This is a genomic window from Rhodococcus sp. OK519 (genome assembly GCF_003051005.1).
GTDB lineage: Bacteria > Actinomycetota > Actinomycetes > Mycobacteriales > Mycobacteriaceae > Prescottella.
Genome location: NZ_QAOW01000001.1, coordinates 56304 through 282532 on the forward strand (window position 1 = coordinate 56304; position 226229 = coordinate 282532).

Below are 226229 nucleotides of genomic sequence, written 5' to 3' on the forward strand. Positions count from 1 at the left end.
GGAGCGTCCCGGATCGAGGGCCGCATCGCCGGATACCTGCTCATCGACGAGTCGCCCGGGGTGACGGCCGAGGAGCTCGCGACCCGACTGGATGCCAGTCGCGGGTCGGTGTCGACCTATGTGCGGCGGCTGATCGATCGCGGCTTCGTCAAGCTGATTCGCAGACCGCGCGACCGAACCCACTATTACGCAATGGATTCGGACGTGTGGGGCGGCTTCCTCGAGAACGAGCACGCGTACCTGGAGAACCAGCGCCGCCTGGCAACGGAGGCCCTCGCGCACACCGATCCGCAGGGGCCGGCGCACATTCGCGTGTTGAACATGCGGGACTACATGGGGTGGATCATCGACAACCGGATGCTCCGCAGCGAGTGGAACCGGTTCAAGGCCGAGCGCGACGGCGGAGCATCCGATCGTGACGGTGCCTGACTAGTTGGTCGCCGCGGGCTGGTCGAGCTTGGCGATCGCCTCGTCGATCATCGGGACGTAGCGCTCGAGCGTCCACGGGACGGTCAGCGGGTTGATGATCGACGATCCGGTGACGAACGATTGGTTCGTCGGCGCGACAACGGACCCGCGGGCGACGGCGGGGATCTGCGCGTAGACGGGCTGAGCCTCGGTCTCGGCGCGGTTGGCCGGGTCGGAGTAGAACGTGAACAGCAGGTCGGAGTCCTTCAGCAGGTTCGCGTTCTCGAGGCCGATCACCGCCGAGTCGGTGCCGTCGGTCTCGGGCAGGGTGTTCACGATCGGGTCGACCTGAAGGCCGAGGGCGCGCACCATCGCGACGCGCTGCTCGTCGGGGAAGAACACGCCGAGGGTGGCCAGGCCGGTGTTGTAGATGTAGGAGAACGAGACGTCCGCGTACTCGGGATGCGCGGCGGTGGCAGCGGCGAACTGCGCCTTGACCTTTGCGATCTCCTGGTCGGCCTCGGCGGACTTGCCCATCGCCTTGCCGATCACCTTCATCTGGTCCTCCCACGTGGTCGTCCAGGCCTTCTCGGCGTACGCGACGGTGGGGGCGAGGGCGCTCAGTGCGTCGTACTGCTGCTGCGTCACGCCCGACCACGGCGCGAGGATGAGGTCCGGATCGAGCTTGGCGACGGCCTCGATGTCGATCTCGCTGCCGCCGGTGAACTGCACCGGCAACTCCGCACCGCGTTCGGTGACCGCGTCGTGGATCCACGGGAGGTAGCCGGTGTCGTCGCTGCCCCACTCGTACGCCTCGATGCCCACCGGCACGGTGCCCAGGGCGATCGCGGTCTCCGCGGAGCCCTGGCCCAGCGTGACGATCCGCTCGGGCTGCTCGGTGATCACCGCCGTGCCGAGGGCGTGCTCGATCGTGACCGTCTCGAAGTCGGTGCTGCCCGGCGCTGCCTCCGGTTCGCTCGAACTGCAGCCGGTGAGTGCGACGGCCGCGGCCACGAGGCCGGACAACAGGGCGGACCGGCGGGCGGTCCGTGATCGAGCGAATCTCATGGAGGGGCCTTTCGACACGACGACGATGCGCCGGTGAGCATAGGCTTACCTTCGCTGAGATTTCAACTCAAATGAAAGTTCGTGCGGTCGTCACTCTTGGTGGTTGTCGGGATATGCGGTGACGGCGAGGAAGCGGATGGGTAGCTGGACCAGCGCGTTCGGGCCGTGCAGTCCCTCACCGTCGAGCAGCAGCGAGTCGCCGGGCTTCAGCCGGTACTCGCTCTCCCCGTGGCCGTAGACCATCTCGCCCTCGAGCATGTAGATCAGCTCGGTGCCGGGGTGCTGGAAGAGCGGGAACACCTCGCTGGCGTTGGTGAGCGTGACGAGCACCGGTTCGAGGCGCTTGTGCTGCCCGCGCAGCGCGCCCAGGAGTTCGTAGTGGTGGCCGACGCGGGTGCCGCGGCCCACGATCACCGCTCCGCTGCCGGACTCGACGAACACCGCGTCGCGCGTGGTGTCGGCGCCGCGGAACAGTGATGTCACCGGGACGTCCAGTCCTACCGCCAGGCGGGCGAGCGTCGACAGGCTGCATGACGTCTGCGCATTCTCGATCTTGGACAGCATCGCCTTGGAGATGCCCACCTTGGCGGCCATGTCGCCCACCGACAACCCGCTCGCCAGGCGCAGCTTGCGGACCTGTGCGGCGATGACGCGCTCGAGATCGACGCCCGTCGGGGTGTCGGCCGGCACCTCCCGCTCGGTGGTGTCGCGGTGCACGGGGCGCTCGGTCGGACTCATTGCCCCACAGTAGCGCCCCGTCCACTGGCAGTGGACGGGGCGCAGTGCCGAGCTAGACGAGCCAGGCGCGTTCGTCGCCGCTGAACCTGTCGATCGGGGCGGGGGCGCTCATCGCGCGGTTGTACATCCGGGTCAGAGCGCCGGTGAGCACGCTGTTGTCCGCGTCCAGCCGGTCCTGCCACGCGATGATGTCGGCGAGCCGCTCGTTCAGTTCGGCGCGGACCGCCGCTTCGTCGACGGTGGTGACCTCGCCGCCGTCCACGACGACACGGCCGGCCACGATGACCGTCTCGATCGAGGAACCGTTCTCCGAATAGACGAGCTGATGGTCGAGCTTCTGCCGGGGCGTGAACGCCATCGTCTCGAGGTCGTAGATCACCAGGTCTGCCTGCTTTCCGACCTCGATCGACCCGACGGTGTCCTGCAACACCGCGGTGCGGGCGCCGTCGATCGTGCCGGCGCGCAGTACCTCGTCCACGCGTGGCCATGCCGTGAAATCAGGTGTCGTCACCTTGTGCAGGAGAGCGGCGGTCTTGACGACGTCGAGCATCCGCGGTGAGTCACTGCTCGAGCAGCCGTCCGTGCCCAGCCCGAGGTTGACTCCTGCGTCGCGCAGCTTGCGCCACGCCGCGATTCCGGAGCCGAGTTTGAGGTTCGAGATCGGATTGTGCGAGATCGACGTTCCCGCATCGGCGACCATCGCCATGTCATCTTCGGTCAGCCAGATGCCGTGCGCCAGTGTCGTGTTGGGGGACAGCGCGCCGATCTCGTGCATGTACGACACGAGTGACTTCCCGTGCATCTCGGTGCCGGTGACGAGTTGGGTCTTGGTTTCGAGGACGTGGATGTGGCATTCGGCGCCGTATCGGCGCGCCAGCTCGGTGGCCCCCACGAGGACGTCCTCTCCGCACCGCTGCGGCGCGGACGGCGCGACCATGTAGCGCAACCGTCCGTCGCCCCAGCCGTGGTACTGCTCGAAGGCCTTGCGGCTGAAGTCGAGGTACTCGTCGGCCGTGGGTACCGACCGGGACCGCAGCTCGGTGACGATCGACTCGGGCAGGTACTCGGCCGCGAACGGCAGCGTATCGAGGTACGGCTTGCTGATGACGTGCCCGGAGATGTTGGCGCGGATGCCGATCTCCTCGTATGCGTCGAACACCGCGGAAAGTTGCGCCCAGTCCTGGCCGGGATTCTCGAGCACGTCGTCGACGACGGTGGTGACGCCGGCCTTGAGGGACTCGATGGCGAAGAGCGTGCTGCGCAGGCGCACGAGTTCGGGCTCGACGCGGCTGTCCCCGAGGACCGGGTAGGCCTGTGCCAGCCATAGTTCGAGCGGCAGATTGTCGTATCGCGCCTTGTAGAACATCTCCCAGGAGTGGGTGTGCGCGTTGACGAATCCGGGCGACACCAGCCGATCCCGTCCATCGATCACCCGGTCGCCGTCGACCGGGTGCAGATCGGACCCGATCGCGGTGATGACGCCGTCCTCGATGCGGATGCTGCGCACCACCGGCCCGGAGCCCGTGATGCCGTCCATGGTGATGACGTGTGCGTTGCGGATGAAGATTCCCATGTGACTTCCTGATTCGGATCGGGCGGGGGCGGCGGGACGGGTGTCAGGCGGTGGGTGCAAGGGGCGCGGGAGCGTTGTCGGGTGCCGTCGTCGCCTGGACTTCCTGTTGACGAATGATCCACTGCTTGTGTGATTTTCGGGCGAGAAGGTAGTAGGTGAGGCCGGCGGCGACGCTGCCCGCGAGCCACGAGACGTCGAATCCGCCCAATGCGCGCGACCCGAACCCCTGCAGCGCCGGCACCGCGCCGTTGAGGAACATCCAGGTGCAGACCACCCCTACCGCGAAGGCGAACAGGGCCTTGCCGTTCACGTCGGGCAAACGCTTCGAGCCCACCGCATCGAAGAGGTGATCGAAGCGTCGGGTCCGGCGCTCGAAGACGTAGTAGTGCACCAGCATGATCGCGCCCCACGTCGCGACCCAGCCGACGACGCCGACCAGCCACGAGTCGAGAGTCTGAGCGGCGTCCTCCTGGAAGACGAAGAACACTGCGGCGGCCAGGGCCAGCACGCCGACGACGAGGTTGAGCTTGCGGCGACCGACCTTGATGTCGAGAGCCTGTGCGGCGACGCTGAAGCTGTAGACGTTGAGCACATTCGTGGCGATGGGGCCGTGCAGCACCAACAACAGCACGGGGATGGCCATTGCGCCGAAGTTCTCGACGATCAACTGCCCGGGATCGACCGATCCGTTCTTCGTCGCCAGGGTCGCGCCGAGGACTCCGAGCCACACGACCGGGATGAACTGCCCGAGCGCGCTCACAAGGTACAGCTTCTTCCGCGGCACGCTCGTGCTGACGAACCGGGAGTAGTCCGCGGCGTACGTCAGCCAGGTCAGTCCCCAGCCGATGCCGATCGCCGTCATCACCCCGGACATCGCGACGATCCGCTCGGTGCCGCTCAGGGCAGTGCCTTCCGGACCTGCGTAGCTCCAGTCGATGTCGAGCTGGAACCAGGCGACCACGGACATCAGCACGAGAACGACCACCGTCGGCGGCACCGTCCAGCGTTCGAAGGCTGAAATGGCCTTGTAGCCGGCCATCGAGACGGCCACCTGGATCGCCATGATGACGAACGCGACGCCGATCTTCCAGCCGACGTTGGACGCGGCCGGATCGACCCAGCCGAGTTCACCGAACAGGGCCATGACCAGGTCGAGCACGATCCAGGTGTTGACGGCGCACCAGCCGATGACGACGACTGCCTGGATCGCCGACGGGAGGTAGTTGCCGCGTCGGCCGAACACCGATCGTCCGAGGAGCATCCCGGTGGTTCCGGTGCGCTGGCCGAGCAGGACGAACAGCCCGAAGACGGCCATGCCGATCAGATTGCCGAGGACCAGAACGGTGAGGGTGTCGGCCAGCCCCAGACCCATGCTGATCCCCAGCGCCCCGAGCACCCAGTTGATCGGGGCGATGTTGGCGCCCGCCCAGATCCAGAACTGACCGGACAGGTGCGTCGTGCGTTGGCCTTCGGGTATCGGCTGCAACGATTCCTCGACGTCGTGGGTGGTTGCACTCACGGTGGACTCCCTCGATGACGACGCCCGGGAATCCCGAACGTGGAGGCTTGGTTACCTACGGTCACGAGCCTGCGCGTCGACTGTTTCGCGGGACGTTACGCAATGTAAGTCGCACGTAACACGCGGTGGACAAAATGTCGTCATGGATCTTCGTGAGGCCCTGGACGACGTGTACCTGTTCGCGGCGCGGCCGAAGTTCGTCGCCGCCGCGGGTGCCGTCCACCGCAACATCCGTTGGGTGCACGCGACCGAGCAGATCGACATCGCCCCACTACTCAGGGGCGGTGAGCTGATCCTCATGGAGGGCGTCAACCTGGTCGGTTGTTCGGGAGACGAGTTGAAGGACTACGTCGACACCCTCGTCGCGGCCGACGTCGCCGGTCTCGCCGTCGAGCCCACGGAGCAGCTCGGGACCATTCCGGCGCCGCTGATCGAACATGCCGAGCAGATCGGGTTTCCCGTAGTTCTCCTGCGTCATCGGGTGCCGTTCGTGCAGATCTGCGAGAGCATCAACAGCCAGCTCTCCGACTCCTCACTACGCAGACTGCAGATTGCGGACCGGATGTCGCGGGTGCTGTCCGCGTCGATCGAGGAACCCGCAGCGGTGGACGCGATCCTCGCGGCGCTGAGCCGGGAAACGCGTTCCGAGGTGACGTTGAGGTCGATGTCGGGTGAGTCGATCGGCCGGGCCGGACCCGTGCTCGCGCACGACGCGGTCACCGCATTCGATGCACCCGTCGCGTTCGGCGGTACCGTCGTCGCGACGTTGACCCTGTTCCCGGCGCACGACGCCGACATCTATCTGATCAGCGCGGGAATCGAGCGTGCACCGGAGATCCTGGCCATCGCGCTGCTCAGCACCCGGCCGCCGACAACGGAGGAACGACTGCGCACGCGCTTCTTCTCCCTCCTCACGACAGCGGACCATCCGCCTTCCGACCTGTTCGTGCAGCTCGACGGGATCGCCGAACGGCTGGGCCTCGCGGCGGACAGCGCCTATCTCTCGCTGCTGGTGGAGTACGACGACGAGGTGTCGATCGGGATGGTGCAGGCCGCCGTCGAGGCGTCCAGCCGGACGCACATCGGCCAACTGGTGGGGAAGGAGTATCTGGCGGTTCTCGAGTTCGACCGATGGACCACGATGGAAACAGAACGGGCGCAGTTGATGTCGAGACTGGTGCGGGGCCCGTCGCGCGCTCGGTCTGTCGTGGTCGGCCCCGGTGCCAGGAACCGGCACGGAATCCGGCAATGCATGGCGGAGACCAGAACCACGCGCTCCTTGCACCGCGAGCACAGCGACGGCGCGGTGTTCGACGCCCGGGATTACGCTGTGGCGCGGCTGTTGACCGGGCTGCCCGACGACGGCACGCTCGCCGACTTCGTCGACGACCAGATCGGTGAGTTGCTGCGCCGCGACCGGGAGCGCCACGGCGAGCTGTTCGAGACGTTGCTCGCGTACGTGACCAACTGGGGGAGCAAGACCGAGACGGCGCGGGCACTCGGGATCCAGCGGCAGACCCTCTACCAGCGGCTGGACCGACTGCTCGCCGTGCTGGGACCGCTGCCTGCGGGATCGGCCCGTATCCCGGGCGTGGTGACCGCGGTGTTCCTCGAGCACGCCGCGCGACAACGCCGCGGGGCCCCACCGTCGCAGCGACGGCGGGGCGCCGGGCGAGGGTGAGGCGTCTCAGAGCTGTCCCGGAATCCAGGTCGTTCCGGCCAGGGGCACCCGAGCCATGGCCGACGCCTCGATGGTCAGCGCGACGAGGTCCTGCGGTTCGAGGTTGCGCAGGTGCGACTTGCCGCACGCGCGGGCGAGAGTCTGGGCCTCCATCGTCAGCACTCGCAGGTAGTTCGCGAGCCGGCGTCCGCCCTCGACCGGGTCGAAGTTCTTCTGCAACTCCGGATCCTGCGTCGTGATGCCGGCGGGGTCGAGTCCGGCCTGGAAGTCGTCGTAGAAGCCGGCCGACGACCCGAGCGCCTCGTACTGCTTCTGGAAACGAGGGTGGTTGTCGCCCAGCGCGATCAGGGCCGCGGTGCCGATCGCCACCGCATCCGCGCCGAGGGCCATTGCCTTCGCGACGTCGGCGCCCGAGCGGATGCCGCCGGAGACGATGAGCTGGACCCCGCCCGGTGTCCGGTGCACACCCATCTCCTGCAGAGCCTGCACCGCCTGCGGGATCGCGGCCAGCGTCGGGATGCCGACGTGCTCGATGAACACGTCCTGCGTGGCCGCCGTGCCGCCCTGCATGCCGTCGACCACGACAACGTCGGCGCCGGCCTTCACCGCGAGCTTGACGTCGTAGTACGTGCGGGTGGCGCCGACCTTGACGTAGATCGGCTTCTCCCAGCCGGTGATCTCGCGGAGTTCGATGATCTTGATGGCGAGGTCGTCCGGCCCGGTCCAGTCGGGGTGGCGGCACGCGCTGCGCTGGTCGACGCCGACCGGAAGCGTGCGCATGCCGGCGACCCGGTCGGTGATCTTCTGGCCCAACAGCATTCCGCCGCCACCCGGCTTGGCGCCTTGGCCCAGCACGATCTCGATGGCGTCGGCCTTGCGGAGGTCGTCGGGGTTCATGCCGTACCGCGACGGCAGGTACTGGTAGACCAGGTGCTTGGACTGGCCGCGCTCCTCGGGCGTCATGCCGCCGTCGCCGGTCGTGGTGGAGGTGCCGACCTCGCCGGCCCCGCGCCCGAGGGCCTCCTTCGCCCGCCCGGACAGCGCGCCGAAGCTCATGCCCGCGATGGTGATCGGGATATCCAGGTGCAGTGGGTGCTTCGCGTGCCGATCGCCGAGCACGATGTCGGTGTCGCAGCGTTCGCGGTAGCCCTCGAGCGGGTAGCGGGACATCGAGGCCCCGAGAAACAGCAGGTCGTCGAAGTGCGGGAGTCTGCGCTTGGCGCCCCAGCCGCGGATGTCGTAGATGCCGGTCTCGGCGGCGCGCTGGATCTCGTGGATGACGTCGCGGTCGAACGTCGCGGATTCGCGCAGACCGGGGGTGTGCGTGGTCATGGGGGCCTCCTGGGGATGGCGCGCGTCAGTACGCTGCGGCGTTGTCGACGTGGAAGTTGTAGAGCGTGCGGGCCGAGCCGTAGCGGGTGAACTCGGCGGGGTCGGCGTCGAATCCGGCGGCGTCCAGGAGTTCCCGCAACTCGGCCAGGTGTTCGACGCGGATCTCCTTCTTGATGCAGTCGGCGCCCAGCGAGGCGACGGTGCCGCGCACGTAGATGCGGGCCTCGTACAGCGAATCACCCAGCGCTTCACCGGCGTCACCGAGGACGACGAGCCGTCCGGCCTGGCCCATGAAGGCGCTCATGTGGCCGATGCTGCCGCCGACGACGATGTCGACGCCCTTCATCGAGATGCCGCAGCGGGCGGCGGCGTTGCCCTCGATGACGAGCAGACCGCCGTGTGCGGTGGCCCCCGCGGACTGCGACGCGTCGCCGGTGACGTGGACGCTGCCGGACATCATGTTCTCGGCGACGCCGACACCGGCGTTGCCGACGATCGTGACGCTCGCGTGCTGGTTCATGCCGGCCGCGTAGTAGCCGACGTGCCCCTCGACGCGTACGTCGATGGGTGCGTCCAGTCCGCACGCGAGGGCATGTGCGCCGGCCGGTTCGACGACGGTGACCGACACCGGGGCCGTGGTTGACTGCAGGGCCGCGTTGAGGGTGCGGGTGCCGATGGATGAGACGTCGTACATGGTGGTCGGGACGGCGGTCAGCGGTGCCATACGTAAACCTCTTCCGGTTCCGGTTCGAAGATGCGGGCGGCGGCGATACCGGGCAGTCCGGCGAGCGCGCGGTACTCGGACGCCATCGCGACGTAGTCGCGGTGTTCGGCGATGATCGCGGGCTTGCACGCGATCGGGTCGCGCACCACGGCGAACGAGTCCTGTGTGGACACGAGCAGTGTGTAGAAGCCGTCGAACCGTTCGCCGAGCAGACGCAGGGCCTTCTCCAGGTCGACGCCCTCGGCGAGTTGCTTCGCGACGAAGCGGGCGCCCACCTCGGTGTCGTTCTCGCTGTCGAACGCAACGCCCTCGGCCTCGAGTTCACGCTTGATGCTCAGATGGTTGGAGAACGAGCCGTTGTGTACCAGGCACTGATCGGGGCCCACTGCGAACGGGTGCGAACCCGCTGCGGTGACGGCGGATTCGGTCGCCATGCGGGTGTGCGCGACGCCCTGCCAACCCGAGGCGGCGGGCAGCCCGAACCGGTGGGCGAGGTCCACCGGATCACCCATGCCCTTGAGTACCGTGACGTCGTCGCCGAACCCGATGAGGATCGCGTCCGGCGCCTCGCCGAGTGCCGCATCCGCGAGCGCCGGCGCCGGAACCGGGGCGTGCAGAAGCGTGTTCGTGCCCACTTCGATGCCGGCCACGGCGACACCCAGCGCACTGCCGACTGCGGTGGCCAGCGACTCCGCCGGGACGCCGACGCCCAGCAGCGACACCGTCGCGTGCGCTGCCGGAGACCACGTCGGGTCCCCGTAGATGGCCATGCCGGCCGAGTCCGGTCCGCGGTCGACCATCTGGTCGAGCATCCCGGTGAGCAGCTCACCGAGATGCGGATACAGCGAAGGCTCCCGCAGATGGAGCCCGACGATTCCGCACATGTGTTGTCTCCCTTGATTCCTGTGGCTGTCAGAAGGCGGTGAGGTAGCTGTCCACCTCCCACGGTGTGACCGTGCTGTGCCATTCGAAGAATTCGTCCCGCTTGAGCGCGGCGAAGTAGTCGGCGACGCCTGCTCCGGCGGCATCGAGAGCTCCGGTGACGACGCTGTCCCGGGCCATCGCGTCCATCGCGTGCAACAGCGTCATCGGCAGGTCGTCGGGGCAGATGCCGCCGCCGGGCTCGCCCGGATCGGTGCCGCGGCGGATGCCGTCGAGCCCGGCCGCGATCGTCACGGCCGACGCGAGATACGGGTTGGCCGAGCCGTCCCCACCGCGCAGTTCGACGCGATTGGCGTCCGGCACCCGCAGGTAGTGGGTCCGGTCGTTGCCGCCGTACGTGGGCCGGCGCGGAGACCACGTCGCGCCGGTGCTCGTCGAGAGGGCGCCGGTTCGCTTGTAGGAGTTGACCGTCGGAGCGAGCACACCCTGGAGGCCGCCGGCGTGCTCGAGGATGCCGCCGATGAACGCATACGCGGTGGGGGACAGGCCCAGCCCGCGCGGGTCGGCGCGGTCGGGGAAGACGGGGTCGCCGCCGCGCCACAGCGACAGGTGCATGTGCATGCCGTTGCCGGTTCGGTCGGCGAACGGTTTGGGCATGAACGTCGCGGTCATGCCGCGCTGTTCGGCGAGCACCGAGATGAGGTAGCGGAGGGTGACGACACGGTCGGCGGTGGTGAGGGCGTCGGCGTACTGGAAGTTCTGCTCGAACTGGCCGTTGCCGTCCTCGTGGTCGTTGGCGTAGTTGCCCCAGCCCAACTGGTTCATCGCGGCCGAGATCGCGGTGAGGTGCTCGTACATGCGGGTGACGTCGCGGGCGTCGTAGCAGGGGCGGCGGGAGGTATCGAGAGTGTCGGCGGTGCGGAGGCCTCCGCGTTCGTCGCGGTCGACCAGGAAGTACTCGATCTCGGTGCCGACGTTGACATCCAGGCCGAGGTCGGCGGCCTGCTCGAGCACCGTCTTCAGGATCACGCGTGGCGCGAAGGGCCACGGCTCGCCCTGGACGTGCGGATCACAGTGCACCAGTGCGAGACCGGGGCGCACGAACGGAATGGGAGTGAACGACGCGGCATCGGGGACGGCGACGAGATCGGGGTCCTTCGGGACCTGGCCCATCGCCCCGGCCGCGTATCCGGCGAAGCCGACGCCGTCCTCCTGGAGTTCCTCCACTGCCTCGACGGGAACGAGTTTGGCGCACGGCTTCCCGGCGAGGTTGGTGAACACCGCCAGGATGAATCGGGTGTCGGTGGCGCGAGCGAGGGTCGCGAGATCGGGGGTGTCCGCGCCGGGCAGGCACATCACGGTGAGGTCTGCGGGGTCGAGCGCCATGTGAACTCCTCGTGTTCCGACGAACGTTTCCTTAAGTGAATCGGTGTTGCATGTCAGGAAACATAGCATCCGTGACGGATGCATTACGGCCGGGTGAGGTTGTCGTGACGTCTTCACGCGGGGTGCTGTTCTCGGAGGATCGTGCGGAAATCGCAGCGGGCAAGGAGGATTCGGTTACAAGGATTAACCGCCGCGTAACTGCGATGCGGGTTTCACCTCACTATCGTGCGTTTCACGCCAGCGATCGGCGTTCTCTCCCGACTTCCATCCGAGGAGCAGTCATGTCCGAGACGACCACCACGCCCGCGTTCCGGGTCACCGCCGGCTTCTGGAAGTCGCTCCCGCAGATGCCGCTGGACGAGTTCCCCGGCACCAGGGGCTACATCGCCGACGTGCACCCCAACCCCGAGGGTTCGGCGATGGCTTCCGGCTACTTCGAGCTGCTCCACACCGAGGCACCTCTGGACTACGTCTACGAATACGACGAGATGAAGGTGGTGCTGGACGGCGAGTTGCGCCTCGAGAATCTCGATACCGGGCAGGTCGAGGTGGCCGGGCCGCGGGACGCGATCTTCTTCCCGGCAGGTTCGCGGATCCGCTTCACGACGCCCGATCGGGCGCTGGCGTTCTATGTCGGCCTGCGTTCGTTCGCGCCGTAGGGGTCTGCGATGAGCGTGTGTATGGAGACCACGAGTGTGCCGCGGTGGGGCATGGGGACGACCGGGACCGCCGACAGTGGACGGTACGTCACCGTGCTGTCGTTCGGCGCCGCCGCCGAGCCGAGGGCCCGTGCGCTGGTCACCGGACTGAGCGGTCGTCGGGTCAGTTGGCTGCGGATGCCGCCTGGCTGGACCTCCGGCGCCCAGGCGGTGCTGGGCCGCGAACTTGCTGCCGCCCGCGTGGGCTGGAGACTCGCGCTCGTCGGCGATGAGGTGACGGTGTTGCAGGCGCGCGCGTGTGCGGTCGAGGCTGGAGCGCTTTCGGAGGAGATTCTCGCCGACGTCGTGGGCGTCGACCTGCGGCGTGTCTACTGCGCGCACTGCCACCGGATCCATGCGACCGGTGCCGTCGTAGGCGGGACCAGTGCGTGTCCGTCGTGCGGGACGAACCTGATGATTCATCACCACGTTTCGCGACTGCGCAGTGCCTACCTCGGCTACCTGTACGACGCGGAGGAATGCCGATGAGAATGCTGGTTGTCGATGCCGTCACCGATCTCACCGATGGCGTGCGACAGATCGGATTGACCGCCCCCGACGGCGGTTCACTGCAGTCGTTCACGCCCGGCAGCCACGTCGTGGTGTCCTGCGGGATCGACCGGCAGGGGCATGCGCGTCGCAACGCCTACTCCCTCACCGGCGCCGGAATCGTGCCCGACGCCTACTCGATCTCGGTGCGCCGCTGCGACGCCGGACGTGGCGGTTCGCTGTGGATGCACGGCCTCAGTGTGGGGGAGAGCGTCGAGGTCACCGGGCCGCGCAGCGGATTCGCACCAGTTCTCACCGCGCGCCATCATGTCCTCGTCGCCGGCGGCATCGGGGTTGCGCCGATCCTGTCGCACGCGCGGGCGGCGGCGCGGTGGGGCCGGTCGTTCGAGGTTCACTACGTGTCGCGGGGCGGCGACGGACCGCACCTGGCGGATCTCGCCGCGGTGTGCGCGGAGCGACTGACGACCTATCGCGACGCTGAGGCATTGTGGACTGCGCTCGGTCCGGCCCTGCTCGACCGTCCGCTCGGATCCCATCTCTACACCTGTGGGCCCGCATCGCTGATGGAGGAGGTGGACCGCCGCGCATCGTCAGCCGGCTGGCCTGGCGCTCGAATACATCACGAGCACTTCGGCATCGGCGACCTCGAACCCGGACGTCCGTTCGTTGCGCGGCTCTCCCGTTCGGGCCTCGACGTGGAGGTGCCGTCCGGGACGAGTCTGCTCGACGCCCTCGTACGGCGCGGGGTGAGCGTCCCGAACCTGTGCCGACAGGGCGTGTGCGGTGAGTGTCGCACCCCCGTCGTCGGGGGTGTGGTGGAGCACCGAGACCTGTATCTGTCCGATGACGAGAAAATGGCGGGCGACTGCATGATGCCGTGTGTGTCCCGCGCCGCCGGATCACGATTGGAGCTGGAACTGTGAGCACAGCAATGGATTACCGGGTGCCCGCTCGGGTCACGTCCTTTCCCTTTCCGTTCCCGCGGGATGCCTACCGCTACAGCGCCAACGTCGAACCTGCCGGCGAACACGTCGTCGACGTCGGGGTGAACTATCGGACCGAGATCGCCGAGCGGGAACGGATTCTCGCTGCCGACCCCACGCGCTTCCAGGCCCTGCCGCACATGGAGATCGCGCAGTGGGACGCGATGCTCGAGATCATGCAGCACCTCGCCGACGCGTACCCCCGCACCATGATGCTCGAGCGAGACGGTGGCATGTGGCGTTGGACCAACTGCGCGCTGGACGTCGAGCAGGCATTCGTCTACGGCGTGCGGTCGACGCTTCCTGAGTCGCCGCTGCGCTACATCGGTCGGCAGATCCAGGAGGACGTCGTCCTGCTCGATCAGCGCGAGGGGCAACTGTGGGGCGACGCCGGGCTGGTGACCTTCGCCGCCGACTGGTCGCTGCGGTTCGACGTCGGGATGAGCTTCCTGCAGATCCACGGCCCGGTGCCGCGAATCCACACGGAGGGCATCGTCACGCGTGCACAGAACTTCCTGATGCGACTCGAGACCGGGGAGCGTTACCGGCGCACCAACTGGACGCTCACCGTGGACGGCCGACTCGATACCTCCACCGAGACCTACCCGGAGTGGGGACGCGACCGGCGCACGCTCGCCGAGGGGCCACTCGCCGACGTGGGGGAGCGATTGCATTTGCGGGTCGAGGTGCAACACCTGATTCGGCTCGGGCAGTCCGGCGCGATCATGTTCCTCGTCCGCACGCACCTGCTGCCGTTCGCCGAGATCGCGCTGGTTCCGGAGTGGGCGCGGCGCCTGCGGTCGGTGCTGGTGGAACTGCCCGAGGACATGGCCGAATACAAGGGCATCACCCGCACCCGCCGCCCGGGCATCGACTGGCTCGACCGGTACGCCCCCGCCTGATCCCGTGGCCACCGAATGTCACATGCGTTCAGTCCGACTGGACGCGTGTGACATTCGGCCACGCAAGAGGATCAGTTGCCCCGGGCGATCCACTCCTCGAGGTGCGGCGACTCGGTGCCGAGAGCGGTGTCGTCGCCGTGACCGGTGTGGACGCGGGTCTCCGCCGGCAGGGCGAACAGCTTGTCGCGGATCGACCCGATGATGGTCGGGAAGTCCGAGAACGAGCGTCCGGTGGCGCCCGGGCCACCCGAGAACAGGGTGTCGCCGGAGAACAGCTCGCCCGCCTCGGGCAGGTACAGGCATGTCGAGCCGGGGGAGTGGCCGGGGGTGTGGATGGCCTGGATGTCGGTGCCCGCCACAGTGATCCGCTGTCCGTCCTCGAGCGCCAGATGGCGGACGCCCGGGTGGGTCATCTGCCACAGCACGTCGTCGGCCGGGTTCAGGTAGATCGGAGCGTCGAGCTTCTCGGACAGTTCCGGTGCGACGGTGACGTGGTCGTTGTGGCCGTGCGTGCACACGATCCCGACCACCTTGCGGCCGCCGACGGCGTCGATGATCGGTTGTGCGGTGTGCGCGGCGTCGATCACCACCACCTCGTCGTCGTCACCGACGAGCCAGATGTTGTTGTCGACGTCCCAGGTGCCACCGTCGAGCTCGAACGTGCCCGACGTGACGACCCGGTCGACCCGGAGACGGTTTCGATCCCCCGCCGTTCCGCTCGTCCCGCCGCTCACAGGACCACCACCGAACGCAGCACCTCGCCGCGGTGCATGGTCTCGAACGCCTGCTCCACGTCCTCGAGCTTGATCCGCTCGGTCACGAACTTCTCGAGCGGCAGACGACCCTGCTGGTACAGATCGACGAGCATCGGGAAGTCGCGCTCGGGCAGGCAGTCGCCGTACCACGACGACTTGAGCGAGCCGCCGCGCGAGAAGAAGTCGACCAGCGGCATCTCGAGCGTCATGTCCGGGGTGGGAACGCCGACGAGGACGACGGTTCCCGCCAGGTCGCGGGCGTAGAACGCCTGCTTCCAGGTTTCCGGGCGGCCGACGGCGTCAACCACGACGTCCGTGCCGAAGCCGTCGGTGAGTTCCTGGATGGCTTCCACGACGTCGTCGACCTTCGACGCATCGATCGTGTGGGTGGCACCGAGCTCGACGGCCCACTCGAGCTTCTTCGGGTCCCGGTCGATCGCGATGATCTTGTTGGCGCCGGCGAGGCGCGAACCCATGATCGCGGCGTCGCCGACGCCGCCGCAGCCGATGACGGCCACCGAGTCGCCGCGCGTGACGTTGCCGGTGTTCATGGCGGCACCCATGCCGGCCATGACACCGCACCCGAGCAGGCCGACGACGGCAGGATCGGCGGTGGGGTCGACCTTGGTGCACTGGCCGGCCGCGACCAGGGTCTTGTCGGCGAACGCGCCGATGCCGAGGGCCGGAGTCAGCTCGGTGCCGTCCTCGAGGGTCATCTTCTGCTTGGCGTTGTGGGTGTCGAAGCAGTACTGCGGACGACCGCGCTTGCAGGCGCGACACTTTCCGCACACCGCGCGCCAGTTGAGTACGACGAAGTCGCCGACCTCGACGGTGTCGACACCCTCACCGACGGCCTCGACGATGCCCGCGGCCTCGTGGCCGAGAAGGAACGGGAACTCGTCGTTGATGCCGCCGTCGCGGTAGGTCAGGTCGGTGTGGCAGACGCCGCACGCCGCGATCGCGACGACGGCCTCACCCGGTCCGGGATCGGGGATCGTGATGTTCACGAGTTCGACGGGCGCATCCTTCGAGCGGGCGATGACGCCCCGTACCTGCTGCGGCATGGTTTCTCCACTCCATTCGGTCGACGTGAACGCACGGGCACACACATGGTGGCGTGTGCATCCGACTACGAGGGTAGTCACCGGCGGTGCGCGTCGGGACTGGTCGACCGGAGAGGTGGACCTGGCCGAACGGTCAGGCGATGGGGCGGATACCGGCTTCGCCGCCCAGCGCGGCCGCTTCCGCGCGGGTAGCGACGTCGAGTTTGCGTAGGACGCCTGCGACGTGGAACTTCACGGTGCTCTCGCTGACGCCGAGACGTTCGGCAATGGCGCGGTTGCGCCGCCCCGCGACGAGGTGCCCGAGCACCTCTGCTTCACGCGGGGCCAGGTCCGCAAGCGCGTGATGCGATGTGGGCGTGGACGGTGCATGTGCTGGAAGAACCGCGACCACACGCGTGCCCCATCCGTCGGTGGCTTCGATTTCCACTGTTCCCGAGAGTGTTTCGACACGCGGGCGCAACTGTCGATCGAGATCGTCGGCGTCGGCCAGGCCATGGCCGTCACCCCGGACGTCGACGGTCAGGCCGGCCTCCGTACACGTCCACGCCACGCGGATGCGCGTGACGTCGGCTTGCCCCGACATCGCGAGAACCGCGCCCCGGGCGACGGCTCGCGCCGCGTGCGCCACTTCGCCGGGAACCGTGCTACCGGCCGAATGTGGCTCCACCAGAGTCACATCCAGGTCGCGGTGCCTCAGCAGGCCACGCAACTCGCCGCGCAGTCGCGCGAACGCGGTGACGACGGATTCCTCCGAGAACTCGCGGTGCGAGTCCACAGCTGTGCGCAGCTTGATCAGTGCCGACGACGCCGTCTCCCGTGCCGCCGTACGCGCACGTGAATCGTCGAGATCGTCGGATCGCAGTGTCGACAGCAGCGTCTCGAGCGTCGTGGCGTGCACCTCGGTGAGCTCGGCAATGGTGCGGGCACGCTCGGCTGAAGCAGCGCGAGACTCCGCGAGGTAGGCCGGGCTCGCGCCCTGTACCTGCAACTGGATGCCGGTCGCGACGATGCCGAACATCGACCGGACGGTCTCGAGTACCGGCGCCCGAGTCGGTGCGCCGGGCGGGACGATCACGAGCAGGGTGTCGGAGCGGTCCAAGATCGCGTACACCTCGCGCGGCCCGCCGGCGATCCCGGCACGTCCACGGAAGATCTGTCCATGCTCGAGACCGGCTCGCAGAGAGTCCAATTCGGCGATCGTGACGCGGTCGACGATGGCGGGGTCCCCGGCAACCTTCCGGGGCCGGCCCGTGCACTCGCGCGTGAAGATCACCAGCGCGGTATGCGGGACGGTGTCGGCGAGAATCGCCGAGAACCGGCGTCCGATGTCGGACAGACGGCCGACCAGCACGTTGCGCAGGCCGTCCAGTACGGCTTCGGTTCCGATCTCGCTCACACCGTCACGATATCGGCAGCGGCGGATGAGCCCCCGACGGTCCCATCCGCCGCTGCACGGTGTCAGGTGGTCACAGGCCGAGCAGCTGCTCCAGCGAGCCGAACGACACCGACTCCAGTGACCCGAACGCCGCACCGAGATCGGTGCCGGTGGCGTCGACGGTGACGTGATACTCGGCTGGCATCAACACGATCCGGGAATCGTCGGATCGAAAGGAGTTGTGGAACTGTCGCTCCGGCACACGCACTGGCTCGAACGGACTCGACATCGATACGGCGGGTGGGGTTCGGTGACCCACCAGCCGCGTCCCCCACGTGGGTCGATCGGAGCGAACTCGTTCAGGAGCCGAAAGCGAGTGTCAGCATGTCGAGCAGGCCGGCCAGGGGGTTCTCCGGAGTCGTGATCTCGTCTGTACCGCCGCCTGGTTTCGGCGTCTCCGTGCCCGTGCCCGTGCCCGTGCCCGTTCCCGTGCCCGGGTCGCCGCCGCCGGTCCCGGGATCGACGATCTCCTCCTCCTCGCCACCGTTCCCCTGCTGGCCGCCGCTCCCGCCGCCACCGGTCCCCGGGTCGGGGGTGATGACGCCGATCTCGGTACCGTCGTTCGGGGGTCCCCCGCACGTGCGGAGGGTGAAGCAGTCGCCCTTCGGGGGAATGATCACCGTCCCCCCTCCGTCGCCGGGCTCGGGTACGACGATGATGTCCTTCTCGGTCGAGGTGCCATTGTCGACGATCTCGTATTTGTCCCCGTCGCCCTTCTCGATCGCGCCGGCGGTCGCGGGCAGGAAGAGCGCGCCTGCTGCGATGGCGGACGCGATGGCGATTGTTCTTCCACTCAGTCTTCGCGGCATTCTTGACTCCTTCGCTGGGATGTGGTTTCGGTAGGGGGACATGGATTTGCCGCGAGGTGATTCGCCGACCTGGAGAAACAACTCTCTGAATCGAGAAAGTAGTGTGCACGCCGACTGCCCGGTAATTCCATGCCGGTAACTTTCAGTGCCTTCGACCTCGATGCACGGCCTGTGGCCGTGCGAATTCGGTACCGACAGAAAGTTTTGGCGATTCGGGTCGAGATGTCGATTTGCAGCGCAATTTCATCGACACGTGAATGCTCCTGGGTCTCGTTGTTTCGAGTGTTGGTAGGGGAAACAGTGATCACTAAACACCTGTCGACAAGGACATATGGGTAAATTCTCTCTGTATCGATAAAGTTCTTTCGACGGGCGAGTGGGGTCGCGTTTCGGTGGGACGCCCGAGCGGAATCAGTCCAGTGCGCGGCCTCGGGACCGTGCGTCCTCGGGTCGCATCGCGCCCGCCACGGGACGGCCGTCCGGTCCGGCAGTCTCCGGGCCGGTCCAGTTGGAAGGTGCTGGACTGTCGGTGTTCGTCGCGGCTTCCTCGGCATCGAAACCGGCGCGCCCAGGCCGGATCGGATACCCAGGCTCGTCGAGCACTCCTACGAAAGATGTTGCGGGACGGAACTGTTCGAGCCGGAACCGTTTCTGTGGCCGGTCGCGGGGCATGTACCAGTAAACGAACCCGGCCAGTGCGGACATGCAGGCGAGGGTGATTGCGGTGCTCATGTCAGCAAGTGTGGAGAACAAGTGGCCTTGAGATAAACGTCCAGAACTCGAATACTGGACCGCGTGATGATGCATGCTGTGGGCGCCCGGGCGGTGTCGCGCGATCTCGGCGGGTGGCGAGACGATGCCGGTCGGCGATCCGCCTATCGGGCGCTGGCCGACGGAATCCGGCTGCTCGTCCACGATGGGCGCATCCCGCTCGGCGCCGCGCTTCCTGGCGAGCGGGAACTTGCGGGGGAGCTGAACGTCAGTCGGACCACTGTCACGACCGCGTACTCGGTGCTGCGTGAGGAGGGTTACCTGTCGAGTCGTCAAGGCTCGCGGAGCACGGTCACGGTTCCCGTGATGTCGCGGGACGCCGGGCGCGTCGGGGCCCGGAGACGTGCGGCGCCCGGCGGCGACGCGGTGGACCTCAGCTACGCCTCGATGGTCGCGCCGGTGGCGGAGGTGCAGGAGGCATACAGTGCTGCGCTGCAGTCGCTTCCGCCGTTCCTCGACACGCACGGCATGGAACCGATCGGGATCGCCGTGCTGCGGGAGGCCATCGCGGCGCGTTACCGAGCGCGGGGTCTGGAAACGTCCCCGGACCAGATCATGGTCACCTCCGGTGCCCAGCACGCCCTCCGGCTACTCCTCGGCGTTCTCGCCGCACCGGGGGAGCGGGTGCTCGTCGACCATCCGACCTATCCCAACGCGCTCGCCGCGATCCGCCGTGTGGGGGCGCGGCCGATTCCGGTTCCCGTGCGTCCGGAGGGCGGCGTCTCCCGGTCCTGGGATCTCGGCGGAATCCGCAGTGCTGCACGGCAGACCGCTGCGCGCATGGCGTATTTCATCCCGGACTTCCACAATCCGACCGGGTTGTGTCTCGACGACGCGGGTCGCGCGGAACTCGCCCGCATCGCCCGTGACACCCGCATGACGCTGGTGGTCGACGAGACGATGGTCGACCTGTGGCTGGATGCGCCTCCACCGGCGCCGGTCGCGACCTATGCGCGGGGGCAGGGTGAGTCGGACGTCGTCACGATCGGCTCGGTATCGAAGTCGCACTGGGGTGGTCTGCGTATCGGATGGATCCGGGCGGAGCCCGAGTTGATCACCAGGCTCGTGGGTTCCCGGTCGGCGAGCGACCTCGGCACCCCGGTCATGGACCAGCTTGCCGCGGTCCACCTGTTGGGTGCGGGCGACGCGCCGATCGAGGACCGGCGCCAGGTTCTGCGTAGCCAGCGCGCGGTGCTGCTGGACGAGTTGTCGGCGCGGCTGCCCGACTGGGTTCCTACCGTCGGAACCGGCGGAATGTCGTTGTGGCTCAAGATGCCCGCGTCGGTGTCGACGGCACTCGCGGCGACCGCGCCGAGTCACGGCGTGGTGCTGGCCGCGGGCCCCCGGTTCGGTGTCGAGGGAGCGTTCGAGCGGTACATCCGGTTGCCGTACGCGCGGCCCGCCGACGAGTTGCGCCGGGCGGTGGCCGGCGTCGCGGCCGCCTACGACGCGCTCGGGGTCACCGTCGATCCCGCCGAGCCGACTCTCGTCGTCTGAGACTGAGACTGCGACGGGCCGGACACCGCGTGGCGTCCGGCCCGTCGTGGAAAAGGTTCAGCGCCAGAGAGAGTCGACATCCGTTGCCGAGCGCGCGGGCGGCTGCGGCGTCGTGGTGGGTGTGCGCGAGAAGCGCGGCGCCGGCGCGTGCTGCGTGACCCCTTCGAGTTCGATGATGCTGCCGCGGGCCGCGATGTGCGGGTCCTGCGGGGCCTCGGAGAACGTCAGAACCGGCGTCGTGCAGGCATCGGTCCCGTCGAAGATCTTGGTCCACTCGTCGCGGGTCTTGCCGAGGAAGCGGTCCGTGAGGATCTGGCGCAGTTCGGGCCAGCGGCTCCCGTCCTGCTGGCCGGGCAGTTCGGCGGGATCGAGTTCGAGGCCCCTCAGCAGTTCGGCGTAGAACTGGGGCTCGATCGCACCGACCGCCATGTACTTGCCATCGGACGTCTCGTAGGTGTCGTAGTAGGGGGCGCCGCCGTCGAGGAAGTTCACGCCCCGCTCGTCGGACCACATGCCGATACGGCGGAAGTTCCAGATGATGTGCGACAGCGCGAGCGTGCCGTCGATCATCGCGGCGTCGATGACCTGGCCCTTGCCCGACGTCTGACGCTCGATGAGCGCCGCGAGGAGGCCGAACAGCAGGAACATCGAGCCGCCACCGAAGTCGCCGACCATGTTCAGCGGCGGCACCGGGCGCTCGCCCTTGCGGCCCACGGCGTGCAGGATGCCCGTCAGGGAGATGTAGTTGAGGTCGTGGCCCGCGGACTGCGCGAGTGGGCCGTCCTGGCCCCAACCCGTCATCCGGCCGTACACGACGCGCGGGCAGCGCTCCAGGACGACGTCGGGGCCCAGGCCCATGCGTTCCATGACGCCGGGCCGGAAGCCCTCGATCAGGATGTCGGCGCGGCCCAGCAGGTCGAGGATCTTCTCGACGTCGGCCGGGTTCTTCAGGTCGGCTTCGACGACGCGGCGGTTGCGCGCCGTCTGGTCGCCCACCGTGCCCTCCGACGGGAGCATGCCCGAACGCTGGACCCGCACCACATCGGCGCCCAGGTCGGCGAGCAGAGTGGCGGCGTGCGGACCCGGTCCGATACCGGCGAACTCGACGACGCGGATGCCTGTGAGCGGGCCCTGCCGCTCAGCTCCTGCAGTGGTCACGTGATTCCTCCTGGATGATGGACGATGTCCGTTCCTGTGACGGTAACCCGCCCCATATGCCTCGTGTGGTCGGGGTCACTGCAGTGGGCGACTTGTCGCTGGCAGCCGTCGGGGCGCACAGTTGATGACATGGCCTTCCCTGGAGAACTCGTTGCGTTCCTGGCCAGTACCGACCTGGACGTGTCGTCGATGTTCTACGTCGACACGCTCGGTCTGGCCGTCACCGAGCGGACGCCGTTCGCGCTCGTCGTCGACGGCGGTGGGGGGACGGAACTGCGCATCACGCTCGTCCAGTCGAAGGCCGAGACCGGCTACACGGTGTTGGGGTGGCGCACGAACGATCTGTCGGCCACCGTCGAGGACCTTCGCGGCAAGGGCGTCGACCTCCTGCGCTACCAGGGCATGGACCAGGACGACTACGGCGCGTGGACGGCGCCCGACGGCACGCGCGTCGCATGGTTCCACGATCCGCACGGCAACGTCCTCTCGATCCACCAGCCGCCGAGCTGATCCGATGGGATACGTCACGGCCGCCGGTGCGCGGCTGCATTACGAGGTGCACGGAGACGGGGAACCGCTGGTGCTGCTGCACGGCAACAGTGAGAACCTCGGATACTTCGCGGCGCAGGTTCCGGTCTTCGCCGAGCGCTACCGGGTGCTCGCACTCGACACCCGTGCGCACGGCGAGTCGACGCGCGGCGACGGGCCGCTCGATTTCGCTCGACTGTCCGACGACGTGTGCGCCGTGCTCGACGCCGTCGGTATCGAGAGCGCGCACCTGCTCGGCTACAGCGACGGCGGCAACACCGCGCTCACTCTCGCGCTGCGCGAGCCGGGTCGGGTGCGGTCGCTGATCGTCAACGGCGCCAACCTCGATCCGCACGGGCTCGGCGCCCGGTTCCGTGTGCCGGCAACGCTCGCGTGGCTGGCGGGCGGCGTCGTCGCGCCACTGTCGGCGAAGGTGCGCCGGCAACACGAGCTGCTCGAGCTGATGGTCCGGCATCCGCACATCCCGGCCGCGGACCTCGCCTCGATCACCGTGCCGACGCTCGTCATCGTCGGCGAGCGCGATGCGATCCCGCGCCGGCACACCGAACTGATCGCACATTCGATCCCCGATGCCGAACTGATGTTCGTGCCCGACGCCGGGCACGCGTGCGCCGCGCAGCGACCGGAGGTGTTCAACGCGGCCGTCCTCGACTTCCTCGCGCACGTCGAGGCGCACGACTGACCGCTACAGCAGCTGCGCCGCCGCGAAGCCCGCCAGCAGCACCACGAACGCACCCACCTCGCCGACGATCAGTGCGATCATCGCCACACGCAACCCGGAGTCGGGATGCTCGAACTGGTTGGTGGTGTCGCGGCGGGCGCCGTGCGCGATGTAGCTGCCGATCGCGGCGACGAAGAAGAACACCAGGATTCCCGCACACGTCGCGTTGACGGCCGTGGGCCAGTCGCTCAGCTCCACGAACACCGACACCAACAGCGTGGCAAACGAATACATCAGCGCCGAGCGGTGCGCGATGTCGACGTACGGGTGGGCGACGTGCTCGGGAGACGTCGCCATCTGTCGGTACTTCCACACCCCGAGGAGCAGGGCCAGCAGGAAGATCAGCCCCGCCGCGAGCAGTGTCAGGCGGGTGTCGAGTCCCAGGGTCATCGCGACAGTATCGCCAGTGACAACCGCATATAGTCCGATTCATGCGCCGCGACACTCCCTCTGACACTCCTGCCCGAATCGGCACCCCGCTGAGCCCGAGCGCCACCCGCGTGATGCTGCTGGGCTCCGGGGAGCTCGGCAAGGAGGTGATCATCGCGTTGCAGCGTCTGGGCGTCGAGGTGATCGCCGTCGACCGCTACGCCGACGCCCCGGGACACCAGGTGGCGCACCGCGCCCACACGATCGACATGGGCGATCCCGCCGAACTGCTGCGGGTCATCGAGGCCGAGCGTCCGCACTTCGTGGTCCCCGAGATCGAGGCCATCGCGACCGAGGCGCTCGCCGACGTCGAGGAGCGTGGCGTGGCCGTCGTCATCCCCACCGCGCGCGCCACCCAGTTGACGATGAACCGTGAGGGCATCCGCCGTCTCGCCGCCGAGGAACTGGGCCTGCCGACGTCGCCGTACGCGTTCGCGGACTCGCTCGACGAGATGCGCGCCGCCACCGAGCGGATCGGCTTCCCGTGCGTGATCAAGCCGGTGATGTCGTCGTCGGGCAAGGGACAGTCCGTGGTCCGTAGCGCGGACGACCTCGAAACATCCTGGGAATACGCACTTTCCGGCGGGCGGGTGAACAAGGGGCGGGTGATCGTCGAGGGCTTCGTCGACTTCGACTACGAGATCACCCTGCTCACCGTCCGCGCCGTCGACGGCACCCATTTCTGCGAGCCCATCGGACACCTGCAGGATGCGGGTGACTACGTCGAGTCGTGGCAGCCGCAGGCGATGAGCCCGGCCGCGCTCGCCGCCGCGCGCGACGTCGCCGAGAAGGTCACCACCGCGCTCGGCGGCCGTGGCATCTTCGGCGTCGAACTGTTCGTCAAGGGCGACGACGTCTACTTCTCCGAGGTGAGCCCCCGCCCGCACGACACCGGTCTGGTGACGCTGCGCTCGCAGCGGTTCTCCGAGTTCGAACTGCACGCCCGCGCCATCCTCGGACTGCCTGTCGACACCACCCTCGCCGCGCCCGGCGCGTCCGCGGTGATCTACGGCGGCGTCGAGTCCGTCGGCGTCGCGTTCGAGGGCGTCGCCGACGCCCTGGCAGTGCCGGAGACGGATCTGCGTCTGTTCGGCAAGCCCGAGGCGTTCACCCGTCGTCGCATGGGTGTCGCGGTGTCCACCGGGCCCGACACCTCGACCGCGCGTGAGCGGGCCCGCGAGGCGGCGTCCCGCGTGCGCGTCGTCGTGCCGGAGTGAGCAGTCCGGCGTGAGTACCGGCGCCCTGGTTCTGCTCGGCCTGGTGATGCTGGTCGGGCTGGTCGGCATCGTGGTGCCGGTCCTGCCCGGCACGCTGCTGATCGCCGGTGCGCTGCTGGTGTGGTCCATCCTCGACGCCACCACGACCGGATGGGTCGTGTTCGCGGTGGCCACGTTGTTGCTGGTGGCGTCGGGTGTCGTCAAGTACACGTGGCCGGGCCGTCGGATGCGCGGCGCCGGCGTCCCGGGCCGGTCGGTGATGTTCGGCGGTCTGGTGGGGATCGTCGGGTTCTTCGTGGTTCCCGTCGTCGGACTGCTGCTCGGCTTCCTGCTCGGCACCTACGCCGCCGAGGCCGCCCGGCACCGCACCCACCGCGACGCGTGGGTGTCGACCGTGCACGCCACCAAGGCCGTCGGGCTGTCGATCCTCGTCGAACTGTTCGGCGCGCTGCTCGCGGTCGGACTGTGGCTGGGCGCGGTGCTGGCGCTCTGATTCAGGCGCCGCAGCGGTACCACTCGCGCGCGTTGCCGCCGAGTACGGCCTCGAGGTCGTCCCCGACGGCGTCGGCGATGATCTCGACGTCCGCGGCCTCGAACGCGCGGCGTGCGCGGGTGCCGGGCAGGTCGGTGCCGAACATCAGCGCATTCGGGTTGACGGCGTGGATCTGCCGGATGACGGCGGCGACGTCGCTGATCGAGGTGCGCCCGAACCCGGTCGCCTTCACCTTCGCGCCGCGATCGACGAGGTTGAGCAGATAGCGCAGGCCGCGCGTCGACATGCCCAGATGGTCGATGCTCACCGCCGGCAGTTTCGCGAACACCGGTTCGAGCGAGAGCAGCAGCGTCGCGTCCACGTAGAACTCGGCGTGCCAGCCGACCAGATCGTGCGCGCGCAGGGCCTGCGTGGTGAGGATCTGCACGTCCGTCGCGCTCCGTCGCAGGTTGAAGCGCACCCCGCGGACCCCGGCTCGATCCAGCTCGAGGATGTCCGCGTCGGTGACGTCGGGGTCGAGGTGGGTGACGCCCACCCAGCCGTCGCCCAGTTCCTTCAGCGCGGCCAGCAACTGCGGGCGACCGAGAGCGCCCTGGTACGACGCCGTCACCACCGCCCCGCCGTCCACCCCGAACCCGGCCATGCGGGCGCGGTAGTCGTCGATCGTGAACGGTTCGGGCAGGTAGCCGTTGTTCTCCACGAGCGGGAACCGCGGGTCGATGATGTGCACGTGCGCGTCAAACACGTGTTCATCATGCCCCGCGAAGAGCTGAAGGGACCGTTCATACGCTGACAGCGCACGAAGGGTCCCTTCAGCTGGAAGCCCGAGAATCAGGCCTTGCGCGGCTCGCTGGCGCGGAGCATGTCCTCGCGCTCGACGACCTTGATTCGCTCGCGGCCCTCGGGCTCGCCGAGGGAACGCTCGTGGGCGTCGAGGCGGTACCAGCCCTGCCACGTGGTGTACGGGACACCCTTGCCCTCGAGGAACTCGATCACCGCATCCGTGGCCGGCTCGGCGGCACCCGCGAAGGTGGGGGCGTCCTCGAGCAGGCACGCGATGGTCTCGTTGGCGTCGCCCTTGGTGTGGCCGATGAGGCCGACGGGGCCGCGCTTGATCCAGCCGGTCACGTAGGTGGCCGGCACAAAGCGCGATGCGTCGCTCGCGGCGTCATCGGAGAGGACGCGTCCGGCCTCGTTGGGAACGGTCCCGGCCTGCTCGTCGAACGGCAGCTGCGAGATGTTCTGCGACAGGTAGCCGACGGCACGGTAGACGGCCTGGACGTCCCAGTCGTTGAACTTGCCGGTGCCGCGGACGTTGCCGGTGCCGTCCAGCTCGGTGCGCTCGGTGCGCAGGCCCACGACCTTGCCGCCCTCGCCGAGCACCTCGGTGGGCGACTCGAAGAAGTGCAGGAACAGCTTGTGCGGGCGGTCGCCCTGGTCGCGGATGGCCCAGTCCTGCAGCGTGTTGGCGACCATGTCGACCTGCTTGGAGCTGCGGCGGGCGATCTCGGAGCCCTCGTCGTAGTCGATGTCCTCGGGGTCGACGATGACCTCGATCGTCGGCGAGTGGTCGAGTTCGCGCAGCTCGAGCGGCGTGAACTTGGCCTGCGCCGGGCCGCGACGGCCGAACACGTGAACCTCGACGGCCTTGTTGTTCTTGAGGCCCTCGTACACGTTCGCGGGGATCTCGGTCGGCAGCAGTTCGTCACCGGTCTTGGCCAGGACGCGGGCGATGTCGAGCGCGACGTTGCCGACGCCCAGAACAGCAACCTTCTCGGCCTCGAGCGGCCAGGTGCGCGGGACGTCGGGGTGGCCGTCGTACCAGGACACGAAGTCGGCGGCGCCGTACGAGCCGTCGAGCTCGATGCCCGGGATGCTGAGCGCGCGGTCCGCGTTGGCGCCGGTCGAGAAGATCACCGCATCGTAGAAGCGGCGCAGGTCCTCGAGGGTGATGTCGGTGCCGTAGTCGATGTTGCCGAGGAGGCGGACCGCGTCCTTGTCGAGCACCTTGTGCAGGGCGGTGATGATGCCCTTGATCCGCGGATGGTCGGGCGCGACGCCGTACCGGATCAGGCCGAACGGGGCCGGCATCCGCTCGAACAGGTCGATGCTCACCTCGGTGTCGGACTTCATGAGCGCATCGGCGGCATAGATTCCGGCCGGGCCGGCACCGACGATGGCTACGCGCAGTGGACGAGTCTGGTCAGTCATCTGAGGCGAACTACCTTTTCGATTGGACGGACGTGCGTGTGCTTGCGACACGAATGCGTGAGGCTCCCAGCTTAAACTGAGCCCCACCTAACTCGAGGTGTCACGGAGCGGGGTGGGGCGTGAATTCCCACGAATTCACGCGTCTCCGTCTTCATGCTAGAACCCGAAGACCGCTGACACCTCATGCTTCGAGGTGTGGAGGGGCCGGGGTACTGCGCCCGGAGTTGAGGGGGCACAAACGGCGTTTGTGCCTCGGGTTGTGTGGGACCCGGGTGCGCACAGCGGGCACGCACGAGCGAAAATCGCAGGTATGAGCGACGAACCCGCACCTGTCGACGATCCCCGGCGGACCACTGCAAAACCCTTCATCCTCGCTGTGTCAATAGTCGCGATCATGATGATCGGAATTGTCGTGTCGGCGATGCTGAGGCCCGCCGAAGAGGTCCGGTCCGACGCCGAGCAGCTCAACGCGTCCGCGAGCGACTTCGTCCGAGCGAGCAACAACGACGACGCCCAGGCCGTCGACCGCATGATCTGCGACGGGTTCGTCGAGGATCGTTCGCCCATCGCCGGGCGTGGGGGCGAGGTCCGCGTCGAGGAAGTCACGAACGCCGTCGTGAACGGCAACGACGCCACCGCCGACGTCCGAATCGATGCGGGCGACGACAAGGGCCCGGCGACGTCGACGTGGAAGTTCGTCCAGGGCGACGGCCGCTGGCTCGTCTGCACCTGAAGCTGACGCGCCCGGCCTCGGGTATCTCGGAACACCGGCTATCCGCGTGCTACGCCCGATTCGACTCTGTGGAAAGCTGGTGCGGTGAGCTACGCAGGTGACATAACGCCGCAGCAAGCCTGGGAGCTGCTGCGCGAGCATCCGGATGCCGTGCTCGTGGATGTGCGGACCGACGCGGAATGGCGATACGTCGGTGTGCCCGACACGTCGTCGATCGACCGCCGGACCGTGCTCCTCGAATGGGTGAGCTATCCCACGGGTGCGCGCAACGAGTCCTTCGTCGACCAGCTCGTCGAGGCGGGTATCGACAATGGGTCGGAGCGACCGGTGATCTTCCTGTGTCGTTCCGGGCAGCGCTCGATCGGTGCGGCCGAGGCGGCGACGGCGGCCGGTATCGGCCCCGCCTACAACGTGCTCGACGGGTTCGAGGGCGGTCTCGGCAGCGACGGGCGACGGGGTGTCAGCGGCTGGCGGGCCGTGGGCCTGCCCTGGACGCAGTCGTGAGCGCGATCCCGCAGGGCGGGTCGTTCCGCAAACAGCTCCCCGATTCCGTCCGCCCGGCCACCCTCGGTGTCCGCGGTGGCACGCTGCGCTCCGGTTTCGAGGAGACGTCCGAGGCGATCTACCTCAACTCGGGCTTCGTCTACCGGTCGGCCGAGGCCGCCGAGCAGGCGTTCACCGGCGAGGTCGACCACTTCGTCTACTCCCGCTACGGCAACCCCACCGTCAAGATGTTCGAGGAGCGACTGCGCCTCCTCGACGGCGCCGAGGGCTGCTACGCCACCGCGTCGGGCATGTCCGCGGTGTTCACTGCGCTCGCCGCGCTGCTCGGCCAGGGCGACCGCCTGGTGGCCGCCCGCAGCCTGTTCGGCTCGTGCTTCGTGGTGTGCAACGAGATCCTGCCCCGCTGGGGCGTGGAGACCGTGTTCGTCGACGGCGAGGACCTCGACCAGTGGGAGCAGGCGCTCTCGGTACCGACCACGGCCGTGTTCTTCGAGACGCCGTCCAACCCGATGCAGACCCTCGTCGACGTCCGCAAGGTGTCGGAGATGGCGCACGCCGCCGGCGCGAAGGTGGTGCTCGACAACGTCTTCGCCACCCCGCTGCTGCAGCGCAGTCTCGACCTGGGCGCCGACGTCATCGTCTACTCGGGCACCAAGCACATCGACGGCCAGGGACGTGTCCTCGGCGGTGCGATCCTGGGCCCGCAGGACTACATCGACGGCCCGGTGCAGCAGCTGATTCGGCACACCGGCCCGGCGCTGAGCCCGTTCAACGCGCACACCCTCCTCAAGGGCCTCGAGACGATGCCGCTGCGCGTGGGTCACTCGGTGGACAGCGCGCTGCGCATCGCGCAGTTCCTGGAATCCGAGGCCGCGATCCGGTGGGTCAAGTACCCGTACCTCGAGTCGCACCCGCAGCACGAACTCGCGAAGTCGCAGATGAGCGGCGGCGGCACGGTCGTCACGTTCGAACTGGACTCGGCCGACGGTGAGGGCAAGAAGCGGGCCTTCGAGCTGCTGAACAAGCTGCAGGTCATCGACATCTCGAACAACCTCGGTGACTCCAAGTCGCTCATCACCCACCCGGCCACCACCACGCACCGCGCGATGGGGCCGGAGGGTCGTGCCGCAATCGGTCTGTCCGACGGCGTCGTGCGGCTGTCGGTGGGCCTCGAGGATCCCGAGGATCTGCTGGAGGACCTGGCGCAGGCGCTGCGCTAGACGCACGCACGGGAGGGGTTGGACCATCGACGTCGTACTGCTGGGTACCGGCAGCGCCGACGGGTGGCCCAACCCCTTCTGCGTGTGCGCGTCGTGCCGCACCGCAGCCGAGCGTGGTGAGATCCGCGGGCAGACCGCGGCCCTGATCGACGGCGCGATCCTGCTCGACTGCGGTCCGGACGCGCCCCGCGCCGCCGTGCGTGCCGGACGTTCGCTGGCCTCTGTCCGGTACATCCTCCTCACCCATGCCCATCCGGACCACCTGAATCCGGCTGCGCTGCTGTTTCGGTCGTGGGTGCAGGCCGACCGACCGCTCGACGTGATCGGCCCGGCCGACGCGCTCGACCTGTGCCGCGACTGGGTGGGGCCCGACGATCCGGTGAACTTCGTCCCGGTCGTCCCCGGCGATCGAATTGCACTGAACGGGTACACGCTTCGGGTTCTCGAGGCCGCGCACCGAGTGTTCCGCGACGGGGACAGCGTCCTCTACGACGTCACGTCCCCCGCCGGATCCCGGCTGTTGTGGGCCACCGACACCGGGCCGCTACCGTCGTCCACGCTCGACGCCGTCCGGGACGCCCGATACGACGCACTGTTTCTCGAGGAGACCTTCGGCACGCGCACCGACCTCGGCGCCGGACATCACGACCTGACGACATTCCCGCGCACCCTCGCCGCACTGCGGGACGCCGACGCCATCACCGCCGCGACCGACGTCGTCGCGGTGCACCTGAGCCACTACAACCCGCCGACGCCCGAACTGTCGGAGCGCCTGGCGCCGTGGGGTGCTCGCGTGGTGGACGACGGGGCGACGGTGACAGTGGGTGTTGCGCGTCCGGTAGACGCGGCGCCGTCGACTCGAACACTCGTCCTCGGCGGTGCCCGGGCCGGCAAGTCGACGTACGCCGAGACGCTGCTGGCCGCCGAGCCCCGCGTCACCTATCTGGCGACCGGGGGAGTGCAGGAAGGCGACCGGGAGTGGGCGGAGCGGGTCGCCCTGCACCGCGCCCGTCGTCCTACGGGCTGGACGACGGTCGAAACGTCGGACGTCGCGGCGGTACTGCGGAACGTCCGCGAACCCGTGCTGCTGGACTGTCTCGGCACCTGGCTCACGGCGCGACTCGACCACCACCGTGTGTGGTCGGGCGGCGACTGGGCGGACGTCGACGCCGACATCATCGACCTGCTGGGTGCGCTGCGCCGGGTGGTGGTGCCCGTCGTCGCGGTCAGCAACGAGGTGGGCAGCGGCGTGGTCCCGCCGACCGCGGCGGGCCGACGGTTCCGGGATCTGCTGGGGCGGGTGAACTCCGCCGTCGCGGCCGAATCCGAGTCGGTGGTGCTCGTGGTCGCGGGTGTGCCGACGTCGCTGCGCTCGTTCTGAAGGATTGCTCCACGGGGCGCCGACCGTCGAGCCTAGGCTGACACGAGGGGCCGCCCGGGGGTACGCCTGATTCGAGGTGTTCATGACTTCTGTACAGGGCCATTGTGATTCGGCGTTCGACGGCGTCCGGGACGTGTTCGAGGAGAGCTTCGACGGCGGGCAGAACCTGGGGGCCGCGGTGGCGGTGTTCGCGGATGGACGGCCGGTCGTGGATCTGTGGGGCGGCGTCGCCGACCGGGGTACCGGGCGCGCGTGGGCGTGGGACACGCCGTGTGTGGTGTTCTCGTGCACCAAGGCGGTGACGGCGGCGTCGGCGCTGCTGCTCGCCGAACGCGGGTACCTCACCGTCGACGCCCCGGTGGCCGAGTGGTGGCCGGAGTTCGCGGAGAACGGCAAGGACGACGTCACGCTCGAGCATCTGCTGACACATCAGGCGGGTCTGCCGGCGTTCGACGGGCCGGTCTCCGTGGCCCAGGCCGCCGATCCGGTCGAGATGGCACGGCGACTCGCCCGGCAGGCGCCGGAGTGGGAACCCGGCACCGCGTTCGGCTATCACGCGCTCACATTCGGGTGGTTGATCGCCGAGGCGGTGCGCCGACATGCAGGGACGACGGTGGGCCGGTTCGTACGCGAGGAGTTCGGTTCGGACCTGTGGATCGGGGCACCGCCGGGCACGATCGAGCGGGCGGCACGGATCAGCGTCCCGCGTCGCGGGGAACCGAAATCGGCGCTCACGGACATCGCCACCCAGACCCGGATCGGTGCCGCGTATTCGGAACCGGCGTCGCTCATCTTCCGCGCTACCGCCAATCCGGCGGCGTCGTACAACGATCCGGCCCTGCTGGCGGGCGGTTGGCCGTCGGCGGGCATGGTGACAACGGCCCGTGCCCTCGCCCGCTTCTACCGGGATCTGGTGCACGGGGTGTCGCTGAGTTACGAGACGCTGTCCGACGCGGTCCGGGTCAGAGTCCGGGGACTGGACCAGGTGCTGCTCACCGACAGCGCATACGGTCTGGGGTTCATGCGTCCCGCACAGAGTTTCGAGCTACCCGAGGTGGCGTCCGCCGCGTTCGGGCATCCCGGTGCGGGCGGGGCGGTGGGACTGGGCGATCCGGACCACGGCCTGGCGATCGCGTTCGTGCCGAACCTCAAACGCGACTACTTCGCCGGGGACCGTCGCGCGCACCGGCTGATCGAGGCCGCGTACGCCTCGGTCATGTGAAACATTGTGGTTCAGAAGGGGTTCGCGGTGCGTCCCACCAGATCCGCGACCGACTCGAGCACCAGCGTGGGACGGTACGGGAACGTCTCGACCGTTGCGCGGGTGGAGATGCCGGTGAGCACGAGGATGGTCTGCAGACCGGCTTCGAGCCCCGACACGACGTCGGTGTCCATCCGGTCGCCGATCATCAACGTGTTCTCCGAGTGCGCGCCGATCGCGCGCAGCGCCGACCGCATCATCAGCGGGTTCGGCTTACCCACGTAGTAGGGTTCGCGACCGGTCGCGCGGGTGATGAGTGCCGCGACCGAACCCGTTGCGGGAAGCGAACCGTCGCGAGACGGACCGGTGGCATCCGGGTTGGTGGCGATGAACCGGGCACCGCGCTCGACGAGGCGGATCGCCGTGGTGATCGCCTCGAACGAGTACGTGCGGGTCTCGCCGAGCACGACATAGTCGGGATCGTTGTCGGTGAGGACGTAGCCGATCTCGTGCAGCGCCGTCGTGAGGCCGGATTCGCCCACCACGTAGGCGCTTCCGCCGGGGCGCTGGTTCTTCAGGAACGTCGCCGTCGCGAGGGCGGATGTCCAGATCGACTTCTCGGGGATGTCGAGGCCACTGCGTAGCAGGCGTGCCCGCAGATCGCGTGGCGTCCGGATCGAGTTGTTGGTCAGCACGACGAACGGCGTGCCGGCCTCCTGCAGCTCGGCGAGGAACTGGTCGGCGCCGGGAATGATGTGTTCTTCGTGGACGAGAACTCCGTCCATGTCCATGAGATACGTCCAGCCGGGGTTCCGCTCTTCGGTGCTCACGGGTCCAGTATCCGTCATGCCCCGATCGCCGGTCCGATCACCGCCCACGAGTCCCGCATCTCGGCCTCGAACACGCCCCACGTGTGGCTGCCGACGTCGCGGTAGACGACGGTCGCGGGGATCCCGAGTGACCGCAAACGGGCGTCCATCACCGCGGTGCAGCGCATCGTGATCGATTCCAGCAGGCCGCCGACGAGGCCCTGCGGAATCGCGATCAGCGGGTCGAGGCGATCGATGGCGCCCGGCATACCGGTCGCGGCGGACAGGAACAACACCTTGCCGCGCAACCGTTCTGCCTGCACCACGGGGTCGTGCTCGATCCACTGCGGCCCGCCGCCGGGGCCCCACATGTTGTTGACGTTGCCGCCTCCGCGGACCTCGACCATCGAGCGAACCATGGCCTGCCCGTTGAAGTCGCTGGTCCCCGCGCACCCGCTGTAGGAGCCGATGGCGCGGTAGACGTCGGGCGCCTGGATCCCGAGGTCGAGCACCGGGCCGGCCGCCATGGACACCCCGCCGAGCGCGTTGACGCCGGTGGTGCCGAACTGACGATCGATCACCGGCGGCAGTTCCCGTGTCAGGAACGTCTCCCACTTGTTGCGGCCCAGGACGGGGTCGTCGTTGTCCCAGTCGGTGTACATGGAGTACTTGCCGCCCACCGGAAGCACCACGTTGACGTGCTTGTCCGCGAAGAACTGCGTCACGTCGGTGTTGTTGTACCAGGAGACGCCGTCTTCGCCGCCGGTGATGCCGGTGAGTAGATAGAACGTGGGTGCCGGCCCGCCTCCGACAGGGTGGATCACGTCGCTGGTGACCACACGGTCCATCGACGGCGAGTACACCGAGATACGGGTCACGCGGTCACTCACCTGGACCGTCCCGGCCACGTACGCGGCACCCGACGGAGCCGCACGCGCAGTGAGTGCCCCGCCGAGCAGCGAGACGACGAGCACCCCTACGAGAGTGAGTGAGTGGAGGATCCAGTGCCTGGCACCGGCGGTTGCCCCAGAACTTCGCATCGCGCACCTCCGGCCGAATCGGCCTGAATTGCTTTCTGGCTGAGTGCAGCTCGGCTCAGCATATCCGCGCGACAGACGCCGAGGGACGGGATCGAAGCCCGTCGGGACCCGCATATCGACAATCCGGCCCGTTGCGTCTTGGATGTCTGTATGGACGGCAACCGAATACCCGATCCGGTCCGCGCGACGGCCGGATTCGTCGCGCTGCTCGGTGACGGCGCGAGACTCGCGGCGGGCACGGCACTGGACGTCGCGTCCCGGTTGCCCGGTGTCGGCACCGGTCTCACCGTGCTCGAGTCCCGGGGCGCCGAGGCGCTGCGGACGGCGGACGCGCTCACCGACCGCGTGCTGCGGGCCGTCGTTCGCCGCATTGTCGCGGCGGCGCTCGCGGAAGTGGACATCACCGCGGTAGTGCGCGATCACGTCGACCTCGACTCCATCGCCGAGGGCATCGATATCGAGCGGATCATCGACCGCGTCGACGTCGACGCGATCGCGGCGCGGGTGGACATCGCCCCCATCTTGGGCCGGGTGGACGTCGACGATGTCGCGGCGCGGGTGGACATCGAACGAATCATCGACCGGGTGGACGTGAACGCGATCGCCGCGAAGGTCGATGTGGACAAGATTGCGGCGGAGGTCGATGTGGACGCGGTGATCGGACGCGTCGATCTGGTCGGGCTGTCCAACGAGGTCATCGAGGGTGTCGATCTACCTCGGATCATCCGCGAATCGACGAGCTCGATGTCCACCGAGGCGGTGCGCGGTGCCCGGTCGCAGGGCATGGCGGCCGACGACGCCGTCGCCGGTTTCGTCGGTCGTCTGTTCAGTCGCGAAGGTCGCGAAGGTCGCGAAGGTAGTGAGGCATGATCGACGTTCGGCGCCCGGACCCTGAGCATCGCCCGGCAGGCATCGTCACGCGCGGTCTGGCCGCGCTCATCGACATCGGTGTCGTGCTGTTCCTGATGGGTGTGATCTACATGGGTCTCACGTTCACCCGATTGTTGTTCTCGCCGCAAGCGTTTCAGTTCCCACAGGCACAGATCCTGCTGTCGGCGACGACGTTCGTGGTGCTGTCCGTCCTGTATCTCACGGTGTGCTGGTCCACCAGCGGCCGCACCGTCGGGGCGATCGCGATGGGTCTGCGACTCGTCAGCCGCAACGGCCGTCTCGTCCGGTTCCCGCGCTGTGCGGCCCGCGCCGTGCTGTGCGTGCTGTTCGGTTTCGGGCTGTTCTGGGCAGCCGTGGATCCGCGGCGGCGCTCGCTGCAGGACATCCTGCTGCGCACGTCGGTGGTCTACGACTGGCGACCGGATCCGCACCTCGTCGAGCATCACTGAGACACCATGGGATACCACTGAGACCGGGGACTGCACCGGGAGAGTGATGCGGGGCATACTCGAAGCCACAGCGAATCAGGTAGACGATCGGAGAACCGGTGGTACAGGGATTGAAGTTGGGTTTGAAGGCGTCCGCGGAGCAGTTCGGCCCGCGTGACCTCGTCGAACTGGGTGTGATGGCCGAGGAACACGGCCTCGACAGTGTCACCGTCAGCGACCACTTCCAGCCCTGGCGGCACAACGGCGGTCATGCTCCGTTCTCGATCGCGTGGATGACGGCGGTCGGCGAGCGCACCCAGCGCCTCCAGCTGGGCACGTCGGTGATGACCCCGACGTTCCGCTACAACCCGGCAGTGGTCGCGCAGGCGTTCGCGACGATGGGTTGCCTGTACCCGGGACGCGTCATGCTCGGTGTCGGCACCGGTGAGGCGCTCAACGAGATCGCGACCGGGTTCAAGGGCGAATGGCCCGAGTTCAAGGAGCGTTTCGCCCGCCTGCGCGAGTCGGTGCAGCTGATGCGTGACCTGTGGACCGGTGACCGCGTCGACTTCGAGGGCGAGTACTACAGCACCAAGGGCGCGTCGATCTACGACGTTCCCGAGGGCGGCATCCCGGTCTACATCGCGGCCGGCGGACCGGTCGTCGCGCGTTACGCGGGCCGCGCGGGTGAGGGCTTCATCTGCACGTCGGGCAAGGGCATGGACCTGTACACCGAGAAGCTGATCCCTGCGGTCAAGGAGGGCGCCGAGAAGGCGGCACGCAACTTCGCGGACATCGACCGGATGATCGAGATCAAGATCTCGTACGACACCGACGCCGACGCCGCGCTCGAGAACACCCGGTTCTGGGCGCCGCTGTCGCTGACGGCGGAGCAGAAGCACAGCATCGACGACCCGATCGAGATGGAGGCCGCGGCGGACGCACTGCCGATCGAGCAGGTTGCCAAGCGCTGGATCGTGTCGTCGGATCCCGACGAGGCCGTCGCGATGATCAAGCCGTACCTCGACGCGGGCCTCAACCACCTCGTCTTCCACGCGCCCGGTCACGATCAGAAGCGGTTCCTCGACCTGTTCGAGCGCGACCTCGCGCCGCGTCTGCGCGCGCTGGCCTGACGCCGGTTCGCCCGGAACCGGCCTCTAGGCTCGTTCCCATGGAAGCGAGTGAAGAAGTCCGGGCGGCGGCACACCGAATCGGCGAGGTCTTCGGTGTGTCGCCGCAGGTGTTGCGGTTCCGGGCGCCGGTAGATCCGGACGGCGACGGTGAGGATCCGGACGAGGTGTCGATCGCGGTCGGCGACGGATGCCCCGGGCCGGGCTACGCGTCCTACGCGACCCTGGACATGTCTCGCTTCCCGACGAATGTCACCACCGATGACGGCCGGCCGATTCGCACCGAGCTGATCACCGTCGGCCGCAGCGGCTATCGGCTTCTGTCCGACATCCTGGCCCAGTGCGCGTTCCAGGTCGCGTCCGGCTCGCTGCACGTCACCCCGAACATCATCGTCCCCAACGCCGTTCACGCCGCCGATCCGGACCGATCCACCCGGCACGTGCTGCTGGTCGTCCCGTTCGTCTGGGCCGCGCTCGAGATCCTCGTCGAACGCGACGACGACGTGACCACCTGGCTGCAGGCGGTGCCGATCACCGACTCCGAATTGCGGTTCGCTTCCGAGTTCGGCACCGACGAACTGTTCAGGCGCCTCGAATCGGCGGGCGCCGACGTCTCCGACATCGATCGCGCCTCGGTGGTCTGATCCCCGGTGTCGGCGGGCCAGGGGGCCATCCGGCGGATCGTCCACGGCCCCAGCTCGGTGGATGCGAAGGCGGTGGCCGGACCCCGTAGGACGCCGATTGTGCGCGATCGTCACTAGGCTGTGGCTCATGGCTGTTCCGGGCACCGTGTCGAGCGTCTACATCGCCTCACCAGAGGGCGACACGGGTAAATCGACAGTGGCGCTGGGTGTGCTGCAGATGCTGTGCGCCTCTACCGCGCGGGTGGGCGTGTTCCGTCCCATCGCTCGCGCAACCGACGAGACCGACCACATCCTCGAGCTCCTGATCGACCACACGACGGCGGACCTCACCTACGAGCAGTGCCTCGGCGTGACGTACGAGCAGGTGCATACCGACCCGGACGGCGCGCTGAGCGACATCGTCTCCCGCTACCACGAGGTGGCGGCGGAATGCGATGCCGTCGTGATCGTCGGCAGCGACTACACCGACGTCGCGAGTCCCAGCGAACTCGGCTACAACGCCCGCATCGCGGCCAACCTCGAGGCTCCCGTGCTGCTGACGCTGCGGGGCCAGCACCGCAGCCCCGACGAGGTGCGGCAGTTGGCGCAGATGTGTGCGGTGGAACTGGCGTCGCAGCACGCGTACCTGGTGGCGGTCATAGCGAATCGGTGCGCGCCGGAGATGCTCGACGAGTACGCGTCGTCCCTCGACGGGTTGGGCGTGCCCGCGTGGAGCCTGCCGGAGATCCCGCTCCTGGTGGCGCCGACCATGGCGGAACTGCTGGTCGCGGTGGACGGCGAGTTGTACAGCGGTGACACGGCCCTGCTGCAGCGCGAGGCGCTGAAGGTGATGGTGGGCGGCATGACCGCCGAGCACATCCTCGAGCGTCTCGCCGAGGGCACCGTCGTGATCGTGCCCGGCGACCGCTCCGACGTCCTGCTCGCTATGGTGAGCGCGCATGAGGCGCAGGGATTCCCGTCGCTGGCGGGCATCATCATGAACGGCGGCATCGCGCCGCATCCCGCGATCGCGAAGCTCATGGCCGGGCTCAATCCGCGGCTGCCGATTCTCACCACCGAGATGGGCACCTTCGACACCGCGCACACCGCCGCACAGACCCGCGGCCGTGTCGCGGTGGGTTCGCTGCGCAAGGTCGACACCGCGCTGAGTCTGATGGAGCGGCGGGTGGACGCCCCGACGCTGATCGAGCGCCTGCGCCTGCAGATCCCGTCGGTCACGACGCCGCAGATGTTCGAATACCAGTTGATCGACCGCGCGCGCTCGGACCGCAGGCACATCGTGCTGCCCGAGGGGGAGGACGATCGCATCCTGCGGGCGGCCGGGCGCCTGCTGCGCCGCCGGGTGGTGGACCTGACGATCCTCGGCGACGAGGCGAAGGTCCGCGGACGCGCCGCCGAACTGGGTGTGGACCTCTCGACGGCCGTCGTGCTCGACCCGCGCCGCTCCGACTACGTGACGGAGTTCGCCACCGAATACGCCACGCTGCGCGCTCACAAGGGCATGACCGTGGAGCGGGCGCGCGAGATCATGACCGACATCTCGTACTTCGGAACCATGATGGTGCACAGAGGGATTGCGGATGGCATGGTGTCGGGCGCCGCGCACACCACGGCGCACACCATCCGCCCGTCCCTGGAGATCATCAAGACCCGCCCGGGGGTGTCGACGGTGTCGAGCATCTTCCTGATGTGTCTGTCGGATCGGGTGCTCGCGTACGGCGACTGCGCCGTGGTGCCCGACCCGACCGCCGAGCAACTCGCGGACATCGCGATCTCGTCGGCGGAGACGGCGTCCCGATTCGGGGTCGAGCCTCGTGTCGCGATGCTGTCCTACTCGACGGGTGATTCCGGGTCGGGTGCCGACGTCGACAAGGTGCGTACCGCGACCACGCTGGTGCGCGCGCGACGCCCGGATCTGTTGGTGGAGGGTCCGATCCAGTACGACGCGGCGGTGGAACCGTCGGTGGCCGACGCGAAGCTGCCCGGTTCGGAGGTGGCGGGCCGGGCCACGGTGTTCGTGTTCCCGGACCTCAACACCGGCAACAACACCTACAAGGCCGTTCAGCGCAGTGCCGGCGCGGTGGCGGTCGGGCCGGTGCTGCAGGGCCTGAACAAGCCGGTGAACGACCTGTCACGTGGTGCGCTGGTCCAGGACATCGTCAACACCGTCGCGATCACCGCCATCCAGGCGCAGGAGGATCATTCGTGACCGAACCCGTTGTGCTGGTCATCAACTCCGGGTCGTCGTCGATCAAGTTCCAGCTGGTGCATCCCGTCTCGGGCGAGTCGATGGGGACCGGGCTGGTGGAACGCATCGGCGAGCCGACGGGCCGCATCGTGTACCGCTACCCGGGGGGGGAGGTCGACCGTCAGCTGCCCATCGCCGACCACACCGCCGGCCTGCAGGCCGCGGAGGACGTGATCGCCGAGACCGGCCCGGCGTTGCGCGAGCGCGGCATCGTCGCGGTGGGGCACCGCGTGGTGCACGGCGGCGCCGTGTTCCACGAACCGACCGTGGTCGACGACGCCGTCCTGAAGGAACTGCGCCGGCTCTCGACCCTGGCGCCGCTGCACAATCCGCCCAACGTCGTCGGTATCGAGGTCGCGATGGCGCAGCTGCCCGACGTCCCGCACGTCGCGGTGTTCGACACGGCCTTCTTCCACACCCTGCCCGAGGCCGCCGCGACCTACGCGATCGATGCCGAGGTGGCCCGCGCGAACCGGGTGCGCCGCTACGGTTTCCACGGGACCTCACACGAGTACGTGAGCGGTCGGACAGCCGCCTTCCTCGGGCGCGACACCGCGGACCTGAACCAGATCGTGCTGCACCTGGGCAACGGGGCGTCGGCGTCGGCGATCCGCGGCGGCCGCGCGGTCGACACGTCGATGGGTATGACGCCGCTCGAGGGGCTGGTGATGGGGACCCGCAGCGGCGACCTCGACCCCGGGATCATCCTGTACCTCAACCGGAACGCGGGACTGGACGTCGACCAGATCGACGACCTCCTCAACCGGCACTCCGGGCTCAAGGGGCTGTGCGGCGAGAACGACTTCCGCTCGGTCCTCGGACTCGTCGCCGACGGCAACCCGGACGCGAAGCTCGCATACGACGTCTACGTGCACCGGTTGCGGCGCTACATCGGCGCGTACCTCGTCGAACTCGGCGGCGTGGACGTCATCACGTTCACCGGCGGGGTCGGGGAGAACAACGTGGACGTCCGCCGCGATGCCCTTGCGGGACTGGGGCGTCTCGGTATCGTGGTCGACGAGAGACTCAACCAGTCGCCCGATCGGGGCGAGCGACGCATCAGCGCAGACGATTCCGCGGTCGAGGTGCTCGTGGTCCCCACCAACGAGGAACTCGCGATCGCACGCAAGGCGGTGGCGCTGGCCTGAGGGTCGGCCGCGCGGGTGGCAAGCACATCGCGGCCCGGGACTGTCCCGGATCGGGAGAATTGGTGTCCGTCGGCGGGAACTGTCGGGACCTTAGGCCCTCGCGACGGAACCCTCGGACGTCCGACCATGTCGGTATGGTTGCCAACCCCGAGATCGATCTCGCTCCACCCCGAACGCTGACGCCGTCGCGACCGGCACCCGCCCGCAGCGGCGCAGCCGGGTCCAAGGGGTCGTTCATCTACAAGATGATCACCACCACCGATCCCAAGGTGCTCGGGATCATGTACCTGGTCACGGCGTTCGCGTTCTTCTTGATCGGCGGCCTCATGGCGCTGCTGATGCGTACCGAGTTGGCGATCCCGGGGATGCAGTTCCTCTCGAACGAGCAGTTCAACCAGCTGTTCACGATGCACGGCACGATCATGCTGCTGCTGTACGCGACCCCGGTCGTGTTCGGTTTCGCCAACTACATCGTCCCGCTGCAGATCGGTGCGCCGGACGTGAGCTTTCCGCGGCTCAACGCGCTGAGCTACTGGTTCTACCTGTTCGGTGGACTGATCGCGTCGGCCGGCTTCATCACCCCCGGTGGTGCCGCGGACTTCGGCTGGACGGCGTACGTGCCGTTGTCGAACGGCCTGCACAGCCCGGGCGTCGGCGCGGACCTGTGGATCATCGGTCTGGCGCTCGGCGGTGTCGGCACGATCCTCGGTGGCGTCAACTTCATCACCACCATCGTGTGCCTGCGGGCCCCCGGCATGACCATGTTCCGGATGCCGATCTTCACCTGGAACATCTTCATCACGTCCCTGCTGGTCCTGCTCGTGTTCCCGTTGCTGGCTGCCGCCCTGATCGGTCTGTGGGTGGATCGGAACCTCGGTGCGCACCTGTTCGACCCAGCAACCGGCGGGGTGATGTTGTGGCAGCACCTGTTCTGGTTCTTCGGCCATCCCGAGGTGTACGTGATCGCGCTGCCGTTCTTCGGCATCGTCTCCGAGATCTTCCCGGTGTTCTCGCGTAAGCCGATCTTCGGCTACAGCGGCCTGGTGTACGCCACCATGGGCATCGCGGCCCTGTCGATCGCCGTGTGGGCGCACCACATGTACGCCACGGGCGCGGTACTGCTGCCGTTCTTCTCCTTCATGACGTTCCTCATCGCGGTCCCGACCGGTGTGAAGTTCTTCAACTGGATCGGCACCCTGTGGCGCGGTCAGCTGACGTTCGAGTCGCCGATGTTGTTCGCCGTCGGCTTCCTCGTGACGTTCCTGTTCGGTGGCCTGTCCGGCGTGCTGCTCGCGAGCCCGCCGCTCGACTTCCACGTCACCGACACCTATTTCGTGGTTGCGCATTTCCACTACGTACTCTTCGGCACCATCGTGTTCGCCACCTACGCGGGTATCTACTTCTGGTTCCCGAAGATGACCGGCCGCATGATGGACGAGCGCCTCGCGAAATGGCACTTCTGGACGACGCTGATCGGCTTCCACGCCACCTTCCTGGTCCAGCACTGGCTCGGAGCCTCGGGGATGCCGCGTCGCTACGCCGACTACCTGCCCACCGACGGCTTCACCACGCTGAACACGATCTCCACGGTCGGCTCGTTCATCCTGGGCGCCTCGACGCTGCCGTTCCTGTGGAACGTCTTCAAGAGCTACCGCTACGGGCAGATCGTCACGGTCGACGATCCGTGGGGCTACGGCAACTCGCTCGAGTGGGCCACCAGTTGCCCGCCGCCGCGTCACAACTTCACCGAGCTGCCCCGGATCCGTTCGGAGCGACCGGCGTTCGAGTTGCACTACCCGCACATGGTGGAGCGGATGCGCGAGGAGGCGCACGTCGGACTCGGTCACGGCAACGGCAAGGGTGACAAGGGCACAGTCGCCGAACTGCACGAGACGAGGGTCTGACGATGGACGACGGCACGAGGTCCCGCAACTGGATGTCTGGGTCCGCCACCGCGGCGGATCATCGGCCCGAGCCGCGCCGGCTGCTGGCACCGCTGCTGACCGTGGCGCTCGCGCTCGCCACCCCGCTGGCACTGCCGATCCCCGTGGCCGTCGTCCTGGTTCTCGCCGCGCTGGCGTGGCTGGGCTCGCGGATTCAGGAAGCGGGCGGCGACCACCGCGTGACCGGTGAGTCGCTCAGAGCAGGCTCCGCGGGCGCACCGCATTCGCGAGATCGACCAGCGTATAGCGGTGAGTGGGTGTAGGCGCGCTGCGCGCCATCGCCCGCAGGGACGACTCTGTTCCCGCACGCAGGCCGCTCTCGGTGAACGGCACACCGAGTAGCGGCTCGCCTGCGGTTGTGGGGGTGTGTCCGGACAGGACCCATTCGAGAGCGGTGCCGAGGACGACGGTTCGCATCTGCGGTCCGCGAATCTCGGTGCGGGGCAGCGCCTCGAGTCGGCGAGCACACTCACGCAGGGCCGTCTCGTCGATGGCACTGATCGGGCGCACCGACAGGTAGGTCAGCACGGCCGTCATCCGTGCCGCACCGTAACTGCGGGAGCCGGGCGGAACCTGATCGAGCGCGGCGACGGCACCATGAACATCGCCGTCCGCAGACAGTCGCCGGGCCAGTCCGAAGGCGGCGCTGACGACGTTGCGATCGATCCGCCACACCGTCCGGTAGTACTCGCGGGCCGGCAGCCGCCAGCGTTCGATATCGCTCCCGTCGCTGTGCTCGAGCAGCAGTTCCGCGGTCGCGGCGAGCGCCAGCTTGGCAGAGACCTCGCCGGGCATCGCCGAGTAGACCGCGTCGAACGACGCGTAGGCGGTGGTCAATTCGCCCGACAGGAGCGCCGCGAGTCCGCGGTACCAGTCGATGCGCCACTCGAACGGCTGTGTCAGTGCCAACGTCCGGAGCAATTGCCGGGCGCGGCCGGGGTCACCGAGGTCGAGATGCGCGCGGATCTCCGCGAGTAGCAGTTCGGGTGATTCGGGAACGCGGCGATCAGGGCCGTCCCGAGCTCGTTCGAGAACGTCGAGCATCAGTTGCGGGTCGCTGTGCGCGGTCGCGTTGACCAGCGCGGCCCCCGGATCCTCGGTGTCGACGAGCGGCACCGCGAGCGACTGGGCGACGTTGCGTGGATTCAGTTTTCGTTCCCGCTCCACTCCGTCCGCGAAGACGTCCGTCTGCTCGACGAACTCCTCGGCCCCGAACGTGGCCCGTTGCCGCCCGAACACGGTGGACAGGTACGGGTGTTCCTGCTCGGACTCGCGGGACACGATTTCGTGCAGCACCCCGGTCAGCTGCGCGGCGAGTTCGGGTGCGGAACCGAAGCGTCGATCGGGATCGGGTTCGATGGCCCGCAGCAGGAGTCGGCGGTACGACTCGTTCTCGGCGAGCAGTGGCGCCTGCTCCGGGGTGGGGAGTCCGTCGACGTAGCGGCCGTTCTCCGACGGAAGGTCGAGCGTCAGCGCGGCGAGTGTGCGCCCGACGGTGTAGATGTCGGACGCGATCGTGGGGCCGGTCTCGGTGATCTCGGGTGCCTGGAAACCCGGTGTGCCGTAGAGGTATCCGTAGCTCTCGATCGGCGCCACGGCGCCCAGGTCGATGAGCTTGACCTGCTCGTCGGTCACCATGACGTTGTCGGGCTTGAGATCGTTGTACGCCAGGCCCAGTGAATGGAGATACGCGAGGGCGGGCAGGATCTCGAGAATGTAGGCGATGGCCTGTTCCACCGGCAGGCGCTCGGGCCGCGTATACGTCGCCAGGATGTCGCGCAGCGAACTGCCGCCCACGTACTCCATCACGAGGTAACCGGCGGGCGGATGGCCCTCCTTCCGGAACTCGACGAAGTTGTAGATCTTCACGATGCTCGGGTGCTCCACCTCGGCGAGGAACTGTCGTTCGGCGGCCGCGACGGCCTGCGCCTCGGCGTCGCCGAGTTGGAGCAGCCCCTTCAGCACCACCCAGCGGTTGTCGACGTTGCGGTCGATGGCGAGATAGATCCAGCCCAGTCCGCCGTGTGCGATGCACCCCTGCACCTCGTACTGTCCGGCGATCACCTGGCCCGGAGCGAGGAGCGGTGAGAACTCGAAGCGGGCGCCGCAGTGCGGACAGGTCCCCGACGTCGCTCCCGGCCCTTCCTCGGTGGACCGGCCCACTGGGCGGCTGCACTTCCAGCAGAACCGTTTACGTTCGGGCACATGGGGGTCGGACAGGACCGCGTCCTTCGGGTCGAGCTCGGGGACCGGGGGGACCTCCACCAGCCCGTCCGCGAGACGACGCCGGGAGAGCGTGCGGGTGCGCTGTGTCCGGGCGCGCCGACCCGTCGTGGCAAGGCTCTCGCGCGTCGGCATCGGTTCGTCGACGGGCGGCGGCGTAGCGCGAGTCTGGGCAACCTCACCCGTTTCGTCGGTATTACTCTCTCCCGCAACCTCTCTCGCCATGATGCTCCGTTCGTCTGCCACGTCAGTCCCGGTAGGTGGCCGGGGGCGGACCCGGAGGCGGGCCCAGTTCGGAGAGCCATCTGTCGTAGATTCTGTCCCACGTACCGTCCCGGCGGATCCTTTCCAGCGTGCCGTTCACCGCTCGTACGAGGTCGTCGTTTCCCTCCGCGACTCCAATTCCGTACCGCTCGTCGCCCATGCTCGGCCCCACCAGACGCGCATGGGGGTCCTGTGTTGCCAGTCCCAGGAGCAGGGTGTCGTCGGTGCTGATGGCGTCGACCTGGTTCTGCTGCAGCATCACCAGACAGTCCGACCACATCGGGGCAGTCACGATGACGGCGTCCGGTTGCTTGTTCTCGAGACGGTCGAGGGAAGTGGTGCCCTCGCCGACACAGACTCGGCGTCCGGCCAGATCCGCGACCCCGCTGATCGGCGATCCCGACATCACCAGAATCCGTTGCTGGGCGTCGTAGTACACGGTCGAGAAGTCGATCCGCTGTTGCCTTTCACACGTGATCGCCATCGTCTTGGCGACGATGTCCACCTTCGCGTCCTCCAGGGCCTGCTCGCGTTCGTTGTAGGTGAGGACACGGAACTCGACCTTGTCAGGGCTGCCGAGCAGATCGCGGGCGATCTCCCGCGCCACGTCGACATCGAATCCTTCGATCTCACCCGTCGTCGGATTCCGGAAGCTCATCAGGTTGCTTCCGGTGTCGAGGCCGACGATCAGGCGACCACGGTCCCGGATGGCGTCGAGCGCGGCGCTGTCGGGGGCCTGCCCGGCAGGGAAGGGGCGCAGACTCGCAGTGGGGTCGCCGCACTCGACCGGTGGCGTCGGGGACGCACTGACGACGGTGGCGCCCTGGGGGAGTGGGGCCAGGCTGTACGTCTCGGTCGGCGGGACCGTGTACGGCTCCGGTGCGGCCGTGCAACCGGTGACTGCCGCTGCGACACCGAGCGCCGTGACGGCCGCCGCGAGCGTGCTCGATACGGTCACTGATACTCCCGCAGTCGGGGCCACAGTCCCACCGGTATCGCCACGACCGCCACGGTCGTGAGAACCGCGGCGCCGGGGCCGAGGGCGGACAACACCCGTGACGACCGCGCCACATCGTCGCGCAGTTCCGTTCTCGCGGTGTCGGCGCCCGCGGCCAGCGCGGCATCCACGGTGTCGAACTGCGCGGCGGACGCGTCGGGTTCGGGACCGACCGTCGTCATGGCGGCCGCCGTCCAGTCTCCGGTCGCGAGCGCGTCGAGCATTCGCTGGTGTGATGCGGTCCAGTTGTCCATCGCCTGGTTCGCGCGGTCGATGTCGTCGTGCCCCACGCTGCCCGAGTAGCTGTCGAGAAGCTGTCGCAGTTCGCTCGTGTTCTCCTGGTACAGCTGCGCGTGCTCCTCCTTCTCCTCCCGCCGAACCAGTTGCAGGATCTCCTGGGTGCGCGCCTGCTGCGCGAGGATCCGCGCGGACGCGAACGTCGCCAGCGGCTCCGATCCGTCGCGTATCGCACGGTGCGCACTCGTGGCGGAGATGACCCCCACGATCAGCATCCACACCAGGAGTGCGGCCATGGCCGCCGTCGCGCAGAGCAGCCCGGGATTGAGGGTGCGACGGGTGCGTCTCGACATCACGGACTGGGTGGCCACCAGCCCGATCAGCAGCGCGACGAGCAGCCCGATGGCCAGCCACGGTGGCCGGCCGAATTCCGACTGGGGGGCGAGCGAAGCGGCGGATCGTTCGGTGTGCAGCGCCTGCGCCGCGGGCAGGATCTCGGTCTGCATCAGCGACGACGCCTCGGCGAGGTACGCCGTACCCACCGGATTGCCCACCCGGTTGTTGGTGCGCGCGGTCTCGACGAGTCCCGTGTACACCGGGAGTTTCGTCGCGATCTCGGTGAGCAGGCGTCGGCTCTCGTCGTTGCCGGGGAGGCCGTCGGATGTCGCGACCAGTTCGGACGACGCCGTCCCGATCGCCTGCGCGTAGCGATCACGGGCCGTGCTGGGTTCGACGCCGCCGGAGAGGAACGCGGTGGCGGCCGCAGCATCGGCGACCGACAGCGACGCGTACAGATTCTGGGACGACCGGGCCAGTGGCTCGGTCGTCGACAGCAGCGTGTCGATGTCCTGCTTGCGCTCGCTCGCCACCGTCGCCGCGATCAGGCCGACCGCCAGCGTGCCGAGCAGCAGTGCCACACCGATCGCGAGGAGTCTGGCCGGTGTGGATCGGAGCAGGTCACGATTGGTGATCTGGCGTGGCCGAGTACCGACGGCACCGTTGGCCCCCACGCCACCCCAGATCCTGCGGGCAGCGGTGGGCATCGCCTGTTCGTCGTCCGCCGTCTTCGTTTCCGGCAGTGCCACGGCTGGTACCTCGGTTCGCCGTCCGGACTGGTGCGCCGTTCCGCAGTTCCGAGCATATAAGCAGCACCGCGAGGATGTTCCGCCGTTTTCGGATGACGCGGGGAATACTGTGGGGACAGGTGAGCGGCTCGGCGGACAGGGCAGGTGAGAGGTACTCCATGCGCGGTGACGGAGACGGCTGGGCGACGACGCCCGACGGGGTGCGGCATTGGGGCCGCCACGGCGCGGCGGGCCTGCTGCTGCGTGCTCCGCTGGAGGACGGAACGCCCGCTGTCCTGCTGCAACACCGGGCCGCCTGGAGTCATCAGGGCGGCACGTGGGCCCTGCCCGGCGGTGCCCGCGACAGCCACGAGACCACGATCCACGCCGCGGTCCGCGAGGCCCAGGAGGAGACCGGAATCGACGCCGGCGCGGTCCGGGTGCGGACCGAGCGGGTCACCGCCAGCGTCGACGGCGGCTGGACGTACACGACGGTGATCGCCGACGCGGAGAAGACGCTGGCCCTGGTACCCAACGGCGAGAGCACCGAGCTGCGCTGGGTTCCGGAGGCCGACGTGGAGCACATGCCGCTGCACCCGGGATTCGCGACGTCGTGGCCCGGCCTGCAGACCACCGAGGTCCGGGTACTGCTCGACACCGCGAACGTCCTCGGCTCACGACCGACCGGTTGGTGGCGTGACCGAGCCGGCGCGACGAGCGCACTGCTCGACCGGATCGCCCAGGTGCTGCCGCGCACCATCGAACTGCCCGACGGCGGGTTCGGCTGGCTGCCTCGCATCGAGGCCGTGCTCGAGGGCGAGGCCCGTGCCGTCGATCATGTCGACGCGCGAGTCCCGGTGCACGCGGCGGGGGGCAGCGGGGACGACGAGGTGGCCCGCCTGGCGGCCGACGTCGGCGCGCTCACCGCCGTCGTGACCGCCGACCGCGGACTGCGCAGCCGGCTGCCCGGGTCGGTGCTGGCGCTGCCGCCGTCGACCGTGCTGTCCTGGCTGGACTGACTGGTTCGGTTCAGCCTCGATCGAGAACGAATCGCCGACCGTCACTCTCGGTCGGCCGGATCTCGACGAAGTTGTACTTCGCCGTGGGGACCCACGACTGCAGATCCAGGGCCTCGGCCGCGTTGATCTCGTCGAACCGCACGAGGGTGCGGGCGATGCCCCGGACGACGACGCTCCACGCCGCCGTTGCGTCCGCGTGATCCACCTGGAACGTCGTCATCGGCTTGAGCGTGAGTTCGGTGAGCTTGTCGCCCTCCGCGGAGCGGAAGTAGATCCTGCCGTCGTGGACCGCGTAGTTGACCGGGTAGACGTCAGGCCTGTCGTCGACGACGAGGATCAATCGTCCGAGCCGCTCCGTGGCCAACAGGTCCAGGCATTCCTGTTCGGTGAGTGTCGTGACGGGTCCGGTCCGATCCGGCATGTCTCCTCCGATCCTCGGTGAGCTTTCACCTCCGACTCTGCCCCTCGGATGCTGCTTGTGCCAGACAGTGCAGGTGTGAGTTGCGCGTCAGCGCGCGCCGCCGAGGATCCGGCGCAGCTGCCGCGCCTGGGCCGCGAGTTCGCCGTCGGCGGTGAACAGTTCGGTTTCGTCGACACACAGAGCCGACGTCCACCACACCGTGCGGTGCCGCAGCCGATGCCACTCCCCGCCGGGTCTGTGCACGCCCGGCGCGAAGTGCACCGTCAGTTCGACGGTCGGGATCGACACGGGCGCCGTAAGAGTCGCGAACAGCCCCGGTGGCAGGGCGTCGAGCAGGATGGCGGCTCGTTCGGTGCCGGTGACGTCCAGAGTGGGCCGGAGTCGGATCCACACGTCGAACTCGGGATCGGATCCACCGGCGAAGGGCCGTGCCGCGTTGATCGGTCGGATGTCGAGGTGTTGCGAGAACGGAACGAAGTCGATCGGAATGTCCAGGACTGCAAGACTGTCCGGATCGAAGTCGGCATCGACCGTCGGGGCGTGAGCGGCCGGAGAGGTGCTGCGAGACAGGCGAACCAGTGCGGTCGCGGCATCGTCGATCGAGACGTGCACGCCAGGGGTACGGCCGCCGGTGTCCGACCGCACGGCGGTGCGGATCGGTCCGGGGCGAACCGGGGAGTTGAAGTGCGCGGTCGCGGCAACCGGGACCGCGTCGGTCTCGACGGCCGCGGCCCGCAGCATCGATGCCAGCACCAGGCCGCCGTGGATGCCGTCGAAGGCTCGCCAGGTGTCGTCGAAGTGGGTGGGGAACTCGCTGGTGATCGCGGTCATGGCGAAACCTCCTGAGCGGTAACGGCGGGAGCGGTCGGCGGCCGCTCGGGGGTGCGGGGAGACATTCCGAGCGCGGTGACTGCGCCGACGGCGGCGAGCGCCGCGATCGCCCACCACGCCGCGGTGAATCCGGACGAGGCCAGGAGAGCGACGAGAATCGCGATACCGAGAACACTCCCGATTTGGCGACCGGTGTTGACGACGGCGCTGCCGGTCGCACCGAGCGCGGGCGGCAGGGTTGCGGTGGCTGTCGCGAGGATCGTCGGCAGCGCCAGCCCCACGCCGGCGCCCCCGATGATCCATCCCGGCAGCATCCCGGCCGCGTAGTTGGGGGCGGCGTCGACGCCGGCGAGCACGAAGACGATCCCGGCGCCCCAGAGCGCGCTGCCGAGCGCCGCCACCGTCCCGGACGAAAACCGCCGGCTCAGCAGCTGTCCGATCACCGCGAACACCGGGACCAGCATCGGTCCGGGCGCGACGGCGAGACCGGTGCGCAGTGCCGAGTACCCCCACTGGTTCTGCATCCACAGGATGTTCGCGAGCAGTCCCGCGGCGAACGACGCGCTGAACGCGATCGCGGTGATGTTGGACCACGCGAACGGGCGCACGCGTAGCAGCGCGGGATCGAGCAGGGGGTTGTCGTGGTGCATCGTGCGTCGGGCGAACCAGGCGAGGGCGACCACGCCGAGGATCGCGGCAGCGAGGGTAGCGGCGTGTGTCCAGCCCCATTCGGGGCCCTGGACCAGTGCCAGCGAGACCGCGCCGACGCCGAATGCGAGCAGGACCGCCCCCGGCCCGTCGACGCGTGCCGGATTCGGATCGCGTGACTCGGGGACCGTGCGCGCGGCTACCCACAGCAGGATGACGCCGATCGGGACGTTGATCAGGAAGATCCATCGCCACGACGCGGCCACCAGCAAGCCGCCGAGCACCGGTCCCAGCGCGGCGGCCGCCGCGCCGGTCGCGGCCCACAGGCGTACGCCGAGCGCGCGGCGCGCCTCGGGTAGCGCGGCAATGACGAGTCCGAGGCTTGCCGGCGTCAGGATCGCCGCCCCCGCGGCCTGGGCGAGGCGGAACGCGACCAGTGCCCACAACGACGGCGCGAGGGCGCACGCCGCGCTCGCGACGGTGAACAGCGCGAGTCCCACGAGAAAGGCGCGACGCCTGCCGACCCGGTCGGCCCACCGCCCGGCCGGAATCAACAGGGCCGCATAGACGATCGCGTAGCCGCTCAGCACCCAACTGAGCTGCGCGAGCGGCGTGCCCGAGTAGTCGGCCGCGATGTCGTCGAGGGCGACGTTGACGACGAAGAGATCGAGGTTCGCGACGAACGGTGCTCCGGCGAGGACGGCGAGCACCGCCCCGAATCTCTGACTTTGCTTTTGCATAGTCAGGAGTGTGAACCCTGGCTATGGATTTGACAAGTCAGCGCGTAGCCTGGGCGTATGGAGGCAGCACGACTCGACGGGTTTCTCGCGGACCGGGACGCGTGGCGTCCTACCCAGTGCTCGATCGCCAAGGCGATGGATGTGGTCGGGACGCGGTCGGCGATGCTGATCCTGCGCGAGGCGTACTACGGGACCACTCGCTTCGATCACTTCGCGGAGCGGGTCGGGATCACCGAGGCGGTCGCGGCGGCGCGGCTACGAGAACTCACGTCCGAGGGGCTGTTCGAGCGTCGGCCCTACAAGGAGCCGGGTCAGCGCACCCGTCATGAGTACGTGCTCACGGAAAAGGGGCGTGATCTGCTGCCTGCGGTGCTGGCGCTGATGCAGTGGGGCGACCGGTATCTACAGGGGGAGCGGGGCGGCCCGCTCGACCTCGCCGACGACACGAACGGCGAACCCGTGCACGTCGAGGTGCGCAGCGAATCGGGACGTCAGGTGCCGCTGGAGGAGATCCGCGTCGTCCCGAACGTCACCGAGGAACAGGCCCGCCGCGCGATGCGCCGACCCTGATACCTCCGCGTTTTGCGCACTTATCGACCTTTGGGGGCCTGAAATTCAGCGATAAGTGCGCAAAACGCGGGGGAGGGCAGGTCAGGCGGTGGCCTTCTTGTTCTTTTCCTTGCGCTCCGCGACCTCGTCCTTGAGCAGGAACATCGGCAGCAGGACGGTCGCGAGGGCGGTCACGAGCCACACGACGAGCGACGCCAGAATCCAGGTGCGCCAACCGCTGATCGACAGCCCGGTGATGACCGACGCGATGACGAGCGAGACGAACGTCGACACCAGGCCGATGCCGCCGAGGAAGGCCGGGGCGTTGCGGGCCGCGATCTTCATGATGAACGGCGACAGCAGGCTCTGCGCGACGGCGAACACGATGGCCGCGGTGATGAACCCGGTGGCAGTGACGTGCACGTCCGGCAGCAACCACACGGCCGCCAGGATTCCGATCGCGGCCGAGCCGAGGAAGATTGCCGTCCGGATGAGGAAACGAATCATGTTCGGGGCCTTTCGTGTCGACCGTGCCGGCGATCGTGTGAATCGGATGGTCGATTCTCGGCGGAGTCTATCCAGCCCGGCGCTCCGGACGGTGCAAGATGAGTCCGGTCGTGTTGCGGGGACGGTAACGGGACGAAGTGGCGATGCGACAACCGGATCGGGCTCCCGGTGACCGGATGCGGTTTCCGTCCGGCCGGGGTCATTGCTTAGTCTTGGTATCGAGGCTGTGGGTTCTGGGGCGGACCACGATCGGAAGGGCGAGTCGTGCTGAGGAAGGTTCTCGTCGAGGGGCGCGAGATGCCGCGTCGGACAGAGACTCTGACGATTCTCGCGTTGTGGGCCGTCGCCTCGGTGGTGTTGCTGTTCACGACGGTGCGGCCGTGGATGCCGAAGATCGGGCTCCTCGCAGGTGGCGCGGACCTCGACGTGTACCGCGACGGCGCCCGCCACGTCATGGAGGACCTCCCGCTCTACACCGAACCGGTGATCCACGGACTGCTCTACACCTACACGCCGTTCTCGACGCTGATGTTCCTCCCGTTCGGCCTGCTGCCCGGCGGGTACGACAAGTACCTGTGGATGGCGGCCAACGTCGCGCTGCTGATCGCGATCGTGGCGCTGTGCTGGCGGATGCTGGGCTACCGGATCACCCCGTACGTGGTGTCGGCGTCGGCGCTGCTGGCGGCGTCGTGCACGTTCCTCGAACCCGTGCGGACCACGCTGTTCTACGGGCAGATCAATCTGGTGCTGCTGGCCTTGATCCTGTGGGACGCCTCGCGCGGTGAGCGGAGCAGGCTCAAGGGTGTCGGTGTCGGCATCGCGGCGGGCATCAAGCTCACGCCTGCATACTTCGTCCTCTACTACCTGGTGTTGCGGCAGTGGCGAGCGGCCGCCGTCGCGGTCGGGTCCATCGTGGCCACGATCGGCGTCAGTTGGCTGGTGCTGCCGAACGATTCGAGGCAGTACTGGACGGAGACGTTCTTCGAATCCACCCGCATCGCGGAGGACACACATCCGTCCAACCAGTCGATCCGCGGTGCGATCGCGCACCTCACCGGCAAGCCCGCGCCCGTCGCACTGTGGCTGATCCTCGTTATCTGCGCGGTCGCGGTGAGCATGTGGATCGTGGTGCGGCTGCATCGGCGGGGCGAGACGCTGCTCGCGGTCACGGTCGCCGGACTGAGCGCGGCGGCGGTGTCGCCGTTCTCGTGGAGTCACCACTGGGTGTGGTTCGTTCCGCTGCTGGTCTACGTGGTGCACCGGACGCTGACCGACCGGCGGTGGTGGATCGCGGCCGTCGTGGTGTACGCCGCGGCAGGCGCGTGGCCGTACCAATGGGAAGCCGACAACGTCGTTGTGGGCCTGTTCCTGTTCCCGCCGTGGTGGACCCTCGCGGACGTCCTGATGAACGTATATCTGCTCGTCTATCTGGCTGTTCTCGTCGGTGCCGCGGTGATCGCGTTCCGCGGCGAACCGGACCGCGTCGAGGAGAAGCCGACACCGGTGCATGAGCCCGAACCGGTGTGATGCCACCATTCCGGGCATGCGTATTCGACATCTGATCGCCGCCGTCCCCGTAGCCCTGCTGGTTCTCACCGGTTGCAGTGACGGTGGCGACGCCGACTCGAAGGCTGACGGCAAGACGACCGTCACCGTCGATCCCTCCGCCGACGCGCAGGACTCCGCGGTCTCGGTGATGTGTGCCCAGGTGGTCGCCTACCTCGACGCGACGCAGCAGCAGGCCGAGGCGGCCGATCAGCCGTTCGACCGTGCGGCGAAGGGCAACGAGTTCCTCGACACGTTGAAGGCGAACGGCGGAACCGTGGTCGCGGCCTACAACCAGCAGGCCCAGGCGTCGGGTGAGCCGATGCTCGACCCGGCGACCGCGACGTGGGACGACGTGCCGGCCGAGGCCCGCGAGCTCATCGAGCAGTCGGTGCAGTCCGGGATCGCCGGGAGCTGCTGACGGGTCTCAGCCGCGCAGCGCGTCGGACAGCGCCTGCGCGGCACCCTGCGGGTCGTCGGCCGCGGTGATCGCGCGCACGACGACGATGCGGGTGGCGCCGGCCTCGAGGATCTCGGGCAGCCGCTCGTGGTCGACGCCGCCGATCGCGAACCACGGGCGGGACGGCTGCGCCTCGGCGGTGCTGCGAACCAGTTCGATGCCCGACGCGGCCCGGCCCGGCTTGGTGGGGGTGGCCCACACCGGTCCGGTGCAGAAGTAGTCGACGTCCTCTTCGATCGCGGCGAGGCTGGCCTGCGCGCGGTTGTTCGTGGAACGTCCGATCACGACATCCGGCCCGACGATCTGACGCGCGTAGTGCACCGGCAGGTCGTTCTGACCGAGGTGCAGGACGTCGGCACCCGCTGCGAGCGCGAGGTCGGCGCGGTCGTTGACGGCGAGTAGTGCGCCGTGACGGCGGGCCGCGGCGCCGATCACCGCCAGCGCAGCCAGTTCTTCCTTGACCTCCATCGGCCCGAACTCGCGTTCACCGGCCGAGCCCTTGTCTCGGAGCTGGACGATGTCGACACCACCGGCGAGCGCCGCGTCGACGAAGTGAGCCAGATCGCCCTTGTCGCGTCGGGCGTCGGTGCAGAGGTAGAGGCGCGCGTCGGCGAGTCGCTCGCGGGGCGTCAGGCGCTTGACGGACTGGGAGGCATGCACACCTCGAACGGTAGTCTCTAGTTCGGACGAATCAACACGGGAGTCCCAGGAGAGTAGGGGCTGAGAGGGGGCCTGCCGGCCCCGACCGTCATACCTGACCCGGATCATGCCGGCGCAGGGAGTGAGGTGGAGTGAATGACCCGATCGGTATCCGTCGTCGGAGGCGGTGTGATCGGCCTGTCGATCGCGTGGCGTGCTGCACAGCACGGGTGGGCGGTGACGCTGTACGACCCGGCGCCCGGTAGCGGCGCCTCGTGGGTGGCCGGCGGCATGCTGGCCCCGCTGTCGGAGGGCTGGCCCGGCGAGGAGATGGCGCTGGCGCTCGGTGCGGCGTCGCTGCAGCGGTGGCCGGACTTCGGCGCCGAACTCGAGCGGATCGCGGATCTGAAACTGTTCACCTCCGACGATTCGCTCACCGTCGCGCTCGACGCCGCCGACGCCGCGGACCTGCACACGATCGCCGACTGGGTGGCCGAGCAGGGACACGAACTGCACATTCTCAATCGCGCGCAGATCCGTGAACTCGAGCCCTCGCTGGGCCGCGGCATCCGGCTGGCACTGCGGGCGCCCACCGAACTGGCCGTCGACAACCGCTTGCTGGTGCGGGCGCTGCGGACCGCCGCGGTCGCGGCCGGCGTCGAGGTGATCGAACGGGTCGTGACGGATCTGGACGTGCTCGACTCCGACCAGGTGGTGCTGGCGGCCGGATCGAATTCGGCGCAACTGTGGCCGAACCTGCCGGTGCGCCCGGTGAAGGGCGAGATCCTGCGCCTGCGGGCCCGGCCGGGCGTGACGCCCGCCCCGCTGCGCACCATCCGCGGCAGCGTGCACGGGCGGCCGTCGTACCTGGTGCCACGCGCCGACGGGATCGTCGTGGGCGCAACACAGTACGAGTCGGGACACGACACACAGGTCACCGTCGCGGGCGTGCGCGATCTCATCGCCGACGCCGAGGCGTTGATGCCCGGGATCGGCGAGTACGAGCTGTACGAGGCGAAAGCCGGTCTGCGCCCGATGAGTCCGGACAACCTGCCGATCATCGGACGAGTGTCGGACCGTGTGGTGCTCGCGACCGGGCACGGACGAAACGGCATCCTGATGACCCCGGTCACCGCGGACGCGACGGTCGCGATCTTGGGCGGCAACCCCCTGTCGGAGGCGGAAAGTGCCACCGCCGCACGATTTTCACCCGCGAAGGCATGAGTGAGGTTCGAATGAGTGAGTTGATCGGAATCACCGTCAACGGGGAGGACCGCGAGTTCGACGGCCCCCTGACGGTGACGGAGTTGCTGGAGCGGCTCGAGCTGCCGCAGCGTGGTATCGCCGTCGCGGTGGACGGCGCGGTGTTCCCGCGCGGCCGCTGGACCGAGTCGGTGGGCCGCGGCTGGGAGATCGAGATCCTCACGGCGGTGCAGGGTGGCTGACATGGGCAAGCTGACGATCGCCGACCGCACCTTCGGCTCCCGCCTGATCATGGGCACGGGCGGTGCCGCGAACCTTGCGGTGCTCGAGGAGGCGCTGGTGGCGTCGGGCACCGAACTGACCACCGTCGCGATGCGCCGCGTCGACGCCGCGGGCGGCACCGGGGTGCTCGACCTGCTTCGACGTCTCGGTATCGCGCCGCTGCCGAACACAGCCGGGTGCCGCGGCGCCGCGGAGGCCGTGCTCACCGCTCAGCTTGCGCGGGAGGCGCTCGAAACTCACTGGGTGAAGCTCGAGGTGATCGCCGACGAGCGCACCCTGCTGCCCGATGCCATCGAATTGGTTTCCGCCGCAGAGCAGTTGGTGGACGACGGCTTCACCGTCCTGCCGTACACCACCGACGACCCGGTGCTCGCGAAGCGGCTCGAGGACGTCGGCTGCGCCGCGGTGATGCCGTTGGGTTCGCCGATCGGCACCGGTCTGGGCATCTCGAATCCGCACAACATCGAGATGATCGTCGACGCCGCGAACGTCCCCGTCATCCTCGATGCCGGTATCGGCACCGCGAGCGATGCGACGCTCGCGATGGAACTCGGCTGCGACGCGGTGCTGCTCGCGACGGCCGTCACCCGCGCGAAGGATCCGGCGCTCATGGCGTCGGCGATGCGCGGTGCGGTCACCGCCGGCCACGAGGCGCGGCACGCCGGCCGAATCCCCAAGCGGTTCTGGGCGCAGGCGTCGTCGCCGATGTAGGCGCGCCGCGGATCACGGAATGATTCAGATCCCAGGCCGAGCGCGAATTCGCGCTAGGCTCGGGACCGACTGCTCCGTTGGTTCGAGTGCCTGGGAGGGCATGCCATGACGACGTTGAGTGCCGATCTCCTGGACCTGCTCCGCTCGGACGTCGTGGCGTGGAATGCCCGGCGCGACCAACTGCCCGACGCGCCGGATCTCCACGGCCTCGATCTGTCGGGCGCCGACCTCGCCGGGGCCAATCTCACGGGCGCCAACATGGAGGGCACGGATCTCTCCGGGGCCGACCTGACGTCGGCCGAACTCGGCGGTGCCAACCTCACCGGCGCCGACCTGTCGGGAGCCGTCGCCGCGGACGCCGACTTCAGTAAGGCCTATCTGACCAACGCGAAGCTGACCGGGGCGGTGCTCACGCTGTCGTTCCTGACATCGACGTACCTCGCGCACGCGAACCTGGCGGGGGCGGACCTGTCCGGTGCCTACATGACGGGGGCACATCTCGAGGACGCCGATCTGACCGGGGCCAGGTTGCGTGGTGCGTACCTCGCGCACGCCGACCTGACCGGCGCGGTGCTGTCCACGGCCGACGTCAGCGGCGCCGACCTGACCGACGTGACAATGCCCGACGGAGCGGTCCGGGACTGACTCGGGGTGATCCCCGACATGGCTCGGGGTCGGTGTCATCCCACGGTATGACGCGCGAATAGACCCGAGGTCGATGCGCAGGTGGGGGCATTTCGGGCAGAGTGGTGCGCATGATTGAAGTGAGGGGACTGACGAAGACCTACGGGTCGACGAAAGCGGTGGACGATCTCACGTTCTCCGTGAAGCCGGGAATCGTCACCGGCTTCCTCGGACCGAACGGTGCCGGCAAGTCGACGACCATGCGCATGATCCTCGGCCTGGACACGCCGACGTCGGGTACTGCGCTGGTCGAGGGGGTTCCGTACCACCAGCTCAAGCAGCCGTTGCGCACGGTCGGCGCGTTGCTCGACGCCAAGTGGGTGCACCCCAACCGTTCGGCCAAGGCGCATCTGCAGTGGATGGCCGCGGCCAACTCGCTGCCGATGTCGCGCGTCGACGAGGTGCTGCGCCTGGTGGGCTTGAGCGAGGTCGCGGGCAAGAAGGCCGGCGGATTCTCGCTCGGCATGTCGCAGCGACTGGGCCTGGCGGGCGCGCTGCTGGGCGATCCGAAGGTCCTGTTGTTCGACGAGCCGGTCAACGGTCTCGACCCGGAGGGCATTGTCTGGATCCGCAAGTTCATGCAGAGTCTCGCCGCCGAGGGCCGCACGGTGCTGGTCTCCAGCCACCTGCTGTCGGAGATGTCGCTCACCGCCGAGCACCTCGTCGTGATCGGGCGCGGGCGCCTCATCGCCGACGTCAGCGTCAAGGACTTCGTCGACCGCGCCTCCGATTCGGCGGTGCGGGTGCGCAGCCCCCAGCTCGACGCACTTCGCGGTGTGCTCACCGCGCAGGGCTTCGCCGTCCACGAGGATCCGGGCGCCGATCACCAGCCCGCGCTGCTGGTGGCGGGTGCGCGCACCGACGAGGTCGGTGCCCTCGCCGGAGCCAACGGCATCGTGCTGCACGAATTGGCGTCGAAGCAAGGCTCGCTCGAAGAGGCATTCATGAAGCTCACCGGTGACGACGTGCAGTACCACGCGCAGATCGCCGGTCAGCCGGCCGCGCAGAACATGGGAGGTGCGCTCCGATGAGCGTGTTGAATGCAGAGCGCATCAAGCTCACGTCCACCAAGTCGCCCCTCTGGTGCAGCCTCATCGCCGTCGTGGTGAGCGTCGGATTCGCGGCGATCATGGGTGTGGCCTACAAGTCGACGGTCGAGTCGGGAGACACCTCGTTCGGCGAGTTCTCGGTAGCCCTGACCCAGGCGGGCGCCGCGCAGTTCGGCGCCATGCTCGTGATGATCATGTCGGCGCTGGCGGTCACCACCGAGTACCGGTTCGGCGTTATCCGCACGACGTTCCAGGCGATCCCCAACCGCACCCAGGTGATCGGTGGCAAGGCCCTGCTCTTGGCGATCGTCGCGGCTGTTCTCGGACTGATCATCGCGCTGCTGTCGTTCACGGTGGGTCAGGCGACGTCGGGCCTGTCGCTGTCGATCGGCGACGGCAGCAATGCTCGTGAACTGTTCGGCATTCCGATCTACTTTGCGCTGCTGGCGGTGCTCGCGGTGGGGGTGGGCACGCTGATCCGTCAGTCGGCCGGTGCCATCTCGTTGCTGCTGCTGTGGCCGCTGGTGATCGAGAGCCTCGCGACGATCATCCCGAAGGTGGGCAAGTACGTCGGCGAGTTCGGGCCGTTCAACAATGTGTCGTACTTCCTCGGCAGCGGTGGGGGTTTCGACTTCCACTGGGGTCCGTGGGGCGGCCTGCTCTACTTCGCGGCGTTCGTCGCGATCGTGTTCGGTGCCGCACTGTTCGTGGTGAACAAGCGCGACGCCTGAGTCTCCCGCTCGAAGCGCCCGGTCGAAGTCTTTCGGCCGGGCGCTTCGGCTATCTTCGGCCTTGACGACGGGAGGGTGACTCGATGCGGATCGGGGTGCTGGCCTACGAGGGCTGTCTGGCAGCGGAGATCTTCGTGTTCACCGACCTGCTCCGAATCGCCAATCGTGTTGCGCGCGAGACGGGTGTGGCGACCGAGGATCCGTTCCGGGTGTCGGTGATCGCAGCGTCGTCCGACCCTGTCGCGGCGGCGGGAGGCTTTCCGATCGGCGCCGAGCGTTGGCACCACCGGTTCGATCGGTTGATCGTTCCCGGCTTCGAACTGGTCCCGTCCGAGGATCTCGCCGTACGACTGGAAGCCCGACGACGCGAGACGAACTTCTTGGCGGCGGCAGGAGACCGGGGAACTCGGATCGCCTCGGTGTGCGTCGGCGCGTTCCTGCTGGGGGAGGCCGGCCTGCTCGACGGGCGGCGGGTCACCACGTCGTGGCTCTTCGCGTCGCACCTGGCGCGGCGCTACCCGCGGACGATCGTGTGCCCCGAGGCGCTGATCGTCACCGACGGGACGGTCACCACGACGGCGGCGTTCAGTGCCGCGCTGGATCTCGCGACCGCGCTGGTCCGGGAACATCTCGGCGACGACATCGCCCGCGCCACCGCGCGGATCACGCTGGTGGCCGAGAACCGGACCAGCCAGGCCCCGTACATCGTCGATTCGATGCTGCCGTCGGCGCGCAGACCGTTCGCGGACGAGGTGGGGGCGTGGCTGGTGGAGCGTCTCGCCGAACCGTACGACCTGGGCCGCCTCGCCGACGCGTTCCACGTGAGTACCCGGACGCTGCTGCGGCGCTTCGGGGCCGAGACGGGGCGCTCTCCCCTCGACTTCCTCCGTGGGGCACGGGTGCGGGCGGCGCGGAACCTGCTCGAGACCACCGACCTGCCGCTGGCCCGTGTCATCGAACGTGTCGGGTACCGGGATGCCGGCACGTTCCGGCGCCTGTTCGTCGAGCAGGTGGGGATGAATCCGGCCGACTACCGCCGCAAGTTTCGTGGCGATGCAGCCACCATGGGTGGCGATGTCGCCTCTCCCCGGCGAGCCGGGGCCCGGACAGACTGACCGGACCATCATCGATCAGTCACGGAGGACACCGGTGCCCCGACGCAGCCTGCACGAGGACGATCCGCTCGACGACTTCGAGCGGCGCCGCATCGAGGAGAACGGCGTCCCCAAGACCGTCTACGTCGCGGGTTCCGGTCCGGCGGTGATCGTCATGCCGGAGATGCCGGGGATCAGCCCGCACGTCGCCCGGTTCGGGCGGTGGGTGCGCGACGCCGGGTTCACCGTGTATCTGCCGTCGCTGTTCGGCCGGGACGGCGCCGTCCCCGGCGTCGAGGAGGGGGTGACGGTGCTCCGCCGGGCATGTGTGAGCGCGGAGTTCCGGGCGCTCGGCGCCGACGGGACGACCCCGGCCGTCGCGTGGTTGCGCGCGCTCGCCCGCCGCGCGCACGGGGAGTGTGGCGGACCGGGCGTCGGGGCGATCGGCATGTGTTTCACGGGCAACTTCGCGCTGTCGATGATGCTCGAGCCCGCGATGGTGGCGCCGGTGCTCTCGCAGCCGTCGCTGCCGCTGGACGATCCGGACGGAATCGACGGCGGCCCCGAGGAACTCGCGTCGGTGCGCAAACGTCTCGAGGAGGATGACCTGACGGTGCTGGCCTACCGCTTCGAGGGCGACAAGTTCTGCCGCGCACAGCGGTTCGCGGCGTACGAGCGGGCGCTCGGCGATCGGTTCGAGGCGCGGGTGTTGCCCGACAGTGCCGCCAATCCGGAGACGTCGCCGTTCTTCGAGCACGTGATCGCGAGCCCGCACAGCGTCGTCACGGCGCATCTGATCGACGAGGCCGGCCAGCCCACCGTCGCGGCGCGGGACGAGATCCTCACCTTCCTCGCCAAGCGGCTGAGGCACTGAGGATCCGGGTCGGAGCGGGGTACTCTGCCCGCATGCGGATCAGGGTGGGGTTGGTCGCAGGTCTGTCCGGTGCGCTGCTGCTCGCGGGATGCAGTGATCCCGACGAGGTGGGTCCACCCGTCGACGGCCCGGGCCTGGCCGCGGCGATCGACGCCGACGCGGTGATGGGCGATCTCGAGCAACTGCAGCGGATCGCGGACGCCAACGGCGGCAACCGTTCCGTCGGCACACCCGGCTACGACGCCAGCGTCGACTACGTCGTCGGACAGCTCGAGGGCGCCGGATTCGACGTCGAGACACCGGAATTCGACGTCGACAAGTTCGCCGCGCAGACTCAGACCCTCGCGTTCGCGGGGCGTGAGGTGCCCGTCGCGGCGCTCACGTATTCGCCGGGGACGCCGCAGGGTGGGCTCACTGCGCGTCTGGTGCCGGCACCGTCGGACGACACCCCGGGCTGTGAGGCCACCGACTACGACGGCCTGGACGTCACGGGCGCGGTGGTACTGGTCGATCGCGGCGCGTGCCCCTTCGCGCAGAAGCAGCAGGTGGCGGCCGATCGAGGCGCGGTGGCCGTGCTGGTTGCCGACAACGAGGATGCCGAGCTTCCCGGCGGCACGCTGGGGGCGAAGGCGGACGCGCGCATCCCCACCGGCGGCGTCAGCAAGGCCGACGGCGTCGTGCTGCGCCAGGGCGGCGACGTGACCCTCACGCTCGACACGACGGTCGAAACGGTCAAGTCCCGCAACGTGATCGCGCAGACGAAGACCGGCGATTCCGGCAATGTGGTGATGGTGGGCGCGCACCTGGACTCGGTGCCGGACGGCCCCGGCATCAACGACGACGGCTCGGGTGTCGCGTCGCTGCTCGAGACGGCCCGGCAGCTCGGCGCGAAGCCGAATACGGCGAACGCGGTGCGGTTCGCCTTCTGGGGTGCCGAGGAGGAGGGGCTGAACGGGTCGACGGCGTACGTCGAGGGTCTCGACGACGCGGCCCGCGCCGACATCGCGCTGTACCTCAACTTCGACATGGTGGGTTCGCCCAACGCCGGCTACTTCGTCTACGACGGCGACAACTCCGACAACGTGGGCGAAGGCCCCGGGCCGGAGGGTTCGGCCGGGATCGAGCGCACGTTCGCGGCGATCGTGCTGCAGTTGGGGGTGACGCCGGGCGGAACGGACTTCGACGGGCGATCGGACTACGGCCCGTTCATCGCGGCCGGCATCCCGTCCGGCGGCCTGTTCACCGGCGCCGAGGAGAAGAAAACGCCGGCTCAGGCACAGCAGTGGGGCGGTGCGGCCGACGCCATGTTGGACCCGAACTATCACACCGCGCAGGACACCGTCGCGAACATCGACCGCACGGCGCTGGCGCTCAACGCGGAGGCGATCGGGTACGGCATCGGGCATTACGCCCAGTCGACCGACGGCGTGAACGGGGTGCCGCCCGCGGGCGACGCTCGGAGCGCGGCCCGGGCCGATGTGGGCAAGTAGGCGCCGAAACCGGCGTCACGCGGCAGTTCTGCGAGACGACCCGGCCACGATTACTCTTGCCGGGGTGAGTGACGACCCGGAGGGCGACGCCACACCGGAGCCGGCCCTGACGGATTCCGGCACGGAGGGCGGCTACGCCAAGGTCACCGGCTCGGTGGCGAAGTGGGTACGCGACGCGGACCGGCAACCCCAGTTGGTCGACGCCGTGCGCCGGATCAGGCGCTCACTGCCCGGTGATCCCGCCTTCGGTGACCCCCTCTCGACGGCTGGTCCCGGCGGCGCGCGGGCCGCGGCCCGCATGATCGACACCGGATCGGGGGCGTCGCGCGAGGTGAGCATGGCGGCGCTGCAGGTGCTGCAGGCGGTGCTCGAGAAGACGTGGGGCAGCCCCGCGGACGGCGAGGTCACCATCGTGTTCACCGACCTGGTCGGGTTCTCCAGCTGGTCGCTGCAGGTGGGAGACGGCGCCACGCTGTCGCTGCTGCGGGAGGTCGCGGCCACCATCGAGCCGCCCATGATCGCGCGCGGCGGCCAGGTGGTCAAACGGCTGGGCGACGGGCTGATGGTGGTGTTCGACCACCCGGACCGGGCCGTCGAGGCGGTGTTCGCGGCGCGTGCGGCGCTCGCGACCCTCGGCCACACCGGCTACCGCCCCCGCATGCGCGTCGGATTGCACACCGGCGCCCCGCAGCCCATCGGCGCGGACTGGTTCGGCGTCGACGTCAATGTGGCCGCCCGCATGATGGAGCTCGGCGGGAACGGCAACGTCGTCGTCTCCGGCAACACGCACGACGCGATCGGCGAGGAGCGCCTCGGCGAGCTGGGCCTGGTCGCGCGGCGCTACCGGCGTGGGCTGCTGGCGGCGCCGCAGCGCGGGGTGCCCGAGGACCTGCGGGTCTACGTGCTGCGCCCGGCGCCGGCGGGGCGATGACGGCCTAGCGGACCATTCGGACGACTTCGGGAAACCGTTGCCGCCCCCGACACCCGGCGCGCACACTGGGGAACGTGACCGAGTCCGGGCATCCGCAGCGCACACCCTTCTACGGGGTGCTGATGATCATCGCGGCGCTGGCCGCGGCGATCGCGGTGAGCTACTACGGGCCCACGTGGCTCCGGATCACCGTCTACATTCTCGCGGTGCCGGTGGTGGCGGTCGGTTTCGTCATGACCCTGCGCGACTATTCGCGCTGATCAGGCGTTCTGTTACTTCTCGGGATCCAGTCGCCACAGCGGCGACACCGGACCGTGCCCGGCGCCCAGGTCGTACGACGCCTCGAGGCACTTGGTGACCCATTCCTTGCCGAACGCGACCGCGTCGGGCATCGCGTAGCCATTGGCGAGCGCGCACGCGACGGCCGCGGCGAGGGTGTCGCCGCCGCCGTGATCGTTGCCGGTGTCGATCCGCGGGCTGGTGAACTTGTGGAAGGTGTCGCCGTCGAACAGCAGGTCGGTGCTCGACGTCGACGAGCGCAGGTGTCCGCCCTTGACCATCGACCACTGCGCGCCCAGTGCGTGCAGGGCCTCCGCCGCGCGGCGTGCGGTGGCGTCGTCGACCACTTCGATGCCGGTGATGAGGCGCACCTCGTCGAGATTCGGCGTCACCAGCGACGCGATGGGGATGAGGGTGTTGCGGACGGCGTCGAGTGCCTCGGCGTGCAGCAGCGGATCGCCGTGCATGGACGCGCACACCGGGTCCACCACCAGCGGGATGGAACCGTCGCGGCCGATGCCCACCTCGGTGCACACCTGCGCGACGGCCTCGATGATCGCGGTGGACGCGAGCATGCCGGTCTTGGCGGCGGACACGCCGATGTCCTCGACCACGCAGCGCACCTGCGCGGCCACCGTCTCGGGCGGGATCTCGTGAAAACCGCTGACGCCCACCGAGTTCTGCACCGTCACCGCGGCGACCGCGACGCACGCGTGCACCCCGCACATCGCCATGGTGCGCGAATCGGCCTGGATGCCGGCGCCGCCGCCGGAGTCGGTGCCGGCGATGGTGAGGGCGCGGATCGGGGTCTGGCCGGTCGGCGTCAGGGGCAGGTAGTTCACGGCCTCGAGCCTACCCAGGCGAGGCGGGTGCGACGGACGGTGGTGTGAGTCGTGCGGCTGGGACACCTACGACGTGAGTCGTCCCGGTACCGGAGGGATACCGGCACCGGGACGAGGTCAGCGGTGGATCAGGGGATGCGGGCGGATCAGGACTAGAGCAATTCCCATCCGCCGACGTTGTAGACGGCGCTGGTGGTGGACAGGGAGTTACCGGCGCCCGCGGAGGGCAGGCCCGCCCGCAGGTTGACCGCCCAGTTCAGCGAGCCGAGCGGGCCGCAACCGGAGGCTCCGGGGACGGCGAAGTCGGTGGCGGTGTGGGGTGCCTGCGGCCAGACGCCGCCGGGCACGTCGGGGCCGTTGTCCGAGATCCATTCGGCCTGTCCGGCGCTGCCCACGAGTGCGAGGGACAGGTTGATCGGGGTGGCGGCGGAGCCGATGTAGCAGTTGTCGCCGAGGAGCGGATTGGAAAGCTTGAGCCGCACCGGAAGTTGCATGGCGAGGGTGTAGGGCTGTACGTCGGGCAGGGCGACGGCCTCGACGGTTGCCTGGATGGCGGTGGGGCCGAACGTCTCGGCCGAGGCGGCGCCGAATGCTCCGCCGGGAACGGTGATCGGGTTGGCGTACACGCCGAACTTGCCGTCGTCGGCGGCCGGGACGAAGGTTTGGATTGTGGGGTCGTCGGCGTCCTGGGAGACGCCGCCAGCGATCATCAGGCTGCCGTCGGGGACCGCGACGTCGAGGTTGCCGATGCGCATGGTGCCGTCCCTGACCACGACCGTCATACAGGTGCCCAGGTCGGTGACGGGGTTGTAGACCAGATCGAGCCGGCAGGTGTCCCAGTTCTCGAATTCGTATGGCGTGCCGGGTGCGGCCGACGATCCGGTCGAGGAGCCACTGCTGCCGGACGAGCCGCTGCTGCCTTCGGAACTGGACAGGCTGCCGCTGCTACCGGAGCTGCCTTCGGCCGATCCGGCGGCGTTCGCGACGCCGCCGCCGACCATGGCCAGCGCGGCCGTGGCCGCCAGCACGGCGGAGCGGGTGGTGTTCTTTCGCATGTACTTCCCCCATACGGATGTCGACTCGGCCAGGAGGTTCGGTCGAACCCAGCTGTGACTGCCCGAGTGCACTACTGACAGGTTGGCGCCGCCCTGGCAGGGGCCTTGGCGACGCCTGGCGTCGAGGTGAGTCGGGCGTGCCCCGGATCGAGATGGGGCGCAGATGCGCTCATCCGAATCCCCCGATGTTCCCCGTCCAGAGCCGGACCTTGTTGCAGTCCGACTGCGAGCGTGTAACAGATCGTCACACACACAGCGGATGTCATGTGCCGGTTTCGGGAGGATCGGCGAAATCTATCTGCGGTACACCAAAACTGTACTGCAGTACAAACTTTGGCATTGACCGAAAAGGCGACCTGAAAGGTCGGGTGTCGTCACGGCCAGGGCCGGCCCCTTGCTGGAAGTCGTGCGCCTAGGCGAATATCGGCCGACCGGTATCTCGGACTGTCGACCTGCGTGGATCTCGGAAATGGCAAGGGGCGCAACATTTATTGAACGCCCGTCCAGCTGAGGGCCTGCTTGGCAGCGGCCGGGGGAATTGTCGAAACTGTCACGCGAAGGCGTCGTGTGTGTGACGATCTGTTACGCGCACGCAGTCGGGCCGACATCAGGTCCGGCTCAGGATGGGGAATCTCGGGGGAGATCAGGAACGGGCACAACCCCGCTCGTTCCGGACTTACGCCAGCAGCGCACCCGACTCACCCCAACGTCATGCATCGTGCTCGAGGTGCAGTGCATATCGAGCCGATGCTCTTCCGTGAGAAATGCACTCGATCAGCGATGTCGAGTCTTGCTCGAATCGAATCTGGCCGGGTGTGTACCCGAATGGGGGTTCAACGTGAGAAAACTCATGACCCGCTCCGTGATCCTGGGTGCGGCAACAGCTTTGGCTCTGGTCGGGGGTGGTGTGGCGGACGCAGCCGCCCCGGTATCGGGGGCGAAGTACGACTTCAAGAATTGGGACACCTGCCAGCTGGACAAGGTCTACGACCCTGCCACCGACCTGGGCACCTGCATGACGGTTGTGGTCAGGGACGGCACTATGCGTGTCGGCAGCCTCAACGTCCAGATTGCGGATGGAAGCCTGATGATTGCCGGCGGCGTCAGTCAGCCGGATCCGACCCACCCGACCAATCAGGTCTTCGTTCCCGCCGCCAATGATGGCAAGTTCGGTGTGTACTCGAAGTCGATCAGTGTCCCCGGTGGCGCACTCGGAACGGGTTCGTCCGAGGACTTCGGCCCGACGGCCATCCAGGCGACGGTCGAAGCCGTGGCCTTGCCGTCGGTGCAGCCGTACACCCTCGGTGTCGAGCTTCCGGTTCGGTTGAAGTTGACCAACCCGCTCCTGGGGAACAACTGCTACATCGGTTCTGCCTCCAATCCGATCCGGCTTTCGTTGGCGCTCCAAGATGCTGGTGCTGCGCAGTGGATTTCGGACACGGTTCCCGGGGTCCCGGGCGGGGTCTGGCCCCAGGCGACGCACAAGGCCACCAACTTTGCGGTGCCCGGCGCCACCGGATGCGGTCTCTTCGGCTCGCTCAACTGGGCCGTCAACCAACGTGCCAACCTGCCGTCAGGTGGTTCGGGCAATTCCCTCTCCACCACCAGCTCCGTCTACAACGCCGCCGGATGGGAGCTGCTGTAGCGCCGCGATCGAATCGATTCATCGAAGCCTTTCCACTCGACCGTTCATCCGAACGGGGCTCCACCTCACACGAAGGAGAAACGAATGGCAACGAAAGTTCTCAACCGGGGTAGTGCGGTTCTGGCCGTCGCCGCGGTCGCGACGTTGACGGCAGCGGGGATGGCGTACGCGTCGACAACGATCACTCCCGCGAACACGCCGGTCACCGCAACCAGCAGCGATCTCCGGATTCTCACCCCGGGATACACCATGCGCTGCACGAATGTGTCAGGCACCGGAACGACCCCGGCTGCGCCCGGCAACGTCAACCCGTCCACTGGCGGGATCGACATCAACATCAGCAGTGTGAGTCTGTCGAGTTGCACGCTCAACGGCCAGCCGGTGACGGTCGCTGCCAGCGGGACGTGGAAGCTGAAGGTCGACCATGACGGTGCATCTCCACAGGGTTCACTGATCATTCCCGCAGGCGGCGCGGTGGTCACGGTGCCGTCGAGTGGTTGCTCGATCACGGTGGGGGCGAGCACCATCGGGCCGCTGCCGTACGCGAAGCCGTCGGTGACCGCCTCGAACTCCGGGACGGTCAACTTCAACTCCACCGGTGGCGGAGTGTGCCCGCCGGCAGGTCCCGGTACGGCCGCCCTGACAGGCAAGCTGACGTTCTCGCCGGGAGTCGACGTCACGCCGTGACGTTGATCTGACCTAGACCGTCCCGGTATCCACGTGGGTGTGTACCGGGACGGTCGACGGATCGGATCGAAAAGTATTCAGCTGAAGGCTTTTCGAGAAGCGACTGTACGGTGGTGCAGGGGATCAGCCGGGTGGCTCTTGTGTGATTGCCAATCTGTATCGGATGGCCGGGTGAATCGATTGTGTCGACAGCAAGAGGAACCGGTCGGGTGGTATCGATTCCTCTGCTGCATTCGGGATGCGTCTTTCGGTGCTTTGCGCCTGCGATCTGGAGGGCTCGGAATCGGAGTCGAACGGATTCGGTCAAATGCCTGACAGGTTGCCCTGAACGGCTGTACTAATAGTGGCGTGGATCACATTGTTGCATCGAAAGCGTCCCGAGGAGGTGTCGTGTTCGCAGATTCGCCCAGCGCCCACGTGACCGACAACGCCGACCAGAACCGCTTCGAGTTGCGGCTCAACGGTGACTTGGTGGGAATCGTCGGCTACTACGACACCTCACCTGCCCGTCGTCGCGGCGCGCGGAAACCCACTCCCGTCGTCTCGTTCATGCACACCGTCGTCGTCGAGGACTTCGGTCACCGCGGGCTCGCCGCCGTCATGGTGCGGCGCTCGCTGGACCGGGCCCGCGACTACGGCTGGCGCGTGCGCCCGGTGTGCACGTACGTGCAGCGGTTCGTGGAGGCCAACCCGGAGTACCTGGATCTGATGGCGCCGCCCGAGGCGTCCGACGCGATCTCGCTGAACTGATCGATGCGCGGCCACGCCGCGGTCAAGGATCGGCATCGAACCGCCCCACCCGTCCCGAAACGGACCCGGTGCCGGCGGTTCGGCCGGTTTCATGGGGAACGTGAACACCGAATCCCCACGAACAGCGGGCGCCGTCGCCGTCGCCGTCCGCATCGTCGACAGCCCGCCGCACGAGCGCTACGAACTCTGGGTGCGCGACGACCTCGTCGGCATCCTCGGCTACCGCCGCGACAGTGCCGGGCCGTCCGGTGACGTGCTCACCCTGCTGCACACCGTCGTCCGCGAGGACCGGAGCGGACGTGGTTGGGCGGCGGTACTGGTGCGGGCCGTGCTCGACCGCGCCCGCAGCGAGGGCGCCCGGATCCGTCCGGTGTGCACCTACGTCACGCGGTTCCTCGGCACCCACACCGAGTACCTGGACCTGCTCGACGAGCAGCCGGCCTGATCAGGCCAGATCCACCACGACCGGCGCGTGATCGCTCGCGCCCTTGCCCTTGCGCTCGTCCCGGTCGATGTGCGCGCCGGTGACCCGCGAGGCCAACGCGGGGGAGCCCAGTACGTAGTCGATGCGCATGCCCTGCCGCTTGGGGAACCGCAGCTGCGTGTAGTCCCAGTAGGTGTAGACGCCGGGGCCCGGCGCGAGCGGGCGCACCACGTCGGCGAAACCGGCCTCGGCGAACGCGTCGAACGCGTCCCGCTCCGGCTGCGACGTGTGCGTCTTGCCCTCGAAGAACGCCGGATCCCACACGTCCTCGTCGGTGGGCGCGACGTTCCAGTCGCCCATCAGCGCGATCTGCGCGTCCGGGTTGCCGGCCAGCCAGCCCTCCGCGTCGGCGCGCAGCTTCGCGAGCCACTCCAGCTTGTAGACGTAGTGCGGATCCGTCAGGTCACGGCCGTTGGGCACGTACAGGCTCCACACCCGCACCCCGCCCACCGTCGCACCGATCGCGCGAGCCTCCTGCGTGGCCTCCGCCTCGGGATCCTTGTTGAACCCGGGCTGGTCCGCGAACCCGACCTGCACGTCCTCGAGCCCGATGCGCGACGCGATCGCCACGCCGTTCCACTGGCTCAATCCGACGTGCGCCACCTCGTAGCCGGCCTCGGTGAACCGTTCGTACGGGAACTGCTCGTCCTTGCACTTGGTTTCCTGCATCGCCAACACATCGGTGTCGGTGCGGGCCAGCCAGTCCACGATCCGGTCGGTTCGGGCACGGACCGAGTTCACATTCCACGTCGCGAGTCGCACACCGCCGAGGGTAGTCAGCTACCCCGACAGTCACCGAACCCGGCCGTCGGACCGGCGCACCGGCTTGGGGCCCAGCTCCTTGAGTCGCACCACGTCGGCGCGCTCGATCTCGACCACCCGGTCGTCGGCGGTGCGGACCACCACCGTCGGCTCGAGCTGCTCGAGCGTCCCGATCACGTCGGTGAGCGGATACGAGCCTCCGGGTGGCAGGCGATACCGCACCACCACCCGGCCGCCGATCACCGGCGGACCCGACTCGCGACTCGTCACGGATCCTCGACTCAGTCTTCTTCGGAGTCCTCGTCGTGACCGAACGGGTCGTCGACCGTGCCCGGCGTCCAGCTCAGCCCCGGCACGCCCCAACCCTCGTACTTGATCGTCTTCTTCGCCGCGCGCTTGTTGCGGCCGATCAGCACGTCCACGTACAGGAAGCCGTCGAGGTGACCGGTCTCGTGCTGCAGCATCCGTGCGAAGAAGCCGTGGCCCTCGATCTCGATCGGGTTGCCGTCCTCGTCGGTGCCGGTGACCTTGGCCCAGTCGGCGCGCCCGGTGGGGAACTGCTCACCGGGAACCGACAGGCAGCCCTCGACGTCGTCGTCCTCGTCCGGCATGGTCTCCGGGATCTCCGACGTCTCGAGCACCGGGTTGACCACGCAGCCGCGGCGACGGGTCGACTTGCCGTTCTCGTCGACATCGGGGCAGTCGTACACGAACAGGCGCTTGGCGACACCGACCTGGTTCGCGGCCAGACCCACACCGTTCGCGGCGTCCATCGTCTCGTACATGTCGCGGATCAGATCGGCGAGTTCGGCGGGGGACTCGGTCACGGGCTTGGTCGGCTCGTGCAGGACGGGATCGCCGACGATCCGGATCGGAAGAATAGCCATGGTCACCAAGGATAATGGGCGTGATATTCGCGGCGCGTCCCCCTGGAACCCCGTCGCCCTCGCCGTGACCGTGGTTCAATGACCAGGAAGAACATCGGTGTAATTCGAACCGAAGCAGCGAGGAGTGAGATGGACGGCGCAGCAGCTCGGAACGAGTCCGAACGCAGCGACGGAGCGTCGGGCAACGAGGTCGGCGAGGACGGACTGACTCGCCGCGAACACGACATTCTCTCCTTCGAGCGGCAGTGGTGGAAGTACGCCGGGGCCAAGGAAGAGGCCATCAAGGAACTCTTCGCCATGTCGGCCACCCGCTACTACCAAGTGCTCAACGCGCTGGTCGATCGTCCCGAGGCGCTGGTCGCCGACCCCATGCTGGTCAAGCGCCTGCGGCGCCTGCGCGCCAGTCGCCAGAAGGCCCGTGCGGCCCGCCGTCTGGGCTTCGACCTCAGCACGTAGCCCTCACCACCTAGCCCCGCGCTCTACGCGCCGATTAAGGTCGTGAGTCGTGACCACCCCGAATCCAGAGTCGTCAGGCCCCCCACTGCGAGCGATCGCGATGGTGCTGATCGCTCTCGCGATCCTCTTCGCCGGCCTCGGCGCGGCATCGCTGGGTGGCTCCGATTCCGACGAGACGGCCACCGAGACGTCGCTGACGACGACGGCATCCGCCGCCGCCGCGCCCGCGGCAGCACGCACGACGACTGCGGCGCCCACCACGACCGCCGCCGAGTCCACCACCCAGACCAGCACCGCGACGTCGACTTCGAGTGCTGCAGCCGCCACGTCCGGGCGGGTCGACAAGTCCGTCCCGGTGCGGGTGTTCAACAACAGCACGGTCTCGGGGCTGGCCGCGCAGACCGCCGATGAGCTGACGTCCAGCGGCTGGAGCATCTCCGAGACCGGCAACTACAGCTACGGGCAGATCCAGAACACCACCGTCTACTACGGCAGCAGCGCTTCCGAGAAGGCCGCCGCGCAGGCCATCGCTGCCGAACTGGGAGTGAAGGCGGAACCCCGTTTCGCGGGAATCGACAGTGCGTCGCCCGGCGTGATCGTGATCGTCACCTCCGAATAGTTCGGCACGACGCGCTGGTTATGATCATCCGCAGATTTCAACCACCTCGAAGGAGCGGTTCGATGGCCTCGCAATTCTCCCGTCGCAAGTCCTGGCGTGTCGTGACCCCGTTGGTCGCGATCGCCGCGCTGGGCTTGACCGCATGCTCGAACAACGAGGAGCCCACCGACGTTCCCGGCACCACCCCGCCGGTGTGGACCGGCGCCCCCGCTCCCGCGGGCGAGCACGGTGAGAGCGGCTCCGAGCACGCCACCACCACCGGTTCCGCCGACAACGTCGCGGTGACGCTGAAGGACGCCAAGGGCGCCCAGGTGGGCACCGCGACGCTCGCCGCAACCGGCGGCTACGTGCAGATCACCGTCGATGCCCAGGGCCTCGAGCCCGGCTTCCACGGCCTGCACGTCCACTCGGTCGGCAAGTGCGAGGCCAACTCCGTCGCCCCCACCGGCGGCGAGCCCGGCAACTTCCTCTCCGCCGGCGGCCACTTCCAGGTCCAGGGCCACACCGGCCACCCGGCCAGCGGCGACCTCACGTCGCTCGAGGTCCGCGAGGACGGCAAGGGCTACCTGGTCACCACCACCGACGCCTTCACCCTCGAGAATCTGAAGAACGGCGGCAAGGGGACCGCGCTGATGATCCACGCGGACGCCGACAACTTCGGCAACATCCCCACCCGCTACACGCTGCCCGACAATGCGGCCGTGCCGGACCAGCAGACGCTGTCCACCGGTGACGCCGGCGGACGCGTGGCCTGCGGCGTCATCGGCGGCTGACGACAGCACCGGATCACCCGAACGGCGGGGCCATCACGGCCCCGCCGTTTCGCGTCTGCCAGCGGTTTCCGGACCCGTGCGGGGTATCGAACCCTGTGGTTGGATCGATTGCGTGGGAGTTCCTTTTGCAGATTCACCCCGTCCGACCCTCGGCGTGGAATGGGAGATAGCGCTGGTCGACAGGACCACCCGCGATCTGTCGAACACTGCCGCCGAGGTCCTCGGTGCCGTCGGCGGACTGGCCGACAAACCCCGCGTCACCAAGGAATTGCTACGCAACACCGTCGAGTTCGTCACCGGAATTTGTGACAATGTCGGCGAGGCCATCGACGACCTGTCGGAGACGATGTCGCTGGTGCGCCGGGCCGCCGACCCGCTGGGCGTCGACCTCATGTGCGCCGGAACCCACCCGTTCGCGCAGTGGTCCACCCAGCTGATCACCCGGACGCCGCACTACGACGAACTCATCGAGCGCACCCAGTGGTGGGGGCGGCAGATGCTGATCTGGGGTGTGCACGTGCATGTCGGGATCTCCTCCAAGGAGAAGGTGTTCCCGATCCTCAACGCGCTGCTGCTGAAATATCCTCACCTGCTTGCCCTTTCGGCATCCTCTCCGATGTGGACCGGCGTCGACACCGGGTACGCCAGCAACCGGGCGCTGATGTTCCAGCAGCTGCCCACCGCCGGCCTACCGTTCCAGTTCGAGAACTGGACGCAATTCGAGGGCTATGTCGACGATCAGCTCACCACCGGCGTCATCGACAACCTCGGCGGCCTGCACTGGGACATCCGGCCCGCGCCGCGCTGGGGCACCATCGAGGTGCGGGTGTGCGACGGCATCTCCTCCCTCACCGAACTGTCCGCGCTCGTCGCCCTCATCCACTGCCTCGTCGTGTATCTCGACGAGCGCCTCGACGCGGGGGAGACGCTGCCGTCGATGCAGCCGTGGCACGTGCAGGAGAACAAGTGGCGCGCGGCGCGATACGGCATCGACGCCGAGGTGATCCTGGGCGCGGACAACAGCGAACGGCTCGTCACCGACGACCTGAACGACCTTCTCGAGAAGCTCACCCCCACCGCCGTCCGGCTCGGCTGTGCCGACGAACTGGCCCGCGTCGCCGACATCCCGCGCCGCGGCGCGTCGTATCAGCGTCAGCGCAAGGTGGCCGCCGCCACCGGCGGTGACCTGCGCGCCGTCGTCGGCTCGCTCGTCAACGAACTGGACACGTAAGTTCGAATTCATTCGCCGTTTACTATGAACGGCGTGTTGGTGGACGGTGGCGCGCGTACGGAGCCTGTGCGGCTCACCGACCGAATCCGAAATCTCTTGATCGGTGGCGTGATCGCCGTCGGCATCGTGATTCTGATCGCGCTGCAGGTCTTCGCGTCGTCCCGGGGCTTCCAGGGGCCCCTCGAGAGTCTGCGCGACGATTTTGTCGGCACCCCCAAGTCGGCGTCCGTGCCGTGGGCCGGACTCGCGCTCGCGATGGTGGGGCTCACCAACCGGCAGCGGGTGCTGGCGCTGTCGAGCGCGGTGACCATCGACGTCGTGATTGCCGCGATCCGCTACCTCGCGGGTGGATCGCTCACGGTCGGTAACGGCGCGGTGATCGTGCTGACCGCGATCGGCGTCTGGGCCGGCTGGAAATGGCAGGGCGAGCAGCGCCGCAGCGCGCTCATGGGCGTTGCTCTCGGTGCGCTGCTGATCGTCGCCACCAAGTTCGGCGACGTGTGGCTGCACATCACCGTCCTCGCCGGCCCGGAGGTCCTCGACCAGTACGTCCAGCTCGCCGACCACGCCCTCGGCAACCCGTCGTGGGTGATGGGCAACATCGTCGACGCGACCGGGTCCGTCGGCTACGCCGTCCTGCACTGGGTGTACATCGAGCTGCCCGTGGCCGCGATCGTCGTCGCGCTGTACCAGCTGCGCAAGGGCTGGCCGTCGCACCACCTGGTCCGCACGTTCCTGCTGATCGGGCTGATCGGGCCGGTGTTCTACATCCTGTTCCCGGTGGTGGGCCCCATCTTCGCGTTCGGCGCCGACGGCAACGGCTTCCAGATGGGCGACTTCTGGCCGTCGGTCGTGCCGTTCGACCTGACGCCGTCGGCGATGCCGTTCGACGACGCCACCCCGCGCAACTGCATGCCCAGCCTGCACACCGCGTGGGCGCTGGCGCTGTTCCTGCACTCGCGGCAGGGACCCCGCTGGCTGCGCTGGGGCGGCACGTTCTGGCTGGTGTGCACGCTCAGCGCGACCCTGGGCTTCGGCTACCACTACGCCGTCGACCTCATTGCCGGCGCGGTCCTGACCCTGACGCTGGAATCCGCCCTGCGCGCTCCCGAGCGCGGATGGGGCTGGTTCCGGGTGCGCCTCGTCGCCGGTGGTGCAGTGTTGCTGGCCGCGCTGCTGCTGAGCTACCGGTTCCTGGCGGTCGAGATCGCCGAGTATCCGATCGTCTCCGCGCCGCTGCTCCTCGGCGTCCCCGCGCTCTCCGCCTACGGCTACTGGCGCACGTTCTACCGCGACCCCGCCTCCTCGCGTTTTGCGCACTTATCGCTCCCGGAGGACGCCCCGACCGCGCGCTAAGTGCGCAAAACGCGGGTCAGCGGAAGGTGCCTGGGTCGTCGTCGTGGTTCATCAGCAGCCCGTCACGCCCGCGCTGCTCGCGGTAGGCGACGCGCCCGACGCTGTGCGCGATGACGGGCGCGGTCAGCAGCGTGAACAGCCCGACGAGCACCAGCATCCAGATGTCGACGTTGCCGTGCAGTCGGATCACCGCGCCGACCAGCACCAGCACCAGGCCGACGACCTGAGGCTTGGTGGCGGCGTGCATGCGGGACAAGGTGTCGGGGAAACGAACGATGCCGATCGCCGCGGTCAGCGCCAGAAGCGATCCGGTGAGGATGCAGATTGCGGCCAGGACGTCGAGGAGGGTGTTCACGAGTCGTCACTCACCCGGAATCGGGCCACACTCACCGAGCCGACGAAGCCGACCAGGGCGAGCGCGACGATGGCGGGCACGATCGTGGTGTCGCCGCTGTAGACCGCCCACACCGACAGCCCACAGATCGCGGTCGCGATGAGGGTGTCCATCGCGACCAGACGGTCGAGGCTGCCCGGCCCTGCCAGCAGCCGGTAGGTGGTGAGCAACGCGGCCGCCACCAGCATCACTCCGGCGATGATCAGAACGGCCGTCATGCTCGATCCTCCCTGCCCTCTTCGTGGTAGTCGTAGTCGCGCAGATGCCACGGCGCCGGTTGCCACTCCGAGTCCCGCTCGAACGACGCGATGAACAGCCGCTCGAGCTGGCGGGTGGTCCGGTAGAACTGGTCGACGGCCTTGGTGGTGCCGACGTCGAGGACGTGCACGTACACCGCGCGCCGGGCCTGATCGACTTCGAGCACCATCGTGCCCGGGATCAGGTTGAGCACGTCGACGCACAGCGTCAGCACCAGGTCGGACTTGATGCCGAGCTTGCAGCGCAGCACCCCGGTGACCGGCGGCGGACCGGGCCGGACGGCCAACCATGCCACCTGCACGCTCGACTGCGCGGCGTAGAAGACGATCATCCACACCAGCTTGACCATGGACAGCAGATGCACGCGGCCTTCGACCGGGACCTGCGGCAGCGGCAGCAGCCACATGATGAGCAGGCCGACGACGATGCCGCCCAACACGTTCGCGATGCTGAAGGTGCCCCACAGCAGGATCCACACCACCGTCAGCCACGCGAGGATGCCGACGCGGAGTACGCGCTCGCGGGTCATCGGTCACCTCCCTCGCCGAGGACGGCCGTGATGTAGACATTCCGATTCTGCAGGTCCTGCGCGGCGCGGTCACTGATCCCGATCATCGGACCGGCGAAGAGCGTCAGTGCCAGGCCGACGCCGACGAGCCCGATCGTCGGCAGCAGCATGAACATCGGCATCTTTCCGACGTCCTCGCGGTCGACGAACGCGATGTCCTCCTCGGACTCGTCGATGAGCGCCGACGGGCTGACATCCGCGAGTCCGCCCTCGGGGGCCTCGGCGCGGGCCCGCCAGAAGGCCTTGGTCCACACACGGGCCACGACGTACAGGGTCAACAGGCTCGTCACGGTGCCACCGGCCACCAGCGTCCAGGACAGTGCGCTCGGGTGCGCGACACCGGCCTGCAGCAACGCGATCTTGCCGATGAACCCGGAGAACGGTGGGATGCCGCCGAGGTTGAGGGCCGGGATCAGGAACACGATCGCCAGCACCGGGCTGGCCGCGGCGAGGCCGCCGAGGCGGCGCAGCGACGACGACCCGGCCTGCCGCTCGATGAGCCCGACCACGAGGAACAGCGTGGTCTGCACGACGATGTGGTGCGCCACGTAGTAGACGGCACCCGACAGGCCCGACTGTGTCGACAACGCGACGCCGAAGATCATGTAGCCGATATGACTGACCAGGGTGAACGAGAGCAGACGTTTGATGTCGCTCTGCGCGATGGCACCGAGGATACCGACGATCATCGTGAGCAGGCCGCACACCATCAGCACGTTGTCGAGCTCGCCCTGCGGGAACAGCAGCGTGTGCGCGCGGATGATCGCGTACACGCCGACCTTGGTGAGCAGGCCCGCGAACACCGCGGTGACCGGCGCCGGGGCGGTGGGGTAGGAGTCGGGCAGCCACGTCGACAGCGGGAACACCGCGGCCTTGATGCCGAACGCCACCAGCAGCACACCGAAGATCGCCATGCGGGTGCCGACGGGGATGTCGTCGAACCGCAGCGCCATCTGGGCGAGGTTGAGGGTGCCCGTCGCGGCGTATGCGAACGCGATGCCGCACAGGAAGATCAGCGACGACACCATCGACACCATGACGTACGAGACGCCGGCCCGGACGCGGTCGGCGCTCGCCCCCAGGGTGAGCAGCACGAAGCTCGCGGCCAGCAGCACCTCGAACCCGACGTACAGGTTGAACAGGTCGCCCGCGAGGAACGCGTTGCACACGCCCGCTGTCAACACCAGGTACGTGGGCAGGAAGATCGAGACCGGTTGGTGTTCGTGGCCGTCGCGGATGCCCTGGCCGATCGAATAGATCATGACGGCGAGCAGCACGATCGACGACACCAGCAGCATCAGCGCCGACAGTCGGTCGACCACCAGCGTGATGCCGATCGGGGTGTCCCAGCCGCCCACCTGGATGGCGGTGGTGCCGTGCCGGTCCGCGAGGTACAGCAGCATTGCCGAGACGCCGGTGACGCCGATGAGTGCGGCGAGGGTGATCCAGCGCTGCGCGGTGGGCCGGCGGCCGACGATCAGGGTGGCCGCCGCGGCGATCATCGGGATCAGGACCGGCAACGGCGCCAGCGTGCCGATGAGTGCGGGGGAGAGCGTCATCGCTTACCTCCCGGTGTCCCTGATTTCCCTGATTCCAGTTCGTCGTCCCCGTCCTGTAACGACTCGTAGGCCGTGTAGTCCTCGGGATCCTCGAGTTGGTCGACGGGGATCGGATTGCCCTCCGAGTCGAAGGCGTCGCCGCCCTTGGACGGGGCGCCGGTGAGCGGATCGTCGGAGCGGTCGCGGTCCGGGGCCTCGGCCGGGGTGCGCCGCCTGGAGACCTTGGTGTCCTCGGGGTCGTCCTCGACCCGGTCCGCCGTATTGATCTTGAACGATCGGTAGGCGAGAGCCAGCACGAACGCCGCGATGCCCATCGTGATGACGATCGCGGTCAGGATCATGCCCTGCGCCAGCGGGTCCGCCATCTCCTCGTGCACCGAGTCGCGGCCCACGATCGGGGGATTGCCGGAGCGCCCCCCGACCGTGAGGATCAGCAGGTTGACGGCGTTGCCGACCAGCAGCAGGCCCAGCAGCATGCGGGTGATGCTGCGTTCGATCAGCAGGTACACGCCGGCGGAGGTGAGGACGCCGATGACGATCAGTGTTGCGAGGTCGGCATTCATCGGGCATTCACCTCCTCCTGTGCGTCGAGGCGGGCCCCGAGGCTGCGGAGCACGTCGAGCACCAGGCCCACCACGATCAGGTACACCCCCAGGTCGAAGAACAGTGCGGTGACAAGTTTGATGTGGCCGAGCAGCGGCAGCGTCACCTCGAACACCGCCGACGACAGCGGGGGGGCGCCGAGGAACAGCGACACCAGCGCGGTGCCCGCGGCCAGCGCGAGACCGAGACCGAGGATCTTGCCGGCATCGATCGGCACCGTCTCACCGAGTTCGTAGCGGCCACCCGCGAGGTAGCGCAACACCAGCGCCAGTCCGGCGGTCAGACCGCCCGCGAAGCCGCCGCCGGGCGCGTTGTGTCCCGAGAAGAAGAAGTAGACCGACAGCACCATGATCGTCGGGAAGATCAGGCGGGTGGTCACCTCCAGCACCAGCGAGCGATGGCGCGGATCGATCAGGTCGCCGCCGCGCAGCCACGTCGTCTCGGTGCTCGACGACGCCGCATCGAGCACGACGGACGGGGCATCGGACACGCGCGGCGCGATCCCGAACCGGCGGTGCCGGAACACGAGGCTCGCGACGCCGGTCGCGGCGACCAGCAGCACCGAGATCTCGCCGAGGGTGTCCCACGCGCGGATGTCGACGAGCAGCACGTTCACCACGTTGCGACCGTTGCCGAGCGCGTATGCGGCCTCGGGTAGCTGGAGGTGGATGGGCGCGGTGTTGCGGGCGTTCATCGCGTACGCGGCGAGCGTCGTGACGGCCGCGCCGACGCCGATCGCGAGCAGCGCGCGCGGCAGCTTGAAGCCGATGGCCTGCCGCTCGTCGATCTCGGCGGGCAGCTTGCGCAGCACCAGCACGAAGATCACCAGCGTCAGGGTCTCGACGAGGAACTGGGTGAGCGCCAGGTCGGGGGCACCGTGCAGCGCGAAGATCACGCCGCAGCCGTAGCCGCTGAGACCGACGAGAATCACCGCGGCCAGACGGTTGCGCAAGATTGCCGCGGCCAGCGCGGCCGCCATCATCATCAGTCCGACGGTGAGCTGTAGCGGCGACTCCCACAGCCGGATCTCGGGCCACACGTCGGTGCGCAGCGCCAGCAGGATGATCGGCAGCAGCACCAGTGTCGCGAGGATCGTCGACTGCGTCAGCGGCAGCGAACCGCGCTGCGTGAAACCGGTGAGACGCATCGACAGGGTGTCCATGCCGCGCAGGGTCGCGTCGTACACGCGGTCGGCGTTGCCGAGCGGCGGATGCTGGAACCGCAGCCGCTGGACGGCCCAGCGGTGCGCGGCGAACAGCACCCCACCGAGGACGACGATCGCGCCGGTGAGCAGCAGCGGCGTGTTGATCCCGTGCCACAGCGCCAGGTGGTAGTCGGCGTGCGGGCCCGCGGGCAGAGTCGTCGAGTACGGCGTGAGCAGCTTCTCGAGCTGCGGCGACAGCGGTCCGGCGACCAGTCCGGCGACGGCGAGCAGAGCGGGCGGTGCCAGGAACAGGACGCTCGGGGCGTGCATGTTCGCGACCGGCGGACTCGGCTTGCGCAGCCGCTTGCGGCCGAACCCGCCCCACACGAACCGGATGCTGTAGGCGACCGTGAGGATCGAGCCCAGCGCCATCGCCACGAGGATCGTGGTCTGCTGCCAGGGCGCGAGCATGTCCGCCTGCAAGATCGACTCGAGCGCAGCCTCCTTGCCGACGAACCCCAGGAACGGTGGCAGACCGGCCATCGAGGCCGCGGCCAGAGCTGCGATTGCGGCCAGCCACGGCGCCTCGGCGCCGAGGCGCGCGAGTTTGCGGATGTCGCGGGTGCCGGTGGAGTGGTCGATGATGCCGACCACCATGAACAGCGCGGCCTTGAACATCGCGTGCGCGACGACCATCGTCATACCGGCCAGCGCGGCGTCGCGGGAACCGACACCCACCAGCACCATCAGGAAACCGAGCTGGCTGACGGTGCCGAACGCGAGCACCAGTTTGAGGTCGAACGAGCGCAGCGCACGCCAGCCGGCGAGCAGCATGGACGCCAGTCCGAGCACGATGATCGTGACCCGCCACGGCGGTGAATCGGCATACCCGGGCGCCAGCCGGGCCACCAGATAGATGCCGGCCTTGACCATCGCCGCGGCGTGCAGATAGCCGGAGACCGGGGTGGGTGCGGCCATCGCGCCGGGCAGCCAGAAGTGCAGCGGCACGATCGCCGACTTCGACAGCGCACCGATCAGGATGAGCACGATCGCGACGCTCGCAAGCCACCCGCTTGCCGGGTTCGCGACGACGTCGGACAGGTTGTAGCTGCCCACCTGCTGGCCCAGCATGATGATGCCGACGAGCATCGCCAGGCCGCCCGCAGTGGTCACCAGGAGCGCCTGCGTGGCGGCGCGTCGACTGGTCGCGCGTTCGGCGTAATGACCGACGAGCAGGAACGACAGGACCGTCGTAAGTTCCCAGAACGTGTAGAGGATCAGCATGTTGTCGCTGGTCACGAGGCCGAACATGGCACCCGCGAACGCAACCATCTCGGCGGCGAAGATGCCGAGGCGGGGTTCGTCGTCCTTGAAGTACCGGGCGCAGTACACCAGGATCAGCGCGCCGACGCCCAGGACCAGCACCGACATGATCGCGGCGAGGGAGTCGAATCGCATGTCGATGTTCATCGACAGACCGGGCACCCACCGGATGCTCAGGCTCTGTTCGGTGCCCCAGTTCGCGATGACCCAGCCCAGGCTCGCGAGCGGTACCAGTGCGAGCGGGAAGAACGCATTGCGTCCTATTGATCGCACGACGAGCGGAGCCAGAACGGCGGCTATCGCGTGGGCGATCAATATGACAAGCAAATGGCACTCCGTCGGGTTGTGGGGCGGCGGGGTGACGAATCGGCGTGAACCGAGAGTCGAGCAGACCGTTCGCTAGCTAGCAAAGTGGACTACGAAGTACATCCTACTAAGTGGCAGAGTTGACGCCTCAACGGGTGCAAACGGACAAAAGGGTTGCAGGCGGCGGCGGGCTCACGACGGGAGTACGTTCCAACGGGTGTCAGACGAGAACCCCACCGTGATTCGCACCGCCGCCCTCGCCCACATCCGCGACCGCCGGATGCTGCAGGCGCGCTCGGCCGGCAAGACCGCTTTCTACATGGCGGGCGGCAAGATCGACCCAGGTGAGACAGCCGAGCAGGCCCTGCATCGGGAGGTCCGCGAGGAGCTCGATACCGGCATCGTGGACGGCACACTCGTCGAGTTGGGCGTCTTCGAAGCCCCCGCCTTCGGACACCGCCCCGGCACCCATCTGCACATGACCTGCTTCCTCGCCGAGCTCACCGACGAGCCCCGCGCCACCAGTGAGGTCGCCGAGATCCGCTACTTCACCGAGGCCGAGTACGCCGCGATGCCCGAGACCGCGCCCGGATCCAGACTCGTCTTCGCACGGTTGCGAGAGTTGGATCTCGTCGACTGACTTGTGCCCGACGCCGGGTTTCGGACGCCGGGTGTGTGACGCCGCTCCCGAACTGACCTCCCGCGGACGCGATCGCGCGGGCGGGAGGTCATTCCGGGCGCGGGGCGGACCGGTGCGTTCGGAGTCCCCGGATCGCGAGCGCGCAGAACACGACGACCAGCAGCAGGGCGACCGCGGCGGCGCGGTCGAAGGTGGTGGTCGGCGAGATCGAGGTCCAGCCCGTGGACAGCGGTACGCCGGGGAGCGGCTCGTACGACCCGCTGTAGATCACGAACGACGTGGTGACACCGACCACTTCGGTGAACACCAGCGCCAGTAGCGGTACCGCCAGACCCAGCGCGGCGGTGGCCGCGTGGTCGGGGAGCGTCGCGCCGAGAGCGAGTCCGATGCCGACGCCGAGGACCGCGAGTTGGACGAGCAGCCACGCCCGGTTATCGGTCGCGCCCGGGGCGATGAGGACCGACAGCGGAACGAGGGCGAGGACCGCGACAGCAATTGTGGGCGCCGGACGCCACCTGCTGATCGCGACACCGACCACCACGGCGACGACGCCTACCGCGACCGGCACCCAGGGGCGAATTCGAAGGTAATCCTGACCGAGCACCGTCGCGACGAACGGCGTGACGGCCGCGACTGCCGTCGCCGCGAGCAGGAATGGTGAGCTGAGGCGCCGCGCCCAGAACTCGGCGAGCGCGACGACCAGCACGAGGCACAGCGCGATGACGACCCACTGCCGGAACTGCGAACCGGTCTGCCGCTCGATCCACTCGCCGAGCACGCGGTGTGCGAGGGCGAGGGTCGCAGCGGTGGCGATCACCCCGATCGCGGTGTCCCGGTCGATGCGGTCCGGTACGGCGTCGTCGACCGCCGCGCATGCCACTGCGAGCACGAGTGCGGGGATCAGGATCCACCAGAACGGCTCGCCCAGGACCGACGTGCTCGGCGTCCAGGCGTCCGCAGTGTGCGCGACGACGAACGTCGATCCGGCCGCGGCGACGAGTACGAGCCGCGGGATCGGACGCGACCACACCGCGGCGACGGCCGCGCCGAGCAGGACGCCCCCGGCAAGGCACTTGGCGTAGTACAGCAAACGCAGCTGGTCGAGATCGCTGGCGCCTGGCACCATCATCCGGGCTGCGATCAGCACGGCCGTCGCGACAACGGCAGCAATCCAGGCAGGGCGCGCCGATGCCGCCCGCAGCAGCACCGCGCACGCTACGACGGCGAGGACGCAGCCGACGGCAACACCGGTGGGCAGAGTGCTGTTCCAACTGCCCAGCTGGCTCTCGGACGCCCTGAAGATTGCTTGCCACTGGGTCGGGTTGACGAGCACGAACGTCGCCAGAACCCCGGCGAAGGCCGCGGCGGCGGCGGACAGGGATGTGCGGACGGTCGGAGTCACCGACCCGACGCTACCTGGCGCGCAATGCGTTCCGGCGGCGACCACGCAATGCGTGATCGCCGCCGGGTCGGTTCGATGCGCCTGATGACGTCAGTGCGCCATCACGAGCTGACCCTCCTGGGCGTCCGTCGCTTCGGGTAGCTTGCCGCCGGGTAGCAGGAACGCCGAGATCACCGCTCCCGCAGCGAAAATCGCGGCCGACCACCAGAACGTCGTGGTGTAGCCGTGCACCGCGGCGAGCGCCTGCCCCTGCGGGCTCGGGGCCGCGTCGGACAGGTAATTCGTCGCGGCGGTCGCGGCGATCGTGCTCAACAGAGCGGTGCCGATCGAGCCCCCGACCTGCTGCATGGTGTTGACCGTCGCGGAGGCGACGCCGGCGTCCTCGGGCCGCACGCCGGTGACCGCACCCTGCATGCCTGGGGCGAACACCATGCCCATGCCGGCACCGAGCAGCACCAGTCCGGGCAGGATGTGCGGTGCGTAGGTGCTGTCCACCGTCAGCTGGGCGAGCAGCACCATGGCGATCGCGACCACGGTCAGGCCGGTGGTCATCAGCGGCCGCGGGCCGAACCGGGGCAGCAGCACGCTGGTCGAGGTGGTGGCCGAGGCGACCATGCCCATGACCATCGGCAGGTAGGCCACGCCGGTGACGATCGGGCTGTACTGCAGGACCGTCTGCATGTAGTACGTCAGGAACAGGAACACCGCGAACATGCCGGTGCCGGCGACGAACATGGCCAGGTAGGCCCCGCCGCGGGTGCGGTCGAGCACGACCCGCAGCGGCAGCAGCGGATGCGCGACGCGGGTCTCGATGACGACGAAGGCCGCCAGCAGGACCACGCCCGCCGCGAGCCACGCGATGGTGGCGCCGTCGGACCAGCCGTGCGACTCGGCGTGGGAGAAGCCGTAGACGATGCTGAAGAGCGCGGCGGACACCGAGACCGTGCCGGGGATGTCGAGCCGGGGCCGGTGTTCGGCCTTGTGCGGAGCCATCATCAGTAGCGCGCCGACGAGTGCGACGGCCGCGAAGATCAGGTTGACGTACAGGCTCCAACGCCACGACGCCCACTCGGTGAGTATGCCGCCGAGTAGCAGTCCCACGGCGCCGCCGGCGCCCGCGACCGCGCCGAACACGCCGAAGGCCTTGGCGCGCTCGTCGGGCTTGGTGAAGGTGACCGACAGCAGGGACAACGCGGCGGGGGCGAGCAGCGCGCCGAAGACGCCCTGGCCGGCGCGCGCGGCGACCAGCATCGGGAAGTTCACCGCGGCACCGCCGACGGCGGACATCACGGCGAAGCCGACGAGGCCGATGACGAAGGTGTTGCGTCGGCCGAATAGGTCGCTCAGGCGTCCGCCGAGCAGCAGCAGACTGCCGAAGGCCAGCGCGTAGGCGGTGATCACCCACTGCCGGTCGGCGTCGGAGAACTCGAGCGATTTCTGGGCGGCGGGTAGCGCGATGTTCACGATGGTGGCGTCGAGCACGACCATCAGTTGGGCCAGCCCGATGACGGCCAGGACGAGCCAGCGGAGGCGGTGCTCTCGCGTCTGCTCTCCCGGCACCGCTTCTGGCGGATCGATTGTGGTGCTGCTCATGAGAAACCCCTCTGGACGTGGGTCGTTGTTCGGGTCGCCGAAGTGGATCGAAGCGGAGGCGTAAGCTCCACTTAGGTCACCGTACGCCTAAGTGGAGGAGATATCTCCACTTGATTTTCTCGCACGGTGCGGTTTGTCTGGGTATGTCGCAATTTCTGGGATGGCAGAATGAAAATCGTGAGCACCGTCACAGGAGGTCGCCGGCTGCGCGCCGACGCCGAGCGCAATCGCCGCAAGATTCTCGACGCCGCCGCGGAACTCTTCGCGACCCGTGGCATCGACATCACGCTCGACGACGTCGCGCGGCACGCAAAGGTCGGTGTCGGCACCGTCTACCGCCGCTTCACCTGCAAACAGGAACTTGTCGACGGCGTGTTCCAACAGCACATGGACGACCTGGCCGACAGCGCCACTGCCGCCCTCGAACGCGAGGATCCGTGGGAGGGGCTGGTCGACTTCGTGGCCCTCACCTGCGAGAAGATGGCGCTCAACCGTGGCATGGCCGACGTCTTCTTCACCGGCGACGAGGGCCGCACGCAGGTCGCGTGCGCGCGTGAACGGGTGACGCCGGTCGTCGACGCGCTGATCACCCGGGCCCGGGACGCCGGCGCGCTGCGACCGGACGTCACCGTCAACGACCTCTTCGCCGTCAGCCGGATGGTCGAGTCCGTCATCGACTTCGTCCGGCCCGTCGCACCCGAGGCCTGGCGCCGATACCTCGCGTTGGTGCTCGACGGCCTGCGGGCGGAGGGTGCGGCGCGCACACCGCTGCCCGCGCCGTCGTTGACCGATGATCAGGTCGAGCAGGCCAAGGCGTCCTGCATTCGGCGGTAGTCCCTGGCCGGCGTGCCACGATGGACTTCCCACTCCGCGACGCGAGGACTGCACATGACTGCGATCACCCAGAAGGCGAACGATCTGCTGGCACTGCACCAGCCGGGGAACCCTGTGATCCTCCCGACCGTGTGGGACGCATGGTCGGCCAACCTGGCCGCCGAAGCCGGTTTCGCGGCGCTGACCGTCGGTAGTCACCCGGTCGCCGACTCGGTGGGCCGGCCCGACAACGAGGGCATGACGTTCACGGAGCTGACGACGCGCGTCGCGCAGATCACTGCGGCGGTGGAGCTGCCGGTCTCCGTCGACATCGAGGCGGGCTACGGCCTGCAGCCGCAGCAGCTGATCGACGGTCTGGTCGAGGTCGGCGCGGTGGGCCTCAATATCGAGGACACCGTGCACAGCGAGGGCGGCCGGTTGCGCGAGGCGCAGGAACACGCGGACTTCGTCGGCGGCCTGCGCAGTGCCGCGGACGCGGTGGGCGTGCACGTGGTGGTCAATGCGCGCACCGACCTGTTCCTGAAGCAGGTCGGGGACGAGGCGGATCGAGTCGAGCGCGCCATTGCCCGGCTCACGCTGGCGGCCGAGGCCGGGGCCGACGTGCTGTACCCGGTCGGGTTCCACAGCGACGAGGTGTACCGGGAGCTCACGTCGGCACTGCCGTTGCCCGTCAACGCAATTGCCGATCCGGTGCGCGGCGGCAAGGCCGACTTCGCCGCCCTCGGCGTCGGCCGCGTCAGCTTCGGCCCGCTGCTGCAGGCTGCCCTGGCCGTGCGGGCGAACGAGCTTCTCGCCCGCTGGCAGTAGGGCGGCTACGCGTCAGCGGTTGTCGGCGTAGGCCTTGAGGTGTGCCACCTGGTCGGGATCGAGTGAGGGACGCACCTTGTCGCGTGCCGCGGCGACGTCGGCAGCCGTGACGTCGGCGGCGTCGACACTGCGCCGCATCGCCGCGAGCGCCGCCTCCCGGAGGACGGCGGAGCAGTCGGCCGCGGAGTAGCCGTCGAGATCCTGCGCCAGGGCGTCCAGATCGACGTCGTCGGCGAGCGGCACCGCCTTGCCCGACGTCCGCAGAATCTCCTTGCGCGCGTCCGCGTCCGGCGGCGGCACGAACACCAGGCGCTCGAGGCGTCCGGGCCGCAGCAGCGCGGGGTCGATCAGATCGGGGCGGTTGGTGGCGCCGAGCACGACGACGTCACGCAGCGGTTCGACGCCGTCGAGTTCGGTCAGCAGTGCGGCGACGACACGATCGGAGACGCCGGAGTCGGAACTCTGGCCGCGGCGCGGGGCGAGGGCGTCCACCTCGTCGAGGAAGATCAGCGACGGCGCCGAGTCGCGGGCCCGCTGGAACAGCTCGCGCACCGCCTTCTCGGAGGCGCCCACCCACTTGTCCATCAGCTCCGCACCCTTGACGGCATGCACGCTGAGCTGACCCGAACTGGCCAGTGCTCGAACGAGATACGTCTTTCCGCAGCCGGGAGGCCCGTACAGCAGGACGCCGCGCGGCGGGTCGACACCCAGGCGCGCAAACGAGTCCGGGTGCTGCAGCGGCCACAGCACCGCCTCGGTGAGCGCCTGCTTGGTCTCGACCATGTCGCCGACGTCGTCGAGGGTGACGCTGCCGATCGCGAGTTCCTCGGTGCCCGAACGTGACAGCGGACGGATCACGTCGAGCGCGCCCACCAGGTCCTCCTGGGTCAGCCGTGGTTCCGACTTGGCGCTGCTTGCGCGGGACGCCGCCCGTAGCGCGGCCTCGCGGCACAACGCGGCGAGGTCTGCGACTACGAATCCCGGCGTCCGCGACGCGATCGCGGAGAGGTCGAGGTCGGCGGTGGGCACCTTGCGGAGCAGTAGTTCGAGCAACTGTCGGCGGCCTGTGCCGTCGGGCAGCGACAGCGACAGTTCCCGGTCGCACAGGTCCTGGGCACGCAGACGGTCGTCGAGACCCTCCGGGTGCGCGGTGGTCGCGACGAACGCCACCGACTCGGTGTCCACGGCGCGGCGCAACTGGTCGAGGATCAGCGTCGAGACGGGTTCGCGGACGGCGGGCAGCAGCGCGTCGATGTCGGTGACGAGCAGGACCCCACCGGAACGCACGGCGTCCACCGCGGCGGTGACCCGCTCGAGTCGTGACTGTGCTTCGGACGCACCGACCCCCGGCCCGTCGAGTTCGACGACGCGGCGCTTGGCGAGCACCGAGCGGGCCAGCATCGACTTGCCGACGCCGGCAGGTCCGGTGATCACTACACCGAGATGCGGTGAGGCGCCGAGCTTCTGGAGCAGTTCGGGTTCGTCGAGGGCCAGGGTGAGCCACTCCGCGAGCTTCGCGGCCGGCGCCTGGGCGCCGACCAGGTCCTCGACGGGCACGACGTCGGCGGTGTGGGGCTCGGTCACGGCCGCAACGGGTGTGGTGGGGGTGGGCCGGGCGTTCGGCACACCCGGCCCCCAGCCCACCGCCGAATTGGGTTGCACGCTCACCGGGCCGCCCGACGGGTCGACGCCGGTGACGGTGAGCAACTCCGATGTCCACTGGACGCCGAAGGTGCGCGAGAGCGCCTGGGTCGCCGGCGTGGTGCTGGTGCCGGGTCCCAGGTCGCGCGGTAGCAGGGACACCGCGTCGCCCACGGTGAGGACCTTGCCGAGCAGCGCCTGCCGCAGTGTGGTGTCCGAGATGGACTGCTGCGCCATCGCCGAGCCGCTCACCGTGACCGACCGGGCGCCGTGCACGGTGACAGGCGCCACCACCACGGTCGCGTTCTCGCGCAGTCCGACGTTGGAGAGGGTGACGTCGTCGAGCAGCGCGGTGCCCGTCGGCGTGCCGGCGGGTGCGATGCCCGCGACGGCGGCGGTGCGGCGGGCACCGATCAGCGCGATCGCGTCCCACTCGCGCAGTCCGAGCGCGGCGAGCGCCTCGGGGTGCAGGCGCACCACTCCGCGCCGGGCGTCCGCCGCGGACGTATTGAGCCGGACCGTGAGCGTCAGTTCGGGAGAGGTCACGTCAGCCAGCCTAGTGATCGGCGTCCGCGCCCCGCCGCCCCCGCGTTTTGCGCACTTGTCGCGGAACCGCGCCCCCTCTCCCCGCGTTTTGCGCACTTATCGCGCCCAGAGGGCCCCGGCCGTCGCGATAAGTGCGCAAAACGCGAGGGGCGGGGCTGTGGAAAACGTGCGGGGCTGTGGACAACTCGGCGTTCGGAGGGGTACTCGGTCGGGGTGGTAGGGCACCGTGACGGGGCATGAGGATGAGGAGACCCGAACTGCCCGAGGTGTTCGTCGGACGGGATGCGGTACGCGAGGGGGTGCTGACGGCGTCGGACCTGCGGGGCCCGCGAGTCCGCCGGCTGTATCGCGGCGTGTACTGCCCTACCGGGGTGCGCGTCAGCCACGAATTGCGGTGCAGAGCGGCCGCCCTCACCGGCGAGGGCGCGCTGGTGCTCACCGGCAGATCGGCGGCGGTGGTGCGGGGCGTCGAACTGGCGTCGGCGTCGGACCCGGTGGAGGTGATTGCGCTCCCCGGCTGTCGGGTCAATCGGCGTCCCGGCTTGAACGTCCGACGCGTCGCGATCGACGCCGGCGACCACGAGCCGTGGGAGACCATCTCGATCGCGCGCCCCGAACGGATGGCGTTCGACGTGTTGTCCACCGGACCGCTGATTCGCGCGGTCGCCGACGGCGACCGGGTCCTGCGGGCGAAGCTGACGACCGAGACACGCATGGCGTCGTACCTCGAAGGCCGTCACGACCATGGAATCGTGCGAGCGCGGGAGGCGTTGGCGTTGTGCGATCCGCGTGCGGAATCGCCGCCGGAGTCCGAACTGCGCGTGCGCATGCATTTCGCGGACCTGCATCCGGAGCCGCAACTGCACATCTACGCGGACGGGGAGTTCGTGGCGCGCGTGGACTTCGCGTTCGAGGAGGAACGCCTGGTCGTCGAGTACGACGGCGAGTGGCACGGACGGCGCTCGGCGCTCGCCCGCGACCGGGTTCGGCAGAACGCGCTCCGGAAGGCCGGCTGGCAGATCCACTTCGTCACCAAGGAGATGATGGTGAATCCGAATGCCGTGATCGACGAGATCTACGGTGCGGTCCTGCGGGCCCGGAGCGCCCGCCCCCGACACCTCTGACCCGCCGCGTCAAGTGCGCAAAACGCGAAAACCCGGCCCCACACCCCGCGTTAAGTGCGCAAAACGCGGGGAGGGGGCCGGGATTCGCGCGACAAGTGCGCAAAACGCGGGAAGTCAGCGCGGGCGGCGCAGACCCAAGCGGGCGGCGGACCGGCGGTTGTCGGGGGAGCGGCGGATGGCGCGACGCTCGGACGGCTTGAAGTCCCATGTCTCGGGGCGGGCGGCGACCCAGCGCTGCGAGCGGATCGCGAAGGGGATGTGCGCGAGGTACGCGCCGACGAGAACCATCAGCAGGATGTACGGGTACGTGACGAGCGCCGCGGCGCCGAGCGCGACGAGCACCAGCAGTGCGGCGGCCATGTGGCCGGGCACGGACACGGACTTCATTGCGAGGGTGGGGATGCGGCTGACGATGAGCGCCGCCGACAGCAGCGTCCACACCGTGACGACGCCGATCGACGACCACCAGCCGTCACCCCACTGGATGTAGACGGCGATGGGCGTGAGCGCGATGAGGGCGCCGGCCGGTGCGGGCACGCCGACGAAGAAGTCCTTCGTGTAGGCGGGCTCGGTGTCGTCGTCGAGCAGGGTGTTGAACCGCGCCAGCCGCAGCACGATGCTGACGGCGTAGAGCAGCGCGATGATCCAGCCGAAGTTGTTGCCGTCGAGCAGCGTCACGTACAGCACGAGCGCGGGCGCGACGCCGAACGAGATGGCGTCGGCCAGCGAGTCGAGTTCGGCGCCGAGCTTGCTGGTGGCGTCGAGCATGCGGGCGATGCGGCCGTCGAGCGAGTCGAGGACGGCGGCCGCACCGATCATCGCGAGCGCGGTCCCCAGTTCACCGTCGAGCGCGAACTTGACCGCCGACAGCCCGCTGCACAACGCGAGAATCGTGATCATGCTCGGCAGTAGCCGGACCGCGTTCCGTCCGCTGGGGCGGGGCGGTCTCACGACAGCTGCGCGAGGACGGTCTCGGCGCCCACGGTGCGCTGGCCACGCTCGACGAGCAGCGCAGTTCCTGCGGGAAAGTAGGTATCGACGCGGGAGCCGAACCGGATGAGTCCGTACGTGTCGCCGATGGTGAGCTTGTCGCCCTCCTTGGCCTCGCACACGATGCGACGGGCCAGCAGGCCGGCGATCTGCACGACGGCGATGTCGCGGCCGTCGGCGGTCTCGATCAGCATGCTGTTGCGTTCGTTGACCTCGCTGGCGTCGGCCAGGTCGGCGGACAGGAACTGGCCGGGCTGGTGCACCACCTTCTTCACCAGTCCGGCGACGGGCGTGCGCTGGACGTGCACGTCGAGCACCGACAGGAAGATGCTCACGCGCGGCAGCGGCTCGCTGCCCATTCCGAGTTCGGCGGGCGGGACGGCGGAGTCGACGAGCGCGACCTCACCGTCGGCCGGCGCCACGACGACGCCCGGACGGTTCGGCGGAACCCGGTGCGGATGCCGGAAGAACGTGGCGCACGCGGCCGCGGATGCGAGCCCGGCGCGACGCACCCACTTGCGGTTGCGTCCCACCGCGGCGACCGCGAGGGGTGCCAGCACGAACGGCAGACCGGCCGGATGCAGCGGCGGGACAGCCGCCTTGACGAGGCCGATGACGTGGCCGACGCCGGTGGGCTGGGGGGTGCCAGGGGGTGTCGGTCGACGTGCCACGAGCTCCTCTTACCTGTTCGGGTGTGACGGCGGCGAATGCCGCTCGTGCTGACTCAGGTTACGTGACCACCGAGAACCGGTGGGTCGCCATGTGCTACCGAGAGCCGACGGCGAGAGCTTCGGCCTCGTTCTTGATGCGGGCGAGGGTGGCGTTCATGCCGACGACCATGTCGGCCTCGAACGCGTCGGCGCCGCCGAGAACGGTCTTGATCAGGAACTGCGACACCTTGCTGGTGCCGGTGGGGGCCTCACGACGCTCGACGACGCGGGTGCCGGTCTCGGTGGCCTCGAGGGTGTACGACCAGACGGTGCGGTTCTCGTTGACGCGGAACGCGATGGCCTTGTTCGGCTCGAAGCGGACGACCTTCGACGTCGTCGGCCACACCAGGAAGCCCTTGCGGTTGATGTTGAACGTCTTGGTGCCCTCGCGGACCTCACCGGACACGCGCATCTTGCGGCACTGCGGGCTCCACTCGCCCATCCGCTCGAGGTCGGACACGATGGCCCACACGTCCTGGGGGGTGGCGGCGACATCGATGGTGGCTTCGAGAGTGTTCGTCACGGTCGGCTCTCCGGTTTCGGATTAGGTGGTACAGGAGGTCACGCGTACACGGGTGATCGTAGCGTCCACTGTGCGACGGGTCACTCCTCCGGCGGATTGCCGCGGTCGGCGGCACGGACCGGTCGCGCTCGTTACCCTCGAATCCATGAGCCGGGTCGAGGGCGTTCTGTTCGACATCGACGGCGTGCTGGTCACGTCGTGGCGTCCGGTGCCGGGGGCCGTCGAGGCGCTCGCGCAGGTGCGTCGTCGCGGTGGCCCGCGTGCCTTTCTCACCAATACGACGTCCAAGACGTGCGGGGAGATCGCGGCCGCACTCGACGCCGCCGGGTTCGACGTCCGGCCCGAGGAGATCGTCACGGCCGTCCGGCTCACCGCCGAGTACCTGCGGTCGACGTATCCGGGCGCGCGGTTGATGCTGCTCAATCACGGCGACATCCGGGCCGATCTGGAGGGCTTCGAGTTCGACGACGAGCACCCCGATGTGATCGTGCTGGGCGGTGCCGGCGAGGAGTTCACGCACGCGGCGCTGAGCCGGGTGCTGGACCTGATGGTCTCGGGGGTGCCGGTGGTCGCGATGCACCGGGCGCTGACGTGGTCGGAGTCGGACGGGCTGCGGCTGGACACCGGCGGCTACCTGCCCGGGCTGGAGGAGGCGTCGGGGTCGCGCGTGGTCGCGGTCGGCAAGCCGTCGCTCGCGGGGTTCCTCACGGCCGCGGAGTTGATGGGCAGCGATCCGGCGGCGACGGTGATGGTGGGTGACGACTTCGGCAGTGACGTGCTCCCCGCACAGCGGGTGGGCATGACGGGAGTATTGGTGCGGACCGGAAAATTCCGTCAGCCGATTCTCGATCTGGCGGTGGATCGGCCCGATCACATCCTCGACTCGGTCGCCGATCTACCTGCCCTCCTGAACCGGTTGGGGTGACGCGCCGACCTACTTCGGCCCGCTATCGAAATCCCGGGCATACCCGGCCCGGACGGGTACTGTCGCGAGCAGCTCAGCTCTCTGCCTTTCCCGCTCGTGAAGGAGTCTGCATGTCGACCATTTCCCGCTTCGGTGCGATCTCGAACCTCGGTCGACGGATGACTCGGACGGCCGCGGCCGCTGTCGCGGGAATCGGTCTGGCAGCAGGTATTTCGTTGATCGGTGCGGGTTCCGCGTCGGCTGCGCCCGTCGTGTGCACGTCGCCGGCGTCGCCCAACGACATCCAGATCTCCGAGTACGCGAGCTGCGGCGCGCAGGCGTTCGAGCAGGGTGTCGCCCGCTCCGCCGCGATGGACAGTGGCACGGCCGTCTCGGTGGCCCAGGGCCTCGGTTCGTCGAACAGCCTCGCGACCGGATTCGGCACCGCACTGAGCGCGTCGCGCGGCAACGGTCAGTCGCTCGCCCTCGCGATCGGCGGCGGTATTGCGCACTCGTGGGCCGACGACGGTTATGCCACGTTCGCGATCGCGGGCTGGGGTTCGGGCGCGACGGCCGAGCAGGGCGGCGTCAACTGCATGGGCCCGCTGTCGTTCGCGTGGAATCTCAAGACCGGTCAGACCTGCCTCGGCTAGGAGTCGGACGGCACCTGTTCGCCCTCGGCGGAGACCTCTTCGCAACGTTGCACTCGCCCTTCTCGAGTGCTAAAAAGGCACTTGGCACTCGCGACACGTGAGTGCCAGGTCGGGACGGTGAGACCGGGAACCATCGACACCCCTGGTCGTCCGTCGCGGGCACCGAGCCTGGCCGGAAGCGTAAATGGGGCGATCCGACGAGCGATCGCCTCCGTGTGTCACCCCCAATCCGGAGGATCACTTCGCAATGGCCAAGATCATCGCGTTCGACGAAGAGGCACGTCGCGGCCTCGAGCGTGGCCTGAACAGCCTCGCTGACGCCGTCAAGGTGACGCTGGGACCCAAGGGTCGCAACGTCGTGCTGGAGAAGAAGTGGGGCGCCCCCACGATCACCAACGACGGTGTTTCCATCGCCAAGGAGATCGAGCTCGAGGACCCCTACGAGAAGATCGGCGCCGAGCTGGTCAAGGAGGTCGCCAAGAAGACCGACGACGTCGCTGGTGACGGCACCACGACGGCTACGGTTCTGGCTCAGGCGCTCGTCCGTGAGGGCCTGCGCAACGTCGCTGCCGGCGCCAACCCGCTGGGTCTGAAGCGCGGCATCGAGAAGGCCGTCGAGGCCGTCACCGCCAAGCTGCTCGACACCGCCAAGGAGGTCGAGACCAAGGAGCAGATCGCTGCCACCGCCGGTATCTCGGCTGGCGACCCCACCATCGGCGAGCTCATCGCCGAGGCGATGGACAAGGTCGGCAAGGAAGGCGTCATCACCGTCGAGGAGTCCAACTCCTTCGGCCTGCAGCTCGAGCTCACCGAGGGCATGCGCTTCGACAAGGGCTACATCTCGCTGTACTTCGCGACCGACGCCGAGCGTCAGGAAGCGGTCCTCGAGGATCCGTACATCCTGCTGGTCAGCTCCAAGATCTCGACGGTCAAGGACCTGCTGCCGCTGCTGGAGAAGGTCATCCAGGCCGGTAAGCCGCTGCTGATCATCGCCGAGGACGTCGAGGGCGAAGCCCTGTCGACCCTGGTTGTCAACAAGATCCGTGGCACCTTCAAGTCCGTCGCCGTCAAGGCTCCGGGCTTCGGTGACCGCCGCAAGGCGCAGCTCGCCGACATCGCCATCCTCACCGGTGGCGAGGTCGTCAGCGAAGAGGTCGGCCTGTCCCTGGAGACCGCCGGCATCGAGCTGCTGGGCCGCGCCCGCAAGGTCGTCGTCACCAAGGACGAGACCACCATCGTCGAGGGTGCCGGCGACGCCGAGGCCATCGCCGGTCGCGTCAACCAGATCCGCGCCGAGATCGAGGCGTCGGATTCGGACTACGACCGCGAGAAGCTGCAGGAGCGCCTGGCCAAGCTGGCCGGTGGCGTTGCTGTCATCAAGGCCGGCGCTGCGACCGAGGTCGAGCTCAAGGAGCGCAAGCACCGCATCGAGGACGCCGTCCGCAACGCGAAGGCTGCCGTCGAAGAGGGCATCGTCGCCGGTGGCGGCGTGGCGCTGCTGCAGGCCGCTCCGATCCTGGACGACCTGAAGCTCGAGGGTGACGAGGCCACCGGTGCGAACATCGTTCGCGTCGCCCTCGAGGCTCCGCTGAAGCAGATCGCGTTCAACGCCGGCCTCGAGCCGGGCGTCGTCGCGGAGAAGGTTCGCAACCTGCCCGCCGGCAGTGGCCTGAACGCCGCCACCGGTGTGTACGAGGACCTGCTCGTCGCGGGCATCAACGACCCGGTCAAGGTCACCCGCTCGGCGCTGCAGAACGCTGCGTCCATCGCGGCTCTGTTCCTGACCACCGAGGCTGTCGTCGCCGACAAGCCGGAGAAGGCCGCTGCTCCGATGGGCGACCCGACCGGTGGCATGGGCGGCATGGACTTCTGATCTGACGATCGGAAAGCCTGAGCTCAGGTAAGACGCAGAAGCCCGGGACACCTTCACGGTGTCCCGGGCTTCTCGCATTTGTGCGTCACTCGCTGGGCATGATCATCCATGCCGCGAGGTAGATCAGCGCGACGGTGCCGAACGAGAGGAACGCTCCGAGGACGGCGGCGACCCGGACGAGGTTGGCGTCGATGCCGAAGTAGTCGGCGATGCCGCCGCACACGCCGGAGAGCATGCGCTGGCTGCCGGAGCGGACGAACGGGCGGGGCGATTCGCTGTAGGTCATGACATCGAGTCTGGTGCGCGTCGGGTCGCGAAACCATCGGGATTCCCCCGGATCTGCACCCTGATCTTCCGTCTCGGGGTGGTGTCGCGCGGTCCGTCGGCGCCACACACCTTCTGCCAGGGTCACACACGCTTTGCGCACCGAATCGGTGTGTGATGCGGACAAAGAATGTGTGACGCCGCAGCGTGAGCGGTGAGAGCGCCGAATGCCGGGTCCGACGCACCGCCGGGGCATAGGCTCGAACCGTGGTGGAGACCGTGCCGATCCAGATGCCCGACGGGACGACGACGCCGGTCCGGCTGTTCCCGGGCCCCGAGGGCGCGCCCGTCGTGGTGATCGTGCCGGGCTTGGGGATCCCGGCCGCCTTCTACGACAGGTTCGCCAATTCGATTGTCGAGCACGGCTTCTGCGCGGCCACGTGCGAGCTTCGCGGGCAGGGGGACAGTCGCCCGCGGCCCAGCGCGTCGAGCACGTTCGGGTATCAGGAACTGGTGTCGGTGGACCTGCCGGCGATGTTCGAGGTAGTCCGGGAACGGTTCGACGACAGCACGCCGTTCCTGCTGGGGCACAGCATGGGTGGGCAACTCGGGGTGATGTACGCATCCCGGATCCGCGGGCGGCTGGGCGGGCTGATTCTGGTGGCGTCCGGTTCGCCCTACTACCGAGGTTTTCCCGGAACCCGCTCTCCGGGTGTGCTGCTGGGGTCGGCGGCCATGTCGATCACCGCGAGCGTGGCCGGGTTCTGGCCGGGTGACCGGTTGGACGTGGGCGGTTTCGGTCGGCAGTCGCGGGTGTTGATCTCGGACTGGTCGCGCTTTGCGCGCAGCGGACGCATCGAGCCCGCGGGCGCGGACATCGACTACGAGGAGCGGATCGGACGCCTGAAGCTGCCGGTGCTGTCGATTTCGATCGAGGGCGACGACCTGGCCCCGCGTAGTGCATCGGTCAACCTGTTGGACAAATTGTCGGGTTCGGATGTGACCGTGTGGCACCAGCCCGAACCGTTGGGGCACAACGGGTGGATCAGCACCCCGGACACCACGGTGGACCGGATAGCGGAGTGGATCCGCGACCACAGTTGAGTTCACCCCCGATTTTCATCCCGTGTTAATACGTCAATCCGGTGCATTCCTGTATCCGCGCCGTTATATTGACCGCAGCGCTTCGCACTGGGGCGTACCACCACACAGCAATTGCAGGAGTCCTCATGGGTTCGTCTGAGATCATCACCTTCCTCGATGCCATCAAGTCCCTCGTGACCGCGCTCAACAACCTCAGCTCGGGCAGCGCCGGCGGCGGAGCTTCGGGCTCGCTCGACACCGGCTCGCTCAGCTCGCTCAGCGGCTAGTCCACACAGCTTCGAAGGCGGCGTCGGTGCAGATTGCACCGACGCCGCCTTTTGTTGGTTCCGGGAGCCCGGTTCAGATGTTCAGCGACGCCGCGAGTGTCGGCCACGACTTCGCCAGCTCCTCGCGCCAGTACGTCCACGCGTGCACACCCACCGGGTTGTAGACGATGGTGGCCGGGATGCCGACCGCGCGCAGCCGGTCGTCGAGCCGGCGGGTACAGAAGTTGGCGCCGGCCTCCACCGGCCCGCCCCGCACCACGTGCGCGACGAGGTCGGGGTTGTCGAGGGTCTCGTGCGGGCCGGGCACTCCGGTGCCGGTAGAGACGTACAGCGCGGTGCCGCGCAGCTTCTCGGCGCCCAGGAGGACGTCGTGCTCGGCCCACTTCTGGTCGTCGAACCGTCCCCACATGTTCTCGATGCCGCCGCGTTCGATGGTCACGGTCGACGCCATCTGCGCCTGGCCCAGGGGAGGCCGAAACGCCGTCGGGAGCTCATCGGGCGAGCTTGTCCCACAGGAATGTGTAGGTGAGCGCCGACTTGAACGCGGCCTGCGCGTTGTCCGCGGCGCCGCCGTGCCCACCCTCGATGTTCTCGTAGTAGTGGACGTCGTGGCCCTCGGCCTCGAGCCGGGCGGCCATCTTGCGGGCGTGTCCGGGGTGGACGCGGTCGTCGCGGGTGGAGGTGGCGATGAGGATCGGCGGATATACCGCTGTGGCGCTGGTGTTCTGGTACGGCGAGTACTCGGAGATGAACGCCCAGTCGTCGGCGTTGTCGGGGTCGCCGTACTCGGCCATCCACGACGCACCCGCGAGCAGCAGGTGGTAGCGCTTCATGTCGAGCAGCGGCACCTGGCAGACGACGGCGCCGAACAACTCCGGGTATTTGGTGAGCATGATGCCCATCAGCAGGCCGCCGTTGCTGCCGCCCTGCGCGCCCAGCTGCTCGGGCGTGGTGATGCCGCGGGCGACGAGATCGCGGGCTACCGCCGCGAAGTCCTCGTGCACCTTGTGCCGGCCGTCGCGCACAGCCTGGGTGTGCCATTGCGGTCCGTACTCGCCGCCGCCGCGGATGTTGGCGACCACGTAGGTGCCGCCGCGCTGCAGCCATGCGGTGCCGTTGATGCCGCTGTAGCCGGGCGTCATCGAGTTCTCGAAGCCGCCGTAGCCGTACAGCAGCGTCGGACCCGCGGGTGCGCCCTCGCGCCGCACCACGAAGTAGGGGATGCGGGTGCCGTCGGCGGATTCGGCGAAGTGCTGTGCGACGGCCAGTCCTGCGGTGTCGAAGAACGCGGGCGCCGACTTGAGCGCCTCGAGCGGTCCGCCGACGGTGCCCGAGAACAACGTCGCGGGGGTGAGGTAGCCGCTGGAGTTGAGGAAGAAGTCGTCGCTCTCGCGGGGATCGGTGTCGATGATCTCGGTCGAGGTCAGCTCCGGAAGCCCGTCCAGCGGTGTTGTCTCCCAGCCGTTCTTGCCCGGCGTGAGGACGTGGACGTGGGACTGGACGTCGGAGAGCGTCACCATCAGCAGGTGGTTCCGGGTCCACGAGTACTGCTCGAGCGACGTGTGCTCGTCGGGCTCGAACAGCACGGTGAGTTCGCGGGAGCCGGCGAGGAAGTCGTCGTACTTCGCGGCCAGCAACGACCCGGCGGGGTAGGTCGTGTCGCCGACGGTCCACGGGGAGCGCGGGCGCACCAGCAGCCACTCCCGGTAGGCGGAGATGCGGGCGTCCTCCGGGGTGTCGATGCGGACCAGTGTGTCGTCGCCGAGGAGCTGGAAGCGCTGCGAGGTGTAGAAGTCGACGGCGCGCTCGACGAAGCTGCGCTCGAATCCGGGGGTGCTGTCGTGCCACGCGGAGATCGCGACGTCGGTCTGCTCACCCTCGAACACCGTGACGGCGTCGGCCAGCGGGGTGCCGCGGCGCCACCGCTTCGCCAGACGCGGGTAGCCGGAGTCGGTGAGCGTGCCGTCGCCGAAATCGGTTCCGACGAAGACGCTCTCGGAGTCGATCCAGCCGATGTCGGTCTTGGCCTCCTCGATGCGGAAGCCGTCGCCAGAGTCCTTGAATGTCAATGACTCGAGATCGAATTCGCGCGCCACGACGGCGTCGGCGCCGCCGCGGGACAGGCTGATCAGCGCCAAGTCCTGCTCGGGGCGCAGCACCTGCGCTCCCGACCACACCCAGTTCTCGCCCTCGCGGTCGGCGAGTTCGTCGACGTCGACGAGGATCTCCCACTCGGGGGTGTCGCGGCGGAACTGGTCCATCGTGGTCCGCCGCCACAGCCCGCGCACGTGGTCGGCGTCGCGCCAGAAGTTGTAGAGGTACTCGCCGCGGCGGCGCGAGTACGGAATGCGCGCGTCGGTGTCGAGGATCGCGCGCACCTTCGACTCCAACTGCTCGAACGCGGTGGTGCCGGCAAACTCCGCGACCGTCTTGTCGTTGTGCTCACGGACCCAGGCGAGCGCGTCGTCGCCGGTGACGTCCTCGAGCCACAGATTCGGATCATCGGACGGGCTGGAGGTGACCGGATGCTTCGTCATAGGGACATTGTTGCCCGCCGCCGCTGGGCTGGGGCCATTGGTGCCGGTCGAAATCGGTGGCGAGCACAAAGTCGACGTTCACGATGGTGTTCAGTTGTTCGCCGAGCCGGTCGGCCGCGGTGCGGGCGGCGGCGATGTCCCGGTACGCGCCGACGGCAACGGCCGCTCTGCGGCCGGACAGCGTGTAGCACGTCCCGATCTCGGGGAAGCCGTGCAACTGACCGAACTTCGACGGCTCGACGGCCGCCGCGGCGCCTGATTTGATGCCGAAAATGGCGGTGACGGGCAGGCCGAGCGCTCCGGAGTCGACCAGCGTGGTGTAGCCGCGGATCACGCCGCGCTCCTGGAGCACCTGGAGGCGCTTGTGAACCGTGGACTTGGAGAGGTGCGTCTTCTTGGCCAGGGAATCGAGCGAGGCGCGTCCGTCCATCATGAGGACGTCGATCATGACTCGGTCCGTGTCCCGCAGCGCCGGGGCCGCCGAGGAGTCGGGTGACCAGACGGCGTCGCCGAACCGGGTCTTCAGGACGAAGTCGATGTTGACCCGGGCACCCAGGTCTTCCCTGAGCCGGATGGCCATGGACTCCGCTGCGTCCGGGCTGGTAAACCGGCCCACCGCAATGTTCGGACGATCGCCCGACATGGTGAAGCTCGCAGTGATCTCCGGCAGGCGGCGCAGCCTGTCGGCAATCGATCGCCTCGCGGGTGCCTGCACCCGCGGTTTGATGCTGAACAGGGCGGTAGTGGGATGTCCGAGCGCTCCAGGGTCGACCACGACGGTGTAGCGACGGATCACGCCGCGCTGCTCCAGCGCCGCGAGGCGCCGGCACACGGTGGTGCCCGAGACTCCGACCTGGGCTGCGAGGGTGGTGAACGGGACACGACCGTTCTGCACGAGGGCGTCAATCAGGAAGCGATCCACAGCACTCAGTGGCTCTCGGTGTGACGACGAGACGACCGATGCTCTCCCCATGCCGCATACGGTAGGCCGACTGGGCGTCTGTGTTCGGGTGTTTGATCAGAATTGCCGACTGATTGGACGTTCAACCTTTCACGACAGAACGTCACGGCCGGCGGCCCTCCTACCCCATACCGGACCGCCTGTTTGCGGGTGGCCAGGCGGGAGTGCGTCGCCGCAAGGTCGCGCCGCGGGGCGCGCCCGTCTGCCGGAATCCGTGCGGTGCTTGCCTTTCTGATCGAGCCACACGCTGATAGTTCCAGCCTCACCGCGGCGAGGCGAACACTGTGGTCGGAGGAGAGTCCGGGAGGGAGAAACCACCCTTCCGGCCGGTATCAGTGGGCAGCCACGCCGTAACCGATACGAGATTCACTCGCTACCGCCGGTCGTTTGTTGCGCAACCAGTCGGATGGTTTGCGCCGCTTTCGTGACCATCCGATCCGCTAGGCCGGGGTGGACAATCTGTCATTCGAGCGGGTTCGGCGGAGACGAACTGTCGTCTGACACGCGTACTGCGTTCATCCTTGTCGTTTTCGAAACGATTGCTGGGACGGCGGGATTTGTGGGGCTAGCGTGTGTCGCACTCCACATGGAGATCACGAAACAGTCTCTCGAAGAACAGATTTGGTCGATGTCGTGACCTAGTCGGCTATCGACCGAATACCCCTACCCGAGTGGAGGAACCGTTGACTCGGCTGGAGGCGACCAGAAGTTGGAAACCTCCGAGAGTCGGCGACGTCAAGGATCGATCACCAACCCACAATGAAGGAGATCGCATGTCCAAGATCAACCGGAAGCTGCCCATCGCACTCTGCGCCGTGGCGGCATCCGCCGGAATCGCTCTGAGCGTCGCCCCCGCAGCGTCGGCGACCATCGGATCGACCTATACGACGTTCTCCATCTCTTGCAACGGCACCGCCGTGGGGATCTCGCAGAATCAGGCCCAGACCTACGGAGCGACGGTCAACCATCAGCTGTCGGGTTCCAACCAGTCGTTCGCGACCACCTTCGACGCGCAGACCGTGCCCACCACGGCCTTCGGCTACACGGTGACCGGCCTCTCGAGCGTCAAGATCCGCGTCCAGATCGACGGCAGCACGTACGTGTCGCACTCCTTGTCGGGTGGATCGGGCTACACCGGAACCGCCACCGCGACCAAGACGACCAGCAACCCGACAGGGAACGCGATCATCGAGATCTCCATCCCGAACGTTGCCGCGGGTGCAACCTTCACACCGCCGACTCTGACCGTCATCCAGGGATCCACGGTTGCTCCCAAGTTCTCCACCGGCAACGGCGGAAACGGCACGGCGGCGACTCAGAATGAGGGGAAGTACGGCTACAACGCCGGGAACTTCTACGCCTTCAACTCGACTGTGACGGGGGTTCCCATCTTCGGGACGGTGACCGCGCCCACCAGTTGCCTGCCGACCAACGTCCAGTTCCCGGCTGTCAATGCGTTCCCGGTTCTGAACGCCGGCGCGGGAGTCCTGCACTCCTGAGCCGGCGCGGGCTGATCCCTAGCGGGTAGGCATGACGGGGTGCGGGTGCGGGCGCAGATCCGCGCCCGCACCCCGTCGGTGTCTCGCTCAACGATGTTGCGACGCCCTCCAATGTGAGTGTCGGAATCCTGGGCCGGTGACCGCCGTGTGTGGTAGGTCTTGGCGAGCCGATCGGCGGGCAGCGCACTTGGACGTCATCGTCGGACATACGTTCCCGTGAACGATTCTCCAGCGGAGGTGTGTTTCATGTGAGTTTGTTCGATCTTTGCGAAACGCTATCCAAGTGTGACCACCTCCACATAGATTCGTGTCCAGAGTGTGAGGCTTCGGTGGGTCGAAACTCGTACTGGTGCGGTCGCAGTGGCATCGCAACATGGGGTCGGTTCCGCGATTGGCAACGGCGTGCCGGAGGCGGAGTGGGAACGAGCAGGGGGTAGGGAACTGGCGGTAGATGCGCTGGAGCGAGAGCCTCGGGCGTTGTTTGCTTGGCCAATCGTCCGGACCGGAACGACCACCATGTTTTCGGCTGGTCCGTCGGCAATTCAGATGCGGTTTCGGTTGCCCAATGGGGGCTTCCATATTTTCTCCTGAGGTACGTTCTACTGCGTTAGTTCACCAGGATCTGCGATAGGAAGTTTTCTCCGAATAGTGGCCAATGTACGTTTCGGCTAGTTATGCTTTGTCGGCACTTCAACGCTATGCGCCCTGAGTGTCGTGGCTGGAGTGGGAGATTCGATTTCGAGGGCACCCTCGAAATCGTGTGAACAATCTAGGAGAGGAGAGTTACACCATGAGCGTTTCGTTCCTGCAGGCGGCGACTTCGTTTCTTCAGAATCTGGTCGACGCCGTCTTTACAGGTTCCGTGACACCAGGGTTCGTCGGGTTGTTTGGCTCGTTGGACGATGTCGTCAGCGGTAGTTGACCTCGCGGCGCCAAAATCCGGTCATTGACGCATCAGTTAGGAGTATGAAATGACGCTCGGTTCACTATCGCCCCTCCTCGGGCAGCTCGGCCCGCTCGTGGCGGGTCTTCTGTTCGCGCCGTTCGCCTACTCGGTGGATGGAACCTGGGAAATCTCCCCGATCTGACCACTTGACCCACAAGGAGAGGAAATACTGTGAATACAGGTAGCCTCGTCGATCTCCTCACGAGCGTCGACCTCAACCCGCTCTATCTGTTCAGCGTCGGCGAAACGGGCGACGGGCCTCTGCAGGTCCTCGTCGACTCGCTCTTCGACGTGATCGGTAATGTCATCGCGCTCTGGCCCGCAGGTTCGGCCGTCGTGGATGGCAGCTTGCAGGACGCCCTCGGATCTGTCAGCGGCGCGTAATTCAAAGGAGAATGGAATGGACCTGTCGTTGACCTACAGCTCCGAACTGATCGGCTTCGGATCGATCGACCTGGTGGGAGTCTTCGCTTCCTACCTCAATGCTCTGTCCCTCGCAGCTCCGCTGCCTGTCTAAAGGGGAACCGCGATGTTGCAGAAGTACATCAATCAGATGCTGAACTGGGCCGGTGGCATGTTCGGTCTTACCGCGCTCGGCAGCAAGGCGCTCGAAACCAAGTGAGCACAACCTGAAACGCCGAGACCGCAGGCACCCTCGAGGGCCTGCGGTCTCGGCGTTTCGTTGTGGGGGGTGCGGAGGAACGGCAGACCAGTGATGCAGGATTCGAGTCATGGATCGAACGGATGAAGCCTCGAGACGGGTGGTCCGTCTAATGAGTGCTATGGCACCTCAAGCATCTCGTCGTCTCAAATCTGTCCGACGAGGGCTATCTGCATTCCGCTCTGGTCGCCGACGTATCAAATTGTGAACGGGCGCGAGCCGGGCTGAGCAGCCGACGTATGTTTCCTCATCGATCGCGCCATCCCCACTCGGAATCGAGCATACGCATTGGGTGCCTGTGACAGATGTCGCCCTACGTAACCACATTCATGTTCGTGAGGCATCGCGGCCGGGCTGGGCGGACTCGTCTGTCCTCGAAGAGACGTCCGCCTCCGCATCGAGCTGTCCCCGACCGCGGTGGGCCTGCTCGTCGTCACAGGGATGGCCGGCCTCGACGCGAGGGCCCGGTGACGTCGGTTGCGCTCGAGGTCATGGACCTGGCCCACACATCGTTCTTCGATACCCACGGCCGGGCCCCTCGGTGCGTCGCGATCCAGCCCCCACAACGAGGACTCTGACGGAATCCGTTTGGCGTATGCCCGGACAATTGCGGACATTCGTCACGTCTGTTCCCGAACACCCGCGCCTTGGCACGAGCTGCCGAGCCTTCGCGGCCAGAGTCTGGCGCCAGCGGGCGAGGCGACCGGCGACCCAGTTCAATGCCGTGGCTGACGGGCGCACATCGATTCGCTCAATCACGCTGTTCTCCAAGCAGATTGCCTGCATCGAGAAGGCTCGTCATGCGTCACCATCGACGACGTCGTCATCGCTGTAAAACGGGCGGTGCGGTCGACCTCTATCTGCGCGAGCACGACGAGCAACAGGACTGTCCGCTAGTTGCGATGGCCCCGCGGTCGATGCGGAAGATCGAGGATCGGGAATCGGCGAACCAACTCGTCGGACTCGCCGTCGACATGCGCACCAGCTTCAGGATCCGATCGAGCGACTGATTGCCATCTCCCGGTCATCCAAGTTGGAAGCGGCGCGGACCTCACATCGTGGAGTGCGGCGCCAGTCCGCCTCTATGTTCGAATCCTCTTCTCCTCTGCGACTGTCTTCGTGGATCTACAAGCGGAGCCGAGATGAGCGCAACACGGCCCGTGTCATTCACACGACGGTGCGCAACATTCCACTGACCGTCGAAGGGCCTCGCCTTCGGTCGTGCTTGCGTGATGTGTTCTCGGGGCACAGTCGCCGTTCGGTGGGGATCGGTTGCGGCACTTCGTCGATGCGGGAACCGGTTGCGACCACACCAGCACCGGCATCGCCTATCCAGAGGCGGATCTCCCGCACTGCTTGGTTTGGAGTGGAGAGTGCCTGCCTGGGCTGGATTCGGGCGGCAGGTGCGCGCGGTGCGTGCTGTGTCGAGAACCGCGATGCGTGGCCGGCGCCCACCACGTGATCTTCTCGGTCCCGGCGTCCCGCAGGGGTGAGGGGACGGGTGAATTTCCCGGCATCCTGGACAGTTGACCAGTTGGTGTAACGAAAACGCGTACATGACGACGATACCTAGTTTATCTTTCGATCACGGTCGAATAAACCCGATCGTCTTCCCGGCCAGGAAGCAGGCGGCTGACACACCACGGTCACGCCGCGAGATCTGCGAAACGGCCGGGATGTCTAGGGGTTTCGAACATCCGGGGTAGCGGGGTCCCCCGGCGCTGGCGAAGTCCCGGCCCGGGCTGAACAAGATCACACAGCAATAACAAAGCACGACACAAATCTCCCCCGAAAGGCAGTGCAATGAACGCTGACGCCATCTTCGCCGCGCTCATCGGAGTCATCGGCAACCTGATCAACTTCGGCAGCGTGACCGAGCTCAGCTAGTTCGTCTCGTCTGTCACACGCAACACAACCACCACGAAAGTAAGGGAAAACCATGAACCTCGATGCCATCTTCGCTGCCCTGATCGGCGTGATCGGAAACGTTGTCAACTTCGGTTCCGTCACCGAGCTCTCCTGATCTGACACACCCAGCGCAGTAAGAAAGGCGATTGCTATGAATCTGGACGCCATCATGGGCTCGATGACCGGGGCAGCTACGGGCTCGATGTCGGGCCTGCTCGACATCTTCCTCAGCCTCAGCCGGGGAAGCGTCTTCGGCGGTAGCACCGTCGGTGACCTCGGGAGCGCCATCTCGTTCAGCTGACGCATTCGCACCTCCGACCCCAGTCGCCACAGGCGGCTGGGGTCGCAGGTGTGTGTGCCCAGTCACGACCGCTCAGTGGACCTTACTCACGAGTAAGCACCAACCCGGGACAGCCGATCGAGGCGGGGCTACGCTAGGGCCTCGTGACCTCACACTATGACGTCGTTGTCCTCGGAGCCGGTCCCGGTGGGTACGTCGCTGCTATCCGCGCGGCACAGCTGGGCCTCAAGACCGCCATCATCGAAGAGAAGTACTGGGGCGGTGTCTGCCTGAACGTGGGCTGCATCCCCTCCAAGGCTCTTCTCCGCAATGCCGAACTGGCGCACCTCTTCCACAAGGAAGCCAAGGTGTTCGGCATCTCGGGAGACGTGTCCTTCGACTTCGGCGCAGCGTTCGACCGCAGCCGCAAGGTGGCGGACGGCCGCGTCAAGGGCGTGCACTTCCTGATGAAGAAGAACAAGATCGACGAGTTCGACGGTCGTGGCACGTTCGTCGATGCCAAGACCATCTCGGTCGCCCTCACTTCGGGCGCCACCGAGACGGTGACCTTCGACAACGTCATCATCGCCACCGGTTCGGTGACCAAGCTGCTGCCGGGCACCTCGCTCAGCGACAACGTCGTCACCTACGAGGAGCAGATCCTCACCCGTGACCTGCCGAAGTCGATCGTCATCGTCGGCGCCGGCGCCATCGGCATGGAGTTCGGCTACGTCCTCTCCAACTACGGTGTCGACGTCACCATCGTCGAGTTCCTGGACCGCGCCCTCCCCAACGAGGACGAGGACATCTCCAAGGAGATCGCCAAGCACTACAAGAAGCTCGGCGTCAAGATCAAGACCGGTGCGGCCGTCCAGTCGATCGTCGACAACGGCTCCGACGTCACCGTCTCCATCAAGGACAACAAGTCCGGCGAGATCGAGACGGTCACCGTCGACAAGGTTATGCAGTCGGTCGGCTTCGCGCCGCGCGTCGAGGGCTACGGCCTCGAGAACGCCGGCGTCGCGCTCACCGACCGCGGTGCAATTGCGATCGACGAGCGCATGCGCACCAACGTCGCCGGCATCTACGCCATCGGTGACGTCACCGCCAAGCTGCAGCTCGCGCACGTCGCCGAGGCGCAGGGCGTCGTCGCCGCCGAGACCATCGGTGGCGCCGAGACCATGGAGCTGGGCGACTACCGGATGATGCCGCGCGCCACGTTCTGCCAGCCTCAGGTCGCCAGCTTCGGTCTCACCGAGGCGCAGGCCAAGGCCGAGGGCTACGACATCAAGGTCGCCACCTTCCCGTTCACCGCGAACGGCAAGGCCCACGGCCTGGGCGACCCCAACGGCTTCGTCAAGCTGATCGCCGACAAGAAGTACGGCGAGCTGCTCGGCGGCCACCTCATCGGCCCCGACGTCTCGGAGCTGCTGCCCGAGCTGACCCTGGCCCAGAAGTGGGATCTCACGGTCAACGAGCTGGCCCGCAACGTGCACACGCACCCCACGCTCAGCGAGGCGCTGCAGGAGGCCATCCACGGCCTCGCCGGCCACATGATCAACTTCTGACGGTTTACCGCCGGAAGAGCTAGTCCGCGAGAAGCCCGCACAGGATTGTGCGGGCTTCTCGCGTTTCGGCTCAGCCCGGGGCGCCGACGTAGGCGCGAATCAGTGCGGCCAGGCGTGGGCCGGGCATGGTCAAGCCCTCAATTGATTGCCCACGATCGATCATGGACACAAGGGAGTGCAGTGCTCGTACCGTATCGAGGCGCGTCCCACTCTTCGCGGTGGTGAGCTTCCATCTGTCCTTGTGTAGCTGATGTGCGTGAACGATTGCGAGTAGCGAGCAGAGGTCCGCGACGTCCTTCGGTGCTTGGCGGCTGTTCCATGCAAGGGCCTTCAAGACCACTGCGGGCTCGACGTCGGGTACTGGAATGCTGAACTTCAGAGGGTCTCCGTGATGCAACATCGCGTGAACTGTGACCTGGAGTGGTTCAGCCGCGAGGGCTAGAGACAGGCCAGGGATGGCGTCGAATGCGCGGCCGCCGTGCGGCACGGATTCCTGCAGTCGACTAGAACTGGACGGGATGTAGATCCACCGCGAGTGGGTCTGTGTCCCCAGACGGGGCCTCGTACCGGTTGCCAGCCACCGCGGTGTACCCGCGTTGCAGAAGGCGTTCATGCAGATCTTCGTTGGCCGCGACGACAGTCGATACCGGCATCTGCGTCGGCAGTCGTCCGGGCCGTGGCATCTGGAGTGGGGTACACCTGGCACAGGATGTGGACCATGTGACCGCCCACTACCCGGTAGTGGAGTCCTTCCGCAGCCGCCGCAAGATCGGCTAGTGCTCGCAAACCGAGATCTGCCGCGTTCGACGTCGCGACGATATGAACATCAGTCACGCCAAGTCCCGCTGATGATCGGCTGCCGGAGTCGTTCGGCGGCCTCCTCTGCGTCGGGACCTGGGCTGCGGAGAACATCGTGCAGCGTGATGATCGGGTCGGTGAGCGCCGTGGCCGTCGAAGAGACCGCGCGCGCCGTGCGCCAGATCGTCGGATCTGCCGGAACCGCCGCGACCAGCGTGTAGTCGTCAGCAGTGGCCGGGCTGAAGCCGGCGGGAACGAAATCCAGAAACTCGGACGTGTATATCGCGGCAGTCGAGGGGAGGCGCCATGGGGCGTAGGTATCGGCGGCGACATCGCCAGTCTGAAGGGTCTCGATCTGCATTTCCTCGCAGAACGTGAGCGCTGCTCTGGCCTGGTTCACAACGGGTTCCAGGCCGTACCAGTACGTCACCGCGCCTCCGGGGCCCGGATACTCGCCGAGATGTGCGTCGAGCAGTTCAACTCGTCGTGTCGTCGTCCAGCCGCTGCTGGTCCGCTCGGCGAACGCGTGACCGTGAAGAGCGTGCGAGACCGATTGTTGCGTCGTGGACAAGGCGGCCGCGATGTCCGCCTGCGTCATCGGCTCACCGAGCACGACGAGTCGTTCGATTGCCCACCGGACCCATGGAGGGCTACCTCTGCGGGGTCGCTGTTGGCTGCGGGGTTCGTGAGACGGATCGTCCAAGAACACCCGGCCATCGAAGATGATTAGTCGATCGCCGACCGCAATGAGGTCGACTTCTCCGGAACCGGCGAGTGCGCGCAAGGCGCTGGTGGCGTGGCGAGTCACGTAGAGACGTCGGTCTGCAGCTTGCCGCTCACTGTCTTCGTGCAGTTTGCTGGGCGGTGGAGCGGCGCGGCTGGCCTTTACGCTGACGTGCCTTGTCGAACCATCGGGAAAGCGGAGGTCGAGATCGTGGAGGTCTCCGGAGTTGATCTGGATGTTGGATCGGCGCAGCATCTGTAGACCTTCGGAGAGGATGTGACGATCTGAAGTGTCCACTTGTGCGCTCCTTCCACGCCTTTGACCTGGTGGTACAAGTTTAGATGACCTTGAGCGCTTATGTTTGTTTGATATATGAATTCTGTCGTGCTATCCGACCAGGAGCTGACACAATGTCGCCCGAGCCTTCCTGCCCTCCGGGATCGGGAGCAGCGGGTAGACGTGGATCATCTCCCGTGCCTCGTGGAAGTCGAGTGACAGTCCGGCCTCCGACGCCAGCGGGCGGAAGCGTCGGGCGTCGACGTTGAGGATGTCGCGGGTGCCGGTGAACAGCGTCATCGGGCCGAGGCCGGTCAGATCGCCGTTCAGCGGGCTCACCCACGGATGCTCCCGATCCAGTTCGCCGCGGTAGGCGTCGGCGGCGACGGTGAGGCTGTCCGGGTGCAGCCACGGATCACGCGGGGCAATCTCGCGGATCTCCGGGTGCTCCCCGGTCGCGTCCAGCCACGGCGAGATCAGCGCGGTGTGGGCGGGGGCGGCGGCGCCGCGATCGCGCAGCGCGAGGGCCACCGCCAGCGCGAGCCCGCCGCCCGCCGAATCGCCCGCGATCACCAGCGGCTCGTCGCGCTTCGCCAAACGTTCGGCGAGATCGGCCGACGCCGGCACCACGTGCGACGCCGTCCCGCTCGGCGCCACCGGATAGATCGGCACCGTCACGGACGCGCCCGCGGACGCCAACTGCGCCACCAGCTTCCAGTGGTGCCGGGTGATCTCCCGGATATAGGCGCCGCCGTGCAGGTACAGCACGCGCGACGACGGCGCGGCACCTCGCGGGGCCACCGTGAACACCGGCCAGCCCGCCGTCGACGTCGACGGCGTCACGTCGAGGCTGCGGCTCAGTGACGACGGCGGCGCGAACGGCTTCGGCTTGACCTGCAGGGCCGCGATCTCCCGGCGCATGTCGTCGGCGCTCGGCCGTCGTCGGCCCAGGGCTGCGATCGCCAACGGCATGGCCCTACTGGTCAGGCTCGGCATGGCCACCCCCGTCGTCGTCGGTCAGCGTGCGTCGTACCGAGTCTGCGCCGCGGTGATGTCCGGCATGTGCGATTCGAGCAGTTCGATCAGGCCGGTGAGTCGCCCGGCGATCTCCTCGCCGAGCGGGGTGAGGCTGTACTCGACGTTGGGCGGGATGGTCTCGCGGACCTCTCGGTGCACCAGGCCGTCGCGCTCGAGTTGCTGCAGCGTCTGCGCCAGCATGCGCTCGCTCACCCCGTCCACCCGCCGGCGCAGTGCGCCGAACCGGTACGGGCCCTCGCCCAGTGCAGCCAGTGCGAGCGTGCCCCAGCGTCCGGTGATGTTGAGCAGCGCGCTCCGCGAGTGGCAGTCGCGCGCGAAGACGTCGGACTCGAGGGTCGGGTCGTCGAAGTGCCGGTCGTCGCTGCTCACCACTCGAGGTTACTACCCGCCAAACGATCCGTGCTGACTCAAACTGTTGCACTTACGAAAAATAAGTGCATTATGGAGCGTGAACGAAGCATTGAAGGTTCAACACCGGGAGTTCTCATGACCATCGCAGTCACCGGCGCCACCGGGCACCTCGGCCGCCTCGCCGTCGAGGCGCTGCTGCGCCGCGGCGTCCCCGCATCCGACGTCGTCGCCGTCGTCCGTAACCCGGAGAAGGCCGCCGACCTCGCGGACCGTGGCGTGCAGGTGCGCACCGCTGACTACGCCGACCGGGCCGCACTCGAAGCCGCGCTGGCGGGTGTCGACAAGCTGCTGCTGGTCTCCGGCAGTGAGGTGGGCGCACGGGTGCCGCAGCACACCAACATCATCGACGCCGCGAAGGCCGCGGGCGTCTCCTTCATCGCGTACACGTCCATCCTGGACGCGTCGAACGACACGCTCCAGCTCGCGCAGGAGCATCAGGTGACCGAGCGGCTGCTCGCCGAGTCCGGCATCGACCACGCCCTGCTCCGCAACGGCTGGTACTGGGAGAACTACACCAACGATCTCGCCGGAACCGCCGAGCGCGGTGTCCTCGCCGGCAGTGCCGGGGACGGTCGCGTCGCAGGTGCGGCCCGCGCCGACTACGCCGAGGCCGCCGCCGTGGTGCTGACCTCCGGCGAGAACCAGGCCGGCAAGGTGTACGAGCTGGGCGGTGACGAGCGTGTCTCGTACCCCGAACTGGCCCAGGCCATCTCGAACGTCACCGGCAAGGCTGTCGAATACCGGGACCTGCCGGTCGCGGAGTACCAGGCCGTCCTCGAGTCCGTCGGCCTGCCCGCACCCGTCGCTGCCGTCCTTGCCGACGCCGACGCCGGGATCGCGACCGGCGCCCTCGACGTCACCAGCGGTGACCTGCAGCGGCTCATCGGCCGGCCGTCCACCCCGCTCGAGACCGTCCTGCGCGCCGCGCTCTGAGAACTTCCCTGAAACAGCTGAAAGGCCCGTTCAGGCGCCGGCAGCGCACGAACGGGCCCTTCAGCTTCCCGAGGGGGAATGGGGGATCAGTGCATCCCGACGGCGCCTTCGGCGGGCAGGTCGCCCTTCTTGGCGCGAACCAGGATCATCACGATCGGGCTGATGACGAGGATGAGCGCACCCGCCCAGCCGAACGCGTGGGCGTAGCCCGACACCTCGGTGCCGAACACCCAATCCATGACCTTGCCGACGAAGTCCTGCGCGGGCGCCGGCATGGCCGCGATCTGCTCGGCCGTGAGCGGCGTCGCGTTGGCCAGGTCGGTGGGGATTGCGTCGGCGGGGAAGCCGGGCGGGGGAGTGGGCGCCGGGTTGTCCGCCTGGAACGCGCTCTTGGCAGAGGCGTACACCGTGGTGAACAGCGCCGTGCCCAGTGCGCCGCCGATCTGCAGCGTGGCGTTCGCGAGGGCGCTCGCGGCGCCGGCGTCGTGGTTGGGGACGCCCAGCAGTGCCAGGTTCTGCATCGGCACCATCAGCAGGCCCAGGCCGAAACCGAAGATCGCCAGACCGGGGAACACGTGCGTCCAGTAGGAGGTGTCCACCTCGATCTGGGTGAGCAGGAACAGCCCGACGGCCGCGAAGATCGGTCCGACGACCATGAGCGGCTTGGGCCCGATGCGGGTGGTGAGCTGCGCCGCGATGGTGGACGCGATGACGATGAAGAAGGCCATCGGCAGCGAACCGACACCCGACATGACCGGGCTCAGGCCCATCACGATCTGCAGATAGAACGTCAGGTACAGCGTGCCGCCGAGCAGCGCCGCACCGACCAGCGCCGAGCCGATGAACGCCGCGCCGCGGTCACGATGCCACGGAACGCTGAGCGGCAGAAGCGGGTTCGCCGACTTCTTCTCCACGAGCACGAACGCGACGAGCGCGAGCAGGCCGATGCCGATGAACACCAGCGTCTGCGTCTCGAGCCAGCCGTGCTCGGCCTTGGTGAAGCCGTACACCAGCGAGCCCAGGCCGATCGCGATCAGAACGGTGCCCGGCAGGTCGTAGCTGGTGTCGCCGTGCGCCTTGGTCTCCTTGACGATGGGGAGCGTCACCGCGATCGCGAACAGCGCGACGGGGATGTTGACCAGCAGGCACCAGCGCCAGTCGACGTACTGCGTCAGCACACCGCCGAGCAGCAGGCCGATCGCGGCGCCGCCGCCGGAGATCGCACCGAACACGGCGAACGCCTTGGCGCGCTCCTTCTCCCCGACGAACGTCGTGGTGAGGATCGCCAGCGCAGCCGGCGCGAGCAGCGCCGCGAACACACCCTGACCGGCGCGGGCGGCGAACAACTGCATCCCGGTCTGCGCGAAGCCGCCGACGGCCGACGCCACCGCGAAGCCCGCCATGCCGACCATGAACGAGCGCTTACGACCCCAGAAGTCGGCGATGCGACCACCGAGCAGCAGCAGCGCGCCGAACGCCAGCGCGTAGGCGGTCACGACCCACTGCCGGTCCAGGTTGCTGATGCCCAGGTCCTTCTGGGCGTCGGGCAGCGCGATGCTCACGATCGTGCCGTCGAGGACGACGGTGAGCTGTGCCAGCGCGACGATGCACAGCACCAGCCAGCGGCGTTCGTGATTGGGATTGTCGTTTACGGGGGCGTCGGGACGCGAGGTCGCCTGGACGTCTTGGGACATGCAGTTCCTACCGAATCGGGGGCACGGACGTCTGTCGCGGCCGAACGTAGCGACGCTACCGGCGAACTCGATCCTGCTGCAATCGAATTCGGGGGCATCGTCGGAATCGTCACAACCGACGCCGCAAGTCTTGCCACGGGCGCGAAACTGTGAGCACTCGCGCGTCGGGCTGTCAGTCCTGCGGCCGCAGATCCAGCGCACCCAGCAACGGGATCGCGGGTTCGGCGTCGTCGGCCGTCCCCGGCTGCGCCTTGAGTTTCGCGAACTCGTCGTTGAGTCGCTCCATCTTGATGTCGAGCCGGTGCGCGGTCTCGGCCGCCTCGGTGAGCTCGGCCAGCAACTCGGCCGGCACCGCGCGGTTGAACTTGTAGTAGATCTTGTGCTCGAGGCTGGCCCAGAAATCCATTGCGATGGTGCGAATCTGGAGCTCGATCGGCACCCGTTGCACCCGATCACTCAGGTACACCGGCACCTCGACGATCAGGTGCAGGCTCTTGTAGCCGTTGGGTTTGGGGTTGGCGATGTAGTCCTCGACCTCGCGCACCTCGATGTCCGGCTGACCGGTGATCATGTCGGCGATGCGGTAGGTGTCGGAGATGAAGCTGCACGTGATCCGCACCCCGGCGATGTCGAGGATGTTCTCGCGCACGTCGTCGATCGTGAGGGGGCAGTCGATGCGCTGCGCCTTCCGGATGATGCTCTCGGGCGACTTGAGCCGCGAGGTGACGTGCTCGATGGGGTTGTAGAGGTTGATGTGGGTGAACTCGTCCTCGAGGGTGTTGACCCGGGTCATCAGCTGAGCGATGCCGAACCGGTAGGTCATCATGAAACGGGAGAAATCGGTTCGGAGTTGCTCGGGGTCCACGACACCAGTGTGCCATCGGTCGGAAATCAGAAGTCGGGCTGGATTCGCAGGGTCTCGATCGTGGTGGCCAGGCCGTCGTACTGGGTCACCAGCAGGCAGAACTCGACGAGCCGGCGGTCGTCGAGGTGCGCGGCCAGCGTGGCCCACGTCGCGTCGTCGACGTTCCTGGTGCCGACCAACTGGTCGGTGGCCGCCAGCATCGCGCGGTGCCGCGGCGCCCAGTCGGGATCGCTGGGGCCGACGAGGATGCGGTCGAGGATCTGCGGGGTGATCCCGGCCCGGCGGCCGAGCCGGATGTGGTGATCCATCTCGTAGCGGGATTCCCGCAGATGCGCGACGCGCAGGATCACCAGTTCGATCTCGAACCGCGACAGCTTGGTGCCGGGCAGCAGCATCAGCACCCCGGAGTAGTGCAGCCAGCCGCGGAACAGCCCGCCGGTGCGGCCGAGCGTGCTGAACAGCTTCGCGTCCCTGGTCCGCGATCCGAGCGAGAGCGCCCGCCAGGTGGCCCAGTTGACCGGCCCGAGTTCCTTGAATCGCCCCGGCGCGATGCGCGGCGTGGTGTGGTTGCCCGTCTTCTCGTCGTACGCGGTCACTCGGTCTCCCCGGTTCGCTTCGGCAGTTCGGTGGTGAGCCGGGCGTGCTCGGCCCGGGCGGCGTCGAGGGCTGCGGCCATCCTGGGCTGCGGGCGCAGCTCGATCAGTCGCTGGGCGACCATGCGCAGCCGCATCATCGGCGCCACCCACCTCGGCGCGTAGATCCGACGGGCGCGCTGGGCGATACCCCGCTCGAACGCGTCGACCCCGACCGACCGGGGCGCGACGCGGGTGAACGGGCCCAGTCCCTTGATCTGGCCGGCGGCCTCGGTGCCGAAGCCGATGGTGGTCATGTCGGTGTCGACCTCGGCGAGGTACCCGACACCCACCCGCAGCCCCTGGTGCCGCGTCTCGATGCGCAGCGTGTTGCCGAGCGCCTCCACGCCGGCCTTGGTCGCGGCGTAGGCGCCCATCAGCGGCAGTTGCACGCCGGCCGCGGCGGACGCGACCATGAGCACGTACCCGCCGGGGTGCGCGACGAGGGGCCCCGTCGTGCGCACGGTGTTGTAGGCCCCGATCAGGTTCACCTCGACGGTCCGCAGCATGACATCCGGGTCGCCGCCGAGTAGCGGAAGCTGTGCTGCGACACCGGCATTGACCACCACGACGTCGAGTCCGCCCAGCTCGTCGGCCAGCGCGGCGACCGCGTGCTCCACCTGCCCGAGGTCGCGGACGTCGCACACCTGCCACGGGGCGCCGCCGCACATGGTGGCGACCTGCTCGAGCAGTTCGGGTTCGAGGCCGAGCAGTGCGACACGTGCGCCGCGGGCGTGCAGGCGCCGCGCGAGTGATGCTCCGATGCCGCGGGCCGCCCCGGTGATCAGCACGCGTCGACCCTCCAGGCGCTGCTCGAGCGCCTGTCTCGTCCCTGTTCGTGCCATCGCGACTCCCACCCACCCTCGGTTACCGCACAGTAGGAAAAACGCTAACACCGCTGCTCGGATCTGTCGGTGAAGGCGGCAGGCCATGTACGATTTCGGGCGTCAAGCAAGCGTTCGATCGGGATGGGTCGACACTGCATCCGGTACCGACGAGGGGAGACGTCAGGTGGCATCGACCCGACGAGAAGAAATTCTATTCCACGCAGCGAAGCTGTTCAGCGAGCGTGGCGTCGCGGGCACCACCGTGCGGGACATCGCCGACGAGGTCGGCATCCTGTCCGGCAGCCTCTACCACTACTTCGGATCCAAGGACGCGATCGTCTTCGAGATCGTGATCGCGTTCGTCGACGATCTCAACGAGCGATACGAGGCCGCGCAGGTCCCGGGCGAAACCGGCCGGGAGCGTCTCGACCACATGGTGGCCGTCTCGTTCGAGGCCGCCGCCGATCACCCCTTCGCCACCGAGATCTATCAGAACGAGAGCGCCCTGTCGTCGCAGCCCGAGGACAGTCCCATCTCCGCGGCGGTCCGACGCGCCCACGACTACTGGGCCGAGGCCATCGCGCGAGGCGTCGAGTCGGGTGAGTTTCGCACCGACATCGATCAGCAGCACTTCCACCGCATGCTCCGTGAATCCGTCTGGTCGACGGTGCGATTCAACCGCGCCTCGCTCGCCCGTGACGCCGAGCGCCTGCGGCACGACCTCATCGCGGTGTTCCTCGACGGGTTCGCGGCCGGTGGCCCGGCGGGCTCGGCCTCGGCCAAGGCAGCGCCCGGGCCGGTGCGCCGGACCGAGGTGGAGGAGCGTGCCGCCGCCGCCGTCGCACCCGTCGTGAGTGCCGCGGCCGAATCCGAATACGACGATCTGCGGCGCGACGTGCGAGAACTCAAGGAAGCGATCCGCGAACTGCGCCTGTTGCGGGAGAACTGAAACCGCATATCACCGCTCGATCCGCCCCGCGTTGACTTCCCGATGTGACGCGGGGCATACTCCTGTCGCGCAAAGTCAATCAAGCACTTGCTTGATTGATCGAACGCTTGAAGGTCGGCGTGAGACGGGAGTCGGTTGTGAGAATCGGAAGGGTCGTCGCTGCGGCGGTGGCCGCCGCAGTGGCAACGCTGGGCGTCGCGGGATGCGGGTCTGCGGGTGAGATGTCGCCCGACGAGATCGTCATCGGGCTCGACGAGGACTCGACGGGCCCGGGCGCGTCGTACAGCACGATCGCCGGCAGCACCGTCCGCCTCGCGGTCGACCTCCTCAACGCCGACGGCGGGATCAACGGCAAGCCGGTGCGCCTGGTGGTCGAGAACGACGAGTCCAGCCCCACCAAGACGCCGTCGATCATCCGCAAGCTCGTCGATCACGGCGCGAGCGCAGTCCTGCTCGCCACCGGATCGGGATCGGTGATCCAGGCCAAGTCGGTGCTGCAGCAGTCCGAGATCCCGGCGATCGCGCCCGTCGTGCTGTCCGACGCGTTCGCGAACAAGCCCGACAACGGCTACTCGTTCATGATCCCGAACTCCCTCAAGCAGTACGCCGAGGTGTACTGCGGTGCGTTCGAGAAGATGGGCTACAAGACGCTCGGCATTCTCGGTGACGCCAGCGCCTCGATCGACGGCATCATCAAGACCCTGCGGCCCGCGCTCGAGAAGTGCGCCACCGTGACCGCGGTCGAGAAGGCGCCCGTCGACGCCGCCGACCTCACCGCGCAGGCCTCTCGGGTCACCGGCACCAAGCCCGACGCGATCCTCGTCGCCAGCATCGGCGGCCACTTCGAGATCCTCGCGCACAACACGCTCGCGAAGATCTACCCTGCCGCGCAGCGCTTCTCGCTCGCGTCGATCGGCAACCAGCCCAAGTCCTGGGCGCTGGCCGACCCGGGCGCCCTCACCGGCATGGTCTACATGGGCAGCCTCAGCGCGAACAATCCGCGCACCGCCGAGTTGACCGAGAAGATCCGCCAGGTCAAGGGTGCCGACTACCAACTCACCGCGTACGACGCGCAGGCCTACGACGCCGTGATGATGCTGAAGCGCGCCCTCGAGATCGCCGGCGACCACACCGACCGCACCAAGGTGCGCGACGCGCTGCAGCAGGTCTCGGGTGTGCCCTCGACGTTCGGGCAGGAGGGGCTGACGTTGTCGTACGGCCCCGACGACCATCTCGCCCCCGACAGCCTGTGTGGCCTGGTGCTGGTCGAATTCGGCGCCGACAACAAGCCGGCCGGTCCGTGGGCGTCCTACCAGCCCCCGTGCGGCTGACGAAGGAGAGAACGGATGACTGACCCTCAACTCTGGCTTGCCGCCCTCGAGATCGGCGCCTTCTTCTCGCTCATCGCCCTCGGTATGTATCTCGTGGTGGTGGGTGCGGACTTCTTCAACTTTGCGATGGGCCCGTACGCGATGGCTGCGGCGATGGCGTGCAGCTTCGTCGTCGTCGACCACGGTGTACCACTGTGGCTCGCCCTGCTGCTGGGCCTGGCTGTCGGCATGGCGCTGTCGGTGATCACCGAGAAGCTCGTCGTCCAGCAGGTCCAGAAGCGTTCGGGCCGTGGCGAACTGCCCGCGCTGGTCGCCGTCACCGCGGTGCTGTTCGCAGTGCAGCAGTTGGCCGGCACCATCTTCGGCCGCACTCCGCTGCCCGGCCAGAAGCTCTTCGACTTCCAGCCGGTCACCGTCGCCGGTGCCACCGTCGACAGTTCGTCGATCGTCCTGATCGTCGGCACCGCGGTCGTGTTCGTCGCGGTCGGCCTGTGGCTGCAGGCGTCACAGACCGGTCGTCTGCTGCGCGCCGTGGGCGACAACCCCGAGGCCGCGCGGGTTCTCGGTCTGCCGGTGAACAAGGTCCGCCTGGTCGCGTTCACCGTGGCCGGACTGATCGCCGCGATCGCCGGGTTGCTGTTCGCACCCAAGGCAGGCGTGCAGTTCACGAGTGGATTGTCGTGGACGCTCACGGCCTTCATCGCGCTCGTGATCGGCGGCACCGGACGCAGTTGGGCGCCGTTGATCGGCGGCCTGCTCCTCGGGTTCGTCCAGGTGTTCGCGCCGTACTACTTCGGTGCCAGCGCCGCGCAGACCGCGATCCTGCTGATCGCATTGGTGTTCTTCGCCTTCCGGCCGGAGGGCATGTTCTCGAGGAAGGTCCGCGTCTGATGTCGACCCTCACGTCACCCCCGCCGGAGACGGCCGCGTCGGCGAGGTCCACGCGAACCCGCCGCTCGCTCACCAATATTGCGGTCGAGGCCGGCATCACGCTCGTCGTCGTCACCGCCGTGCTGCTGTGGATGGGGCCCAGCCTGTACCGGCAGGACCTCGTGTTCCTGGCCGCGACGTACTCCCTGATCGCACTGGGCATGTACATCCCGTTCGTCATGGCCGGTTCGCTGTCGATGGCGTACAGCGCCTACGCCGCGATCGGTGCGTACGGGGTCGCCCTGATCTCGGTGAAGACCGGGTTGTCCATGTGGTGGGGCTGGATCATCGGTTCCCTCGTCGCGGCGGTGGTCGCGGTGATCCTGGCGCTCGCGACGCAGAAGCTGTCCGGCTTCTATCTCGCCGCCGTCACCTTGCTGTTCGGAATCGCGTTCGAGCACTGGCTCATCGACGGCCCCAGCTTCACCGGCGGCTCGGCCGGCATCTCCGGGGTCGAGGCCGTATCCCTGTTCGGTTGGCAGCCGCCGCGATACGCGCTCGTCGTGCTCGCGATTCTGTTCGTCTGCCTGATCGCGGTGATCGTCGACCGGCTCCGGAAGTCGGTGTGGGGACTGACCCTGCGTGCGGCGCGGGACAACAAGAATGCCGCGCGGTCGTCGGGCGTCAACCCGGCGCACCTGACGGTGATCGCCCTCGCGATCGGCGCGGCCATCGCGTCGACCGGCGGTTCGCTGTTCACCGTGTCGGTCCAGGCGGTCACGCCCGAGACCTTCACGCTCAGCATCGTGTTCCTCGCGATCTTCATGCCGATCATCGGCGGGCGCAACAGCGCGTGGGGCGCTCCGCTGGGTGCGCTCATCGTGGTGATCGTGACGCTCAACATGCCCGGCTACCAGGGCAGCGGGGAACTGCTGCTCGCCATCGCCGTGCTCCTGATCCTCGTCGTCGCGCCCGGCGGCGTGATCGGCTGGGCCGGTACAGCGTTCGCCAAGGTCACCGGCCGCGGCGGCTCGAACCAGCGAGGAAGTGATCGGTCGTGAGCGTGCTGCTCGAGGTCTCCGGCCTCACCAAGAACTACGGCGGCGTTCGCGCCGTCGACGACGTCTCGTTCACCGTCGCCCCCGGCGAGGTGGTCGGTCTCGTCGGCCCCAACGGCGCCGGCAAGACGACGCTGGTGGACTGCATCTTCGGTACCCAGAAGGCGGACGCGGGCACTGTGCGACTGGACGGCCGCACGCTGACCGGTGCGAGCGAGAAGCGGGCGCGGCAGGGGTTGTCGCGTACCTTCCAGCATCCGCAGTTGGCACTGGAACTGACTGCGGTCGAGAACATCGTGCCGGCCCTGTACGGCCGCCGGATGCGGACACCACTGCATTCGCTGTGGTGGGCGCTCAATGGGCCGTTCGAGAATTGGGACGCCACTGCGGACCGGGCGCGCGCAGTCGCGCACGAGTACGCGATCGACGACACCACGAGCGAGTGCGGCGAGCTGAGTCTCGGTGGGCAGCGTCTGGTCGAGGTGGCCCGCGCGATGGCGACGGATCCGCAGGTGCTGCTGCTCGACGAGCCGTTCGCAGGCGCCGACCACACCGGCATCGCGGCGATCGCCGGTGCCGTCCGCAAGATCCAGGCGCAGGGACGTGGCGTGGTGCTGGTCGATCACAACGTCGACCTCATCGCCGAACTCGCGACGACCGTCGTGCTGCTCGACTTCGGTTCGGTCGCCTTCCATGGCGCGCCCGCCGAATGTCTCGCGAGCGACGCGATGCGTGAGGTCTACTTCGGGGCAGGAGAGGAAGTGTCATGACCACGCTCGAGGTGACGGGCCTGAGGGTCCGGTACGGATCGGCAGTCGCCGTCGACGACGTCTCGTTCACGGCGCCGTCCGGAACGGTCACGGCGATCGTCGGCCCCAACGGCGCCGGAAAGTCCAGTCTGTTCGGAGCCGTCTACGGTTCTGTTCGCGGCACCGGACAGGTGAAGGTGGACGGCCGCCGCGTCGACGGAATGTCGGCGCTGCAGCGGGTGCGTGACGGCTTCGCCTACGTCCCGCAGGGTCGGCAGCTGTTCATGAAGATGTCGGTGCTCGAGAACCTCCAGGTGGGCGCCGACCTGATGGGCTTGAAGAAGGACGCCGTCGACTCGGCGTTCGACCGGTTCCCGGTGCTGCGCGATCGATCCCGCAGCTACGCAGGTGTCCTCAGCGGCGGCGAGCAGCAGATGCTGGTCCTGGGGCGCGCGCTGCTCGCCACTCCGAAAGTGCTGCTGCTCGACGAGATGATGACGGGCCTGGCGCCGAAGATCGTTGCCGAACTGCGTTCGCTGGTAGCGGGTCTCGCGGCCGAGGGTGTGACGGTGCTCGTTGCCGAACCCGCCCTCGCAGCACTGAAGTCGGTGGTCCAGCGCGGGTACGTGATGCAGCGCGGCCGGATCGTCGACATCAGGGACGACGCCGATTCTCTCGATGCTGCATACAAGCAGTCGATGGGCATGTTGGAAGCGAAAGTGGAGCAGTGACAGTAACCGGACGAATCTCGACCACCCTCGACGTCGCGGTCGGTGACTTCGCGACCGATCCTCGCAAGCTCGACGGCCTGAGCATCAGTGAACTGGTACGGCACTGGGCCCTCACGATAGGCGAGCGGATCGCGTTCATCACGCCCGATGCCCGCATCTCGTGGGCGAGCTATGACGCGACGACCGACCGGATTGCGTCCGCGCTGGCCGCGGTGGGCGAGGAGTCCGCCGTCGCGGTGTATCTGCCGGACACGATGGTCTTCCATGCCGCGCTGTGCGCGGCGTACCGCACCGGACGGATCGCAGTCGGTATCGGATCGCGTTCGGGCGTCAAGGAAGTGGCACACCTGAGTACCCGTGCCGGGTGCCGGACGCTCATCACCGCACGGTCGCTGCGCGGACAGGACACCGCCGCGCTCGTCGCGGAACTGCGCGAACGGACCGGCGGCCCCGACCACGTGATCTATGTCGACGACCTCGGCTCGGTCGAGGTCGAGAACGCTGCCGGTGAGCCGGTCGAGGTCACGGACCGCCGCTTCGATGCCACAAGCCCGCGGTTCGGCGTCGACGACGTGTCGATGCTCAACTCCACCTCCGGGACCACGGGTCTGCCGAAGCTGGTGACGCAGACCGAGCGTCGCTGGATCGGCTTCTCCGAGGTGGCCGTTCGGGCCGGGAAGATCACCGGCGACGACGTCTTCTTCGGTGCGGTTCCCGCGCCGTTCGGATTCGGGTTGTGGACCTCGCACTTCCTGCCGGCTCTGCTCGGCGCGCCGAACGTGGTGCTCGAACGCTTCAGTGCAGACACCATGATCGATCTGCTCGAGCGCGAGCGGGTCACGGTACTGAACTGTGTGAGCACGCAGTTCAAGATGCTGCTGCGGTCCGAGCGGGCCCAGTCCGCGGACCTCGGTGCCCTGCGCGCGATGTTCACCGGCGGTGAGGCCGTGCCGTACTCGGAGGCTCTCGCGTTCGAGCAGCGGACCGGGGCCGCGGTGCTCCAGTTCTACGGCTCCAACGAGACCGGCGCGGTGAGCGTCACGACGGTCGACGACGACACCGACACCCGTCTTCGCACGTGCGGACACGTGGTCGACGAAATGCGCGTCCGGGTGTTCGACGACGCCGGCGACGAGGTGCTCGGCGACGAGCGCCGCGGCCAGCCCGGCGTGAACGGCGCTCTGATGTGCCACGGCTACTGGGAAGACGACGACGCGAATGCCGAGTTGTACACCGCCGACGGCTGGATGCTGCTGGGCGACATCGTCGAGATCGACGCGATCGGGCGCCTGCGGGTGGTGGGCCGGAAGGCCGACATCATCATTCGTGGCGGCAAGAACATCTCGGCGGTGGAGGTCGAGGAGTACGTGCGCGCCCACCCGGCGGTCACGATGGTGGCCGTCGTGGGTGTGCACGACGCCCTGTTCGGCGAGAAGGTGTGCGCGGTGGTGGTGACCGCCGACGGCGCCGAACTGACCGCCGACGAGCTGTCGACGTGGCTCACCTCGCAAGGCGTCACGCGCGAGTACATCCCCGAGCACGTCGTCACGATCGACGAACTCCCCTTGGCGCCCGGTGGAAAGGTCGCCAAGGGGACGGTGAAGGTGCTCGCCGAGGAGCGGCTCAGCCGATGACGGCCAGCGGAGTTCCGGGCGCCACCTTGGCGCCCGGCTCCGCCAGTACCCGCAGCACGGTGCCGGCGATCGGGCACGGGACGGGCATCTCGAGCTTCATCGCCTCGAGGATCACAGCGGGGTCGCCGGCGGAGACTTGCTGTCCCGGTTCGAGTTCCACCCGCCATACGTTCCCGACCATCGGGGCCTCCACCACGACGGCGCCCGGCGGAACGTCCAGGGTCGTCGGCTCCGGCTCGGGGGACGGCGCGGCCTCGACGCGGTCGAACTCGCCGGCCGCGTGCCACGCGCGCTTCTCGGCCTCGAACGCCACGCCCTGGCGCTCTTCGAACTCGGCGATCGCGGCGGCGTTGTCGGCGAGGAACGTCATGTGCTCGGCCAGCGCGAAGGTACCCTCGCTGATGTCGGCGTCGAAGCGCCCCGCACGGGACTCCGCCCGTGCCTCCTCGAGTTGCTCGGGGGAGACCGGTTCCCACACGATGCGGTCGAAGAACCGGAACAGCCACGGCTTGCCCGCCTCGAACGGTGCATGCTGACGGTAGCCGGACCAGATCGGGACCGTCCGACCGATCAACTGGTACCCGCCCGGCGACTCCATGCCGTACACGCACAGGTACTTGCCGCCGATGCCGACCGCGTCCGACGGCGTCCAGGTGCGCGCCGGGTTGTACTTGGTGGTCACCAGGCGATGCCGTGGATCGAGCGGAACAGCCAGCGGCGCACCGAGATACACATCGCCGAGCCCGAGAACCAGGTATTCGGCGTCGAACACGGCCCTCCGCACGTCGTCCACGCTGCCCAGTCCATTGATCCGCCTGATGAACTCGGTGTTCGACGGTAGCCATGGTGCGGAGTCCCGCACGCCGCTGCGGTAGCGGGCCAGTGCCTCGTCGATCGACGGGTCGTCGAACGACAGTGGCAGGCGCACGGTCCGACTCGGCACCACCAGGTCGTGCGTCGCCGGCAACTGCCCCTCGAGTTCCTGTAGCAGTCCGAGCAGGCGGAACTGCGGCAGGACCTCCGGGTCGAAGTGCAGGTGCAGCGAACGCACACCGGGCGTGACGTCGATCAGCCCGGGCGGCTGCAACTGCGACAGTGCCTCCGACAGCGCGTGCACGCGCATCCGCAGTCCGAGGTCGAGGGCCATCGGGCCGTACTCGACAAGAATGTTGTCGTCGCCGCCGCGCAGGTAGGCCACCTCGGGGCGGTCGCCCCCGGCCTCGATCCGGCCCAGCACACCGCCGTCGCCGCGTGAGATTCGCACGGCTGGAACGTCTTTGGCGCGCAGCCGGTCCGATCGGCGCAGCGCGTCCGCGTCCGCGTCGGGCACGGGAACGAAGCGCACGGCGTCACCCGGGCGGATCTGTCCCATCTTCCAGCGATGCGCGCTCACCACGGTGAGCGGGCACGCGAACCCGCCGAGACTCGGCCCGTCCGGGCCCAGCAGGATCGGGGTATCGCCGGAGACGTTCAGTGCGCCCACGCTGTACGGGTTGTCGTGCAGGTTCGACGGGTGCAGTCCCGCGTCTCCGCCGTCCGCGCGTGACCATGTCGGCTTGGGTCCGTCCAGGCGGATGCCGGTCCGGTTGGCGTGGCTGCCGGTGGTCCAGGTGGTCTCGTAGAACTGGGTCATGTCCGTGTCGGTGAAATACGACGGGGACGGCTGCGGACCCTCGGTGACCGCGAGATGCCACGTGTGGGTCAGTTCGGGACGGGAGTCGGCGGGAACGGGCGCAGGTTCGGTGAGGGCGTCCGTGTCGGGGAGCAGGCCCAGGACATCGCCGGTCGCTACCGCGCGGCCCGTGACACCACCGAACCCGCCGAGGGTGAACGTCGAAGCGCTGCCGTGGAACAGCGGGGCGTCGAGGCCGCCTCGCACCGCGAGGTACGTGCGCAGGCCGGTGTCGGTGGGGGTGCCGATGTCGAGGACAGCCCCCTCGGCCACCACGATCGGTTCCCACATCGGCGCGGCCAGACCGTCCACGGTGACCGGGACGTCGGCGCCGGTGACGCACACGGTGACCGGTGTCGAGAACTCCAGTCGCGGGCCCTGCAGCGTGCATTCGAGACCCGGCGCTCCCGCCGGGTTGCCCACGGCGGTGTTGGCGAGGGCGAAGGACAGGTCGTCCATCGGACCGGACGGCGGAATCCCCACCTCCCACAGCCCGATCCGGCCCGGCAGATCCTGCACCGTGGTCATCGTGCCCGCCCGCAGGACGTCGATCCGGGGGCCCGAAGCCGGCAGGTCCGCGAGCGTGGCGGTGGTGTTCTCGCTCAACGGGGCGGCACAGATGTGCCGAAGCTGAGGCAGATTCGTCTGCAGTCCGTACAGATGAGTCTGCGACAGTGCCGCGCTGAGTGCCTCGAATGCCGCCGCGCGGGTCGCACCGCTCGTGATGATCTTCGCGATCATCGGGTCGTAGTGCGAACTCACCTCGGTGCCGGTGTCGACCCAGGTCTCGATGCGCGCGGCAGCAGGGAACTGCACCGATGTGAGCGTCCCGGCGCTGGGCCGGTAGTCGTGCGCGGGATCCTCGGCGTACACGCGCGCTTCGACGGCGTGCCCGGTGATCGTCGGCCCGGAGTCGGGCAGGCCGTCGAGCATCGACGAGTCACCACCGGCGAGACGCAGCATCCACGCCACCAGGTCGACGCCCGTCACCTCCTCCGTGACCGGATGCTCCACCTGCAGACGGGTGTTCATCTCGAGGAACGACGCCTCGCCGCGGTCCACGTCGTACACGAACTCGACGGTGCCCGCCGACCGGTACTGCACCGACGACGCCAGATCCCGCGACGAGCGCAGCAACTGCTCCACCACGTGGTCGGACAGTCCCGACGCGGGCGCCTCCTCGACCACCTTCTGGTTGCGGCGCTGCAGCGAGCAGTCACGGGTGCCGAGGCTCACGGTGCGACCCGCGCCGTCACCGAACACCTGCACCTCGATGTGCCGGGCGCGGGCGATGAAGCGCTCCAGGAAGACCCCCGACGACGAGAAGTTGGCGGCGGCCATGCGCTGCACCGTGTCGTACGCGGCGCTCAGTGCGGCGGGGGTGAAGCAGGCCTGCATTCCGATGCCGCCACCACCGCCCACGGCCTTGAGCATCACGGGGTAGCCGATCCGCTCGGCCTCGTCCAAGGCTTCTTCCACCGAGCCGAGCAGGCCACTGCCCGGAACCAGGGGGACTCCGACCGCGCGGGCCGCCTCCCGGGCGGTGTGCTTGTTGCCGAACACCCGAAGCTGATCGGGCGTGGGGCCGACGAACGCGATACCGGATCGTTCGGACGCGGCGGCGAACTCCTCGTTCTCCGAGAGGAATCCGTACCCGGGATGGATGGCGCCGGCGCCCGACGCGAGGGCAGCCTCGATGACCTTGTCGGTGCGCAGGTACGACTCGGCCGCGGGGGCCGGACCGAGCCGGACGGCGGCGTCGGCCATCTCGACGTGCGCGGCGCACGCGTCGGCGTCGGAGTACACGGCCACCGTCTTGAGTCCGAGTTCGCGTGCGGATCGGATGATGCGGCAGGCGATCTCGCCACGATTGGCGACGAGGAGGGTGTCGAAAGCGGGGAACACGAAAGGTCTCCTTCGATCGGGAGAAGGCGTGGGAAGTGCCGGTCGGGTATCCGGTCAGATGGCCATGGCGGTGCGCACGACGGCTTCGGCGTCTGCGCCTCCGGCGCCGCTCGAGGTGACCCGGCCGGCCTCGAGGATGTAGTAGTGCTGGGCGGACTGCAGCGCGAACCCGATGTGCTGCTCCACCAGCAGCACGCCGAGGTTGCCCCGCCGGGTGAGTTCGACGATCGCGGACTCGATCTCGGCCACCACCGACGGCTGGATGCCCTCGGTCGGCTCGTCGAGCACCAGCACGCGCGGCTCGGTGATGAGAGCCCGTGCGATCGCGAGTTGCTGGCGCTGCCCGCCGGACAGCAACCCCGCCCGTCGGTCGAGAAGCGACTCGAGCGCGGGGAAGAGCGCCAATTGTGCGTCGATGAGCGCCTTGCCGCGCCTGCGGCCGTCGGCGACCACCTGCATGTTCTCGAGGCAGGTGAGCTGCCCGAACGACTGCTGGCCCTGGGGGACGTAGGCGAGGCCACGGGCGACGCGGGCGCTGGGACGCAGCTTGGTGACGTCCTTGCCGTCGAGCAGGACCTTGCCCGACGTCGTCTTGGCCAGCCCGACCGCTGCCCGCAACAGCGTCGTCTTACCGGCGCCGTTGTGGCCCATGACCGCGGCGACGCCGTCGGCGGGCACCGTGACGGTGGCGCCGTGGATGATCTCGGTGCGGCCGTAGCCGGTCCGGATGTCGACGAGTTCCAGCATGATCAGGCCTCCTCGAGAACGTCTGCTGCCGCCGTTGTGCCGAGGTACACCTGCTGCACCATCGGATCGGCCTGGATCTCCTCGACACTGCCGTCCGCGATGACCTTGCCGCGGGCGAGGACGGTGACGGATGTCGCGAAGGCCCGCATGAAGTCCATGTCGTGTTCGACGACCACGACGGTCCGTTCGGCGCCGATGCGCCGCAGCAGGTGTCCGGTCTCCTCGCGTTCCTCGTGGCTCATGCCGGCGACCGGTTCGTCGAGGAGCAGGACGTCGGCGTCCTGGACGAGCAGCATGCCGATCTCGAGCCACTGCTTCTGGCCGTGCGGCAGGATGCCGGCCTTGCGGTCGCGTAGGTGCGACAGGCCGGTGGTCTCGAGCGCCTCCTCGATCTGCGGGAGCACCGACTTGCGGCGACGCAGCAGGGTCAGCGCGGAACGCCCGGCCCCCGCCGCGATGTCGAGGTTCTGCAGGACCGTGAGGTCCTCGAACACCGACGCCGTCTGGAAGGTGCGGCCCACGCCCTGGCGGGCGATCTTGTGGACCTTGCTGCCCAGCAGTTCGACACCCGACTTGGTGACCGACCCGGTGGCCGGCACCAGCCCGGTCACGGCGTCGACGAGGGTGGTCTTGCCGGCGCCGTTGGGGCCGATGAGGAACCGCAGATCTCCCTGCAGCAGTGTGAGGTTCACGCCGTCGACGGCGGTGAAGCCGTCGAACGTGACACGCAGGTCGCGGATCTCGAGATACTGGCTGGACATGCCGGCGTTGCCGCCGAGGGTGGGCTGAGGTTCGGGATGGCGGGGTTCGGTCATCGCACGACCTCCAATTCGCGGACGGATTCCGGTGCGGTGTCGGCGGGGTTGGCCCGCTTGCGTCGTCCGCGCAGTTTCGCCAGGCCCGCGATGCCGGCGGGGAAGAACCCGATGACGACGATGAACAGCAGACCCTGCGCGTAGGTCCAGGCGGAGGGAAAACTCTCCGAGAGCGTGGTCTGCGCCCATGCCACGCCGATCGCGCCGAGCACCGGGCCGAGCAGCGTGGTGCGGCCGCCGATCGCGACGCCGATGAGGAACGCGATCGAGGGGACGATGCCGACGTCCGCGGGGGAGATGATGCCGACGATCGGCACGAACAGTGCGCCTGCGATGCCCGCGAAGAAGGCGGCGACGGTGTAGGCGACCACCTTGATGTTCGCGGGGTCGTACCCGAGGAACCGGACGCGCTCCTCCTGGTCGCGGACCGCCACGAGCAGTTCGCCGTAGCGGGAGTTCATCAGCTGCCGGGTGGCGGCGACCACGAGGAGCAGCACCGCGCCGGCGATGAAGAAGAGCATCTTCTTGTTCGCCGGGTCGGCCAGATTGAAGCCGAAGAACGTGCGGAAGCGGTTGAGGCCGTTCGAGCCGCCGATGGACTGCTGGCCGATCAGCAGGATCGCGAAGGCCGCCGCGAGTGCCTGCGACAGGATCGCGAAGTACGCGCCCTTGACGCGTCGCTTGAAGACACCGAGTCCGAGCAGGAACGCGACCAGTGCGGGTACCAGGAGGATCGCCAGGATCGTCACCAGCGGCGACGTGAACGGGGACCAGTAGCCGGGAAGGGCCCGGATACCGGCGATCTGCATGAAGTCCGGGACGGCATCGCCGCGGAGTTCCGCGTCGGCGATCTTGAGGTGCATCGCCATGATGTAGGCGCCGAGTCCGAAGAACACGCCCTGGCCCAGCGTGAGCATTCCGCCACGGCCCCAGGCCAATCCGATGCCGACGGCAACGATAGCGAAGCACAGGAACTTGGCGAGCAGGTTGAGCCGGAAGTCCGACAGCATGGCGGGTGCCACACCGAAGAGTGCGACGGCGGCGATGGCGAATCCCACCCACGCCCGGTAGCGACTGAGCACGGTCATACGAGGCTCCTAGTCTTGGCCACGAACAGCCCCTGCGGGCGGACCTGCAGAAAGACGACGATGAGTCCGAACACGATCACCTTCGCGATCGACGCGGTCGTGGAGTACTCGATGAACGAGTTGAGGATGCCCAGGGCGAAGGCGGCCACCACCGCGCCCGACAGCCGGCCCAGACCGCCGATCACGACAACGAGGAAGGCGTCGATCAGATACGACTGGCCGATGGTCGGGCTCGTCGACCCGATCAGGGTCAGTGCCACACCCGCGACCCCGGCCAGCCCGGAGCCGATGAAGAACGTGGTCACATCGGTTCGGCGCGAGGAGATTCCACTGGTCTCCGCGAGATCGCGGTTCTGCACCACCGCCCGGATCCGACGCCCCATGGACGTCTTGGCCAGCGCGAAGGACAGGACCGCGACCGCCGCGATCGCGAGAACCAGGATGAAGATGCGGGTCTTGGGGACCACCGCACCGAGAATGTCCACGCCGCCCGAGAGCCACGACGGCGCCACGACGTTGACGGCGGGAGCGCCGAAGATGTCGCGAGCGAGCTGCTGAAGCACCAGGCCCACACCGAAGGTCACCAGCAGGGTGTCCAGCGGGCGGTGATACATCCGCCGGATCAGCGTGGCTTCGAGGGCGACGCCCATCAGACCGCCCACCACGAAGCCGGCCACCAACGAGATCAGCAGTGATGATCCGGCGCTCGAAATCACCTGCTGCACCACATAGGCGGTGTAGGAACCGGCCATGATGAATTCGCCGTGGGCCATGTTGATCACGCCCATCTGACCGAAGGTCAGCGACAGGCCCAGTGCTGCCAGAAGTAGAATCGACCCGATACTCAGGCCTGTGAACAGCTGCCCGATCACGACATCCATCGGTGCTCGCCCTCCCTCGTCGTCGGTATTCGCGAGCTAGCTGCCGGAACCGGAGAGGCTCTTCGCCCAGTCGTAGCTCTCGAGGTAAGGGTCCGGTTGGATCGGGCCGTCGGACTCCCAGACGGTGTAGATCAGTCCGTCACCGCGAATCTCGCCGATGCGAGCGGTCTTGGTGATGTGGTGGTTGTCGCCGTCGATCGTCACGAGACCCTCGGGCGCCTGGAAGGTGACGCCGTCGGCCGCGGCCTGGATATCGGCCACCCCGAACGAATTCGCCTTCTCCACAGTGTTCTTCCACAGGTAGACCGACGTGTACGCGGCTTCCATCGGGTCCGACGTGGGCTTGTTCGCGCCGTACTTCGCCTTGTAGGCGTCGACGAACTTCTTGTTCTCCGGGCTGTCTACGGTCTGGTAGTAGTTCCACGCCGTGAGCTGGCCGGCCACATTCTGCACCCCGATGCCGCCCACCTCCTCCTCGGCGATCGAGACCGAGACGACCGGCATGTCAGCGGCTTTGAGGCCCACGTTCGAGTACTCGCGGAAGAAGGCGACATTGGAGTCGCCGTTGAGGGTGTTGAACACGGCGTCGGCGTCGGCGGTGCGGACCTTGTTGACGATGGTCGAGAAGTCGGTGGAGCCGAGCGGCGTGTAGTCCTCACCCTTGATCTCGATGCCGTTCGCCGCCGCGTACGCCTTGATGATCCGGTTCGCGGTCTGTGGGAAGACGTAGTCGCTGCCCACCAGGTACAGCGACTTGACGCCCTTCTCCTTCAGGTAGTCGAGGGCGGGCACGATCTGCTGGTTCGTGGTGGCGCCCGTGTAGAAGATGTTGGGGGAATCCTCGAGGCCCTCGTACTGGACCGGGTAGTACAGCAGGGAATTGTTGTCCTCGAACACCGGCAGCATCGCCTTGCGGCTCGACGACGTCCAGCCGCCGAAAACTGCTGCGACACAATCGCTGCTGATGAGCTTCTCTGCCTTCTCGGCGAACACCGTCGGCTCCGACGCGCCGTCCTCGGCGACGATCTGGATCTTCTTGCCGTTCACCCCGCCGGCGTTGTTGATCTCCTCCACCGCGAGTGCGATCGAATTGCGAACGGTGACCTCGCTGATCGCCATCGTGCCGGACAGCGAGTTGAGCGAGCCGACCTTGACGGTGTCGCCCGAGGTGTCCACACAGGAGGCTGCGGACGTGGTACCGGTCGCCGAGCTGTCGGTGGCCTTGCTGCCGCAGCCGGTGAGGACCAGGCCGAGTGCCGCGAGGGCGGCCGGGGCGGTGAGTGCACGCTTCGAGAACGTGGGCATGGACGAGCCTTTCCGTCGAGAGGAATGACGCTGAGCTGCGGAGAGGTACGTATACGACGCTGTATCCGTGATTCGAGACAGTAGGCGGAAGTTGTTGCGCCAGAATGTCTGTGGATCACGAGTTCGTGTCGCGTATTACACGCACATGAACGGGAGCTCACGCGCCCTCGACGGAGAGGGTCGACTATCGGGGAAGGTGCAGGTGCAGGCGGGTCAGAGGATCGTGTACGGCGACACCGAGCTGCGATGCTCGTTGATGTCGAGTTCCTTGCCCAGGGGAGGGAAGGCGCGCTGCGGGCAGTTCATCCGCTCGCACACGCGGCAGCCGGCACCGATCGGGGTGGCGGTGCTGCCGCCGAGGTCGAGCCCGTCGGCGTACACGACGCGCGGGGCATGGCGCAGTTCGCAACCCAGGCCGATCGCGAACGTCTTGCCGGGCTGTCCGTACCGCTGCGCGCGCCGCTCCACCGTGCGGGCCACCCACAGGTAGTTGCGACCGTCGGGCATCTGCGCGATCTGCGTCATGATCTTGCCCGGGTAGGCGAACGTCTCGTACACGTTCCACAGCGGGCACGTGCCGCCGCTCGACGAGAAGTGGAAACCGGTGGCGGACTGGCGCTTCGACATGTTCCCGGCCCGGTCGACGCGAACGAACGACCACGGCACGCCGCGCTGCTTGGGGCGCTGCAGCGTCGAGAGGCGGTGGCAGATCGTCTCATAACTGATCGCGTAGAACGCCGACAGCCGCTCGATGTCGTAGCGGAAGTCCTCCGCGATCTCGTGGAACTGGCCGTACGGCAGCACCGTCGCCGCCGCGAAGTAGTTGGCCAGACCCAGCATCGCCAGCGAACGGGCCTCGTCGGAGGTGAAGTTGCCCTCGTCCACCAGCTTGCGGAGTAGGTCGCCGCACTCGAGGTACGCGAGTTCGGTCGCGAACTTGAACACCTGCTGCCCGCCGGACAGCGCAGGCGAGATCTCCAGCAACCGGGTCTCGGGGTCGTACCGGTGCAGGACGTTCTCACCCAGATCGATTCGCCGCACGATCTGGACGTCGTGCAGGTTCTCCAAGCGCCGCGCGATGCCGTCCGCGATGTCGCCGCGGTGGAAGCGCAGACGCGCGGTCAGGTCCTCGGCCGCGGTGTCGAGGTCGTGGATGTAATTCTGCCGCTGATAGAAGTAGTCGCGGACCTCCTCGTGCGGCATCGTGATCGACCCGCTGCCGCTGCCGTCGCTGAATCGGTCCTCGGTGGCCGCCGCCAGCTGAGCGGAGGTGTTGCGGAAGCGGCTGTGCATGTTGACCATCGCCTTCGCCAGCCCGGGGTGCGAGGACACCATCTCCGCGATCTCCTGCGCGTCCGCGTCGATCCCCATGTCCTTGTCGAGCGCGACCTCCCGCAACTCGGCGATCAGCCGGGTGTCGTCCTGCGACGAGAAGAACGTCGTGTCGACACCGAACACCTCGCTGATCCGCAGCAGCACCGGCACCGTCAGCGGGCGCACGTCGTGCTCGATCTGATTGAGGTAGCTGGCCGAGATGTCCAGCGTCTTGGCGAGCGCGGCCTGGCTCAGGCCGCGCTCGGTGCGGAGCTGTCGCAGACGGGCGCCGACGAAGGTCTTGGACATGCACGCCAGCGTACGAGCGACCTGCTAACCGTGCAAAGGATCGCATTAGCAGGTCGCCGATCGGAAGCCGCCGATAGCAGACCGATCGTGACGTTTCAGGAACAAGTCTTGACATCTCGGTGACGGTGACAAAAGCTGGGCGACAGTCATTGATCGATTGTGTAAAGCATTGGTTGCTAGGCAGTTTGGGGCGCGGGGCGAGGGCTCACGCGCCCTGAGCGAACAAGCGCGGGCCTCTCCGACGGATGGGGTCCCCGGACTCACGCCTGCCCTCCGAACTGGGCGTGGGCCGTCCTCAGTTCCGGGTGTCCACGGTCGGCGTCCGCCGGTCCGGCACGCGACCAGGAATCGTCAGAGGTCACGATGATCTTTACCTCGAAGCGCCGCGCACGCGCCGGACTCCAACCATCGGTGCTCTTCGCGCGCGCCGATGCCGTCGCGCCCCCCGATACCGCAGCGCCCACCGATGCCGTAGCGCCCACCGATGCAGCGGAGTCCGTCCACCACGCGCTCGGGCCGGTCGAGGTCGCGACCTCTGTCGGTGGGGAGTCGAAGGACGCTGATCAAGTGGCAGTGACAGCCCGGTGGCTGGTCCTCACAACCGACGTCACCCGCGGCTTCGCTCGCGCGCTTCTCCCGGAACCGTTCGCGCTGGCCGACCGGCCACAGCTCGCAGTGTGGATCGTCGAACCGCTGTCCGCCGACTCGACCGAGGTGGGCGTTCCGGTCGGTCGGTTGTTCGCGGGGATGTCGTGCAACTGCCTCTTGCCGGGGGAACAGGACGAGAGTGCGTACACGTCGGACTTCCTCGTGGGCGCGCCGATCGCGGACGGGGACCGCGACCCCTTCGCGTTGCCGGACCTGCCTCAGACGGCGCTGAGCCTGGTCAACGGGGTCGGCGGCATGGGCTTCTCGATTCCCCCGGTCGACGGCGGGGGCAGGGGAGTGGTGGGCCGCGTCGAGCTGTCGGACAGTGGCTCCGGCGAGGTCCAGTTGACGCCGGACTGGATGGCCTGCCAATCCTGGCGCCCGGACCTCGTGGGCGCATCTGGAGACGCCCCCGGGGGGCCCGACCTCGTCCATACGCAGTGGGACGTGACGCGGTTGTCGCCGATCGTCACGGGTTCGGCCGTCGTCGAGTGCGCCGAGTTCGGGCCGCACTCGTACGACCTGTCGGGGTCCGCGGCCGCGTTGGACGCGCGCTACGGCTTCGCCCGCGTCGCGATTCTCGGCCGGCAGTAGGCGCTTGTGCCCGAGGCGCGGAGCGCTCGGGGTATCTGTGACCCCAATTCCGGAGTGTTCCACTGTGCGGAACGAATGCCGGTCCTTGTGATTGCCCTCACAGTCGCACCCTCCCGGCGGTGAGGGCTGTCGGCGCGGGCCTCGTGCGCGTGTCCGATTTCACTCCCTGGGGGTCGTGTCCGGTTCCCCGGCGAATGTCGAGGTAGAGGCCTACTTGCGGGTAACTTTCATTGCTACTGACGGGTAACCCAAGCAACTGCTTGGCTGTATGGAAATTAGCAAGCTTCGCAGACTGATATGAAAAGCTAGCGAAGATTGGCATTAGCAACAGGTAGACGGCTGTTTTTCTCTGTGCCATTGTCGGTTTGTACATCCGAACGGCCTGGCAACGATGTGAAGCAGTACATCCGTACCGGTCGCAGCAGCAGAGAAGAAGTGGAGCTTTCGATGTCGACCACCGGCACCCCGAGGACCGCAGAGCAGATCCAGCAGGATTGGGACACCAACCCCCGTTGGAAGGGCGTCACGCGCAACTACACCGCGGAGCAGGTCGTCAAGCTCCAGGGCACGGTGGTCGAAGAGGCCACTCTCGCCCGCCGCGGTTCGGAGATCCTCTGGGATCTCGTCAACAACGAGGACTACATCAACTCGCTCGGTGCGCTCACCGGCAACCAGGCCGTCCAGCAGGTCCGCGCGGGCCTCAAGGCGATCTACCTCTCCGGCTGGCAGGTCGCCGGCGACGCCAACCTGTCCGGCCACACCTACCCGGACCAGAGCCTCTACCCGGCCAACTCCGTCCCGCAGGTCGTGCGTCGTATCAACAACGCGCTTCTGCGTGCCGACGAGATCGCCAAGGTCGAGGGCGACACGTCCGTCGACAACTGGCTCGCTCCGATCGTCGCCGACGGTGAGGCCGGCTTCGGTGGCGCGCTCAACGTCTACGAGCTGCAGAAGGCCATGATCGCGTCCGGCGTCGCCGGTTCGCACTGGGAGGACCAGCTCGCGTCGGAGAAGAAGTGCGGCCACCTCGGTGGCAAGGTGCTCATCCCGACGCAGCAGCACATCCGCACCCTGACCTCGGCTCGCCTCGCGGCCGACGTCGCCGACGTCCCGACCGTCGTCATCGCCCGCACCGACGCCGAGGCCGCCACGCTGCTGACCTCCGACGTCGACGAGCGCGACCGCGAGTTCCTCGACGGCACCCGTACCGCCGAGGGCTTCTACGGCGTCAAGAACGGCATCGAGCCCTGCATCGCTCGCGCCAAGGCCTACGCCCCCTACTCCGACCTCATCTGGATGGAGACCGGCGTTCCGGACCTCGAGGTCGCCAAGAAGTTCGCCGAGGCCGTCCGCAGCGAGTTCCCGGACCAGCTGCTGGCCTACAACTGCTCCCCGTCCTTCAACTGGAAGGCGCACCTGGACGACGCGACCATCGCGAAGTTCCAGAAGGAGCTCGGCGCGATGGGCTTCAAGTTCCAGTTCATCACCCTCGCCGGCTTCCACTCGCTCAACTACGGCATGTTCGACCTGGCGCACGGCTACGCCCGCGAGGGCATGACCGCCTTCGTCGACCTGCAGGAGCGCGAGTTCAAGGCCGCCGAGGAGCGTGGCTTCACCGCCATCAAGCACCAGCGTGAGGTCGGCGCCGGCTACTTCGACCGCATCGCCACCACCGTCGACCCCAACACCTCCACGGCTGCCCTCAAGGGCTCCACCGAAGAGGGCCAGTTCCACTAGGCCTCTCGAACTCTCGGGAGGGATCGACGGGGTGTCCTCCACGCCGATCCCTCCCGGGAATCCGACCTCCACTTCCGAAAAGGAGCTGACGTGACCAGCGAAAAGATTCAGCGCGTCGGCGTGATCGGCGCCGGCATCATGGGTTCCGGAATCGCCGAGGTGTGCGCCCGTGCACACGTCGACGTGCTGGTGTTCGAGCCGAGCCGCGAACTCGCGGCGGCAGGACGCTCGCGCATCCTGCGCTCGCTCGATCGCGGAGTGAGCAGTGGCAAGATCACCGAACGTGAGCGGGAGCAGGCCGCCTGGCGGCTGCGCTTCACCTCCGATCTCGGTGACTTCGCCGACCGGCAGCTCGTAGTGGAGGCCGTCGTCGAGGACGAGAAGATCAAGAGTGAGATCTTCACCGAACTCGACTCGATCGTGACGGATCCGGACGCGGTGCTCGCATCGAACACGTCCTCGATCCCGATCATGAAGCTGGGCATTTCGACCAACGCTCCTGAGCGTGTGATCGGTATGCACTTCTTCAATCCGGTTCCCGTCCTCCCACTCGTCGAACTGGTCACCACGCTCAAGACCAGTCCTGCGGTGTCGGAGCGTGCGGAAGCATTCGCGAGTGAGGTGCTCGGCAAGCAGGTAGTGCGTTCGGCGGACCGTTCCGGTTTCGTCGTCAACGCCCTCCTTGTGCCGTACCTCCTCTCCGCGATCCGCATGGTGGAGTCGGGCTTCGCAACCAAGGAAGACGTCGACAAGGCGATGGTGCTCGGATGTGCGCACCCGATGGGTCCGCTCGCGCTGACCGATCTGGTGGGACTTGACACCGTCAAGTCGATCGCCGACTCGATGTACGAGGAGTTCAAGGAGCCGCTGTACTCGGCCCCGCCACTGCTGCTGCGGATGGTCGAGGCAGGGCTCGTCGGCAAGAAGTCCGGTGCTGGCTTCTACGAATATGCCGACAACGGCCGTGCCGCCAAGAAGGCAAGCTAGACAGAACTTTACGGCAACACCAGCCAGCTTCTCGGCGCCCGTGTGGCTTCTCCGCATCCTCGGCAGCGGACAGGGCACACGGGCGCGAGGCGCTTGAAGGGAAAGGTCGATCCGCATGTCCGCCGCAAACACCGCCGGGTACGGATCCAGCGTCCTCGGATACCCCCGCATCGGGCCCCGCCGCGAACTCAAGCGGGCACTCGAGGCCTACTGGCACGGGACCGGCACCAAAGCCGACCTCGTCTCCGTCGCAAAGGAACTGCAAGAGCAGACCTGGAGCGAGCTGGCCGCCACCGGGTTGACCCAGGTCCCAGGCAACACGTTCTCGTACTACGACCACGTGCTCGACAACGCGCTGCTGTTCGGCGCCGTCCCCGAGCGGTTCACGCCGCTCGAGGGTGAACTCGACCCGCTCGACTTCTACTTCACCATGGCTCGCGGCCGGCCCGACTTCCCGCCGCTCGAGCTGGTGCGCTTCTTCGGCACCAACTACCACTACCGCCAGCCCGAGCTGTCCGAGACCTCCACCTTCGAACTGCATTCGGAGACACTGCTCGACGAGTTCGAACGCGCCAAGGCGCTCGGTATCGAGCTGCGTCCGGTCGTCCTCGGGCCCGTCTCGCTGCTGCTGCTGTCGAAGATCGCACCCGGGTCGGTCGCGGAGGGTTTCGCGACCCTCGATCTGCTCGACAAGCTGTTGCCCGAGTACGAGAAGCTCTTCGCGCAGCTCGCGAAGGCCGGTGCGACCTGCATCCAGTTGGACGAGCCCTGCTTCACCGAGGACCGCACTCCGGAGGAGCTCGAGGCTCTCGGTCGGGCCTACCAGGATCTCGCGCACGCGCCGCTGCGTCCGCGCATCCTCGTCACCGGACCGTACGGGTCCCTGGGGGAGGCTCTGCCGATCCTGGCCGCGACTCCGGTCGAGGCACTCGGCCTGGACCTGGTCAACGGACGGATCACCGCCGAGGAACTGGCGAAGGTGCCCGGCATCAGGCGTAAGCGGATCTACGCGGGCATCGTCGACGGCCGCAACGTGTGGCGCGTGGACCGGTTCAACACCCTCACCTACCTCAATCAGATCAAGGACGTCACCCCCGATCTGGTCGTCTCCACATCGTGCTCGCTGCTGCACGTCCCGTACGACGTGCTGATGGAATACGACGTGCTCGGTGACGTCGCGGACCGGCTTGCCTTCGCGAAACAGAAGGTGGGCGAAGTGGTTTCGCTCGCGAAAGCACTTACCGAGGGGCCGTCGGATCGGTGGCGCAAGAAGCCGACGTCGGTGCACTTCAAGCAGAAGCACGACGTCCGGTCCCGGGTGAACGCGATCAAGCCGGAGCACCGCGTCCGCGCACCGTACGAGGAGCGCCGGGTCGCGCAGCAGGCGCGACTGAACCTGCCTCCCGTGCCCGCGACGACGCTGGGATCGTTCCCTCAGACGAACGAGATCCGCCAGGCCCGTTACGAACTGGGCGAGGGACGGCTCGACTGGGCCGAGTATCACAAGCGGATCCAGGACGAGATCGCGAAGACCATTGCCTTGCAGGAGGACATCGGCCTGGACGTGTTCGTGCACGGTGAGCACGAGCGCAACGACATGGTGCAGTACTTCGCGGAACTGCTCGAGGGCTACGCGTTCACCCACAACGGGTGGGTGCAGGCCTACGGTTCTCGGTGCACCCGGCCGCCGGTGCTGTACGGCGACATCCGTCGTCCGAAGCCGATGACGGTCGAGTGGATCTCGTACGCGCAGTCCCTCACCGACAAGCCGGTCAAGGGCATGGTCACCGGTCCCGTCACGATGCTGGCGCGCTCGTTCGTGCGTCAGGATCAGCCCCTGCACGAGACGGCCGACCAGTTGGCGCTCGCGATCCGCGACGAGATCGCGGACCTCGAGGCCGCCGGCATCGCGATCATCCAGGTCGACGAACCGGCGATCCGGGAACTGTTGCCGCTGCGCGAGACCGGGCGCAAAGAGTACCTGGACTGGGCCGTCGACGCCTTCCGTCTCGCGACGGGCGGTGCCAAGCCGGCGACGCAGATCCACACACACCTCACGTACTCGGGCCAGCGGTCCGTCGTGGATGCGATCGAACGGCTGGACGCCGACGTCACCGCGATCGTGGCGACCCGTTCGATCAGCTGGGTGCTCGAGGCTCTCAAGGAGAAGGCGCTCACTCACGGCGTCGGACCCGGTGTGTACGAGAGTCGTTCGGCGCGAATCCCGGACATCGACGAACTCGACGCCCTGCTCACCGAGGCCGCCGAATCCGTCGATCTCGACCGGCTCTGGGCCAACCCCGACGGCGGACTCAAGACCCGTCACTACTGGCAGCTCGAGCCGTCGCTGCGCAATCTCGTCGCCGCGGCTCGTCGTTTGCGGCGGCGTGCCGCGCAGGGGTAGGCACGCCGACCCTTGCAGCACACCGGGATCGGATCGTTTGCGGATCCGGTCCCGGTGTGCTGTGTTCTAGGAACCGCTGCTGCCGAGTGATCCGCTGCTGCCGAGTGATCCGGAGCTTCCGGAACTAGCGCTGCTTCCGGGATTTCCGGAACTCCCCGAGGATCCTGTGGTGATCGGGCCGTCGGGGACGTCGATCCCCGGCGAACCGGGTCGGTTGATCTTCACCGTGACAGGGCCACTGCTGTCGGCGACGACCGTGACGATCCGCGCCCCAGGCGCCGACGTGACGTGCCCGCCGTCGACCGACACTTGGTACCCGTCGGGGTAGTGCAGGTCGGACACGAATATCTCGGTGGGCCTCGTCGCGGCCCGCGGTGTGTAGCGGTACGCGAAGTCGCCGTTGTCCGCGTCGAAGGCCATGCGACCGGGCGTGCCCGCCGTGGCCTGCGGATACGTGCGCACGAGTTGGCGTCCCACGTCGCCGAGGAACGGGTCCGTGGTGTTGCCGGCGCCGAAGTGCCAGTACTGCCAGCCGATGAACCGCTCGTCGGCGCGCGCGAGCGTGTTCCGCAACACCGTCGGATCGCCGTCACCGAATTCGGTCACGATGGTCGGGATGTTTGCGCGCTCGGTCATCTCGTCGATGTGGGACCACGTGAGGTCCTGCTGCGGAACACACAGCCCGCGCAGTGCCTGCGGCAGGCCGAGATAGATCGCAAGCTGGCTGGGAATGCAGTAGTCGTGCGGCGCGAAGACCGTGTCGGGGCCGGCGACAGCCGGCGTCGCAGGCGGGTTGAACAGGTTCGACGGCATCATCTGGTTCCACGTGACGTTCGGCTCCCAGTACACAGGAATCGTCGGGTTCTCGGCGCGGACCGCGTCCGTCAGCTTCTGCATCGCGGCCTGGTACTTGCGGTCGAAGTCCGGGCATCCGTTCGGGAAGCACGTCAGGAACGGTGAACCGGGCCAGGGTTCGTTCATCAACTCGATGCCCATCACACCGGGCTTGCCCTCGACCTTCGCGGCGAGTGCCCCGAGCGCGGTGCCGAGGTAGTCGAGCGCGCCGTGAGTGTTGTTCCACACCTCGTCCCAGCCGACGTTCATGCTCGGCATCAAGTTGTAGAGCGGGAAGCCCGGGTTCGGCTCCCATGTCGCGGGCCGGGACTCGATGGACCACGCGGGGAAGCCGTTGCCGCCCCAGGGTTTCGAGAGCCCGTCCTGGTGGTTGTCGAGCAGGACGTAGATGCCGCGGGCGGTCAGATAGTCGACCACACCGGTGAGGCGGTCGAGGTACGCCTCGTCGATCTGTCCGCGCTGCGGCATCAATGCGTCGAACGACGTGCCGAGTCGGACGGTGTTGAAGCCGTGCTCGACGAGGATGTCCATGTCCTGGTTCGTGAGAGTCTCGCCGGCGGGGAGGTACGGCGCGTCCTTGTCCACGTTGTTGACGCCGTGCAGCAACACCGTCCGGCCGTGGCCGTCGACCAACTCGGTGCCCTCGGCGCGCAGGGCGGTGATCGGAGTGGTCGGTGGGGCAGCGGAGGCGGCGGGAAGGGCGATCAGTGAGAACGCTGCGATCGCTGCGGCGATCGCGACACCATACTTGCGCATACGATTCCTCGGTTCGCGTCGGATGGTCCCGGCGGATATGGACACATGTTCAGTTGTCCGGGATGGTAGGTCGGCAGCCGACCCGCGCGGAGCATTTCGGGGGAAACGGTCTAATTCTCCCGGGCAGGTCAGGACGCCTTCTTTGCGTGTACTCGCCGGTAACGGGTAGGCATGTGTGCATGATTACCGCTTCTGCCTATGCGGCCACCTCCGCCGATTCGCCCCTCGTGAAGACCACGATCGACCGGCGCGAGGTCGGTCCGCGTGACGTCCTCATCGAGATCAAGTACGCGGGGATCTGCCACTCCGATATCCACACCGCCCGCAACGAGTGGGGCGGCACCGCGTACCCGGTGGTGCCGGGCCACGAGATCGCCGGCGTCGTCGCCGAGGTCGGCGCCGAGGTCACCCGTCACGCGGTGGGCGATCGCGTGGGCGTCGGCTGCTTCGTCGATTCGTGCCGCACGTGCGCCAGCTGCGAGGCCGGCGAGGAGCAGTACTGCGAGAACGGCGTCGTCGACACGTACAACACCGTCGGACGTGACGGAAAGCGCACGGCCGGTGGGTATTCCACCCATATCGTCGTGGACGAGGAGTTCGTGCTGTCCGTCCCCGACGGCCTCGCGCTCGACGTCGCCGCACCGCTGCTGTGCGCCGGCATCACGCTGTACTCGCCGCTCGCGCACTGGGGCGCCGGTCCGGGCAAGAAGGTTGCGATCGTGGGCATGGGCGGTCTCGGTCATGTCGGCGTCAAGATCGCGCACGCGATGGGCGCCGAGGTGACGGTGCTGAGCCAGTCGCTGAGCAAGAAGGACGACGGGCTGCGCTTCGGGGCCGACCACTACTACGCGACCGCCGAGAAGGAGACGTTCAAGGCGTTGCGTGGACAGTTCGACCTGATCCTCAACACCGTCTCGGTCAACCTCGACATGGACCGCTACCTGTCGATGCTCGCGGTCAACGGCACCCTCGTGGAACTGGGCCTGCCCGAGAACCCGATCAGTGTCCGCGGCTTCTCGCTGCTCAAGAACCGGCGCAGCCTGGCCGGTTCGCTGGTCGGCGGTATTCCGCAGACCCAGGAGATGCTGAACTTCTGCGCCGAGCACGGCATCGGTGCCGAGATCGAGGTTATCCCGGCCGACCGGATCAACGAGGCCTACGACCGCGTCGTCGGCAGCGACGTGCGGTACCGCTTCGTGATCGACGCCGCCACCTTCTGACGGGCTTCCCGCTCCCGAATTGACCTCCCGCGGATGCGATCGCGTCCGCGGGAGGTCAGGACGGGAGCGGGAGCAGTTGTCCACAGCCCGACGGTTGTCCACAGGGATGGTCGTGGACGTGGCTTCCCGGGGGCGACGCCGCGTGCTGCCGGTCAGAATCGCGGCATGAGCGAACCGACACCCACCGTCCTGCGCCGACGCGACGCCCTCGCGCGGGGCTATACCGACGGCGAACTCCGGGCGACGTGCCGCAACGGTGGGCTGCGACGTCTGCGGCCCGGGACCTATCTGAGCGGCGACGTGTTCGCCGCGCTCGACGCCGCCGAACTCCACCACGAACTGATCCGCGCGACGCTCCCCGGGGTGAGCGCCGACGCCGTCGTCAGCCACCAGTCCGCGGCCGTACTGCACGGGCTCCCGGTATGGGCGCTGCCGCTCGACCGCGTCCACGTCACCCGCGACAGATCCGGCGGTGGCAAGCGGACCCGCCATCTGCACTCGCACTCCGCGCCGCTTCCCACGGCCGATGTGGTGCGGCGAAACGGAATCGCCGTCACCTCGATCGCGCGCACCGTGGCCGACCTGTGCCGGACGATGCCGTTCGAGGCCGCGGTCGCCGTCGGCGATGCAGGCCTGCGCGCGGCGAAACTGCCGGTCACCGCTGCCGCCGACGCACTCGCCTACGCGGAGCGTCGGCCGGGTCACCCCGCGGCCCGTCGAGCGTTGGACTTCATCGACGCACGCAGCGAGAGCGTCGGCGAATCGCGCAGCCGCGTCGCGCTGACCGCACTCGGATTCGAGCCGGAGCTTCAGGCGTCGCTGCTGGACGCCGACGGCCGATTCCTCGGCCGCGTCGACTTCCTCCTCGTCGCCGCCGGTGTCGTCGGGGAGTTCGACGGAAAGATCAAGTACGGCAAGTACCTTCGGGACGGCCAGAGCCCCGGCGACGCGGTGTTCGCGGAAAAGCAGCGCGAGGACTCCATCCGCGACATGGGCTGGGAGGTGGCCCGCTGGACGTGGCGCGACCTGTCGAACCCGACGGTGATCGACGCGCGCATCCGTCGCGCACGCCGACGCCGGGAAGGTCGACCGCGGCCGCTCGGCACGGTGCTGCTCCCGTCCTGACCTGCCGCGGACGCGATCGCATCCGCGGGAGGTCAATTCGGGAGCGGCATCGACCGGTCGGTTTCTCGCCCCCCGCGTCTGCCGGGCGTAGCGTCGAATCACGGACCTCTATGCCGACGCCGAGGAGGTACAGCGAATGACTCTCAACGACTTCGCCGGGTGGGCCGGATACGGACTGGCCTTGACGGGCATCGCGGCAGCCGGGCTGTTCCTGGTGGCTGCGGGCGGGGGCTTCGCCGGATGGGCGGTCATCGCCGGACTGGCCTCACTGGCCGCGCTGTCCGGATCTGCCGCGATCTTCGGCGGCGTGACCCGACACGATCAGAAGATGCACCACAGCACCCCGCACATGCTCTGACGCCGTCCACCGACACGCCGTCAGGAGCGCGCCAACCGCGCCTTCTCGACGTCGATGTCGAACTCGGCCGCGGGCCAGTCCAGGTCGAGTCGTCCGAGTGCGTCGATGAGCAGCTCGGTGACGGCAATTCTGCTGTACCACTTGCGGTCACACGGTACGACGTACCACGGTGCGTGGTCTGTCGAGGTCTTGTCGAGCATGGCCTGATAGGCCTCCTGGTACTGCGGCCAGAGGGCGCGTTCGGTGACGTCCCCGGGGTTGTACTTCCAGTACTTGTCGCGTCGCTCCAGGCGTTCGGCCAGCCGGGACTTCTGCTCGTCGAGTGAGACGAACATCGCGACCTTCACGATGGTGGTGCCGCTGTGGACGAGTTCGCGTTCGAACTGGTTGATCTCGTCGTAGCGTCCGCCCCACACCTCCGGCGGGACCAGGTTGTGGACCCGGACCACGAGTACGTCCTCGTAGTGCGAGCGGTCGAACACCCCCAGCTGCCCGCCGCGGGGGAGTGCCTTGTTGATCCGCCACAGGTAGTGGTGGCGCTTTTCCTCGGGTGTGGGCACCCCGAACGCGGCATGGTCGACGCCCTGCGGGTCGACGTGCCCGATCACGTGCCGGACCATTCCGCCCTTACCGGCGGTGTCCATGCCCTGCAGGATGAGCAGCACCGAACGCTTGTCGCCCGAACGGCCGTTGGCATACAGCTTCTCCTGCAACGCCGACAGCGCCGCCCCGCGCTCCTCGAGCATCCGCTCGCCGTCGGCCTTGTTCCCGGTGAAACCGGGTGTGGCCTTGGGGTCGATCTTCGCGACCTTCGTGTGCGGCCCGGCGCGTAACACTTCGACGGCGGGGGTGGTCCACAGTTCGCCGTGCGCGTCCGCTGCTGACATGGACTGAACTGTGCCACACCCGCTGCCGTCGAGCAGGGATTCAGCGTTCCGCGCGCCAGCGTTCCTCCGCCGCACCGAGTTCCGTCGTCGCCGGCTCGCCGTACACCCACTCGCGGCCGATGCGGTGCCAGTTGGCGCCGGCATCGAGTTGGCCGAGGACGCCGAAGGTGAGGAAGTCGGCGCGCCGGGAGAACAGGTGCTCGGGCGGCAGGTTCTGACTCTTCATGCCCGAGAACTCCGACGCCCGTGGGTCGATCGCGAGCAGGAAACCGGTGCTCGCCATCTCGGGGGTGATCGCGATCTCTTCGTCCACCAGGTTCCACTCCGCCGCCGCGTACACGTACTCGAGGCACTCGTCCGGCGTGACGTCGGCGTCTGCGGAGATGACCCCGCGGCGCACCATGAGCGCGTACAGGTCGTCCCGGCGGCCCTCGGTTGCCGCACGAAGACAACTCTTCTCGAACTCGACGTGCTCGACATCCATGCTGTTGAACAGTCCGAAGTCGACGAATGCGACCCGGCCGTCGCGGCCGAGGAGGACATTGCCGGGATGCGGATCGCCGCAGAACTCGTGATAGCGGTAGAGCGATCCGATGTAGAAGCGGAAGATGATCTCGCCTATGCGGTTTCGCTCTTCCTGGGGTAGCTCGCAGATGGTGGTGAACGAGGTGCCCTCGAAGAATTCGCTCACCAGTACCCGGCGCGTGCTCAGCTCGGGAAGGCTGTCCGGAACGGCGATGAACGGATGGCCCGCATACAGTCCGGCGATCCGGTGCTGGGTGCGCGCCTCCCGTTCGTAGTCCAGTTCGCCTTCGAAGTTGAGCCGCAACTCGTTGAGTAGCGCGGGCGTCGACAGTGTCGGCACCGTCGACTTCCACACCTTGAGGAACATCGTCAGGTTCTTCATGTCGGCGCGAATGGCCGCGTCGATGCCCGGGTACTGCACTTTGACGGCGACGTCCCGGCCGTCGTGCAGGCGGGCGCGGTACACCTGGCCGATGGATGCCGCGGCGACCGGTTCCGGGTCGAACTCGGCGAACACCTCGGAAATCGGACGGCCGTAGTCGGTTTCGATGACGCGCCGCATCGCCTCGAACGACGCTGTGGGCGCCTGGTCGCGGAGCGCCGCGAGCTTGCGCTGGAACTCCTCGCGATGGTCCTCCGGGACCAGGTCGAGGTCGAGGATGGAGAGCATCTGGCCGAGCTTCATCGCGACGCCCTTCATGCTGCCCAGCACGGTCACGAGTTGGTCGGCGGCCGCGATCACCGAGTTCTCGGCGATCCGCGCGCGCACCTGATCGGAGCGCCCGATCATCGACACGCGCGTACCGGCGTTGCGGATGACACGCCCCGCTGCGACCTGCCCGAGCTTCGATCCCCGCACGAGGCGGGATGTGGGAACCTTGTCGGCCAACTGGACCTCCGGATGCGAGAAGCGACGAGGAACTGCTGCGAGGTGTGACCTGTGGCTGCGTGCCCCAGGTCACACTAGAGCAGTCCCTCGGTGTCCTCCATGAACGGGAACGGCGGCCGGGTCAGCCCGTCCACCATGTGGCTGCCCCACAGGTCCAGCCCACTGACGCGGGCGGTGCCGCTGCCGTCGGGCGTCGTGATCGTGAGGTCCGTGCCGGCGGGTGCGACGTCCCCGCCGACTGCCCGGGACAGCTCGCGGACGCGGCCACGCCACACGAAGCGGCCACTGATCGGTTCGAAATTTCCCGACAATTCGACGTCGACGATCACCGGGGCGTGCCGCCCGACGGTGACGTGTGCGGGGCCCCGGTAGCCGTCGGGCTCGTCGTGTCCGTGGTCGCTGTCCGTGAAGTCAGTCACACCACGAGAATACTTGTTACCGCCGGTAACACAAGAAGGTCAGGCGTCCTCGGCCGGCTCGGTGCCCTCCTCGATGAGGGGATGCGGCACCGACTTGAACCGCACCGGCGAACCGCTCGACGCCGCGATACCGGAGATGCCGCCCCAGGTCATCATCACGAGGTAGTCGATGAGGTCGTCCGTCGACATCGACTTGTTCGAGATCCACCAGTGGGTGGCGAGCTGCACCGCGCCGACGACGCCGTAGGCCCACGGCACCGAGCCGCCCGAGTCCATGCCCATGTTTCGCAGGCGCTCGCCGAGCACGGTCGCGAGCAACTCCGCGATCATCCGCTCCGAGTCGGCCACGACGTCGCGGTTCGGTCCCGCGCTGTTGGCCATCACGTAGAGGTAGACGTCCGGATCGGCCGCGACCGTCTCGACGTAAGCCGAGATCGCGACCCGCGTCAGGTCGTACTCGTCGAGGTCTTCGCCGATGACGGAGTACATCCGCGGCGCGAGGATGGTCTCGACGTAGCGCATCATCGTGGCGCTCGTGAGGTCGTTCTTGTCCGTGAAGTACCGGTACAGCACCGTCTTGGAGACGCCGATCTCCGACGCGATGTCGTCCATGCCGATGTCGCGGCCCCGCGCGCGGATGGCCGCGATCGTGCCGTCGACGAGTTCCTCGCGGCGCGCGATCTTGTGCTCACGCCACCGGCGCTTGCGACCGTCGGGCTTGCCGGTCTCGACTCGGTCTTCTTCGGTTGTCTGCTGCAGATCTGCGCTTTGCTTCGGCACTACGTTTCGCCACATCCGTTCGGGGTTGAACCAGAACGCCAGCTTAATCGGCCGGTGGCCTCGAGGTGATCTCTATCTCGGCAGCCGGGCCCGGTATCTGGGCACAATGTCGATGTGCAGCCAGTTCAGTCGCCACAGTCGCCCGCCCCCGCTAGGCCGCGGCCGCCGCAGCCGTCGTCGCAGTCCTCGTTCGCGGGGGTCTTCGACGATCCGGCGAAGCGCCGTGACCTGCGGAAGATGAAGATGATCGCGACAGGGTTCCTGGTATTCGCGACCGTCGTCTACCTGTTCTGTCGATGGCAGGAGTCTCGTGGCGCCGGCGAGTGGGTCGGCTACGTGCGTGCCGCGTCGGAGGCCGGCATGGTGGGCGCGCTCGCCGACTGGTTCGCGGTGACCGCGCTGTTCCGGCATCCCCTCGGGCTGAAGATCCCGCACACCGCCATCATCAAGCGCAAGAAGGACCAGCTCGGCGAGAGCTTGTCGAGCTTCGTCGGCGACAACTTCCTGGCCCCCGACGTCGTGTCCGCGAAGGTCGAGAACGCGCAGATTCCGCTGCGCGTCGGGACGTGGATGGCCGAACCGGTCCATGCGCAGCGGGTGGCCGCGGAGACCGCGACTCTGCTGCGCGGCGTCGTCGAGGTGCTCAAGGACGACGACGTCACCGCGATCATCGACAACACGATCGTCCGCAGACTCGCCGAACCCGACTGGGGTCCGCCGATCGGCAAGGTCCTCGCCGAACTGCTCCGCGAGAACCGACAGCTGCCGCTGCTGGACCTGCTGGCGGAGCGGGCCCATCAATGGGCTCTGGGCAGCCAGGAGACCATCGACCGGATCATCACTCGGGATTCGCCGTCCTGGTCGCCCAAGTTCGTCGATTCGATGCTCGGCGAGAAGATCTACCGCGAACTCGTCGAGTTCACGTGGAAGGTCCGGTCGAACCCCGAGCACGAGGTGCGCCTCGCTGCCAACCGCTTCCTGATCGACTTCGCGGACGACCTGCAGAACGACCCCACGACCATCGCCAAGGCGGAGTCGATCAAGGCCGAGATCATGGGCCGCGAGGAGATCACCGGTCTCGCCGCCGCGACGTGGAAGGTCGCCAAGCGTCTGATCATGGAGTCGGTCGACGACCCCGGCAGCACGCTTCGTCGCAAGGTCGCCGAGAACGTCGTCGCCTTCGGTGAGCGATTGCGCGACGACGCCGAGATGCGGGCCAAGGTCGACGGCTGGCTGCTCGCCGGCACCCGGTACGTCGCGGAGAACTACACCGACGAGATCACCGCGGTCATCACCGAGACCGTCGAGCGGTGGGACGCCGAGGAGGCGAGCCGCAAGATCGAACTCCAGGTGGGCCGGGACCTGCAGTTCATCCGGATCAACGGCACCGTCGTCGGCGCGCTCGCGGGCCTTGCGATCTACACGATCTCGCAGCTGATGTTCGGCTGATCTGCGCCGTTTGCACCCGTGCAAGCAATTGCTAGCAAAGTGCTTGCAATTGCTAGCGCCCTGTTCTACCGTGGCATTTGCGTACAGAACAGGGAGTACTGATGGTCGACGAGCCCGACGACATGAGCAGTGCCGCCCGAGTGGTCAGCAACGCCGCTCAGGACATCGGCAGCTACATCCGCTCACAGCGTGAGGCCGCGCAGTTTTCGCTACGGCAGCTCGCACAACTCGCCGGCGTCAGCAACCCCTATCTGAGCCAGATCGAACGCGGGCTGCGCAAGCCGTCCGCCGATGTCCTCGCTCAGATCGCGAAGGGTCTGCGGGTGTCGTCCGAGGTCCTGTACGTGCAGGCCGGGATCCTCGAGCAACGCCCGCACAGCCCGGTCCGGGACGCCCTGCTGGCCGACGGTGCCATCACCGATCGGCAGAAGCAGGTGCTCCTCGAGATCTACGAGTCGTTCTGTCGTGAGAACGACCCGCAACAGTCCGAATCCGCCGGTCAGGCCGACTCCTCGGACGAACAAGAGCACGAGATCGCAGATCCACCTGGACAGGAGATCCGAGAATGACCGATCCGAAGATCGTCGACAACATCAAGACCCCGTTCTACGCCGCCGTCGGCACCGGCGACCTCGTCGTCCAGGCTGTGGCCGACGTCGTGTCCCAGGTGCGCTCGCGCGCCGAGAACACCAACACCGACATGTCCGAGCGCATCGAGGAAGCCCGCGAGCGCTGGGCCAGCCTGCCCGGCGACGTGTCCGAGGGCGTCGAGCAGCTACGGGAGCGCCTCGCGGCACTGCCGTCCGAGCTGCCCGAGGAGCTCGCCGAGCTGCGCGAGCGGTTCACCTCCGACGAGCTGCGCAAGGTCGCCGAGGCCTACCTCAAGGTTGCGTCCGACCTGTACGTCGCGCTCGCTGAGCGTGGCGAGGAGGCCGTCGAGCGCATCCGCAAGCAGCCGGCCGTCGAGGAGCAGCTCGAGCGGGCCGAGGCCGCGTTCGGGGATGCCGTCGAGCTCACAGAAGAGGCGCTCGGCACGGTGGCGCGTCAGACGCGTGAGCTCGGTGAGCAGGCCGCCAAGCTTGCGGGCCGTGCCGCCGGACGTATCAGCGACGTCGCCGACGAGGCCGCCGTCGTGCTGTCCGAGACCAGCGACACCGTCGCCAACCGTCTGTCGGAGACCGGCGACTCGGTCGCCAGCCGTGTCGTCGACGCCGGCGAGCGGGCGGAGGCGACGTCCGAAGCCGCCGCCGAGCGTGTCGAGGCTGCGGCCCCGAAGGCTCCCGCCGCCACGACCTCCGCCGCCAAGGCTCCGGCCGCCAAGCCGGCGACCCCCGCGAAGAAGGCTGCGCCCGCCAAGGCTGCTCCGGCCAAGGCTGCCGCGACCACGCCGACTCCGGCGTCCGCTGCAAAGAAGGCGGCCCCGGCCAAGAAGGCTCCCACCAAGAAGGCCACCGACTGATCGGGAACCGATCGCGAACCACCATCGGGGATGGGCCCCCGCGCAAATCGTTGCGCGGGGGCCTGCGCGTATCTCCGCCCGATTCGTAGGATGGATACGTGTTCAACATTCACGGCGTCACCGGACTGATCCTTTTCGCGCTGCAGCTGCTCGCACTTGCAGGCGCGGTCTTCGCGATCTTCCATGCGGCGCGTCAGCGCAAGGACGCGTTCACCGCCGTGGACAAGCTGAGCAAGCCCATCTGGCTCGGCATCCTCATCGCCTCACTGCTGGTGGTGTTCCTGTTCGGTGCCGTCCACATGCTCGGCATCATCGCGGTGGTCGCGATCTGCGTGTACCTCGTCGACGTGCGCCCGCGCGTGGACGACATCCAGCGCGGGCCGCGCTGGTAGCGGCGGTCCGATCAGTGACCGGCTCGGGCGAGCAGCGCGGGTGCCTCGGCGCGGCCGTCGAGCACGCGCGACGTGCGCCGTTGGATCTTCCACTCGCCGCCGATCTTCGCTAGCTCGAAACGGTTCGCGGTCACCCGCCACACCCGGAACGAATCCTCGTCCGGGTTGCGGCGGAGCAGTTGCGAATGGCACGTCGCGACCGCACGGTCGCCGTCGACCGCAATCTTGATCGGGTCGAGCAGGTGGCCACAGCCGGAGTGGATGAGGCCCTGGTGGGCGTTCCCGCGCACCATGGCCATGATCTCGTCGCGGCCGTCCATGAAGTGGTTGTCGACGTCGTAGACGGCGTCCTCTGTCCACAGTGCGCCGACCTTCTCTGCCCGACCGGCGTCGACGGCCGGGCCGTACGAGGTGATCAGCTCCTGGATGGCCAGTTTGTCCTCGAGCAGTTCGATTCGTTCGACGAGCGACTGGACGAGCGTGGCGGTATCGGTCACCGGAGAACTCCTGTATGTGAAATGACGTATGTGAAATGGCGTTCTAGTTTTTCCGTGATGCTATCCGGGGGCGGCGCTCTGTCAAGAGCAGTTCTCGCTGCCGATGCCCACGTCCCGCGTCGCATTGCGTACGGCAAGTTACAGATAATCCTTGACAACGCTCATTGTGACGGTGTTATCGTCGAGACATGCCGGAAATGGGCATGACCTGCGTGAACACCCGTCGAGCAGGAGTTGACGATGTCGATCACCGATCGTGAGTCCGTCGAGGTTCCGCCGTCCCGCCATATGCGGGTGGGCGACCGACAGGACACCGCGGCGCGCCTGCTCGCCTCGGCCGCTCGCAAGTCCTACGACCCGCTCGTCGAGGTCGACTGGGCGGCGCCCGTACCGTCCGACCTCTACGGCATGACCCCTGAATGGTGCAGCCTCTACGGCACCGAACTGTGGGAGCGGATGACGCAGGAGCAGCGGATCACGCTCACCAAACACGAGGCCGCGAGCGTCGCCGGCACCGGCATCTGGTTCGAGATGATCCTCATGCAGATGCTGCTGCGCGACATCTATTCGCACGACCCGGCCACCCCGCACGTGCAGTTCGCGCTCAACGAGATCGCCGACGAGTGTCGTCATTCCACGATGTTCGCGCGCTCGGCCCAGCGCTTCGGCATTCCGTCGTATCGCCCCAAGCGGTGGATCCTCAACGCCGCCCGCCTGTTCAAGTCGACCGCATCCGGTTCACTCGCCTACGGCGGCACGCTGTTCGCCGAGGAGATCCTCGACATGATGCAGCGCGACTTCATGAAGGACGCCCGCGTCCAGCCGATCACCCGCACCGTCAGCAAGATTCACGTGCTCGAGGAGGCTCGGCACATCAAGTTCGCACGCGAGGAGACGGTGCGCAGGGTGAAGTCGCTCTCTCGCGCCAAAATCGCGTATCAGCGTCTGGTGCTGGGAACGACGGCGTACTTCATCGTCACGTGCCTCGTGAACGAGCAGGTGTACGCGGCAGCCGGACTCGACGTCGAGGAAGCGAAGCTTGCCGCGCGCAACAACGTCCACTATCACGACATGATCCGCGAAGGATGCCGCAAGACGATCGAGTTCCTCGACGAATGCGGGCTCGTCGGGGGCCCGTCGAAGGTGCTCCTGCGCAGGGCCCACGTCATCTAGTGGGCACACTCGCCGCGATAGAATTTCCCTCACCGTCGACCGCGCCGGAACCGCTGACGTCGTCGCGGTTCCAGTGGGGAAGGCGGAACATGAAGGAGTACCGCATCGACGACCTCGCTCGCGAGGCCGGCGTGAGCGTGCGGAACGTTCGGGTCTATCAGGATCGGGGTCTGCTGCCTCCGCCGCGCAAGGAAGGCCGCGCGGGTTGGTACAACGACGCCCATCTCGCGCGCCTCAACCTCATCGGCCGGATGCTCGACCGTGGCTACACATTCGCGACCATCAGCGAGCTGCTCACCGCCGCCCAGTACGGCCTCCACGTGCGCGATGTCCTCGAGACCGAGGACCCGGGCGGACGATGGAAGAAGTACCGCCGTGCCGCGAGGCTCACGATGTCGGAGTTGCGCCGGATGTTCGGGGATCAGACCACCGAGGAGAACATCGCCCTCGGCACCCAACTCGGTGTGCTCGCGAAGGCCGGTCAGGAGTATGCGGTCGCCAACCCTCGACTGATGGAGGCCGCGCAGGTCCTCGTCGATGCCGGGATCCCGCTGGCCGACATCCTCGAGCAGACCGAGGCGGTGCGCCGCGACCTCGGCGACGCTGCCGGACGGTTCGTCGAACTCGTCTCCGCCCGGTATCTCGCCCCCGAGGGCGGGACCCTCGACCTCGACGAGGCGAAGGTCTCGGAGGTCGCGACGCTGGTGAACCAGGTGCGCCCACTCGCGTACGACGCGGTGCACGCGTTGTTCGCCGAGGCGATGGAGGAAGAGATCTCGAAGGCACTCGCGAAGGCCGCGAGTCAGCTCGAACAGAGTGCGCCCGAGACGGGTTCGACGCGCGCCGGCTAGAGAACGGCAAGCTGGAACAAAAGGGGAGTGGAAGTGGCTGTACGGAAGTCGCACAGGACGCTGTGGACGTTGCTCGGCGTCGCGGGACTCGGAGCGGTGGTAGGTGGCGCAGTCGTCGCGGCCCGGTCGCGTGCCGCGACGTCCGGAGGCATCTTCGGTTCAGGTGACACCGAGGCGGAACTGTTCGCCACCCCGCGCATCGAACCCGAGATCGTCCCCGTCGTCAGCGCCGACGGGTCGGAACTGCACGTGCGCGCCTACGGGCCGCCCGACGCCGATCCGATCGTGTTCAGCCACGGCTGGACGTGCTCGGCCGACTTCTGGAATCCGCAGGTCAACGCGCTCGCGGAGAAGTACCGCGTCATCACGTACGACCAGCGCGGGCACGGCCGCAGCGGCATCGGGAACCTTCCGCTGAGCCCCGACGTCCTGGCCGACGACCTGTCTGCGGTCCTCGCCGCGACGGTGCTGGGCGGCCGCAAGGCCGAGATCGTCGGCCACAGTATGGGCGGCATGAGCATCGTCGCGTGGGCCGGCAAGTACCCCGAGGAGGTCGATCGGTACGCGGCGTCGGTGCTGCTGGCGAGTACCGGCACCGACAGTCTGGTCGCCGAGACCACCGTCATCCCACTGCCGCAGCGCTTTCCGCGGGTGCCGGTGCCGGTGGGCAGGGCAGTCCTCGGGTCGGCGATGCCGATGCCCGCGTCGCCGGTGACTACCCGCGCCATCAAGTACGTGGCGCTGGCGCCGGGCGCGACCCCGGCGGAGGTCGCGTTCTGCGAGCGCATCGTCAGCGAGTGTCAGCCCCGCACCCGCGGTGGGTGGGGCGCCGCGCTGAGCACCCTCGACATCAAGGACGGGCTCGAGAACCTGACGGTGCCGACCACGGTGCTGGTGGGCACCGCGGACCGGCTCACCCCGCCGTCGCACGCGCGTCGGGTTGCGCAGTTCCTCGACGACTCCGAGCACCTCGAGCGGTTGATCGTGCTCAAGGGCATCGGTCACATGACGTCGGTCGAGGCCGTCGCCGACTTCAACGCGGAGGTCGAACGCCTGCGCAGCCTGAACTGACGGGCGTCAGCTGAAGACGACGGTCTTGCGGCCGTGCACCTGGACGCGGTCCTCCAGGTGCCACCGCAGGCCGCGGGCCAGTACCAGCTTCTCGATGTCCCGACCCTGCCGGACCATGTCGGACACCTCATCGGTGTGGTCGACGCGGATGACGTCCTGCTCGATGATGGGGCCGGCGTCCAGTTCCGCGGTCACGTAGTGGCAGGTGGCGCCGATCAGCTTCACGCCGCGCGTGAACGCCTGGTGGTACGGGCGGGCGCCGACGAACGACGGCAGGAAGCTGTGGTGGATGTTGATGGCCCGTCCGGCCCAGTGGTCGCACAGCTCGGCGGGAAGGACCTGCATGAAGCGGGCCAACACCACCGCATGGGGGTCGTGCACGTCGACGAGCTTGCGGACCTGCTCGAACGCGGGGCCGCGCTCGGCGGGATCCTTCGGGAACGACACGTAGTGGAAGTCGACACCGTGCCGGGTGGTGACGCGCTCGAGGTCGGGATGGTTGCCGATGACGGCGGCGATCTCGCACTGCAGTTCGCCCGCCGCGACCCGGCCGAGAATGTCGTGCAGGCAGTGGCCTTCCTTACTGACCAGCAGCACGACGCGCTTGCGCTCGCCGGTGTCGGTCAGCGTCCACTCCGTCTCGGGCCCGAGTTCCTCGGCGACGGCCGCGAACTTCTCGCGCATCTCCTCGAGGCTCAGACTGATCGACGACGCCCGCACCGCTTGCCGGGTGAAGAACCAGCCGGTGTCGGCGTCGGCGTGGTACGCGGCCTCGACGATCCAGCCGCCGATCTCGGCGAGGAAGGCCGAGATGCGGGCCACGATGCCGGTGCGGTCGGGGCAACCCAGAGACAAGACGTAACGACGGTCGTCGGCCGAGGCAGCTGAACTCATGGGCTCAGTGTCTCAGGTCGGGCAAAATCGACGACGTCTCAGGTCAGGCAAACCCGACGACCTTCGCCGTACCGACGAGCGTCGTCGCGTCGACGGTGTGCAGTCCGCGCTCGGTGATCAGGCCGACGAAGTCGCTGCGCACCCGCTCGACGACGTCCGGTTCGAGTCCCGACAGGGTCGCGCGTAGCCCGCTGCCCACAATGAAGTTCCAGCAGAACTCCTCGGTCGCCGGGATCAGGTTCGACAACTCGTTGACCTCGACGTCCACGGTGTCGGCCGCGGTGAGCCAGTCGCGCATCTTGTCGGGGGAGTCGAGTCGCTGTGCGGGCGGCATCACGGCGGTGGGGTCAGGGAGGGGTTGCGGCAGGTGCGGGCCGAGTGCATCGAAGTAGATCGTCGCGTACTCGCGCAGCGCGCTGTCTCGCCAGGCGGTGACGGCGACGGTGCCGCCCGGCCTCACCAGGGTGCACAACCGGGCGAACGCGAGGTCCATGTCGGGAAGGAAGAAGACGGCATACGAGCTGAGCAGCGCGTCGTAGCCGGCGTCGGGAACCGTGCTCGGGGGTTCCCACGCGGTGGCGTCGGCGCACACGAACTCGATGTTGAGCAGCGCCCGCTCCGACGCCTTCACCCGGCCCCGCTCGAGCATCTCGTCGGAGAGGTCGATCGCGTGCACGAGCCCGGTGGGACCCACCGCCGACGCGGCAGAGAGCGCCGAAGATCCGGTGCCGCTGCCGACGTCGAGCACGGTGTCGCCGGGTCGCAGGCCGGCCTGGAACGCGAGCGCCTGGCCGGCCGGATTCCACACCTCCGGCGCGACACGGTCGAAGTCGTCGGCGGCCGCGTCGAACGTCGCGGCGACCTCCTCTGCGGGTGGGCCTGCCATGCGACCGATGCTAGCGAGCTGTGCCAAGCTTCGAGGCATGTCCGAGACAGCGCGCAACCGCACCGGCGTCGCCGGGATGGTCGACCACACCCTGCTCAAGCCGGAAGCGTCGGACGCCGATGCGCGCGCCCTCGTCGCCGAGGCCCGCGACCTGGGGGTTCTCGCGGTGTGTGTGTCGCCGTCGATGCTGCCGATGCGCTCGGTGGACCTGGGTGGACTGGTGATCGCGACGGTCGTGGGGTTCCCGTCCGGCAAGCATCACTCGCTGGTCAAGGGAGCCGAGGCGCGACTGGCCGTCGAGCAGGGCGCCGACGAGATCGACATGGTGATCGACGTGGGCGCCGCGGTGGCCGGTGAGTACAACGCGGTGCTCGCCGACATTCTGACTGTCCGCGAGGCGATCGGGCCGGGACCGGTGCTCAAGGTAATCCTCGAGTCGGCCACGCTGAGCGACGACGCGATCGTCGCGACGTGCCGGGCCGCCGAACAGGCCGGTGCGAACTTCGTGAAGACGTCCACCGGCTTCCATCCGGCGGGCGGCGCGAGTGTTCACGCGGTGCGGCTGATGGCGGACACCGTCGGCGGGCGGCTCGGCGTCAAGGCGAGCGGTGGCATCCGGACCGCGGACGCCGCGCTCGCGATGATCGAGGCCGGCGCCACCCGCCTCGGACTGTCCGGCAGCCGTGCCGTGCTGGACGGGCTGCCGGACCAGTCCTGATCCGTCAGAGCAGGCTGCAGTTGTTCTGCGCGTCGGGGTCGGCCGCCGGCATCACGTACTGACCGCCCTGCAGGCTCACGTCGATGCCGCTGTCCGTCACCGTCAGCGACCTCGGCTCCATCCCGAGCGGGTACTGCTGCAGGCTGTCGGTGAGGGTCTGGACGATGCCGTCGACGAGCGCGGTGGGCAGCCCCAGGCCGAGGATCGCGGCGCTCACCGTCTCGACGTCGATCTTTCCGTTCTGCGCCGTCGGGTGGACCGTCATGTCCGCGAAGCCGCCCACCGAGATCTTCAGGGTCCCGGCCGCCGGGTCGGCGGTCACCGCGCTGATCATGCCGCCCAGCGGCTGCGTCTGCAGCGTCGCCAGGATGCCGTCGGTGGACCAGTTGACGTCGGCGGACGAGCTGCCGATCGTGCCGCTGCTGTCGGCGGAGTCGGTGATGCGGATGTCGTTGGCGCGGGCATGGACCTCCATGCCCTGCGCGGGACCGAACGCCGAGCCCTTGCTGTCGATCTCCACGTACGGAACGTTCTTGCCGGTCATCTGGAGCAGAACCGGCTTCCAGCTGAGGCTGACGTCCACGGGGGAGCCGAGCTGGTTCTGGAACTGGGATTCCATGCAGCTCGTGGCGCGCTGCCGGAGGAACAGCTCGCCACCCACCAGGGCGACGACGAGCGCCGCGACGACGATCAACGAGATCGTGACCGCCTTGCGCCGCTTGGGTTTCGGAGGCGTGGGCATCTGGGGTGCGTTCACTGGTGCCGACATGACAGCGATTCTTCCGGAAGACTCTGAACGGTTTCTGTGAAAGGGGCGCGCGTTCGGACTCGGTATGGACACGGGGCATCCCAAAAGCTGTGATCCGGGGCACAGTCGCGCAGTAGGGTGTCCTCATGGCGGGCTGGACAGATCCGCGACGTGAACCCGCTCCCGACACGGGAGAGGATCTCCGTCGTCTTGCACTCCGGCAAGCGGGGTATTTCACGACCGGGCAGGCGCTGCGTCTTGGTTGCACTGCCGAGGATATCGGCGGCCGCCTGGCCGAGGGGTCCTGGTTGCGGATAGAACGGGATCTGTTCCGCCTGGCCTCGTTCCCGCGCAGCGACCTCGAGGAGTACGCCAAGTGGTGCGCCTGGTTCGACGGCGCCGCGGTGGTCTCCCACCAGAGCGCGGCCGAACTGCACGGCCTCGGTCACCTGCATCCCAGCTTCGTCCACCTGTCGACGACGGCGCCCGCACCCGCGCCCACCCGCAGACTCGCGCTGCACCGCCGCGAGTTGCGTCCCGACGAATGCGAACAGACCGGGACGTTCACCATCACCACGCCGCTGTGCACGGCCCTCGACCTCGCCACCGGCGGCATCGCGCAGGACCTGTTCGACGAGGTCGTGTGCGACGGCGTCGCGATCGGGCGGATCGACCCGGACCGGTTGCGCGCCGAATGCGACGGCCGGCCGCAGCAGGTGGCCGAGCGCATCGAGCATGCGCTGGGGTCGTGTCAGTAGCGAGCCGCCGCTACCCGGACGGTGCGACGTAACTCCACGGCACGGTGAGGACGCAGTCCCGTATCCGCCGCCGCTGCGGCGTGACGGGCACCTCCAGATCCGACAGCAGTCGCAGGGTTTCCCGCCACCGGATGCGGGGCCCGAAGGGTGCCAGCCCGGCGGCGGTCGCCCAGGCGCGGTCGGCGGTGACGAGCAGGTCGTGGATGCGCTCGCCGGCGACGTTGCGGTGGATCAGGGCCTTGGGAAGTCGTTCGGCGATGTCGCTGGGACGGTCGACGTCGAACGGGTCCCACGCGAGGGTCAGTGAGCGGGGGCCGTCGCGGTCGAGGAGGACCCACGCGCATCGGCGGCCGAGTTCGTCGCACGTGCCGTCGACGATCAGACCGCCCGGCGCGAGTCCGCTGCGCAGCCGTCCCCACGCGTCGTCGACGGCGTCCTCGGGATACTGCCGCAGCACGTTGAACGCGCGGATCAGGGTGGGACGCAGCCCGGCCAGCTCGAAGCCGCCGCGAGCGAAGCTGACGCCGTCGCGGCCCTCGACCACCCGGTCCGGGTCGATCTCCAGTCCGACGACGCGGATGTCGGGTCGGACGGTGCGCAGTCGCGCTGCCATCTCCAATGTGGTGACCGGCATCGCGCCGTAGCCGAGGTCGACTACCAGCGGGTCGGGGGCGTCACGCAGCATCCGCGTGACGACGGGGGTGTGGACGAGCCAGCGGTCGCTGCGACGCAACCGATTGATGCCTGTGGTGCCGCGGGTGATGACGCCGACGGGTTTTCCTTCGCGCACGCCGGTTACTGCTGAGCGAGCCAGGACGCCGTGACCTCGGCCTCCGTGCGGAACAGGTCGACCAGGTTGACCAGCATGAGTTGTTCGAGCTTGCCGCCGACGAACGGAAGGAACACCTTCGCCTCCGACGTCGTGCGCAGAGTGCACCCCGTGTCGGTGCCGAACAGTTCGATCGTCCCGGTGAGGCTGCCCGGTCCGCCCGGGATCGACGCCTCGTAGGTGCCGGTCACCGGCTCACCGAAGGCGGTGTACTTCTCCGTGCGTGTGATGATCAGGTCCTTCTTCAGCACGGTCTGCGCGATGTCCGGCAGGTCCTTGCGCGGCAGCACGTGGTGCAGCACCAGGTCGATGCCGTCGGCGGTGACCTCGAGCGATTCGACGTGGTTCTCGCTGTACTTGCGCATCTCCTCCATCCGGGCATCCCAGTAGTCGGTGTCGCCGAGGGCGGCGTACACCTTTTCGGCGGGATGCTCGAATCTGGCGGAGTAGTCGATGCGACGGGCCATGACCGGCAGATTACCGGCTGCCGGCCCGGCGGCTGGGGAAAGCGACTACCGGACCTGCGACACCCACTGCCCGGTGAAGTCCTCTTCGGCGTCGAGCAGTTCCAGCACCTGGCCGGCGATGACGGACTCGATCTTGCCGCCGATCAGCGGAATCTTGACCTCGACGTCACCATTCATGACCAGCGCAGATCCGCTTCCGTCCGCGCTGAGAGTCATAGTGCCGCGCAGTTGTCCGGGTGCGCCCTCGACCTCCGCGGAGAACGTGCCCTGCGCACGATCGCCCTGTAGCGGAGCCCACGATTCGGTGCGCCTGATGATCAGGTCACCCGGGCGGATCGAGGTCACCACGGACGGCAGGTGCTCGGCGGGCACCGACTGCTTCAGCACGACGTCGATCGTGCCGTCGCCGACCGCCACACTCTCGAGCACCGCGCCGGGGCCTCCGACCTCGCGCAGCCGGGACTGCCAGTAGCCCTCGTCGGTGAGCGCGGCGTGCAGCGTCGCGACGGGGCAGGAGTACTGCGCGGAATGCTCGATGTGGCGGGCCATGGACGGCACGCTACCGTTTGCACGTGTTGGATCCACTCATCCGGGGGCGCCTCGAAGAGGCCGGTGCGCAGTTGTCCGAGCAGGTACCGCTGGCGACCCTGACCACGCTTCGGCTCGGCGGTCCCGCCGCGCTGCTCGCCGACTGCCCGTCCACCCGGACCCTCGTCGACGTCGTCCGCGTCCTCGACGACGCACGGGTTCCGACGCTGATCCTCGGCGGCGGATCCAACCTGGTGGTCTCCGACGACGGTTTCGACGGGGTCGTGGTCCGTGTCGCGGACGCGGGCGTCGAACTCGGTGAGGCCACGGTGCTGGCGCAGGCCGGTGCAGTCTGGGACGACGTCGTCGCCAAGACCGTCGCCGCCGGGTTCGGTGGCCTCGAGTGCCTCTCCGGCATCCCGGGGTCGACCGGCGCGACGCCCGTGCAGAACGTCGGCGCGTACGGCGTCGAGGTGGGCTCGCTGCTGCGCCGCGTGCAGTTGCTCGACCGCACGACGGGCGAGGTGCGCTGGGCCCTGCCGTCCGAACTGGGACTCGGGTACCGGACCAGCATCCTCAAACATCGCAGCGACGCGCTGGTCCTGGCCGTGGAGATGACCGTCCGTCCCGACGGCACCAGCGCGCCGCTGGCCTACCGCGAACTCGCGTCGGCGCTCGGCGCGCAGGAGGGCGACCGGCGGCCCACCGCCGAGGTGCGCGACGTCGTGCTCGGCCTGCGCCGCAGCAAGGGCATGGTGCTCGACGCGGACGATCACGACACGTGGAGCGCGGGGTCGTTCTTCACGAATCCGGTGATTCCCGACGTGATCCTGCCCACTGTGCTCGACGCGATTGCCGCGAAGGTCGGTGCGGACGTGCGGATCCCGCAGTTCCCGGGGGCGGCCGGCACCAAGCTGACCAAGTTGTCTGCGGGTTGGCTCATCGAGCGCGCCGGGTTCGGCAAGGGCTACCCGGGCGACGATGCCCGGGTCCGGTTGTCCACCAAGCACACTTTGGCCCTCACTAATCGCGGGCACGCGCGTACGGGCGATCTGGTCGATCTGGCCCGCGATGTCCGCGACGGCGTGGAGCGGGCGTTCGGGGTGCGCCTGGAGCCGGAACCCGTGACCGTCGGCTGCACTATCTGACGCGGCCCCGATCGTGCCCGGATCGTGGCCTGATCGTCTCTGTGTGACGAAAGCCACTGTCGCGCTGCGAGTACCGTGGTTTTCGTGCGTGAACTGGGGATTCGGGTAAATCGGACGCGGCTGCTGATGGTGGTGGCCGCGCTGCTGGGCGTTGCCCTGCTCGCCGGGTGCACCATCCCGACCGGCGACGCGGCCGATGCCGATCCCGCCGCTGCCGCGCCCGTCGCGCAGGTGATCCAGTCGCCGGCCCCGGACGCGCAGAACGTCAATCCCGTCGAACCGATCGCGGTCCGCGTCGACCGCGGCACGCTCGAGAACGTCGCGCTCACCACCGTGGACGGCCGGGCAGTGCAGGGCGTGCTCAGCCCCGACCGGACGGCGTTCACCGTCACGGAACCGCTCGGCTACGACGCGAAGTACATGTGGTCCGGCACCGCACTCGGCAGCGACGGCAAGACCGTGCCGGTGGCCGGCAGTTTCACCACGCTCGACCCCGCCACGAAGACGTCGGCCCGCACCAACATCGGTGACGGCCAGATCGTCGGGATCGGTGCGCCGATCATCCTGCAGTTCGACGGCCCCATCGCGAACAAGGGTGCCGTCGAGAAGGCCCTGCGGATCACCACCGATCCACCGACCATCGGATCGTGGGCCTGGCTGCCCGACGACAACGGCGCGCGCGTGCACTGGCGACCACAGAACTACTGGGTCCCCGGCACCGCGGTGCACGTCGACGCCAAGCTGTACGGCCTCGACTTCGGCGGCGGCACGTACGGCGCCAGTGACGTGTCGATCAACTTTTCGATCGGACGCAGCCAGATCGTCAAGGCCGACGCGCCCAGCCACCGCATGCAGGTGGTCCGCGACGGCGTCACGACCATGGACATCCCCGTCAGCTACGGCGAGGGCAACGAGAACCGCAACGTCACCCGCAGCGGAGTCCACGTGGTGTCCGAGAAGCACGAGGACTTCTTGATGTCGAATCCGCCGTACTACGAGAACGTGCGCGAACGGTGGGCGGTCCGCATCTCCAACAATGGTGAGTTCATCCACGCCAACCCGCAGACCGTGGGCGTGCAGGGCGCGTCGAACGTGACGAACGGGTGCATCAACCTGTCTCTGTCCGACGCCGAGGAGTACTTCGGCACCGCGATGTACGGAGACCCGGTGGAGGTCACCGGCACCCGGATCGACCTGTCCGCAGCGGACGGCGACCTCTACGACTGGGCCATCGACTGGCCGACGTGGACGTCGATGTCGGCGCTGGTGTGAGTCTCGGGTGAGGCACAGCTGAGTCTCGGCTGCGCCGAACGAAACTGGCGCCCCCATCCTGCGTGGGAATATCCGAGGACTTCCCACGCGAGGAGATCTGCCATGAGAATGAGCAGGATTCGGACGTTGACGGCGATGTGCGTGCTCGCGCTCGCGGCGGTGCTGTCGGTGGGGGTGTCCCCGGCCGCCGCGAATCCGATGCCGACGGTGGTGCTCGTGCACGGCGCGTTCGCCGACACCACCAGTTGGGATCCCGTCGCCGCCGAACTGCGCGGCCGCGGCTACGACGTCGTGGTGCCATCGAACCCGCTGCGCGGACCGAGCTACGACTCGGCAGCGATCGAGAAGGCGCTCGCCGACATCCCCGGCCCGGTCCTGCTCGTCGGACATTCGTACGGCGGCGTCGTCATCAGCAACACGCACTCGCCCAATGTGGCCGGCATGGTCTACGTCGCCGCGTTCATCCCCGACCAGGGCGAGCCCGCGATGGCGGCGCTCAACCCGATCACGTTCCCCGGTAGCCAGTTGCTGCCGCCGGTGCTGCAGGTGAAGGTGGTCGACGACGCGACCACGCCGGTCGGCAAGAACCTCGACGGCTACATCGATCCGAGCCGCTTCCACGAGGCGTTCTGTCAGGACGTCTCCGACGCCACCGCCGCCGACATGATCGCGCACCAGCGGTCGATCGCACTGGCCGCGAACCTCGAGCCGACACAGGATCCGTCGTGGCGGAACTTGCCGACGTGGGCCGTCATCCCCGACCAGGACCGCGTGATTCCGCCGGCGTCCGAGCGGTTCATGGCCACCCGGGCGGGTGCGCAGATCACCGAGATCCCGGGGGCGTCGCACGCGGTGCTGGTGTCCCAGCCGGGCCAGGTGTCGGACGAGATCGAGCGGGCAGCGGCGGCACTGTGAGCCGCAGCGCCCAGTCTTCGCTCCCTCGGGCGGGGTCCCGCGCGCGGAGCGAACGAACGGGCGCTGACGACGATGGAACCGAACACCCGCGGGATGCGTCTACCTTCTCGTGGCTGTGCATTCGACGGGACCTGCGGCGTCCGGCAATCAGTGGCGGTTCACCGGCCTGGAATTCCAGATCCTGTGGCGACGACTCGGACTCGACCGGTTGCCGTATCCGCTGCGCTATCGGCCGATCGCGCAGACGCAGGACGACCTGGTCGGGCAACGTCGGGCCGCCTCGGAGGCGCTGCTTCCGCGGCTGACCGAGAGGCTCCACCGGCACCTGGTGGCGTTGGCGGAGCCGACGATCCGCATCGAGGTCTTCGGCTTGTTCGGATCCGGCGCCCCCACTCCCGTCCGCATGCATGCGGGAATCAGCGGAAGCACCGGGGTGCTCGCGATCCAACTCGCCGGTGCAGACCTGGACACGGGCAGCGACATCCTGCTGCACGGCATCGATCCGGCACGGGTACCCGACGCGATCGCGTCGGCGCTCCCCTCGGTTCCCACGGGATCGCGGTCGGTGATCCGGTTCCGGCGCGACGATCTGCGGCCCGGGCAGGGCTCGGTACTCGTGTCGGCCGGTACCGCCGGGATACGGGACGAGGCGCTCGCGCTGCTGGGACGTCCACGCCGCGGGATGGGGGAGATCACCGCCTTCGCGGGTGCCGCCTACGACAGCCGCCCCACCGACGACGGGATCGGACTGCACTGGCTCGACTTCGACGGCGACGGCCGCTACACCCTGAGGGGAGATCGCGATCTCGTGGTCCGGCCGACCGGTCCGGCGGACGTTGCCGCCGACGTCCGGGCACTCGTCGACGCCGTCCGGATCCGGGAGGTCTCGCACTGAACGACATCGGCCCGTCATGGAACCGATCCGCCGGCGCCGACGTCCAAGGATGCAGAGGGGTCGAACGGAGGGGGATCGATGAGCGACAACGGTGCCGGCAGCGAGCGGCGGGAGTCTCGGCTGCGTCTGCGGGAGAGAAACGCGCCGCTACGCGGTCAGGTGGACGCGATGCTCGAGCGGTTACACGAGCAGACCGCGGCGCTCGCGGCGGCGCAGGGGGCCGTCGCGAGCCTGACCGCGGAGGGTGCGTCGCCGGACGGGCTCGTCCGGGTGACCGTGGACGCGTCCGGCACGGTGGTGTCGACCCGGCTGGATCCCGCGGCCTTCTCGCGGACCACACCGGAACGTCTCGCGGATTCGTTCGCTTCCGCCGCGCAGGTCGCGGCGCACGAGGCGCGTTCCCGGACAGGCGAACTGATGGAACCGGTGGCGGCGATGGCCGCGGACTTCCCGGATCTGAGCGATCTCGTTCCGGGGGCGCCGAGCATCCGCAACCTCGTGCCCACGGTCGCAACCGAATTCGCGCCGGGTGCGCCGCAGGAAGGCTCGGTATCCGACACGAATGACCTGCACGACTGGCGTGCGCCGATCCTGCGGGAGGCGCATCGTGGCTGATTCGATGTGGATCGATGCGGACCGGGTACGTTCGGCCGCGCCTGGATTCGAGCGCTCCACCGACGACCTGGTAGACCTGCAACGTCAGCTTGCCCTCGTGCTCGACGCCGAGGGTGCCAGTTGGGGATCCGATTCGACGGGAAGCACATTCGCGGCCCGGTACGTTCCCGGTGCGGACGGCGCCGTCGCCGCGTTGCGCAACCTCACCGACGTCCTGGCCGGTATCGCGGGCGGGCTGCGGGACACGGCTGCCGCATTCGAGACCACCGACCGCGGATTCTCGGGCACGCTGGGGGGTGGCCACTGATGGGCATCGAGATACCGGGACCGCTGCGAACGGTCGCATCCCTTGCCTCAGGGCAGGATTGGCCCGAGGCCGACGAGACGTCGCTGCGGCGCCTGTCGGACGCATGGGAGGCCGCGGCGGGTGACGTCGAGCGGATCGGCGCTGGTGGCGACGCCGCGATGCAGGCGGCACTGGCGGGTGTGGCCGGCGCCGTCAACGAGGCGATGTCCGCCCACTGGGCGACCATCGGGGGCAACGACGGTGCGGTCGATCAGATCGTCGCGGTGTGTCGGGAGCTTGCCGACGCGTGCGAATTCACCGCGGCCGACGTCGAGGAGGCCAAGCTCGCCATCATCGCCGCACTGGTGGCGTTGGCAGCGCAGATCGCGGCGCTCGCCGCGTCGGCAGTCGCGACGTTCGGGGCGAGCACCGCTGCGATCCCGGCGGCCCAGCTCGCCACCCAGTTCACGATCCGGACGATCATCACCCAACTGCTGCAGCGGGTTGCGCGGGAGGTTGCGGTCGGCGTCGTCCGGGAGGTGGCCATCGCCGGCGGCATCCAGGTGTACCAACTCGCGCAGGGGGAGCGAGACAGTCTCGACTTCGGCGCACTGGGGAAGGACGCGATCGGGGCGGCGGCCGAGGGCGTGGTCACCGGGCTGCTCGGTAGGACAGGTGCCGGCGGAGTGGTGCTCGACGGCATCGAGAGTGCCGGACGCCGGACCGCGGCCGGGGTGGCCGTGGACCTGACCACGGGCGGCGTCGGCGCGGCCGCGGGCGATGTCGTCAAGGGCGAGGACGTGAGCGCCGAAAGTGTGCTGAAGGGCGCGATCTTCGAAGCGTCCGATGCCCTCCGCGGCGGCGGAGGGCGGCCCGAGCCCGCGGCCACGCCACCGAGCTCGCTGAACATGAACTAGAAGGAGCACCACATGATTCAGGCGATCCTGCTCGTCTGCGTGCCACTCTTCGTCGCCCTCGTCGGGCACTCGGCGTATCGGGTGCGCAAGGCGAACCGGGAGCATGCGGCGAGGATCGACGGCGTCCCGGTGCCGGCCGAGGATCCTTCGCCTACCGCGACCTACACCGAGTGGTGAGCGCGACCGCTCACCAGCGGTTGTGGACCTCCTCGGCGAAGCCGAGTAGGTCGGTCACCTCGACACGGGTGCCGTCGTCGAGGACGACGTGACCGGTGAACCGTCCGAACACCTGGTGCTGGATCGATCGCAGCACCTTGAAGTCCACGGCGGCCGCGCGATCGAGGAGGGGCTCGAACGCCATCTCGAAGCGACCGTCGTTGCTCCTGAACTTCCACGGTGCACCGTCGTACGTGCCTTCCGGCAGATGGAACGTGACCTGGTCGAGCTTGTGGGCGACACCGTCCACGAACACCATGTTCTCGCTGGCCGCGGAGGGGTCGCCGAATCCGTAGCCGATGTTGAAGCCGAACGGACGGCCGTCGACGACACCCGACGCCGACCCCCAGTACCACGTGTTGTCGTACGTCCACACGCCACGACCCCAGTCGAAGACGCCGAACGCGGACTCGGGCACGAACACGAAAGTGTCGTCCCCGACCGTGATCTCACCGGTCGCCGCCAGACAGTTGATCTTCTGGTTGTAGTAGAAAGCCTTGGGCGCCTTCGGGAACGGTGTCGCGATCACCATCCGGGCAGGAGCGGAGCCTGCGGAGTGACCAGAAGGTGCCACGGCGGGCTGCGAGAGACGCAGCTCGCCGCGTAGCCCGCGGCCACCGTCGAATCCGGGATAGTCGACGGACAACACTCGTCCGCCGTCATCGTGGCGGAAGGCGATCCGCATCTTCTTGTGATCGATCACCACGTCGCCGTCGTCGGCGCTCGCCGGCAACCCCATCCGGCCCATCGGGAACGGCAGCATCACGTTCTCGGTGCACTCGCGCCGGTGCCGGAAGTCGAGCCAGGAGACACCCAGCAGGCCCATGTACCCGTTGTCGGCGACCGTGAGCGCCAGACCGTTGTCCGGGGTGAGGACGCAGTAGTAGTCCCACTCCTTGATCCGCCACGACGGTGCGGCCAACGCCGATCGGTCGTAGCGACGGACCTCGGCGTCGGCCCACCCCGCCTCGGCGAGACGGCCGCGTGTGTCGAGGAGGGCTCCCGGCCGCAATCGGTGCTGCATGCCGCGAGATTAGCCGGTCGTGCGGTTGAATCGTCCGGTATCGGCCTGGTCGCGCGGCTTGACGATGATCTGGTCCAGGTTGACGTGCGGCGGGCGCGACGCGACAAACCCGATGATCTCCGCGATGTCCTGCGCGATCAGCGGGGTGATGCCCTCGTAGACCTTGGCCGCGCGCTCGGTGTCGCCGTCGAACCGCACCAGCGAGAACTCGGTCTCCACCGCGCCCGGCGCGATCTCCGTGAGCCGCACCGGCTTGCCGAGCAGTTCGCCGCGGAGCGTGCGGTGCAGAACGGCCTGCGCGTGCTTGGCCGACGTGTAGCCGGAACCGTTGTCGTACGCGGTGAACGCCGCCACCGACGTGACGGTGACGATCAGTCCGTCGCCGGACGCGATGAGCTTGGGTAGCAGCGCCTTGGTGACGCGCAGCGTGCCGAGGACGTTCGTCTCCCACATCCACCGCCAGTCGTCGAGGTCCGCCTCCAGCACCGGGGCCATGCCCTTCGCGCCGCCGGCGTTGTTGACGAGCATGTCGACCCGGGGGAGAACCGCGCAGAACGCGTCGACGGAGTCCTCGTCGGTGACGTCCAACTCGAGGGCGGTGCCGCCGATCTCCGCCGCGATCGCCTCGAGCCGATCGACCCGGCGCGCACCGAGTACGACGTGAAACCCCTGGCCGGCGAGGGTGCGGGCGGTGGCCTCGCCGATTCCGGAGCTCGCTCCGGTGACGACGGCGACGCGGGTGTCCTGTGGCAGGCTCATGACCCGATCGTAGTGCCGACACCCCCGCGTCATCGGGGACGGGCGGCCCTGGCGGCGTGCGGGATGCTAGCTTGATCGTCATGTCGTCCGGCGCCACCTCCGCTCCGCGGGTCACCTATGTGACCGCTGCGTTGGGTTCTCGGCTGCCGCACCCGCGGGAACTCTGTTGTCCCTGCCGTCTCTCACGCCGCTAGTTCCGCGCTGCTCGCACCGTAGTTCCGTGCCTCTCCTCCGACGTTCCCGTCGGTAGAGATCGACGTCGGCAGCGCGTCTCACAGACCGTGTCGACATCCGTCCCTCGGGACGAGGCAAGGACATGCCATGCTCACCGCAGCACCCCCCGTCACCGGAAGATCCGTGACCGCACGCACCTCCAGTACCCGCACCGTTCGTAGTTCGCCCCGGCCCGTGACCCGCTCGCGGATCGTCCCGCCGACCCTGGGTATCGCCGACGGCCCCGCCGCCGCAGTGTTCCGGGTGGCCGCCGCCGGTGGCCCCATCTCCCGGGACGAGGCCACTCGCGCAACGGGATCGAGCATCGCGACCGTCAACCGGCACGTGTCGGCGATGATCGCGGCGGGCCTGCTCCGCGAGCGGCCCGACCTCGTCGCGGCCGGCGCGGTCGGACGGCCTCGCGTCCCGTTCGAGGTGGACCACGACTCCCATCTGACCGTCGGCATCCACATCGGCGCCGTCGTCACCAGCGTCATCACCGCCGACCTGCGCGGCCGCATCCTCGGTGCCGTCGAGATCCCCACGCCGCGTGGGGCATCCGATGCCGCCCTCGCGACCATCACCGCCAGCGCGCGCGGATTCGCGGCCCGCTGGCACCGCCGCAGGCCGCTGTGGGTGGGTGTCGCGATCGGTGGCCGCGTCGAACCGGAGACCGGTTTGGTGGACCATCCGCGCCTCGGTTGGATGGGCGCCCGCGTCGGGGACGTCGTCGGCGCGGGTTTCGGCCTGCCCGTCTCGGTGGCCGCGCACGTCGAGGCGATGGCCGCGTCCGAACTGCTGCTCACCCCGCAGCGCGCCGAGAGTGCCGAGACGCGGGGCGGCGGCCTGTACTTCTACGCCCGCGAAACCGTCGGCCTGGCACTGACACTCGACGGCAAGGTGCACACGCCCACGGCCGGACCGGGTTCGATCGCGCACCTGCCGACTGTCTCGGACGCGCGGTGCGATTGCGGTGCTGTGGGGTGCCTCGAGGCGGCCGTCAGTGACCGCGGAGTGCTGCTTGCGGCGCGGCGGGCTGGCGTCCTGCCGGCGGACGGCCCGTTGCCCCCGATCGCGGTGGTCTTCCGTGCAGCGCGATCGGGATCGACTGCAGCGCAGGAGATTCTCGTGGAGCGGGCGCGCACGCTGGGGCGGGCGGTGGCGATGCTGCGCGACCTGTTCAACCCTGACCGGGTGATCCTGGGTGGGCAGGCGTTCACCGACTATCCGGAGGCCGCACCGCACGTCGCGCGGGCGCTGTCGGAGGCGTCGCGTGTTGCGGGCGCCGACGTGCGCATCACGGGGTTCGGCAACCGCGTGCAGGAGCACGCGGCGGGAGTGGTGTCGCTCAGCTCGCTGTACTCGAATCCGCTGGCCGCGATGCGGAAGGCCACCGTTCGGGTGTGACCCTCCGCATCGCGTGCGGTCAGAAGTATTGAGCCTGCGTGGTCCGGGCCATGGACAGCAGCATTTGCGGCAGTCGCGCCAGCGCACGCTGGTCGCCGATCTGCTGTTCCATCGGCTTGGACAGCGTCGCGTGCCACAGGTCGGGCTGAGTCTCCTTGAGAGCTCGGTACTTCGGCAACATCTGCTCGGTGATGTAGGTCCATCGCGAGTCGCGGTCCGACCAGTTGAACGCCGGAAGCGGGGTCTGCAGGCGCCACTGCGGGCCCTCGGCGTCGGCGCCGGTGAGGTGTCCGGCGGTAAGCACCAGCGGATCCGCCTCGCGCGGCGGAACGACACCGGGGATCGCGGGATCGGCCGCGACCGTGCTCAGGTAGGTCAGCGCCCGGCCCACCGGCCCCTTGTAATTGCGGGCGGTGTCCCACTGCGCACCGATCGACTGGTACTGCTCGCGGTAGAGCAGGTCGGTGTTGCCCTCGACGACCTTGTCGGGGTCGCCGGTGTCGATGCTCGTCCAGGCCCGGTAGGCATTTTCGTCGATCAGGCCGGCGTCGTGGTACTCGTCGATCGCGGTCATGCCGCCGGCGAGGTACGCCTCGTGCTGCGGAATCAGGTCCATGAAGATGTGCTTGCTCATCGCGATGACTTGCGTCTGGAAGTGCGCGATATCGTCGGCGGTGATGACCGCACCCACCTCGAGCACCGCCTGCACATCGGCGGGCAGGTTGGTGGTGGCCGGCGCCGCGGCGGTGTCGAGGGCGCCGACGATGGTGGCGATCGTGTCCCGCACCGCGTGCACGTCGAGCACGACGCGTCCGAGATCGACGTCCATGATGCCCGCGGCGAACGACGGCCCGGCCATGCCGCCCTGCCCGGTCCACAGGAAATTCGGGTTCTCGAGTTGTAGACGTTCGTAGTAGCGGAATGTGTTGGCGAGGTTCTGCTCGTTCGCGGCGAGGCCCCGGTTCGCGTCCCAGTTGTTCAGATCCAGGCCCGCCTTCCGGGTGGCCGTCGCCAGCCAGAACTGTTGCAGCAGAGCCTTGTACCGCGTCGGCTCGACGCCCTGGACGCGCGCGTGGTCGAGCAGTGCGCCCAGCTCGTCCGGGTTGGTCGAGAACGACGGGTTGACGCCGCCGTTGGCCTCGGCATTCTCGTTCGACAGCGGGGCGTCCAGGTATCCGTCGAGTTTCGTGTCGAGCGCGGGATCGGCGGTGGCGACCGCTGTAGGAACGAACAGGAGGGCGGCGGCGAGTGCGCCGGTGAGTAATTTCCTCATCGTGTGGTCTCCTCGAATTTGCCGACGAACCAGTCGACGTTCTGCATGCCGAGCAGTTCGGTGCCCACTCGGTAGGGGTTGGTCAGGATGTCGGTGACGCCGCACCGGCTGGGGTCGACCGTGACGTCGGTGCCGCCGGCTCGGTAGGCCGCGATCAGGTTCTCGACGTCGGAGTAGGGGACGAGGAAGTCGTCCCGGCACGAGGTGAGGAGGACCGGCGCCTTCGGGGCCTGCTGACCCATCCGGTTGTCCGCGTATGCGCGGGCGAAGACCGGATTGTCGGCCGGACGGCCGTGCGTGTACAGCGCGCTGAGCGGGAGGAAGGGCATCATCAGGTATGTCTGCTGGCATGTGCGGTTGAAGACGTCGGCGATCTGCTTGCCGAGCGGGGTGAGTTCCGCGTCGAGGTCGATCTCGGGGTAGCGGGCCGCGTAGCCGAGCGAGTTCGCGAACACGAAGCCCGCGCCGATCCCGGCGTCCGCCTTGCGTTCGAACGTGGCGCTGTCGATCACCATCGCCTGCAGCACCGTGCCTACGACGTTGAGTTCGGGTGCGTACGTCGCCTGCTTCTCGGCGGCGAAACCGGCCGCGACGCCACCGCCGGCGATGCCGTAGATGCCGATCGGGATGTCCCGCTCGAATCCGGCGTCGGGCAGTGCGATCGCGGCGCGCAGGCCGTCGAGCGTTGCGGCACCGGAGAACTGGCCGATCGAGAACCCGTTGGGTGCGGAATCGCCGTCGTTGGCCGTGTCACTCATCATGACGGCCCAGCCGTTGCCGAACATCTGCGCGACGGGTCCCAGCGCGGAGAACAGTGACGGATCGTCCTGGTCGCCGCCGGTCCACTGCGTGCTCGGCATGCAGCCGGGTCCGAGGCTGTCGTTGGCCTCGGAGTAGCCGATGAGCTTGCGGTCCTGCGGGCCGGTGCCGTCGTCCGGGATCATGAGCATGCCGGTGCTCACGACGCGAGAGCCGTCGAAATCCGTTGTGACGTACATGAGTTGGTAGCCGCGCACGTGCGCGGGCTGGACGCCGTACACCTGGACGGTCGCCGGACGGGCCTTGAGCAGCGTGCCCGGGGCGAGGCCGGCGACGGGCGGGGCCTGGTACCACGCGTCGGTGGTGGGGTGGCGGGGCTGCCACTGCTCCGGGGGAGCGATCCGGCCGTCCTGCAAGGTGCTGACGACGAACGGGCCGAACACCTCGTTCATGTCCACCGTGTCCGGTGCGGCCGCCGCGGTCGGCGTGCCGACCAGCAGGGCCGCCGCGGCGACCGCGGTCACCGCGAGTGTCGATCGAAGCCTGCGCAAGGATCCCCCCTCGAATTCTTCAGTTCTGTGTGTCCCCGTCCGCGCGTTCGCGCCGCCGGAGTTCGTCGTGCGCCCGAGAGATCCCACCCCACTCGAGCCCCGCCAGGTGTGATGCACCCGACAGGCAACATCGGCCATTGTTACTCACCGTTACAGACAACTTGCCGCCGAGGTGCTCCAGAGCGCCCGGCATGTTGCGGCGTTCGGCGGGCAACGGCACCGGAAGGACGTGCGCGTCGCCGCGCCGGGCCTCGCCCCGAATCTCGACCGACCAGCGGCGGCTACCCCCACTGAGCAGCCAGGATTCGTCGTCCACCTCTGCCCGCACCGGGGAGACGACCGGGTTGCCCACCCGGATCACCGTGCCGTCGGGTAGCGCCACGACCACCGCGGTCACCTCGGTGCGCAGCGGTCCGGCCGTGACGATGCCGCCCGCGAACGCGACGCACACCCGGGGGTCGTCGAACCCCTGCGCCTGACCCCACCACCAGGCATCCGGGAAACCGCCCCGGCCCCAGTTCTTCTCGCCGTACACCTGGGCGCCGTCGAGGTCCCACCGTTCGCCGTCGACGTCGGCCCAGCCCTCCACGCGGCCACCGAGCAGCCACGGGTGCCAGTACTGGTTGAGCGCCGGGACGGTGTGGAAGCCGCTGGAACCGCCGAACCGTCGTCGGGGCCACTCGAACCGGTCGGTGATCCGCGCATCGATCCGCGCGCCGGGGCCGAGGTCGACCCGCAGTCGATCCCGCGTGCCGTGGAAGGCGTCGCCCGCGAACGCGCCCAGATCGTCCGGATCGGCGCCGGCGACGGGATGCGCTGCGGTGCGCAGGAATCCGCCCGGATGCGCGCCCATGCCGAGCGTCGCCCACTGGCCGTCGGCGGCGCGGTTGATCCCCGCGAGGGCGATCAGCACCCGCCCGGTGTCGCGTTGGGTGAACCGCCAGAAATACCCCTCCATCGCGACGTCGTGCGCCGCGAGCGGGTTGCCGAACGGCACGTCGGCGCCGGTCCGTCGATAGCGCGCGAGGAGCCCGGGCATGTCGCGATGCTAGGTCGGGCCCCCGCCTATCCGCAGGAGGTTCACGTTTTTCGGCTACAGGGGTAGTGCCGTTTCCGCCAGGCCGGTCGGTGCGCCGCGGCGCCGGAACCACTCCTGGCCGAATGCGGCCTGCAGTAGTTCGTCGGGCATCTGCAGGAACGGTCCGAAGTCGCCGATCTGCGTCTCGTGCGCGAGCATCGCGGCGCGTTTCGCGGCGAGCGCTGCCGTGACGTCGACGACGGTCGTGATCTCGTCGTCGGACAGCCCGAAGGTGTCGAAGTCGGGAGGTGTGGCCTCCTCGCTCCACCCCGGGTTGGCGGCCATCATGCGCCTGATGTGGTCGCGGCTGACGGCGGCCTCGTACACGTGCGGCACGTTCGCCAGTTCGGCCGCGCGCACGCCGACGTGGTGGACCTGCACGTGATCGGGGTGGCCGTACCCGCCGTTGGGGTCGTAGATCGTCAGTACGTCGGCGGCTTCCTCGTCGAGGATCGCCGCCAGGCGTGCCGCCGCGGTCTCGATGTCGATGTTGCAGAAGGCATCGGGATTCGCGTTCTCGGGCGTGCCCGCCATACCCGAATCGGCATAGTGGAGCATCACCACCCGGTGGGCGCCGAGTGCGTCGGTCGACGCCTCGAGCTCGCGGCGGCGGCGCTGGGCGAGCGTCTCGCCGTCGGCGAGCAGGCCGGCCGGCACCTCGCCGAGTGCCCCGTCGGTGGCGGTGACCACCACGACGCGGTGCCCGGCATCGGCCGCCTGGCGCATCACTCCGCCGGTCACGAAGACCTCGTCGTCGGGATGGGCGTGGAAACACACCAGAACACTCATGCGGAGAATGCTTACACGCCGATCGAGCTCACAGGCAAGGTGCGAGACTTTGTCGGACAACTGGTTACCGGCCGGCGCGCTGCGCCCAGTCGTGGATGCGTCAGGAGACACCGGCACATGATCGGGACCTACCGGGAGATCTTCTCCGCTCGCGGATCCGCCGCGTTCTCCGCCGCCGGGTTCGTCGCGCGCCTGCCGATCGCGATGGTGGGTATCGGCATCGTGACGATGCTGTCCGAACTGCGCGGCGACTACGGAGTGGCAGGCGCGCTCTCGGCGGTGTTCGCCCTCGCGTATGCGTGCATCACGCCCCTCGTGTCCCGGGCCGCCGACCGGTACGGACAGCGGCGCGTGCTGCCGGCGGCGTCGGCGATCAGTGCCGTCGCGCTGGCCGCGATGTTGCTGTGCGTGCGCCTCGAGACGCCCGACTTCGTGCTGTTCCTGCTGGCCGTCCCCGCCGGCTGCATGCCGACGATCGGCGCGATGGTCCGCGCCCGGTGGACCGCGCTGTACCGCGGGCAGCCGCAGCTGCGCACGGCGTTCGCGTTCGAGTCCGTCCTCGACGAGGTCTGTTTCATCGCAGGCCCGGTGGTCTCGGTGGGTCTGTCGGTGTCGGTGTTCCCCGAGGCCGGCCCGCTGGTGGCGCTGATCCTCCTCGTCGTCGGCACGTTCGCCCTCGTCGCGCAGGGCAGCACCGAACCGGCGGTGGCAGACCGGGGTGCACACGGCGGCCCGTCGGTGGTCCGGAACCCGGCGATCTGGGCGCTGGTGGCAGTGATGCTCGCGATGGGCACGATCTTCGGCACCGTCGACGTCACGAGCATCGCGTTCGCGACCGATCAGGGCACCCGCGCCGCCGCGACCATTGCGCTGGCGCTGTTCGCGGGCGGGTCCGCGCTGGCCGGCATCGTGTTCGGCGCCATGCGACCCGGTTCGGCGCTGCGCCGCCAACTGGTGTTCGCGACCGTTGCGGTCGCGGTCCTGGTGTGGCCGCTCCTGTTCGTCGGTTCGATATCGACCCTGACCGCGGCCCTCGCGCTCGCCGGCATCTCGGTGGCCCCGACCCTGATCATCGCCACGACACTCGTCGAAACGGTCGTCCCGCATCACAAGCTCACCGAGGGCATCACGTGGACGGTGACCGGACTCGGGGTCGGCGTCGCGCTCGGCTCGGCACTGGCCGGACAGATGATCGACCACTTCGGCACGCGAGCCGGGTTCGCGGTGGCGGTCGGCGCGGGCGCGATGGCGATGATCGTCGCGTCGGCTGCTTACCTCGTGCACCGCGCGCGCAGCACCCCCTGACCGCTGCCCCTAGGGTGGCCGCATGGCCATCCGTGAAGCAGTCGGTGCCGACGGCACCACCCTCGTCTATCGAACGTTCGGTAACCCGGATGCCCGACCGCTCGTCCTGATCCACGGCTGGGCCCAGTCGTCGCGGTGTTGGGGCGACGACGTCCTGGGCGCCCTGTCCGCGCAGTACCGGGTGATCGCCGTCGATCTACGTGGGCACGGCTACTCGGACGTCCCGGCCGCGGGCTACGACGACTCCGCGAACTGGGCATCGGACGTCGACGCGGTTTTGACCGCCGAGCGGATCTCCTCGGGCGCGGTGCTACTGGGCTGGTCGTACGGCGGACTCGTGATCTGCGACTACCTCGCCGCGCACGGAACCGGCGCCGTCGACGGGGTGGTGTTCGTGGGTGCGATCACGAGCATCGGCCGCGGCGAGGCCGGCGGCGCGGTCGGCTCGGCGATGAAGGCTGCAATCCCCGCCGCGATGGCCGAGGACCCCGACGTCGCCGTCCGGGCGCTGGGTAGCTTCGAAACCGCCCTGACCGGTCCGATCGGCGACGACGCAGGTAAGGGTGCGTGGTCGCAGGCGCTGTTCGGGGCCAGCCTCGCCACGCCGCCGCGGGTCCGGTCGGCGCTCTTCCGGCGGGCCGTCGGCCACGACGACCTGCTGCGCAGCCTCGACGTCCCGGCCCTGGTGCTGCACGGCACCGCCGACACCGTCGTCGACGTCTCCGCCGGTGAGCACGCTGCGGCGTTGATCCCGCGCGCGACGGCGTCGTATTGGGAAGGCGGCGGGCACGGCGCGTTCATCGAGGATCCGGCGCGGTTCGTCGCCGAGGTCGGTGCCTTCCTGGTGGACGTCGACGGGGGCGTCCCGGTCGGCGAGAACACTGCAGGCGTAATTACCCCATGACACAGCGACAGGGCAGTATGGACGCGTGACACCCAAGCACAACGCGACGCCCCGACGGGTCGCCGTTCTCTCCGTACACACGTCGCCGCTGGCTCAGCCGGGCACCGGCGACGCGGGTGGAATGAACGTGTACGTGCTGCAGACCGCGATCCAACTCGCGAGGCGGGGCGTCGAGGTCGACATCTTCACGCGCGCGACGTCGTCGGCCGCTCCGGCGGTGCAGGACGCGGCGCCGGGTGTTCACGTCCGCAACGTCGCGGCGGGCCCGTACGAGGGGCTCGACAAGCATGAGTTGCCCACGCAGTTGTGCGCGTTCGCCGCGGGGGTGCTGCGCGAGGAGGTGCGGCACGAGCCCGGCTACTACGACCTGGTCCACTCGCACTACTGGTTGTCCGGGCAGGTCGGCTGGCTGGCCCGCGACCGGTGGGGCGTTCCCCTGGTGCACACCGCGCACACCCTGGCGGCGGTGAAGAATGCCTCGCTCGCGGAGGGCGACACCCCCGAACCTGCGGCCCGGCAGATCGGTGAGCAGCAGGTTGTCGCGGAGGCCGACCGGCTGACCGCCAACACTGCGGACGAGGCCGCGCAGCTCACCGCGATCTACGGCGCGTCGGCCGACAAGGTCGACATCGTCGCGCCGGGTGCCGACCTGTCGCGCTACCGGCCCGGCGATCGTCTCGCGGCCCGCACGGCGCTGGGGCTCGACCCGTCCGAGACGATCGTGACGTTCGTCGGACGGATCCAGCCGCTCAAGGCGCCCGACGTGCTGCTGCGCGCAGCGGCCGAGGTGGCCGCGCGACGCCCTGACCTGCCGCTGCGCGTCCTCGTCGTGGGCGGCCCCTCCGGTACGGGCCTCGAGCGGCCGGACTCCCTGATCGAACTGGCCGGCGCGCTGGGGATCACCGCGCGCGTGACGTTCCTGCCTCCGCAGCCGCCCGAGAAGCTCGCCGACGTCTACCGTGCATCGGATCTCGTTGCGGTGCCCAGCTATTCGGAGTCCTTCGGCCTGGTCGCGATCGAGGCGCAGGCGTGCGGAACGCCGGTCATCGCCGCGGATGTCGGCGGGCTGGGTGTGGCTGTGCGGGACGGGCAGACCGGTCTCCTCGTGCAGGGGCACCGGATCGACGACTGGGCGACGGCGCTGGAATCGCTTGTCGCCGTGCCGGACCGCCTGGACGAGCTGGCCGCGCGAGCGCCGCGGCACGCCGAGAACTTCTCGTGGGAGCACACCGCGGACGCGCTGCTCGCGAGCTATCGGTCCGCGACCGCGATGTACCACCGAGCCGAAGGCGGGGAACTCTGGCAACGTAGGCCGCGAGGATTGTGGAAGTTGCGTCGGACGAGCGGAGTGCGGGCGTGAGCGAACAAGAACCGACGGCGGACGTCGTCGCGGGGGTCATCGACGCGGCGCTGACGGAGCGCGAACTCGACTACACCCGTCAGGGCGAGAACCAGTTCGTCGTGGAACTGCCCGGCGAGCACAAGCTCAAGACGACGACGCTGCTGACGGTCGGCAACCACGGCGTCCGGGTCGAGGCGTTCGTGTGCCGCAAGCCCGACGAGAACTTCGAGGGCGTCTACAAGTACCTGCTGCGCCGCAATCGCCGGTTGTACGGGGCGTACTACACGATCGACAAGGTCGGCGACATCTATCTCGTCGGCCGCATTTCGGGGTACGCGGTGACCGGTGCGGAACTGGACCGCGTGTTGGGTTCGATCCTCGAGGCCGCGGACGGCGACTTCAACATGCTGCTCGAGCTGGGATTCGCGTCGTCCATCAGGCGCGAGTGGGCCTGGCGAGTATCGCGGGGTGAATCGCTCGCGAACCTGGAGCCGTTCAAACACCTCGTCGAGGGGGCCGAAGAGACTGCGAGTGGGCCCGGTTGGGCTGTCGATCCGGGGAATCACTGACGTTTCACGTCGCGTCCGGCCGTTATCCGACCGAGATTTCGTGACCCCGTTCACGAATCTTCTATGACCTGAGTCACATAACAGCTATGCAACGACGCGGGTAGTTCCCGTGGATTCCTTGCGCCTGAGCTGCGACTTCAGCCAGTTCAAGGCTCTTTTTTCGTACGGGCGTCTCACAAAATCGACCCGTGACCTTTCCGTGATCGGTGCCTACGGTTGTAACCAGCACGAGACGAACGAACTCGAGCAGGTAACACCGTAAGAGAGCAAGACTCCGACCCGCCGCCGCCGGCTCTGCCCCGCGGGATCGGACCAGCAAGACCTTCGAGGGGCAGAAGCGAGGCCCAACTCAGAGCCCGGATCGATGTCATTTCGTCCGCAGGCCGCCTCGCCCGCAATACGGAGAGGATCCACCCCCCCATGGCTAAGTTCAACATCAAGCGCACCATCGGTACCGTCGCCGCCACCGCAGCCCTCGTCGCCGCCCCGTTCGCGATGAGCGTCGGCACCGCCAACGCCGCGTCCGGCGACTGGGACGCCGTCGCGCAGTGCGAGAGCAGCGGCAACTGGGCCGCGAACACCGGCAACGGCTTCTACGGCGGCCTGCAGTTCACGCAGAGCACCTGGAGCTCCTTCGGTGGCTCGGGCTCGGCGCATCAGAACTCCCGCGAGGAGCAGATCCGCGTCGCCGAGAATGTCCTGGCCGGTCAGGGCCGCGGTGCATGGCCCGTGTGCGGTCAGTACCTCTGATTTCGACACCTCTGATTTCGACACCTCTGATTCGACGCTGATCCCCTCCGGGGGCACGGCTGAAGGGACCCTTCGAGCGCTACGAGCGCACGAAGGGTCTCTTCGTCCGTTTCGGGGGTAAAGTCGGGGCACTTGTGACAGGCATCACAGGCGTATATGTTTCTCTGCGTAACGGTAAGTCTGCCCCGCCCGGTTGCCACCCGAAGGAGAGCCATGAGCTTCCGCAGTCCCTTCCCCGACGTCGAGATCCCCGACCTGAGCGTGTTCGACTTCCTGTTCGGCTCGATCGACGGCGCGGACCTCGACCGCCCGGCGATGATCGACGGCGCCAGCGGCGCGGTCACCGACTATCGGACGCTCGTCGGGCAGATCGAGGCCGTCGCCGGCGCCCTCGCTGCCCGAGGTCTGCGTGTCGGCGACGTCGTGGGGCTGCACTCGCCCAACGTTCCCGCCTTCGCGGCGGTGTTCCACGGGATCCTGCGGGCGGGCGGCACGGCGACCACGATCAACGCGCTGTACACCGCGGACGACATCGCCAAGCAGCTCACCGACTCGCACGCGTCGTTCCTGATCACGGTCTCGCCGCTGCTGCCGCAGGCGAAGGAGGCGGCGACGGCCGTCGGGATCGACGACGACCACCTGATCGTGCTCGACGGCGCCGACGGTCACTCGTCGCTGCGGGACCTGCTCACACAGGGTGCGCCGGCGCCGCGGGTGTCGTTCGATCCGGCGACGCACCTGGCGGTGTTGCCGTACTCGTCAGGGACGACGGGACGGCCCAAGGGCGTCATGCTCACGCACCGCAACCTGGTGGCCAACGTGTGTCAGATCGATCCGCAGATGGGCATCAGCGCGGACGACAAGATCCTCGCGGTACTGCCGTTCTTCCACATCTACGGCATGACGGTGTTGCTCAACGCAGCCCTGTACGAGCGCGCGAGCCTCGTCACGATGCCGCGGTTCGACCTCGTGGAGTTCCTGCGGATCGTCGCCGAGGAGAAGTGCACCTACATCTTCGTTGCGCCGCCCGTCGCGGTCGCGCTCGCGAAGCATCCCCTCGTCGACCAGTACGACCTGTCGAGCGTGCACACGATCTTCTCGGGCGCCGCGCCGCTCGACGAGGAACTCGGCAAGGCCGTCGCGAACCGGTTGTCGTGCCGCGTCCGGCAGGGCTACGGCATGTCCGAGATGAGCCCCGTCTCGCATGCCATCCCGTTCGACCGCGACGACATCGCCCTGAGTTCGGTGGGCCCCACCATCGCGAACATGGAGTGCAAGATCGTCGATCCGGCCACCGGCGAGGAGGTCGAGTACCCGGCCGACGGCGTCAGCGCGCCCGGCGAACTGTGGTGCAAGGGCCCCAACGTGATGGTCGGCTACCTCGGCAACGCGCAGGCCACCCGCGACACCCTCGACGCCGACGGCTACCTGCACACGGGCGATATCGCGACGGTCGACGCGAGCGGCGTCGTCGCGATCGTCGACCGTCTCAAGGAACTCATCAAGTACAAGGGCTACCAGGTGCCGCCGGCCGAACTCGAGGCGCTGCTGCTCACGCACCCGCACATCGCCGACGCCGCCGTGATCGGTGTCCTCGACGACGAGGGCGAAGAGGTGCCCAAGGCATTCGTGGTCCGGCAGGCCGACGCCGACCTCGACGCGGACACGGTGATCGCGTTCGTCGCCGAGCGCGTGGCGCCGCACAAGAAGGTGCGACGCGTCGAGTTCATCGAGGTGGTGCCGAAGTCCGCGGCGGGCAAGATCCTGCGCAAGGACCTGCGCGCGAGCGAGGCCGAGCGCGGCTGACCGCCCGAGGCCGTTGCTCCCTCTCGGGTCAGCCGTGGGGGAGCAGCGTCCGATCCAGGTGCCGAACAAGTCCATCTACGCTCGGTGACTCGCTTCGGTGTCCGAGGTAGCCGTCCGGACGGATCGTGACGGCGGCGGGCGCCGCGCCCAGTCCGTATGCCTTCGCGAAGCGGGTCTCCGCGTCGCGGAGCACGGTGCCCGCTGCCGTGGCCGAGGCGTCGGGCGTGATCACGTACGGCCGCACCACCGGGCCGTACCGGTCGGTGATCGACTCCGCAATCATGCTGTGGGGGCGGATGTCCGACGTGGTCGGCGCCCACAACAACAGGGTGTGACCGGGATGCCGCAACAGGTCGTGCACGCGGATCGGCGACGCGACGGTGTCCTGCTGCAGGCCCGGTGCATCTGGGGCGCGGTCACCGGGAGCAGGCTCGCCCGGTCCACCGTCGACGAGCCTGCTGTCGCGATAGCCCACCAGCAGTTGCGCCTCGCGGAGCATCGTCCGCTGCGGATCCGTCTCGCCCGCACCGATTCCCGCCCGCGCATGGTGCACGGTGCGTCCCACGACCTCCTCGCCGACCGGCCGTCGTTCGGCGTCGTAGCTGTCGAGCAGACCGTCGGCGGCGCGGCCCTGCACCGCGAGTGCGATCTTCCAGCCGAGGTTGTAGGCGTCCTGGATGCCGGTGTTCATGCCCTGCGCGCCGGTGGGTGGATGGATGTGCGCGGCGTCGCCGGCGAGGAACACCCGTTCGGCGGAGTAGCTACCCGCGAGGCGGTGGCTGATCCGGAACACCGACGACCAGCGCAGGTTCCGGGCCTGCGTCGGCTCGGGGGAGAGCCGATCGAGCACCGCCTGGATGTGATCGAGCGTGGGCCTGCGTCCGGCCTCGAATCCGTGCGCCACCTCTCCGGAATCCTTCGGGGCGGTGGCGAGGTCGGGAGAGACCAGCGACGAGATCCGGTAGCGCCCGGTACCCGGCAGCGGGATACACACCATGATGTCGGTGGTCTGCCCGTCCTCGGTGCGCATGGCCCGGACGCCGTAGCCGTCCGGCATCGACCAGTCCACCTCGACGTCGGCGAGCATGTACTCCTCGGGGAACGCGTCGCCCTCGAACGAGACGCCGAGCCCCTTCCTGACGATGCTGTGCGCGCCGTCGCAGCCCACCAGATACCTGGCGGTGACGGTGAAGTCGAGGCCGCAGTGTCGCAGTGTCGCGGTCACGTCGTCGGAGTTCTGTGTGAAGCCGACCAGTTCGACGCCCCGCCGGATCGGGGTGCCCCGCTCGGTCAACGCCTCGGCCAGTATCCGCTCCGTCGCGTACTGCGGCATCGCGACGAAGCGGAACGGGACGTCGTCGGGGAGTGCGAGATCGAGCCTGGTCGAGAGTGTGCCGTCGACGTAGACGACCTGCCCGCGCATCGGGGTCGACGCGTCGAGTGCCGGGCGGAGCACGCCCATCGCGTCCCACACCTCGAGGGTGCGGGGCTGGATGCCGACGGCCTTCGCGTACTGCGGTGGTTCGGCGAGTCTGTCGACGATCGCGACGTCGATGCCGCGTCGGCGTAGTTCGAGGGCGGACGTCAGGCCTACCGGGCCCGCGCCCACCACCAGAACATCGGTGTCGAAGTGCATCGCATCTTCCCTTCCGCCGGGTCGGCACCATTGTCGGTGCCGTGGAGGTCGCGACGCGGGCAATTCGCGAGATCTCCGACGCCTCCCGTTCCGCGGGAGGGGGCCTGCCGCCACTTGTGTTGCGCCTCTTGTGGTGTGGCGAGATGTTCGCCCGACGAGAGGACGCAGCCGACGTGCACCCCCGCACGCCCGGGCCTTCCGGGACGAGTTCGGGGCGGTGATCGAACGGTGGGAGACGCATCACACCGTCGGGCTTTCCTGGCGACGGCGCAGCGTTCGGACGGACGGCTGTCGCGAGCGTGCGAGCCGGTCATGCCAGGATTAGGGGCATGAGTACCGGAACGCTTGTGCTTCTCCGCCACGGCGAGAGCGAATGGAACGCGCTGAACCTGTTCACCGGATGGGTGGACGTGCACCTCACCGACAAGGGCATGGCAGAGGGCAAGCGCGCCGGTGAACTGCTGGCCGAGCACGATCTGCTCCCCGACGTTCTCTACACGTCGCTGCTGCGCCGCGCGATCAGCACCGCGAACCTCGCGCTCGACGCGTGCGACCGCCACTGGATCCCGGTCGTGCGCGACTGGCGTCTCAACGAGCGCCACTACGGTGCTCTGCAGGGCAAGAACAAGGCGCAGACGAAGGCCGAGTTCGGCGAGGACCAGTTCATGCTGTGGCGTCGTAGCTACGACACCCCGCCGCCCGCGATCGAGGCCGGCAGCGAGTACAGCCAGGATCAGGACGCGCGCTACGCCGACCTGCCCGAGGTTCCGCTGACCGAGTGCCTCCTCGACGTCGTCGAGCGACTCATCCCGTACTGGGACGAGACCATCGCGGCCGACCTGAAGGCGGGTAAGACCGTCCTGGTCACCGCGCACGGCAACTCGCTGCGCGCGCTGGTCAAGCACCTCGACGGCATCTCCGACGAGGACATCGCGGGTCTGAACATCCCGACCGGCATCCCGCTGCGTTACGACCTGGACGAGAACCTGAAGCCGCTCAATCCGGGTGGCACGTACCTCGACCCGGCCGCTGCCGCTGCCGGCGCTGCCGCCGTCGCGAACCAGGGCGCCAAGTAGTCCCTGCGTCCGGACTTCACCCCGCGTTTCGCGCACTTGTCGCGACAACGGCCCCTGTGGGCCCGCGTCAAGTGCGCGAAACGCGGGGTTTTCTGCGTTCGGGGCGCGATACGTGCGCAAAACGCGACGGGGGTGGGAAACAAACGGTGAACAGGGGGATAACGCCAGCTCTCGGCCCTGTGACGTGCGAGAAAACGGTCACACCCGGCTTCGAACCCCGTGCGCACGAACGTACGATTCACGTGTGACTGTTGTTCAGGCCGTAATCTTGGCCGTCGCGACCGCGATCGTCGGTTACGTCGTCGGTGGGGTCGTCGTTCCCCGGTTGAGCAGGCGTCACGCCGAGCGGCAGCAGGCCCAGGCGGGTCTGACGATGTCGCAGGTGCTCGACCTGATCGTCCTCACTTCCGAGAGCGGCATCGCCGTCGTCGACAAGTTCAACGACGTCGTCCTGGTCAATCCGCGGGCCGAGGAACTGGGGTTGGTCCGTAATCGCATGCTCGACGACCGGGCGTGGGTCGCGGCCACCGAGGTGCTCGCGACCGGTGAACCCGTCGAGGTGGATCTGACGGCGCGCACGCCGCAGCGCGGACGCGACAAGATTGCCGTACGCGGCGTCGCTCGGCTGCTGAGCGAGGAGGACCGCCGCTTCGTCGTGGTGTTCGCCGACGACGATTCCGAGCAGGTCCGCATGGAGGCCACCCGACGCGACTTCGTGGCGAACGTGAGCCACGAACTGAAGACCCCGGTGGGGGCGATGGGTCTGCTCGCGGAGGCGCTGCTCGAATCCGCCGACGATCCGGACTCGGTGCGCTACTTCGGTCAACGGGTCCTCAGCGAGTCGGCCCGCCTGGGCAACATGGTCACCGAACTGATCGCGCTGTCGCGTCTGCAGGGCGCCGAGAAGCTGCCCGACCTCGAGGTGGTCGACGTCGACGACGTCGTCGCCGAGGCGCTGCGACGCTCCACCGTGGCCGCCGAGGCCGCACACATCACCGTCCACGCCGACGCCCCGAGCGGGCTCGAGGTGATGGGCGATCGCACCCTGCTGGTGACGGCGCTGTCGAACCTCGTCGAGAACGCCATCGCGTACTCGCCGAAGGGCACGCCGGTGTCGGTCAGTCGGACGGTGCGCGGCGACTGCGTCGCGATCGCGGTCACCGACCGAGGCATCGGCATCGCCAAGGAAGACCAGGAGCGCGTCTTCGAGCGGTTCTTCCGCGTCGACAAGGCACGCTCCCGTGCGACGGGCGGTACCGGGCTGGGGTTGGCGATCGTCAAGCATGTCGCCGCCAACCACAACGGATCGATCGACCTGTGGAGCCGTCCCGGCACCGGGTCCACGTTCACGTTGCAGATCCCCGCGCACTTCGAAGATGTCCCACCCGAGTCCGCTGATGCGGTGGGTGAGGCCCGTGAACCGGCAATGATCGACAAGAAGGCGACGGCGCGAGGCGCCGCCGCCACGAGCCTGGAGGCCAACCGTTGACGAGTGTGCTGATCGTGGAGGACGAGGAATCGCTGGCCGATCCGCTGGCGTTCCTGCTCCGCAAGGAGGGCTTCGAGACGACGGTCGTCGGTGACGGGCCGTCCGCGCTGGCAGCGTTCGAGCGTTCCGGAGCCGACATCGTCCTGCTCGACGTCATGCTGCCCGGCATGAGCGGGACGGACGTCTGCAAGCAGTTGCGCGCGAAGTCGTCGGTGCCGGTCATCATGGTCACCGCCCGGGACAGCGAGATCGACAAGGTGGTCGGTCTCGAACTCGGTGCGGACGACTACGTCACCAAGCCGTACTCGGCCCGCGAGCTGATCGCCCGAATCCGGGCGGTGCTGCGCCGCGGCGCCGACAGCGATGCGGTCGGCGATGCCGACGACGGTGTCCTCGCGGCGGGACCGGTCCGGATGGACGTCGAGCGGCACCTGGTGCACGTGAACGGCGATCCGGTCACGTTGCCGCTCAAGGAGTTCGACCTGCTCGAGTACCTGCTGCGCAACTCGGGCCGCGTGCTCACCCGTGGGCAGTTGATCGACCGGGTGTGGGGCGCCGACTACGTGGGCGACACCAAGACGCTCGACGTCCACGTCAAGCGGTTGCGCGGCAAGATCGAGGGCGATCCCGGCAAGCCCACGCACCTGGTGACCGTCCGCGGGCTGGGGTACAAGCTCGAGGAGTGACCGGTCCCGGGGCGCCCAGCACCTGGCCCCCGACGTTCCCTCGCGGGTCCGGCGTTGGCTCGGGGTTATCGCGGTCGGCGTGCGGACCCGGGCCCTGCCCGATCCCGAGTTCGTCTCGCGGGCAGTGGAATACCGCGCGCCGTCGACTCCGGCGGAGCAACTGGTGGCCGCGGTGTTCGCCGACGTGCTCGGTGTCGACCGTGTCGGCATCGACTGGGAGTCGACATCACCGGCCGCGATCGCCGAGATCGGACCGGTCCCGGGTGACCTTCTCGATGCGGCGCCGGCCCCCCACTGACCTCGGAGAGTGACCTCGCGGGGGAAGTCAGTCCTGCTGTGCCTTCGCCTGCGCGGCAGTGGTCGCGGGGTGCACCGCGATGAGGCCCAGCCCTGCGCGCCGCCGGCACAGCGATGCCAGCTCGTCGTACGCGGCCTTGCCCAGCAGTTCGGTGAGTTCCGGCGCGTACGACTGCCATACCGGCCGGGTGCCGACGTGTGCGTCCGGTGAACCGGAGCAGTACCACGTCAGATCCTCGCCGCCCTCGCCCCAGCCGCGGCGGTCGTACTCGGTGATGGTGGTCTCGAGGATCTGTTCGCCGTCGGGGCGGTCGACCCATTCCTGCGTGCGGCGGATCGGCAACTGCCAGCACACCTCGGGCTTCACCTCGAGCGGTTCGATGCCCTTGCGGAGCGCCATCTGGTGCAGCGAGCAGCCGATGCCGCCCGGGAATCCGGGACGGTTGAGGAAGATGCACGCGCCCTTGTACTTGCGGGTGCGCAGCGACGGCTCGTCCTCGAGGTCGTCCTCCTCGAGGTACCCCTTCTTCCCGAGCCCCTTCTCCATGAACTGCCAGTCGTCGGGTGTGAGCATCCTCACCGCGTTGTCGAGCTTCTCGCGGTCTTCCTCGTCGGAGAGGAACGCGCCGTGCGAGCAGCAGCCGTCGTCGGGCCGATCGGCTACCGTGCCCTGGCATGCGGGCGTGCCGAACACGCAGGTCCAGCGGGAAAGGAGCCACGTCATGTCGGCTTTGATGGTGTGCTCGGCGTTCTCCGGATCGACGAACTGCACCCACTCGCGGGGGAAATCCATATCGACTTCGGGCGCGGGAGCCAACTTGTGAGACCTGTCGGTGCTGCCTGCTGTCACAGTGCCCGACGGTAGACCCAGTACCGTAACCGTGTGCGCCTTGGGGTACTCGACGTCGGAAGCAATACCGTTCACCTTCTCGTGGTGGACGCACATCGTGGTGGGCACCCCACCCCGATGAGTTCAACGAAAGCGGCTCTGCGGCTTGCCGAGAACACGGACGGCCGCGGGGACATCACCGTGTTCGGTGCCGACCGGTTGGTCGCGACCGTTAACGACTTCTCGGGTATCGCCAGGTCGTCCGGGTGCGGTGAACTGATGGCCTTCGCGACGTCCGCGGTACGCGACGCGACCAACTCGGAGGCCGTCCTCTCCCGGGTACGTTCCGAGACCGGTGTGAACCTCGAAGTCCTGTCCGGCGTCGACGAGGCCCGGCTGACCTTCCTCGCGGTGCGCCGCTGGTACGGCTGGAGCGCCGGGCGCATCCTCAATCTCGACATCGGTGGCGGCTCGCTCGAGCTGACGTGCGGCGGCGACGAGGACCCCGACGTCGCGTTCTCGCTGCAACTCGGCGCTGGACGCCTCACTCGCGACTGGCTGCAGGAGGACCCGCCCGGCAAGCGTCGTGTCGCGGTCCTGCGGGACTGGCTCGACGCCGAACTGTCCGGCCCGGCGAAGCAGCTGCGCGCCTCGGGCGCCGCGGACCTCTGTGTCGGCACGTCCAAGACCTTCCGTTCGCTCGCGCGACTGACCGGCGCTGCACCGTCCGGAGCAGGTCCGCGCGTCAAACGGACCCTCACGGCAAGCGGTCTGCGACAACTGATCGCCTTCATTTCGCGGATGACGGCGTCGGACCGTGCAGAATTGGAAGGCGTGAGCTCCGACCGCGCCCAACAGATTGTGGCCGGAGCTCTCGTTGCGGAGGCCAGCATGCGCGCGCTGGGGATCGACACGCTCGAGATTTGCCCGTGGGCACTGCGTGAAGGTCTGATTCTTCGCAAGCTCGATACGGATATGGGTGGAGAACTGGTGGTGAGCGCTCGATGACTGAGCCCGAAGGCGACAGCCAAGCAATCTCGGTTGCAGAATTGCTGGCCCGCAACGGCCAGCGTGTGGGCGCCGGTGGCGGCGGCCGACGTCGTCGCGGCGTCAAGGGCGGCATCTCTGTCGCCGAGCTGACCGGTGAGTTTCCGGCGGTCCGCACCGAGCGGGCGACTCGCGCCGAGGCGTCGGAGGAGCCCGAGTCCCCGGCCGCCGAGACCCCGGTCGCCGAGTCCCCGGTCGCCGAGAAGGCGGTAGCCACCGAGGCCAAGGAGATCGAACCGAAGGAGCCGGAGCCGAAGGAGCCGGAGCCGAAGGAGTCGGAGCCGGAGGAGCCGGAGCCGAAGGCCACCGCGGCGCCGACGCAGGCCCCGGATCCCGCCGCCACTGCCGCTTTCTCGGCTGTCCAGAAGACCGAGGCCGTCGAGAAGACCGAGGCTGTCGAGAAGACCGAGGCCGCCGAGAAGGCTGCCGACAAGGCCGAGGAGAAGTCGGCTGCGAAGTCGGACGACAGCCCGACTCTGATCACCCAGGCCTTCAAGGCTGACGACCGCACGGCCGACGACCGCAAGCCCGCCGCCGGATGGCAGTCGGCGGCCACTGCTGTTCTCGCCCCGGTCGCGGCGAAGCCCCTCGCGCACAGCGGGCAGCCCGAACCGAAGTTGCTGTCCGGCCAGTCGGTCGCCGGCGACCTGCTCCGACAGGGCAGCGACCGGCCTTCTCATCCGAACGACGTCGATGCGGCGGATCCCGATCTCGCCGCCGACAACCTCGCCGCTGAGAACCTCGCCGGTGAGAATCTCGACGACGCGGACGACCGTGCCGAGGAATCCAGCGCCGCGAAGCAGTGGGCGGTCCTGCTGGGGCAGGGTGCGGTCGCCGTCGTCGCGGGTGCACTGATGTTCAAGGGCTTCGAGAAGCTGTGGGACATGCTGCCGATGGTGGCGCTGGTCCTCGCGGTCCTGGTGATCGTCGGCCTGGTCGCGATGGTTCGGATCCTGCGCCGCACCGACGACATCACGAGCCTGGTCATCGCGGTCGTCGCGGGTGTGTTCGTCACACTCGGGCCCCTCGCCTTCCTGCTCAGCACGAGCTGACCGGCCGGCGGACAAGAGTCGTGGGGAGGGCGCGCATGTCGGATCCCAAGATCCTCGTCGGGCTGTCCACGGCCTCCGTCTACCCGGAGAACACCGAGGCGGCCTTCCGCTACGCGGCCGAGGTCGGCTACGACGGCATCGAGTTGATGGTGTGGGCCGAGTCCATCAGCCAGGACATCCCTGCCGTCAAGCGGCTGGTCCGCAAGTACGCGGTGCCCGTGCAGGCCGTCCACGTCCCGTGTCTGCTGATCTCGCAGCGCGTGTGGGGTGCGGACCCTATCGCGAAGCTCGATCGCTCGGTGGAGGCCGCGGAGGCGCTGGGGGCGTCCAACGTGGTGGTGCATCCGCCGTTCCGCTGGCAGCGCAAGTACGCCGACGGGTTCGCCGACCAGGTGGAGAGTCTCGTCGAGAAGACGGGCACCGTCGTGGCGGTCGAGAACATGTTCCCGATGCGGGCGGACAGCTTCTTCGGTGGCCGTGAGAAGAGCGCGGAACGACTGCGCAAGCGCGGCGGACCGGGCGCGGCGCTGTCCGCGTTCAGCCCGTCGTACGACCCCACCGACTCCGGGCACCGGCACTACACGCTCGATCTCTCGCACACGGCGACCGCCGGAATGGACGCCCTCGATCTGGCACGCCGGATGGGCAGCGGGCTCTCGCACCTGCACCTCGCCGACGGCCGCGGGGCATCGATCGACGAGCACCTCATTCCCGGCCACGGCGGTCAGCCGTGTGTCGAGGTGTGCCGCCACCTCGTCGACAGCGGTTTCACCGGACAGGTTGTCGTGGAGATCAACACCCAGAACGCGCGCACCCGGACCGAGCGTGCGTCCATGCTGGGTCAGGCGCTCAGCTTCGCGCGCGAGAATCTGCGCTGAATGCCTGGAGTGCTGAATGCCTGGAGCGCTCGATATCTGGAGCGCGGAATGTCTAGAGGGCGGCCACGCCTGCGCTGATCACCGTGATTCCCGAGATCACCAGTCCCGCCACGAGGCAGACCGCGCCGAGCCAGATGGACGCGACCATCGGCCCCGGCTTCTGCGGATCCTGTCCGAGGACGGACAGGAAGAACCCGGCGGGAATGAAGATCGCCGCCACCAGCACCGCGATCGCACCGGCCGCCGCCCACCCTGGGCTGGCATCGACGACCGCGGTGAGCGTCGCGAGCAGGATGCCGAGTGTGACCAGGACACCCGCGTGGGCGTGCCCGGCGCGGAAGAAGCTCTTCTGCAGGGCGTTCGCGCCCTGGTGTCCGGTGTGGATGCGGAGCAGGAACGCGCCGCCGGACGCGATGCCGACCACCGTGAGCACGGTGATGCCGACGACGATCGTGAGTACGGGATCCATCATGGGGAGCTCCTGGTGTGCGGTAGGCTCGAACCCGGATTGGATAGTTGAACTATCCAGTTGGAGTTCCATAGTCGACCCGGCGGGGTCGGGTGTCAAGGAGTGGAGGATCGGGTGCGGGTGTCCGAGCTGGTCGCGGTCAGCGGGGTGCCGCTCGCGACCGTCAAGTACTACCTGCGCGAGGGACTGCTCATGCCCGGCGTGGCGAGTAGTGCGACGCAGGCCGAATACGGCGAGCAACACGTGCGACGCCTCGCGCTCGTCAAGGCACTCGCGGGCGTCGGCCTGCCACTCGGCAAGATCCGCACGATCGTCGGGCTCGTCGATCGCCCTGCGGACACCGTCTTCGACACGATCGGCCGGGCACTCGCCGCGCTGCCGCCGTATCCCACCGATGCGGAGGACGGCACCGGCGACTACCCGCGCGCCCGCGCCGTCCTCGAACGGCTGGGGCAGGTGTACGACCCGACGTACCCCGTTGTCGCGCAACTGGAACGGGCGCTCGCCGCCGCCGAGGACGTCGGCATCCCGATGACCGACGAACGGCTCGAGGTCTACGCGCGCCATGTTCGGGGGATCGCCGAGATCGACCTCGACCTCATGCCCACCGACTCGGCCGAATCCGCGATCGAGTACGCGGTGCTGGGAACCGCGATCTACGAACCCGTCCTGGCGGCGCTGCGCAGGCTCGCCCACCAGGACATCGGCGCCGCGCGATTCGCGGGCCGCCGCTTCGACGACTTCACCACCCCCGAAAGACAGGACGAACTGTGACTCGGCCCGCCCACTCGAACCCGCCGAACCTTCATCCGTTCCGGGACCTCACCGCCGTCATCCCGAGAGGTGACGGCCGGTACACCGCCCACATCGACCCGATCTGGACCATCGGGCCCAAGGTGCACGGCGGCTGCATGATGGCCATCTGCGCCGCCGCAGCCCGGCGGGAATTGACCGGGACCGCGCCGGCGGATCTCCCCGTCGATCCGGCCGTCCAGGCACTGGCCGTGAGCGCCAACTATCTGGCGGCGCCGGACCCGGGCGACGTCGACGTGGTCGCGACCGTCCGCAAGCGGGGCCGTCAGGTCTCGCTCGTGGACGTCGAACTGTCCCAGAACGGCCGGCCGGCCGTTCATGCCGCGGTCACCCTCGGCGCACCCGACGCGGGCGAACCGCACTACGCGCAGGAGCAGGCCCTCGCGCAACTTCCCGTCGAGCCCCCCGCTGAGGCCCATGCACTCGTCGCAGATCACCCGATGGCCCAGATCGTGCACGTGTCCCAGGGCTGCGATCTGAGGGTCGACGGCTCGACGGCGCACTTCCTCAGCGGCAAGCAGGGCGAGCCGCAGGTACGGATGTGGGCGCGGCCGTGGACGGCCGACGAGGAGGACCCGGCCACCGCGGCGCTGTTCGCGATCATGACCGGCGACATCTGCGCGCCCGTGACGATGAACCGTGGCATCTTCGGCTGGGCGCCCACCGTCCAGTTGACGACGTATCTGCGTCGGCAGCCGGCGCCGGGCTGGCTGCGCGTCATGGCGAGCTCGACGGTGCTGGGGGACACGTGGTTCGAGGAGGATCACACCGTGCTCGACTCGACCGGTGCGGTCGTGGTGCAGAGCCGTCAGCTCGCGATGATCCCGCGATAGGCGCCTGAGGCGCACAGGCACGGAGTGCCTAAGCTGTCCGCATGACGAGAATTGCGGTGATCGGCGGCGGCAAGATCGGTGAGGCACTGGTCTCTGGGCTGTTGCAGGGTGGTCACGCGACACGGGACCTGGTTGTCGCCGAGCAGTACGAGGCGCGGGCCCAGGAGCTGGCCGCGACCTACTCGATCCGGGTCACGACCCCCGCGGACGCGGCCGAAGGCGCGGACGTCATCGTCGTCGCCGTCAAGCCCACCGACGTCGACTCGGTGCTCGCCGCGCTGTCGAAGGTCGACCTCGATGGTGAGCAGGAGCAGATCCTGGTCTCGCTGGCCGCGGGCATCCCGACGGCCCGCTACGAGTCGAAGCTGCCGGCCGGGTTCCCGGTTGTGCGCGTCATGCCGAATACGCCGATGCTCGTCGGGCAGGGCGCCAGCGCAATCGCGCCCGGTCGTCACGTCAAGCCCGCGCACCTCGATCTGGTTCGCGGCATCCTCGCGGCGGTCGGCACCGTCACGACGGTGCCGGAGTCGCAGATCGACGCGGTGACCGCCGTGTCCGGTTCGGGCCCGGCGTACTTCTTCCTCGCGGTCGAGGCCATGATCGATGCCGGAGTGTCGCTGGGGCTGAGCCGGTCGACGGCGAGTGAGCTCGTGGTGCAGACGATGGTCGGTTCGGCGGCGATGCTCGCCGAGTCGGGGGAGAGCGCGACGGATCTACGGGTGGCGGTTACGTCGCCGGGCGGTACCACCGCGGCCGCAGTGCGTGCACTCGAGCAGGGCGGATTCCGGACGGCCTTCTACGACGCCCTGTCCGCAGCGCGCGACAGGTCGGCCGAGTTGGGTGTCGCAGCCGAGTAGATCGCGAACTTCGGATCGCGATTATCGATCTTGTTTGCAACACCCGTCGCATCAATCCCTCTGGTCCCGCTAAGCTCGGGGGCAGCACGTGCGTGTCTGGTCCGCCGGAGGGGAAGCCGGCGGCGCGACATGTGCCGGAGGTAATTGAAGAGATGGGATCCATCGACAAACCTGAAAGGTCCCCCAGGGGACAGCAGGAAGGGCAGCCCGGTCTCGGCGGGACGCAGTTCCTCACGGTCGCCGAGGTTGCGGCTCTGATGAGGGTCTCGAAGATGACCGTGTACCGACTGGTGCACAGCGGTGAGCTGCCCGCGGTCCGCGTGGGCAGGTCGTTTCGTGTCCATGCCAAGGCCGTGCACGACTATCTGCAGACCTCGTATTTCGACGCCGGCTGACCAGCCGGAGACGAAAGGATGGGGCTCGGTTTTTACCGAGCCCCTCCCCCCGGTACGATCGTGAGTCGTCGTACCAGCCAGCCGGTGTCGTCAGGCGCTGGGGTCGTGAAAGCGGCCAGTGGCAACGAGGCCTCAGCGCCAGAGGAAGACATCAGGCGTACGTGACCGGCGTGCGCTGAACGCTAGAGAAGACTGTGAGGGACACCCACCATGGGTTCAGTGATCAAGAAGCGCCGCAAGCGTATGTCCAAGAAGAAGCACCGCAAGCTGCTCCGTCGCACGCGCGTCCAGCGTCGGAAGCTCGGTAAGTAAGAACTTGCTCACGGATGCCCGTCACCTCGCGGTGGCGGGCATCCGTGTATTCGGGACCGGTTCGAACGACGTGTTGCCAGGGTGTAAAGGCTCGCGCGGAACCCTTGCCTCGCCCCCCGGATTCGTTAGGCTCCCGGTGGGGCGAATGGACGGGGGAATCGGTGAGTCCTGACGATCGCGGCGTGCAGCCGCCTCGGGTGGTGCTGGTGACCGGCGCGAGCCGGTTCCCCGGCGGCTTCCTGGTGTCGAGGCTGGTGCAGGACCCGGGCATCGAGCGTGTCGTCGCGGTGGACGCCGTCTCACCCAGCAAGGACATGATGCGACGGATGGGCCGCGCCGAGTTCGTGCGGGCCGACATACGTAACCCGTTGATCGGCAAAGTGATCCGGGGCGCCGAGGTGGACACCGTGGTGCACGCGGCGACCGTGGCGCAGGCCCCGCGGTCCGGCAGTCGGGCGGCGATGAAGGACATGAACGTCATCGGGGCGATGCAGCTGTTCGCGGTGTGCCAGAAGTCGCCCAGCGTGCGCAAGGTAGTGCTGCGGTCCGCGTCGGCTGTCTACGGAGGCAGCCCTGGCGATCCGGCCAAGTTCACCGAGGAGATGGGCGCGCGGCGCCCACCGCGCGGAGCCTGGGCGCGGGACTGCATCGACATCGAGGGCTACGCACGGGCCCTGGGACGACGACGTCCCGACATCGCGGTCTCCATCCTGCGGCTCGCGCCCCTCATGGGTCCCCACCGGCACGGATGGGTGGCGCGCTACCTGTCGTCCCCGATCGTGCCGAGCATCCTCGGTCGCGACGCCCGCCTGCAACTGCTGCACGAGGAGGACGCGCTCGCCGCGCTCCACCGGGCCACCGTGACCGGGCCCACCGGGACCTTCAACGTCGCCGGGGACGGGATCGTCATGATGTCGCAAGCCGTGCGCCGGGCCGGGCGCGTCGAGGTGCCGATGCCGTTCTCGCTGTTCCGCAGTGCCGGACGCGCCCTGATGGGATCGCAGATGCGGTCCTTCACGAAGGAACAGCTCGACTACTTCCACTACGGATGCGGACTCGACACGACGCGAATGCGCGCCGAACTCGGCTTCGAACCGCGCTGGACGACGGTGCAGGCGCTCGACGACTTCGTCCGCGGCACCGGACTGACCCCGGTGATCCGGCCGGAGTGGGTGGACCGCGCCGAGGCGACGGCGTTGGGACTCGTCGGGGCGGGTGGTCAGGGCGGGTGACCGGTCGGCGCGTCGAGTGAGCAGAGCGATCCGAACGAGCAGGGGGTCATGGTGAACGAGGTGGCGAAGGTGATTCCGTTGCACGCGGACGCGCGCGTTCGGTCTGCACGTGATCGAGCGACGGATCGACGTTCGTCCCGCCCGGTGCCCGACAGCGAGGCGACCCCCCTCCACAGCGACGACGGCTTCGCGGACGGGACGTCCGACGACGGCGCGGCCGGGACGTCCGACGACGGCGCGACCGGGACGTCCGACGGCTTCGCGGACGGGAGCGGCCTACGCGCCCGAGTCGCCGGGCAGGTGGCCGGCGCTGCCGGGTTCGTTCGCCGCCGACTGGCCGGCGACTACGAGGTGGACGAGTTCGGGTACGACCCGCACTTCGCCGACGGTGTCTTCCTCCCCGCGCTGCGTCCGCTGTTCGAGAAGTGGTTCCGCGTCGAGACCCGGGGCGTCGAGAACATCCCGGCACACGGGGGCGCGCTCGTCGTCGCCAACCACGCCGGGGTGGTGCCGATCGACGCGCTCATGACGTCCGTCGCCGTGCACGACCACCATCCGCAGCAGCGCGCCCTGCGGATGCTCGCGGCCGACCTGGCCTTCGAGATGCCCGTCGTCGGCAACATCGCCCGCAAGGCCGGCCACACGCTCGCGTGCCATCCCGACGCCGAGCGGCTACTGCGTGGCGGCGAGGTCGCGGCGGTGTTCCCGGAGGGCTACAAGGGCATCGGCAAACCGTTCTCCGAGCGGTACAAGCTGCAACGGTTCGGCCGCGGCGGATTCGTCTCCGCCGCGATGCGGGCCGGGGTACCGATCATCCCGTGCTCCATCGTCGGATCCGAGGAGATCTACCCCAAGATCGGTGACATCGCGCCGCTGGCCAGGTTGCTGAACATGCCGTACTTCCCGGTGACCCCGTTGTTCCCGCACCTGGGTCCGCTCGGCCTCGTGCCGCTGCCGTCGAAGTGGTACATCGAGTTCGGGACGCCCATTCCCACCGACACCTACGCCGCGGCCGAGGCCGACGACCCGATGGTGCTGTTCGAGGTCACCGACCACGTCCGCGAGATCATCCAGCAGACGCTCTACCGACTGCTGGCGCAGCGCCGCAACGTCTTCATGGGCTGAACCCGCGACGCTCCGCGGTCGGCGGCCAGTTCCGTCAGCAGGGCGTGTTCACGACGACGACTGAGAATCGCGCCCACCGCCCCACCGACCGCGCCGAGCAGCAGCGCCGTCGGGATGCCCACCTTCGCGGCCTTGCGCCCCGTGCGGAAATCCCGGACCGCCCAGCCCCGGTGCTTGGCGACTTCCCGGAGATCGGCGTCGGGGTTGACCGCCACGGCGGTGCCCACCAGCGACAGCATCGGGACGTCGTTGTAGCTGTCCGAGTACGCGGTGCAGCGCTTGAGATTGAGACCCTCGCGTACCGCGAGCGTGCGCACCGCGTGCGCCTTACCCAGCCCGTGCAGGATGTCGCCCACGAGCCGACCCGTGAACACGCCGTCCTCGCTCTCGGCGACGGTGCCCAGAGCGCCGGTCAGGCCGAGGCGCTTGGCGATCACCTGTGCCAGTTCGACGGGTGTGGCGGTCACGAGCCACACCTGTTGGCCCGCGTCGAGGTGCATCTGCGCGAGGGCGCGGGTGCCGGCCCAGATCTTGTCGGCGATCACCTCGTCGTAGATCTCCTCGCCGAGACGGGCGAGTTCGGCGGTGGAACGGCCCGCGACGAACGACAGCGCCTTCTCCCGGCCCTCCGCGACGTCCTCGCTGTTCTCCTTGCCGGTGATGCGGAACTTGACCTGCTTCCACGCGAAGTCGACCAGGTCGGAGGTCCTGAGGTACTTGCGGGCGGCGAGACCGCGCGCGAAATGGATGATCGACGCGCCCTGCACCATCGTGTTGTCGACGTCGAAGAACGCGGCGGCCGTGAGATCCCGCGGAACGGCGGGCTCGGCAGGGAGCCCTGGAACATCGGGAACCTCGACGCCGGGCGCGGCCTCCGGTTCGGTCGGTTCGAGCGAGGCTTCGGCCTCGAGGGCGGCGGCAGCTTCGGCGGCTTCGGCCTCTTGTATCGCGAGCGCGGCGTCCGCGCTCGCCTCGCCGGCGAGATTGGCGCGCAACTCGGCTTCGCTCGGACCCAGCAGATTGCGGATCCTGCGGCGGCCCGGACGCAGGATTCCGGACAGACCCACACCGAATCTCGCGCCGTTCGGCAGTGATCGTCCAGGCACTCGCACCTCCCGCATCGAAGACAGCTCCGGCTCACCTCTGGCTCACCCTAGCTCGCGTGATGGCACCGATCCTGCTGGATCGTCCCGCCGTCTGCGGCGTGTGATGTTCGTCTCGAAACGGAACGGTTCGGAACTGCCGTGGCGGGGCGCTCGCGAACGCCGCCCGGCGGCTCGAGGAAGACTGGAGCGCATGGATCAGTCGCGACACCGGATCACTCTGCTCACCCGCGACGGCTGCGGTGCGTGCCGCCCGGCGCGCGAGACGCTCGAGGGGATCTGCCGCGAGTTCGAACTCGAACTGACCTGCGTGGACGTCGACGAGGCCGCCGCCGAGAACCCCGATCTGCGTGCCGAGTACGGCGACCGGTTGCCGGTCGTCCTCCTCGACGACAAGGAGCACAGCTACTGGGAGGTCGACGAGGACCGGTTGCGCGCGGACCTCTCGGCAGGCTGATCCCGGGCCCGCGGCACCACTCGGATCGGCGAGTGGGAAGGGTCACCCCGGACCGTCGGATTCGATCGCTCTGCAGGTGAGAGCACGTCTGAGGGCGGTCGGGCAACTTTGTGCATGGCTTCACAAGCGGTTACCGTGGTGTGAACAAACGCCCCGGACCTTCGCGGAAGGCCGGGGTACACGGCCGACCGGACGAGGAGCCATCGACGTGAGTGAACAGCACCAGACGCAGGGGTCAGTGACCCGCGGCGTCGCCGGGGCTGCTCCCTCCGCGCCGCAGCACCGGGACATTCCCCAGGCTACGGTGACGCGCCTCGCGACATACCTGCGGGTCCTCGGATTGCTCGCCGACGAGGGCGCCATCATCGTCTCGAGCGAGGAACTCGCCGCGGCGTCCGGCGTCGGATCGGCCAAACTGCGCAAGGACCTGTCGTTTCTGGGCCCCAACGGTGTTCGCGGCGTCGGCTACGACGTCACCCGGCTGCGGGCGCGGATCGAGTCCGCGCTGGGCCTCGACCGTGGCCACCGTGTGGTGCTCGTGGGTGTCGGCAACCTCGGGCGCGCTCTCGCTGGATACGGCGGCTTCGACCGCCGCGGCTTCTCGATGGTGGGCCTGTTCGATCGTGACCCCGCACTCGTCGGCGCCGACATCGGCGGCCTGACGGTCCGGGACGTCGCCGAACTGGCCGACGCCTGCCGCGAACTCGACGCCACGATCGGCGTCATCGCCACCCCGGACACCGCCGCGCAGGACGTGTGCGATCAGCTCGTGGGTGCCGGACTGCGTTGCATTCTCAGCTTCTCTCCGCTCACGCTGGAGATTCCCGACCACGTCGAGATGCGCCGGGTGGATCTCGCCATGGAGATGCAGGTGCTCTCCTTCAACCTGGCTCGCAACGAGGAACAGTCTCCCCAGCAGGCCACCGCCGCACCAGTGGCGGTCGGCGCTTCGACCAGAAACGGATCGGTGATCAGGCCGTGAGTGTGCTTCTCGTCGGGATCTCGCACCGAAGTGCTCCCGTCTCCGTCCTCGAGCGGATCGCGGTCACCGATACGGACCGCCCGAAGCTGACGGACAAGATGCTCGCCTCGGCGCACATCTCCGAGGCGATGATCGTCTCGACGTGCAACCGCATCGAGATCTACGCGGTCGTCGACGCGTTCCACGGTGCACTCACCGAGATCGGCGACCTGCTCACCACACACTCCGGCCTCGACATCACCGAACTGCACAAGCACGCATACGTCCGGTACAGCGAGGCTGCCGCCGAACACCTCTTCGCGGTCGCCAGCGGCCTCGACTCGATGGTCATCGGCGAGCAGCAGATCCTCGGTCAGATCCGTGCCGCCTACGCCGCGTCCGACGCGCAGCAGGCCGCGGGCCGCGCGCTGCACGAGTTGGCGCAGCAGGCACTGCGGGTGGGTAAGCGGGTCCACTCCGAGACCGGCATCGACGCCGCAGGCGCATCCGTGGTGTCCGTCGCCCTCGACCGCGCTGCAGGGGTCCTCGGTGACGGTGGACTGGTCGGCCGTACCGCGGTCGTCCTCGGTGCCGGCGCGATGGGCAGCCTGTCGGTCGCGCACCTCACGCGCGCCGGTATCGGACGCATCCTCGTCGTCAACCGGACCCGCGAGCGCGCCGAGCACCTGGCGGCCACCGCGGCGGGCAACGGGGTCGACGCGGTCGCGATGAGCTTCGACGACCTGTCCGACGCGATGGCCCAGTCCGACGTCCTGGTCACCTGTACCGGCGCGGTCGGCTCCGTCGTCACCCTCGCGGACACGCACCGGGCGCTCGCCCGACCGGACCGCGAACCGGGCCGCCCGCTCGTCATCTGCGACCTCGGTCTGCCGCGCGACGTCGAACCCGCCGTCGCCGGGCTGCCCGAGGTGGTCGTGCTCGACATGGCTGCGCTGCAGCGTGATCCGGCCGCCGGTGCCGCCGCGTCCGACGCCGACGCCGCCCGCGAGATCGTCGCCTCCGAGCTCTCCCAGTACCTCGCCTCGCAGCGTCTCGCGGAGGTCACCCCGACCGTCACTGCGCTGCGTCAGCGCGCCGCCGAGGTAGTCGAGGCCGAACTGCTGCGCCTCGACTCCCGCCTGCCCGGTCTGGACGATCCGCAGCGCGACGAGGTGGCGCGCACCGTCCGCCGCGTCGTCGACAAACTGCTGCACGCGCCGACCGTCCGGGTCAAGCAACTCGCGTCGACCCCGGGCGGCGACACGTACGCCGCAGCGCTGCGGGAACTCTTCGAACTGCGTCCCGGATCGGCCGAGGCTGTCGCCGCGCCGATCGATCTCGGCGAATTCACCGCCGGACCCGACATCACAGGAAAGGATGCGCAGGCATGAGCACCGAAGCGGCCGCGTCGCCGGCCGCCGACCTGAACGTCGGTCCGGACACCCGCACCCTGCGGATCGGCACGCGAGGCAGTCTGCTCGCGACCACGCAGGCCGGCACCGTGCGCGACGCACTGATCGCCGCGGGACACCCCGCCGAACTGGTGGTCATCAAGACCAAGGGCGATGTGACCCCGGGACCGGTGCAGCGCATCGGCGTCGGCGTGTTCGTCGCCGAACTGCGTGAGGCGCTCGCCGCCGGCGAGGTCGATGTCGCGGTCCATTCCTACAAGGATCTGCCCACCGCGCAGCCCGACGATCTGACGATCGCCGCGGTCCCCGGTCGCGAGGACCCGCGCGACGCGCTCGTCGCCCGCGACGGCCTGGTGCTCGGCGAACTGCCGCCCGGATCGAAGATCGGCACGTCGGCTCCCCGTCGTCGTGCACAGCTTCGGGCGTTGGGTCTGGGTCTCGAGATCGAACCGCTGCGCGGCAACATCGACACACGGCTCGGCAAGGTCGCCTCGGGCGAACTCGACGCGATCGTCATCGCCCGCGCCGGTCTGTCCCGCATCGGCCGCGCCGCCGAGATCACCGAGACACTCGATCCGGTGCAGATGCTGCCCGCCCCGTCGCAGGGTGCTCTCGCCATCGAGTGCCGCTCCGACAACCCCGAGCTGATCGCGGTTCTCGCCGAACTCGACGACGAGGCCGCGCGCGCCGCGGTCGTCGCCGAGCGGGCCCTGCTCGCCGAGCTCGAGGCGGGCTGCACGGCGCCGGTGGGGGCGATCGCCGAGGTCGTCGAATCGCTCGACGACGACGGCAAGGTTTTCGAGGAACTGTCGGTGCGCGGCTGTGCCGCCGCGATCGACGGTTCTGATGTGATTCGGGCGTCCGCTGTGGGGTCGCCCGAGCGTGCAGACGAGTTGGGGCGTGCGGTTGCACGGGAACTCCTCGACCTGGGTGCACGCGATCTGATGACGATTGCCGAGGACGGTGATGCCGATGCTTGACCTGCTTGCCCTTCCGAGGCCCGATTTCACGCTTACTAATACCGATCGACATGAGACCGCACTGGAGAACTACCGATGAGCCGAGTCCGTAAGAACAGCCCCGGACGGATCCTCTTTGTGGGATCGGGACCCGGTGATCCGGCGCTGCTCACCGTCCGCGCCCACGACGTACTCACGTCTGCCGCGCTGGCGTACACCGACCCCGATGTCGACAAGGGCGTGACCGCTCTCGTCGGTACCGCGCTCGGCCGCGACCCGGAGACCGACCTGCCCGTCGCCGAGGTCCGTCCCGCCCTGGGTGAGCCCGCCGAGGTCGCCAAGACCCTGGTCGCGGAGGCCAAGAACGGCCACGACGTGGTCCGTCTCGTCTCGGGAGACCCGCTGACCACCGACTCGGTGATCGCCGAGGTCTCCGCCGTCGCCCGCACCCAGGTGGTGTTCGAGGTGCTGCCGGGTCTGCCGTCCGGTTCGGCGGTTCCGAGCTACGCCGGCATGGCGCTGGGCTCGGGCCACACCGAGGCCGACGTGCGCGGTGAGGTGGACTGGGCCGCGCTGGCCGCAGCCCCCGGACCGCTCGTGCTGCACGCGACGTCCGCGCACCTCGCGGAGACCGCGAGCGCGCTGGTCGAGCACGGCCTCGCACCGCAGACCCCGGCCGCGATCACCGTCCGCGGCACCACGCGTCAGCAGCGCACCGTCGAGGCCACCCTCGCGACGCTCAACGACGCCGGTTCCGAACTGGTGGGCCCGCTGATCGTCACGGTCGGCAAGGTCGTCGCACAGCGCAACAAGATGTCGTGGTGGGAGTCGCGTGCCCTGTACGGCTGGACCGTCCTGGTGCCGCGCACCAAGGAGCAGGCCGCCGATATGAGCGAGCGCCTCGTCACTCACGGTGCCATCCCGATCGAGGTGCCGACCATTGCGGTCGAGCCGCCCCGCAGCCCGGCGCAGATGGAGCGTTCGGTCAAGGGCCTGGTCGACGGCCGCTACCAGTGGGTCGTGTTCACCTCCACCAACGCGGTGCGAGCGGTGTGGGAGAAGTTCGAGGCGTTCGGTCTGGATGCCCGCGCTTTCTCCGGCGTCAAGATCGCGTGCGTCGGTGAGGCCACCGCCGAGAAGGTGCGCTCGTTCGGCATCACGCCCGAACTGGTGCCGTCGGGGGAGCAGTCCAGCGAGGGCCTGCTCGCCGACTTCCCGCCGTACGACGAGGTGTTCGACCCGGTCAACCGCGTCCTGCTGCCCCGCGCCGACATCGCGACCGAGACCCTCGCGGAGGGCCTGCGCGAACGCGGCTGGGAGATCGACGATGTCACCGCATACCGCACCGTGCGGGCCGCGCCGCCGCCGGCCGAGACCCGCGAGATGATCAAGACGGGTGGCTTCGACGCCGTGTGCTTCACGTCGTCGTCGACCGTGCGGAACCTCGTCGGCATCGCCGGCAAGCCGCACGCCCGCACGATCGTCGCGTGCATCGGACCCAAGACGGCGGAGACCGCGATCGAGTTCGGTCTGCGCGTCGACGTCCAGCCGGAGACTGCCCAGATGGGTCCGCTGGTCGAGGCGCTCGCCGAGCACGCGGCCCGGCTGCGCGCCGAGGGTGCGCTGCCGCCTCCGCGCAAGAAGTCCCGCGCCCGCCGCTGATCCACCTCGGGAGAGCCGTGTTTCCTGTTCACCGTCCCCGTCGTCTGCGCGGTACACCCGCGCTGCGTCGCCTCGTCGCCGAGACGTCGCTCGAGCCACGGCATCTCGTGCTCCCGATGTTCGTCGCCGACGGCATCGACGAGCCGCGGCCGATCTCGTCGATGCCGGGCGTCGTCCAGCACACGCTGGACTCGCTCCGGGAGGCGGCGACAGATGCGGTCGCGGCCGGCGTGGGCGGACTCATGCTGTTCGGAGTCCCGCGGGAAGAGGACAAGGACCCGGACGGCTCCGGTGCCACCGATCCGGACGGGATCCTCAACCGGGGCCTCGCGGCGCTGAAGTCCGAACTGGGTGACGCGACGGTCTTGATGGCCGACACGTGCCTCGACGAGTTCACCTCGCACGGACACTGCGGGGTGCTCACCGCCGACGGCCGCGTCGACAACGACGCGACACTCGCGCGGTACGTCGACATGGCGGTGGCGCAGGCCGACGCCGGTGCCCACCTGCTCGGACCGAGCGGCATGATGGACGGCCAGGTGTCCGCGATCCGCACGGGTCTCGACGCCGCCGGTCACACCGATGTCGGGCAGTTGGCCTACTCGGCGAAGTACGCGTCTGCGTTCTACGGCCCGTTCCGCGAGGCCGTCGGCTCGTCGCTCGAGGGCGACCGCCGCACCTACCAGCAGGATCCGGCGAACCGCCGCGAGTCGCTGCTCGAGGTGGACCTCGATCTCGCCGAGGGCGCCGACCTCGTGATGGTCAAGCCGGCGATGTCGTACCTGGACGTGCTGCGCGAGGTCGCCGACCGTTCGACGGTCCCGGTGGCCGCCTATCAGATCTCCGGTGAGTACGCGATGATCACCGCGGCCGCGCAGAACGGCTGGATCGACCGCGACGCCGCAGTTCTCGAGTCCCTGCTGAGCATCCGCCGCGCGGGCGCCGACATCGTGCTGACCTACTGGGCCGCCGAGGCCGCGGGGTGGCTGGCATGACCGGACAGTGGCCGCCGCCGCAACAACCGGGTCCGCACGACCAGTGGCCGGGCACCCCGCAGTACCCTGGCGGGCCTCCCCAGTACCCAGGTCAGCAGCCTGGCCAGTATCCGACGATGCCGCCGGTCCAGCAGGAGAAGCGGCCGGTCCCGGCCGACGTCGTGACCGCCTTCCAGTTGTGGTTCCTGGTCGCGGCGCTCGGCGTCGTGTATCTCGTCGCCGCTCTGCTGTTCGTCCACAGCGACCGCGCCTCGTTCGTCGACCAGTTGATGGACGAGTTCACCAAGCAGCAGATCGATCCGCTGCCCACGCGCGCCGAGGTGGACCAACTCCTGACAATCGGCCTCGTCGCCACGGGCGTGATCCTGACCCTGGTGCTCGGCGGGCTGACGATTCTGTTCGCCTTCAAGATGCGCAAGGGCAAGAACTGGGCGCGCATCCTGCTCACGATGGTCGGCGTGTTCACGATCTTCTCCGCGCTGCCGACGCTGTTCGGTGCCGGGCAGGGGAGCGGTTCGGCCGCGCTGCTGATGGGTGGCGCCGGAATCCTGCAGGCGGTCGCCGCGATCGGCGCGATCGTGCTGATGCACCGCAAGGAATCGAACGAGTACTTCCTCAACCTGCCGCCCACGCCTCCCGGGCGCTGACCGGTTGATCCGATTCGGTCTCGCCGACCGCGCGCTGTAGTGTGAAACGAATCACATGAATAGCGTGTCGGTACAGCTCAGGGGGTTGGAATGCGCGTCGAACATGGGACCGGTGGACGACGGGAACTGGTGTGGATCGGTGTGGTCGCACTGTTCGGTATCGCCACGTTGCTGCTCCTGATCCTTCCGGGCATCCTCGCTGCGTGAGGTCACCCGCGAGCTCGGACGTGTCCTCGGCGCCGCGGTGCCGCAGGATGGGCACGTGAGCGAACGTTCTCCGCGACCGGTCTCGGTTGCGTACTGGATCTGGGTGCTGTGCGCGGCCGTCATGGTGCTCCTCGGGCTGCTGGCCGCGACGGTGTCCGTCGATGCGATCCGCGGCCGTCTCGGCTCCGACGCCGACGCGTTCATGTGGTTACTCCGCGGGATCGGCATCGGATCGGTCGTGTTCGGTGTCGCGATCGGATTCCTCGCGGCACCGGTGCGCGCCGGGGATCGGCGCCTGCGGGCCGTCGTCGTGGTGCTGTGCGGGGTGTTCGCGCTGGCTGCCGTTGCGATGGTGGCGATCGGGGTTCTCGCGCCGGTGCTGCTGGTGGTTCCGATCCTGCTGTCGGTGGCGAGTGTTCTGGTGTATCGGGAGGGCGCGCGTGAGTGGTTCGAGCAGAGTGCCTGAGTCGAGCGAGGTCCCTGAGTCCGATGACGTCGCCGAGCAGACGCCGTTGTTCCACGAGGAGGGTGCGCGCTGGCGGGCGGTTGCGTACGGACCGGTCTTCTGTGTGATCGCGCTCGTGATCGAGTTGGTGACGGGCCCGGTGGTGCACTGGTTCGCGCTGACGCTGTTCGCGGCGATCCTGGCCGGCATCGTGTCAGTGCAGGTGGCTGCGGCCCGCCGGCACGTGAGCGTGCTACTCACCGACTCGTCGCTGCGGCAGGGTGCCGAAGAGATTTCCCTCGACGAGATCGACGAAGTCCTGCCGGTGTCCGATCCGTACGCCGACGACCCGCAACCGTGGGAGAGCGCCCGCACCCTCGGCGAACTGTCCGGGGTGCCGCGCCGCCGGACGGCCATCGGTCTGAGCCTGTGGGACGGCAGCCTCGCCCAGGCGTGGGCGCGCGACGACGAGGGCCTGCGTGCCGCGTTGATTGCCGCGCTGGCCGACGAGAAGCGCGCGGCCTCGTGAACCGGGCGATGCTGGTGACGGCGGGGGAGGCGGTCGGCGCCGTCGCGATGCTCGCCGTTGCAGCGTGGTGCTGGACGCGCGGGGTATCGCGCAGCGAGTTCGAACCCGTCGTGCCGGGCGCCCCGCCGTTCACGTCGGTCGACTACTCGGGCACGTGGATCGGGGTGGCCTTCGCTGCGGTGCTGGCAGCGGGTCTGCTGGCGCTCGATGCCGGCCGTCGACGCCGCCGCGCGAGTACCCATAGGGGGTATCATGGGTGACATGAACGGATACAGCCCGCAGCAGGAGGACCTGCTCAAGCGCCTGCGGCGCATCGAGGGCCAGGTGCAGGGGATTTCGCGGATGATCGCGGACGACCGCTACTGCATCGACGTCCTCACCCAGGTGTCCGCGGCCACGTCGGCCCTGCAGTCGGTGTCACTCAAACTGCTCGAGGCGCACCTCGCGGGGTGCGTCGTCGAGGCAGCGAAGAAGGGTGGCCCGGAGGCCGACGCCAAGGTCAAGGAAGCGTCCGATGCGATCGCGCGCCTGGTGCGATCCTGACTCCGGTGCGATCCTGAACGAAAGGAGGCCCCCGATGGAGCACACCTACCTCGTCAAGGGCATGACCTGTCAGCACTGCGCTGCCGCCGTCACGGAGGAGATCAGCGACCTGTCCGGAGTCACCGGGGTGGATGTCGACGTCGAGTCGGGCCGCGTCGTCGTGAGCAGCGAATCGCCGCTCGACACCATCGCCGTCGCGGCCGCCGTCTCCGAGGCGGGCTACGAACTGGTCGGCTAGTGACCACCACTGCGGCGCGCACCGTCGAACTCGACGTCGGCGGGATGACGTGCGCGTCGTGCGCGGCCCGGATCGAGCGCAAACTCGGCAAAATCGACGGTGTCAGCGCAACCGTCAACTACGCCACCGAGCAGGCCCACGTCGAGTACCCCGCCGGCTTGCCCGTGCAGGACCTCATCGACGTCGTCGAGAAGACCGGATACTCGGCCACGGTCGTCGAAGCAGAGGAACCTTCCGAACCGGACGAGACGCGCGATCTGCTCGGCATCCGGCTCGTGGTGGCGGTCGTCGCCTCGGCGCCGGTCGTCGCGGTGTCGATGATTCCGCGGCTGCAGTTCGACTACTGGCAGTGGGCCGCCTTCGCGCTCACCACGATCGTCGTCTTCTGGTGCGGGTACCCGTTCCACCGCGCCGCCGCCGTCACCGCCCGGCACGGCATGGCGACGATGGACACCCTCGTCTCGCTCGGCACCCTCGCCGCGTACGGATGGTCGACGTGGGCACTGGTGTTCGGCACCGCCGGGCACATCGGCATGACGCACGAGTTCACCTTCCGGCCCGGCGCACACGATCCGTCCGGGCAGATCTACCTCGAGGTCGCGGCCGGCGTCACCACCTTCCTGCTCGCCGGCCGGTATGCCGAGGCACGAGCCAAACGCCGATCCGGCGCCGCGCTGCGGGCGCTGCTCGAGGTGGGAGCCAAGGACGTCTCGGTACTGAGGGACGGCACCGAACAGCGGATCTCGGTGTCGGCGCTGCGGGTCGGCGACGAGTTCGTGGTGCGCCCGGGCGAGAAGATCGCGACCGACGGCAGGGTCGTCCGAGGCCGCGCCGCCGTCGACACGTCGATGCTCACGGGCGAGTCCGTGCCCGTCGAGGTGAGGGAAGACGACACAGTCGTCGGCGGCACCATCGACACCGACGGGCTGCTCACGGTGCGGGCCGAACGCGTCGGCGCCGATACTCGACTGGCGCACATCGCGAAACTGGTGACCGAGGCGCAGAGCGGCAAGGCGCACGCCCAGCGCCTGGCGGACCGCGTCTCGGCCGTGTTCGTGCCGGTGGTGCTGGTGATCGCCGCCCTCACGCTCGCAGCGTGGTTGCTGCTGGGACGCGAGGTGACCGAGGCGTTCACCGCGGCGGTCGCGGTCCTCATCGTCGCGTGTCCGTGCGCACTGGGACTGGCGACGCCCACGGCGCTGCTGGTCGGGACCGGTCGCGGCGCGCAACTGGGCATCCTCATCAAGGGGCCGGAAGTGCTCGAGCAGACCCGCCGCATCGAGACCGTCGTCCTCGACAAGACCGGAACCGTCACCACCGGCCGGATGGAGTTCGAGGACGTCGTCGCGGTGCCGGGGGAGGACGGCGACCGGGTGCTGGCGCTGGCCGCGGCCGTCGAATCCGGGTCGGAACACCCGGTGGCGCGGGCGATCGTGCGCGCCGTGCCGGATCCGCTGCCGGTGACCGGGTTCGTGAACCGCCCGGGCATCGGAGTCGAGGGCGTCGTGGACGGTCACGAGGTTCGTGTCGGACGCGTGCAGGGTGCGCTACCGGCGGAGCTGGAGGGTTCGGTCCCGGAAGGCCGGACGTCGGTGATCGTCTCGTGGGACGGCCGGGTGCGGGGTGCGCTGGTCGTCGCGGACGCCGTCAAACCCACCAGTGCCGCGGCGATCCGCGAGATCCGGGACCTCGGCATGATCCCGGTGCTGCTCACCGGCGACGCCGAGGCCGTCGCGACGGCGGTCGCGCGCGACGTCGGGATCGACCGCGTCATCGCGGAGGTGCTGCCCGACGAGAAGGCCGCGACGATCGCGCGACTGCGTGAGCAGGGCGCCGTCGCGATGGTGGGCGACGGCGTCAACGATGCGGCAGCTCTCGCGACCGCCGACGTCGGCATCGCGATGGGTACGGGAACCGACGCGGCGATCGAGGCGAGCGATCTCACCCTCGTGCGCGGCGACCTGCGCTCGGTGCCCGATGCGATCCGGCTGTCCCGGCGCACCCTCGCCACCATCAAGGGCAACCTGTTCTGGGCGTTCGCCTACAACGTCGCGGCCATCCCGCTGGCGGCGACGGGTCTGCTCAACCCGATGATCGCGGGTGCTGCCATGGCGTTGTCGTCGCTGTTCGTCGTCGGAAACAGTCTGCGGCTGCGGCGCTTCCGCTGACCGAGGATGACCCTGCCGGCACCACAGGTATGGATCTCGGCGATCGTGGGTAGTAGCGACATGCAGGGTCCGCGCCGTCGCTCTCGGCGGGGACCGTCGTCGTCCGTTCGGGAGGTTGCCGCCGATGAACTCGGCAAGAACGCGGGTCGCTGGTGATGGTGAGGTGTCGTGGGGCGAGGGATCGGCGGGGCACGAGGACCCGGCGTACTTGCCCGGGTGGATGCTGGGTGTGGCCGCGTCGATGGTGCCAGGAGCCGTGACGGTGATGCTGGGGCGCTCCGCACTCGAAGCCGTCACAGTTGTCGCGCTCACCGCCCTCGTCGTGGCGGCCTCGGTATTCCTGCTTCCGTCCCGTTGATCGACTTTCTGGCGTAGAAGAGTCTGGTACGCAATGCATTACAGTGTACGTGCGAGTCGCGTTCCGTTGCCCGGCGGAACTTCCCGAGCGGTGCCAGACTTGTAGTCATGAACAGGAACAGGATCGCCTCCGGAATCATGATTGCCGCTGCCACAATCGGTTTCGCCACGGCGTGCAGCAACGACGACAACGACTCGACCGATGCGTCGGTCACTGCCTCGGCGACGACCACAGCTTCATCGGCCGCAGACGATCTCGGCGACAAGGCTTCCGAGATGGCGTCCTCGGCATCGAGCGCGGCGTCCAGTGTGGCGGCTCGGGCCGGTGACGCCGTGGACAGCGCCAAGCAGGCGGCGTTCGTTGCGACCTTCCGCGCCTCGTACTCGGATTTGGCGACCGACCGGGACGACGACTCGATCGAGGCGATCACCGAGGACACGTGCGCGCTGCGTGAAAAGGGTGCGAGCGACGACGAATTGAAGGAGGCGATCAAGGGTCTGGCTGCCAACGGCACGACGGTTCCGTCCGACGAGCAGGCATCGCGGATCCTGGACATGGCCGTTGCGGCCTGCTCCTGACGGGCGCTCCGGTCATCTGACGGCTCCATCACAGTTCGTCGGTGGGCCCGCGTAGGGTGAGCGGCACATCACCAGTCGGCAGGGGAGGGTCCGATCATGCGTGCATCGGTTCGAGGGGCAGGGGTTGTCGCAACGGCGGCGGTCATCGGAATCGCGTTGGCGCCGACGGCGTGCGCGGAACCGCCCGCAGCCCTTCCTGAACTACAGGTCACCACGGTGATGGACGGTCTCGCCAAGCCGTGGGACGTCGTGGTCGCGCCCGACGGCGCAATCCTGACCGGCGAGCGCGCCGGCCGCTTCGTGGTCAAGCGCGCCGACGACACTGTCGGCGAGGTGACCGCGGACCTGTCGGATCTGTACGCGCAGGGCGAGACCGGCCTCATGGGGATCGCGCTCGCCTCCGACTTCGCGACCAGTCGCACGGTCTACACGTGCCAGGGACACCGAGGCGACGGCGGATCCGGTTCCCAGGGCGCCGGTTCGCTCGGCAGCGCCGGTGCCGACAGCGCCGACGTTCGGGTCGTGTCGTGGACGGTCGATCCGGGGTGGACGACACTGACGCGTACGGGTGATGTCGTGACCGGGTTGCCGGTCGGCCCCAACGGGCGCCACGGTGGTTGCCGCATCCTCGCGCACCCGGACGGCACGCTCTATGTCGGAACCGGTGACTCGGCGAGCCCCACAGCGCCGCAGGACCGGAACTCGTTGGGCGGCAAGGTGTTGCACGTCAACAGTGACGGTTCGCCGGCGGCCGGCAACCCGGATCCGAACAGTCCCGTCTTCACCCTCGGTCACCGCAACGTGCAGGGCCTGGCGCTGCAGCCCGGCACCGGCCGGATCTACGACATCGAGCAGGGCACCAGCCGGGACGACGAGGTGAATCTGCTCGCCGCCGGCAACAACTACGGGTACCGCCCGGACCGTGCGCCGTTCGTCTACGACGAGAGTGTGCCGATGACCGATCCAGCTCGTGTCCCGGGTGCAGTAGCGGCCGTGTGGAGTTCGGGCGCCCCCACCATCGCGACTCCCGGCGGGACGTTCGTGTCCGGTGCCGCATGGGGTGAGTGGGACGGTGCGCTGGCGGTCACCAGTCAGCAGGGCGAGAAGCTGTTGTTCCTGAAGCTGTCCGAAGACGGATCGACCGTCACCGAGACGCAGTCCGCGCTCACCGATCAGGGGCGCCTGCGTTCGGCCACCCGGATGCCCGACGGCAGCCTGCTGATCACCACCGACAACGGCTCCGGCGACAAGGTCCTCCGCGTCGCGCCGTCCGCGAACTGAGGGCCGCTGCCGTGTGTTCACCCGCCGTGATGGCGCATGTTCATCGGACGATCGGCGAGGCCGCGCCCGCGGTCAGTCGACGGGGGCTTCTCGGTGCCGCGGGTCTCGCGGTGCTCGGTGGGATGGTCGCTCCCCGTGCGGTTTCGGCCGCCCCGGCCGCCCCGACGATCTCGATCCGAGCGAGGTCGCTGGTCGACCTCACCCACACGCTCACACCGGACTTCCCGGTGTGGCCGGGCAGCGAAGCCTTCGCGATGGAGCCGGTCGTCGTGATCGACCCGAGCCCGTTCGGGTCGATCACCGGGTCGCTGGGCGGATCCGCGGGTCCGGCGCGCGGCGAATTCCTCGTCAACAGGCTGTCGTACTGCGAGCACGTCGGGACCCATATCGACGCGCCCGCACACAAGATCCCCGACGGGCGCACGGTCGAGGAACTGCCGATCGAAGACTTCGTCGCGCCGATCGCGGTCGTGGACATTTCCGACAGGGCCCGCGTCGATGCGGACGCGGTGCTCACCGTTGCCGACCTCGAGGCGTGGGAACGCGAGTACGGCCGACTGCCGGCGAGGTCGGTGGTCGCGATGAACTCGGGCTGGGATGCGCACGTTGCGAACCCGGGGAAGTACGTGGGGCTGGACGTGACGGGTACCCCGCACTCCCCGGGATTCGACCCCGACGCCGTGACCTTCCTGGTCGAGGAACGCGACATCGTGGCGATCGGCGTGGACACGCTGAGCATCGACGCGGCCCGCAGTCGTACATACGGCGCGCATGTTGCGGCGCTGGGGGCGGGGAAGTACGGCATCGAATCGTTGGCGAACCTGTCCGCCCTGCCGCCCGTGGGGGCGACGGTGGTGGTCGGCGCGCCCAAGCATCGCGGCGGGTCGGGTGGGCCGTGCCGAGTGCTGGCGTTCGTGGACTGACGTCTGCCAACTCGGCCAGGGCGCTCGCGCTGTCCGCTATGCGCGGCCTCGGCGCCACGACCAGACGGACAGTGCAATGCCCGCCGCCGACAACGCCGGAAGTACCCGCCGCAGTCGGTGCACTGTCGTGATTCGGTGGTACTGCTCGTTGGACAGGAACTGCCCGGACTGCGTGCCACCGAGGTCCCACCAGAAGCTGCCGGCGCCGGCGATGAACTGGTTCCCGGCGACGATCACGCCCACCGAGGCTGCCAGTGCGAAGCAGGTGAGCGGGAAGGCGACCCAGAACCACGGGAACCCGGGCGAGGTGTCCATTCGTGCTCGTCTCGGCAGGACCGCGCACGCCACCGCTGCCACGACACAGAGGGCGACGATCATCAACCAGGCCACGTATTCGACCGTACGGGCCGCGGATCGGTGCCGGGGGCATTCGGATCGGCGCCGGGGGCATTCGACTCGGCGGTAGACCATCGGCCGGTGACATGTGGCGCGGAGGCGCTCATACTTCGGTGATGGCATACCTGAAACCGCCGCTGCTGGTCCGCGAGGTGTTCAACCGTATCGCCCTCGCGACCGGTATCGGCGGCACCGAGAAGATCACTGTCACCGGTCGCCGCAGTCACGAGCCCCGGTCGGTTCCCGTCGTCCCCGTCGATGTCGAAGGCGTGCGGTATCTGGTCTCCACTCGGGGCGATTCGGAGTGGGTGCGCAACCTCCGCGCCAGCCCCGAGGTGGACGTGAGCCGACGCGGTCACACCACGCACTACACCGCCACCGAGGTCCCTGTCGGCAACCGGGAGCCGATCATCGCGGCATACCGGGCGAAGGCGGGCAAGACGGTGCAGGGGTACTGGGAGAAGCTGCCGAATCCCGCCGACCACCCGGTGTTCGCGCTCGCGGCCGGCGGGTAGTTGTCGCCTGTCCCTCCGGATTCCGAGAGGCTCGACGTGCACATATCCGAGAACATCCGGGCACCACTCACCGCTCGGACGGTCGCCGACACTCTGCGCGCCGCCGGGTGCGTCTTCGCCGAGGACGAGGCGCGCCTGCTGATGTCTGCGGCACCCACCCCCGCCGCGCTGTCCGACCTGCTCCGGAGGCGGACGGCGGGGATGCCGATCGAGCACGTGCTCGGCTGGGCCGAGTTCTGCGGCAAGCGAATCGACGTCGAGCCGGGCGTATTCGTCCCTCGTCGTCGGACCGAACTGCTTGTGCAAGAGGCCGTTGCGATGACCCGCCCGGGGGACATCGTCGTCGACCTGTGCTGCGGATCCGGCGCGATCGGAACCGTCGTGTCCTCTGCGCGGCCGGGCATCGAACTCCACGCCGCGGACGTCGACCCGGTCGCCGTCCGCTGCGCCCGGCGCAACGTAGAGCCGGTCGGCGGCCACGTGCACGAGGGCGACCTGTTCGACGCCCTACCGGACGAGTTGCGCGGGTGTGTCGACGTCCTGGTTGCGAATGTCCCCTACGTTCCGAGCCACGCCATCGCGCTGATGCCTCCGGAGGCCCGCGACCACGAACCACGCGCGGCACTCGACGGTGGACCCGACGGCCTGGACTTCCACCGTGCCGTCGCGGCGCACGCGCACCGATGGCTCAGCCCCGGCGGACATCTGCTCATCGAGGCCGGTGCGCACCAGGCGTCCACCACTGTCGACATCTTCACGCGTGCAGGTCTTCTCGCGCGCGTGATCCGGTCGGACGAGCTCGACGCGACCGCGGTGGTGGGAGCCCTGCCAGGGGTCTACTGATCGTCGGTACCGAGCATCGCCGCACCGGCGAGGGCGTCCGGCACGCCGAGGCCGTCGACGAGCGTCGCCACGTGCGGTCGCAGCGTGCGGCAGCGTTCGTTGATGCCGCGGCGCACGGCCTTGGCTCGTTCGACCGACAGGTGCCGGTGCTCCATGAACCACGCCTTGTCGTCGTCGATCACGGTGAGCGCGTACAGGTCGCAGAGTTCGTTCAGCAGATTGCGCGCAGTCTCGTCCACGCATTCGTCGATGCCGGCAATGAACGCCTCGAGCACCACCCGGTCGATGTGGGCGCGCGCGGCATGCAGCACGTGGTCCTGCACGAAGTTGAAGGCGTCGAAGGGGTCGTCCTCCCGCTTGCGGGCGCCCTGGAGGCGCCGCGCGGCGGTCGCGAGCAGGTACTCCTCGCGGTCCTCGATCATCGTCAGCTGGGTTCCGCGGTTGAAGAGGCTGCCGTCCTCCTCGTTGTCCTGGCGGGTGTCGAGGATCGTCTGGATGATCTGCTGCGCCGCGGTGCGCTTACGGACGGCGTCACCGAAGGCATTGGCGGCGAACGCCATCCATTCGACAGGGCTCATCCCGCGGACCTCGTCGGAGTACTGGGTGAGCAGCTCCTTCGCGACCAACTGGGTCAGCACCGTGTTGTCGCCCTCGAACGTGGTGAACACGTCGCTGTCGGCCTTGAGGGACGTCAGACGGTTCTCGGCGAGGTAACCGGCGCCGCCGCAGGCCTCCCGGCACTCCTGGATCGCGCGCGTCGCATGCCAGGTGTTGGCGGCCTTCAAACCCGCTGCCCGCGACTCGAGTTCACGCTGTTCCGTCGAATCGACCTCGTCGGCAGTCTGGATGTCGTGCATCTTCGCGACCAGTTCGTTCTGCGCGAAACCGAGCGCGTAGGCGCGGGCGACGTGCGGCAGCAGGCGCTGCTGGTGAACCAGGTAGTCCATGATCGGCACCTCGGGATCCGGTGTCGACTCGCTGCCGCTGGGTGCGCTGAACTGCCTGCGCTGCAGGGCATACCGGGTCGCGATCGTCAGCGCGACGCGGGCCGCGGCGGCCGCCGAACCGCCCACCGTGACCCGTCCGCGCACCAGCGTGCCGAGCATCGTGAAGAACCGGCGGTTCTTGTTCTCGATCGGCGAGGAGTACACGCCGTCGGCATCCACCGACCCGTACCTGTTCAACAGATTCGTTCGCGGCACCCGCACGTGGTCGAACACGATGCGGCCGTTGTCGACGCCCGGCAGACCGCCCTTGTAGCCGCAGTCCGACGTCGTCACCCCCGGGAGGTCGGCTCCGTCGGCGTCCCGGATCGGAACCAGCAGGCAGTGCACACCGTGTGACTCGTCGCCGACGATCAACTGTGCGAACACCGCCGCCGTCCGGGCGTGCTCCGCGGCTCCGCCGATGTAGTCCTTGCGGGACGACGCGGTGGGGGAGTGGACGACGAACTCGTCGGTGGCCGCGTCGTACGTCGCTGTGGTCTCGAGGCTCTGCACGTCGCTCCCGTGACCGGTCTCGGTCATCGCGAAGCAGCCGAGCAGTTCCAGGTCGATCATCGGGCGCAGGTATTCGGCGTGGTGGTGCTCGGTGCCGAGGTTTTCGATCGCGCCGCCGAACAGTCCCCACTGCACGCCGGCCTTGACCATCAGCGACAGGTCCGACATCGCCAGCATCTCGATCGCGGTCACCGCCGCGCCGGGGTCGGAGCCGCTCCCGATGTCGACGCCGAAACCGCGGTCGACGAAACCGCCGGCAGCCAGCACTCGCATCTGCTCGAGGGTCTTCGCCCGCGCCTGCTCGAGGTCGGGCGTGAAGTGGGGCCGGAACTCGTCCGAGGACAGATCGATCCGGGCCTTCTCGCGCACCTCCGCCCATCGGCCGTCGAGTGTCGTCCGCAGATGGTCCGCCGTGGTCGCCATGACCCGAAGGTAATGCGGTCCGGTGAGTCCTGCTGGGGAACTGTGGACCACCCGACCAGCGCGAACGGACACGCCGACTCGATGTGATTCCGGCCACCTCCTACACCCTGTCGTTGGCAAATTCGACAGAACTGGGACACTGGAAGTCGTGACTGCTGCCTCCAGCGGGTCCGGCCTGGGACCCGATCTTCGCGACGCCCGTTCTACCCAGCTCTTCGAGAGGGCGTCCAAGGTCATCCCGGGAGGCGTCAACTCGCCGGTCCGCGCGTTCGGTTCCGTGGGCGGCGCCCCCCGGTTCATCGAGAGGGCGTCCGGTTACACGCTCACCGACGTCGACGGCAACGACTACGTCGACCTGGTGTGTTCGTGGGGTCCGATGATCCTCGGTCACGCGCATCCCGCGGTCGTCGAGGCCGTGCAGAAGGCCGCGACCACCGGTCTGTCGTTCGGTGCGCCCACCGAGGGCGAGATCGCGCTCGCGGAGGAGATCGTCTCCCGCGTCGCGCCCGTCGAGCAGGTCCGTCTGGTCAACTCCGGCACCGAGGCGACCATGAGCGCGGTGCGGCTGGCTCGCGGCTTCACCGGCCGCTCCAAGATCGTCAAGTTCTCCGGCTGCTACCACGGTCACGTCGACGCCCTCCTCGCCGATGCTGGTTCGGGACTGGCCACGTTCGGCCTGCCCACCTCGCCCGGAGTGACCGGCGCACAGGCCGAGGACACCATCGTCGTTCCCTACAACGACCTCGAGGCGGTGCGGGCAGCGTTCGCCGCGAACCCCGGCGAGATCGCGTGCGTCATCACCGAGGCGGCCGCCGGCAACATGGGCGCTGTCGCGCCGCTGCCCGGCTTCAACGAGGGCCTGCGTGCCCTCACCACCGAGCACGGCGCACTGCTGATCATGGACGAGGTCATGACCGGGTTCCGCGTCAGCCGCTCCGGTTGGTTCGGTCGCGACGGCGTCGCCGGCGACCTGTACACGTTCGGCAAGGTCATGAGCGGTGGCCTGCCGGCCGCCGCGTTCGGTGGTCGCGCCGACGTCATGGCCAAGCTGGCCCCCGCCGGTCCCGTCTATCAGGCCGGCACGCTGTCCGGTAACCCCGTCGCGGTCGCGGCGGGCCTGGCGAACCTGCGCGCCGCCGACGACGCCGTCTACGCCGCGCTCGAGCGCAACGCGCAGACCCTCGGCACCCTGCTGGGCGACGCGCTGACCGCGGAGGGCGTCGCGCACCGCGTCCAGTACGCGGGCACGCTCGTCAGCGTCTTCTTCACCGAGAACCCGGTCACCAACTACGCCGAGGCCAAGGCCGCCGACACGTGGCGGTTCCCGAACTTCTTCCACGCCCTGCTCTCCCGTGGCATCTACGCGCCGCCGAGCGCGTTCGAGGCGTGGTTCGTGTCGTCCGCACTCGACGACGACGCCTTCTCGAAGATCGCCGACGCCGCACCGCACGCGGCGAAGGCCGCCGCTGCAGCCCAGAACTGACCAGACCGGATCGACTCGACCATCGGGCCGACCAACCGAAACGCAGGGACACCACCGTGACCGACGCCGACAACGCGAGCGCTGCCGACACCTCCGACAACTCCGATACCCGGACCATCGTCCACGTGCTGCGGCACGGCGAGGTGCACAACCCGAGCGGCATCCTCTACGGCCGTCTCCCGAACTTCCGGTTGTCGGGCAACGGTGAGTCGCAGGCACGCGCGGTCGCGTCGGCCCTCGCCGACCACGACATCACGCACGTCGTCGCGTCGCCGCTGCAGCGTGCGCAGGAGACCGCGTCGCCGATCGCCGAGAAGCACGGCCTGCAGATCGCGACCGACGCCAACCTCATCGAGGCGGCCAACGACTTCGAGGGCCTCAAGGTGGCCGTCGGTGACGGCGCGCTGCGCCGGCCGCGACACTGGTGGAAGCTGCGCGACCCGTTCACTCCGTCGTGGGGCGAGCCGTACCTGCAGATCGCACACCGCATGCTTGCGGCCGTCAATGCCGCGCGCGTCGCCGCGGTCGGCCACGAGGCCGTGTGTGTGAGCCACCAGTTGCCGGTGTGGACGCTGCGCCGCTTCCTGCAGGGCGAGCGCCTGTGGCACGACCCGCGCAACCGTCAATGCGGCCTCGCGTCGCTGACGTCGCTGGTCTACGAGGGTGACACCCTCGTCGACATCGTCTACTCCGAGCCGGCCGGATCGTCGGACCCGAGGGTGACCGGCGCATGAAGTTCCCCTCCCTGCGACTGGCGGCAGCGGCGTGCTCGCTGGTCGTCGCCGCGACCGTGGCAGGCTGCGCGACCGGTGACGACGCCGTCGTGCAGGGCGGCACGTTCGAATTCGTCTCGCCCGGCGGCAAGACCGAACTGTTCTACGACGTCCCGTCCGAGCGCGGCAAGGTGGGCAAGGTGTCGGGCCCGGACCTGATGACCGACGGCAAGACCACGTCGCTCACCGACTACGAGGGCCAGGTCGTGGTGCTCAACGTGTGGGGACAGTGGTGCGGTCCGTGCCGCGGTGAGGCCGACGACCTCGAGAAGGTCTACGAGAGCACCAAGGGCCAGGGCGTCCAGTTCCTCGGCATCAACGTCCGGGACTACACCAAGGACAAGGCGCAGGACTTCGTCGTCAACAACAAGGTGGGCTACCCGTCCATCTACGACCCCGAGATGCGCACCCTGCTCTCTCTGGGCAAGAACTATCCGACCAGTGTGATCCCGACCACGATCGTGCTGGACCGTCAGCACCGGGTGGCCGCGGTGTTCCTCAAGGAGTTGCTGGTCGAGGATCTTCAGCCGGTGGTCGAACGGGTCGCGCAGGAACCGCAGGACCAGGGATGACGGCCGATACCGTCGTCCTCGCCAACGTCGGCGAGAGCTTCCAATCGGTCACCGCGAGCGGTCCGCTGCTGCTCGCGCTCGGCGCGTGCGTGCTCGCCGGACTCGTGTCGTTCGCGTCGCCCTGCGTGGTCCCGCTCGTCCCGGGATACCTGTCGTACCTGGCGGGCGTCGTCGGCGCCGACGCCCCCGCGGTGACCTCGAGCGAGGCGGCCACGCGCACCAAGACGCTGCGTGACGGCCGAATGCGCGTCGCGGGCGCCGCCGGACTGTTCGTCGCCGGCTTCACCGTCGTGTTCGTCCTGGCGACGGTGTCGGTGTTCGGCGCGATCGAGGCGCTCGCACTCAACCGCGACGTGCTCCAGCGTGTGGGCGGCGTCGTGACGATCGTGATGGGCCTGGTGTTCATCGGCCTGGTCCCGGCGCTGCAGAAGGACACGCGGATGGCCCCGCGCCGCATCTCGAGCCTGGCGGGTGCCCCGCTGCTCGGCGGTGTGTTCGCACTCGGCTGGACGCCCTGCCTGGGCCCGACACTTGCGGGCGTCATCTCGGTCGCGTCCGGCACCGAGGGGGCGACCGCGGCGCGCGGTGTCGCGCTGATCGTCGCGTACTGCCTGGGCCTCGGGTTGCCGTTCGTGATCGTCGCGCTCGGTTCGGCGCGCGCGCTGCGCGGCGTCGGTTGGCTGCGACGCAACACCCGGACCATTCAGGTCATCGGGGGAATCATGTTGGTGGCTGTCGGCATCGCGCTGGTCACCGGAGCGTGGGACCAGTTCGTCGGCTGGGTTCGTGACGCATTTATCTCGGAGGTAACGCTGCCGATATGACGGTTCGAGACACAGTGAACGACGGCAGTACCCCCGCCGACGCTCCCAAGACTCAGTCGCCGCGCCCGCCGCGGCAGTCGCTGCCCGGCCGCGCAGCCGCACTTGTCCGCAACGCCTGGCGTGGCCTGACCTCCATGCGGACCGCGCTGGTCCTGCTGTTCCTGCTGGCACTGGCCGCCATCCCGGGTGCTCTGCTGCCGCAGCGCAGCCTCAACGAGGGCAAGGTCAACGAATACATTGCGGCCCGATCCACCCTGGGCCCGATCATGGACAAGCTGGAACTGTTCGACGTCTTCGGCAGCTTCTGGTTCACCGCGATCTACATGCTGCTGTTCATCTCGCTGGTCGGCTGCATCCTGCCGCGCTGCGTGGAGTACGCCAAGGCGCTGCGCACGCAGCCCGTCGCGGCTCCGCGCAACCTCGCACGACTGCCGCACCACCGCAGCGAGACCGTCGACGAGGATCCCGACGCGGTCGCCGCGCGAGTCCGCAAGCAGCTTCGCGGATGGCGTGTCGTCCAGCGGGCCGGTGGTGAGCGCGCCAAGCATCCCGGCGAGATCACGCTGTCCGCGGAGAAGGGTTTCCTGCGCGAGGCCGGCAACCTGGTGTTCCACCTCGGGCTCGTGGCGCTCCTCGTCTCGATCGCCGTCGGCAAGCTGTTCTACTACGAGGGGAATCGGATCGTCATCGCCTCGGGCGACGAGAGCTTCTGCACCACCTCCCCGGCCGCGTTCGATTCGTTCCGCTGGGGTCTCGAGGGCGACGGCACCGGCATCACTCCGCTGTGCGTGAAGGTCAAGGACTTCACGGCCGACTACCTCGAGAACGGCCAGGCCGAGATGTTCACGTCGAACATCTCGTACCAGGTGGGCGACGACCTGACGGACAACGTCTGGCGCGACACCCAGATCAAGGTCAACCACCCGCTGCGAGTCGCGGGTGACCGCGTCTACCTGCAGGGCCACGGCTACGCGCCGACGTTCACGGTGACCTTCCCCAACGGGGAGACCCGCACCGAGACGCTGCAGTGGCGGCCGGACGATGCGACGACCTTCCTGTCCAGTGGCGCGATGCGTTTCGACCCGCCCGGTGGCATGTACTCCGACGAGGACGAGCGCCGCAAGAACCAGATCGCGATCGAAGGTTTGTTCGCACCCACGGCGCTGTTCCACGGGAATCTGCTGTCGTCGAGCTACCCGGCGATGAACGATCCGGCCGTCGCGATCGATGTCTACAAGGGCGACACCGGACTCGACACGGGCAACCCGCAGAGCCTGTTCTCGCTGAACAAGGAACTGATCAACCAGGGCCGACTGGTCAAGCAGGAGCGGGTGAACCTGTTCCCGGGCGAGTCGAAGACCCTCGCCGACGGCACCCAGGTCCGGTTCGACGGTGCTGTCGACTTCGTGAACCTGCAGGTCTCGCACGATCCGGCGCAGCAGTGGGTGCTGGTGTCGGCGATCGTGATGATGGGCGGACTGCTGGTCTCGCTGGTCATCAAGCGACGCCGCGTGTGGGTCCGGATATATCCCACGAGCGGCCCCGGGGCACTCCCTGGAAAGGATGCCGACACCATGTCGGCTACATTGGCCGAGGGTGAACGACATACCGTAGTAGAGCTCGGCGGACTCGCCAGGACCGACCAGGCCGGTTGGGGCGACGAGTTCGATCGCTTGTGCACCCGACTGCTGGACGACGAGCGCACCACGCGCAGGAGATGACTATGACGATCAACGAGACACTCGCTCGCTACAGCGACTGGTCGTTCGAATCGGCCTTCGCGATCTACGCGCTCGCGACGGTGCTGCTGATCGCGCGGTACGCCTCGATGCGTGCCCGCGCGGTCCAGGACCGCGAACTCGTCGCGGCGGGTGGCGGTGCTGCCGATGCCGCGGCACGCGTGCCGGGCAGGGTGGCCGAAGAGCCCGGCAAGACCTGGTCCGAGAGGCTCGGCGGCATGGGCTACGCCCTGTTGGTCGTCGGCGCCGTGCTCCAGGTCGCCTCGATCGTGTTGCGTGGATTCGCCACCGAGCGATTCCCTCTCGGCAACATGTACGAGTTCGTGTCGATGGCGTGTGCTGCGGCTGTCCTCGCCGGTCTGGTGGCACTGCGCAAGACCGCCGACCTCTGGGCATTCATGATGGTGCCGGTCCTCGTCCTGATGTTCCTCGCGGCGACCGTGCTGTACGCCGACGCGGCGCCCGTGGTGCCCGCACTGCGTTCGTTCTGGTTGCCGATCCACGTGACGATCATCAGCGTGAGCAGCGGTATCTTCCTGGTCTCGGGCGTCGCCAGCCTGCTGTTCCTCTACCGCATGAAGCACCCTGCGGGCGACGAGGGCACGGGCGCGTTCGGCAAGATCGCGCAGCGTCTGCCCGACGCCGAGACCCTCGACCGGCTCGCCTACAAGTCGACGATCGTCGCTTTCCCGCTGTTCGGCGCCGGCATCATTCTCGGCGCGATCTGGGCCGAGGCGGCCTGGGGCCGGTTCTGGGGCTGGGATCCCAAGGAGACGGTGTCGTTCATCGCGTGGGTCATCTACGCCGCTTACCTGCACGCCCGTGCGACGTCGGGGTGGCGCGACACCAAGGCTGCATGGATCAACGTCGCCGGCTTCGTGGCGATGCTGTTCAACCTGTTCATCATCAACATGGTGGTCTCGGGCCTGCACTCGTACGCCGGACTCACCTGATCCGACCGGAGCCAACACTCACGGAGACAAGACTCACGGAGCCAACACTCACGGAGACAAACACTCCATGGGGACGAAATGGAACGGGCCGCTGTCATCGACAGCGGCCCGTTCCAATTTCATACCCTGTGCGGGTCACATCCTGCGCGGCCTAGTTGTCCGGGTCCGTCGGGGTATCGCTACCCGGCCGGTCGGAGTGCCTGCGGTGGTTCTCGCGATCCACGCGCCACAGGAACTCGGGGTCGTCGTCGGGGCCTACGGCTCCGCCGCCACTCCTGGTTCCACGACCGCCGCCGCGTGCTGCGGGGGTGGCAGTGGGCCCGAACGCCTTCCAGAACAGGACTGCAAGCGTCACCAGGCCGATGAACGCCAGTAGGTAGATCACGGTGCACCTCCTGACTACGAGGGTAACCGCGTCCGGGTCGTCCCGGTATCCACCCGACGTCCCGTCCGGACGTCCGGTCTAGCTGTGATGCGCCTCGGTGGTCAGCGAGGAGAGGAGTGCCATCACCTCGGCCTCCCGGAACCTCCGGTGGCCTCCGGGGGTACGCAGCGATCCGAGCCGGCCTGCGTGCGCCCAACGGGTGACGGTCTTGGGGTCGACATGGAACAGTGCGGCGACCTGGCCTGGGGTCAGCAGGGCTTCCTTGGCGCCGTTATAGGTGGGTGCGCTCATCGATCCTCCAAGGTTCGGGGCCCACCGTGGTGGTCGGCCGGGGGGAGATTCGGGACCGGTTCGTTTGTCGACCGGCTTCGACATAGTGGCACTCAACCCCCCAGGTACTCGAACGATCTAAAGTTGGTAAAGCGGAGGTAATAGACAAATCGGACTACTCGGGCCGCTAATGATCAAGGTGGTTCCGGTAATCGGCAATCCCGGGACGAACGGCGCTGGCTGCCCCTATGGTGAGCCCTGTCTGCCCAGGCCCGAGTAGGTCCGACCGGACATCCGACACCGTCACCGGATTCTGAATTCGGACGGAAGTCGAGCCCGACAGCTGGGGTGGAGCACCGAGAATCCGCGTGGGATCTCGCATCGCGGAACCGTCTGCTGTGGCTCGTGCTGCTGTGGCTCGTGCTGCGGAGGCTCGTGATTGCACGAGCCGGGAGGGGGATGTGCATGATCGCTGAGAATCTCGGTCCGTTGATCGGAACGAATGTCATCGACAGCGTCTACTGGGCGTTCCAGCAGGGCGCGACATTCGGAAACGCGATCATGACGGGCTTGACCAGTGGGCTCGTCAATGTCGTGACGACGATCGGAACCCTGAATCTCGGCTCGACCTTCAGCAACACCGTCCCGGTGGTACCCCCACCGGCATGAGGAGCACCCGTCGAGGAACGAAGGAGGACCCATGATCACCGGATTCATCGGCCCCAACGCCGGCGCGACAGTCATTCAAGCCCTGTATCAGGCGTTCCAGCAGGGCGCGACCATCGGCAACGCGGTGGTGACGGGCAACTGGGGCAACCTCATGGCGACGTTCGGCGTCGTCGACTGGGGGTCGACATTCAACAACCTCGGCCCCGGTGTCCTGCCGCTCGTCTTCTGAGGCCGGTGGCCTCGGTCGCAGTCAACCGGCGTTCCCGCAGGACGTCGTAGGGCGATCGGTACCCTGGTCGTGTGAGTGATGCAGCGCAGAACCGTCCCGACCAGGCTTCGACGACAGCCGGCGGCCCCGGCACGGTCACGACCGGACGCCTCGTCGGCGACGTCGCCCTCTATTCCGTGGCGCGACTCGGTCTGGTGGTCGTGCTCGCGGTCGTCATCGTCTTCGGCGGAAAGGCGTTCGGAGTCGACGTCCCGCTACTGGTGGGGGCCATCTTCGCGGTGCTCATCGCGCTGCCTCTGTCGCTCGTCCTCTTCGCGAAGCTCCGCAAGCGCGTCAACCTGGACATCGCCTCGGTCGACGCGCAGCGCCGAGCCGACAAGGCCGATTTGCAGGCCAAGCTGCGGGGTGAGGACCGGAACCGGTGACGACGGTCCTCGACCGCAGGGGCTCGCGGGCCTGGGTCGACAACGCTGTCCGTCTCATCGAGGCCGACGCACAACGCAGCGCCGACACCCATCTCTTGCGGTATCCGCTGCCGGCGGAGTGGAACGTCCAGCTCTACCTCAAAGACGAGTCCACTCACATCACCGGCAGCCTCAAGCACCGGTTGGCGCGCTCGTTGTTCCTCTACTCGATCTGCAACGGCTGGGTGGGCGAGAACACGACGGTGATCGAGGCGTCGTCCGGTTCGACGGCCGTCAGTGAGGCGTACTTCGCCAAGCTGCTCGGGTTGGAGTTCGTCGCGGTGATGCCCGCGAGCACCAGTCCTGCCAAGGTCGCACTCATCGAGGCCCAGGGTGGCCGCTGCCATTTCGTCGATGATTCGTCGCTCATCTACGCGGAGTCGCAGCGCCTGGCCGCCGAGACCGGCGGTCACTACATGGACCAGTTCACTCACGCCGAACGCGCCACCGACTGGCGTGGAAACAACAACATCGCCGAGAGCATCTTCACTCAGCTCCAGCAGGAAGATCATCCGATCCCGGAGTGGATCGTCGTGGGTGCGGGCACCGGTGGCACGGGCGCGACGATCGGGCGGTTCCTGCGGTATCGCAAGCTCGATACCGGATTGTGCGTCGTCGACCCGGAGAACTCCGTGTTCTTCGACGCATGGCGATGCGACGACTGCACGGCCGTCTCGACGTCCGAGCGCGGCTCCCGGATCGAGGGGATCGGTCGGCCGCGCGTCGAGCCGTCATTCATCGGCCAGGTCATCGACCGGATGGTGAAGGTGCCGGACGCCGGGTCGATCGCCGCGATGCGTCACGCCAGCGAGGTACTGGGACGCAAGGTGGGCGGCTCGACCGGCACCAATCTGTGGGGGGCGTTCGGGCTCGTCGCCGAGATGCTCGCGCAGGGTCGCAGCGGCAGCATCGTGACGTTGCTGTGCGACGGCGGCGAGCGCTACGCCGGCACCTACTTCGACGACGACTGGGTCGCGTCGGAGGGCATCGACCTGACCGGACCGGCCGCGGTGCTCGCCGAGTTCACCGCGACCGGTCGCTGGACGGACTAGCTGTCCTCGCGGTCCTCCGGGATCGCGGGGGCCGGTGCCTCGATCGGCACGTGGCGGGTCATCACGACCCGGGGCCAGCGGTCGAGGCCTCGTTCGGCTTCGGCTTCCCGGATCGCGCGCAGGCCGGGGCCGAGGTCCTCGTCCGCGACCACGGTGAACCCGAGGCGCGCGTAGTACGGCGCGCTCCACGGCACGTCACGGAAGGTCGTGAGCGTCACCTCGGGCAGACCCCGATCGCGTGCCCACCCGTCGAGGTGGTCGATCAGGGCTGCGCCGATGCCGCGTCGGGCGTGGCTCGGATCCACCGAGATCTGTTCGAGGTGCGCGGTGCCGTCGACCACGTCGACGAGGCAGAAGGCGGCCGGAGCCTGCTTGCGCCGACCCCACACCCAGAGATGGCCCTCCGCGAGATGCGACTCGAACAGCGCGAGCGGAGGGGGTTCGTCGTCGGCGACGGCCTCCATGCCCGCGTCACGGAACACCGCTCCCGCCGCAACATCGATCGCAGGCAGATACTGCAGGTCGGTGGGCTCGGCGAGACGGATCAACCCTCAGCTCCGAGGCGACTGCGAGATGACCTGCGACGCGATCGCGGTACCGGCCGCGACGACGCCGACGGACTGCCACGCGCCGATCTTCTTGGCCAGCGGGTGTGAGCCACCGAACGCGCCGACGTACGTGCCGAGCAGGGCTGCGGCGCGGCCGGGCCCCGAGCTCTTGGTCCAGTTGTAGGCGCAGACGCCGCCGACCGCTGCGAGCACCACTCCGCCGAGCTGGCGGTTTCCGGTCTGTCGTGCAACGGCATAGCCGCCGACGAGTCCGGCTGCGGCGAGGGCGGAGGTGGCGGTCTTGTTCAGCATCGTGGGGTTCTCCAGTTCAGTGTCGTGATCCTTCGATTCGAGGCTACGACAGCCAGCTTCCGGGCCCGTCGTGAGAACCCCCACGGGGCACGTTTCTCGATAGGCGGGAAAGCCCCTGCCCGGCTCGCCGCACCCGACCGATCATGGCCGAATGTCGCATGGGTCCAGTTCGACTGAACGCGTGTGACATCGGGCCAGGTGCCCGTTCGTCAATCGAGGAGGAATCGTGTCGTCAGAAGTCACGCAGTCGGGCCGGCCTGCGTTCAGTCCCGGGCCGCTGCTCGCGGGCCAGCG

The 226229-nt window shown here is 68.3% G+C and carries 235 protein-coding genes and 1 riboswitch (2 of these 236 cut by a window edge); of the genes, 145 read left to right on the top strand and 90 right to left on the bottom strand.

What is annotated here, in order from left to right; translation table 11 throughout:
• On the top strand, window positions 1-429 hold the 3' portion of the coding sequence (locus tag C8K36_RS00280) for a GbsR/MarR family transcriptional regulator (RefSeq protein WP_107982476.1). It extends 99 nt beyond the left edge of the window; the window shows 429 of its 528 coding nt (coding positions 100-528); its start codon lies beyond the left edge, outside the window; it ends in the stop codon at window positions 427-429.
• Here C8K36_RS00280 and C8K36_RS00285 read toward each other — a convergent pair whose 3' ends face one another.
• From C8K36_RS00285 to C8K36_RS00300, 4 genes are all read right to left on the bottom strand, one after another.
• Window positions 430-1476 (bottom strand): iron-siderophore ABC transporter substrate-binding protein, encoded by a 1047-nt coding sequence (locus C8K36_RS00285; protein WP_107982477.1) that lies wholly within the window; start codon window positions 1474-1476, stop codon window positions 430-432.
• Window positions 1477-1566: 90 nt separating this feature from the next.
• Complete coding sequence (locus tag C8K36_RS00290; protein WP_107982478.1) at window positions 1567-2214, bottom strand: helix-turn-helix domain-containing protein; 648 nt, start codon at window positions 2212-2214, stop codon at window positions 1567-1569.
• Between the two features lie 52 nt (window positions 2215-2266).
• Window positions 2267-3787 (bottom strand): amidohydrolase family protein, encoded by a 1521-nt coding sequence (locus C8K36_RS00295; protein ID WP_107982479.1) that lies wholly within the window; start codon window positions 3785-3787, stop codon window positions 2267-2269.
• A gap of 43 nt (window positions 3788-3830) precedes the next feature.
• Window positions 3831-5306, bottom strand: a complete 1476-nt coding sequence (locus C8K36_RS00300) for a purine-cytosine permease family protein (protein ID WP_107982480.1) — start codon at window positions 5304-5306, stop codon at window positions 3831-3833.
• Window positions 5307-5448: 142 nt separating this feature from the next.
• Between C8K36_RS00300 and C8K36_RS00305 the strand changes: the two genes are divergently transcribed.
• Window positions 5449-6987: a PucR family transcriptional regulator gene (locus C8K36_RS00305; RefSeq protein ID WP_107982481.1), complete on the top strand. Its 1539-nt coding sequence runs from the start codon at window positions 5449-5451 to the stop codon at window positions 6985-6987.
• A gap of 6 nt (window positions 6988-6993) precedes the next feature.
• On the opposite strand, the gene C8K36_RS00310 is transcribed toward C8K36_RS00305, so the two are convergent.
• The 4 genes from C8K36_RS00310 to glnT are packed head-to-tail and all read right to left on the bottom strand — an operon-like array spanning window position 6994 to window position 11311.
• Window positions 6994-8319, bottom strand: a complete 1326-nt coding sequence (locus C8K36_RS00310; protein WP_107982482.1) for an FMN-binding glutamate synthase family protein — start codon at window positions 8317-8319, stop codon at window positions 6994-6996.
• A gap of 25 nt (window positions 8320-8344) precedes the next feature.
• Entirely contained in the window at window positions 8345-9043 is a 699-nt protein-coding gene (locus tag C8K36_RS00315) for a protein glxC (protein WP_107982483.1), read from the bottom strand.
• Entirely contained in the window at window positions 9031-9927 is an 897-nt protein-coding gene (locus C8K36_RS00320) for a class II glutamine amidotransferase (RefSeq protein ID WP_107982484.1), read from the bottom strand. The genes C8K36_RS00315 and C8K36_RS00320 overlap by 13 nt, the downstream gene beginning before the upstream one ends.
• 28 nt (window positions 9928-9955) lie before the next feature.
• Window positions 9956-11311 (bottom strand): type III glutamate--ammonia ligase, encoded by a 1356-nt coding sequence (gene glnT, locus C8K36_RS00325; RefSeq protein WP_107982485.1) that lies wholly within the window; start codon window positions 11309-11311, stop codon window positions 9956-9958.
• A gap of 281 nt (window positions 11312-11592) precedes the next feature.
• Here glnT and C8K36_RS00330 point away from each other — a divergent pair, with 281 nt between their 5' ends.
• The 4 genes from C8K36_RS00330 to C8K36_RS00345 are packed head-to-tail and all read left to right on the top strand — an operon-like array spanning window position 11593 to window position 14404.
• On the top strand, window positions 11593-11970 hold the full coding sequence (locus C8K36_RS00330; RefSeq protein WP_107982486.1) for a cupin domain-containing protein: 378 nt from the start codon (window positions 11593-11595) through the stop codon (window positions 11968-11970).
• 21 nt (window positions 11971-11991) lie between these two features.
• A complete protein-coding gene (locus C8K36_RS00335; RefSeq protein WP_107982487.1) occupies window positions 11992-12498 on the top strand; it encodes a dimethylamine monooxygenase subunit DmmA family protein in 507 nt (168 codons plus the stop codon).
• On the top strand, window positions 12495-13442 hold the full coding sequence (locus C8K36_RS00340) for a PDR/VanB family oxidoreductase (RefSeq protein WP_258194394.1): 948 nt from the start codon (window positions 12495-12497) through the stop codon (window positions 13440-13442). Before C8K36_RS00335 ends, C8K36_RS00340 begins: the two co-directional genes overlap by 4 nt.
• Window positions 13443-13450: 8 nt before the next feature.
• Entirely contained in the window at window positions 13451-14404 is a 954-nt protein-coding gene (locus C8K36_RS00345; protein WP_181319419.1) for a heme-dependent oxidative N-demethylase family protein, read from the top strand.
• A gap of 71 nt (window positions 14405-14475) precedes the next feature.
• Here the strand turns inward: C8K36_RS00345 and C8K36_RS00350 are convergent, their stop codons facing one another.
• The 5 genes from C8K36_RS00350 to C8K36_RS24495 all read right to left on the bottom strand — a co-directional run bounded on the left by C8K36_RS00350 (window position 14476) and on the right by C8K36_RS24495 (window position 19199).
• A complete protein-coding gene (locus C8K36_RS00350; RefSeq protein WP_107982490.1) occupies window positions 14476-15138 on the bottom strand; it encodes an MBL fold metallo-hydrolase in 663 nt (220 codons plus the stop codon).
• Window positions 15135-16223: an S-(hydroxymethyl)mycothiol dehydrogenase gene (locus tag C8K36_RS00355; RefSeq protein ID WP_107982491.1), complete on the bottom strand. Its 1089-nt coding sequence runs from the start codon at window positions 16221-16223 to the stop codon at window positions 15135-15137. Before C8K36_RS00355 ends, C8K36_RS00350 begins: the two co-directional genes overlap by 4 nt.
• A 133-nt stretch (window positions 16224-16356) precedes the next feature.
• On the bottom strand, window positions 16357-17619 hold the full coding sequence (locus C8K36_RS00360) for a helix-turn-helix transcriptional regulator (protein WP_107982492.1): 1263 nt from the start codon (window positions 17617-17619) through the stop codon (window positions 16357-16359).
• A gap of 338 nt (window positions 17620-17957) precedes the next feature.
• Window positions 17958-18467 carry a hypothetical protein gene (locus C8K36_RS00370; RefSeq protein WP_107982494.1) on the bottom strand — a complete coding sequence of 170 codons (510 nt, stop codon included), beginning with the start codon at window positions 18465-18467 and terminating at the stop codon, window positions 17958-17960.
• A 411-nt stretch (window positions 18468-18878) separates the two neighbouring features.
• On the bottom strand, window positions 18879-19199 hold the full coding sequence (locus tag C8K36_RS24495) for a hypothetical protein (protein WP_146176454.1): 321 nt from the start codon (window positions 19197-19199) through the stop codon (window positions 18879-18881).
• A gap of 63 nt (window positions 19200-19262) precedes the next feature.
• Here C8K36_RS24495 and C8K36_RS00380 point away from each other — a divergent pair, with 63 nt between their 5' ends.
• On the top strand, window positions 19263-20735 hold the full coding sequence (locus C8K36_RS00380; protein ID WP_107982496.1) for a PLP-dependent aminotransferase family protein: 1473 nt from the start codon (window positions 19263-19265) through the stop codon (window positions 20733-20735).
• A 57-nt stretch (window positions 20736-20792) separates the two neighbouring features.
• On the opposite strand, the gene C8K36_RS00385 is transcribed toward C8K36_RS00380, so the two are convergent.
• Entirely contained in the window at window positions 20793-21893 is a 1101-nt protein-coding gene (locus C8K36_RS00385; RefSeq protein ID WP_107982497.1) for a CaiB/BaiF CoA transferase family protein, read from the bottom strand.
• A gap of 129 nt (window positions 21894-22022) precedes the next feature.
• On the opposite strand from C8K36_RS00385, the gene C8K36_RS00390 reads away from it, so the two are divergent.
• Window positions 22023-22403: a VOC family protein gene (locus C8K36_RS00390; RefSeq protein ID WP_107982498.1), complete on the top strand. Its 381-nt coding sequence runs from the start codon at window positions 22023-22025 to the stop codon at window positions 22401-22403.
• A 4-nt stretch (window positions 22404-22407) separates the two neighbouring features.
• Window positions 22408-23124: an alpha/beta fold hydrolase gene (locus C8K36_RS00395; RefSeq protein WP_107982499.1), complete on the top strand. Its 717-nt coding sequence runs from the start codon at window positions 22408-22410 to the stop codon at window positions 23122-23124.
• A 3-nt stretch (window positions 23125-23127) separates the two neighbouring features.
• On the opposite strand, the gene C8K36_RS00400 is transcribed toward C8K36_RS00395, so the two are convergent.
• Complete coding sequence (locus C8K36_RS00400; protein ID WP_107982500.1) at window positions 23128-23553, bottom strand: hypothetical protein; 426 nt, start codon at window positions 23551-23553, stop codon at window positions 23128-23130.
• Window positions 23554-23594: 41 nt separating this feature from the next.
• Between C8K36_RS00400 and purT the strand changes: the two genes are divergently transcribed.
• Entirely contained in the window at window positions 23595-24809 is a 1215-nt protein-coding gene (gene purT, locus C8K36_RS00405; protein ID WP_107982501.1) for a formate-dependent phosphoribosylglycinamide formyltransferase, read from the top strand.
• A gap of 10 nt (window positions 24810-24819) precedes the next feature.
• Window positions 24820-25302 carry a DUF456 domain-containing protein gene (locus tag C8K36_RS00410; RefSeq protein WP_107982502.1) on the top strand — a complete coding sequence of 161 codons (483 nt, stop codon included), beginning with the start codon at window positions 24820-24822 and terminating at the stop codon, window positions 25300-25302.
• 1 nt (window position 25303) lies between these two features.
• Here C8K36_RS00410 and C8K36_RS00415 read toward each other — a convergent pair whose 3' ends face one another.
• Both C8K36_RS00415 and C8K36_RS00420 read right to left on the bottom strand, forming a co-directional pair.
• Entirely contained in the window at window positions 25304-26047 is a 744-nt protein-coding gene (locus tag C8K36_RS00415) for an amidohydrolase family protein (RefSeq protein WP_107982503.1), read from the bottom strand.
• 86 nt (window positions 26048-26133) lie between these two features.
• Window positions 26134-27513 carry an FAD-dependent oxidoreductase gene (locus C8K36_RS00420; RefSeq protein ID WP_107982504.1) on the bottom strand — a complete coding sequence of 460 codons (1380 nt, stop codon included), beginning with the start codon at window positions 27511-27513 and terminating at the stop codon, window positions 26134-26136.
• A 310-nt stretch (window positions 27514-27823) separates the two neighbouring features.
• Here C8K36_RS00420 and C8K36_RS00425 point away from each other — a divergent pair, with 310 nt between their 5' ends.
• From C8K36_RS00425 to C8K36_RS00445, 5 genes are all read left to right on the top strand, one after another.
• Entirely contained in the window at window positions 27824-28246 is a 423-nt protein-coding gene (locus tag C8K36_RS00425) for a hypothetical protein (protein ID WP_107982505.1), read from the top strand.
• 84 nt (window positions 28247-28330) lie between these two features.
• Window positions 28331-28750 carry a rhodanese-like domain-containing protein gene (locus tag C8K36_RS00430; protein WP_107982506.1) on the top strand — a complete coding sequence of 140 codons (420 nt, stop codon included), beginning with the start codon at window positions 28331-28333 and terminating at the stop codon, window positions 28748-28750.
• The gene (locus C8K36_RS00435) at window positions 28747-29970 is read left to right on the top strand and encodes an O-succinylhomoserine sulfhydrylase (protein WP_107982507.1); all 1224 of its coding nucleotides are present in this window, start codon (window positions 28747-28749) and stop codon (window positions 29968-29970) included. The genes C8K36_RS00430 and C8K36_RS00435 overlap by 4 nt, the downstream gene beginning before the upstream one ends.
• 25 nt (window positions 29971-29995) lie before the next feature.
• Window positions 29996-31351: a bifunctional adenosylcobinamide kinase/adenosylcobinamide-phosphate guanylyltransferase gene (locus C8K36_RS00440; RefSeq protein ID WP_181319421.1), complete on the top strand. Its 1356-nt coding sequence runs from the start codon at window positions 29996-29998 to the stop codon at window positions 31349-31351.
• 82 nt (window positions 31352-31433) lie between these two features.
• Window positions 31434-32573, top strand: a complete 1140-nt coding sequence (locus C8K36_RS00445) for a serine hydrolase domain-containing protein (protein ID WP_181319296.1) — start codon at window positions 31434-31436, stop codon at window positions 32571-32573.
• Window positions 32574-32584: 11 nt separating this feature from the next.
• Here C8K36_RS00445 and C8K36_RS00450 read toward each other — a convergent pair whose 3' ends face one another.
• Both C8K36_RS00450 and C8K36_RS00455 read right to left on the bottom strand, forming a co-directional pair.
• On the bottom strand, window positions 32585-33400 hold the full coding sequence (locus tag C8K36_RS00450) for an HAD-IIA family hydrolase (protein ID WP_107983659.1): 816 nt from the start codon (window positions 33398-33400) through the stop codon (window positions 32585-32587).
• Window positions 33397-34401, bottom strand: a complete 1005-nt coding sequence (locus C8K36_RS00455) for an alpha/beta hydrolase (RefSeq protein WP_107982510.1) — start codon at window positions 34399-34401, stop codon at window positions 33397-33399. The genes C8K36_RS00450 and C8K36_RS00455 overlap by 4 nt, the downstream gene beginning before the upstream one ends.
• A 150-nt stretch (window positions 34402-34551) precedes the next feature.
• Here C8K36_RS00455 and C8K36_RS00460 point away from each other — a divergent pair, with 150 nt between their 5' ends.
• The 8 genes from C8K36_RS00460 (at window position 34552) to C8K36_RS00495 (ending at window position 43096) form a co-directional block, all read left to right on the top strand.
• Window positions 34552-35271 (top strand): hypothetical protein, encoded by a 720-nt coding sequence (locus C8K36_RS00460; protein ID WP_107982511.1) that lies wholly within the window; start codon window positions 34552-34554, stop codon window positions 35269-35271.
• The gene (locus C8K36_RS00465) at window positions 35268-35741 is read left to right on the top strand and encodes an RDD family protein (protein ID WP_107982512.1); all 474 of its coding nucleotides are present in this window, start codon (window positions 35268-35270) and stop codon (window positions 35739-35741) included. Before C8K36_RS00460 ends, C8K36_RS00465 begins: the two co-directional genes overlap by 4 nt.
• A 98-nt stretch (window positions 35742-35839) precedes the next feature.
• Window positions 35840-36853 (top strand): glucose-6-phosphate dehydrogenase (coenzyme-F420), encoded by a 1014-nt coding sequence (fgd, locus tag C8K36_RS00470; protein ID WP_107982513.1) that lies wholly within the window; start codon window positions 35840-35842, stop codon window positions 36851-36853.
• A 38-nt stretch (window positions 36854-36891) separates the two neighbouring features.
• Window positions 36892-37494 (top strand): suppressor of fused domain protein, encoded by a 603-nt coding sequence (locus C8K36_RS00475; protein ID WP_107982514.1) that lies wholly within the window; start codon window positions 36892-36894, stop codon window positions 37492-37494.
• A 127-nt stretch (window positions 37495-37621) separates the two neighbouring features.
• Window positions 37622-39703 carry a phosphate acetyltransferase gene (gene pta, locus C8K36_RS00480; protein WP_107982515.1) on the top strand — a complete coding sequence of 694 codons (2082 nt, stop codon included), beginning with the start codon at window positions 37622-37624 and terminating at the stop codon, window positions 39701-39703.
• Complete coding sequence (locus C8K36_RS00485) at window positions 39700-40890, top strand: acetate/propionate family kinase (protein WP_107982516.1); 1191 nt, start codon at window positions 39700-39702, stop codon at window positions 40888-40890. The genes pta and C8K36_RS00485 overlap by 4 nt, the downstream gene beginning before the upstream one ends.
• Window positions 40891-41024: 134 nt before the next feature.
• Complete coding sequence (gene ctaD / locus C8K36_RS00490) at window positions 41025-42794, top strand: cytochrome c oxidase subunit I (RefSeq protein WP_107982517.1); 1770 nt, start codon at window positions 41025-41027, stop codon at window positions 42792-42794.
• 2 nt (window positions 42795-42796) lie between these two features.
• Complete coding sequence (locus tag C8K36_RS00495) at window positions 42797-43096, top strand: hypothetical protein (protein WP_107982518.1); 300 nt, start codon at window positions 42797-42799, stop codon at window positions 43094-43096.
• On the opposite strand, the gene C8K36_RS00500 is transcribed toward C8K36_RS00495, so the two are convergent.
• The 3 genes from C8K36_RS00500 to C8K36_RS00510 are packed head-to-tail and all read right to left on the bottom strand — an operon-like array spanning window position 43029 to window position 47639.
• Window positions 43029-45281, bottom strand: coding sequence for a serine/threonine-protein kinase (locus tag C8K36_RS00500; protein ID WP_181319300.1), 2253 nt, complete (start codon window positions 45279-45281; stop codon window positions 43029-43031). The genes C8K36_RS00495 and C8K36_RS00500 overlap by 68 nt on opposite strands.
• Before the next feature lie 22 nt (window positions 45282-45303).
• Window positions 45304-46278 carry a glutamate ABC transporter substrate-binding protein gene (locus tag C8K36_RS00505; protein WP_107982519.1) on the bottom strand — a complete coding sequence of 325 codons (975 nt, stop codon included), beginning with the start codon at window positions 46276-46278 and terminating at the stop codon, window positions 45304-45306.
• Window positions 46275-47639, bottom strand: a complete 1365-nt coding sequence (locus C8K36_RS00510; RefSeq protein WP_258194415.1) for a hypothetical protein — start codon at window positions 47637-47639, stop codon at window positions 46275-46277. The genes C8K36_RS00505 and C8K36_RS00510 overlap by 4 nt, the downstream gene beginning before the upstream one ends.
• A gap of 158 nt (window positions 47640-47797) precedes the next feature.
• Between C8K36_RS00510 and C8K36_RS00515 the strand changes: the two genes are divergently transcribed.
• The gene (locus C8K36_RS00515; RefSeq protein ID WP_107982520.1) at window positions 47798-48637 is read left to right on the top strand and encodes an NUDIX hydrolase; all 840 of its coding nucleotides are present in this window, start codon (window positions 47798-47800) and stop codon (window positions 48635-48637) included.
• Window positions 48638-48647: 10 nt separating this feature from the next.
• Here C8K36_RS00515 and C8K36_RS00520 read toward each other — a convergent pair whose 3' ends face one another.
• From C8K36_RS00520 to C8K36_RS00530, 3 genes are all read right to left on the bottom strand, one after another.
• The gene (locus tag C8K36_RS00520; RefSeq protein ID WP_107982521.1) at window positions 48648-49058 is read right to left on the bottom strand and encodes a pyridoxamine 5'-phosphate oxidase family protein; all 411 of its coding nucleotides are present in this window, start codon (window positions 49056-49058) and stop codon (window positions 48648-48650) included.
• Between the two features lie 87 nt (window positions 49059-49145).
• Window positions 49146-49889: an acyl-CoA thioesterase gene (locus tag C8K36_RS00525; protein WP_107982522.1), complete on the bottom strand. Its 744-nt coding sequence runs from the start codon at window positions 49887-49889 to the stop codon at window positions 49146-49148.
• Complete coding sequence (locus C8K36_RS00530; protein WP_107982523.1) at window positions 49886-51277, bottom strand: MFS transporter; 1392 nt, start codon at window positions 51275-51277, stop codon at window positions 49886-49888. Before C8K36_RS00530 ends, C8K36_RS00525 begins: the two co-directional genes overlap by 4 nt.
• A 57-nt stretch (window positions 51278-51334) precedes the next feature.
• Between C8K36_RS00530 and C8K36_RS00535 the strand changes: the two genes are divergently transcribed.
• Window positions 51335-51847, top strand: coding sequence for a winged helix-turn-helix transcriptional regulator (locus C8K36_RS00535; protein ID WP_107982524.1), 513 nt, complete (start codon window positions 51335-51337; stop codon window positions 51845-51847).
• 81 nt (window positions 51848-51928) lie between these two features.
• On the opposite strand, the gene C8K36_RS00540 is transcribed toward C8K36_RS00535, so the two are convergent.
• Window positions 51929-52333 (bottom strand): phage holin family protein, encoded by a 405-nt coding sequence (locus C8K36_RS00540; RefSeq protein WP_107982525.1) that lies wholly within the window; start codon window positions 52331-52333, stop codon window positions 51929-51931.
• Window positions 52334-52597: 264 nt separating this feature from the next.
• On the opposite strand from C8K36_RS00540, the gene C8K36_RS00545 reads away from it, so the two are divergent.
• Window positions 52598-53860 (top strand): glycosyltransferase 87 family protein, encoded by a 1263-nt coding sequence (locus tag C8K36_RS00545; protein ID WP_258194422.1) that lies wholly within the window; start codon window positions 52598-52600, stop codon window positions 53858-53860.
• 16 nt (window positions 53861-53876) lie between these two features.
• Window positions 53877-54299: a hypothetical protein gene (locus tag C8K36_RS00550; protein ID WP_107982526.1), complete on the top strand. Its 423-nt coding sequence runs from the start codon at window positions 53877-53879 to the stop codon at window positions 54297-54299.
• Window positions 54300-54305: 6 nt separating this feature from the next.
• On the opposite strand, the gene thiE is transcribed toward C8K36_RS00550, so the two are convergent.
• Window positions 54306-54998 carry a thiamine phosphate synthase gene (thiE, locus tag C8K36_RS00555; RefSeq protein WP_107982527.1) on the bottom strand — a complete coding sequence of 231 codons (693 nt, stop codon included), beginning with the start codon at window positions 54996-54998 and terminating at the stop codon, window positions 54306-54308.
• Between the two features lie 26 nt (window positions 54999-55024).
• Window positions 55025-55136, top strand: a riboswitch (TPP riboswitch).
• On the opposite strand from thiE, the gene thiO reads away from it, so the two are divergent.
• The 11 genes from thiO (at window position 55134) to C8K36_RS00610 (ending at window position 64286) form a co-directional block, all read left to right on the top strand.
• Entirely contained in the window at window positions 55134-56201 is a 1068-nt protein-coding gene (gene thiO / locus C8K36_RS00560) for a glycine oxidase ThiO (protein ID WP_107982528.1), read from the top strand. (Overlaps the previous riboswitch by 3 nt.)
• 11 nt (window positions 56202-56212) lie before the next feature.
• The gene (gene thiS / locus C8K36_RS00565; RefSeq protein WP_005517880.1) at window positions 56213-56422 is read left to right on the top strand and encodes a sulfur carrier protein ThiS; all 210 of its coding nucleotides are present in this window, start codon (window positions 56213-56215) and stop codon (window positions 56420-56422) included.
• 1 nt (window position 56423) lies between these two features.
• Window positions 56424-57173, top strand: coding sequence for a thiazole synthase (locus tag C8K36_RS00570; RefSeq protein WP_301331697.1), 750 nt, complete (start codon window positions 56424-56426; stop codon window positions 57171-57173).
• 105 nt (window positions 57174-57278) lie between these two features.
• Window positions 57279-57818, top strand: a complete 540-nt coding sequence (locus tag C8K36_RS00575; RefSeq protein ID WP_107982530.1) for a pentapeptide repeat-containing protein — start codon at window positions 57279-57281, stop codon at window positions 57816-57818.
• 110 nt (window positions 57819-57928) lie between these two features.
• The gene (locus C8K36_RS00580) at window positions 57929-58888 is read left to right on the top strand and encodes an ABC transporter ATP-binding protein (RefSeq protein WP_107983663.1); all 960 of its coding nucleotides are present in this window, start codon (window positions 57929-57931) and stop codon (window positions 58886-58888) included.
• Window positions 58885-59637 carry an ABC transporter permease gene (locus C8K36_RS00585; protein WP_107982531.1) on the top strand — a complete coding sequence of 251 codons (753 nt, stop codon included), beginning with the start codon at window positions 58885-58887 and terminating at the stop codon, window positions 59635-59637. Before C8K36_RS00580 ends, C8K36_RS00585 begins: the two co-directional genes overlap by 4 nt.
• 83 nt (window positions 59638-59720) lie before the next feature.
• A complete protein-coding gene (locus C8K36_RS00590; RefSeq protein ID WP_107982532.1) occupies window positions 59721-60752 on the top strand; it encodes a GlxA family transcriptional regulator in 1032 nt (343 codons plus the stop codon).
• A gap of 34 nt (window positions 60753-60786) precedes the next feature.
• Window positions 60787-61605: a dienelactone hydrolase family protein gene (locus tag C8K36_RS00595; protein ID WP_107982533.1), complete on the top strand. Its 819-nt coding sequence runs from the start codon at window positions 60787-60789 to the stop codon at window positions 61603-61605.
• A 32-nt stretch (window positions 61606-61637) separates the two neighbouring features.
• Window positions 61638-63095, top strand: a complete 1458-nt coding sequence (locus C8K36_RS00600; RefSeq protein WP_107982534.1) for a M28 family metallopeptidase — start codon at window positions 61638-61640, stop codon at window positions 63093-63095.
• 64 nt (window positions 63096-63159) lie between these two features.
• The gene (locus C8K36_RS00605) at window positions 63160-64026 is read left to right on the top strand and encodes an adenylate/guanylate cyclase domain-containing protein (RefSeq protein ID WP_181319301.1); all 867 of its coding nucleotides are present in this window, start codon (window positions 63160-63162) and stop codon (window positions 64024-64026) included.
• A gap of 74 nt (window positions 64027-64100) precedes the next feature.
• Window positions 64101-64286 carry a hypothetical protein gene (locus tag C8K36_RS00610; protein ID WP_107982535.1) on the top strand — a complete coding sequence of 62 codons (186 nt, stop codon included), beginning with the start codon at window positions 64101-64103 and terminating at the stop codon, window positions 64284-64286.
• A gap of 12 nt (window positions 64287-64298) precedes the next feature.
• On the opposite strand, the gene thiD is transcribed toward C8K36_RS00610, so the two are convergent.
• Both thiD and C8K36_RS00620 read right to left on the bottom strand, forming a co-directional pair.
• On the bottom strand, window positions 64299-65147 hold the full coding sequence (gene thiD / locus C8K36_RS00615) for a bifunctional hydroxymethylpyrimidine kinase/phosphomethylpyrimidine kinase (RefSeq protein WP_107982536.1): 849 nt from the start codon (window positions 65145-65147) through the stop codon (window positions 64299-64301).
• A 152-nt stretch (window positions 65148-65299) separates the two neighbouring features.
• Complete coding sequence (locus tag C8K36_RS00620; protein ID WP_107982537.1) at window positions 65300-66202, bottom strand: hypothetical protein; 903 nt, start codon at window positions 66200-66202, stop codon at window positions 65300-65302.
• 718 nt (window positions 66203-66920) lie between these two features.
• Here C8K36_RS00620 and C8K36_RS00625 point away from each other — a divergent pair.
• From C8K36_RS00625 to C8K36_RS00640, 4 genes are all read left to right on the top strand, one after another.
• Window positions 66921-67847 carry a hypothetical protein gene (locus C8K36_RS00625; RefSeq protein ID WP_258194460.1) on the top strand — a complete coding sequence of 309 codons (927 nt, stop codon included), beginning with the start codon at window positions 66921-66923 and terminating at the stop codon, window positions 67845-67847.
• 84 nt (window positions 67848-67931) lie between these two features.
• On the top strand, window positions 67932-68534 hold the full coding sequence (locus C8K36_RS24635) for a hypothetical protein (RefSeq protein ID WP_181319303.1): 603 nt from the start codon (window positions 67932-67934) through the stop codon (window positions 68532-68534).
• Between the two features lie 390 nt (window positions 68535-68924).
• On the top strand, window positions 68925-69284 hold the full coding sequence (locus C8K36_RS00635; RefSeq protein ID WP_107982539.1) for a GNAT family N-acetyltransferase: 360 nt from the start codon (window positions 68925-68927) through the stop codon (window positions 69282-69284).
• A 91-nt stretch (window positions 69285-69375) separates the two neighbouring features.
• Entirely contained in the window at window positions 69376-69729 is a 354-nt protein-coding gene (locus tag C8K36_RS00640) for a GNAT family N-acetyltransferase (protein WP_107982540.1), read from the top strand.
• Here C8K36_RS00640 and C8K36_RS00645 read toward each other — a convergent pair whose 3' ends face one another.
• The 3 genes from C8K36_RS00645 to C8K36_RS00655 are packed head-to-tail and all read right to left on the bottom strand — an operon-like array spanning window position 69730 to window position 71417.
• Window positions 69730-70530, bottom strand: a complete 801-nt coding sequence (locus C8K36_RS00645; RefSeq protein WP_107982541.1) for an exodeoxyribonuclease III — start codon at window positions 70528-70530, stop codon at window positions 69730-69732.
• Window positions 70531-70560: 30 nt separating this feature from the next.
• A complete protein-coding gene (locus tag C8K36_RS00650; protein ID WP_107982542.1) occupies window positions 70561-70800 on the bottom strand; it encodes a GNAT family acetyltransferase in 240 nt (79 codons plus the stop codon).
• Between the two features lie 11 nt (window positions 70801-70811).
• Entirely contained in the window at window positions 70812-71417 is a 606-nt protein-coding gene (locus tag C8K36_RS00655; protein ID WP_107982543.1) for a peptide deformylase, read from the bottom strand.
• Window positions 71418-71546: 129 nt separating this feature from the next.
• On the opposite strand from C8K36_RS00655, the gene C8K36_RS00660 reads away from it, so the two are divergent.
• From C8K36_RS00660 to C8K36_RS00680, 5 genes are all read left to right on the top strand, one after another.
• On the top strand, window positions 71547-71873 hold the full coding sequence (locus tag C8K36_RS00660; protein ID WP_107982544.1) for a DUF3263 domain-containing protein: 327 nt from the start codon (window positions 71547-71549) through the stop codon (window positions 71871-71873).
• Window positions 71874-71922: 49 nt separating this feature from the next.
• A complete protein-coding gene (locus C8K36_RS00665) occupies window positions 71923-72492 on the top strand; it encodes a LytR C-terminal domain-containing protein (protein ID WP_107982545.1) in 570 nt (189 codons plus the stop codon).
• 62 nt (window positions 72493-72554) lie between these two features.
• Window positions 72555-73265 carry a superoxide dismutase[Cu-Zn] gene (gene sodC / locus C8K36_RS00670; protein WP_107982546.1) on the top strand — a complete coding sequence of 237 codons (711 nt, stop codon included), beginning with the start codon at window positions 72555-72557 and terminating at the stop codon, window positions 73263-73265.
• Between the two features lie 112 nt (window positions 73266-73377).
• Entirely contained in the window at window positions 73378-74496 is a 1119-nt protein-coding gene (locus C8K36_RS00675; protein WP_107982547.1) for a glutamate--cysteine ligase, read from the top strand.
• Window positions 74497-74520: 24 nt separating this feature from the next.
• Window positions 74521-75852 carry a phosphatase PAP2 family protein gene (locus C8K36_RS00680; RefSeq protein WP_107982548.1) on the top strand — a complete coding sequence of 444 codons (1332 nt, stop codon included), beginning with the start codon at window positions 74521-74523 and terminating at the stop codon, window positions 75850-75852.
• A gap of 16 nt (window positions 75853-75868) precedes the next feature.
• On the opposite strand, the gene mnhG is transcribed toward C8K36_RS00680, so the two are convergent.
• Genes mnhG through C8K36_RS00710 form a run of 6 tightly spaced genes read right to left on the bottom strand, consistent with a single transcriptional unit; the run spans window position 75869 to window position 82028 of the window.
• Window positions 75869-76207 (bottom strand): monovalent cation/H(+) antiporter subunit G, encoded by a 339-nt coding sequence (gene mnhG, locus C8K36_RS00685; protein WP_107982549.1) that lies wholly within the window; start codon window positions 76205-76207, stop codon window positions 75869-75871.
• Window positions 76204-76464, bottom strand: a complete 261-nt coding sequence (locus C8K36_RS00690; protein WP_107982550.1) for a monovalent cation/H+ antiporter complex subunit F — start codon at window positions 76462-76464, stop codon at window positions 76204-76206. The genes mnhG and C8K36_RS00690 overlap by 4 nt, the downstream gene beginning before the upstream one ends.
• Window positions 76461-77033: a Na+/H+ antiporter subunit E gene (locus C8K36_RS00695; protein WP_107982551.1), complete on the bottom strand. Its 573-nt coding sequence runs from the start codon at window positions 77031-77033 to the stop codon at window positions 76461-76463. The genes C8K36_RS00690 and C8K36_RS00695 overlap by 4 nt, the downstream gene beginning before the upstream one ends.
• Window positions 77030-78631, bottom strand: coding sequence for a Na+/H+ antiporter subunit D (locus C8K36_RS00700; protein ID WP_107982552.1), 1602 nt, complete (start codon window positions 78629-78631; stop codon window positions 77030-77032). The genes C8K36_RS00695 and C8K36_RS00700 overlap by 4 nt, the downstream gene beginning before the upstream one ends.
• Entirely contained in the window at window positions 78628-79194 is a 567-nt protein-coding gene (locus tag C8K36_RS00705) for a Na(+)/H(+) antiporter subunit C (RefSeq protein WP_107982553.1), read from the bottom strand. Before C8K36_RS00705 ends, C8K36_RS00700 begins: the two co-directional genes overlap by 4 nt.
• Window positions 79191-82028, bottom strand: a complete 2838-nt coding sequence (locus C8K36_RS00710) for a Na+/H+ antiporter subunit A (RefSeq protein ID WP_107982554.1) — start codon at window positions 82026-82028, stop codon at window positions 79191-79193. Before C8K36_RS00710 ends, C8K36_RS00705 begins: the two co-directional genes overlap by 4 nt.
• A 196-nt stretch (window positions 82029-82224) precedes the next feature.
• Between C8K36_RS00710 and C8K36_RS00715 the strand changes: the two genes are divergently transcribed.
• Window positions 82225-82647: an NUDIX hydrolase gene (locus tag C8K36_RS00715; RefSeq protein ID WP_107982555.1), complete on the top strand. Its 423-nt coding sequence runs from the start codon at window positions 82225-82227 to the stop codon at window positions 82645-82647.
• Window positions 82648-82735: 88 nt separating this feature from the next.
• Here C8K36_RS00715 and C8K36_RS00720 read toward each other — a convergent pair whose 3' ends face one another.
• Both C8K36_RS00720 and C8K36_RS00725 read right to left on the bottom strand, forming a co-directional pair.
• Window positions 82736-84049 (bottom strand): hypothetical protein, encoded by a 1314-nt coding sequence (locus C8K36_RS00720; RefSeq protein WP_107983665.1) that lies wholly within the window; start codon window positions 84047-84049, stop codon window positions 82736-82738.
• A gap of 90 nt (window positions 84050-84139) precedes the next feature.
• Entirely contained in the window at window positions 84140-85642 is a 1503-nt protein-coding gene (locus C8K36_RS00725) for a DHA2 family efflux MFS transporter permease subunit (protein ID WP_107982556.1), read from the bottom strand.
• 168 nt (window positions 85643-85810) lie between these two features.
• Here C8K36_RS00725 and C8K36_RS00730 point away from each other — a divergent pair, with 168 nt between their 5' ends.
• Both C8K36_RS00730 and C8K36_RS00735 read left to right on the top strand, forming a co-directional pair.
• A complete protein-coding gene (locus C8K36_RS00730; RefSeq protein WP_107982557.1) occupies window positions 85811-86476 on the top strand; it encodes a TetR/AcrR family transcriptional regulator in 666 nt (221 codons plus the stop codon).
• A gap of 54 nt (window positions 86477-86530) precedes the next feature.
• Entirely contained in the window at window positions 86531-87283 is a 753-nt protein-coding gene (locus C8K36_RS00735) for an isocitrate lyase/PEP mutase family protein (RefSeq protein WP_107982558.1), read from the top strand.
• Between the two features lie 12 nt (window positions 87284-87295).
• Here the strand turns inward: C8K36_RS00735 and C8K36_RS00740 are convergent, their stop codons facing one another.
• On the bottom strand, window positions 87296-89470 hold the full coding sequence (locus tag C8K36_RS00740; protein WP_107982559.1) for an AAA family ATPase: 2175 nt from the start codon (window positions 89468-89470) through the stop codon (window positions 87296-87298).
• Window positions 89471-89706: 236 nt separating this feature from the next.
• Here C8K36_RS00740 and C8K36_RS00745 point away from each other — a divergent pair, with 236 nt between their 5' ends.
• Window positions 89707-90594, top strand: coding sequence for an endonuclease domain-containing protein (locus tag C8K36_RS00745; RefSeq protein ID WP_107982560.1), 888 nt, complete (start codon window positions 89707-89709; stop codon window positions 90592-90594).
• Between the two features lie 114 nt (window positions 90595-90708).
• On the opposite strand, the gene pssA is transcribed toward C8K36_RS00745, so the two are convergent.
• From pssA to C8K36_RS00760, 3 genes are all read right to left on the bottom strand, one after another.
• Window positions 90709-91494, bottom strand: a complete 786-nt coding sequence (gene pssA / locus C8K36_RS00750; protein WP_107982561.1) for a CDP-diacylglycerol--serine O-phosphatidyltransferase — start codon at window positions 91492-91494, stop codon at window positions 90709-90711.
• A gap of 47 nt (window positions 91495-91541) precedes the next feature.
• Window positions 91542-92255: a phosphatidylserine decarboxylase gene (locus tag C8K36_RS00755; protein ID WP_107982562.1), complete on the bottom strand. Its 714-nt coding sequence runs from the start codon at window positions 92253-92255 to the stop codon at window positions 91542-91544.
• Between the two features lie 94 nt (window positions 92256-92349).
• Window positions 92350-92817 carry an SRPBCC family protein gene (locus tag C8K36_RS00760; RefSeq protein ID WP_107982563.1) on the bottom strand — a complete coding sequence of 156 codons (468 nt, stop codon included), beginning with the start codon at window positions 92815-92817 and terminating at the stop codon, window positions 92350-92352.
• Window positions 92818-92962: 145 nt separating this feature from the next.
• Between C8K36_RS00760 and C8K36_RS00765 the strand changes: the two genes are divergently transcribed.
• The 3 genes from C8K36_RS00765 to groL all read left to right on the top strand — a co-directional run bounded on the left by C8K36_RS00765 (window position 92963) and on the right by groL (window position 96247).
• Entirely contained in the window at window positions 92963-93742 is a 780-nt protein-coding gene (locus C8K36_RS00765; protein WP_181319305.1) for an HAD-IIA family hydrolase, read from the top strand.
• Window positions 93743-93852: 110 nt separating this feature from the next.
• Window positions 93853-94374 carry a DUF6764 family protein gene (locus tag C8K36_RS00770; protein WP_107982564.1) on the top strand — a complete coding sequence of 174 codons (522 nt, stop codon included), beginning with the start codon at window positions 93853-93855 and terminating at the stop codon, window positions 94372-94374.
• A 247-nt stretch (window positions 94375-94621) separates the two neighbouring features.
• The gene (gene groL / locus C8K36_RS00775) at window positions 94622-96247 is read left to right on the top strand and encodes a chaperonin GroEL (RefSeq protein WP_107982565.1); all 1626 of its coding nucleotides are present in this window, start codon (window positions 94622-94624) and stop codon (window positions 96245-96247) included.
• An 85-nt stretch (window positions 96248-96332) separates the two neighbouring features.
• Here the strand turns inward: groL and C8K36_RS00780 are convergent, their stop codons facing one another.
• Window positions 96333-96533, bottom strand: coding sequence for a PspC domain-containing protein (locus C8K36_RS00780; RefSeq protein ID WP_107982566.1), 201 nt, complete (start codon window positions 96531-96533; stop codon window positions 96333-96335).
• Between the two features lie 248 nt (window positions 96534-96781).
• Here C8K36_RS00780 and C8K36_RS00785 point away from each other — a divergent pair, with 248 nt between their 5' ends.
• Together C8K36_RS00785 and C8K36_RS24640 are read left to right on the top strand one after the other, a co-directional pair.
• Window positions 96782-97615 (top strand): alpha/beta fold hydrolase, encoded by an 834-nt coding sequence (locus tag C8K36_RS00785; RefSeq protein ID WP_107982567.1) that lies wholly within the window; start codon window positions 96782-96784, stop codon window positions 97613-97615.
• Between the two features lie 125 nt (window positions 97616-97740).
• Window positions 97741-97881, top strand: coding sequence for a hypothetical protein (locus tag C8K36_RS24640; protein WP_181319307.1), 141 nt, complete (start codon window positions 97741-97743; stop codon window positions 97879-97881).
• A 73-nt stretch (window positions 97882-97954) separates the two neighbouring features.
• On the opposite strand, the gene C8K36_RS00790 is transcribed toward C8K36_RS24640, so the two are convergent.
• The 3 genes from C8K36_RS00790 to C8K36_RS00800 are packed head-to-tail and all read right to left on the bottom strand — an operon-like array spanning window position 97955 to window position 101391.
• Window positions 97955-98320 carry a hypothetical protein gene (locus C8K36_RS00790; RefSeq protein ID WP_258194480.1) on the bottom strand — a complete coding sequence of 122 codons (366 nt, stop codon included), beginning with the start codon at window positions 98318-98320 and terminating at the stop codon, window positions 97955-97957.
• Window positions 98321-98372: 52 nt separating this feature from the next.
• Window positions 98373-100418, bottom strand: a complete 2046-nt coding sequence (locus C8K36_RS00795; RefSeq protein ID WP_107982568.1) for a prolyl oligopeptidase family serine peptidase — start codon at window positions 100416-100418, stop codon at window positions 98373-98375.
• Complete coding sequence (locus C8K36_RS00800) at window positions 100381-101391, bottom strand: AsnC family transcriptional regulator (RefSeq protein ID WP_258194481.1); 1011 nt, start codon at window positions 101389-101391, stop codon at window positions 100381-100383. The genes C8K36_RS00795 and C8K36_RS00800 overlap by 38 nt, the downstream gene beginning before the upstream one ends.
• A gap of 761 nt (window positions 101392-102152) precedes the next feature.
• Between C8K36_RS00800 and C8K36_RS00810 the strand changes: the two genes are divergently transcribed.
• The 5 genes from C8K36_RS00810 to lpdA all read left to right on the top strand — a co-directional run bounded on the left by C8K36_RS00810 (window position 102153) and on the right by lpdA (window position 108241).
• Window positions 102153-102878, top strand: coding sequence for a hypothetical protein (locus C8K36_RS00810; RefSeq protein WP_107982571.1), 726 nt, complete (start codon window positions 102153-102155; stop codon window positions 102876-102878).
• 790 nt (window positions 102879-103668) lie between these two features.
• Complete coding sequence (locus tag C8K36_RS25010) at window positions 103669-103800, top strand: hypothetical protein (protein WP_258194482.1); 132 nt, start codon at window positions 103669-103671, stop codon at window positions 103798-103800.
• 195 nt (window positions 103801-103995) lie between these two features.
• Window positions 103996-104208 (top strand): hypothetical protein, encoded by a 213-nt coding sequence (locus C8K36_RS00815; RefSeq protein WP_107982572.1) that lies wholly within the window; start codon window positions 103996-103998, stop codon window positions 104206-104208.
• Between the two features lie 2336 nt (window positions 104209-106544).
• A complete protein-coding gene (locus tag C8K36_RS24645) occupies window positions 106545-106694 on the top strand; it encodes a hypothetical protein (RefSeq protein WP_181319309.1) in 150 nt (49 codons plus the stop codon).
• 143 nt (window positions 106695-106837) lie between these two features.
• On the top strand, window positions 106838-108241 hold the full coding sequence (lpdA, locus tag C8K36_RS00820; RefSeq protein ID WP_107982573.1) for a dihydrolipoyl dehydrogenase: 1404 nt from the start codon (window positions 106838-106840) through the stop codon (window positions 108239-108241).
• 826 nt (window positions 108242-109067) lie between these two features.
• Here the strand turns inward: lpdA and C8K36_RS25015 are convergent.
• The 3 genes from C8K36_RS25015 to C8K36_RS00840 form a co-directional block, all read right to left on the bottom strand.
• Complete coding sequence (locus C8K36_RS25015) at window positions 109068-110018, bottom strand: helix-turn-helix domain-containing protein (RefSeq protein ID WP_146176455.1); 951 nt, start codon at window positions 110016-110018, stop codon at window positions 109068-109070.
• Window positions 110019-110150: 132 nt separating this feature from the next.
• Window positions 110151-111035: an alpha/beta hydrolase fold domain-containing protein gene (locus C8K36_RS00835; protein WP_107982576.1), complete on the bottom strand. Its 885-nt coding sequence runs from the start codon at window positions 111033-111035 to the stop codon at window positions 110151-110153.
• A gap of 21 nt (window positions 111036-111056) precedes the next feature.
• Window positions 111057-111446, bottom strand: a complete 390-nt coding sequence (locus C8K36_RS00840) for a winged helix-turn-helix transcriptional regulator (RefSeq protein WP_107983667.1) — start codon at window positions 111444-111446, stop codon at window positions 111057-111059.
• Between the two features lie 117 nt (window positions 111447-111563).
• On the opposite strand from C8K36_RS00840, the gene C8K36_RS00845 reads away from it, so the two are divergent.
• On the top strand, window positions 111564-112421 hold the full coding sequence (locus C8K36_RS00845; RefSeq protein WP_107982577.1) for an SDR family oxidoreductase: 858 nt from the start codon (window positions 111564-111566) through the stop codon (window positions 112419-112421).
• An 86-nt stretch (window positions 112422-112507) separates the two neighbouring features.
• Here C8K36_RS00845 and C8K36_RS00850 read toward each other — a convergent pair whose 3' ends face one another.
• The 4 genes from C8K36_RS00850 to C8K36_RS00865 all read right to left on the bottom strand — a co-directional run bounded on the left by C8K36_RS00850 (window position 112508) and on the right by C8K36_RS00865 (window position 116457).
• Complete coding sequence (locus C8K36_RS00850; protein WP_107982578.1) at window positions 112508-114115, bottom strand: MFS transporter; 1608 nt, start codon at window positions 114113-114115, stop codon at window positions 112508-112510.
• A gap of 172 nt (window positions 114116-114287) precedes the next feature.
• Window positions 114288-114980 carry a GTP pyrophosphokinase gene (locus tag C8K36_RS00855; protein ID WP_107982579.1) on the bottom strand — a complete coding sequence of 231 codons (693 nt, stop codon included), beginning with the start codon at window positions 114978-114980 and terminating at the stop codon, window positions 114288-114290.
• A gap of 26 nt (window positions 114981-115006) precedes the next feature.
• Window positions 115007-115576, bottom strand: coding sequence for a carboxymuconolactone decarboxylase family protein (locus tag C8K36_RS00860; RefSeq protein WP_107982580.1), 570 nt, complete (start codon window positions 115574-115576; stop codon window positions 115007-115009).
• The gene (locus tag C8K36_RS00865; protein WP_107982581.1) at window positions 115573-116457 is read right to left on the bottom strand and encodes an SDR family NAD(P)-dependent oxidoreductase; all 885 of its coding nucleotides are present in this window, start codon (window positions 116455-116457) and stop codon (window positions 115573-115575) included. The genes C8K36_RS00860 and C8K36_RS00865 overlap by 4 nt, the downstream gene beginning before the upstream one ends.
• A gap of 166 nt (window positions 116458-116623) precedes the next feature.
• Here C8K36_RS00865 and C8K36_RS00870 point away from each other — a divergent pair, with 166 nt between their 5' ends.
• The 7 genes from C8K36_RS00870 (at window position 116624) to C8K36_RS00900 (ending at window position 123761) form a co-directional block, all read left to right on the top strand.
• On the top strand, window positions 116624-117388 hold the full coding sequence (locus C8K36_RS00870) for a TetR/AcrR family transcriptional regulator (RefSeq protein ID WP_107982582.1): 765 nt from the start codon (window positions 116624-116626) through the stop codon (window positions 117386-117388).
• A gap of 137 nt (window positions 117389-117525) precedes the next feature.
• Complete coding sequence (locus tag C8K36_RS00875) at window positions 117526-118719, top strand: ABC transporter substrate-binding protein (protein WP_107982583.1); 1194 nt, start codon at window positions 117526-117528, stop codon at window positions 118717-118719.
• Window positions 118720-118734: 15 nt separating this feature from the next.
• Window positions 118735-119610 (top strand): branched-chain amino acid ABC transporter permease, encoded by an 876-nt coding sequence (locus tag C8K36_RS00880; protein WP_107982584.1) that lies wholly within the window; start codon window positions 118735-118737, stop codon window positions 119608-119610.
• On the top strand, window positions 119610-120650 hold the full coding sequence (locus C8K36_RS00885; protein ID WP_107982585.1) for a branched-chain amino acid ABC transporter permease: 1041 nt from the start codon (window positions 119610-119612) through the stop codon (window positions 120648-120650). Before C8K36_RS00880 ends, C8K36_RS00885 begins: the two co-directional genes overlap by 1 nt.
• A complete protein-coding gene (locus C8K36_RS00890; protein ID WP_107982586.1) occupies window positions 120647-121417 on the top strand; it encodes an ABC transporter ATP-binding protein in 771 nt (256 codons plus the stop codon). The genes C8K36_RS00885 and C8K36_RS00890 overlap by 4 nt, the downstream gene beginning before the upstream one ends.
• A complete protein-coding gene (locus C8K36_RS00895) occupies window positions 121414-122127 on the top strand; it encodes an ABC transporter ATP-binding protein (RefSeq protein WP_107982587.1) in 714 nt (237 codons plus the stop codon). Before C8K36_RS00890 ends, C8K36_RS00895 begins: the two co-directional genes overlap by 4 nt.
• Window positions 122124-123761 (top strand): class I adenylate-forming enzyme family protein, encoded by a 1638-nt coding sequence (locus tag C8K36_RS00900; RefSeq protein ID WP_107982588.1) that lies wholly within the window; start codon window positions 122124-122126, stop codon window positions 123759-123761. Before C8K36_RS00895 ends, C8K36_RS00900 begins: the two co-directional genes overlap by 4 nt.
• On the opposite strand, the gene uca is transcribed toward C8K36_RS00900, so the two are convergent.
• The 7 genes from uca to ramB form a co-directional block, all read right to left on the bottom strand.
• The gene (gene uca / locus C8K36_RS00905; RefSeq protein WP_107982589.1) at window positions 123751-127338 is read right to left on the bottom strand and encodes an urea carboxylase; all 3588 of its coding nucleotides are present in this window, start codon (window positions 127336-127338) and stop codon (window positions 123751-123753) included. The genes C8K36_RS00900 and uca overlap by 11 nt on opposite strands.
• A gap of 54 nt (window positions 127339-127392) precedes the next feature.
• Window positions 127393-128085: an urea ABC transporter ATP-binding subunit UrtE gene (gene urtE, locus C8K36_RS00910; RefSeq protein WP_107982590.1), complete on the bottom strand. Its 693-nt coding sequence runs from the start codon at window positions 128083-128085 to the stop codon at window positions 127393-127395.
• Window positions 128086-128087: 2 nt separating this feature from the next.
• On the bottom strand, window positions 128088-128900 hold the full coding sequence (gene urtD, locus C8K36_RS00915; RefSeq protein WP_107982591.1) for an urea ABC transporter ATP-binding protein UrtD: 813 nt from the start codon (window positions 128898-128900) through the stop codon (window positions 128088-128090).
• Window positions 128897-129988, bottom strand: coding sequence for an urea ABC transporter permease subunit UrtC (gene urtC, locus C8K36_RS00920; protein ID WP_107982592.1), 1092 nt, complete (start codon window positions 129986-129988; stop codon window positions 128897-128899). Before urtC ends, urtD begins: the two co-directional genes overlap by 4 nt.
• Complete coding sequence (gene urtB / locus C8K36_RS00925) at window positions 129985-130869, bottom strand: urea ABC transporter permease subunit UrtB (protein WP_107982593.1); 885 nt, start codon at window positions 130867-130869, stop codon at window positions 129985-129987. The genes urtC and urtB overlap by 4 nt, the downstream gene beginning before the upstream one ends.
• Window positions 130870-130905: 36 nt before the next feature.
• Entirely contained in the window at window positions 130906-132174 is a 1269-nt protein-coding gene (urtA, locus tag C8K36_RS00930) for an urea ABC transporter substrate-binding protein (protein WP_107982594.1), read from the bottom strand.
• 213 nt (window positions 132175-132387) lie between these two features.
• Entirely contained in the window at window positions 132388-133797 is a 1410-nt protein-coding gene (ramB, locus tag C8K36_RS00935) for an acetate metabolism transcriptional regulator RamB (RefSeq protein WP_107982595.1), read from the bottom strand.
• A gap of 363 nt (window positions 133798-134160) precedes the next feature.
• Here ramB and C8K36_RS00940 point away from each other — a divergent pair, with 363 nt between their 5' ends.
• From C8K36_RS00940 to metE, 4 genes are all read left to right on the top strand, one after another.
• Window positions 134161-135039 carry a hypothetical protein gene (locus tag C8K36_RS00940; protein WP_107982596.1) on the top strand — a complete coding sequence of 293 codons (879 nt, stop codon included), beginning with the start codon at window positions 134161-134163 and terminating at the stop codon, window positions 135037-135039.
• Between the two features lie 447 nt (window positions 135040-135486).
• Window positions 135487-136776: an isocitrate lyase gene (gene aceA, locus C8K36_RS00950; protein WP_107983668.1), complete on the top strand. Its 1290-nt coding sequence runs from the start codon at window positions 135487-135489 to the stop codon at window positions 136774-136776.
• Window positions 136777-136866: 90 nt separating this feature from the next.
• Complete coding sequence (locus tag C8K36_RS00955) at window positions 136867-137763, top strand: 3-hydroxybutyryl-CoA dehydrogenase (RefSeq protein WP_107982598.1); 897 nt, start codon at window positions 136867-136869, stop codon at window positions 137761-137763.
• 115 nt (window positions 137764-137878) lie between these two features.
• Complete coding sequence (gene metE, locus C8K36_RS00960; RefSeq protein WP_107982599.1) at window positions 137879-140167, top strand: 5-methyltetrahydropteroyltriglutamate--homocysteine S-methyltransferase; 2289 nt, start codon at window positions 137879-137881, stop codon at window positions 140165-140167.
• A gap of 66 nt (window positions 140168-140233) precedes the next feature.
• Here metE and C8K36_RS00965 read toward each other — a convergent pair whose 3' ends face one another.
• On the bottom strand, window positions 140234-141778 hold the full coding sequence (locus tag C8K36_RS00965; protein ID WP_107982600.1) for a cellulase family glycosylhydrolase: 1545 nt from the start codon (window positions 141776-141778) through the stop codon (window positions 140234-140236).
• A 179-nt stretch (window positions 141779-141957) separates the two neighbouring features.
• On the opposite strand from C8K36_RS00965, the gene C8K36_RS00970 reads away from it, so the two are divergent.
• From C8K36_RS00970 to C8K36_RS00980, 3 genes are all read left to right on the top strand, one after another.
• On the top strand, window positions 141958-142998 hold the full coding sequence (locus tag C8K36_RS00970; protein WP_107982601.1) for an NAD(P)-dependent alcohol dehydrogenase: 1041 nt from the start codon (window positions 141958-141960) through the stop codon (window positions 142996-142998).
• Between the two features lie 165 nt (window positions 142999-143163).
• The gene (locus tag C8K36_RS00975; RefSeq protein ID WP_107982602.1) at window positions 143164-144123 is read left to right on the top strand and encodes a type IV toxin-antitoxin system AbiEi family antitoxin domain-containing protein; all 960 of its coding nucleotides are present in this window, start codon (window positions 143164-143166) and stop codon (window positions 144121-144123) included.
• A gap of 136 nt (window positions 144124-144259) precedes the next feature.
• On the top strand, window positions 144260-144481 hold the full coding sequence (locus C8K36_RS00980; RefSeq protein ID WP_107982603.1) for a hypothetical protein: 222 nt from the start codon (window positions 144260-144262) through the stop codon (window positions 144479-144481).
• Window positions 144482-144501: 20 nt separating this feature from the next.
• Here C8K36_RS00980 and C8K36_RS00985 read toward each other — a convergent pair whose 3' ends face one another.
• The 4 genes from C8K36_RS00985 to C8K36_RS01000 all read right to left on the bottom strand — a co-directional run bounded on the left by C8K36_RS00985 (window position 144502) and on the right by C8K36_RS01000 (window position 147996).
• Entirely contained in the window at window positions 144502-145368 is an 867-nt protein-coding gene (locus C8K36_RS00985) for a polyphosphate kinase 2 family protein (protein WP_107982604.1), read from the bottom strand.
• Between the two features lie 40 nt (window positions 145369-145408).
• On the bottom strand, window positions 145409-146782 hold the full coding sequence (locus C8K36_RS00990) for an ABC1 kinase family protein (protein ID WP_107982605.1): 1374 nt from the start codon (window positions 146780-146782) through the stop codon (window positions 145409-145411).
• Between the two features lie 74 nt (window positions 146783-146856).
• A complete protein-coding gene (locus tag C8K36_RS00995) occupies window positions 146857-147201 on the bottom strand; it encodes a DUF4873 domain-containing protein (RefSeq protein ID WP_107982606.1) in 345 nt (114 codons plus the stop codon).
• A 39-nt stretch (window positions 147202-147240) separates the two neighbouring features.
• Window positions 147241-147996 carry a TetR/AcrR family transcriptional regulator gene (locus tag C8K36_RS01000; RefSeq protein ID WP_107982607.1) on the bottom strand — a complete coding sequence of 252 codons (756 nt, stop codon included), beginning with the start codon at window positions 147994-147996 and terminating at the stop codon, window positions 147241-147243.
• Window positions 147997-148218: 222 nt separating this feature from the next.
• On the opposite strand from C8K36_RS01000, the gene C8K36_RS01005 reads away from it, so the two are divergent.
• From C8K36_RS01005 to C8K36_RS01020, 4 genes are all read left to right on the top strand, one after another.
• Complete coding sequence (locus C8K36_RS01005; RefSeq protein WP_181319425.1) at window positions 148219-149430, top strand: DUF445 domain-containing protein; 1212 nt, start codon at window positions 148219-148221, stop codon at window positions 149428-149430.
• Window positions 149431-149531: 101 nt separating this feature from the next.
• The gene (locus tag C8K36_RS01010; RefSeq protein WP_107982609.1) at window positions 149532-149999 is read left to right on the top strand and encodes a helix-turn-helix domain-containing protein; all 468 of its coding nucleotides are present in this window, start codon (window positions 149532-149534) and stop codon (window positions 149997-149999) included.
• The gene (locus tag C8K36_RS01015; RefSeq protein ID WP_107982610.1) at window positions 149996-150889 is read left to right on the top strand and encodes a heparin-binding hemagglutinin; all 894 of its coding nucleotides are present in this window, start codon (window positions 149996-149998) and stop codon (window positions 150887-150889) included. The genes C8K36_RS01010 and C8K36_RS01015 overlap by 4 nt, the downstream gene beginning before the upstream one ends.
• Window positions 150890-150987: 98 nt before the next feature.
• Entirely contained in the window at window positions 150988-151281 is a 294-nt protein-coding gene (locus C8K36_RS01020; protein ID WP_005518016.1) for a DUF2516 family protein, read from the top strand.
• Between the two features lie 11 nt (window positions 151282-151292).
• Here C8K36_RS01020 and C8K36_RS01025 read toward each other — a convergent pair whose 3' ends face one another.
• Window positions 151293-151778 carry a nuclear transport factor 2 family protein gene (locus tag C8K36_RS01025; protein ID WP_107982611.1) on the bottom strand — a complete coding sequence of 162 codons (486 nt, stop codon included), beginning with the start codon at window positions 151776-151778 and terminating at the stop codon, window positions 151293-151295.
• Between the two features lie 240 nt (window positions 151779-152018).
• On the opposite strand from C8K36_RS01025, the gene C8K36_RS01030 reads away from it, so the two are divergent.
• The 3 genes from C8K36_RS01030 to C8K36_RS01040 all read left to right on the top strand — a co-directional run bounded on the left by C8K36_RS01030 (window position 152019) and on the right by C8K36_RS01040 (window position 154873).
• Window positions 152019-152951, top strand: coding sequence for an AurF N-oxygenase family protein (locus C8K36_RS01030; RefSeq protein WP_107982612.1), 933 nt, complete (start codon window positions 152019-152021; stop codon window positions 152949-152951).
• A gap of 89 nt (window positions 152952-153040) precedes the next feature.
• Window positions 153041-153802 (top strand): MerR family transcriptional regulator, encoded by a 762-nt coding sequence (locus C8K36_RS01035; RefSeq protein ID WP_107983669.1) that lies wholly within the window; start codon window positions 153041-153043, stop codon window positions 153800-153802.
• A gap of 27 nt (window positions 153803-153829) precedes the next feature.
• Complete coding sequence (locus C8K36_RS01040) at window positions 153830-154873, top strand: alpha/beta fold hydrolase (RefSeq protein ID WP_107982613.1); 1044 nt, start codon at window positions 153830-153832, stop codon at window positions 154871-154873.
• A 6-nt stretch (window positions 154874-154879) separates the two neighbouring features.
• Here the strand turns inward: C8K36_RS01040 and purU are convergent, their stop codons facing one another.
• Both purU and C8K36_RS01050 read right to left on the bottom strand, forming a co-directional pair.
• Window positions 154880-155767, bottom strand: coding sequence for a formyltetrahydrofolate deformylase (purU, locus tag C8K36_RS01045; RefSeq protein ID WP_107982614.1), 888 nt, complete (start codon window positions 155765-155767; stop codon window positions 154880-154882).
• A gap of 43 nt (window positions 155768-155810) precedes the next feature.
• Entirely contained in the window at window positions 155811-156653 is an 843-nt protein-coding gene (locus tag C8K36_RS01050; protein ID WP_107982615.1) for a class I SAM-dependent methyltransferase, read from the bottom strand.
• A gap of 37 nt (window positions 156654-156690) precedes the next feature.
• Between C8K36_RS01050 and deoC the strand changes: the two genes are divergently transcribed.
• A complete protein-coding gene (deoC, locus tag C8K36_RS01055) occupies window positions 156691-157371 on the top strand; it encodes a deoxyribose-phosphate aldolase (protein ID WP_107982616.1) in 681 nt (226 codons plus the stop codon).
• A 4-nt stretch (window positions 157372-157375) separates the two neighbouring features.
• Here deoC and C8K36_RS01060 read toward each other — a convergent pair whose 3' ends face one another.
• Complete coding sequence (locus tag C8K36_RS01060; RefSeq protein ID WP_107983670.1) at window positions 157376-158113, bottom strand: DUF2993 domain-containing protein; 738 nt, start codon at window positions 158111-158113, stop codon at window positions 157376-157378.
• Window positions 158114-158265: 152 nt separating this feature from the next.
• Here C8K36_RS01060 and C8K36_RS01065 point away from each other — a divergent pair, with 152 nt between their 5' ends.
• A complete protein-coding gene (locus C8K36_RS01065) occupies window positions 158266-158877 on the top strand; it encodes a type IV toxin-antitoxin system AbiEi family antitoxin domain-containing protein (protein WP_107982617.1) in 612 nt (203 codons plus the stop codon).
• Window positions 158878-158887: 10 nt separating this feature from the next.
• Here the strand turns inward: C8K36_RS01065 and C8K36_RS01070 are convergent, their stop codons facing one another.
• Genes C8K36_RS01070 through C8K36_RS01080 form a run of 3 tightly spaced genes read right to left on the bottom strand, consistent with a single transcriptional unit; the run spans window position 158888 to window position 160722 of the window.
• The gene (locus tag C8K36_RS01070; protein ID WP_107982618.1) at window positions 158888-159667 is read right to left on the bottom strand and encodes an SAM-dependent methyltransferase; all 780 of its coding nucleotides are present in this window, start codon (window positions 159665-159667) and stop codon (window positions 158888-158890) included.
• Between the two features lie 5 nt (window positions 159668-159672).
• Window positions 159673-160173: a DUF2505 domain-containing protein gene (locus tag C8K36_RS01075; protein ID WP_107982619.1), complete on the bottom strand. Its 501-nt coding sequence runs from the start codon at window positions 160171-160173 to the stop codon at window positions 159673-159675.
• Window positions 160174-160218: 45 nt separating this feature from the next.
• Window positions 160219-160722: a DUF2505 domain-containing protein gene (locus tag C8K36_RS01080; protein WP_107982620.1), complete on the bottom strand. Its 504-nt coding sequence runs from the start codon at window positions 160720-160722 to the stop codon at window positions 160219-160221.
• Window positions 160723-160745: 23 nt separating this feature from the next.
• On the opposite strand from C8K36_RS01080, the gene C8K36_RS01085 reads away from it, so the two are divergent.
• From C8K36_RS01085 to C8K36_RS24650, 8 genes are all read left to right on the top strand, one after another.
• Window positions 160746-161849 carry a UDP-N-acetylmuramate dehydrogenase gene (locus tag C8K36_RS01085; RefSeq protein WP_107983671.1) on the top strand — a complete coding sequence of 368 codons (1104 nt, stop codon included), beginning with the start codon at window positions 160746-160748 and terminating at the stop codon, window positions 161847-161849.
• A gap of 84 nt (window positions 161850-161933) precedes the next feature.
• Window positions 161934-163121, top strand: a complete 1188-nt coding sequence (locus tag C8K36_RS01090; RefSeq protein WP_107983672.1) for a L,D-transpeptidase — start codon at window positions 161934-161936, stop codon at window positions 163119-163121.
• Between the two features lie 102 nt (window positions 163122-163223).
• On the top strand, window positions 163224-164036 hold the full coding sequence (locus tag C8K36_RS01095; protein WP_107982621.1) for an alpha/beta fold hydrolase: 813 nt from the start codon (window positions 163224-163226) through the stop codon (window positions 164034-164036).
• A 109-nt stretch (window positions 164037-164145) separates the two neighbouring features.
• Window positions 164146-164931, top strand: a complete 786-nt coding sequence (locus tag C8K36_RS01100) for an ESX secretion-associated protein EspG (protein WP_107982622.1) — start codon at window positions 164146-164148, stop codon at window positions 164929-164931.
• 78 nt (window positions 164932-165009) lie between these two features.
• On the top strand, window positions 165010-165546 hold the full coding sequence (locus C8K36_RS01105) for a YbaB/EbfC family nucleoid-associated protein (protein ID WP_107982623.1): 537 nt from the start codon (window positions 165010-165012) through the stop codon (window positions 165544-165546).
• A complete protein-coding gene (locus tag C8K36_RS01110; RefSeq protein WP_258194520.1) occupies window positions 165539-165853 on the top strand; it encodes a WXG100 family type VII secretion target in 315 nt (104 codons plus the stop codon). Before C8K36_RS01105 ends, C8K36_RS01110 begins: the two co-directional genes overlap by 8 nt.
• A complete protein-coding gene (locus C8K36_RS01115; protein WP_107982624.1) occupies window positions 165853-166749 on the top strand; it encodes a hypothetical protein in 897 nt (298 codons plus the stop codon). The genes C8K36_RS01110 and C8K36_RS01115 overlap by 1 nt, the downstream gene beginning before the upstream one ends.
• A 12-nt stretch (window positions 166750-166761) precedes the next feature.
• On the top strand, window positions 166762-166926 hold the full coding sequence (locus C8K36_RS24650; RefSeq protein WP_181319311.1) for a hypothetical protein: 165 nt from the start codon (window positions 166762-166764) through the stop codon (window positions 166924-166926).
• Between the two features lie 10 nt (window positions 166927-166936).
• Here C8K36_RS24650 and C8K36_RS01120 read toward each other — a convergent pair whose 3' ends face one another.
• Together C8K36_RS01120 and C8K36_RS01125 are read right to left on the bottom strand one after the other, a co-directional pair.
• Entirely contained in the window at window positions 166937-167989 is a 1053-nt protein-coding gene (locus tag C8K36_RS01120) for a DUF2804 domain-containing protein (RefSeq protein WP_107982625.1), read from the bottom strand.
• A gap of 9 nt (window positions 167990-167998) precedes the next feature.
• Window positions 167999-168748 carry an SDR family oxidoreductase gene (locus C8K36_RS01125; RefSeq protein WP_107982626.1) on the bottom strand — a complete coding sequence of 250 codons (750 nt, stop codon included), beginning with the start codon at window positions 168746-168748 and terminating at the stop codon, window positions 167999-168001.
• A 321-nt stretch (window positions 168749-169069) separates the two neighbouring features.
• Here C8K36_RS01125 and C8K36_RS01130 point away from each other — a divergent pair, with 321 nt between their 5' ends.
• On the top strand, window positions 169070-170368 hold the full coding sequence (locus tag C8K36_RS01130) for an ROK family protein (protein WP_107982627.1): 1299 nt from the start codon (window positions 169070-169072) through the stop codon (window positions 170366-170368).
• Window positions 170369-170387: 19 nt separating this feature from the next.
• Here C8K36_RS01130 and C8K36_RS01135 read toward each other — a convergent pair whose 3' ends face one another.
• From C8K36_RS01135 to C8K36_RS01150, 4 genes are read right to left on the bottom strand one after another with little or no spacing between them, the layout of a single operon-like run.
• Window positions 170388-171641 carry a Tat pathway signal protein gene (locus C8K36_RS01135; RefSeq protein WP_107982628.1) on the bottom strand — a complete coding sequence of 418 codons (1254 nt, stop codon included), beginning with the start codon at window positions 171639-171641 and terminating at the stop codon, window positions 170388-170390.
• The gene (locus C8K36_RS01140) at window positions 171638-172951 is read right to left on the bottom strand and encodes a lipase family protein (RefSeq protein WP_107982629.1); all 1314 of its coding nucleotides are present in this window, start codon (window positions 172949-172951) and stop codon (window positions 171638-171640) included. The genes C8K36_RS01135 and C8K36_RS01140 overlap by 4 nt, the downstream gene beginning before the upstream one ends.
• A gap of 19 nt (window positions 172952-172970) precedes the next feature.
• Complete coding sequence (locus C8K36_RS01145) at window positions 172971-173990, bottom strand: tocopherol cyclase family protein (RefSeq protein ID WP_107982630.1); 1020 nt, start codon at window positions 173988-173990, stop codon at window positions 172971-172973.
• A 54-nt stretch (window positions 173991-174044) separates the two neighbouring features.
• Window positions 174045-174818 carry a PIG-L family deacetylase gene (locus tag C8K36_RS01150; RefSeq protein WP_107982631.1) on the bottom strand — a complete coding sequence of 258 codons (774 nt, stop codon included), beginning with the start codon at window positions 174816-174818 and terminating at the stop codon, window positions 174045-174047.
• A gap of 117 nt (window positions 174819-174935) precedes the next feature.
• Here C8K36_RS01150 and C8K36_RS01155 point away from each other — a divergent pair, with 117 nt between their 5' ends.
• The 6 genes from C8K36_RS01155 (at window position 174936) to C8K36_RS01180 (ending at window position 181494) form a co-directional block, all read left to right on the top strand.
• Entirely contained in the window at window positions 174936-176123 is a 1188-nt protein-coding gene (locus tag C8K36_RS01155; RefSeq protein WP_107982632.1) for an MFS transporter, read from the top strand.
• 22 nt (window positions 176124-176145) lie between these two features.
• Entirely contained in the window at window positions 176146-177027 is an 882-nt protein-coding gene (locus C8K36_RS01160; protein ID WP_107982633.1) for an alpha/beta fold hydrolase, read from the top strand.
• A 25-nt stretch (window positions 177028-177052) separates the two neighbouring features.
• A complete protein-coding gene (gene mshA / locus C8K36_RS01165) occupies window positions 177053-178387 on the top strand; it encodes a D-inositol-3-phosphate glycosyltransferase (protein WP_107982634.1) in 1335 nt (444 codons plus the stop codon).
• Window positions 178384-178938, top strand: coding sequence for a YbjN domain-containing protein (locus C8K36_RS01170; RefSeq protein WP_107982635.1), 555 nt, complete (start codon window positions 178384-178386; stop codon window positions 178936-178938). Before mshA ends, C8K36_RS01170 begins: the two co-directional genes overlap by 4 nt.
• A gap of 420 nt (window positions 178939-179358) precedes the next feature.
• Complete coding sequence (locus C8K36_RS01175) at window positions 179359-179688, top strand: transglycosylase family protein (RefSeq protein ID WP_107982636.1); 330 nt, start codon at window positions 179359-179361, stop codon at window positions 179686-179688.
• A gap of 213 nt (window positions 179689-179901) precedes the next feature.
• Window positions 179902-181494, top strand: coding sequence for an AMP-binding protein (locus C8K36_RS01180; RefSeq protein WP_107982637.1), 1593 nt, complete (start codon window positions 179902-179904; stop codon window positions 181492-181494).
• A gap of 28 nt (window positions 181495-181522) precedes the next feature.
• Here the strand turns inward: C8K36_RS01180 and C8K36_RS01185 are convergent, their stop codons facing one another.
• On the bottom strand, window positions 181523-183130 hold the full coding sequence (locus C8K36_RS01185; protein ID WP_107982638.1) for an FAD-dependent oxidoreductase: 1608 nt from the start codon (window positions 183128-183130) through the stop codon (window positions 181523-181525).
• A gap of 320 nt (window positions 183131-183450) precedes the next feature.
• Between C8K36_RS01185 and C8K36_RS01190 the strand changes: the two genes are divergently transcribed.
• From C8K36_RS01190 to C8K36_RS01205, 4 genes are all read left to right on the top strand, one after another.
• Window positions 183451-184206 carry a phosphoglyceromutase gene (locus C8K36_RS01190; RefSeq protein WP_181319430.1) on the top strand — a complete coding sequence of 252 codons (756 nt, stop codon included), beginning with the start codon at window positions 183451-183453 and terminating at the stop codon, window positions 184204-184206.
• A 244-nt stretch (window positions 184207-184450) separates the two neighbouring features.
• Window positions 184451-185695 (top strand): ATP-binding protein, encoded by a 1245-nt coding sequence (locus tag C8K36_RS01195; protein WP_107982640.1) that lies wholly within the window; start codon window positions 184451-184453, stop codon window positions 185693-185695.
• On the top strand, window positions 185692-186381 hold the full coding sequence (locus C8K36_RS01200) for a response regulator transcription factor (protein WP_107982641.1): 690 nt from the start codon (window positions 185692-185694) through the stop codon (window positions 186379-186381). Before C8K36_RS01195 ends, C8K36_RS01200 begins: the two co-directional genes overlap by 4 nt.
• Before the next feature lie 79 nt (window positions 186382-186460).
• The gene (locus C8K36_RS01205) at window positions 186461-186679 is read left to right on the top strand and encodes a hypothetical protein (protein WP_107982642.1); all 219 of its coding nucleotides are present in this window, start codon (window positions 186461-186463) and stop codon (window positions 186677-186679) included.
• 27 nt (window positions 186680-186706) lie between these two features.
• On the opposite strand, the gene C8K36_RS01210 is transcribed toward C8K36_RS01205, so the two are convergent.
• On the bottom strand, window positions 186707-187495 hold the full coding sequence (locus C8K36_RS01210; RefSeq protein ID WP_107982643.1) for a hypothetical protein: 789 nt from the start codon (window positions 187493-187495) through the stop codon (window positions 186707-186709).
• Window positions 187496-187561: 66 nt separating this feature from the next.
• Here C8K36_RS01210 and C8K36_RS01215 point away from each other — a divergent pair, with 66 nt between their 5' ends.
• The 3 genes from C8K36_RS01215 to C8K36_RS01225 are packed head-to-tail and all read left to right on the top strand — an operon-like array spanning window position 187562 to window position 190484.
• Window positions 187562-188515 carry a Ppx/GppA phosphatase family protein gene (locus C8K36_RS01215; protein ID WP_107982644.1) on the top strand — a complete coding sequence of 318 codons (954 nt, stop codon included), beginning with the start codon at window positions 187562-187564 and terminating at the stop codon, window positions 188513-188515.
• A complete protein-coding gene (locus C8K36_RS01220) occupies window positions 188512-189606 on the top strand; it encodes a hypothetical protein (RefSeq protein WP_107982645.1) in 1095 nt (364 codons plus the stop codon). The genes C8K36_RS01215 and C8K36_RS01220 overlap by 4 nt, the downstream gene beginning before the upstream one ends.
• 35 nt (window positions 189607-189641) lie before the next feature.
• Window positions 189642-190484, top strand: a complete 843-nt coding sequence (locus C8K36_RS01225) for a sugar phosphate isomerase/epimerase family protein (protein WP_107982646.1) — start codon at window positions 189642-189644, stop codon at window positions 190482-190484.
• Window positions 190485-190536: 52 nt separating this feature from the next.
• On the opposite strand, the gene C8K36_RS01230 is transcribed toward C8K36_RS01225, so the two are convergent.
• Entirely contained in the window at window positions 190537-190953 is a 417-nt protein-coding gene (locus tag C8K36_RS01230; RefSeq protein WP_181319431.1) for a hypothetical protein, read from the bottom strand.
• A gap of 114 nt (window positions 190954-191067) precedes the next feature.
• Here C8K36_RS01230 and C8K36_RS01235 point away from each other — a divergent pair, with 114 nt between their 5' ends.
• The 7 genes from C8K36_RS01235 (at window position 191068) to C8K36_RS01265 (ending at window position 196520) form a co-directional block, all read left to right on the top strand.
• Window positions 191068-191727, top strand: coding sequence for a MerR family transcriptional regulator (locus C8K36_RS01235; RefSeq protein ID WP_107983674.1), 660 nt, complete (start codon window positions 191068-191070; stop codon window positions 191725-191727).
• Complete coding sequence (locus tag C8K36_RS01240; RefSeq protein ID WP_258194546.1) at window positions 191724-192599, top strand: thioesterase family protein; 876 nt, start codon at window positions 191724-191726, stop codon at window positions 192597-192599. Before C8K36_RS01235 ends, C8K36_RS01240 begins: the two co-directional genes overlap by 4 nt.
• Window positions 192600-192640: 41 nt before the next feature.
• Window positions 192641-193456 carry a pyrroline-5-carboxylate reductase gene (gene proC / locus C8K36_RS01245; protein WP_107982648.1) on the top strand — a complete coding sequence of 272 codons (816 nt, stop codon included), beginning with the start codon at window positions 192641-192643 and terminating at the stop codon, window positions 193454-193456.
• A gap of 152 nt (window positions 193457-193608) precedes the next feature.
• On the top strand, window positions 193609-193851 hold the full coding sequence (locus C8K36_RS01250; protein WP_107983676.1) for a helix-turn-helix domain-containing protein: 243 nt from the start codon (window positions 193609-193611) through the stop codon (window positions 193849-193851).
• A gap of 210 nt (window positions 193852-194061) precedes the next feature.
• Entirely contained in the window at window positions 194062-194163 is a 102-nt protein-coding gene (locus C8K36_RS01255) for a 30S ribosomal protein bS22 (RefSeq protein WP_003402602.1), read from the top strand.
• Between the two features lie 161 nt (window positions 194164-194324).
• Entirely contained in the window at window positions 194325-195395 is a 1071-nt protein-coding gene (locus C8K36_RS01260; protein ID WP_181319313.1) for an NAD-dependent epimerase/dehydratase family protein, read from the top strand.
• Between the two features lie 51 nt (window positions 195396-195446).
• Complete coding sequence (locus tag C8K36_RS01265; RefSeq protein WP_107983677.1) at window positions 195447-196520, top strand: lysophospholipid acyltransferase family protein; 1074 nt, start codon at window positions 195447-195449, stop codon at window positions 196518-196520.
• On the opposite strand, the gene C8K36_RS01270 is transcribed toward C8K36_RS01265, so the two are convergent.
• Window positions 196478-197626, bottom strand: coding sequence for an HAD-IB family hydrolase (locus C8K36_RS01270; RefSeq protein WP_107982650.1), 1149 nt, complete (start codon window positions 197624-197626; stop codon window positions 196478-196480). The genes C8K36_RS01265 and C8K36_RS01270 overlap by 43 nt on opposite strands.
• A 190-nt stretch (window positions 197627-197816) precedes the next feature.
• On the opposite strand from C8K36_RS01270, the gene C8K36_RS01275 reads away from it, so the two are divergent.
• The 17 genes from C8K36_RS01275 (at window position 197817) to C8K36_RS01355 (ending at window position 211986) form a co-directional block, all read left to right on the top strand.
• Complete coding sequence (locus C8K36_RS01275) at window positions 197817-198080, top strand: glutaredoxin family protein (RefSeq protein ID WP_107983678.1); 264 nt, start codon at window positions 197817-197819, stop codon at window positions 198078-198080.
• A 208-nt stretch (window positions 198081-198288) separates the two neighbouring features.
• Entirely contained in the window at window positions 198289-199062 is a 774-nt protein-coding gene (locus tag C8K36_RS01280) for a redox-sensing transcriptional repressor Rex (RefSeq protein WP_107982651.1), read from the top strand.
• Window positions 199059-200432: a glutamyl-tRNA reductase gene (locus tag C8K36_RS01285; RefSeq protein WP_107982652.1), complete on the top strand. Its 1374-nt coding sequence runs from the start codon at window positions 199059-199061 to the stop codon at window positions 200430-200432. The genes C8K36_RS01280 and C8K36_RS01285 overlap by 4 nt, the downstream gene beginning before the upstream one ends.
• Window positions 200429-201433, top strand: a complete 1005-nt coding sequence (gene hemC, locus C8K36_RS01290) for a hydroxymethylbilane synthase (RefSeq protein ID WP_107982653.1) — start codon at window positions 200429-200431, stop codon at window positions 201431-201433. Before C8K36_RS01285 ends, hemC begins: the two co-directional genes overlap by 4 nt.
• Before the next feature lie 75 nt (window positions 201434-201508).
• Window positions 201509-203074, top strand: coding sequence for a uroporphyrinogen-III synthase (locus C8K36_RS01295; protein ID WP_107982654.1), 1566 nt, complete (start codon window positions 201509-201511; stop codon window positions 203072-203074).
• Window positions 203075-203091: 17 nt separating this feature from the next.
• The gene (gene hemB, locus C8K36_RS01300) at window positions 203092-204069 is read left to right on the top strand and encodes a porphobilinogen synthase (RefSeq protein WP_107982655.1); all 978 of its coding nucleotides are present in this window, start codon (window positions 203092-203094) and stop codon (window positions 204067-204069) included.
• Window positions 204066-204716, top strand: a complete 651-nt coding sequence (locus tag C8K36_RS01305; protein ID WP_107982656.1) for a hypothetical protein — start codon at window positions 204066-204068, stop codon at window positions 204714-204716. The genes hemB and C8K36_RS01305 overlap by 4 nt, the downstream gene beginning before the upstream one ends.
• Before the next feature lie 262 nt (window positions 204717-204978).
• On the top strand, window positions 204979-205389 hold the full coding sequence (locus C8K36_RS01310) for a hypothetical protein (RefSeq protein ID WP_107983679.1): 411 nt from the start codon (window positions 204979-204981) through the stop codon (window positions 205387-205389).
• Window positions 205382-205897 (top strand): hypothetical protein, encoded by a 516-nt coding sequence (locus C8K36_RS01315; protein ID WP_107982657.1) that lies wholly within the window; start codon window positions 205382-205384, stop codon window positions 205895-205897. Before C8K36_RS01310 ends, C8K36_RS01315 begins: the two co-directional genes overlap by 8 nt.
• Window positions 205894-206157 (top strand): hypothetical protein, encoded by a 264-nt coding sequence (locus C8K36_RS01320; RefSeq protein ID WP_107982658.1) that lies wholly within the window; start codon window positions 205894-205896, stop codon window positions 206155-206157. The genes C8K36_RS01315 and C8K36_RS01320 overlap by 4 nt, the downstream gene beginning before the upstream one ends.
• 1 nt (window position 206158) lies before the next feature.
• Window positions 206159-206440, top strand: a complete 282-nt coding sequence (locus C8K36_RS01325; RefSeq protein ID WP_013416995.1) for a metal-sensitive transcriptional regulator — start codon at window positions 206159-206161, stop codon at window positions 206438-206440.
• A gap of 34 nt (window positions 206441-206474) precedes the next feature.
• Complete coding sequence (locus tag C8K36_RS01330; protein ID WP_107982659.1) at window positions 206475-206678, top strand: heavy-metal-associated domain-containing protein; 204 nt, start codon at window positions 206475-206477, stop codon at window positions 206676-206678.
• Window positions 206678-208846 (top strand): heavy metal translocating P-type ATPase, encoded by a 2169-nt coding sequence (locus C8K36_RS01335; protein ID WP_107982660.1) that lies wholly within the window; start codon window positions 206678-206680, stop codon window positions 208844-208846. Before C8K36_RS01330 ends, C8K36_RS01335 begins: the two co-directional genes overlap by 1 nt.
• A gap of 124 nt (window positions 208847-208970) precedes the next feature.
• Window positions 208971-209204 (top strand): hypothetical protein, encoded by a 234-nt coding sequence (locus C8K36_RS01340; protein WP_107982661.1) that lies wholly within the window; start codon window positions 208971-208973, stop codon window positions 209202-209204.
• A gap of 107 nt (window positions 209205-209311) precedes the next feature.
• Entirely contained in the window at window positions 209312-209782 is a 471-nt protein-coding gene (locus C8K36_RS01345; RefSeq protein WP_107982662.1) for a hypothetical protein, read from the top strand.
• A 96-nt stretch (window positions 209783-209878) separates the two neighbouring features.
• The gene (locus C8K36_RS01350; protein ID WP_107982663.1) at window positions 209879-211063 is read left to right on the top strand and encodes a PQQ-dependent sugar dehydrogenase; all 1185 of its coding nucleotides are present in this window, start codon (window positions 209879-209881) and stop codon (window positions 211061-211063) included.
• A gap of 11 nt (window positions 211064-211074) precedes the next feature.
• The gene (locus C8K36_RS01355) at window positions 211075-211986 is read left to right on the top strand and encodes a cyclase family protein (RefSeq protein WP_107982664.1); all 912 of its coding nucleotides are present in this window, start codon (window positions 211075-211077) and stop codon (window positions 211984-211986) included.
• Between the two features lie 36 nt (window positions 211987-212022).
• Here the strand turns inward: C8K36_RS01355 and C8K36_RS01360 are convergent, their stop codons facing one another.
• Window positions 212023-212376: an amino acid permease gene (locus C8K36_RS01360; protein WP_107982665.1), complete on the bottom strand. Its 354-nt coding sequence runs from the start codon at window positions 212374-212376 to the stop codon at window positions 212023-212025.
• Between the two features lie 122 nt (window positions 212377-212498).
• On the opposite strand from C8K36_RS01360, the gene C8K36_RS01365 reads away from it, so the two are divergent.
• Together C8K36_RS01365 and C8K36_RS01370 are read left to right on the top strand one after the other, a co-directional pair.
• The gene (locus C8K36_RS01365; RefSeq protein ID WP_107982666.1) at window positions 212499-212897 is read left to right on the top strand and encodes a nitroreductase family deazaflavin-dependent oxidoreductase; all 399 of its coding nucleotides are present in this window, start codon (window positions 212499-212501) and stop codon (window positions 212895-212897) included.
• A 36-nt stretch (window positions 212898-212933) separates the two neighbouring features.
• Window positions 212934-213740 carry a putative protein N(5)-glutamine methyltransferase gene (locus tag C8K36_RS01370; RefSeq protein WP_107982667.1) on the top strand — a complete coding sequence of 269 codons (807 nt, stop codon included), beginning with the start codon at window positions 212934-212936 and terminating at the stop codon, window positions 213738-213740.
• Here C8K36_RS01370 and C8K36_RS01375 read toward each other — a convergent pair.
• On the bottom strand, window positions 213734-215662 hold the full coding sequence (locus C8K36_RS01375; protein ID WP_107982668.1) for an acyl-CoA dehydrogenase: 1929 nt from the start codon (window positions 215660-215662) through the stop codon (window positions 213734-213736). The genes C8K36_RS01370 and C8K36_RS01375 overlap by 7 nt on opposite strands.
• Before the next feature lie 148 nt (window positions 215663-215810).
• Here C8K36_RS01375 and hemL point away from each other — a divergent pair, with 148 nt between their 5' ends.
• From hemL to ccsB, 6 genes are read left to right on the top strand one after another with little or no spacing between them, the layout of a single operon-like run.
• Window positions 215811-217145, top strand: coding sequence for a glutamate-1-semialdehyde 2,1-aminomutase (gene hemL / locus C8K36_RS01380; RefSeq protein ID WP_107982669.1), 1335 nt, complete (start codon window positions 215811-215813; stop codon window positions 217143-217145).
• 56 nt (window positions 217146-217201) lie between these two features.
• On the top strand, window positions 217202-217879 hold the full coding sequence (locus tag C8K36_RS01385; RefSeq protein WP_107982670.1) for a histidine phosphatase family protein: 678 nt from the start codon (window positions 217202-217204) through the stop codon (window positions 217877-217879).
• Window positions 217876-218490, top strand: coding sequence for a TlpA disulfide reductase family protein (locus C8K36_RS01390; protein WP_107982671.1), 615 nt, complete (start codon window positions 217876-217878; stop codon window positions 218488-218490). Before C8K36_RS01385 ends, C8K36_RS01390 begins: the two co-directional genes overlap by 4 nt.
• Window positions 218487-219314: a cytochrome c biogenesis CcdA family protein gene (locus C8K36_RS01395; RefSeq protein ID WP_107982672.1), complete on the top strand. Its 828-nt coding sequence runs from the start codon at window positions 218487-218489 to the stop codon at window positions 219312-219314. Before C8K36_RS01390 ends, C8K36_RS01395 begins: the two co-directional genes overlap by 4 nt.
• A 14-nt stretch (window positions 219315-219328) precedes the next feature.
• Complete coding sequence (gene resB, locus C8K36_RS01400) at window positions 219329-221035, top strand: cytochrome c biogenesis protein ResB (RefSeq protein WP_107983680.1); 1707 nt, start codon at window positions 219329-219331, stop codon at window positions 221033-221035.
• Between the two features lie 2 nt (window positions 221036-221037).
• Window positions 221038-222006 (top strand): c-type cytochrome biogenesis protein CcsB, encoded by a 969-nt coding sequence (gene ccsB, locus C8K36_RS01405; RefSeq protein WP_107982673.1) that lies wholly within the window; start codon window positions 221038-221040, stop codon window positions 222004-222006.
• Window positions 222007-222157: 151 nt separating this feature from the next.
• On the opposite strand, the gene C8K36_RS01410 is transcribed toward ccsB, so the two are convergent.
• Together C8K36_RS01410 and C8K36_RS01415 are read right to left on the bottom strand one after the other, a co-directional pair.
• Complete coding sequence (locus C8K36_RS01410) at window positions 222158-222391, bottom strand: hypothetical protein (RefSeq protein WP_107982674.1); 234 nt, start codon at window positions 222389-222391, stop codon at window positions 222158-222160.
• Between the two features lie 78 nt (window positions 222392-222469).
• Window positions 222470-222682: a BldC family transcriptional regulator gene (locus tag C8K36_RS01415; RefSeq protein ID WP_005518137.1), complete on the bottom strand. Its 213-nt coding sequence runs from the start codon at window positions 222680-222682 to the stop codon at window positions 222470-222472.
• A 444-nt stretch (window positions 222683-223126) separates the two neighbouring features.
• Here C8K36_RS01415 and C8K36_RS01420 point away from each other — a divergent pair, with 444 nt between their 5' ends.
• The 4 genes from C8K36_RS01420 to C8K36_RS01435 all read left to right on the top strand — a co-directional run bounded on the left by C8K36_RS01420 (window position 223127) and on the right by C8K36_RS01435 (window position 225075).
• Window positions 223127-223330 (top strand): PTS sucrose transporter subunit IIBC, encoded by a 204-nt coding sequence (locus C8K36_RS01420; RefSeq protein WP_107983681.1) that lies wholly within the window; start codon window positions 223127-223129, stop codon window positions 223328-223330.
• A gap of 31 nt (window positions 223331-223361) precedes the next feature.
• Window positions 223362-223559 (top strand): metal ABC transporter permease, encoded by a 198-nt coding sequence (locus tag C8K36_RS01425; RefSeq protein ID WP_107982675.1) that lies wholly within the window; start codon window positions 223362-223364, stop codon window positions 223557-223559.
• 71 nt (window positions 223560-223630) lie between these two features.
• Window positions 223631-223984 carry a DUF4229 domain-containing protein gene (locus C8K36_RS01430; protein WP_107982676.1) on the top strand — a complete coding sequence of 118 codons (354 nt, stop codon included), beginning with the start codon at window positions 223631-223633 and terminating at the stop codon, window positions 223982-223984.
• Entirely contained in the window at window positions 223981-225075 is a 1095-nt protein-coding gene (locus C8K36_RS01435) for a PLP-dependent cysteine synthase family protein (protein ID WP_107982677.1), read from the top strand. The genes C8K36_RS01430 and C8K36_RS01435 overlap by 4 nt, the downstream gene beginning before the upstream one ends.
• Here C8K36_RS01435 and C8K36_RS01440 read toward each other — a convergent pair.
• Both C8K36_RS01440 and C8K36_RS01445 read right to left on the bottom strand, forming a co-directional pair.
• Window positions 225072-225623 carry a GNAT family N-acetyltransferase gene (locus tag C8K36_RS01440; protein ID WP_107982678.1) on the bottom strand — a complete coding sequence of 184 codons (552 nt, stop codon included), beginning with the start codon at window positions 225621-225623 and terminating at the stop codon, window positions 225072-225074. The two genes, C8K36_RS01435 and C8K36_RS01440, sit on opposite strands and share 4 nt — an antisense overlap.
• 3 nt (window positions 225624-225626) lie before the next feature.
• Window positions 225627-225935: a hypothetical protein gene (locus C8K36_RS01445; protein ID WP_107982679.1), complete on the bottom strand. Its 309-nt coding sequence runs from the start codon at window positions 225933-225935 to the stop codon at window positions 225627-225629.
• A gap of 226 nt (window positions 225936-226161) precedes the next feature.
• On the opposite strand from C8K36_RS01445, the gene C8K36_RS01450 reads away from it, so the two are divergent.
• A protein-coding gene (locus C8K36_RS01450; protein ID WP_107982680.1) for an SDR family NAD(P)-dependent oxidoreductase crosses the window boundary here: on the top strand, window positions 226162-226229 show its 5' end (the start). 775 nt of this gene lie beyond the right edge of the window; the window shows 68 of its 843 coding nt (coding positions 1-68); the start codon lies at window positions 226162-226164; its stop codon lies beyond the right edge, outside the window.

Bases quoted from the DNA above. Each gene is read 5' to 3' on its own strand.
- C8K36_RS00285 (WP_107982477.1), bottom strand. From the start codon at position 1,476: ATGAGATTCGCTCGATCACGGACCGCCCGCCGGTCCGCCCTGTTGTCC.
- C8K36_RS00290 (WP_107982478.1), bottom strand. From the start codon at position 2,214: ATGAGTCCGACCGAGCGCCCCGTGCACCGCGACACCACCGAGCGGGAG.
- C8K36_RS00295 (WP_107982479.1), bottom strand. From the start codon at position 3,787: ATGGGAATCTTCATCCGCAACGCACACGTCATCACCATGGACGGCATC.
- C8K36_RS00305 (WP_107982481.1), top strand. From the start codon at position 5,449: ATGGATCTTCGTGAGGCCCTGGACGACGTGTACCTGTTCGCGGCGCGG.
- C8K36_RS00310 (WP_107982482.1), bottom strand. From the start codon at position 8,319: ATGACCACGCACACCCCCGGTCTGCGCGAATCCGCGACGTTCGACCGC.
- C8K36_RS00315 (WP_107982483.1), bottom strand. From the start codon at position 9,043: ATGGCACCGCTGACCGCCGTCCCGACCACCATGTACGACGTCTCATCC.
- C8K36_RS00320 (WP_107982484.1), bottom strand. From the start codon at position 9,927: ATGTGCGGAATCGTCGGGCTCCATCTGCGGGAGCCTTCGCTGTATCCG.
- glnT (WP_107982485.1), bottom strand. From the start codon at position 11,311: ATGGCGCTCGACCCCGCAGACCTCACCGTGATGTGCCTGCCCGGCGCG.
- C8K36_RS00330 (WP_107982486.1), top strand. From the start codon at position 11,593: ATGTCCGAGACGACCACCACGCCCGCGTTCCGGGTCACCGCCGGCTTC.
- C8K36_RS00335 (WP_107982487.1), top strand. From the start codon at position 11,992: ATGGAGACCACGAGTGTGCCGCGGTGGGGCATGGGGACGACCGGGACC.
- C8K36_RS00340 (WP_258194394.1), top strand. From the start codon at position 12,495: ATGAGAATGCTGGTTGTCGATGCCGTCACCGATCTCACCGATGGCGTG.
- C8K36_RS00345 (WP_181319419.1), top strand. From the start codon at position 13,451: ATGGATTACCGGGTGCCCGCTCGGGTCACGTCCTTTCCCTTTCCGTTC.
- C8K36_RS00355 (WP_107982491.1), bottom strand. From the start codon at position 16,223: ATGCCGCAGCAGGTACGGGGCGTCATCGCCCGCTCGAAGGATGCGCCC.
- C8K36_RS00370 (WP_107982494.1), bottom strand. From the start codon at position 18,467: ATGCCGCGAAGACTGAGTGGAAGAACAATCGCCATCGCGTCCGCCATC.
- C8K36_RS24495 (WP_146176454.1), bottom strand. From the start codon at position 19,199: ATGAGCACCGCAATCACCCTCGCCTGCATGTCCGCACTGGCCGGGTTC.
- C8K36_RS00390 (WP_107982498.1), top strand. From the start codon at position 22,023: ATGGCCTTCCCTGGAGAACTCGTTGCGTTCCTGGCCAGTACCGACCTG.
- C8K36_RS00395 (WP_107982499.1), top strand. From the start codon at position 22,408: ATGGGATACGTCACGGCCGCCGGTGCGCGGCTGCATTACGAGGTGCAC.
- C8K36_RS00400 (WP_107982500.1), bottom strand. From the start codon at position 23,553: ATGACCCTGGGACTCGACACCCGCCTGACACTGCTCGCGGCGGGGCTG.
- purT (WP_107982501.1), top strand. From the start codon at position 23,595: ATGCGCCGCGACACTCCCTCTGACACTCCTGCCCGAATCGGCACCCCG.
- C8K36_RS00420 (WP_107982504.1), bottom strand. From the start codon at position 27,513: ATGACTGACCAGACTCGTCCACTGCGCGTAGCCATCGTCGGTGCCGGC.
- C8K36_RS00425 (WP_107982505.1), top strand. From the start codon at position 27,824: ATGAGCGACGAACCCGCACCTGTCGACGATCCCCGGCGGACCACTGCA.
- C8K36_RS00445 (WP_181319296.1), top strand. From the start codon at position 31,434: ATGACTTCTGTACAGGGCCATTGTGATTCGGCGTTCGACGGCGTCCGG.
- C8K36_RS00450 (WP_107983659.1), bottom strand. From the start codon at position 33,400: ATGACGGATACTGGACCCGTGAGCACCGAAGAGCGGAACCCCGGCTGG.
- C8K36_RS00455 (WP_107982510.1), bottom strand. From the start codon at position 34,401: ATGCGAAGTTCTGGGGCAACCGCCGGTGCCAGGCACTGGATCCTCCAC.
- C8K36_RS00460 (WP_107982511.1), top strand. From the start codon at position 34,552: ATGGACGGCAACCGAATACCCGATCCGGTCCGCGCGACGGCCGGATTC.
- C8K36_RS00465 (WP_107982512.1), top strand. From the start codon at position 35,268: ATGATCGACGTTCGGCGCCCGGACCCTGAGCATCGCCCGGCAGGCATC.
- C8K36_RS00475 (WP_107982514.1), top strand. From the start codon at position 36,892: ATGGAAGCGAGTGAAGAAGTCCGGGCGGCGGCACACCGAATCGGCGAG.
- pta (WP_107982515.1), top strand. From the start codon at position 37,622: ATGGCTGTTCCGGGCACCGTGTCGAGCGTCTACATCGCCTCACCAGAG.
- ctaD (WP_107982517.1), top strand. From the start codon at position 41,025: ATGGTTGCCAACCCCGAGATCGATCTCGCTCCACCCCGAACGCTGACG.
- C8K36_RS00495 (WP_107982518.1), top strand. From the start codon at position 42,797: ATGGACGACGGCACGAGGTCCCGCAACTGGATGTCTGGGTCCGCCACC.
- C8K36_RS00500 (WP_181319300.1), bottom strand. From the start codon at position 45,281: ATGGCGAGAGAGGTTGCGGGAGAGAGTAATACCGACGAAACGGGTGAG.
- C8K36_RS00515 (WP_107982520.1), top strand. From the start codon at position 47,798: ATGCGCGGTGACGGAGACGGCTGGGCGACGACGCCCGACGGGGTGCGG.
- C8K36_RS00520 (WP_107982521.1), bottom strand. From the start codon at position 49,058: ATGCCGGATCGGACCGGACCCGTCACGACACTCACCGAACAGGAATGC.
- C8K36_RS00525 (WP_107982522.1), bottom strand. From the start codon at position 49,889: ATGACCGCGATCACCAGCGAGTTCCCCACCCACTTCGACGACACCTGG.
- C8K36_RS00530 (WP_107982523.1), bottom strand. From the start codon at position 51,277: ATGCAAAAGCAAAGTCAGAGATTCGGGGCGGTGCTCGCCGTCCTCGCC.
- C8K36_RS00535 (WP_107982524.1), top strand. From the start codon at position 51,335: ATGGAGGCAGCACGACTCGACGGGTTTCTCGCGGACCGGGACGCGTGG.
- C8K36_RS00540 (WP_107982525.1), bottom strand. From the start codon at position 52,333: ATGATTCGTTTCCTCATCCGGACGGCAATCTTCCTCGGCTCGGCCGCG.
- C8K36_RS00550 (WP_107982526.1), top strand. From the start codon at position 53,877: ATGCGTATTCGACATCTGATCGCCGCCGTCCCCGTAGCCCTGCTGGTT.
- thiO (WP_107982528.1), top strand. From the start codon at position 55,134: ATGACCCGATCGGTATCCGTCGTCGGAGGCGGTGTGATCGGCCTGTCG.
- thiS (WP_005517880.1), top strand. From the start codon at position 56,213: ATGAGTGAGTTGATCGGAATCACCGTCAACGGGGAGGACCGCGAGTTC.
- C8K36_RS00570 (WP_301331697.1), top strand. From the start codon at position 56,424: ATGGGCAAGCTGACGATCGCCGACCGCACCTTCGGCTCCCGCCTGATC.
- C8K36_RS00575 (WP_107982530.1), top strand. From the start codon at position 57,279: ATGACGACGTTGAGTGCCGATCTCCTGGACCTGCTCCGCTCGGACGTC.
- C8K36_RS00580 (WP_107983663.1), top strand. From the start codon at position 57,929: ATGATTGAAGTGAGGGGACTGACGAAGACCTACGGGTCGACGAAAGCG.
- C8K36_RS00585 (WP_107982531.1), top strand. From the start codon at position 58,885: ATGAGCGTGTTGAATGCAGAGCGCATCAAGCTCACGTCCACCAAGTCG.
- C8K36_RS00590 (WP_107982532.1), top strand. From the start codon at position 59,721: ATGCGGATCGGGGTGCTGGCCTACGAGGGCTGTCTGGCAGCGGAGATC.
- C8K36_RS00600 (WP_107982534.1), top strand. From the start codon at position 61,638: ATGCGGATCAGGGTGGGGTTGGTCGCAGGTCTGTCCGGTGCGCTGCTG.
- C8K36_RS00620 (WP_107982537.1), bottom strand. From the start codon at position 66,202: ATGCGAAAGAACACCACCCGCTCCGCCGTGCTGGCGGCCACGGCCGCG.
- C8K36_RS24635 (WP_181319303.1), top strand. From the start codon at position 67,932: ATGGCAACGAAAGTTCTCAACCGGGGTAGTGCGGTTCTGGCCGTCGCC.
- C8K36_RS00640 (WP_107982540.1), top strand. From the start codon at position 69,376: ATGGGGAACGTGAACACCGAATCCCCACGAACAGCGGGCGCCGTCGCC.
- C8K36_RS00655 (WP_107982543.1), bottom strand. From the start codon at position 71,417: ATGGCTATTCTTCCGATCCGGATCGTCGGCGATCCCGTCCTGCACGAG.
- C8K36_RS00660 (WP_107982544.1), top strand. From the start codon at position 71,547: ATGGACGGCGCAGCAGCTCGGAACGAGTCCGAACGCAGCGACGGAGCG.
- sodC (WP_107982546.1), top strand. From the start codon at position 72,555: ATGGCCTCGCAATTCTCCCGTCGCAAGTCCTGGCGTGTCGTGACCCCG.
- C8K36_RS00680 (WP_107982548.1), top strand. From the start codon at position 74,521: ATGAACGGCGTGTTGGTGGACGGTGGCGCGCGTACGGAGCCTGTGCGG.
- C8K36_RS00690 (WP_107982550.1), bottom strand. From the start codon at position 76,464: ATGACGGCCGTTCTGATCATCGCCGGAGTGATGCTGGTGGCGGCCGCG.
- C8K36_RS00695 (WP_107982551.1), bottom strand. From the start codon at position 77,033: ATGACCCGCGAGCGCGTACTCCGCGTCGGCATCCTCGCGTGGCTGACG.
- C8K36_RS00700 (WP_107982552.1), bottom strand. From the start codon at position 78,631: ATGACGCTCTCCCCCGCACTCATCGGCACGCTGGCGCCGTTGCCGGTC.
- C8K36_RS00705 (WP_107982553.1), bottom strand. From the start codon at position 79,194: ATGAATGCCGACCTCGCAACACTGATCGTCATCGGCGTCCTCACCTCC.
- C8K36_RS00725 (WP_107982556.1), bottom strand. From the start codon at position 85,642: ATGAGCAGCACCACAATCGATCCGCCAGAAGCGGTGCCGGGAGAGCAG.
- C8K36_RS00730 (WP_107982557.1), top strand. From the start codon at position 85,811: ATGAAAATCGTGAGCACCGTCACAGGAGGTCGCCGGCTGCGCGCCGAC.
- C8K36_RS00735 (WP_107982558.1), top strand. From the start codon at position 86,531: ATGACTGCGATCACCCAGAAGGCGAACGATCTGCTGGCACTGCACCAG.
- C8K36_RS00745 (WP_107982560.1), top strand. From the start codon at position 89,707: ATGAGGATGAGGAGACCCGAACTGCCCGAGGTGTTCGTCGGACGGGAT.
- pssA (WP_107982561.1), bottom strand. From the start codon at position 91,494: ATGATCACGATTCTCGCGTTGTGCAGCGGGCTGTCGGCGGTCAAGTTC.
- C8K36_RS00765 (WP_181319305.1), top strand. From the start codon at position 92,963: ATGAGCCGGGTCGAGGGCGTTCTGTTCGACATCGACGGCGTGCTGGTC.
- C8K36_RS00770 (WP_107982564.1), top strand. From the start codon at position 93,853: ATGTCGACCATTTCCCGCTTCGGTGCGATCTCGAACCTCGGTCGACGG.
- groL (WP_107982565.1), top strand. From the start codon at position 94,622: ATGGCCAAGATCATCGCGTTCGACGAAGAGGCACGTCGCGGCCTCGAG.
- C8K36_RS00780 (WP_107982566.1), bottom strand. From the start codon at position 96,533: ATGACCTACAGCGAATCGCCCCGCCCGTTCGTCCGCTCCGGCAGCCAG.
- C8K36_RS24640 (WP_181319307.1), top strand. From the start codon at position 97,741: ATGGGTTCGTCTGAGATCATCACCTTCCTCGATGCCATCAAGTCCCTC.
- C8K36_RS00795 (WP_107982568.1), bottom strand. From the start codon at position 100,418: ATGACGAAGCATCCGGTCACCTCCAGCCCGTCCGATGATCCGAATCTG.
- C8K36_RS00800 (WP_258194481.1), bottom strand. From the start codon at position 101,391: ATGGGGAGAGCATCGGTCGTCTCGTCGTCACACCGAGAGCCACTGAGT.
- C8K36_RS00810 (WP_107982571.1), top strand. From the start codon at position 102,153: ATGTCCAAGATCAACCGGAAGCTGCCCATCGCACTCTGCGCCGTGGCG.
- C8K36_RS25010 (WP_258194482.1), top strand. From the start codon at position 103,669: ATGAGCGTTTCGTTCCTGCAGGCGGCGACTTCGTTTCTTCAGAATCTG.
- C8K36_RS24645 (WP_181319309.1), top strand. From the start codon at position 106,545: ATGAATCTGGACGCCATCATGGGCTCGATGACCGGGGCAGCTACGGGC.
- C8K36_RS25015 (WP_146176455.1), bottom strand. From the start codon at position 110,018: ATGCTGCGCCGATCCAACATCCAGATCAACTCCGGAGACCTCCACGAT.
- C8K36_RS00835 (WP_107982576.1), bottom strand. From the start codon at position 111,035: ATGCCGAGCCTGACCAGTAGGGCCATGCCGTTGGCGATCGCAGCCCTG.
- C8K36_RS00845 (WP_107982577.1), top strand. From the start codon at position 111,564: ATGACCATCGCAGTCACCGGCGCCACCGGGCACCTCGGCCGCCTCGCC.
- C8K36_RS00850 (WP_107982578.1), bottom strand. From the start codon at position 114,115: ATGTCCCAAGACGTCCAGGCGACCTCGCGTCCCGACGCCCCCGTAAAC.
- C8K36_RS00865 (WP_107982581.1), bottom strand. From the start codon at position 116,457: ATGGCACGAACAGGGACGAGACAGGCGCTCGAGCAGCGCCTGGAGGGT.
- C8K36_RS00880 (WP_107982584.1), top strand. From the start codon at position 118,735: ATGACTGACCCTCAACTCTGGCTTGCCGCCCTCGAGATCGGCGCCTTC.
- C8K36_RS00885 (WP_107982585.1), top strand. From the start codon at position 119,610: ATGTCGACCCTCACGTCACCCCCGCCGGAGACGGCCGCGTCGGCGAGG.
- C8K36_RS00895 (WP_107982587.1), top strand. From the start codon at position 121,414: ATGACCACGCTCGAGGTGACGGGCCTGAGGGTCCGGTACGGATCGGCA.
- urtE (WP_107982590.1), bottom strand. From the start codon at position 128,085: ATGCTGGAACTCGTCGACATCCGGACCGGCTACGGCCGCACCGAGATC.
- urtD (WP_107982591.1), bottom strand. From the start codon at position 128,900: ATGACCGAACCCCGCCATCCCGAACCTCAGCCCACCCTCGGCGGCAAC.
- urtC (WP_107982592.1), bottom strand. From the start codon at position 129,988: ATGACCGTGCTCAGTCGCTACCGGGCGTGGGTGGGATTCGCCATCGCC.
- urtB (WP_107982593.1), bottom strand. From the start codon at position 130,869: ATGGATGTCGTGATCGGGCAGCTGTTCACAGGCCTGAGTATCGGGTCG.
- urtA (WP_107982594.1), bottom strand. From the start codon at position 132,174: ATGCCCACGTTCTCGAAGCGTGCACTCACCGCCCCGGCCGCCCTCGCG.
- ramB (WP_107982595.1), bottom strand. From the start codon at position 133,797: ATGTCCAAGACCTTCGTCGGCGCCCGTCTGCGACAGCTCCGCACCGAG.
- C8K36_RS00940 (WP_107982596.1), top strand. From the start codon at position 134,161: ATGATCTTTACCTCGAAGCGCCGCGCACGCGCCGGACTCCAACCATCG.
- aceA (WP_107983668.1), top strand. From the start codon at position 135,487: ATGTCGACCACCGGCACCCCGAGGACCGCAGAGCAGATCCAGCAGGAT.
- metE (WP_107982599.1), top strand. From the start codon at position 137,879: ATGTCCGCCGCAAACACCGCCGGGTACGGATCCAGCGTCCTCGGATAC.
- C8K36_RS00965 (WP_107982600.1), bottom strand. From the start codon at position 141,778: ATGCGCAAGTATGGTGTCGCGATCGCCGCAGCGATCGCAGCGTTCTCA.
- C8K36_RS00970 (WP_107982601.1), top strand. From the start codon at position 141,958: ATGATTACCGCTTCTGCCTATGCGGCCACCTCCGCCGATTCGCCCCTC.
- C8K36_RS00975 (WP_107982602.1), top strand. From the start codon at position 143,164: ATGAGCGAACCGACACCCACCGTCCTGCGCCGACGCGACGCCCTCGCG.
- C8K36_RS00980 (WP_107982603.1), top strand. From the start codon at position 144,260: ATGACTCTCAACGACTTCGCCGGGTGGGCCGGATACGGACTGGCCTTG.
- C8K36_RS00985 (WP_107982604.1), bottom strand. From the start codon at position 145,368: ATGTCAGCAGCGGACGCGCACGGCGAACTGTGGACCACCCCCGCCGTC.
- C8K36_RS01000 (WP_107982607.1), bottom strand. From the start codon at position 147,996: ATGTGGCGAAACGTAGTGCCGAAGCAAAGCGCAGATCTGCAGCAGACA.
- C8K36_RS01005 (WP_181319425.1), top strand. From the start codon at position 148,219: ATGAAGATGATCGCGACAGGGTTCCTGGTATTCGCGACCGTCGTCTAC.
- C8K36_RS01010 (WP_107982609.1), top strand. From the start codon at position 149,532: ATGGTCGACGAGCCCGACGACATGAGCAGTGCCGCCCGAGTGGTCAGC.
- C8K36_RS01015 (WP_107982610.1), top strand. From the start codon at position 149,996: ATGACCGATCCGAAGATCGTCGACAACATCAAGACCCCGTTCTACGCC.
- C8K36_RS01030 (WP_107982612.1), top strand. From the start codon at position 152,019: ATGTCGATCACCGATCGTGAGTCCGTCGAGGTTCCGCCGTCCCGCCAT.
- C8K36_RS01035 (WP_107983669.1), top strand. From the start codon at position 153,041: ATGAAGGAGTACCGCATCGACGACCTCGCTCGCGAGGCCGGCGTGAGC.
- purU (WP_107982614.1), bottom strand. From the start codon at position 155,767: ATGAGTTCAGCTGCCTCGGCCGACGACCGTCGTTACGTCTTGTCTCTG.
- C8K36_RS01050 (WP_107982615.1), bottom strand. From the start codon at position 156,653: ATGGCAGGCCCACCCGCAGAGGAGGTCGCCGCGACGTTCGACGCGGCC.
- deoC (WP_107982616.1), top strand. From the start codon at position 156,691: ATGTCCGAGACAGCGCGCAACCGCACCGGCGTCGCCGGGATGGTCGAC.
- C8K36_RS01060 (WP_107983670.1), bottom strand. From the start codon at position 158,113: ATGCCCACGCCTCCGAAACCCAAGCGGCGCAAGGCGGTCACGATCTCG.
- C8K36_RS01065 (WP_107982617.1), top strand. From the start codon at position 158,266: ATGGCGGGCTGGACAGATCCGCGACGTGAACCCGCTCCCGACACGGGA.
- C8K36_RS01075 (WP_107982619.1), bottom strand. From the start codon at position 160,173: ATGGCCCGTCGCATCGACTACTCCGCCAGATTCGAGCATCCCGCCGAA.
- C8K36_RS01080 (WP_107982620.1), bottom strand. From the start codon at position 160,722: ATGGCCCGCCACATCGAGCATTCCGCGCAGTACTCCTGCCCCGTCGCG.
- C8K36_RS01095 (WP_107982621.1), top strand. From the start codon at position 163,224: ATGAGAATGAGCAGGATTCGGACGTTGACGGCGATGTGCGTGCTCGCG.
- C8K36_RS01105 (WP_107982623.1), top strand. From the start codon at position 165,010: ATGAGCGACAACGGTGCCGGCAGCGAGCGGCGGGAGTCTCGGCTGCGT.
- C8K36_RS01115 (WP_107982624.1), top strand. From the start codon at position 165,853: ATGGGCATCGAGATACCGGGACCGCTGCGAACGGTCGCATCCCTTGCC.
- C8K36_RS24650 (WP_181319311.1), top strand. From the start codon at position 166,762: ATGATTCAGGCGATCCTGCTCGTCTGCGTGCCACTCTTCGTCGCCCTC.
- C8K36_RS01120 (WP_107982625.1), bottom strand. From the start codon at position 167,989: ATGCAGCACCGATTGCGGCCGGGAGCCCTCCTCGACACACGCGGCCGT.
- C8K36_RS01125 (WP_107982626.1), bottom strand. From the start codon at position 168,748: ATGAGCCTGCCACAGGACACCCGCGTCGCCGTCGTCACCGGAGCGAGC.
- C8K36_RS01130 (WP_107982627.1), top strand. From the start codon at position 169,070: ATGCTCACCGCAGCACCCCCCGTCACCGGAAGATCCGTGACCGCACGC.
- C8K36_RS01135 (WP_107982628.1), bottom strand. From the start codon at position 171,641: ATGAGGAAATTACTCACCGGCGCACTCGCCGCCGCCCTCCTGTTCGTT.
- C8K36_RS01145 (WP_107982630.1), bottom strand. From the start codon at position 173,990: ATGCCCGGGCTCCTCGCGCGCTATCGACGGACCGGCGCCGACGTGCCG.
- C8K36_RS01150 (WP_107982631.1), bottom strand. From the start codon at position 174,818: ATGAGTGTTCTGGTGTGTTTCCACGCCCATCCCGACGACGAGGTCTTC.
- C8K36_RS01155 (WP_107982632.1), top strand. From the start codon at position 174,936: ATGATCGGGACCTACCGGGAGATCTTCTCCGCTCGCGGATCCGCCGCG.
- C8K36_RS01160 (WP_107982633.1), top strand. From the start codon at position 176,146: ATGGCCATCCGTGAAGCAGTCGGTGCCGACGGCACCACCCTCGTCTAT.
- C8K36_RS01175 (WP_107982636.1), top strand. From the start codon at position 179,359: ATGGCTAAGTTCAACATCAAGCGCACCATCGGTACCGTCGCCGCCACC.
- C8K36_RS01180 (WP_107982637.1), top strand. From the start codon at position 179,902: ATGAGCTTCCGCAGTCCCTTCCCCGACGTCGAGATCCCCGACCTGAGC.
- C8K36_RS01185 (WP_107982638.1), bottom strand. From the start codon at position 183,130: ATGCACTTCGACACCGATGTTCTGGTGGTGGGCGCGGGCCCGGTAGGC.
- C8K36_RS01220 (WP_107982645.1), top strand. From the start codon at position 188,512: ATGACTGAGCCCGAAGGCGACAGCCAAGCAATCTCGGTTGCAGAATTG.
- C8K36_RS01225 (WP_107982646.1), top strand. From the start codon at position 189,642: ATGTCGGATCCCAAGATCCTCGTCGGGCTGTCCACGGCCTCCGTCTAC.
- C8K36_RS01230 (WP_181319431.1), bottom strand. From the start codon at position 190,953: ATGGATCCCGTACTCACGATCGTCGTCGGCATCACCGTGCTCACGGTG.
- proC (WP_107982648.1), top strand. From the start codon at position 192,641: ATGACGAGAATTGCGGTGATCGGCGGCGGCAAGATCGGTGAGGCACTG.
- C8K36_RS01250 (WP_107983676.1), top strand. From the start codon at position 193,609: ATGGGATCCATCGACAAACCTGAAAGGTCCCCCAGGGGACAGCAGGAA.
- C8K36_RS01255 (WP_003402602.1), top strand. From the start codon at position 194,062: ATGGGTTCAGTGATCAAGAAGCGCCGCAAGCGTATGTCCAAGAAGAAG.
- C8K36_RS01275 (WP_107983678.1), top strand. From the start codon at position 197,817: ATGGATCAGTCGCGACACCGGATCACTCTGCTCACCCGCGACGGCTGC.
- hemC (WP_107982653.1), top strand. From the start codon at position 200,429: ATGAGCACCGAAGCGGCCGCGTCGCCGGCCGCCGACCTGAACGTCGGT.
- C8K36_RS01295 (WP_107982654.1), top strand. From the start codon at position 201,509: ATGAGCCGAGTCCGTAAGAACAGCCCCGGACGGATCCTCTTTGTGGGA.
- C8K36_RS01305 (WP_107982656.1), top strand. From the start codon at position 204,066: ATGACCGGACAGTGGCCGCCGCCGCAACAACCGGGTCCGCACGACCAG.
- C8K36_RS01325 (WP_013416995.1), top strand. From the start codon at position 206,159: ATGAACGGATACAGCCCGCAGCAGGAGGACCTGCTCAAGCGCCTGCGG.
- C8K36_RS01330 (WP_107982659.1), top strand. From the start codon at position 206,475: ATGGAGCACACCTACCTCGTCAAGGGCATGACCTGTCAGCACTGCGCT.
- C8K36_RS01340 (WP_107982661.1), top strand. From the start codon at position 208,971: ATGAACTCGGCAAGAACGCGGGTCGCTGGTGATGGTGAGGTGTCGTGG.
- C8K36_RS01345 (WP_107982662.1), top strand. From the start codon at position 209,312: ATGAACAGGAACAGGATCGCCTCCGGAATCATGATTGCCGCTGCCACA.
- C8K36_RS01350 (WP_107982663.1), top strand. From the start codon at position 209,879: ATGCGTGCATCGGTTCGAGGGGCAGGGGTTGTCGCAACGGCGGCGGTC.
- C8K36_RS01365 (WP_107982666.1), top strand. From the start codon at position 212,499: ATGGCATACCTGAAACCGCCGCTGCTGGTCCGCGAGGTGTTCAACCGT.
- C8K36_RS01375 (WP_107982668.1), bottom strand. From the start codon at position 215,662: ATGGCGACCACGGCGGACCATCTGCGGACGACACTCGACGGCCGATGG.
- C8K36_RS01390 (WP_107982671.1), top strand. From the start codon at position 217,876: ATGAAGTTCCCCTCCCTGCGACTGGCGGCAGCGGCGTGCTCGCTGGTC.
- C8K36_RS01395 (WP_107982672.1), top strand. From the start codon at position 218,487: ATGACGGCCGATACCGTCGTCCTCGCCAACGTCGGCGAGAGCTTCCAA.
- ccsB (WP_107982673.1), top strand. From the start codon at position 221,038: ATGACGATCAACGAGACACTCGCTCGCTACAGCGACTGGTCGTTCGAA.
- C8K36_RS01415 (WP_005518137.1), bottom strand. From the start codon at position 222,682: ATGAGCGCACCCACCTATAACGGCGCCAAGGAAGCCCTGCTGACCCCA.
- C8K36_RS01420 (WP_107983681.1), top strand. From the start codon at position 223,127: ATGATCGCTGAGAATCTCGGTCCGTTGATCGGAACGAATGTCATCGAC.
- C8K36_RS01425 (WP_107982675.1), top strand. From the start codon at position 223,362: ATGATCACCGGATTCATCGGCCCCAACGCCGGCGCGACAGTCATTCAA.
- C8K36_RS01445 (WP_107982679.1), bottom strand. From the start codon at position 225,935: ATGCTGAACAAGACCGCCACCTCCGCCCTCGCCGCAGCCGGACTCGTC.